We start from the raw sequence: 230,686 nt of genomic DNA on the forward strand, positions 1-230,686 counted from the left end.
CTGCAGTATCTGCTCGAACTGCAGCGCGACTGGGCGCGCGGCGAGACCTACAACGAAACCGTGGCCACCTCTATCGCGCACGGCGGCGGCTATGGCCTCGGCCTGATCTACGCCAAAACCATGTTCAACGCCGGCGAAGGCCACTAAGCAGATTCGGGCCGGGCATCAAGCCCGGCCCGCCGATTAATCGCCCACGCCTTCCACCATAGCCGGCCGGGTGATTTGCATAAGCCAGTTGAACACCACCTCCGCGCGCGGCGCGATGTGGCGCCGCTGCGGCACCATCAACGACACCTGCATCGGCGGCGCGCGAAATTCCGGCAACACTTCGACCAACTCGCCGCTGTCGATCAGGCGGCGGTTGGTCGGCAGCGCGACCTGCATGATCCCCAGTCCGTTCAGGCAGCCCGCCTGCATGAACGTCGAGCTGTTGACCGACAGCGCCGCGCGCATCGGCACCTCGCGCACCGCACCATCCGCCACGTAGCGAAAGGCCGCACCGTCGCTGCGCAGACTAGCGGAGTAATGGACGATGCGATGTCCCGCGAGGTCGGCCAGCGTGCGCGGCATGCCGTGCCGCCGCAGATACGCCGGACTGGCGACGTTACACATCGCCATCGCGCCCAAGGGCCGCGCCACCATATCGGAATCGGGCAGCGGCCCGATCCTGACCAGCGCGTCGAAGCCTTCGCGCACCATGTCGATGCGGCGGTCGTTGACGCTGATGCCCAGGTCGAGCAGCGGATGCTCGGCCAGCAGCGACTGCAGGTGCGGCATCACAAGCTCCTGCGCGAACATGCCGGGCATGTCGATGCGCACCTTGCCGCGCAGCGCGCCGGCGGCGGGCCGGAACATCCCCTGCAACTGGTCGGCCTCGGTCAGCAGCTCCCTGCAGCGGGCCAGGAAGGCCTCGCCGTCGGGCGTGAGCCGCACGCTGCGCGTGGTCCGCTGCAGCAGGCGTCCGCCCACCTCCGCCTCAAGCGCCTGCACCAAGGTCGAGACCCGGCCCTTGGCCAGGCCCAGCTCCTCGGCCGCCCGGGTGAAGCTGGCCAGTTCGGCGACGCGACAAAATACCCTCAACTCACTCAGATCCATGCGATTGTTCTTTTTGACGAAACAGTTCATTCATTTTATAACGATTTATCTTCGATAAACAGAACGGTAAAGTGGGGACCTCTTTCATCCATCCGGAGCATCCATGAACACGATCACCCAAGCAAACCGCATCGCCCTCGTCACCGGCGCCAGCCGCGGCATCGGCCGCAGCCACGCGCTGAAACTGGCCGCGCGCGGCGTCGATGTGATCATCACTTATCTGAACGGCGAAGAACAGGCCACCGCCGTGGTCAAGGAGGTCGAGGCGCTGGGCCGCCGCGCGGTCGCTTTGCGCCTCGACGTCGGCGCCGCCGGCACGTTCGCTGCTTTCGCCGACAGCGTGCGCGCGGCGCTGCAAACCACCTGGGGGCGCGAGCGCTTGGACTACCTGGTCAACAACGCCGGCGGCGGCATCCACGCCTCCCTGGCCGAGACCACGGAGGAACAATTCGACCTGATGATCAACACCCACCTGAAAGGCACCTTCTTCCTGACCCAGAAGCTGCTGCCGTTGATTGCGGACGGAGGCCGCATCATCAACACCTCGTCGGGGCTGGCCCGCTTCACCTTCGGCGGTTACGCCGCCTACGCGTCGGCCAAAGGCGGGATCGATGTGCTGACGCGCTACATGGCGCTGGAACTGGGCCCGCGCGGCATCAGCGTCAACGTCGTCGCCCCGGGGCCGACCACGACGGACTTCGGCGGGGGCCAGGTGCGCGACGATGCCGCCATGAATGCGCAGCTGGCCAGCATGACGGCGCTGGGCCGCAACGCGAGCGCCGACGACATCGCCGGCGTGGTCGCGACACTGCTGACGGGGGACGCCGGCTGGATCACCGGCCAGCGCATCGAAGCCTCGGGCGGCCTGCTGCTCTGATCTGTCCTATTTATTGTCCCTGTAATTGGCCGACCAGGTGACGGAATAGATTTTCCACAGCCCGTCGCGCTTGACCATCTGCCAGGCCTCGACGCCGTGGTTCTGCACCACGCCGTCGAACAGGAACTCGTAATCGAACATCACCCAGGCCAGATCGCCGTCCTGGGTGATCTTCAAGTCGTAAAACTTTTCTTCGACCTGCCGCTTCTCTGTTTTGACGAATTGGACAAAATCGTTGTAGCCGCCGGCGCGCACGCCGTCGAAGTTTGGATCGACCTCCTTGCGGATTCGGGACACTTGCTTGTCGGTCGCCGGCGACGCGAAAAGGATGTTCGAGTTAAGCATCAACGATGACAGCTTGCGCGCATCCTTCGCCTTGAGCGCCGCCTGGAAGTCGGCGGCCACCGCCGCGATGGCTGCTGCGTCCTCCGGCGTCGCCACCGGCTTGGGCGGCGCCGCCTGCGCGCTGCCCGCGCCAATCAACACCATCAACACTGCCGCGCGAACAAATCGATACATTGGGAATCCTTTAAAGATGAGACGTCGATAGTATGGGAATATGGCAAAAACATCAACATAGCCGCCCGACCTGAAACCAAGCCATCGTCTAGATTTAACGATGCTAAAATAGATGCGGCTCAACATCACGATTGATTCAGGAGCGCCATGAGAACCACTGTCACGATTGACGACGAGCTTTACAACCGGGCTCTGGAGGTCGCGGACCCAGCCATGGACAAGGCAGATCTGTTTCGCGAGGCCATAAAAACCTTTGTGCGGGTCCAAGCCGCCAAGCGATTGGCGGCTTTAGGCGGCGCCGCCCCAGACATGGCCGACGTGCCCCGCCGCCCAGCCGAGCCGACCTGATGAGCGCCGTGCTTGTCGATACTTCGGTATGGGTCGACCACTTCCGGCGACTTGGGGCTACTTCCGACGATCCAGCATGCCAGCTTGCGCGAGACGATGGCGTTCATTGAACGCGAAACGCTATACGGCTTAGGATGCGGGCTGGTTGACTTGGTTTTATTGGCATCCACCCTGCTCACCCCTGCCGCCAGGCTGTGGACACTCGACCAGCGACTTGGCAAACTAGCCGCGCGTTTTCATGTGGCGCATCAATTCCCTTGACAGCCATACAGCCGATCTCGTACATTAAGGCCTATGACTTCGCATCTGCACCTATCCGCTTTCCTGCTGCCGTCTGCTGGCCTATCGCTAGCAGCGCGCCTACTAGCACGCGCTTAATCCGCGTTCCAGCCGCGTTTTCAACGCACCCCGTGCCGGCCACAAGCCGCACCCGTCTTCAAAACCCAGGAAAGTCCGCACCGATGCTCACCACGGCCACCCATGCTCCATCCCGCACCGGCGATTCGATCGCGCCGCGGGCTGACGCGCGTGCGTTTGGCCCGGCACTGCTACTGCTAAAACTACCGATCGGTTGCCTGGCCTAGCGTTCCGTGGCCGCCCGGCAGCCTTTCGCCACACGCAGCGCCAGCACCCGCCGGCATCCCAGCACTTCCCAATTTAAAAGACCCAGGAGCACCCCATGATGTTGCAGAACCCAGCAGCGAAGTACCGCGCCTTCCCACCAGTTCAATTGTCCGATCGCCAGTGGCCCAACAACATCATCTCCAAGCCGCCGATCTGGATGAGCACCGATCTGCGCGACGGCAACCAGGCGCTGATCGAGCCGATGAGCCCCGAGAAAAAACTGCGCTTCTTCGAACTGCTGGTCAAGATCGGCCTCAAGGAAATCGAAGTGGGCTTCCCTTCGGCTTCGCAGACCGACTTCGACTTCGTGCGCAAGCTGGTCGAGGAAAACCGCATCCCCGACGACGTCACCATCATCGTGCTGACCCAGTCGCGCGATGAGCTGATCCGCCGCACGGTGGAAGCGGCGGCCGGCGCCAAGCGCGCCATCGTCCACCTGTATAACTCGGTCGCGCCGGTGTTCCGCAAGGTCGTCTTCGGCATGTCGCGCGAAGAGATCACCAACATCGCCACCACCGGCACCACACTGGTCAAAGAGCTGATCAAGCAGCACCCGCAAACCGACTGGGGCTTCGAGTACACGCCGGAGTCGTTCTCCACCACCGAACTCGATTTCTCCAAGCATATTTGCGACGCCGTCACCGCGATCTGGGAGCCGACGCCGAACAACAAGATGATCATCAACCTGCCGTCGACGGTCGAATGCAGCACGCCGAACGTCTACGCCGACCAGATCGAATGGATGTCGCGCAAGCTGGCGCGCCGCGATTCGCTGATCATCAGCGTCCACCCGCACAATGATCGCGGCACCGCCGTCGCCTCCGCCGAGATGGCCGTGATGGCCGGCGCCGACCGCGTCGAGGGCTGCCTGTTCGGCAATGGCGAACGCACCGGCAATGTCGACCTGGTCACCCTGGCCTTGAACCTCTACACCCAGGGCGTGCATCCTGGCCTGGATTTCTCCGACATCGACGAAGTGCGCAAGTGCGTCGAAGAGTGCAACCAGTTGCCGGTGCATCCGCGCCACCCGTACGTCGGCGACTTGGTGTTCACCGCCTTCTCCGGCTCGCACCAGGACGCGATCAAAAAGGGCTTCGCGCAGCAGAAGGAAGGCGCGATCTGGGAGATTCCGTACTTGCCTATCGATCCGGCCGACCTGGGTCGCAGCTACGACGCCGTCATCCGCGTCAACAGCCAGTCCGGCAAAGGCGGCATGGCCTACTTGCTGGAGCAGGACTACGGCTTGGTGCTGCCGCGCCGCCTGCAGATTGAGTTCAGCCGCGCGGTGCAGGCGGTGGCCGACGCCACCGGCCTGGAAATCACCGCCGATGGCATCTACGACATCTTCAACAAGGAGTACTTCGAGCAAAACTCGCCGTACGCCTACAACTCGCACAAGATGGTGGAAGACACCAGCAGCGACGAGCCGGTGCAGATCGACATCAACCTGACCCACCGCCAGGCGCCGATGGCGCTGCAAGGCGGCGGCAATGGCCCGATCGACGCCTTCGTCGACGCGCTCGGCCTGGACATCAAACTGATGGACTACCACGAGCACTCGATCGGCTCGGGCGCCAACGCCAAGGCGGCCTGCTATGTCGAACTGCGCCTGGCCAACGGCCCGACCCTGTTCGGCGCGGCCACCGACAGCAACATCCTGACCGCCTCGTTCAAGGCGGTGCTCAGCGCGGTCAACCGCCAGCTGAACACCATCGAAGCGGCGCAAGCCAAAGGCGCGGTAACGGCCTAAGCTTTTTTAATGTGGCGCCGGCGGGAACAACGCGTTTCCGCCGGCCGCCCACAGCATCACGCCCATCACCAGCGCTGCGCCCAGCAGCCATCCCCACACCCTGCCCGCGCGCACGGGTGAAAACGCGAACACGAACAAGCCCGCATGCACAACGAAGCCCAGCATGGTGCCGATCACCACGCCGTCGGCCAGGGTCAGGCCGGAAAGAATCGGCAGGCCGAACGCCGTCAGCGCGCCGAATAGCGACGCCACCACGTAGCCGCCGACGGTCGCCGCCAGCAAGCGCGATACCACCATCCAGCGATAGCGCGCGGTCACGGCGCCCTTGCGTTTTGCAGTCATGTTTTGCGTCCCTTGCGGTGGACCTTGAGCGCCGCCGTCGCCAGCAGCACGCCGAAACCGATGGCGGTCAGCTCGACGCCGGCGCTTTGCCAATCGGCTGCGGCGATATAGCTTCCAATATGGCGCCCGGTCGTCAGCGCGTTCAGCACAGGCAGGCCGGCGCACAGCAAGGCGCCCAGCGCCAGCTGCTCGATCCACGCCGACGCGCGCGGACGCACGGCCGCGTGCAGCAGCGTCGCCAGCCACACCATGAAGAAGGCGCCGATCTCCCAGCCGGGGCGCGCCGACAGATCCGCCGGCATCAGCCGGTTGGCATAAAAATAGCCGATGCAGGCCAGCACCGCGCCGCTGATTGAGGCGGTATTGATAGCGTCTATGCAGCGGTAGACGCCGGCCGTCGCGGAACCGAATTCGGCGCCGCTCTTCTGACGCCGCTTGATCAGATACAGGATGGTTCCCGTCGCCATCAGCGCCGTGCCGGCCAGACCGCTCATGAAATACAGCCAGCGCATGGTCCAGCCGCCGAAGCGGGCGTAATGCAGATGTTCCATCACGCGATGCGTGGCTTGTCCCACCGATTCCTCCACCGGGTCTGGTTTCTTCAGTTGCAGCACCGCGCCGCTGACGCCATCGAACAGCACGACGCCAGGCTGGTTCAGGATGCGGCCAGTATCGCCGTCGTCCATCGCGCGGCCGAACACCCTGACCGCCATGCTGGCGTCGCCGGGCCGTTCGATCACCAGCATGCGCACCTCTCCGCCCAGCAGCGCCCGTGCCTTTGCCAGCAAGGGCGCTATTTGCGGCAACGGCGCCGGCGTGCCCGTCATCTTGCGGCGCGGCGCCGGCGCTTCCGCCGCCAGATCGTGCTCCATCCGTTCGTACGCCTGCTCGTCGCTGCCGTAGGCCGCGCGCAGCGGCAGCGGGATAAAGCTCGAATAAAAAATCGCCAGCCCGGTGAGCGTGATCATGAACAGGAACGGCAAGGTCAATACGCCAAACAGATTGTGCGCGTCGAGCCAGGAGCGCTGCCCTTTGCCGGGACGAAAAGTGAAGAAGTCGCTGAAGATGCGCTTGTGGACGATCACGCCCGACACCAATGCCACCAGCATCCCCATCGACAGCACGCCGACGATCCAGAACCCGGTCAGGCCGGCCTGCAGCGAATAGTGAAAGGTCATGAAGAAACGGCCGCCCTGCGTCTCACGCCCCCACGGCGCGGGCAGCACGGCACCGCTGGCGGGGTCGATGGCCTGCTGCCGCTCGCCGCTTTTATCGCGCCAGAACAGCCGCAGCGCCTCGTCCGGACGCGCGGGCAGCTCGACGCGCCAGAAGCGGGCCTTGGGCGCCTGCGCCGCCAGATAGCCAAGCGCTTGTTGGACCGACGCCCCTGCCGAAATCGGCCGCGCCGGCGCGGCGACCTGCGGCGCGGCCTGCATCCAGCGCGTGATCGGTTCGCGGAACACGCTCAGCGTCCCGGTCAGGAAGATGGCGCACAGCAGCCAGCCCGTTATCAGGCCGCCCCACGTGTGCAGCCATCCCATCGAAAGACGCCAACTATCCCTCATACCGCCACCGCGCCGCGATTACAGGGAGCCGCGCAGCATCAGGCCGACGCTGCGCGGTTCGCCGTAGTAGTTACCGCGCGTCAGAGAGCCCAGCATCGAATAGTAGCGGCGGTCGAACAGGTTGTTGAGGTTCAGCTGCGCCGTCCATTTATCGTTGATGCGGTAGGCCGCGTTCATGTCCCAGACTGCGCGGCCGCCCTCGCCCATCGTCACGGCGGTATTGTCCGACGCCGGGAAAGCATAGCCGCTTTGCGCGGAGACCGCGCCGCCCACGGTCACCGCCTTGAACTGGCCCGGCAAGCGGTAGCTGGTGGACGCGCGCAGCAAATGGTGCGGGGTCTCGGAACTGATGCTGGCGCCTGCGTCATCGCGGCTGGTGACATAGGTGTAGCCGGCCGATACCTGCCAGCCCGGCGCCAGCTCGCCGCTCGCCTCCAGCTCCACGCCCTTGCTGCGCAGGGTGCTGCCGTTGCGATAGCAATCGCTGGTCGACAGCGAGCCGGGACACAGGCCCAGGTTGGCCTCGTCGAGCACCGCCAGATCGTCCTTGCGGATCTTGAACACCGCCAGCGACAGGTTCAAACGGCCGTCATACAGCTCGCCCTTGATCCCAGCCTCGTAGTTGGCGCCCACGGCGGGCTTCAACGGCGCGCCGTCCGCGCTCAGAAAGGTGCTCTGCACCTGGAAGGTGTCGGCATAGCTGGTGTACAGCGACCATTGCGCGTTCAAGTCGTACACCAGACCCGCGTATGGCGTGAACTCGTGGTCTTGCTGATAATCGGCCAGCTTGGCGCCGGTCAGGCGGTTAACCTGCAAATAATCCTGCCAGCTCACGCGCCCGCCCAGCAGCAGGTGCAGTGGTTCCGCCAGTTCAAGCCGCGCGCTGGCGTAGACGCCGTAGCGTTGGTCGCGCGTATCGGCATCTACCGTCCATGCCGGACGCGCCGGCTCGGCCACGGCCGCGTGGTTGACGTTGAAGATATTGACCGGAATGTTGGTCCGGATGTCGGCGGTCTTGTTGTTCTGCTCCTGCTTTGACCAGTTGGCGCCCACCGCCACCTGATGCCGGCCACCCAGCGCGCTAAAACTGCCGGTCACGCTGGCGTCCACGCCGTAGCTGGACACGTCGAGATTCTTGAAATACAGGTCGTACAGCGTGGCGCCTCGCAGGGTGACGCGGTTGACGGCGCCGCGCGTGATGCCGACCTTCTGCTCGAAACCGCCGTCGTTGTAGTTGGCGGCCAGGCGTGCCTTCCAGCCGGCCCCGAAGCGGTGTTCGACCTCCGCGAAGACGTCGTTGAAGGTGGCGTCGTGCTGGTTCCAGTCCTGCGCCATCGACGTCGACCGACGCACATCGAGCGCACCGCCGTCGCTGTAGCGCGATAGCCCGAAGACGGTGTACCCGTCGATGGTGTTTTCCTGCCGGCGCGCACCAACGGTCAAGGTGGTGTCGCGTCCCAGATCCGCCTCGATCACGCCATACAGCAAGGGCTCGCGCGACCGCGTCACATCCTGGAAGGTGTGCTTGTCCTGATACGCCACCACCACCCTGCCGCGCAAGGTGCCATCGGCGCTGAGAGGCGCGCCGGCATCGACTTCGGTGCGGTAGTTGTCCCACGAGCCGGCGCTCAGGTTGACGTCGACATGCGCCTCCTTGCGCGGACGCTTGCGCACCAGGTTCACGGCGCCGCTTGGATCGCCGGCACCGACAATCAGGCCGGCGGCGCCGCGCAGCACCTCCACGCGGTCGTAGATCGCCATATCGGTCGGCATCCACCCGGTGGGATCGAACACCGTGCCGGCCACGCCGTCGACCAGGTAGGTGTCCATCGCAAAGCCACGGATGGTGAAGGTGTGAGATCCGAAATTGCGTTGCGAGCGGGTGGCGCCGGTGGCCTGCGCCATCACCTCGTCCAGGGTCACCAGGTTTTTATCGTCCATGAATTGGCGCGTGATCACGCTGACCGATTGCGGCGTGTCGCGGATCGACTGCTCCATCTTGCCGATGGTGGTCGCGCGGCCCGTATAGGAGCCGGAATTTTCGGTGGTCGCGCCCTGCGTCTGCGCCACCACGTGCACCATCGGCAGCGCGGCGGCGTTGTCGACCTGCGCCGCCGAAGGTCCCGACACGGCGATCACGTAGCCGCCGGTGGACTGGCGCGTGGCGGCCAGTCCGGTCCCTTTCAACAGCGCCGCCAGCCCTGACGAAGGCGTATGGACGCCGCTCAGGCCCGGGCTTTGCATGTCCTGGGTGGCCTGGGTCGAGAACGACAGCATGATGCCGGCCTCGCGGCCGAAGCGGTTCAAGGTGCCGGCCAACGGGCCGGCCGGGATGGTGAAGTTGCGCAGGCTGTCGGCTTCCTGGGCCTGCGCTGCGGCGGCGATCATGGCCAACGGCGCGGCGGCGATCGCGCCGACCGGGAACGCATGCAGCGCGTGGCCGATGGCGCAAGCGATGGCGCGGCGCTTGGTTTTCTCAATTAAAGAGGGTGAATTCTGGTGCATATCTGGATTCCTGGGTGGCTAGGATAAAAAGGCTTCTTATCCCCATTGCCCCGCGAGAAACCAAAACAGCTCAACTAATGTGATTTATTTTTTGAGGCCGACCGTGACCCAGTAGCGGGTGTAGCGCTCAACCTTCACCGGCAGCGTGGTTTGCAGGATGTCGAGCACTTTGTCGCTGTCCGCCAGCGGGTAGGTTCCGCTGACCGACAGGTGCGCGGCAGATGGCGCGCAGCGCAGATTCCCGGGACGATAGCGGTTCAACGCGGCCAGAAATTCGGGCAGCGGCATGTCCTGCGCGACCAGCATGCCTTCGATCCAGGCCGTGACGGCATCGTCCACCGCCTGCACGGCGCCGACGGCGGAGCGCGTGAAGCCGGCCTGCCGGCCAGCGTCCAGCCTGACGGCGGTGACGGCGCCACCGGCCGCCGGGCGGATCTCCACGGCGCCGTCCAACACGGAAACCACGCTACGGCCGTCCAGCCGGCGCACCTGGAAGTGGGTTCCGAGCGCGAGCGCCGAGCCTTCTGCCGTGTCGACCGAAAAGGGACGCGCCGCAGCACCCTCGTACACGGGTTCGTGCGCGGTGGTGACCAGAATTTCCCCGCGCAGCAGCTGCAGCGTGCGCGCGCTGCCGGTGTAACGAATATTAAGGGCGGTATCGGCGTTCATGCGCACCCGCGTGCCGTCGTCGAGCATCAGCACCGAGCGCTCGCCGACACGGGTGCGATGGTCGGCCGACCATTCCCGCCATGGCGTCTGCTCCTCCGCCATCCAGGCGGCGGCGCCCACGCCCATCAGGAGCGCCAGCGTTTTGAGCGTTTTGCGCCGCTCCGAACGGGCGCCATTCAGGGTGGCGTGCGCGATGTCGGGATTCAGGCTTTGGAGCTTGTCGCCGAACGCCTCCACGCGCGCCCACGCCCGCGCGTGCGCGGGATCGGCGTCGTGCCACAGGCGCCAGCGCAGGCGCAGGTCATCGTCTGCCGGCTCCGATTGCAGCTCCACCAGCCAGTCCACGGCCTGAGCGCGCACTTCGGAGGAAATCGGGGGTGTCGTCATGTCAGTCGGCGAAACAGCAGTGCAGCATGGCCTTGGCGATGTGGCGCTTGACGGTGGCCAGCGAGATGCCCAGCCGTTCGGCGATATCGGCCTGCCCCATGCCATCGAGCTGCGACAGCAGAAACGCCTCGCGCACCAGCGGCGGCAGGCTGTCTAGCAAAGCATCTATTTCAACCAGGGTCTCGAGCATGATCGCGCGGGTCTCGGGCGACATCGCGTGCTGCTCAGGCCAGGCGGCCAGCGCCCGCTCGTACGCCAGCTCGATGTCCCGGCGCCGGTATAAATTGGCCACCATGCCCTGCGCGATCGTGGTGAGCATCGCGCGCGGCTCGCGGATCGCCATCTCCCTGGCCAACACCCGCACAAACGTATCCTGCGCGATATCCGCCGCATCCGAAGCATTGCCCAGCCTTTTGCGCAGCCAGCACTCAAGCCAGCCGTGGTGGGCGTCATAGATCGATTTGACCTGTTCGGAGTGGATGGATGCGGCCAACATTAGACATCATGAATGAGAATTATTCTCAATAATAGCCTAACTTTCATCCTGCACGCAAGAATACATCGCTGGCGTTGACGGTTTTATGTCGTAAGCTGCGCTTACAGCTGGATATCCATCAGTACATCGTCGTACGGCACGCCGTCGACGATCAGGGCGCAATGCTCGCGTCCATAGACCTTGAAGCCGATCGATTCGTACAACGTGATCGCCGCCGCGTTACCGACAGTGACGGCCAGGGTGACCTTGGTCACGCCCTCCAGCGTCGAGATGAACTCCATCGCGTGTTCCATCAGCTGGCGGCCCACGCCGGTGCCGCGATAGGCGACATCGACCTGCATGCCACGGATGTAGGCTTTGTGACGCAGCTTGATCTGCGATTCGCGGCCGACACCGACCATGCCGACCAGGCGGTCGCCGTCGAAGGCGCCGAAACGGTTGCGGCCAGCCTCGGATTCGAAGTAAGCCTCGGTCACGGGGATCGGCGTATTGCACTCCTCTTCGTAGCTGGAGGTAAAAGCGGTAGGGGTTTCACGAAGGCCGGAAAGGCGCAATGACTGGAAAGCTGCGGCGTCTGCGGGAGTTAATCGGCGTATGAGGATAGGCATAATAGAGAAAGATAAAAAAGTGGAATCGAACGATGCATAAATTATCATTTACCTCACTACCAATAGCAAGCGAATAGGGGCGCACGGATGAAACTTAACCCGCTTATGGTAATTAAGATCGTTCGTATGACATTTATGACAGGCTTTATCCCTCAGGCTTGCCGCGCCAGCCGGATGCCGGTGAACTGCCAGCGGGCGCCGGCCGGGAAAAAATTGCGGTAGCTGGCGCGCGCGTGCCCGGCTGGCGTGGCGCACGACGAACCGCGCAACACATACTGGTTCAGCATGAATTTGCCGTTGTATTCACCCAGCGCGCCGGGCGCGGTCTGGTAGCCCGGATACGGCGAGTAGCTGCTGCTGGTCCACTGCCAGCAATGTCCGAACATCTGCAGCAGTCCTTCATCGGAAACGGCAGCGGCGGCGGCGGCGGCCGGATGCAGTTCGCCGGTGTCGATCGCCCCCCGCGCTGCGGCGAGTTCCCACTCCGCCTCGGTGGGCAGGCGGGCCCCGGCCCAATGGGCGTAGGCGTCAGCCTCGAACAGCGAAAGATGCGTCACCGGCAGGTTCGGGTCCAGCGCATGGTCGCCGCGCAGCGTGAATTCCCGCCAGTTGCCGTTGTCGTCCTGCTGCCAGTAGATCGGGCACTTCAGATTCTGGCTGCGCACCCAATCCCAGCCCTCGGCCAGCCACAGCGCCGCGTTGAAGTAGCCGCCGGCGGCGATGAAAGCCAGGTACTCGCCATTGGTCACCAGGCGCGACGCGAGCTGGAATGGCGCCACATATTGCTTATGGCGGGGCTGCTCGTTATCAAAGCAAAAGCCCTCGCCGTCGTAGCCGATCTCGGTCAGGCCGCCGTCGAAGCCCACCCACGACAATTGCGGTGCCACCGGCGCCGCAGGCGCGGGCGCCTCCATATACGCGGGCAGCAAGGCGCTTTGGGCCAGCAGGTGCTTGACGTCGGTGAGCATCAGTTCCTGGTGCTGCTGCTCGTGCTCCAACCCCAGCGTGATCAGCATCTCGAGCTGACCCCGTTGCGATGCATCGAGTTCGGACGCCAACAACCGCGCCACGCGCGCGTCGACATCGGCCCGGTAGGCGCGCACCTGCGCCATGGCCGGCCGCGTCAACAGGCCGCGCTGGGCGCGCGGATGCTTTTCGCCGACGCCGTTGTAATAAGAGTTGAACAGCACCCGGAACGCCGGATGGAAAGGCTGGAAGCCGGCCTCCATGCGCTCGAGGATAAAAGTCTCGAAAAACCACGTGGTGTGCGCCAGATGCCACTTGATCGGGCTGGCGTCCGGCATCGATTGCGCGCCGCAATCCTCGTCGGTCAGTGGCTCGGCCAGCAGCAGCGAGCGCTGACGCACGGTGTCAAAGCGGGCGCCGAGTTGGGCGAACCGTGGCTGCTGCGGCAAACGCATGTCCATATCGTGTCTCTTCCTGTCAGTCGCGGATGACGCGGGCGTGGATGACGGCGAACCAGCCCGCCGGATCGGTCCAGACGCGGGTGGTGGCGAACCCGGACTGCTCGAGCAAGCCGACGAAGGACTGCCGCGTGTATTTATAACTGTCTTCGGTGTGTATGCGCTCGCCCTGGGCGAAGCGGCGCTCGCCACCGTGCCAATGCACCGTCAACGCGCTGCGCGCCTCCAGGTGCATCTCGATGCGGCTCTCCTCTGGATTGAAGAAAGCGAGGTGCCGCCACTGGCGCACGTCGAAATCGGCGCCGATCAAATGATTCACGTGCCGCAGCATGTTCAGGTTGAAGGCCGCCGTGACGCCGATCGCGTCATCGTAGGCCGCGTCCAGCACCGCGCTGTCCTTGATCAGGTCCACGCCGATCAGCAGGCCGCCGTCGTCGCCCGCGTTGGCGTGCAGCCCGCGCAGGAAAATCTTGGCCTGTTCCGGCGAAAAATTACCGATCGACGAGCCGGGATAGAAAAACAGGCGGCGCCGATGGCGCACGCTGTCCGGCAACGAGAAGCCGCTGGAAAAATCGAGTCCCAGCGGCGTCATGTCGATGTGCGGGAAGCGCTGTTGCAAGCGCGAGACCGCATCGAGCAGGAAATCGCGCGAGATATCGACCGGCACATACTGCGCCGGTTGCAGCAGCGGGAACAGGCCGGCCGCCTTGGCGCAGTTACCGGCGCCCAGATCGATGAGCGAGGTGCCGGTGCCGATATCGCGCGCCATGTCGGCGCCGTGCGCGGCGAAGATGCCGGCCTCGGTGCGCGTCGGGTAGTACTCCGGCAGCTCGCAAATCGCCTCGAACAGCTTGGAGCCCAGGCCGTCGTACAGGTATTTGGGCGAGGTATTCGCGTCGGGAGCCAGCAGACCGGCGCTGATTTCGGCGATGACCGCATCGCTGCCGTGAGGGCGGGACATTTGCATGGTGACTCTGCCTTTAACTGAAGGTGAGTGTCCCGCCAGTGGTCTCCCCTGCCGTAGACAAACTTTTTGTTATGATAGCTGAATATCCATTGTGAAGTGCCGCGCGGCCGATGACCGTGCGGCTTTTCACTTTCGGCCGAGTTAACAGCTCATTGAAGTAATAAATAGAAACATAAATTCTTTACATAGGGCACCGACAATGAAATTTTCCCCGATGAACACGCTCAAATCCCTGCTGGCCGCCGGCCTGCTGCTGGCCGCTGCACATTCCCAGGCGCAATCCGCCGACCGCGTGCTGCGCGTGTCCGCCATCCCCGACGAAGCGCCAACGGAGTTGCAGCGCAAGTTCAAGCCGCTGGGCGAGTACCTGGAGAAGAAGACCGGCATGAAGGTCGAATTCACTCCGGTCACCGATTACGCGGCGTCGGTCGAAGCGCTGATCAACAAAAAAGTGGACATGGTCTGGTTCGGCGGCTTCACCTTCGTGCAGGCCAAGGACCGCAGCAAGAACCAGGTCACGCCGCTGGTGCAGCGCGCGGAGGACGAGAAATTCCGCTCGGTGTTCATCACCACCAATAAGGACATCAACAAGCTGGAAGACCTGAAAGGCCGCACCCTGAGCTTCGGTTCCGAGTCGTCAACCTCCGGCCACCTGATGCCGCGCTCCTACCTGCTGGCCGCGAAAATCGATCCGGACAGCGATCTGAAACGCATCGCCTTCTCCGGCGCGCATGACGCCACCGTCGCCGCTGTCGCCGGCGGCAAGGTCGATGCCGGCGCGCTGAATATCTCGGTCTGGGAAAAACTGGTCGCCGAGAAGAAGGTCGATCCAGCCGTGGTGCGCGTGTTCTACACCACCCCCGGCTACTTCGACTACAACTGGAGCGTGCGCACCGACATGAGCGCGGACCTGAAGAAGAAGATCACCGACGCCTTCCTGGCCCTCGATCCGAAGAACCCGCAGGACAAGATCATCATGGATCTGCAGCGCGCGTCGAAGTTCATCCCGACCAAGGCCGAGAACTACACCGCGATCGAAGCCGCCGCCCAAAACGCCGGCCTGCTGAAGAAGTAAGGTTTAAAAGTATTCCATGCCGACTTACGAATTGCGGAACCTGACGGTGCGCCACCTCGGCGCATCGGCTTCCGCTGCGGCTCCGGCCCTGCAAGCGATCTCACTGACGGTACGACAGGGCGAGCAACTGGCGCTGATCGGCCCTTCGGGCGCCGGCAAGACCACGTTGCTGGCGACCCTGGCGTGCGCCCAGCGGCCGGCCGAAGGCGTATTCAAAGCCTTCGGCGCCGATCCGTGGGCGCTGGGCGAAGGCGCGCGACACCGCCTGCGCGCGCAGTTGTTCCTGGCGCCGCAAACGCCGCCGCTGCCGCCGCGTCAACGCGTGGTGACAGCGGTGCTGGCCGCGCGCCTGCCGCAATGGAGCGTGTGGCGCGCGCTCGCCTCACTCTTCAAGCCCGCCGACCCGCAAGCCGCGTGGCAGGCGCTGTCGCGCTTCAACCTGGGCGACAAACTGTATTCTCGCGTCGACCGGCTGTCCGGCGGCGAGCGCCAGCGCTGCGGCCTGGCGCGCCTGCTGCTGTCGCCGGCCAAGGCCCTGCTGGTGGACGAGCCATTGTCCGCGCTCGATCCGGCGCTGTCCGAACTGACCCTGGCCACCTTGCGCGAGGAAGCCGCCGCGCGCGACGCCACCCTGATTTGCAGCCTGCACCAGGTCGAGCTGGCGCTGCGCCACTTCCCGCGCATCGTCGCGCTGCGCAACGGCCGCATCGAATTCGACCTGCCGCGCGAGCAGGTCACGCAACAGATGATCGACGCGCTGTACCAGGGCGAGCAAACCGCCAGCGCCCCGCCGCCGGACCACGACGCGCTGGCCGTCAAACTGGGCATCGGCGCTTGTCTGTAATGGCTGTTTTTCCACACAATTTTCCACCCAATCTGCACGCCGATCCGGCGTGGCGCGGCCGGTTGATCGCCTGCGCGGCCGCCATCGTCGTCCTGTGGCCAATGCTGGTCGTCAGCGAATTCAAGCCGTGGATCCTGTGGGACTGGCAAAGCCTGTCGGCCACGGGGCGCTTCCTGGCGGACTTCCTGGTGCCCGCGCACGGCGCCGAATTCCTGCAAATGCTGCTGCGAGAAACCTGGCAGACCGTCGCCATCGCCACCGCCGGCTTGACCCTGGCGCTGCTGGGCGCCATCCCCGCCACCCTGATCATCAACGAAAAGCTGTCGGTTTCCGCGCTGGGCACCGGGCGCATGCGCCTTCCGGCAAGGCTGCTGCGCCAGGGCGTGCGCTGGCTGCTGGTGCTGTTGCGCAGCGTACCGGAACTGGTGTGGGCGCTGCTGTTCGTGCGCATCATCGGCCTCGGTCCGACCGCCGGCGTGCTGGCCATCGCCCTCACCTACTGCGGCATGCTGGGCAAGGTCTACGCCGAGATCCTGGAATCGTCCGACTCCCACGCCACCGATACCCTGATGGCCAACGGCAGCGGCAGACTGGGCGCGCTGTTGTACGGCGCGCTGCCGGAATCGGCGTCGGAACTGATGTCGTACACGGTCTACCGCTGGGAATGCGCGATACGCGGCTCGGTGGTGATGGGTTTTGTCGGCGCCGGCGGCCTCGGTCAGCGCATGGATGAGTCGATGAAAATGCTGGCCGGCGCCGAGGTCTCCTCGATGCTGCTGGTGTTCGTGGCGCTGGTGGCGCTGGCGGACCTGTTCTCCAAAATCCTGCGGAGGCGGCTCGGATGAACGACGTCAAACCGCATACCGGCATGCCCCAACCGCCGGCCCGCGACTGGACCGTGCTGGCGCTGATGGCGCTGGTATTGGTGCTGGTGGTGGCCAGCTTCGCCGCCCTGCCGCTGAAATGGCGCGAGTTCTTCACCGCCGACGCGGTCAACAGCGTGGTCGAACTGCTGGCAGGCTTCGCGCCGCCCAACCTGTCGGCGGGCTTCCTGACCAAGACCGCGTGGGCCACGATTGAAACCATGTCGATGTCGGCGCTGGGCACCTTGCTGGCGGTGGTCGCGGGGCTGGCGTTGTCGCTGCCGGCGTCGGGCCGCTTCGGCCGCGCCCCGCGCGCAACGGTGCGCGCCGCGCTCAACGTGCTGCGCTCGATCCCGGAACTGGTGTGGGCCTCGATCCTGCTGATCGCCGCCGGCCTGGGACCGTTCGCCGGCACGCTGGCGCTGGCCGCGCACACCGCCGGCGTGCTGGGACGCCTGTTCGCCGACTCGCTGGAAAACGCCGCCCCGCTGCCCGAGCAAAGCCTGCGCACCAACGGCGCCTCCGCCACCGGCGCCTTCCTTTACGCGACACTGCCGCAAACGCTGCCGCAAATGCTGTCCTATACCTTGTACCGCTGGGAGAACAATATCCGCGCCGCCGCCATCCTCGGCGTGGTGGGCGCCGGCGGTTTGGGGCAGATGCTCAAATATCACCTGTCGCTGTTCCAGATGCAGAAGGCCGCCACCGTCATCATCGCCATGCTGCTACTGGTCGCGCTGGTCGACGCCATCAGCTTCGCGATGCGCCGCGCGCTCACGCGCTAATCCGCCAATCCGCTTCTTACAGGAGCCCCGTCCCCATGCTCGAACTGCGCAACCTGTCCAAATCCTATGCCGGCGGCCGTCCGGTGCTGTCCAACCTCTCGTGGACCTTCAAGGCGGGCGAATTCGTCTCCATCATGGGCGACTCCGGCGTCGGCAAATCGACGCTGCTCAACCTGATCGCCGGCCTCGATACGCCGGATGTCGACCCGAACGCCGCGCCGGGCGACTCGCCCATCATCGTCGACGGCGTGCCGATGTCGGGGCTCGACGACGACGCCGCCACCAAATTGCGCCGCGCGCGCATGGGTTTCATCTTCCAGGCCTTCCACGTGCTGCCGCATCTGACCCTGCTGCAAAACGTCACGCTGCCGCTGCTGCTCAACGGCCTTCCGACCGCGCGCGCGGCGGAGATGCTCGACGCCGTCGGCCTGGGCGGGCGCGGCGACGATTTTCCGCACCAGCTCTCCGGCGGCGAAATGCAGCGGGTGGCGATCGCCCGCGCGCTGGTGCATCGTCCGGCCCTGGTGCTGGCCGACGAGCCGACCGGCAACCTCGATCCGGACACCGCCCACAGCATCCTCACCTTGTTACGGCGCGAAATCAAATCGACCGGCGCGTGCGCCATTATGGTGACCCATTCCCGAATTGCGGCCGAGATGACAGACAAAATCCTACAACTATCGAAAAGCTGCATACAAGAAACAACAAACGTCAACCCGTTTAAGCAATAAACAAGATAATTCATTTGTTAAAGCCAGCAATTTTCCCCGCAAAGTAGTATTATTTAAATTAACTTGCATGGTTATCAAGAATGTTGAGTCGCGCACCACATTCGAGTCAAGAATATGTGGGCGCTAGCCTTGCTGGGAAACGTCTTTTTTGACACGTTTGAGCAAAGGAGGAGCAAATCATGAACGTACGGCAAAAAAAGCTGGAACTGATCGAGGCCATGAATCGTGCTCGGGCACTGGAACCATCCAGCTTCGTCCCGAACAAGTTGCTTGATACCTTGATCGAAAAAATGAACTTAAAAAACGACGCGGAATTGTGCCGAGTTTTAGAAGTGCAACCTCCCATCATCAGCAAAATCCGACACCGCAAGTTGGCAGTTGGAGCCACGATTTTGCTGCGTATGCATGAAAAGTCAGAGATCAGCATACGGGAATTGAAAGATCTGTCGACCGCTTCAATGCACTGAGCAGCTCAGCTGATCTTGCCATGCCAGGCGCCGGTATGCGGTAACGGCGCCCCCTTAATGCACCAACGCGTCAGCCCAAACCCCGCTGAACGCAGCATTAAATCCCCCTCGGCTTCACCCTGCTCCATCCCCCACCAATCAATCAGAAAAATTCAGGATGCCGCTTGAGCAGCTGCGCCTCGAAGTCGTTGACGACCGTGAAATTCGGCACCTTTGGCGCGATGGCGCGGCCAATGTCCCAGCTGCGCCAGGCGCGCGGGCTATCGCCGGTCAACAGCAGCAAATCCCCCAGATCCTTGTACGCGCCACCCAGCACCGGGTTGGCCTCCAACACTTCGCCGAACAGCTCCAGGCTTTCCTTGCGCTGACCGAGCCGCAGGCGGTTGTTCGCCTCCAGCAGTTGGAGGACATAGGCTTTGCGCGGCGCCTGCTTGCGCAGCTCCGCCAGCGTCTTGACCGCGCCCTCGTATTCCTCCTTGCTTTTCGGGCTGACGGAAGCGAGCATCAGCCCCACCGCCGGGTCTTCGCGCATTTTTTCCAGCTGCGCCGGCGTGAACGGCAGCATCGGCTCGCCCGTGGCCAGCACGCACTCGGTGCGGCCCAGCATCGTGTCGAGCAGCTGGTCGTCGCGGTAGTCGGCAGCCGTGTCGCAGGGATGGGCCGCACGCAGGGCCGCCAGCCGCTCCGGCGTCAGCGCCGCCATCCGGTCGAGCATCCGATCCAGCTCACCCGCGAGTTCACCCGACTGCGCCGCGCGTGGCGCGTAGCCTTTCAAGTCGTAGGCCGGCGGCCGCGCGCCCTTCACTTCCGCGACGCTGATGCTGATGGTGCGCACGCCCACGCCGGTGTTGACGGTGAACGTCAACTGCCCTGGAATGACGCCATCCCTGGCCAGCCTGGCCAGCAGCTGCGGATGCCCCGCCTGCGTATAGCGCAGGAACTGCGCGAAGCGCGCCGCGTCCGAAGCGCTTACCTTGGCGCCGGCCTTGCTCCACGCGGCCAGCTTGCGGCCCTCGCTGGAAAACTCCAGCGTGCCGTCGCCGGCGCTTTCGTCGATCTTGACCGCCTCGCCGTCGGCCACCGACAGCTCCTGCTCGCGGTCCACCTGGCGGCTCAGAGGCGTATCGATCTTCGCCTTGGCCAGCATGGCGTTGATGTTCTCGCGGTTCTTCAGCTCCATCGTGCGGAAGCCGGCGATGCTGTAAAGTGAATAATCGACGTAGACCTTGTTGACGGTATCGAGCACGTAGTAGCGCCGAGTCTTGAAGTCGTAAATCAATTCGACCTTGGGCATCTTCACGGCGGTGTAGTCGTCGGACAGCGTCACGTCCATCACCTGGCGCGTATCGGCCGGCGGGTTGGTCACGCCTTTGACGGATTCGGTGTGCACCGAGGAGGTGACCTGCAGCGTGACGGCGGCGAAAGCGGAGTGGCTGGCCGCCAGCGCGGCGCAAAGTGACAGAAGGCGGAGCGGGTGTCGGGCCATGGGGTTCTCTATCGCCTTGTTCATTAATGATTGAGGAGGCGCCGCGCGCCACGGTAACATGTTGTAGCACACGATACATGGCAAATATAGCAGTTCGCCGGGATTGGCGTACTCTACAGCCTTATGACGCTCACCATGCCCACACCGTCCATGCGAATCAGATACCTGGCTGCCTGCGCCGCGCTCCTCATCCTCGGCGGCTGCGCAACGCCCCTCCAAGCCCCCGCCACCTCCGCGGTCAAGCCGGATCAACTGGCCGGCGCCTTGAACCGCGTGAGCTGGGGCGTCAACCAGAGCACCTGGCGGCAGGCCGAAAAACTCGGCTACGACACCTGGCTCGATCGGCAGCTGCATCCGTCGCCAGCCGCGCTGCCTCAGGCCGCGCAGGCCCAGATCGACGCCATGACGATCACTCAAAAGCCGCTGCCGCAGCTGATCCAGGAGCTGGACCAGCAACGCAAGGATATCGAAAAAATCACCGTCGACGACGACAAGAAGTCGGCCCAGCAGGCTTACCAGCAGGAGTTGAACCGCGTCGCCAAGGAAGCGGCGGCGCGCTCGCTGCTGCGCAACCTGTACTCGCCCAACCAGTTGCAGGAGCAGATGACGTGGTTCTGGATGAACCACTTCAGCGTCCACCAAGGGAAAAGCAACCTGCGCGTGCTGGTCGGCGACTACGAGGACAAGGCGGTGCGCCCGCACGCGCTGGGCAAGTTCCGCGACCTGCTGGCCGCCACCTTGCGCCATCCGGCCATGATCCGCTACCTGGACAACGAACAAAACGCCGCCAACCGCATCAACGAGAACTACGCGCGCGAGTTGATGGAGTTGCACACCCTGGGCGTGGACGGCGGCTACAGCCAGCGCGACGTGCAGGAACTGGCACGCATCCTCACCGGCGTCGGCGTCAACCTGGGCAGCGCCGAACCGAAAGTGAAGAAGGAGCTCCAGGCGCAATACGTGCGCCAAGGCCTGTTCGAATTCAATCCCAACCGCCACGATTACGGCGACAAGGAATTCCTGGGCCGGACCGTCAAGGGCCGCGGCCTGGCGGAGGTCGACGAGGCGATCGAGCGCCTGAGCCGCCACCCGGCCACGGCGCGCTTCATCAGCCGCAAGCTGGCGGTGTACTTCGTCGCCGACGAACCGTCGCCGGCGCTGGTCGAACGCATGGCCGCGACCTTCGCCTCCAGCGACGGCGACATCGCGGCGGTGCTGCGCACCATGTTCACTTCCGACGAATTCGCACAATCGCTGGGCCGCAAATTCAAGGACCCGGTGCACTACGTGGTCTCCGCCGTGCGCCTGACCTACGACGACAAGGTGATCCTCAACACCGGCCCGATGCTGTCGTGGCTCAACCGGATGGCCGAACCGCTGTACGGACGCCAGACGCCGGACGGCTATCCGCTCACCGAATCCGGCTGGGCCAGTCCGGGCCAGATGACGACCCGCTTCGAAATCGCCAAGGCCATCGGTTCCGGCAACGCGGGCCTGTTCAAGACCGACGGCCCGCAGCCGACCGAGCGCCCCGCCTTCCCGCAACTGGCCAACGCGCTGTACTACCAAACGCTGCAAAAAACGCTGGGCCAGCCCACGCGCCAGGTGCTGGAACAGGCCACGTCGCCGCAGGAATGGAACACCTTCCTGCTGTCGTCGCCGGAGTTGATGCACCGTTGATGTAGACGAGGAGACGCCCGATGAAACGCCGCACCCTGCTCCACTCCCTGGCCGCGCTGCCCATCGCCACGATGGCCGGCAAGCTGTGGGCCGCGCCGGCCAGCAAAACGCGGCTGCTGTTCGTGTTCATGCGCGGCGGCTACGACGCCACCAACCTGCTGGTGCCGATCTCCAGCCAGTTCTATTACAAGGCGCGGCCCAACATCGCGGTGCCGAAACCGGGCGACGACCCCAATGCGGCGCTGCCGATCAATGCCGACTGGGGCCTGCACCCGGCCCTGCGCGAGACCATCTACCCGTTGTTCACCATCGGCCAGGTGGCGTTCGTGCCGTTCGCCGGCACCGAGGATATCTCGCGCAGCCATTTCGAAACCCAGGACAGCATAGAACTGGGCCAGGCGCTGGACGGCACGCGCGACTACCGCTCCGGCTTCCTGAACCGGCTGGCGACGACCCTGAACACCGATCGTGCCAGTGCGATCTCCTTCACCGACCAGCTGCCGCTGATCATGCAGGGCGGCGCGCAATTGCCCAATATGGCGCTGCGCTCGATCGGCAAGCCGGGGGTCGACGCGCGCCAGGCGAAGCTGATCGCCTCGATGTACGGCGACACCGCGCTGGCGCGGCAGGTGCGCGACGGCTTCGTGGTGCGCGAGGATGTGATGAAGGAGATGATCGGCGAGATGGACGCTGCCAACCGCAACGCCATCACCGCCAAGGGTTTCGAGCTGGAGGCGCGCCGCATCGCCAAGTTGATGAAGGATAAATACAACATCGGCTTTGTCGATGTCGGCGGTTGGGATACCCACGTCGGCCAGGGCGGCGCCAGCGGCTACCTGGCCGGCCGCTTCGAGGAGCTGGGACGCGGCCTGGCCGCCTACGCGAAGGAAATGGGGCCGGACTGGAAGGACACGGTGGTGGTGGTGGTCAGCGAATTCGGCCGCACCTTCCGCGAGAACGGCAACCGTGGCACCGACCATGGACACGGCAGCGTCTACTGGGTGCTGGGTGGCGGCGTCGCCGGCGGCCGGGTGCGCGGCGAGCAGATACGGCTGGAGCAGAACACGCTGTTCCAGAACCGCGACTACCCGGTGCTCAACGAATACCGCGCCATGTTCGGCGGCCTGTTCGCGCGCATGTATGGCCTCGACGCGGGACAGGTGGAGCGCATTTTCGGCGCCAAGGGACAGGACCTAGGGTTGATCTGAAGCGTCGCCGGCTTGCGCGCGTAGCCACTCGGTGGCTTCGCCCGCCGACAGCGCCGGCGAATACAAATGCCCCTGGAACGCGCTGCAACCCAGCTGACAGAGAAACTCGGCCTGCTCCGTGCTCTCCACGCCTTCGGCGATCACCCGCAAACGCAGGTTCTGCGCCAACTGGATGACGGTGCTTGCCACCGCGTTGGCGTCGGCGTTTTCCGGCACGCCGTGTAAAAAGCTCTTATCGAGCTTGATGGTTGTCACCGGCAGGATGCGCAGATAACTCAGCGACGAATAACCGGTGCCGAAATCGTCGAGCGACAGCGGAAAGCCGCGCTCGCGCAAACGGAAAATAATATTGCTGCCGCTGCGTTCGAGTTCGATCGCATCGCGCTCGGTCAGTTCGATTTCGAGATCCTGCGGCGCCAGCGAGGATTCGGCCAGCACCACGTCCAGATGCTGTTGATAATCGGGGTCGCGCAGCTCCTCCGCGCAGGTGTTGACGCACACGCGCAACTGCGACAATCCCGCATCGCGCCATTGCCGCAGCTGGGCGCAGGCTTGGCGCAGCACCCACGCGCCCAGGTCCGGCAGCAGGCCGATCTCCTGCGCCAGCCCGATCACATAATCGACCGAGTGTTGCGACAACTGGCCCGGCAGGCGCAATAGCGCTTCCATCGCCACGGTGCGGCCGCTGACCGCATCGACGATGGGCTGGTAGGCTAGCCAGAACAGCTTGCCGCTGACGACGCGTTTGAGCTCGCTGTGATCGGCGTTTTTACGGTGCGCAATCTCGTCGAGCTCCTGCGTGTAGTAATGGTAGCAATTGCGTCCATCGTTCTTGGCGTGGTACATGGCCAGGTCGGCCTTCTTGAGCAGATGGTCCGGCGTGGTGGCGTCGAACGGACAGACCGCGATGCCGATGCTGGCACTGATGCGGATGTCGCGCTCGTCGATCAGGAACGGCTGCCGCAGCGACGCGAGCAGCTTCTCCGCCAAGGCGCCGCCGGCGGCCGGCGACGGCGCGTGCAGCTGCAGCATGGCAAACTCGTCGCCACCGATGCGCGCGATGAAATCGCTCTCGCGGCTGATGGCGCGGATGCGCTGCGCCACCTGTTGCAGCAGCTGGTCGCCGGCCTGGTGGCCCATCAGGTCGTTGACTTCCTTGAACTGGTCGAGATCGATCATCAGCAACAGCAGCAACTGGCCGGTGCGCCCGGCCAGCGCCACCATCTCGGCACGGTGGGCGTCGAAGGCGGCGCGGTTGGCCAGGCCGGTCAGCACGTCGATCGACGCCAGCCGGTGGATCTCGTCCTGCGCCAGCTTGCGGTCGGTCACGTCGCGCAGGATCTTGAGGAAGCCGATGGGCTGGCCGGGGTCCGCGGCGTTCGGGATCGGCGTCAGGATGCCATCGGCCCAGAACTGCGAGCGGTCCTTGCGCACATGCCAGCGGTAATCGGTGGCGCGGGCGCACTCGGCCGCCGTGCGCCGCTCGAACTGCGGCTGGCCGTGAGCGAGATCCTCGCTGGTATAGATGGCGTCGATGCTCTTGCCGATGATCTCCTCGGCGGTAAAGCCGAAGATCAGCTGGGCGCCGATATTCCAGCTGGTGACCAGCCCGCGCGGGTCGACCGTGAAAATCGCGAAGTCGCGCACGTTCAGATAAATCTGCCGCAGCAGAATATCGGGCGCAAGGTCGGGCGCCAGCACGGCGGTCAATGGAGGATTCATGGCGTGCACCCGTCAAAACAAGTTTGACAGGCTCCCGGCGATTCGGTTCGCCGTCGCCGCCATCACTATCCCAGCCGCACCCGCATCCGCTCCAGCGCACGCATGAACAACTCCGGCTCGTCGGCCGCGCGCGCCAGCACCAGCGCGCCCTGGATGCCGCCGACGGCGTCCTCGGCCAGCTCGCGCGCCAGCTTCGGCGTACGGCCGCCGCGCTCGAGCGCCGATGCCAGCGCATCTATCCATTCGGCAAAATACGCCTGCACCTTGACGGCGAAGCGGTCGCGTTCATGACCGAGCGCGAACACGCCCACCAGGCAAACCTTGCGGCCGGACAGGAAATAGCGGCCGACCGCCGTGAACATATCGGCCACGCCCTGCCCCGCGTCTCCGCGCTCGCGCAGCGGCTGGAACACCTGGTCGCGGAACCAGCCGTCGATGTTGGCCAGCACCGCCTCGGCCATTTCCTCTTTGCCGCCGGGGAAGAAGTTGTAGATGCTGCCCTTGCCCAGGCCGGTGCCCTCGCTGATGCGCGCCAGGCTGGCGCCCTCGTAGCCATAGGTGCGGAACACTTCGGCCAGCAGCGGCACCACATCGCCGCGCTCGCCCATCACCCTTGCCATGGCTAGAAACCCAGCTCGCTCAGGCTGGCATGGTCGGCCGGACGCGGGCCGCCGGCATCCCAATGGAATTTGCGGTCGGCCGCCGCGATCGGCGCCTCGTTGATGCTGGCCAGGCGCAATTGCATCAGGCCGTCGGGCGCGAATTCCCAGTTCTCGTTGCCATAGGCGCGGTACCACTGGCCGGAATCGTCGTGGTATTCGTAGGCGAAGCGGACGGCGATGCGGTTGCCTTCGAACGCCCACAACTCCTTGATCAGGCGGTAATCGAGCTCGCGGGTCCACTTGCGCGTCAGCAGGCCGACGATATCGGCGCGGCCGGTGACGAATTCGGCGCGGTTACGCCATCGACAATCTTCCGTATAGGCCAGCGAAACTTTTTCAGGGTTGCGGGTGTTCCAGCCGTCTTCGGCCATGCGGACTTTCTGGATCGCGGTGTCGCGGGTGAAGGGGGGCAGCGGCGGACGTGTCATGATGGGCTTTCGTGAGTTGTACCAATCGGTACAAACAGTCTACGGCCATGCGGATCGGGATGCAAGGGATATTTTCAGGTGAACAGTTCGTTCGACAGCTGCAGGCCGCTAGCGCACAAGCGCACGGTGCCGGTAACGCCGCCCTCGTCCAGCTGTAACTCGATCCAGCCCGCCTCCACCAGCATCAGCAGCTGGCGCCGCAGCACGCTCATTGGGCGCTGGGCCTGCTTGCTCAGCTTTGCCAGCGAGCAGGATTTGCCGGGCTGCTCCACCTCGATGCGCCATAACGCTTCGAGCACGCCGATCAGCGCCGCCATCACTTCATCATCCATTAACCGCCATCCTTATCTGTTTTCTGCCGTAAAAGTGATTCTGCACTATACTCTCGGAAATAAGCTATATTACCGGAAAGCAACATGCAAAAAGATAAACCCGAAGGCCACATCGAACCGTACCACCATGCCGCAGGCGGCTGGGGCGCGTTGAAACAGGTGGCGATCAACCTGGTGCGCGAGAAGGTCAGCGGCGGCAACTTCAGAACGCTGCTGAAGCAAAACCAGCCTGACGGCTTCGACTGCCCCGGCTGCGCCTGGCCTGACCGCGAAGACGCGTCGACCTTCGAGTTCTGCGAGAACGGCGTCAAGGCCGTCGCCGCCGAGGCGACCAGCAAGCGCGTAAAGCCGGCGTTTTTTGCCGCGCATACGGTCGCCGAGCTGCTGCGCCAGTCCGACTATGCGCTGGAACAGCATGGCCGCCTGACCGATCCGATGGTCTACGACCGCGCCAGCGACAAATACCTGCCGATCGCCTGGGACGACGCCTTCGCGCTGATCGCCCGCCACTTGAAGGCCCTGCCCGATCCGAACCAGGCCGCGTTCTACACGTCCGGCCGCACCGGCAACGAGGCCGCCTTCCTGTTCCAGCTGTTTGTGCGCATGTACGGCACCAACAACTTCCCGGACTGCTCCAATATGTGCCACGAGCCGACCAGCCGCGGCCTGCCTGGCACCGTCGGCATCGGCAAGGGCACGGTCACGCTGGAGGATTTCGAGCACGCCGACGTGCTGCTGATCTTCGGCCAGAATCCGGCCACCAACCACCCCCGCATGCTGGGTGAATTGCGCGACTGCGCCAAGCGCGGCGCGCGCATCGTCTCCATCAATCCGCTGCGCGAGCGCGGGCTGGAACGCTTCACCAGCCCGGCCCACGCGCTGGAGATGCTGACCAATTCGAGCACCACCATCAGCACCATGTTCGTCCAGCCGACGCTTGGCGGCGACTTCGCGCTGATCAAGGCGCTGGCCAAGCGCCTGGTCGAACGCGACGACGAGGCCATGGCCGCCGGCCAGGCAGGCCTGCTGGACCGCGCCTTCATCGCCGAACACACCAGCGGCTTCGAGGCGTTCGCGCAGGACCTGCGCGCCCAAAGCTGGGCCGAACTGGTGGCCGAATCGGGCGTGCCGCGCGCGCAGATCGAAGAACTGAGCGAGGTTTACATCAACGGCAAAAACGTCATCTGCACCTGGGGCATGGGGCTGACCCAGCACAAGGGCGCGGTGGCGACGATCCAGATGCTGTCCAATCTGATGATGATGCGCGGGAATATCGGCCGCAAGGGCGCGGGCCTGTGCCCGGTGCGCGGCCACTCCAACGTGCAAGGCGACCGCACCATGGGCATCGAGGAAAAGCCGACCAAGGCCTTCCTCGACCGCATGCAACAGGTCTTCGATTTCGAACCGCCGCGCGAGCATGGCTACGACGTGGTCGAAAGCATCCAGGCCATGTTGGACGGTAAAGTGAAGGTCTTCTTCGGCATGGGCGGCAATTTCGCCATGGCGACGCCGGACACGCCCCTCACCTTCGACGCGCTGCGCGCCTGCGACCTGACGGTGCACGTGGCCACCAAGCTGAATCGCAGCCATCTGGTCCTCGGCAAGGAAGCGCTGATCCTGCCGACGCTGGGCCGCACCGAGATCGACATGCAAAACGGCGTGCCGCAAGGCGTGACGGTGGAAGATTCGATGAGCATGGTCCATCTGTCATACGGCATGAACCAGCCGGCGTCTGACAACCTGCTGTCGGAGACGGCGATCGTCGCGCGCATGGCGCACGCCACCCTGGGCAGCGACAAGATCGACTGGAACGCCTATGGCAGCGACTACGCCAGCATCCGCGACGCCGTCGCCAAGGTGTTCGACGATTTTTACGACTTTAACGCGCGCGTGGCCAAGCCGGGCGGCTTCCATCTGAAGGTGGCCTCGCGCGAGCGCGAATGGCGCACCGCCAGCGGCAAGGCGCAGTTCGTGGTGCACGCGGTCGATACCGACACGCCGATCCACCGCGCCCGCGCCCTGCACGGCGAACGGTTGATGGTCTTGATGACAGCGCGCTCGCACGACCAGTACAACACGACGATCTATGGCATGGACGACCGTTATCGCGGCGTGTTCGGCTTGCGCCGCGTGGTGTTCATCAACAGGGAAGACCTGGCGATGCTGGGCATGAAGAACGGCCAGTATGTGGACATGGTCAGCGTGTGGGACGACGCCGTCGAACGCCGCGCCGATCGCTTCGCTCTGGTGGAATATGACATCCCGCGCGGCTGCCTGGGCGCCTACTTCCCGGAGACGAACGGTTTGATCCCGCTGCACAGCACCGCCGACGGCGCCGGCACGCCGACATCGAAATCGATACCGGTGTTGTTATCGCTGTCGGCGGACCAATCGGCTGCCGAGTAAGCGCGTCAGGTATATTCCACGCAGCCGTCCTGACGGCAAAAACTCACCAGCTTGACCCCGGCCTCGCTGGCGATATCGATCGCCAGCGTGCTCGGTGCCGAGATGGTCGCCAGCATCGGGATATTCATGCGCGCCGCCTTGCGCACCAGTTCATAGCTGGCGCGGCTCGACATGAAGACAAAACCTCCGCGCATATCGACGCCGTCCAGCGCCAGATGGCCGATCAATTTATCCAGCGCGTTGTGGCGTCCCACGTCCTCGCACACCTTCAGCACGGCGCCATCGGCGTCGCACCACGCGGCGGCATGCACGCCACCGGTCGCCTTCATCAACTGCTGGTGCGCCCCCAGCTCCGCCGCCGCGCGCGCGATCGCCGGCGGCAGCGAGCCGTCGTCATGCAGCGCCGGCGCCGTGATGCGGCCAGGCTTCAGATCGAGCAGCTCCAGGCTCTCGATGCCGCACACGCCGCAACCGCTGCGGCCCGCCATCGAGCGGCGCTGCTGCTTGAGCTGCACGAAGTCTTCCTGTGCGATGGTGATTTCCACCTCGAAGCTGCGGGCATGCTCGCGCAGTTCGATGTCGTAGACGTGGGAGGCCTGGGTCACCAGGCCCTCGGTGAGCGCGAAGCCCACGGCGAAAGACTGCAACTCGCGCGGCGTGACCATCATGACGGCATGCGATATGCCATTGATCACCAGCGCCACCGGCAGTTCTTCGGCGACGCGGTCGGTGGTGCTGGAGGTGTCCTGCGGGACGGTGCCGCGATGGCGCACCGCTGGGCGCAGCTGAAAGCCCGCCCGTTCTACTTCATCGTCCAATATCATCGCCGCCGCCCCGCAAATAGACCATTTTACACGGGGCGGGACGATGCCGCAGGCTGGCCGGCGTTATGCGTACGTTACGCCGCCAACGGCTCGTTGGCCATGCCGTAGTGGCGCGCATAGCGGCCATCCAGATTCGCCAGCGGCAGCAGCAGGAACAAATCGGCGCTTTCGAAATCAGGATCCCATGCCGGTTCGCCGCAAATCCATGCGCCCGAACGCAGGTAGCCCTTGAGCAGCGGCGGTATTTGCGGTTTTTGCGCCGCTTCCAGCTTCGAGAACGGGAACGGCAGATGCGGGGTGACGCGGTATTCGGAAGGCGCCATGTGCTGGCCGATCAGCGACTGGAACACGGCGACGGCATTGTGACCGCCATCGGCCAGGCTGATACTGGCGCAACCGGCCAGATAGTCGCAATTCTCGCGGCGCATATATTCGGCCAGGCCGGACCACAGCAGCATGATGACGCTGCCGCCACGATAGTCGGGATGGATACAGGCACGGCCCGCCTCGACCATGCGGTTGCGCAGGTTGTTCAGGCGGCCCAGATCGAACTCGCCTTCGGAATAGACACGGCCGATTTTGCGGGCGCGCGATGCGCTCAGCAGGCGGTAGGTGCCCACCACCTTGAGCGTGTTCGTGTCGCGCACGATCAGATGATCGCAATGCTCGTCGAATTCGTCGCTGTCGAGGCCATCCTCGCGCACCAGCGAACTCAGTCCCATCGTTTCGATAAAGACCTTGTAGCGCAGGCGCTGCACTTCACGCAGTTCTTCGGGCGTGCTTGCCATACTGAGCACCAGCTTGCCGGAAATCGCTCGGACGTCCGCTTGTATGATCGAGGTTTGCATGCTTCATCCTTTCTGTGGAAGACGAAGCAAGCGTACCGGTCGAATACTTCAGGGAAATGACAACTTAATGTCAGTTCCGTGACATGCACACAAGTGTTGTTTTTAAATCAGCCTTTTTTCGGGCGGCCGGTTTTGAGCGTCGGCAGGCTGCCCAGTACTTTTTGCAAGGTCGCCATGTCGATCTGGCTGATCAGTGCGACGCCGATGCGCAACAATTCGCTCTTTTTGATCTCGAAACCGGCTTTCAGGCAGGCTTTCTTGACCTGGCTTAGCACCGCGTATTCCTGTTCAGGCATCGTGAAGCTGTCGCGCACCAGCTTTTCCTTCGGCAGCTTTTGCTTGGCGGCGTCCGTCGCGGCCGGCTTTGCGGCTGCCGTTTTGGAAGTTTCCACAGGCGATTTTGCGGCGGCTTTCGGCGCAGCTTTTGGCGCAGCTTTTGGCGCGGCGGCCTTCGGGGCGGCGGTTTTCGGGGCTGGCCTGGCGACAGCTTTAGCGGCTGGTTTGACGGCTGCTGGCTTAGCGGCGGCCTTTGGTGCCGGCTTGGCGGCAGGCTTTGCGGCTGGTTTAGCGACTGGTTTAGCGGCGGCCTTGACTGCCGGTTTAGCGGCCGTTTTGACGGTTGGTTTCGCTGCTGCGGGTTTTGCGGCGGCCGGCTTGGCGGCTGGCTTCACAGCTGCGGGTTTGGCTGCCGGGGCGACGGCGATTTTCGCGGTGGCTGGCTTGGCGGCGGCTTTGGTCGTTGGCGCTTTTCCGTTGGCCAGACCATTAACAGGCTTGTTCATACTTACTCCAAATTAATCAACAATATAAACAATATATATCATTTACGTAAATTTTGCTTGCGTTATCGCAAATGTGCCGCGACCCGGGCGAACAGCAGCTGGGGGCTGACCGGCTTGCGCAGGAAATCCACGCCGCCCGCTTTGTGGCCCATCACCTCGTCCTCGGCCTGCCCTTTCGCGGTCAGGAACAGCACCGGAATGGCGCTGCTGGCGGGATCGGCCTTCAGGCGGCGGCACGTTTCGAAGCCGTCCATGTCGGGCATCATAATATCGAGCAGGATCAAATCCACCTTGGCCGAGGCGACGATCTGCAGCGCGGTCGCGCCGCTGGTCGCCACCTTGGTGTTGTAGCGGTCTTTTAACAAACCGGCAATCAAGGTCAGGTTGTCCGGCGTATCGTCAACGATCAACACCGTTGCGCGTTCATCGGCTTTCGTATTCATGGCACCTCCTCATTCGTCTTCATCCGCCACGGCGGCCAGCAACTTGCCCGCCGCTTCAAACTCATACTGCTCCATGTGATGCTTGAGGCGTCCCATGGTCTGCGGCGACAAGATCGTCGACAGGCTTGCGCGCACGCCCTCGAAATAGTCCAGGCTCTCGCCGCTGAATTCCGCCAGCAGCGCACGCAGTTCGGCGATCGCCCGGCGCGCATCCTCCTCGCTGGCGATTTGAACCTCGGCGCGCGGCGGCAGCGGCGGCACCACCTTCATCGACATGCCCAGCCAGCGCGAAAGCACGCGGTAAAGCCGCTGCGGATCGATAGGTTTGGTGACATAGTCCTGCATGCCATTGGCAAGGCAGCGCGCGCGCACGTCGGCCAGCGCGTGCGACGTCACGGCGATCACCGGCAACTCGTTGAAGCGGCCGTCCTTGCGCAGCAGTTGGGTGGCCTCGTAGCCGTCCAGCAGCGGCATGCCCAGGTCCATCAGCACCAGGTCGTAGGCGTGCGGCCCGGCGGCCAGCAACCGCTCCACCGCCAGTTGGCCGTTGCCGACGACTTCGACGTCCAGTCCCTGCAACGCCAGCAGCTCCCTGGTGACATCCTGGTTGTCGGCGCTGTCCTCGGCCAGCAGCACGCGCGCGGTGCGGCGCGGCGATGCGTCGAGCTTCAGCTCCGCCACCGGTCCTTCATAGACTGCGGCGCGAACCGCCAGCGCCGCCGCGTCGGACACCGCAAGTTCCACCTCGAAGCGGAAGGTGGAGCCGTGATCGACCTGGCTCTCGACGTCGATATTACCGCCCATCAGCCGCACCAGCTGCTGCGAAATCGACAATCCCAGGCCGGTGCCGCCATACTGGCGCGTGGTCGACCCGTCGGCCTGGATAAAGGCGCGGAACAGCTTCCCCCGCTGCTGCGGAGTCATGCCGATGCCGGTATCGCGCACCGAAAAACACAACCTGGCCTTGCCATCGGCTGATGCTGCGGCGGCGCCGCCGGCCAGCGCACAGCGCAGTTCCAGCGACCCGGCGGGCGTGAACTTGACCGCGTTGTTGGCCAGGTTGATCAGCACTTGACCAAGCCGCAGCGGGTCGCCCACCAGATAGCGCGGCACGTCCGGTGCGACATCGATCACGTAGTCCAGCTGCTTGTCGAGGGCGCGCTGCGCCGTCACGCTGGAGACGTGGGCCAGCACGTCGTCCAGCAAAAAGGGAATCGACTCCAGCTCCAGGCGCCCGGCCTCGATCTTGGAAAAATCGAGGATGTCGTTGATGATCCCCAGCAGCGACAGCGCCGCCCCATGAATTTTGCTAATGTAGTCGTGCTGCCTGGGCGTCATCTCGGTGCGCAGCGCCAGATAGGCCATCCCCAGCACGGCGCTCATCGGCGTACGGATCTCGTGGCTCATATTGGCCAGGAATTCGGACTTGGCGACGTTGGCCGCTTCCGCCATGACGTTGGCGGCGACGAGTTTTTGCTCGCGCGCGCGGCGTATGCTGATGTCGCGGATAAAGGCGCAAAACTCGTAGCCGCCCTGCGTGTCCGTGCTGACCTTGGTGATCGACAGCTCGATCGGGAACTCCTCGCCGTTGCGGCGCAGCGCGAACACCTCGATGCGGGTATCGAGCACGCCGCCACCGCCGCCCGACAAATGCCGCCGCATGCCGCGATGATGGTCGTAGCGGAAGCGCGGCGGAATGATGGTCTGGTCCAGTTCACGGCCCAGCGCCTGGTCGCGGCTCCAGCCGAAGATGCGTTCGGCCTGGGTGTTCCAGCCGACGATGTGGCCTTCGGGATTCATCCGCACCACCGCGTCGAGCGCCGTGTCGACGATGGTTTGCAGTTTCGCCTCGCTCTCTTCGGCGATCAACATCGACTCGGTCAGTTCGCGGGTACGATCGCTGATACGCATTTCCAGATCCGCGTTCAGGTCGCGCAGCTCGCGCTCGGCGTCGCGCAGGCGCGTGAGCGTGTCGCGGAAACGCAGCACCGCTTCGGACATGCGCCCCACCTGGTCCTCGCGGCCGATGCCGGACAACTTGATGTCGGTCTCGCCGTGGGTGAGCTTCTCCAGGCTGGCCTGGATGTCGGAGAACGGCCGCGCGGCGCGCCGCGCGACCAGGAAGATCGACAGCCCGATGCCCAGCGCCAGCAGCAGGTTGGCGGCCACCGTGTCGATAATGCGGCGCCGCAGGTCCTCGTCCATCTTCTGGCGCGAGAAGGCCAGCTCGATATGCCCCAGCGCATAGCTGCGGCGCGCATCGTTGAAGGTGATCTCGCGCCGCAGGTGGATTGCCGCCACCGGCTCGCGCAGCGGCGAGACATAGCTGGCGATCTCCGCGCCGTTGGGCGACAGCACCCGCAGCACCAGCACTTCCGGCGTGGCGCCGGAGGCATCGACGACACTGGAGACGGCCGCGCTGTTGATGTCGAACAGCGGCCGCGCCAGCGCCCGCGACAGCACCGCAGTCCAGCGCTCCGCCCTCTCGCGCAGGTTTTGCTCGGCCTCGGTGCGCAGCGTTTGCATCACATAGGTGGTGTAGATGGCGGTGGAGACGGTCAGCGCGAAGAAGATGCCGCACCCCAGCCGCAGGAAAATATTGCGGCGCCACGCGCCGCGCAGCCGCGCAAGCGGGCCGCGCCCGCGCATCAGCACCGCGTCGGTGGCGGCGTCGCTGGCGGCGGCGGGCCGCCCGGTGTCAATGACCGGCACTTTCGGCCCGTTCCAGCTTTTTGTAGGCCGCGCTGTTGCGCGCCTGTTCGACGGCGCGCCAGATCCGCTCGGCCAGCTCCGGCCGCGCAGCCACCATCGCGTGCGACAGGATCAGGAAATACGGTTTTTCGATAATCGGAATCGGCAACTGCTCCAGTTCCGGCGCCAGCGGGCCGCGCATCAGGCCACCGGCGTCGCTGCCGCCGACGGCCGCCGCCGCAACCCGGCCGGCGATCAGCTTGCGGGCCAGTTCGACGGCGCGCTGGCTGCCCTCGTCCACTTCCAGGTTCTGCGCGCGCAGCACGTCGCCGACCGAATACCCCAGCTGGAAGCCGACCGGCCCATCCAGGTTGCGGAAGCTCTTGCCGTCCCATTCGACCCTGCTGCCTTTTTTGCGCAGCACCACGTAGCGGTCCACGTGCATGCGCTTGCCGACGTCGATTTTCTCACCGCCCGGGTACTCCCCCAGCTCGCGACGGTCAGGCTTGTAGCTGACGGCGAAGGCGCCGTCGACGGCGTTGGCCTTCAATTGCGCCAGGCAGCGCTTCCACGGGATGCTCAGGTAATTGAACTGGATGTCGAGCCGCTGCTCGACCATCTTGAGCAGCTCGAAATTGAGGCCGCCGCCCTTCTCGGTACGCCAGGGCAGCACATCCTGCGCTTCGAAGCACAGGGAGACGACTTCCTTCGGCTTGTCGGCCGCGTGCGATGCCACCGGCAACGCCAGCACCAGCAAGGCGGCGCAGATGCGCCCAAAGCTTCCACAATGGCGTTGCCGGGTCATCGTCGTCTCCCTTCCTGGTCTTCTTCAGCCGCTGGTGCGAATGGTGAAATCCACGCCCATTTCGTCCCAGTTCTCCTGTTCCTTCTCCAGCCAGTACGACAGCGTGGGATGCTCGGCCACCCACTCGCGGCGGATCTCCAGCTCGATGCGGTTCTTCACGCGCAGCTTGAGCAGGCTGAAATCGATATCGATCCGCGAGTGCATGAACAGCACCGCCAGCCGCAGCGCCACCACCGCCTTGGCGAAGTCCGGCTCGGCCAGCACCTCGACCACCTTGCGCAGATTGCCCTTGTGGGCCAGGATCAGGCGGCTCATGACCTTTTGCTCACGGGTGGTAAAGCCCGGCAGGTCGGCATTTTCGATCATGTAGGCGGCGTGCTTGTGGTAGCCGGTCTGCGACACCACCAGGCCCACCTCGTGCAGCAGCGCGCTCCAGTACAGGTGGCGCGTGTATTCCTCGGTGGCCGGCTTGGTCTGCAGGTACAGCGCCAGCGCGTCGTCGGCCACGCGGTTGGCGCGGCGCTCGTCGACGTGGAACTTCTGCACGCAGGCCAGCACCGATTGCTCGCGGCGATCGCGCTTGGTCGAGCGCAGGTGCAAGTCCCACATCACGCCCATGCGCAGGCCGGCCTCGATCGGCTGCACCACGGGGATATCGAGTTCGCGCACCAAACCGATCAAAATCGCCAGGCCGCCGATGATGGTGCTGGCGCGGTCCGGACGCAGGCCGGCCATCTCGATCTTGCTGACATGGCCGAATTCGATGAAGCGCTGTTTCAGCGCGCCCAAGGTGGTGGCGTTGACTTCGCGCCCGATGCCGTTCTTGACGATGATGTCGGCGATGGTGCGCGCGGTGCCCGAGGAACCGTAGCACTGCTTCCAGAACTGCGGCCGGTAAGGCGGCGCGGCGTCCTCGAAATGGCTGCGCGCCGACAGGATGGCCGCCTCGAACGACGGCGCGTCGACCCGGCCGCCGACGAAGAACGACAGGCTTTGCTTGACCGTGCCGACGCTGAACGACTCGACCTTTTCGATCTCCTGGCCGCGCCCCAGTATCAACTCGGTCGAGCCGCCGCCGATATCGATCACCAGCCGCCGCTCGCCGGGGGTGGCCAGCGCGTTGGCCACCCCCATGTAGATCAGGCGCCCCTCCTCCTCGCCGGAGATGATCTCTATCGGATGGCCGATGGCCAGTTCGGCCTGCGGCAGGAAGGCGGCGGCGTTGCGCGCCACCCGCATCGCCGAGGTGGCGACCACGCGCACGCCGTCGAGCTTGTAGCCGTCCAGCACCGCGCGGAAATTCTTCAGGCAAGCGAGCGCGGTCTGCATCGCCGCCGGCGTCAGGTTGCCCTTGTCGTCCAGCCCCGCGGCCAGGCGTATCGGTTCGCGCACGCTTTTCAGCACGCGGATCGCATCCCCGTCGTGCTTGCCGACGTGGAGGCGGAAACTGTTGGAACCCAAATCTACTGCTGCGTACATAAATGAAAGCCTCTCTGTGCAAACGGCTACGAAGGCTTGCGTTGGTTCGGACAAAACCGGAATCAAACTAAACGATTTACACGGTTACGAAAATCATCACGATATGCGCCCATTATGACAGCGTGATGACGCCCGCGCCCGCCGCTTCGTCAAACCGGCCGTCAAACACGCTAAAGATGTCTCGCCAGGCCTACGCTTCGAGGGCGCTGGCGGGCGCCTGCGCCTCGGCCACCCGGTTGCGGCCGGACGCCTTGGCCTCGCGCAGCGCCTCGTCGGCGCGTTTGAACAGGCTCACGGCGCTGTCGTCGGCGCGGATGGTGGTCACGCCCAGGCTGGCCGTCATGTTGATGACGGCTTTTTCGGCCTTCACCGGCAGCAGCGCGATGGCGTTGCGGATACGCTCGGCCACCATCATGGCGTCGTCCTGGGTGGTGCGCGGCAGCTGGATGGCGAACTCGCCGCCGCCCAGGCGGCCCATCAAATCGCTGTCGCGCAGCTGTTTTTTGCACACGTCGACCATCGCCACCAGCACCATGTCGCCCACGGCGTGGCCGTAATCGTCGTTGATGCGCTTAAAATGATCCAGGTTGAGGATGATCAGCGCCGTCGGCAGGCCAGGACGGCGCGCCAGTGCCATCCACGGCGTCAGCGCCTGGTAGAAGCCGCGCCGATTCGGCACCTCGGTCAGCGCGTCGAGCACCTCGAGCCGCCCCAGTTCGCCGTCGAGCCGCTCGTGCCCCAGCAGCAGGTAACCGAAAGCGTTGCTCAGCATCATCAAATACAGGGCGGCGATGCCGACGCCCTGGATCAGCGCCGGGCTCACCCAGCTCCAGCCGTCGGGCAGCGCCAGCGACAGCAACCCGCGCGCCACCACTGCCAGCGCCAGCACCAGCATGACCACCACCAAATAGCGGCGCAGCATGGTGCCGGCCGACCAGCCGCGTCCCAGCGCGGCCGCGCCGGCGACGAAAAAGAAGCCCATCACGACCGAGGTGATGGCGATGCGCTCGGACGCCGGCTTGTCGAGCAGCCAGGCGCTGACGAAAATCGTGATCGCCGCCACCAGCACCGGCACCAGGTAGCGGCGCCAGACGCGCCGGCCGGCCTGCTCCCACAGGGCGGAGGCGTCCAGCGCGAAGCCGGTGAACAGCAAGGCGTTGGCGAAGGGGATCGTCAGGAAATCGGGCAAGGTGCCGCGCAGGTACAGCAGGGTCCAGGCCACGGCCTGGAACAGCTTGGCCCGGGACCAGGTGGCGGTGCGCACCTGACCTGCGGCGCCGGCGGCTGCGCCCTGCTGCTGCTCAAAAAAGAACAGCGCCGCGCACAGGCTCAGATTGCCCAGCGCCAGCGCCAGTACCAGTGTTTTTATATCCATGACCGGGGGCTGGTCAGACCTCGTGCTCGACGTTGGTGCTGCCGTCGCCCATTTTGCTGGCCCATGCCTGGGTGAAGTACACTTTCTCTTCCTCGGTCGGGGCGTCGTGCCAGAACACGATCAAGGTGCCCTTGTGGTCGTGCAGCTGGCTAACCTTCTCGATGAAAGTCAGCTTGCCGGCCACGTCGGCCAGGGCGGCGACGTAACCGTAAACCCGGCCCAGGCGCTCGATACGGTCCGGTTCGGTCAAGCTGTTGGTGGCGGTAAGCGTAGGGTGATCTAAAAACATCGTCTCTCTCCAAGATGGCAGCCAAGGGGCTGGCCGGTGCTAACGTCAATGTACCTATTATTTTTCCGTCTGTAAATGCAAGCATGGCGACCGCGGCCACCGGTGACACAATCGCCGCGCTTTCGGCCCATGTTGCCGGACCGGCATGCTACTATAAATCGCCCATATAAATCCACAAGACAACAAATCTTGACGCCGCCCACCCTTCGTCCCCTGGTCCACACGCGTGGCGACAAGCGCTCGCTTGAATTTGAGCCGGGCATGATCCAAAGCGAAATGCGGCTCTCGCGCCCGGACGAGCTGATCCTGAGCTACGCGCGGGCGATGATGTGTTTTGTGCTGTTTCATCCACGGCCCGAGCACATCGTCATGGTCGGGCTGGGCGGCGGCTCGCTGGCCAAGTTCTGCTACCGCTACCTGCCGCACAGCCGCATCACCGTGCTCGAGTTGCGTGCCGACGTCATCGCCCTGCGCGAGCAATTCGCCATCCCGCGCGACAATGCGCGTTTTCGCGTGGTCGAGACGGATGCCGCGTTGTATATGCGGCAGTTGCGCGGCGCCGTCGATGTGCTGCTGGTCGACGGCTTCGACGCCACCGGCCTGCCGCCCGAGCTCGGCACTGCGGCGTTTTACGCCGATTGCCGGCGCGCGCTGCGGCCCGGCGGCGTGATGGTGGCGAATATCTTCAGTTACGATCCGCAGTATGGCGCGATGTTGCGGCGGCTGCGGCATGCGTTCCAGGGGCGGATTTGCTGGTTTCGCGGCATTGCGGGGAATAACCGGATTTTATTCGCGGTCAAGGGCGGCGCGCCGTCGCCGGCGCTGGCGATGCAGCAAAAGGTGGCGCGCAGCCATGGGATGCCGTTGCCGGTGCTGAACCGGCTGCTGGCGCATTGGACGGTGCTTAAACTGAGGTGGGAGGCACGTAGGGTGGGTTAGGCGGGACGCCGTAATCCGCCATCGTTGGGCCGCCGACGGCGCATGCATGGCGGATTACGCTTCGCTAATCCGCCCTACGTGTCGCCAAGGTGTATTGAGGTCGGCATTCAGCGCGGGCAAATTTACGTGCTACCGCGCTGGATCAACTCAAACCCGGTATCGAACACGCGCGAAGCCGTGTCCTGATCCCCGGTGACGCCATCGATGCGGTCGAGGATCGCCTGCGCCGCCACCAGCCCGATATTGCGCCCGTCCACCCGCACCGTCGACAACGGCGGATGCGTATGCGCCGCAAAATTCAGATCGCCGAAACCGATCACTCCCAGCTGCTCCGGCACCTTCATACCACGGCTCATCGCCTCGATCATCAAGCCGTGCGCCAACGTATCCGAACTGCAGTAGACAGCGTCGATATCCGGCGCCAGCGCCAGCAGCCGCGTCAACCCTTCACGGCCGGCCTGCATCGTGGTCGGCGGCGGCATCGTCTGCACCGCCGCCACGGCGATGCCCATTCTGGCGAGCTCTGCCTGCAAACCCTGGTTGCGCCGCTCGGCGCGCGGATCGTCGGCCGACAACACGGCAATGCGCCGGTAGCCGCGCTCGACCAGATGCCGCGCCAGCGCGTGGCCGACACCCTCGTGCGAGAAACCAACCACCATGTCGATCGGCGACGGCGACATGTCCCACGCCTCCACCACCGGTATCCGCGCCAGTTGCAGGCGTCGGCGGGTGATATCGGTATGCAAGGTCCCGGTCAGCATGACGCCGTCCGGACGCCGGCTCAGAATGGTCTCGACCAGCACCTCTTCCCGCCAGGCCTCGTAACGCGACAAACCCAGCAGCACTTGATAGCCGGCCTGCGTCAGCCGGTCGCTGGCCGCCTCCACCATGTCGGCGAAGATCGGCGTGGCGATGGTCGGCAGCACCAGCGAAATGAGCTTGCTGCGGTTCGACGCCAGCGCGCCGGCCATCATGTTCTTGACATAACCGGTCTGCTGCACCGCTTCCTGTACCTTGGCGACCGTGTTCGGGCGCACCAGATGCGGCTGGTTCAGCGCGCGCGACACCGTGATCGGCGACACCCCGGCCACCTTGGCGACGTCGATTAAGGTCGCGCCGCTAACGCTCAGGTCGGCGGTGGACGTATGCAGCACCCGCAGATCGTTCTTGTCGGCGTTTTTGGCCGCAAGCTTGGCCGCAGCGCCTTTGGCGGCGTTTTTGCCGGCGGCCTTAGCGGCGCCTTTAGTGGCGGGCTTTGCCTTCTTCACAACAGGCTTGACGGTTTTTTTGTTATCCATAACAACGGATTATACAGTAGCGCATCATTTTCAATCATTACCACCAGCTTAAAAGTCAATCCGATGACCAAATTTGTGTTGAATTTTCCAGGGGCGGCCGGTATGATCGAATGATAGCGCAATCATTCGCGTGCACAGACCAGGAATCACAATGTCACAACAACCCACACCCTCCGTCCACGACACGCCGCGCGTGGTCGCCATGCGCGTCATCCCGGTCGCCGGCCGCGACAGCATGCTGCTCAACCTGAGCGGCGCGCACGGCCCCTACTTCACCCGCAACCTGGTGATTCTGACCGACAGCGCCGGCCGCACCGGCGTCGGCGAGGTGCCCGGCGGCGAGGCGATCCGCCAGACCCTGGAGGATGCGCGCGAGCTGGTCGTCGGCCGCGCGCTGGGCGATTACAACGCCGTGCTGAACCATGCGCGCCGGGCCTTCGCCGACCGCGACGCCGGCGGCCGCGGCTTGCAGACCTTCGATCTGCGCGTGGCGATCCACGCCATCACCGCGCTGGAGGCGGCGCTGCTCGACTTGCTGGGCCAGTTCCTCAACGTTCCGGTCGCCGCCCTGCTCGGCGACGGCCAGCAGCGCGACGCCGTCGAAATGCTGGGCTACCTGTTCTACATCGGCGACCGCAAGGCCACCGACCTGCCCTACGCCGGCACGCCGGCCGACGCCGCCGACGATTGGATGCGCCTGCGCAACGAAGCGGCGCTGACGCCGGAGGCCGTGGTCCGTCTGGCCGAGGCCGCGTACCAGCGCTACGGTTTCAACGACTTCAAATTAAAAGGCGGCGTGTTCCGGGGCGAAGAGGAAATCGAAGCGGTCACCGCATTGGCCGAACGCTTCCCGAACGCGCGCGTCACGCTCGACCCCAACGGCGGCTGGCTGCTCAAGGATGCAATCCGCCTGTGCCGCGACCAGCACGACGTGCTCGCCTACGCGGAAGATCCGTGCGGCGCCGAGAACGGCTACTCCGGCCGCGAAGTCATGGCCGAGTTCCGCCGCGCCACCGGCCTGCTGACCGCCACCAATATGATCGCCACCGACTGGCGCGAGCTGGGCCACGCGATCCAGTTGCAATCGGTCGACATCCCGCTGGCCGATCCGCATTTCTGGACCATGCAGGGGTCGGTGCGGGTGGCGCAGATGTGCCACGAATGGGGCCTGACGTGGGGTTCGCACTCGAACAACCACTTCGACGTCTCGCTGGCGATGTTCACCCACGTGGCGGCCGCCGCGCCCGGCAAGATCACCGCCATCGACACCCACTGGATCTGGCAGGACGGCCAGCACCTGACGCGCGAGCCGTTGAAGATCGAAGGCGGCATGGTCAAGGTGCCGGCCAAGCCGGGTCTCGGCGTCGAACTGGACATGGATGCCGTCGAGGCCGCCCACCGGCTCTACCTCGGCATGGGCCTGGGCGCGCGCGACGATGGCGTGGCGATGCAGTACCTGATTCCGGGCTGGAAGTTCGATAACAAGATGCCGTGCATGCTGCGGTGATGTCGGCCGCGGCCATGCGGCCAAGATGCGGTTTAATTGAAGATCAAGTTGACATATCGAGAAATCTAGATATACTGTGTTGTATGGACTTACTTGAAATATTCAAAGCACTCTCGAACCGCACCCGGCTTGAAATCCTGGAACGGCTGAAGGACCCTGAAAATAGCTTTCCTCCGCAGGACGAGGGGGATGTGCATACGGTCGGCGTCTGCGTCAGCAGTATCCAGGAGGGAGTTGGATTGTCGCAATCGACGGTGTCCAACTATCTGGCGACACTGCAGCGGGCAGGTTTGGTGGAGGTCCAGCGTGTAGGGCAATGGACGTACTATAAGCGCAACGAGGAAGCCATCCGTTCACTGGCGCAACAGATAGGCAAAGACCTGTAAATTTTTTTTGCAACAACATATCGATAATTTTCGATATCTCTTTTTAACGAAACGAGGAAAAAAAATGAAAGCAATGACACTCACCACTTTTGGCGGTACCGATGCATTCGAACTGGTCGACGTACCGAAGCCGGCACCCGGCGCCGGCCAGGTGCTCGTGCGCGTGCACGCTACTTCGATCAACCCACTGGACTACCAGGTCCGTCGCGGGGATTACAAGGACTATGTGCGCCTGCCCGCCATCACCGGCCACGATGTCTCCGGCGTGGTGGAAGAAGTCGGACCGGGCGTCACGTCCTTCGTTCCGGGTGACGAGGTGTGGTACACCCCGCAGATCTTCGATGGTCCGGGAAGCTATGCGGAGTACCACGTCGCCGCCGAAAACATCATCGGCAAGAAGCCTGCCTCGCTTAGCCATGTGGAAGCGGCCAGCCTGACCTTGGTTGGCGGAACCGCGTGGGAAGCGCTGGTCGGCCGCGCGCAACTTCGCGTCGGGGAAAGCGTTCTGGTGCACGGCGGCGCCGGCGGTGTGGGTCACGTGGCAATTCAAGTGGCGAAGGCGATCGGCGCGAAGGTGTACACGACTGCACGTGCGGATCAGTTTGAATTTGTCCGCAGCCTGGGCGCCGACGTCGTGATCGACTACGAAAAGGAAGACTACGTCGAAGTCATCATGCGCGAATCGACGGGCCAGGGCGTCAACGTCATCTTCGACACGATCGGCGGGGACACCCTCACCCGCTCGCCGGACGCGCTCGCCCAGCTCGGCCGGGTCGTCTCGATCGTCGATCTGGCCAAGCCGCAAAACCTGATCCAGGCCTGGGGCAAGAACGCGAGCTATCACTTCGTGTTCACGCGGCAGAACCGCGGCAAGCTCGATGAACTGAAGGCGTTGGTGGAACGCGGTCAATTGCGTCCGCATATAGGCGCGACGTACTCGCTGGCAGAGATTCCGCTTGCCCATGCGCGACTGGAAAGCCGTGATAACGGACTGCGCGGGAAAGTCGCCATCGCGGTCGTTCCGGAAGCGAATGCTGGCCAGGCAAAGTCCTAAACACTGTCAACGGAGGAAGTCATGATCTACGAAATTGCTTCGTTGCCGGTCAGAGGCGACGATATCGACGCCTTTACCAGCGCGTTTCGCGATGTAACCCATCTGCTGGCGCGCGCCAAGGGCTACCAAGGCCACGTGCTCACGCAAGGGGTCGAGGCGCGATCGCATTTCACGCTGATCGTGCGATGGCGGACCCTCGAGGACCATACGGAAGGGTTCGAACCAAGTGAAGACCACCAAGTCTTCATGGCGAGGCTGCAGGCGTATCTTGCGGCGGAACCGATCGTGTATCACGTGCACGCGGCTTTCCCAGGTGGACGGATGGACATTTCCGCCGGATAAGGCAATTGGCTGGGGCGCCCTCTGCGCCCCAGCCAATCCGTCACAGATTACACCGCGCTTTACAAAACCTAATTGCCTTAGGCATAATCCTAATATGATTAGGAGACAGATGAAATGCCTCGTATTGGCCTGACGCCGGAGCTGCTGACGAAAACCGCAGGGGAATTAGCGGATGAAATCGGCTTTTCGTCCATAACGCTCACCGAACTGGCACGTCGCTTCGACATGAAAGTGGCGAGCCTTTACTCGCACGTCAAAAATTCCGAGGATCTGAGAGCGCGTGTTGCGTTGCTGTCCCTGGGTAAACTTGCCAGTCGGGCTGAGCAAGCGGTCGCCGGCCGATCGGGCAAAGCTGCCCTGACCGCGATCGCCAACGTTCATCGCGCGTTCGCGCGGGAACATCCGGGCCTGTTCGAGGCAGCCCGCCACCGACTGCAGGGACCGTTAGCTGACGATAACGGCGGGCTCAGGATCTCCCGTCTCATGCGTGCTGTATTGCGCGGCTATGCCCTGGACGAGGTCGAGTGCACGCACGCCATTCGCCTGCTCGGTAGCGTTTTTCTCGGCTTTCCAATGCTGGAACTTGCCGGCAGTTTCGATCATAGCCAGCCAGCGATCGACACCTCGTGGGACCGAACCATCGAAGCCCTCGACGCCGTACTCAACGGTTGGAAACGCCATCCACTTGAAAGACATTCGTGATCCCAGCGCCCCTCACCTTTAACACGCCACTATCGCCGGAATTCATCCACGGCGCGGTCGAGATCGAACGTACCGAGTCAGGCCATCTGCCACATCGACTTCCTGCATGGGCACGCGCCCAGCATAGCGACGCGCAATTGACGATGGCCGAGTCGCAACCAGCGGGAGTTCGCCTGGCATTTCGGACCGCGTCCACAACGTTGGAATTGCTGACCCTGCCTACCAAGCGGGTGTACCGAAACATGCCACCGAGAAAAGACGGGGTGTACGACTTGTTTACCGACGGCCGATTGACACATCAACTAAGCGCCACGGGAGGAAACGCGCTGCACATCGACATGGCGGCCGGTTCGGTCGCCCTCACGCCGGGTACGGTCCAGACGTTAAGATTTGATGGTCTCGCCGATGGCCGGAAAACAATCGAGATATGGCTGCCGCACGATGAGAAGACCGAGCTGGTAGCCTTGCGCTCCGACGCCGATGTCACACCGGTCACCGCTCACGCCAGACGCCGGTGGGTTCACCACGGCAGTTCGATCAGCCAGGGTTCCAATGCGACGCATCCTTCGGGAACCTGGCCGGCAGTGGCCTCGACCAAGGCAGCGGTCGATCTGGTAAACCTCGGGTTCGGCGGAAACGGCCTGCTCGATCCTTTCACCGCCCGGACCATTCGCGATCTGCCGGCCGACCTCATAAGCATCAAGATCGGCATTAATCTGGTCAATACGGATATGATGCGTTTGCGCGCCTTTATTTCCTCTGTCCACGGATTTCTCGACACGGTGCGGGACGGCCACCCCAGCACACCCCTGGTTGTCGTGTCACCCACGTTCTGTCCCATACACGAGCATCGGCCGGGCCCCACCGTGTTCGACACGGCGGCTTTAGCCGAGGGACGAATGTTGTTCAGGGCCTCCGGTGCCGAAGGCGATATCGCCCAAGGCAAGTTGACCCTGGCCGTCATTCGCGAGCAGCTACAGGCGATCGTCCGGCAGCGGGCAAAAATGGACGTCAATATTCATTACTTGGACGGCACTCAGCTCTACGGTGAAATGGACAACCAGCAGCATCCGCTACCTGACGCACTGCACCCGGACACGCCCACGCACCGTCTGATAGGGGAACGCTTCGCCGACGCCGTCTTCGCACGGCAACCTTTGAGCGCGGTTTTAAGCGCCAGAGCGACGAGATAAAGACCGTGTCCGCGCCGGGAACAAACCGGCGGCGATTGAGCAAATCAGCCAGCGATCCGAAAATGCCCGCGGATGTCGCCATCCCAGGAATCAGCAGATCCCGGCACATGGCTGTCCAGCGGGCAGCCCCACAAGCGCGCGCTTTACGCGATCGCGCCCCCGTCCGCCGTCAAGGTGGCGCCGGTGACGATGCTTGCCGCGGAACTGGCGAGGAAGACCACCGTATTGGCGATTTCACGGGGTTCGGCGTACCGTCCCAGCGAGGTCAAGCTGCGCTGGAAGTCGGCCGCCTCGCCGTGCGCCGGATTCGACTCCGTATTCACGGACCCAGGCTGGACAAGATTCACGGTAATACCGCTTGGGCCCAGTTCGCGCGAGAGCCCCCGGGTGAAGGACGTCAGCGCGGCCTTGGACATGGCGTACGCCGTTATACCTGGAAACGGGACCCGCTCTCCAAGGCCCGAGCCGATGGTGATGATGCGCCCCCCCGCCTTCAAATGCGGAATAACCGCTTTTGCGAATAACAGGGGTGCACGGACATTGGTATCCATCATCGACTGATATTCGTCGACGTTAATATCGGCGACCGGTCCGTAGAGGCCTTTGCCAGAATTGTTGACCAAAATATCGAGCCCACCGAGCGCGGCGACGGCGTCGCTTACCGCTCGCGCAATAGCCTCGGGATCACCACTGTCAGCCTGAATCGCCACCGCCCGGCGCCCCGTACCCTGTATGGATTTGATCACCGCCTCCGCCCTGTCGGACGAAGACTGATAGGTGAACACCACATCAGCTCCATTTTCAGCCAACGCCAACGCAATCGCGGCGCCGATCCCACGCGAGCCGCCGGTCACCAACGCCCGCTTCCCATCCAAATTTATCATGACGTTTCCTTTGAAAATAAGATTACAAGGGCGCGTGTCCTACCATCGAGAGGTAGGACGCGCGGCAAAATCGTAACATTCGAATTAGCGTGCAGCTAGTGGCATCCGCAGCACAAGAGACACGCAGAATATGGAACACCGATACAGGGCGCGCCAAGGCCACACAGCGCTCCCGTCGCCAGACATAGCACGATCTGACTGTTAATCGCAGGAATAGACATTGATGACGTTTGACGAGATTGATATCGTCTCGTTTTTGGAAGCACGCACCGTGGCATGGAAGGTCAAGCCGCGCTTCGGTGCCATCAGGAGATCGTATGCAAAAAAATTCCCGGCATAGTGACGCGAAGCCGCTGCGCATCGGCTACTGCCTTTCCTTGACAGGCCCAATCGCAGGCAACAGCAGATCGGCGGCATTGGCGCACGACATTTGGCTGGAGGACATCAATCGACAAGGTGGCTTGCTGGGACGCCAGGTTGAGCTGATTTGCTACGATGATGAGGGGCAAGCGTCCAATGCGGCCGCGCTTTACGAACGGCTGATCGACTTGGACAAGGTGGATCTACTGATCGGCGGCTACGGCACCAACACCTTGCGTGCAGCGATGCCGCTCATTATCCAGAGACAGCGGTTCTTCATCGGTTTGATGGGCCTGGGCGCCAACGATGGCTTCGCGTATCCGAATTACTTCGCCATGGCCCCCACCGGCGAGGATCCCAACGCTGCGCTCACGGAAGGTTTCTTCGAACTGGCCACGCAACAGGCGCCGCGGCCTTTAACCGTGGCGATCGTTGCCGCAGATGCCGAATTCGCTCATCATCCGGTCTCCGGCGCCAAGGCGAATGCCGACAAGTACGGGCTTGAGATCGTTCACGAAGCCAGGTATGCATTGGACACCAAGGACTTCAAGCCCATCATCGATGCGGTAGCGTCAAGCGGATGCGACCTGCTGTTTCTCTGTTCCTATCTAAACGATTCCATTGAGCTGGTAAGTACGATCCATGCTCATGCTTTTCGTCCCAGCATGGTTGGCGGCGCGATGATCGGGCCGCAAAATACCGCTGTCAAAACCACGCTTGGACCGCTGCTCAATGGCTTCGTCAATTACGAGTATTGGCAACCGGTGCAAGCTTTAATGTTTCCGGGCGTGAGCGAGTTTTTGCAAACCTACCAGGCTCGGGCAGCGGTACAAGATGTCGATCTGCTCGGCCACTACATGGCCCCGCTTGCCTACGCGCAGATGCAAGTGCTGGCGCAGGCAATAAAAGCGACTGGCAGCGTCGAGGATGTCGCGCTGGCTGAGCATACCCGTAATGCGAACTTCGATACCGTGATGGGATCGATGCGTTTCGGCAGGAACGGTGAATGGGCACAACCGCGCGTACTGCAAGTGCAATTTCAAGGCATCGAAGGCAACGAAGTTGCGCAATTTCGTGACGGCCTGCGCCAGATCGTACTGTCCCCAAACGAGTACCGTTCAGGCGAGCTGATTTATCCGTACGACGACGCGCGACGATAAGCCATATCCGACGCCGCGGCACAACGCCCGGGCAAAATTAACAGAGCGCCTGTTTTCGCTGTCTGTTCCGCTATTGCGACCGTCTGTCGCACGCCGCAGGCAGGCAGCGAAAATTTATTTTACAGTAGCGCCTTCGACAAACCACTCATGGACAACATCATCAGAAACACTGCATTCCTTTATACGCGCTATTAAACACGTCTGCCGCCTCCAATACCGACGTACTTCGTTTGACGAAAATCTCACCGACGTCGAACCACACACTGTTTTTCTTATTTAGGAATCGAATGCCGCCCACCCCACCCTTCGCCAGAACCGCCATGCTCGGTCTGCTCACCGCAGTGCTGTCCTTGCCCGCCTTGGCCGCCGAGCCGGCATGGGTCACGAAAAGCAATACCAATTCCCAGGTCTTGCTGAACGTCCTCGCAAAATACTCGCCCGAGAGCGCCAGCAGTCTCGGCGTCGACGGTTACGACGAGCAGATCGTCGACCTTTCGCGCGACCAGTTCGACGCCTCGAACCGCGACCTGCGCGCAGCCATCACCGAGCTGCAACAACGCCTGGGCAGCGAGGGCGACAGCAGGGTCCGGCAAGACCTGCAGATCCTGATCGACAAGGCCCAGGACCAACTCAAGACGGATGCCCTGCAACGCAAGTATTTCATGCCCTACCAAGACCTGACCGGGATGGTCTTCGGCGTCGTGCGCGCGATGCTCGACCCGCGCGTTCCGCCAGCCCGCCAGCAGACGCTGCTGGCGCGCCTGGACAAGTACGCGGGCCTGGCCAAGGGCTACCGGCCGGTGACGGAACTGGCGCAGGAGCGCTTGCAGGAACGCCTGAAAGCGGACCCAAAACTGCTGGGCCCCTACAAGGGCGAGGTCGAACAGGCGATCAATGACGCCCCGACCCTGCTCAACGGCATGCGCGAGCTGCTGGCGAAAAGCGCCTTATCGGGCTGGGAACCGCGCTTCGATGCGCTGGAAAAACAGCTGACGGCCTACAACGCGCGGGTGCAAGCGGAGATCCTGCCGCGCGCCCGGGTTGACCATCGCCTGCCGCCGGAAGTCTATGCCGACAAGCTGAAGAATTACGGCGTCGACATCAGCCCGCAGGAACTGATCTCGAAGTCGCTCACCTCGTTCGCGGAAATCCGCAACCAGATGCAGATCACGGCCAACCTGCTGGCGAAAGAGCGTGGCTTCAAAAATGCCGACTACCGCGCCGTCATGCTCGAACTGAAAAAGCAGCAGATCCCGACCGAAAAGGTGATGCCGCTGTATGCCGAGCGCCTGGCCGCGCTGGAAAAGTCGGCACGTGAGCATGAGGTCGTCACCCTGCCAGAACGGCGCGCCGTGATCCGGCTAGCGACCATGGCCGAGAACGCGGCGCAGCCGGCGCCGCACATGAGCCCTCCCCGCCTGATTGGCAACACTGGCGAGTACGGCGAATTCGTGCTGACCACCGGCATGCCGCCCGACGCCACCGGCAAGCGACTCGTGTTCGACGACTTCACCCATCAAGCCGGAACCTGGTCGATTACGGCGCACGAAGCGCGTCCGGGACACGAGATGCAGTTCGCGAAGATGATGGAGAACGGGGTATCGACGGCGCGCGCGGTGTTTGCCTTCAACAGCGTCAACGTCGAAGGCTGGGCGCTGTACGCCGAGGCGGAGATGCAGCCCTACGAGCCGCTCGACGGCCAGTTGTTCGCGCTGCAGGCGCGGGGCATGCGAGCGGCTCGCGCCTTCCTCGACCCGATGGTCAACCTGGGGGAGATCACGCCCGATGGTGTCAAGAACTTCCTGATGCGGGAGGTCGGCCTGTCCGAGGGCATGGCGACCCAGGAGGTGCAACGGTACACGTTCCGCTTGCCGGGCCAGGCCACATCCTACTTCTACGGCTACCAGCGCCTGATGGAGACACGCCAGGCGACCGAAGTGGCGATGGGCGACCGTTTCAATCGTCAGAAGTTCAACGACTTCGTGCTTGCCCAAGGGCTGGTGCCCCCGGCCCTGTTGCGCAAGGCTGTGATGGAGGAATTTGTGCGGCCGGCACCGTAAAAATCAGCTGCTGTGCGGCGCGCGCGCTGCGCGCCGCCGAAGACGGTTCAGGCGAGGGATACACCGACGCCGTCTTCGCGCGGCAACAATTGGCAATCTGATCACTGTACCAGGCGTGCGATCAACTCAACGTGTTCAGGCCAATGCTGTTCAAGAAAACTTTTATCGGCAATCTCGAAATCCTGGAATTCAAAGCCCGGCGCCACCGTGCATCCCACCAGGCCAAAGCCTTCATGGTCCTCGCATTCAGCGGCAAACCACTGCCCCGCAGGCACCAGTGCCTGAAAACTTGCGCCGTCATGCCGCAGAGGATTCCCCAGCCTGAGAACCTTGAGACTTCCATCTGGTTCCAGAACATAGATCCGAATAGGCATACCCTCGTAAAAATGCCACATTTCGTCCGATGCGATGCGGTGCCAGGTTGACTTCTCCCTGCCTTGGAGCATGTAATAGATTGCGGTGGAGGCAGAATAGCTAGCGGAGTCCTTCCCGCTGGTCACGCGCGTTTGGCCGCGATAGGTCTCCTTGAAGTGGCCTCCTTCCGGATGGGGCTGGAGCGACAGCAGGGAGATCAAATCTTTTGTATTGTTCGCAGAAATCATGGATGCTCGATAGGTCGACACGTAATCGTTTGAGAAGAATAACACCCATCGCAAAACGCCACACGCGATCGCGCCCGGACCGGCCTATCGCTTGCGCTCGCGCCGCCAGACACCGGGGGTGATTCCAACGAGCTTACGGAATGTGCGCGCAAAATGCACGGTGTCCGAAAAACCAGTGGCGAGCGCCACTTCGCTGATGGACGCCTCGGAGTGCACCAGCGATATTTGCGCGCGTCGAATTCGAGCGTCAAGCTGCCATTGATACGGAGCCAATCCAGTCGACGCTTTAAACGCGCGGCTAAAATGCGCTTGAGATAAGTTAATCAAGCCGGCAAGAGTTGCCAACTCAACGCGCTGCGGGAGGTGGTTTTCCATGTAATCGACAACGCGCCGTAACTGCCATGGCGCCAGCATTCCCGTATAGGCTACAGGCGTGTTCTGCGTCACAAAAAGTTGCGAAGCTATGGCAACCGTGATCCCATCGCCGTACAGTTGCATGGAGGGGTCCGGATTTCCGATCGCTTGCGCCAGCAGTTCGACCAAGGCTGCAATGCGAGCATTAACGAACCGCAACTGCGGATTACCGCTCAGGCTGGGGTCGATCGGCATTGCCAAACGTTCGCTAAACATCGCGAAGTCGAAAGCCAGCGTTGCATCAACAATATGCCGCGCATCCTTGGTATAGCCCCAGACTTCCATACCGGCTGGCGCGTAGAGTATGTGTCGCGGCGCATGCGCGATCGGACATGGGCTATTGGCGTGGAGCCGAGGCTCGCAAGCGCCGCCAACTTCCTCCAAAACCACACTCAACCGCGCACGATCCTCTTGCGGGAGTTTGTGGAGCACTTCGCCGTTGCAAGAATAGGCGGCGACACTGAGGTGTACGCCGTTCCATGCCCGCTGCGACATGTTCAGGCTGAGCACATTTTCAGGTAACGGCGGCACTATGGAGGAATTACAAACACTGTTCATACATGACGTAATTAAGAGACTTCAGAGGATTCTACGCTGACTCAACAAGCTGCGCCGGCAGCTGCCCCTAACATAGCACGATCCGACTGTTAAGCGCAGGATTAGACATTGATGATATGTCCCGCGGTTGATATCGTCTCGCTCTTGCAAGCCGCACCGTAGTTACATGACGATCAAAAGGGGGCCGTCGAAGTGGATCTAGAAGAGTTGAAGACGTTCGTTGAAGTGGCCGATGCTGGAGGCATTTCGCCCGCCGCGCTTCGGCTCGGCGTTTCCAAGTCCATTGTCAGTCGTCGGCTCGGCCGCCTGGAAGCGGATCTCGGCGTCCAGCTGCTCTCGCGCACAACCCGCGGCGCGGCGCTCACGGAAGCCGGCACGACGTTTCGGGACTTCGCCGATAGAGCCTGTAGCGAGATCGATCTGGCGAAGGAGACAATTTCGCCCGCCGGCGACCTTCGGGGGCGCTTGCGCATCGCGGCGCCGCTATCTTTCGGACCCACCCATTTCGCGCCCATTCTGGCGGAAATGGCACGGCGATATCCGCGACTGCAAATTCACACTTGCTACAGCGATCATGTGATCGATCTTCTCGCGGACGGTTATGATTGTGCGATCCGGCTTGGCTTTCTTCAGGACTCCAACCTGGTGACACGGCGCATCGGACCGATATACGGAACGGTTGTAGCGAGTCCGGAATACATCGCAGCACACGGGGAACCGGAGAGTCCCGCCGAACTTCTCAATCATCAGGTCCTGATGCAAGGAACGGAAGCGTGGCACTTCCAGGATGGCAGGAACGTCATCGTTATTCGCCCACAAGGCCGTTTCAAGGCCGATAACGGCACGGCGCTCGTCGCGGCCGCCCTGGCGGGGCTAGGCATCGGCTATCTTCCCAGCGGCCTTGTCTACGAACATTTAAAGTCCGGCGCCCTGGTTCAGGTGATGCCCCGATATCCCATACCGCCGGCTGGCGCTTACGTGGTTCGGCCGCCAGGCCGGAACACGGCCAGGAAAATACAAGTGCTGACCGATCTGCTCATCGAGTATTTCGACAAGATTTCACCCAATGGCGGACCCTGACCGGCAATTTCAAGCCGTGTCGTGCAGCGATGAATATCCCTGCTCCGCAAAAAGTGTTCCACATGTCGCGACATAGATCGTCGGAAGCTACGGCTACCAGTGCCGACGCGACGATGCTATATTTTCCCCAATAAAAATCTTTAGGAAGCCTATTTTGGATCACGTCCTGGTCATAAACAGCAGCGCCTCTGGTAGCTCGTCGGTATCCCGGGATCTCGTGGACGAGGTCGTCCAACGCATCGCCGCAGCCAGGCCTGGCACGCAATTCACCCACCGGGATGTCGACCTGGACCTTGTTCCGCATCTCACCGCCACAACTGTCGCAGGCGTCAGAGCCGTTGCTGGCACGGAAGCAGAACGGGCAACGCAAACGTTGTCCGATACCTTGATTGCCGAGCTAGCAGCTGCGGATGCGATCGTCATCGGCGCGCCGATGTACAACTTTAGTATTCCATCATCGTTGCGTACCTGGTTCGATCACGTTCTGCGCCCGCGCGTCACATTTTCCTACGGCGCTGGCGGCCCAACGGGGCTGTTGATCAACAAGCGCGCAATTGTGGTTGAATCGCGCGGCGGGGTCTATTCGGAGGGACCATCGAAAAAGATTGACTTCCAGGAGCCCTACCTCAAACAACTTTTAGGTTTTATCGGCATTTCCGACGTCACGTTTATTCGTGCGGAGAAAATCGGCTTCGGTCCGGATTTTCGCGAACTGGCGCTGGCCGGAGCGAGGGTAGAGATTGCCGGTGTCGTTGACCGCATCGCACATGGATCGCGCCCTACCGACGAGGTGGAACCAATGTCGAACGACAGCCGGACCGATTACGATGCGATCATGCAGGCCAACCTGGCGAGCGTCTTCAATGAGCATGATCCCGCCCGCCGTATCGAGGCACTCGGGTCGCTTTACCATCCGGATGCGCAACTGTACGAGCGTGATCGATCGGTGCAAGGCCACGGGCCTATCTCGCAGGCGGTGACCGAACTGCTCGATCATTTGCCCGCGGGAGTGACATTCCGCGCCATCCGGCCAGCGGTCGGCCATCACGGGGCTGGACGATTGCAGTGGAGCGCGGTTGCCGCAACCGGTGCGGTACTGGTCACCGGTACTGACGTCGCCAGCATCCGGAACAACCTGATTCAGTCTCTCCATGTTTTCCTCGACCAAGGTGACGCCTGATCGGCGCAGCTTAATCCAGACGAAGGCAAACCGGAGCATTCAATGATTTTCGCTACATTCACCAAAAAGACTCTGGCGCTGGCCTTGCTGAGCATAGTCCCGGCGCTTGCGCACGCTGCACCGCAGTCCAATGCCTGGCAGATGATGACGCGGGCCGATGCCAATTTTGTCGGCGATTGGATGCTGCGCCAGTCGATTGGCGCCGTCTATCCCGACGCGGACGCCTACTCGGCGCGGCTCACGCAGGCGCGACGTATCCTGGAACAGGAGTTGCCACACGTGGACAACTACCAAGGTTATCGCCACGCATTGAATCATTTTGTCGGCAGTTTTCAGGATATGCACCTGTCGGTTGCATACGCCTTGTCGCCCAACGCCTACCAATGGCCGGGTTTCTCTGCTGTCTATCGCAACCTGCGTTATTACACCGCCGCGAGCAAGGGCGCTATCTCGGACGGTCAGGAGATCAGCGAATGCGATGGCCGGCCGATGGCGTCTTGGATCCGCGGCATAGCGACCTACGAACAAATGATTTTCGACCTCGAGTCGACCAGCGCCGAGGCGGCGCCGCTGATTTTCCGCGATGCCGGCAACCCCTTCTTGCCACGGCCGAAAAGCTGCACCATCGGCGGCAAGCAGATCGCGCTAGCGTGGGGTGCCATTCCGGCCAGCCAAATCAATGCTGCCGTGAACGCGCTTACGCCGCCACCCGATCGCCTTACCGCCATCAGCGCGTTCGGTGCCGACGGCGCCTGGGTACGGATGGGTATTTTCCTGCCCGGCACGCAGAACGAAGGCTTGGCGTTCAAACAATTATTCGCCGAAGCGCCTGGCCTGCGCAGCAAGTCCGTCATCGTGCTCGATGTGCGCGGCAATGGTGGCGGTCCATACGAATGGTTTATGGGCTTCCTGCGCGCATTGTATGGCGGGCAGTACACCGATTATTACGCTCGGGCGCGCCTGGGAATCTCCGCCGTCTTCCGCCTCACGCCGGAAATCCTGGCGTATTTCAACGAGGACGTCGCCGCTGAAACAGATGCGCTCGTTCCACCGCCGGATGGGGAGCGGTTCGATCCGCATAACACCGAGTTCGCAGCGGCACTGAAGGCAGGAAAACCGCTTCTGGTGGCGCCGAAAAAAGCCTCCCAGATACCTCAGCCTCGGCAGGCACCCGCCAATCCGGTCAAGGCGAAAGTGTATGTGTTGACCGACTACAGTTGCGCTAGCGCCTGTATCGCGTTTGTCGATGAACTCAAGCGTTTTCCAGGCGTCGAACAAATTGGCGTGGACACGTCGGTCGACTCCCGCACCGGAACGCCATTCGGCACACCGCTACCCAGCGGCAATGGGACTGTCTATGTGCCCGTCATGACGCGGGACGGTCGTGAGCGCGACGACAATGTGCCGCAAAAACCGACGCGCGTGTTTACTGGAAACATCAACGACACGGCAGCGGTGAAAGCCTGGCTACAGGCGGACGTTCTGCCGTCGCGTCCTTAGCTGCGGCGCGATCAAGGTCATAGACCGGGCGATGCGGGCGCGACCTCGGGCATCGTGCCAAAATACTCGACAAGTAACTCGGTCAGAATGCCGATCTTCTTCGAGGGATGCAGCCCGGGCGGCCGGACAACGTACGCTGCCGCCTGCGGTACCGGATAATCCGTCATTACCTGGACAAGTGCGCCGGAGCGCAAGTGTTCCTGAACCAGCATGGCGGGCAGATAGCCGATGCCAAGGCCGGCGACCGTCGCCGCCACAAGCGCAGCCCCGTTATCGGCCTTGAATCGGCCTAGCGGACGCACCGTGATGGTTTTGTCGCCATCCAGGAACGACCACGGTTCCGTGCCTTGCATCAGTGCCTCGTGGCCGAGCAGTTCTTCGGGTGTCGTTGGCGCCCCATGTGCCTTGATGTATTCCGGACTGGCCACGGTGACGCCATGAACAGGTCCAACGCATTTTGCTACCAGGTTCGAGTCCTGCAGCCAGCCCACCCGTATTGCGCAGTCAAAACCTTCTGCGATGAGATTGACCAGATGGTCGCTATAGCACGTGTGAATTTGCAGACGCGGATGGCGTCGCGCCATTTCCGCAAGCACCGGCGCGAAATGGGTCGGGCCGAACGTCAGTGGAGCGGCGATGCGCAGGCGGCCGCGCAGGTCGCCGGCGGGCGCGATCGTTTCCTTCGCCATATCGATCTCGGCGCAGATCTTGTCGGCCGACTGCCGGAACGCGGCGCCAGCTTCCGTCAACGCCGCGCCACGGGTGTTCCGGGACAGCAGCTGCACGCCCAATTCCTCCTCCAGCCGGTTGAGCCTGCGGCTGACGATCGACTTGGCCACGCCAAGCCGCAGCGCGGCAGCCGAGATGCCGCCGGCATCGGCCACTTCCACAAATGTGCGCAACTCTTCGATGTCCACTATAGCGTTCCTTTTATCTTGGTATGAATTTGAGCGTCGGCGACCTTCCCCGCGCAGGATCGGCACGGTCTCTCTTCGCTACACTTTACTCCTGGGGTCGTCAACGTCCGGAATAGTGCAGCGACGGTCGTGAAAACGCTAGTGCGGCATTGTATGTTTCTGTGTCGCCGATTGCGGAACGCCGGCTACCGTTCCTGCCAAAGCGACACAGTTTCCCGCCCTGGTCGGCTACCAGATTGCATGCCGGCGCGCTACGATGAGTTGCGAGAACGAGACGAAAGCGGCGCGCCACGACATGGCTTCGCAAGGTCCTTTTAAATAAATCGACATGGGGAATGGCAGTGAAATTAATATTAATGATCGGATTGATGACGGTGATCGGCTTCACCAATGCGCATGCGCAAACCGGGCAAGAGGCGTCCGGCGCGGACCTGATTGTGCACAATGCCAAGATCTTCACCGGGAACCGGGCGCAACCAGAGGCGTCGGCCCTGGCGGTCAGGAACGGCCGTATCTATTCCGTCGGCACCGACGCCGAGGTGCTGGGCTTGAAGAGCGCCAACACCCGGGTCATCGATTCCCACGGCCGGCGTCTTATTCCGGGTATCATCGACGCCCACACCCACGTGCTCAACGAGGGTGGCTACAACTACACGCTGCGCTGGGACGGCGTGCCGACGCTGCGCCGCGCCCTGGCCATGCTGGGTGAGCAAGCGAAACGCACACCGGAGGGCCAGTGGGTGAAGGTCGTGGGTGGCTGGTCGCCCTATCAATTCGCAGAAAAGCGCTTCCCCACCATCGACGAACTGCGCAAGGCCGTCCCCAACCGCCCGCTGCTGGTCCAGTACGCCTACAATCACGCCTACATGAATCAGCAGGCGATGGACGCCCTCGGAGTGGGCACCGACAAGTTTCCCAATGTGCCGGGGACGGTGCTGGAGAAGAATGCACAAGGCAAGTACACCGGCGTCGTCCACGGCAACACGTTCCTGTTCCTCTCTATCGAAGCCATGGTTCCCCAACTCTCGTTCGACGAGGGTGTCAGCTCGCTGGTCCAGACGGTCCATAGCCTGAACCGTTTCGGGATCACTTCGATCGTCGATGCTGGCACTGGCAGCCGCGGCTATCCAAAGGCGCTGCCTACCGTGAATGCGCTGGCGCGCGACAACCGGCTCAATATCCGCATGCCCTTCATCGATATTCAGTTCGGCGCCGGCGCCGATTTCAACATGGTCGATGCGCAGATCGCTGCAATCACCAAGACCGCGCCGATCAGCCCGGGGCAAAACCTGTATCCGCAGCTGGCGCACGGCCACGTCTACCAGGGCGCGGGCGAGTTGCTGTCCGCAGAGGTGCACGATCACGAGAATTTCGACCATCCGGCGGTGGTCATCGAACCGGCCAAAATGCGCGAACTGGTCGAACGCGACATCGCCAAGCTGGTCGAGCGGCGCATTCCGTTCCGCGAACACATCAGCTACGACGAGAACATCACGCCTTTCCTCGACGCGCTGGAAAAGCTGAACCAAAAGACGCCACTTGACGGTTTGCGCTGGAGCATCGAACACGCCGAGACCATCAGCTCGGCCAACATCGCCCGGGTAAAGGCGCTGGGCGGCGGCATCGCGCTGGACACCAAGATGGCGCTGCACGGCGAGGCCTTCATCAAGACCTACAGCCGCGACAAGGCATCGCTGACCCCGCGCCTGCGAGAACTGGTCGACAGCGGCATCCCCCTGGCCATGACGACCGACGCCTTCCGGGCGGCGTCGTTCAATCCGTGGGTCGGGATCAGCTGGATGGTATCGGGCAACTCCATCTCCGGCACGCCGCTGCTGGCAAAGAATAACCGCCTGTCGCGCATCGAAGCACTAGGACTGTTCACGCGCGGCGCCGCATGGTTCATGAATGCCGAATCCGAACTGGGCATGATCGCGCCCGGCCAGCTTGCCGACTTCGCCGTGCTCGACCGCGACTACTTTTCGGTGCCGGAGGACCAGATCAAATCCATCGCCTCGGTCCTGACCGTCATGGATGGCCGGGTGGTGTATGGCGCACAGGACTACCAGTCGCTGTCGCCGGTATTGCCGGAAATCCTGCCGGTGTGGTCGCCACTTAAACACTTTGGCGGCTATCCGCAATCGTGGTGATGTCGATTAACACCGGAAAAGCATGGCTCTGCCTGCCTTTGCTGCTGACGGCAACCGCCGCGCTGGCGCAGTTCCGTCCGTTGCGCTACGACGACGATTTCAGTGCGCAGCGCCAGGCATGCGCCGGAGATAACATCGCATGCTGGAAGGACAGGCCGATTGCAGAAGATGTGCGTCTAAGTGTTGGAGGCGATCTGCGCTGGCGATACGAGCATGCCGAAAATCCGCGTTACGGCGCCGATCGGCAGGACAAGTGGGGTGTGCTGATGCAGCGCGCTTCGGTTTTCGCCGACCTGCGATTGGGCGCGCACTGGCGCGGCTTCGCGCAGTTGGCCAGTTCCACTACCAACGGCCGCGCCGGCGGTCCAACGCCGGTGGATGAGGACCGGCTCGATCCGACCAACCTGTTCGTCGAATGGCGTTCGGCCGGTAGTGGAGGCGGCGTCGGCATGCGGGTCGGGGTTCAGGAGCTGCAGTTCGGCTCGGGCCGCGTCATCGACGCACGCGAAGGCCCGAACGTAAGGCGCAGCTTCGACGCGGTCCGCGCCTACGCGAGCGGCGAGCGCTGGCGTGTCGACGCCTTTGCCGGGGCGCCACGGCAGAACCGTCAGGGAAGCTTCGACGACGCCCGCTCCCAGAGCCAGGCATTGCGGGGCGTGTATGCCACCCGCATGGGCGGCGTCACGTCCTGGGACGTCTATCTGCTGCATTCCGAAGACACGGCCGCGCGCTACATTCAGGGCGTGGCGCACGAACGCCGCTGGTCGGCCGGCACCCGTGTCTTCGGCGCCCGCAAGGGATGGGACTGGAACGGCGAGTTTATCTTACAGGGGGGACGCTTCGGTAACGCCGGGATCCACGCCTGGTCGCTTGCCACCGATACCGGCTACACCTTCGACGACGTCGCAGGAAAGCCAAGGGCGGCCCTGTTGCTTGCCATCGCCAGCGGCGACAAGGACCCGCATGACAACCGCCTCGGCACGGCCAATCCCATCTACCCGCGCGGAAATTATTTCGGCGACGAGGCGACGCTCGGGCCGCGAAACTTTTCCAACATCCACCCGGCGCTGAGCATGCGGCCGGTGCCGCAGGTACAGTTGAACGCCAGCCTGGACTTCTTCTGGCGGCAGAGCACGCGCGACGGCGTGTATGCCCCGAACGGCATGTTGATCCGCGCCGCTGGCGAAAGCCGCGCCCGCTATGTGGCAACCATCGCATCGCTGGGCGCCACGTGGACGCTGGCCCCGGCTTGGTCGTCGACAGCGGTGGTTGCCTACGCCAAGCCGGGCGCGTTCCTGCGCGAGACGGGCGCCAGCGATCCGCTGAGCTTTGTCAGCCTCAGCGTGCAATACCGGTTTTAAAAGCGATGCACACCGGCGTCGACCGAACCTGCGCCGCGATGATGGGGCAAGAAAGCCAAACCCTCGACAACCGTAGTCGTACCCACTTTCAATGGAGAACAAAATGAACCCTGTCAGCGAACTTGCCCCGGCGTCGGACGGCCCTCGCCGCGTGACCTATCGCACCCGCGGCCATACGCACGGCCCCATCACCCGCTTGATGAGTCCCTCGGATTTTGGTCGCCAGCTCAAGCCCTTTGTGTTCCTGGATCTGTTCGACCTGGACCTCCACGATCCGCGCGGCGGGCTCACCGTTCATCCGCATACCGGGATCGCGACGATCACCGTGATCGTCGAAGGGAATTTGCGCTTCGACGATGCCATCGACGGCACCGGCCAGCTCGGATTGGGCGGATTTGAATGGATGCGCGCTGGTAACGGGGTGTGGCACGGCAAGGAACTCTCCGGCGGCACCTCGCCAACAGCGAAGGGCTTCCAGCTCTGGCTCGCACTACCATCCGAGCTGGAGCACTCGGACGTCGACAGCCAGTATGTGGAAGCCCAGCACGTTCCGACCGTTGGGCCGGCGCACGTCATCCTCGGCAGCTACGACGGCGCGCGCAGTCCGGCGCGTTCGCCCGATGGCATCACCTACCTGCTGCTGAAACTGTCGGCAGGGACGTCCTGGACATTCTCGCCGCCTGACGCGCAAACGGTCTCCTGGCTGGCGGTCGCCACCGGCGAGCTCGTCGGAGCCACGCCTGCCGACGCGGGAGAAATGCTCATCTTCCAACAATCGCAGCAGCCGATCACCTTAGAGGCGAGCCCGACCAGCGACACCATCTTCGTGATCGGCTCGGCCGCGCCGCACCCGCATTACCTCCACCTGGGCAACTATTCAGTTCATACATCTGCCGATTCCCTGGCCCGGGGCGAGGCAAACATCGAACGCCTGCGCGAACTTCTGGTCGAGGCTGGCGATCGTCGCAATCCAGACGGCAATATTCCGATTTTTCGCGGCTAGTGGGCGTATCCGCAGGCTATCCCACAGCATAGGAGCACACCATGAGCATTGTAAATTTTCCACCCCGCAATCCCTCGGCAGCGCTGGCCACCTTACGCGGAAATCATGTCGGCATGCGCGTCCCGGACTTCGATGCGAGCGTGACTTGGTTCATCGAAAAACTTGATTTCCGCGTGGTTCATATCTGGCCGCACGAGGATTTAAGACTCGCTTACATGGCGCCCGCCGACGACGAGTTCATGATTGAGATCATCGGCGACGGTACGCCGCAGCCAGTGCCGAAGCCGTCATGGAGCGATTTGGACGACAGCCTGCGGCTGGCCGGCTACCACCACACTTGTTTCAACGTAGCGAATGTCGAGGAGACCGCTGCCGAGCTGCGTCGTCGCGGCGTGCGGATTGTCGCCGAGCCGTTCTCGCTGCCGGTGGTCGGTCGCAAACTGGCGTTCTTCGCCGACCCGTTCGGTAACCTGTTCGAGTTGGCAGAAGTCACCGGCTGATTCCGGAGCAATTCAAGCCGGCGCTGTTCAATCAATGCGCAGGACAGCCTTGCCCTTGAACCGGCGCTTCATCAGCGCACGCGCTACCTCGTCAATGTCATGCCAGGATTGTGTTCGATCGATGATCGACGTCAGCAATCCCGTCCGCAGTAGCGAGAGGAGCTGGTCGAGGTGTGGACCAGCGCCGCCGCTCTCGTCGCGGGTAAGCTCTTCGATCAGGAAGAAGCCGTAAAGCGACGTTCCGCCGAAGGCGCCGCCAGAACCCAAACGGAACAACTTCGCATCGAACGTCGTCAGTTCCTCGCCGCCGGCGTCGCCGAACTGCACGCACACGCCGCGGGGGGCCAGGCATTGCAGCAGAGTCCCTAAGAATCGCCCCCCCACCCCATCGAGTATCAAATCGTATGGCCCCCGCCGCAACGCCTCGTCCTCGCCGATAGCGACGCAATCCGCACCCAGGCTGGACAACAACGACGCGTCGGCTTCCTTTCGAACGTAAGCTGTCACGTGGGCGCCGGCCACTGCCGCAAGCTGAATGGCGAACATCCCAACACCGCCAGTGGCCGCCGTCACCAGGACCTTTTGCGCGCGTCCCACGGATTTTTTCGATAAGGCGAGCAGCGCCGTCACGCCCGCGACGGGTAACGTTGCAGCGACTTCGAGGCTGACCTCGTCGGGAACCGCCGCCAGCAAGCGCGGCGCCACAACGACTCGTTCGGCCCAAGCTCCTTCAAATTTCAGGCCTGCCACGCGGTCTCCTTGTGTGAACGGCGATCCCGTCGGGGCGGACTCGACTATCCCGGCGAAGTCCCATCCTGGCCGATAGCCCGCAGGTGCTGCCAGCGCGCCGCGGATCTCGCCATTATTAAGTGAAAAGGCCTTAACGGCGACTGTCACCTCAGAAGACGTCGATTCCGGAGGGTCGCATTCGACAATCGATAGACGTTTCTCGCCGGCTTCCGCCGTTACAGTTACTGCTCGCATTTGCTTCTCCAATGTAAGTTGATAACGCGTAAATACGTCTTCGGGCTTACTCAACAGAATATCATCGCCCCTACGCCGCGGCAGTATCGGCACCCGAGATACTGCTTCGCTCAAAGTGGAACAGATAGTTAATACGGAGTGACATTCGCGTTCCTGATTTCGCCCCACAGCGTGTCTTGAAATGACACTACCGCATCCAGTGATAACTCAGCATAATCAGAATCGACACGATGCCCACCCCACAATTTTATGGAAAAAAACATGCAACCAACGTTAGAGAATTTCCCTGTCGGCATAGAGATCGACGTCACTTACCCAAGCTTTAAAGTCAACATCAAGCTCCTGTCGGTAACGCAACTGGAGTTCCAAATTAAGGAAGGACCGTTTGCCAGAACCGAGGTGGTCGATACACATGTCGTCCCCTTGGGCAACAGTCTTTTCGCGGTCAGCTGGCAAGAGCACGATGGCGCCACGGTGACGAACGTCCAGGACTATGATCGTGGCCTGATCCATTCACACGCGGCCCTGACCAACGGTCAGTTTATGCGGATGACGGGGACATTCGAGGTTATCCGCCCAGCCGATGTCGAGAATGATCATCGCCCCGAGCGCAACAAGGCGCTCGTGCTCGAGGCAATGCTCTCACTCTTCCAGCGACGTGATGCGTCGGCGGTGGATCGCTTCTACGCCCCCCATTACGTGCAGCACAACCCCAACATTGCGCAAGGGCGCGACGCGCTGCGGAAGTTGGTGTCCAATCTGTCGGAGGCGGTCTACTACGAACCCGGCCTCATCGTCGCCGAGGGGGACCTGGTTGCCCTGCACGGACGTATTCGCGGCTGGGCGGAGGAACCGCAAGTGGTGGTCGATTTGTTCCGGATCGAGAACGGAATGCTCGCCGAGCACTGGGACGTGCTGCAGGACGAAGTACCGCTATCGAAGGTCATGGGGGCTGTCTCCATGTTTGATCCAGCGGAAGGCGCGCGCCTCGCCTAATCTCCTGACAGCATGCGAAATACAAGAATTTTGGTGGTCAGCGACCGACCGGTGATGCGGCATGGCCTTGTGAGTATTATCTCCGCAGAACCGGCGATGCATCTCATCGGTGACATTGACAGCGAGAGCGCTTTGCTGGAATTTAACACCCGGTCGCAGCCCCATATCGTTATTATCGATGTCTGCAATCCGGAAACCTTTGCAACTGCGACCTTGAAAAAAATATGTTCGTCCGATACAGCGATGCGAATAATCATATTAACGTCCAGTCAGGATGGAACTTCTATCAAAAAATTCATCGAGGCGGGCGCCTATGCGGTTCTCCTGGTGAATATCTCGACTTCTGAGTTAATTGAAACAATTCGCGCCGTCTCTGCCGGCCAAAGGTGGATCGATCGCAGATTGGTGGAAAATCTGTGTTTTGATCTCGCACCGAAATTGAGCGGCCGGGAAGTCGAGGTGTTAGCGTGCGTGGCGCGGGGCCTTACGAATCAAACCATCGGTGAATTGCTGGGAATTGCAGTAAATACCGTGAAAGTCCATCTGAAAAATCTATTCTGCAAACTCGGTGCCAGCAATAGGACAGACGCCGTGATGATCGCCATCAAACGAGGCTTGCTTGAACTCTGAACCCACGGCCGGGCCTAACCAAAGATACCGTTCCGGACAATGAAGGACACCTCGTCGTGAAATGGGGCTACCGCGCGGTTATTCGCAACAGCATAATTCACTTCGCTAGTGGACATGTTTCAGCGCATGGAGCCTGGCGAAAACTTTCATTCACCCCAGCAGCTTAGGAAAAATAATGACTCTTCGTAACGGCCTTAACTCCCTCCTTCGTCCTGAAGATTCCATCCTCGTGCTGATCGACCACCAGCCATACCAGCTTGCGAACCTCAACAGCCACGAGCCGCAAATGGTAATTAACAATACCGTTGGTCTAGCCAAGGCTGCCAAAGCCTTTAATGTTCCCACCATTCTGACGACGGTGGTCGCAAGCCGGGGTGGACTGTTGTTTCCCCAGGTTACCGATGTCTTCCCGGGCCAGGAAATCATCGACCGTACCTTCATCAATACCTGGCAGGACCCCAACGTCGTGGACGTGGTCAAGGCCACGGGACGCAAACAATTGATCCTCGCTGGTCTGTGGACCGAAGTGTGTGTGGCGATGCCAGCGATCCAGGCCGTCGGCGAAGGCTGGGACGTTACCGTCATCACCGACGCATCCGGCGGCGTCTCTGTCGAGGCACATCAGATTGCCATTCAGCGCATGGTCGCCGCTGGCGTGAACGTGATGACATGGATGGCCCTGGCGGCGGAATGGCAACGCGATTGGGCCCGCGATTCAGCTGGCGCGATCACCGAAGTGCTCAAGCAGCATGGTGGTGGTAGTGGCATCGCCTACATCTGGGAACAGCAACTGCTCAACACGCCAGTTCCAGCCAACGCCGGTTAATTCGCGCAGAGCCGGGAAAAACGCCGGACGGCAGCTGTTCCCGGCTCACCCTGCGCTCGCGCCTGATTACAGCGTACAGCGACGATCAGGGTCGGGAGATTTGAGGTGGATGAGATAGTCGGCGACGATGCCGTCGACACAAGCGTTTCCGCCGATGAGGGCCACGCCATGCTGTTCACCTTCGACGGTGAGCAGACTGGCGCCAAGGGACCTGGCCAAACTGATACCGCCCTCGTGTGGCGTGGCCGGGTCGCGCGTCACCGACACGACCAGCGTTTTGGGCAGACCTTTGATAGCTTGGGCGTAAGGGTAGCCCAGCGTAGGTTTAACGGGCCAGTGTTCGCACAGATCGCGGGCCTGAACCGGCCGCCCGGTGGCCAGGAAAGGGGCGACGTCGAACACGGCGCGCTTGATCGCGCTCTCCTGCGCTGGAGTATGGCGCTCTTCGTCGAGACATTCGATCGCCAGCTGCGCTTCGGAACCATTGCCGTAGCTTCCGTCAGGACTGCGAAATTGGGCCAGGTCGCGCAGAACCATGAGAGTTTTACCGTTTCCGGCCTTTAGGTCGGCAATGCCCCGCACCACCGCCGGCCAGCCCTGCTCGCTATAAAGGGGGAGAACCAAACCGCTCAGCGCTGCGGTATAGGTGAGCTTACGGCCGTCCGCACCGGTGATCGGTTTGTCGATCAGCGGTTGCAGCAGTTGCTGAAAAGCGGCGGTAGCCTGCTTGGGATCGGCGCCAAGGGGACATCCGGGTGTCTTGGCACAGAAAGCGGCCATATTATCGAAACCGTGTTGAAAGCCCGCGAACTGCACAAGCCGGCGCGCGGCGGTGCCGGTGGTGGGGTCGACGGCGCCGTCAAGCACCATGGCCCTGACGTTCTGGGGGAACATTTCCGCGTACACGGCACCGAGCCGCGTACCGTAGCTGCTGCCCGCGAAGGTGAGCTTTTGATCGCCGAGCGCGGCGCGCAGAACGTCCATGTCGCGGACCACGTCACGTGTGCCGACGTGGGCCAGCACGTCCTCGCCGCCCGACCGTTGGGCACACTGCTTGTATAACTGGCGGGTTCCTTCCTCGGTATAGTCCTCGACCCCGGAGTTGAGCGTGGAGAGCGTCGCGCCGGCCTCGCGTTCGGCGTCCGTGAAACAATCCAGCGCCGGTGTCGATGCGCCTACTCCCCGCGGGTCGAACCCGATCAGATCAAACTGCACGGTAATCGGACTATCACCCGATGCGCGGGCCACGGTGGTCGCGTAGCTCATGCCGGAAAAGCCGGGGCCGCCGGGATTAAGCAACAGGGAGCCGAGCCGGATGCCCGGGCCGCCCTTCGCCGTCACCTTTAGCAGTGCGATCCGAGCGCTTCTTCCGCCCGGGTTAGCGTAGTCGAGCGGTACTTCGAGCCGCGCGCACTTGAACTCCTTGTTCGCGAAGGCGATGGCGTCCGCACTGGTGGTGGCGTAACCATCACAAGACCCGAAATCGAGCCGCTGACTGTAGAAGCGCGCCAGCCCTTCTGGAACAGTCCCGGGCTCCTGCGGGCGTTCGGTGTCGGGCGAACCGCCGCAAGCGCCGAGCACTAGCGCCATCGCCGATAGTGACGCCGCTCTGAGTATTTGCGGCTTCACGCGGTAGGTCCGACGGAGACTGAATTCCTTCATTTATATGTCCTTTTCATCCTGAAAATCCGGTACGCGACCTGGCGGTCGCTGGCGAGGGCCTCGCCACGGAACCCAGTAGAACAGTTCGGGATTGCGTCATCATGGCCTGTTCAACCGTGCAGGCCGGAACAACAACACAATATCGAATTGCAGCGGTTGGACGATCACGGGCCACCGCCTAGCGGGCCGACGGACGGCTACCGCCGCGCCTGCAAGAGGTAGCCGACACCCTTGATGGCATGGATCTCGATGTCCGCGCGCGCCGCCGCCAGCTTGCGGCGGAGGCGCGAGATGTGGGAATCGAGCGTATTCGACTTGATGGCATCATCGAATCCGTACACCCTTCGCTCAAGCGACTCGCGCAACACCGTGCGTCCGCGGCGCTCGATGAGCGTCGCCAAAACGCGGAGCTCCCGACGGGCAAGCGTGAGCCGGACGCCGGCGACGCTTGCCTCGTCGTTGGCGATATCGAAGGTGAGCGCGCCAACCTGGATTTCCACAACGCCAAGTTGCGCAGGACGGCGCCGAACCGCCCGGATGCGCGCGAACAGCTCTTCGAGCGCGAATGGCTTGACGAGGTAGTCGTCCGCGCCCTCGTCCAGGCCGATGACGCGATCGGCCACGTCGCCACAGGCGGTCAACACGATCACGGGGAGGCCCGGGATCGCGGCCCGCAAGACCGGCAACAACAACAGTCCGTCGCCATCCGGCAGGTTACGGTCCAGCAGGACCAGGTCATACGCATTCGCGCGGCATGCCTCACGGGCAAATGCCAGCCGGCCGACATGGTCGACAACATATTTTTCGCGCTCGAGCGCGCCGCGCAGCGTGTTGGCAAATACGGCCTCTTCTTCCACCAGCAGAATTCTCATTGGTTCCCGTGGACGTTAACTCTCAACGCGGTAGCAGCGAGGCCGCATGAACGAGGAATCGCGCCAGGTCGTGATATTCATAGCGCTGCGCCAGCGCCAGTGGCGTGAGACCGCTGTCCGACCTCAAATCAAGCGGCGCTCCAGCGTCCACCAGCACATGCGCGGCCTCCAGGTGGCCGTGCCATACCGCGTCGTGCAAAGGCGTGTAGCCGTTGTAGGGGCCCTGCGCATCGAGCTCGGCTTTTGTCGCGCCGCCCTGCGTCAGCACGCGCAACGCGTCGGCATGGCCGAAGTAGCTGGCCTCATGGACTGGCGTGCCGCGCATTGTCCCGGTCACCCGGCGTATGTCCGCGTTGGCATTCAGCAGTAGCCTGACGATTTCCGTCTGTCCTTCGCGCGCCGCCAGCCCCAACGGGGTATAGCCATCGTCCAGGCCGCCTACTGACGGCGCCCGCTCGTTAAGAGTCCTGCCCGCCGCGATTAAACGCATCACCTCGTCTATATTCCCTGTTTTGATCGCGGCGATCCAGGGAAAGGACTTCGTCCGCTCGCCATCCGCAGCGCTGCGAGCTTCGATCAGGTTTGCGATCGCGTCGAGGCCGTCCGATTTTGCCAGGTCCAGTGCCGTCTGCTGCGTATGGCTGCGAATTGCTGTCTTCGCGCCATGCTCCAGCAGCGCGCAAACCGCTTCCTCCTGCTTGTGCAACACCGAGTCCATCAAAGCGGTGTGCCCAAGTATCGGCGACTGTTGATCGATGAAGGCGCCATGCCGGAGCAATAGCGCGATGACATCGGCATTGCCCGATTGTGCCGCTTTATGCAGCGCTGTCGCCCCCATGCGCGGTTCCAGCGCCTGCGCTTCCGCGCCGGCGGTCAGCAATAGTTCCACCATCTGCGACTGGCCAAGCCCGGCGGCAATCATCAGCGGCGTGAGCTGCTGTGCATTGCGCCCGTTGGGATTGGCGCCGGTACGCAGCAGACCGGTTACCGTCGCCAAATTGCCCTCCCGAATTGCAGTTTCCAACATGTTCAAACCTCCGCTTTACTTGGATTCAATCGCTTTTAGGAACTTGATCAGTTCGGCATTGAGCCGATCTGCCGCCTCGTGCTGGATCCAGTGTCCTGCATTGTCCAGGCGGATGATGTCCATCAAGCCTGGCTGGACCTTTCTGGATTCTTCCAGCGTCGGGCCGTCGGGATGAAAGAATCTGCATAAGCCATCAGCTGCACCCCAGATATACAGCGAAGGCTGATGTATCAGCGCGTTCTTGAAAGTGGCGGTCAGGTCGAACGTCTTTTGCACGACACGGTAATAGTTCAGACCCGTGTCGAAACCGCTGTGTTCAAAGGCGCGTATCGTGCGCTGAAGGTAAGTCTGGTCGACCCAGTCCGGCACGGTGGCGGGAGCCGGCCGCAGCATGTGCAATTCAGGATTGACAGGATCCCACCGCTGGCCGGACGGTGGACTGGCGGAAAGCCAGTACAAAATGGCCGGAATCGAAGTCGCGGCGGGTTCGAAGCGTGCGCCCGCGTCCGGCTCGACCATACTTATGGAATAATAACGCCGCTCCAGACCCCGCTGGCGCAACTGGTCCCACAGACTGATCTCGCCGCGCGGCGCGAATGGAATGCTCAGGCTGACGATCGCCCGGAAGCGGTCGGGGCGCATCACGGCGGCACGCTGCGCATAATCCGCACCCCAGTCGTGCCCGACCAGCACGGCTGTTTCCATGCCCAGCGCATCCAGCACCGCGACGAAATCCCCCACCACGTGCAGCGAAGTATAGAGATCGATATCAGCGGGCGCGTAGCTTTTGCCGAAGCCGCGCAGGTCGAGCGCCACCGCGCAATAGCCGGCCGCCGCCACGGCCTGCATTTGACACCGCCAGGTCTCGGCAGTGTCGGGGAATCCGTGGCAAAACAGGACGGCCGGTCCGCGCCCCTGCGTGAGCACGTGGATGATATGGCCATTGGCCGCTATGTCCATGCCTTGCGCGGGAGCGGACGGATGGCTCGCTGAGTCAACCTTGACGATATCATTTTGCATCGTGACACCTGCGATTTATTTAGAATGGGATTTCGGCACCGATGGCTGGTGCAACGGCTCCGGAATGATGGGGAAATGCAGCCGGTCCAGACCCGACATCGGGGTGCCATGCACTTGCTCGGACAGTCGCCCGGCATCGCGTTGACGGATATCGTTAGCAGCCTCCTCCACGCCGGCCTGTGAGTAGCCCAGCGCGCGCAAGCCTTCCGCGCCCATCAGGTAGGCTGATTCGACCGTTTCCCGGATTTGATAATCCACTCCCGCGCGTATCAGTTCGATTGCATGGGCACGATCATAGCTACGCACCAGCAGTCTGGCCTGCGGGAATTCCCGTTGCGCCAGTTGCACGATCTGTAGCGCCGCCGTGGGATCGTCGACGCACACCATAATGGCATCGGCTTCGGCGGCACCGGAGTGCCGCAGCGACGCCAGCCTGGTACCTTCGCCGAAAAATACCTTGAAGCCATAGCGTTCCGCATCACGGATACGCTCGGGATCTTTATCGATGACGGAGAGCTTGACGCCACTGGACAATAAAATCTGGGAAGCGATCTGGCCGAACCTGCCAAAACCGATGACCAGCATCCGTCCGTTCAAATCCCTGGCGCTTTCCACCCCGTCCATCGAGACTTCCTGCCGCAACAAACGGTCTGCGGCGAGCATCAAAATCGGCGAGGCCGCCATCGACAGGATGACCACCGTGGCGAATAGCGCGTTGGTTCTGGCATCGAAAATGCCGGCCGACAGCGCCGCCGAATACAGCACGAAGGCGAATTCTCCGCCTTGCAGGAACATCGACGTGCGATGCAGGGACTGGTGCCGGCCTGCCCCGAACACGCGCGCTATCGCGTACACCCCAACCCCCTTGGCCAGCATGAACGCCAACAGCAGGGACAATAGCAAGGGCCATTCCGCCGCGACAATCGACAAGTCGAGCGACATGCCCACCGCGAGAAAGAACAGTCCCATCAGCAAGCCACGGAAAGGCTCGATATCGCTTTCGATCTGATGCCTGTAGCTGGAATTCGACAGCATGACGCCGGCCAGAAACGCCCCCATCGCCATCGATAAGCCGACCGACTCCATGAGTAGCGCCGCGCAAATCACGACCAGCAAGGCGCCCGCCGTCAACACCTCGCGCGTTCGCGCCTGAGCCAGCAAAGCGAAGAAGGCGTTAAGACCCCAGCGCGACAGCGCCAGCAGCGACAACAGGGCCGCAAGGGCGGCAAACATAGCGGGCCATCCCGCCCGCTCCTGCGCCAGTGGCGACAACAAGGCGACCATGGCCAGGAGCGGCACGATCATCAGATCCTCGAACAGAAGTATCGATACGGCCTTCTGCCCCTCCGTGCTGGAGAGCTCGCCGCGATCCTGTAGCAGCAACATGATGACGGCGGTCGACGACAGAACGAAGCCTGCGCCCGCCACGAAGGCGGCTGGCGCGGCGAAGCCAAAAATGGCATAGGCGGTCAGCGTCAACGTGCCGATGGCCGCAACGACTTGCGCAAGGCCAAGGCCGAAGATCTGGCTGCGCATCGCCCACAGCTTATGCGGACGCAGCTCCAGTCCGATGACGAAGAGAAACATCACCACGCCGAGCTCGGAGATGTGCATGATGGACTGCGCGTTCGCCACCCAACCGAGCGCCGATGGACCGATCAGCATGCCGGCGGCAAAATAGCCGAGTACCGATCCAAGGCCGAGCCGTCGGAATAAGGGCACTGCAATTACCGCCGCCCCCATCAGGACGACCACGGGTCCGAGCGTTTGCCCCAGGCTAGAATCGGCCATCAAGCTACCTTCCTCAATTTACGTACCAATACGTCGTCAGGATGCGCTCAGCGCGCGGTTGAGGTAATCCCAGACACCAGAGATGACCACCGAGCCTTCGCCGACGGACGCGGCGACGCGCTTGGCCGACCCGGCACGCACGTCGCCAACGGCGAACACGCCCGGGCAGGAGGCCGCGTACGGGGAAGCGGCCCGCACCGCCGCGCCGGTCAGCACGAAGCCCTTGTGGTCCAGCTGCACCAGATCGGCAAGCCATGCGGTATTCGGCATGGCGCCGACCATCACGAACATGGCGCAGGTGTCGACTGTCTCGTCGGTAGCGCCGCGACGGATGGTGACCGCTTCCATGCGCTCCTCGCCATGCACGGCCACGACCTGGGCGCCGTAGTCGATGGTGATGGCGGGATCGGCCTCAAGACGGCTGGAAAGGTAGCTGGACATCGAGGCGGCAAGCGAGTTTCCCCGCACCAGCAGCCGGACACGCGCGGCGACGCGGCTGAGGAACATCGCCGCCTGTCCGGCCGAGTTGCCGCCACCGAGGACAATCACCTCCGTGCTGCGGCAGTAGCGCGCCTCGTTCTCGGTGGCGGAATAGTAAATCCCCGCGCCTTCGAATTCGGCAAGGCGTTCGATCGGCAGCCGGCGATATTGCACGCCCGTGGCGATCACCACCGCATTGGACCGGATCCGTTTTCCGTTGTTGAACGTGGCGCAAAAACTGCCGTCTGGCAGTTTCTCCAATGCCTCGACGCGCAGCGGCATCGCGAAGCGCGAGCCGAACTTCATGGCCTGCACCTGGCCGCGCCAGACCAGGTCGGCGCCGGAAATGCCGGTCGGGAAACCCATGTAATTCTCGACCCGGCTGGACGTGCCGGCCTGACCGCCAATGGCGATGTCCTCGACCACCAGCGCGCTCAGTCCCTCCGCGCCGGCGTAGACGGCTGCCGAGACGCCCGCCGGGCCGCCGCCAACGATCAGCACATCGACGGCCTCGTCGTTGATGAGATCCTGATTCAGTCCGATCAACCGCGCAATCTTCTCCGGCGTCGGATCGGCGATGACCATGTCTTTGCCGAAGATCACAGCGGGCCGGGTTGGGTCGGCGCGGGCGCTCAGCGCCACTGCGTGCGCTTCGGCACTGCCCAGCGCGTGGGCAGCATACGGAACGCGATTGCGCGCCGCGAACTCGGCAATGCGTCGGATATCCCGGTGCGATTCCTCGCCGATCAGCACCAAGGAACTGAGTCCGGTCTCCAGCTGCTTGCGGCGCCGCGCGGCAAGCACGGTGATAATAATGTCCGACATCTCGGGCACATGCGCCATCAACGCCAGCATGGCGGCGCGGGGCACCTCGATTACCCTGGTATCGCTGGCAGCGCGAAACGCCATCGACCAGCTGCCGCCCGCGAGGAAGGCGATCTCCGCCATGAACTGCGCCGGTCCGAGGGTCGCGGGGATCAGCCGCTCTCCGGTGAAGGCGTCGACGATCTCGATCTCGCCTTCTTCGACGTAAACAAACGTCTCCACCGGGTCGCCGGGCCTGACCAGCACAGTGCCGGCGAGGTAAAGGACTTCGGTGCCCGCCTTGCGCATCGCGGCAATGTGGGATTCCGCCAACGGTGTCCGCTGCAACGCCAATAAATCCTGCCCAATCTTCTCCACGCTTTGCTCCCGGTCGATGTCGTCCCAACCCGAGAATATGACGCACCAGCTATGAAAGCGCTAGTGCCGCCGCCTGCGATGCTGAGTAACAGTTTGAGCAACGCATGACCTGATTTCTTCTTGGGCACGCCAGGACGAGGAGGAAATCGAGGTGGTCAGCGCAGCTTACTGCCGCTGCGCGGCCTTCTGACGCTCCGCATCTTCGCGCTCCATGCGCGCCCGCACGCCACCATCGACCCCGGTACCGCCTTGCATCGGCTCATACAGCGACCCGGTGGTTGGCGGCTGGGTCGGAGGCGCATGCTCCATCTGCGATGTGTGCGAGATGTTGGCCGACACATGCTCGGTCAGGTCCGGCGCGAGGTGGTGCGACCAAATCGCCGCGCGTGCCTTCCAGCCGGTCGGCACCTCCTCGCTCGGATGCAGGGAAGTGTAGACGATGTACTCGACCACCTTCTCCGGCGGATCCATGGCCGGCTCGCGCGCGGTGCGGCCGGTGTAATTGGCGGCATGCTCGAAGAACGGCGTGTCGGTCGCCCAGGGCATCACGGTCGCCACCTCGATCGGACCGCGCAGGCCGGCAAGGCGCAGTTCCTCGTTGAGGCCACGCCCCAGACTTAGCACCGCCGCCTTGGTCGCCGAATACGAGGCGTGATAGGCCAACGGGACTTCGCTCTCGACCGAGCCGATGTTAATCAGCACACCCGCGCGCTGCTTGCGGAACTGGCGCAGCGCCGCGTGGCTGCCGTAGATCACGCCCTTCAGGTTGACGTCGACCACGCGCGCATGGTCCTCGACGGGAACGGTATCGAAGGCCCCGATCGCGCCGACGGCCGCGTTGTTAATCCAGACGTCGATACGGCCAAAGCGCTGCACGGCGGCACCGGCGAGCCTGCGCACGTCGTCCGGTTTCGAGACGTCGGTGGTGACGACCAGCGCCGTGCCGCCGGCCGCCTGCGCTTGGTTAGCGACCTCGTTCAACACATCGGTGCGACGCGCGGCCAGCACCACATTGGCCTTCATGCCAGCCAACCTGAGCGCGACGCCACGTCCGAAGCCGCTGGATGCGCCCGTGATCACATAGGTTTTGCCGGCGATGTTCTGCTGGTCCGTGACGGACAGGCCGGCGCAGCCGCTCAAGGCGAGGAATGACGACAGTAAAAACAGGCGCAGCGCGGCCCGCTGCAGAGTCTCGTAGAAGGCCATCATTTGAACTCCGAAAAACGACAAACGATGTCGACAATGCTACCCAATACGCCGCAGGTGCTCGTGTTCGATACCTTGCGGAACAAGGCCGTCAAGCGCTCCGGAGTCGGCCGAAGCGCACATTGCATGCGCGATCGATTGCGAATTGGCATGCAGGCACGGCGGTGGGCGCCGCCCGATTCGCGCCCCAGCCACGCCTGGCATCAGGCCTCTGGCGTATCGAGCTTCGCCAGCGCCTGCTTGGCCATGTCGAATGCGGGATCGAGCGCCAGCGACTGCATATAGCTCGCGCGCGCCTTGGCCTTGTCGCCCAGCTGCTCGTATGCCATGCCTTTGCGCCACCAGGCACCAGCGGGAGGCGCCACCTGGACTGCGGCGTCGAAGCGCAGGTAGCGGTCCAGCAGTGCTATCGCCTCGGCGGCTTCATAGCCGCCGTCGATGCGGGTCCTTGCAGCTTGGTACACCGACGGTGCGTGGCTCGGATTGCGGTCATACAGCCTGGCAGCGCCACGCAGGTCGCCGCGCATCACCAGATCGAGCGCTAGCATCATGTCGGAATCGGCCTGCACGGCCAGTTGCACGGGTTTGCCGTACAGGCGTGCCTCGATCTTTTCGGCAACGCCGCTTGCTCCCATGCCCGTGTTGGAAAGGACGATGACCGTATAGCCGCTGCCCTGGTAGCGGCGGAACACCGCGTTGATGCCGGGCGCACCGCCATTATGGCCGATGACGGTGTCGCCGAAAGCGCTCTTGCGCTCCCAGCCGAAGGCATATTCCTTGTCCGGCCCCACAGGGGTCCACATGGCCGCCTTGCTCGCTTCCGACAACAACGCCGTTCCCTTGAGCGCCTGATCGTAGCGCAGCATATCGCGAGTGGTCGTGCGCATGCCGCCATCGGACGACGGCGGCGGTACTGAGTCCACGTTAGCGGTTATGCTGCCGTCGCCGTTGCGGGTATAGCCGATAGAGCGGTTAGGCAGTGGCTCGTCTTCGAGGGTAAGCGAACTGTCAGTCATGCGGGCAGGCTTGAAAATATGATCGCGCAAGTAGTCGCGGTAGGACTGCCCGCTGGCTTTTTCGACGACGGCGCCGAGCAGCACCATGCCCGAATTCGAATACTGAAAACGGCTGCCCGCCGCAAAGCTCGGCGGCTGGTCGTAAATCATAGGCAGGACGGCGTCAATTGTGCGCAGCTTGCCCCTGTTCGCGGCGAAGTCCTTGTGCGCCATGTAGTTGCCGGTGCCGGCGGAGTGGTTCAGCAAGTGAGCGATGGTGATCGTGTCCTTCTCCGCGTAAGGGATATCGGGTAGGAAGCGGGAGATCGGGTCGCTCAGTTTCAGCTTGCCCGCTTCGGCCAGCTGCAAGATGGCCACCGAGGTGAAGGTCTTGCCGATAGAGCCGATGTTAAAGCGCGTGTCGGCGCGGTTTGGCACGTTGGTCTCGCGATTGGCCAACCCCATGGCCGCTTCGTAGACGATTTTGCCGTCATGCGCCACCAGCACCGCGCCGGCGAATATGCCGACCTTACCGTAGCTTTGTACGATGGCATCGAGGTCGCGCTCGATATTGCCCGCCTTTGCAGCGGTACCGAACATCAAGAGACAGGCAAGCAAAACTCGAAACATGTTTTTCTCCGTTATTTAGCCCACCGGGCGTACGTGTAAAACCGATGCTTGGCAACAGGTCATATTCATCGTTCATATGGATGGCTCTGCTTAAGTCGGGCCAACAGACAAAAGATGCTCAGTAAGCGATGCATCGCGCGCTTCGGCTATCAGCCCTTGCGCGCGCCATCGTGCACCATCTGGCGCGACTGTTTGCGCAGCAGCGCCTGCTCCCAGCGCTGCTTCTGTTCTTCCGTCTCCGGCACCAGGGTAGGCACTTCGACCGGCTTGCGGCTGGCATCGACCGCCACCATCGTGAAGTAGCAGCTGTTGGCGTGGCGTACCAGGCGCTGCTGGATGTTTTCCGTCACCACGCGGATGCCGACTTCCATCGAGGTGCGGCCGGTGTAGTTTATCGAGGCCAGGAACGTCACCAGCTCGCCCACGTGGATCGGTTGCAGGAACATCACCTGGTCCACCGACAAGGTCACCACGTAGCTGCCGGAATAACGGCTGGCGCAGGCGTAGGCGACGCTGTCCAGATATTTGAGGATGGTGCCGCCGTGGACGTTGCCGGAGAAGTTGGCCATGTCGGGGGTCATCAGCACGGTCATGCTCAGTTCGTGGGCCGACCACGTCATTGGTTTTTCCATTGTTGCTCCCTGGTTTATTGATATAAAAATCGTTGTTTGAGTCGATGCTCAAGTGCGCGTTGTCGCCGGAGTCAGCTGGCGTACTACTTGTTCGATATCGCCGACCAAGCCTGGGACGCCGTCCAGCACCAGGCCGAGCTGATCCCAGGCGCGTGCGGAGGCGCCCTCCTTCAGGGCGGCTTCCGCCAGTTGCGCCAGCGCCGCCATGCGGTCCGCGCCCACCGTTCCGGACAGGCCCTTGATCGTGTGCAGCACCGGCAACGCGGCCTGCGCATTTCCGGCGGCGCGCGCCTCCTGCAACTGCGCTGCCAGCTTCTCCGATTCCCCCGCGAAGCTGCGCAGCGCCATCAGATAGACCGGCTGCAATCCGCCCATGCGCTTGAGCGCGGCGGTGCTGTTCAGACCGGCCTCGGGCAGCGGCATGGCCCCGCTGTCGGTGGAGACGACGCTGACCGCGGCAGCCGGCGCGCCCCCCCGCCCCACATGGTTGAGGATCACCTCGATCAGCTGGGCGAGGTCGAAGGGCTTGCCCACGTGGTCGACCATGCCCGCCGCCAGCGCGGCGACCCGGTCGGCGGCCATGGCGTTGGCGGTCATGGCGACGATCGGCGGCGCGCCCGCGCCCAGCAGCCGGCGGATTTCCCGCGTCGCCTCGTAGCCGTCCATCTCCGGCATTTGGATATCCATCAGGATCAGGTCCGGCATCGGCCCGCCGCGCGTGACCGCTTCGATCGCAAATGGGCCCGAACCGACCACCTCGACCCGCGCGCCATCGTTGCCGAGCAGCTCGCTGGCGACCTGCTGGTTGGCCGGATTGTCGTCCACCAGCAGCAGCCGCAAGCCGGCCAGCCGCTGCTTCGACGGCACCGACACCTGCGACAGCGGCGCGCGCCGCTCCATGCGGGCGTCGGCCACGGCGTCGAACAGCATCGAGGCGGTGACCGGCTTGACCACGAAACCGTCGAGCACCGGCGACAAATCCTCGTGCTGCTGCGCCAGCAGTTCGCGGTCGTGCGCGGTGACCATGACGATCAGCGGCATCTTGCCCGACGGCGCCAGCTTGCGGATCTGGCAGCTCGTTTCCCAGCCGTCCAGCGTCGGCATGCGCCAGTCGATGAATATCACATCGTAGGCGCGCTGCTGCGCCACCTGTTCCGACACGGCGGCCAGCGCCTCCTGGCCGCTGGCCGCCAGATCCACCTGCCAGCCGAACGAGCCGGCCATTTCGCTCAACACCACGCGCGCGACCGGGTTGTCATCGACCACCAGGCACTTGAGGTCGCGCATCAGCTCGTCGGACGGTTGCGCGCCCGGCTGCGCCTCGCGCGCCGGCTGCTGCTCCGCCGCCTCGCACTCGATGGTGAAATCGAACACGCTGCCCTTGCCCGGCGTGCTGTCGACGCCGAGCGTGCCGCCCATCAGCGCCACCAGCCGCTGGCTGATCGCCAGGCCCAGTCCGGTGCCGCCATAGCGCCGCGCGGTCGAGGCCTCGGCCTGCGAGAAGCCGTCGAAGATGTGCCGGCACTGTTCCTCGGAAATACCGATGCCGGTATCGCGGATCGCAAAGCCGATCGACAGGCGCTTGCCGTCGCGCGCGAGCAGCTTGGCCGACACCAGGACCTCGCCGTGCTCGGTGAATTTGATGGCGTTGCCGGCCAGGTTGAGCAGCACTTGCTGCAGCCGCAGGCCGTCGCCGACGACCAGATCGGGCAGCGCCGGATCGATGCGGAACAGCACCTCGATATTCTTGCTGCCGACGTTGGCCGACAGGATCACCGCCAGGTCGCGCCACAGTTTGTCGAGCCGGAACGGATGCGGGTCCAGCGCCAGCTTGCCCGCCTCCACCTTGGAAAAGTCGAGGATGTCGTTGAGCAGTCCCAGCAAGGCGCTGGCGGCCGAGTGGGCCTTGGACGTGTAGTCCTGCTGGCGCTCGCTCATTTCTGTCTGCTGCAGCAGTTGCAGCATGCCCAGCACGGCATTCATCGGCGAGCGGATCTCGTGGCTCATGTTGGCGACGAACTCCGATTTGGCGCGGCCGGCCTGCACCGCCTCCTCCTTGGCCTGCTGCAGCGCCAGGCGCGAGGCGCGCGACTCGGTGCGGTCGGTGCTGCTGCCGACCCAGCTGACGATGACGCCGTCGGCATTCCGCTGCGGCAGCGCGTGATTGTCGAACACGCGCCAGACGCCGTCGCGGCGGCGCATGCGGCAGTCGCAGCGGAACTCGGTGCCCTCGGTGCTGGCCTGGCGCCAGGCCGCCGCCATCGCGGCGATGTCGTCCGGGTGGATCACGCTGGCCCAGTTGTCGTCACCCAGCATCTGCTCGGGCGGAATGCCGCTGAACTCTTCCCAGTGGTGGCTGAGGAAATCGACGCGCAGGCTCGGCGTGGCGGTCCACACCATCTGCGGCAAGCCTTCGGTCAGCGAGCGCCAGCGCGACTCCGACGCCGTCAGCTGCGTCAACAATTCTTGCGAGGCCTGCTTGTTTTCAATTAACTGCTCAACCGACTGGAATTGCTTGCGCAAGCCGAAGCGCATGCTCATCAGCAAAGCCGCTGCCAGGATCAGCAGCAGCGAGGCGAAGATGGCGGCGTTGCGCACCTCCTTGCGCCACGGCGCCAGGAAATCGTCGCTGGCCAGCCCCACCACCACGTAGACCGGATAGGCGCCCACCCGCGAGACGCTCAAGGTGCGCTCGAGGTTGTCGCGCGGGCTGATGACCGTGTACGTGCCACGGTCCGCCTTGCCGTCCATGATGCGCTGGGTGATGGCGTTGACCTTGATGGTGCTGCCAAAGAGCATGTCCTCGGCTTCCGGATAGCGGTGCAGAACGCGCTTGCGGTTGTCCAGCAGCACAATGGCGCCGCGCTCGCCGATATTGAGCGCCGCGAAGGCCGCCGTCAGGCGCGCGCTGTTGATGAGCACATAGGCGGCGCCGCCGAAGCCGCCGTCCGGCATGGTGAGCGGAAACGCCAGCGGCAACACCCATTCGTCGCTGATGCGCGACCTGGCGGGCGTGCCGATGATGAGCTCCTGCTCGCTTTTGGCGCGCTGGAAGAATTCGCGGATGCTCAGGTCCTGCGGCTTGGCCGGATCGACCCGCTCGCCGTAGATGACGCGGCCGGCGGCGTCGGCGCCGCGCACGGCGTCGGCCTGCGGGATACGCTCCTTGAGCGAGCGCAGGTAGGCGCTGAACTTGTCGTTGTCGAAGCGCCCCGCCGCGTGCATGGCCTGGAACTCGACGCCGGCGCGGCGCATCGCCAGGTCCACCTCGAGGAAATGCGAGTTGAGGAATTTTTCCAGCGTGATGGCGAGGTTGCGCGAGGTCTCGTCGGCGGAGGCATAGTAGCGCAGGCGGCTCTGGTTGAGGACGTGCCCGATACCCAGCAAGACAATCAAAAAGGCGACGGCGACGGCGGCCACCAGTACGCCAAACAGCTTTCTGAATTTCCGAAGGGTCTCGACTCTCATCACGGGATGCGGGCTCTCATTTGCGCCAGTTGCTCATTTATTACTACAATACATCAAAAAAAACGCTCCAGCGGAGCGTTTTTTTGATCACAAGCCTTGATTGGCGATATCGGCCAGCGATTCGCGGCCTTTGTCACTGAGCTCGAAGCCGCCTTCGGCGCGGGGAACGATGTGGGATTTTTTGCCGAGGAACAGGGCCACGTCGGCGTCGAGCGGGCTGGCGGGATCGGCCTCGATGGCGCGCAAGCCCAGGATGCAACGGCGCAGGAACAACACTTCCTCACCCTTGTCGGTGAGCGAAATGCGGCCGTTCTTGGCGATGGTGAACAGTTTGATGCCGGCCAGGCGCTTGGTGTTGCGACCGACGCAAGCGCTGACGCGCTCGCCTTTGATGCCGCGTTTGACTTCGTCCAGCGCGTTGTATTCGTCCTGCGTTAATTTCTCGTTCTTCATTGCCATTTTTTCCATAAGAGACTGCTGCGGCCCTCATGGTACGCGCCCGGCGGGATGACGGCAAGAAAATGCGCCGCCAATGCGTTTCCGATGAAACGCTCCCCCACCCGAACAATGGCGGAATGGACTGCTTTACAGCGCCCGGATCGCTAGCCACACCAGGCCGATGCTGGCGAAGGCGGCGATGCAAATCAGGGCTTGGACACGCTTCGTGCTCAACACGACACTACGACGACGACCGAGGTAGATTTTGTTGTGTAAGGAATTGCCCATGATGCTCTCCGTGAACGAAAAACGATGACATGACTAAATTATAGGAACAGTTTCATGACGGCAGTGTGACGCTCAACACAAACATTTAAATTTGTATCTGTCGAGCAACGATCGCCACGCTTTCCGGCGCCGTCCACCGCGCGCCGGTCCCGGCGTCAAGCTGCTAGCATGGGTTTCAGTCAACCACGGAGTCCATGATGAATCAACCAACCAAACCACACGGCGACGACCATGCCGCAGAAGGCGGCCATATGCTTGACGAAGCCGACATCGGCAGCGGCGAACGCTCGCCGGGTCAGCGCGAGACCGACGAGGCCATCAAAAGCATTCCGCCGCTGCCGGACGACAGCGGGCACGGCAAGCCCAAGCAGCCGCCGCGCCCGTAATAACGCCGCCGGCTTACCGCTCAGACCTTCAGTGGGGGCGCCTTCGGCGTCGGTTCTTCGATCGGCGCCTGGTCCGGCACCGGCATATTGTCCGGTGGCGGATCTTTTTCCGGCTGCGGCGGCGGCACCTCGGGATCGGGTGTCGAATGGGCGCGCTGCGAGGCGGCGTATTGGTCGATGGCGGTCATGACTCGTTCCTCCTAAGTGGGTTCCAGATGCAGATCGGGCACATGTCGGGATTCACAAGCGCCGGATTACGCCGTTGCGTGCGGCAGCGAACGCAGCCCGTCGCAGGACCAAGCCGCCATCGGCCCATCATTTGATACGAAAGATCATGTCGACGTTCTGCGTCCAGCGCAGCACGGTGATCGACAGGAAATCCTTCTCGCTCGTCTTCGCTTGCGCGCGGCGCTCGGCGTTGTAGTAGTCGCTCGGCATCAGGCCGACGGCCTTGGTCAGGTTGCGCAGCGGGCTGGAGGAGATGGCGGTGACCGCCCCCACCTTCTTGCCGAAGCCGGCCGCCATGCCCTCGGCGCGGCGCAGCGCGTCCTTGATGGCGGCGGCGGTCAACTCCTGCTCGACCTTGAGGCGGTCGCTCTTGCCGAAGGTGGTCGACATGTGGTCGATGTTCTTCATCTCCAGCAGCGCCTGCATGATCGGGCGCCATTTGGTCAGGTCGCGCACCACGATGTGCACCGAGCTGCGGATATCGTATTCGGGTGTGGCGGCGGGGTCGGGATTGGCGGGGTTGCGCATTTCCTTGCGCATGTCCTGCACTTCGAGGACGGCCGCGCTGTCGCCTTCCGGCGGCCCCGATTGCTCGACCAGCAGCGCGCGGACTTCGTCCACGCGGGCCTGGATCACGCTCACGGCGGCCGCCGGATCGGCATCGAAGGCGCTGATATCGAAATCGATCTCGCCCATGTCCGGCGCCGCCATGACGAAGCCCTCGCCGCTGACGTGGATGAACGGGTAGGTCGGCAAATCGGCCGCCTGGACGGCCGATGGCGACAACGCAGGCAGCAACGCCATCACCAGGGCAAATTTCTTCAGCATCGGCACAGTCCTTAAAAGTTAAGGACTGAGTATGCTTTATTTTTTAATAATTTTCAATTTGCAACGAACTTATTTGGCTTTATTGATTTCGGTCAGCAGCACAAACACCTCATGGCGGATGGCCGGCTCGGCCGCCTTGAATTCCTTGTTGGCTTTCACGAAGGCCGGCTTTTTCTGTTCGGCCTTCTCGGCCGGCGTCGGCGTCGGGTCGGCCGCGTACATGCGCGGGCCGCCGTTGTAGGTTTCCTTGAGCAATCGCTGGCCATAGCTCGACTGATAGTAGCGGGTCATCTCGAGCGCCGTTTCGGTGCTCACCAAGCGCGCCACCGGCTGCGACAGGCGCGTGTAGACCATCTGCGGCGTCAGCTTTTCGACCTTGGCCATGGTCAGCTCGCGCTGGGCCGGGCTGGGGAATTTGCTCATGCCGGCGGTCATGCGCAGCAGCTTTTCCGCCTGCATCGACGCCAGCAGGTCGTGGGCGGCCTGCACCCGCGCCGCGTCGGGCGCGCCAGTGGGGGCCGGAGCGGGAGCGGCGGGGGCCGGAGCGGCGGCGTTGACCAGGCCGGCGATCGAGAGGGTGGCCGCAGCCAGGAAAATGCTTGGTTTCATGTCGACTCCTTGGATTTTAGAATGAATTAATGTTGGCACGCATCATATTGCGAATTCAATAAAATTGCTTGCCTGATTGAGATCGTCACTTGCAGGTAGAATGTCGACTCCCCCCAGACTACCGGCTCAGACCATGCTTAACACACCCCTCACGGACGAAGAATACGACCAGCTTGACGACATGTTGCGCGACATCGGCGAACAGGCGATGGACGTCTCGGCGCTGGAAGGCTTGCTGACCGCGCTGGTGGTCGGCCCGCGCCCGGTGCCGCAAGCGCTCTGGCTGGACAAGGTCTGGGGTGGCGTGCCGGCGGCCGGCACCGAGGACGCGACCGGCCTGGTGCTGCGCCATCTCGAATACATGCGCAAATGGATGACGCAGGACCCGGGCAGCTTCGAGCCCATCTACGAGTGCGGCGGCGCCTGGAGCGCGGAGGCGTGGACCGCCGGCTTCGAAGCCGGCATGGCGCTCGATGCGGAAGGCTGGGCGCCGTTGCGGACCGCGCATCCCGAGTGGTTCGCGCCGCTCCAGCGGGAAGGCGACAGCTGGGAACGCGCCGTCATCCAGTCGGTCATCCAGATCAACGCCCACTGGCATCCGGAGCCGGTCAAAACCGTCAAGGTCGGCCGCAACGATCCCTGCCCTTGCGGCAGCGGCAAGAAATACAAGAAGTGCTGCGGCGACGGTAAATAAGGCCTCTCATTAGTTCAAATCGGGGTAGCGCTCCAGCAAGGCGCTGGTGACGCCGTTGGTCCAGCCGAAGCCGTCCTGGGTGGGATATTCGCCACCGCCGCCGCTCTTGCGCTCCTCCACATCGTATTTTTCCAGCAGCTTGCCGGTCTCGCCCCAGGTCCGGGCGACCGTGCCGACCCAGCGGCGGGCGATCTCGTGCGCCAGCTCCTTGTGACCGTAGCGGGCCAGGCCGTCGACCGCGACCCATTGCAGCGGCGCCCAGCCGTTGGGCGAATCCCATTGCTGGCCGTTGCGAACCAAGGTCGTGCGCAACCCGCCTTCGGCCAGCAACTCCGCTTTGGTGGTGGCGGCGACCGCGTCGGCCTGCGCCTGCGTCGCCATCCCCACCCACAGCGGATAGAGCGTGGCGGCGCTGCGCACCGGCGTCGGCGCGTTCTTGACGATGTCGAAGTCGGCATAGCGCCGCTCGGCGGCGACCCATAGATGCTTCTGCACGGCCGTGGCCCGCACTTCCTTCGCGCGGCCGAACTGCGCCGTGCAGGCGTTGTCGCCGGCGGCTTTGCAGCGCCGCTCGATCTCCCATTCCAGCTGGTACATCAGGCTGTTGAGATCGACCGGCGCGATGGCGGTGGTGCGGATCGTGGTCAGCCGCGCGGGATCGTCCAGCCAGCGCGACGAGAAGTCCCAGCCGCTCTCGGCCGCCGCGCGCAGGTCGCGGTACACCTCGGGCGCGGGACGCTTGCCTTCGCGCGCGGTGGCGACGTCCTCGCCCAGCGCCTCGTCGCGCGGCGAGTCCTTGGCATCCCAGTAGCGATTCAGGAGCGTGCCGTCGGCCAGGCGCACCACGCGCTCGCAGGCGCCGGTGCCGGCCTTCGGCAAGCACCCTCTTCCGCGCATCCAGAACGCGTGTTCGGTCTTCAGCGCCGCCAGCACCCTGGCGTCGTCGGCGCGGTCGCCAAGCGGCTTGAGCTGCGTCATCGCGGCAAAGAACGGCGGCTGGGAGCGGCTCAGATAATAGCTGCGGGTGCCGTTCGGGATGAAGCCGTAGCGTTCGATCAGGCTTTTAAAATCGACGATCATCGAATCGACCAGGTCGCTGCGATGGTCGGCCTTCAGGCCCAGCATCGTGAAGTAGGAGTCCCAGTAATAGATTTCGCGGAAACGGCCGCCGGGAACGACGTAGTTCGCCGGCAGCGCGAGGGCCGACGACCACTTCGGCGGATCGAGCGGGGGACGGGTCAGCACCGGCCACAGCGAAGCGATATGCTGGCGCAGCGTGACCGTGGTCGGCGCCGGCAGCGAAAAATAACGCTCGACGAAGGCTTTCAGCGCGGCGGCGTCCTTCGGCTGCTCGCGCTGATACTGCGCGAGGATGGTTTGCGGATCTTCCTTGGGGACGGCGTCGGCGAAGGTTTTAGCGTCGGGATAAATGCGCGCCGCCTGCACCGCCTCGAACAAGGGGCCGAACAACTCGTGCGGCGTTGCTACGCCGACGTCCGGCTTGGTCGCTGGCGACGGTGCTTGCTCAGGCGCGCGCTGCGCCATGGCGGGCCAGGCGGCGCCGACCAGCAATGCGCAAGCAAGGATTCTTGAGTTTTCCAAAGTCCATGACTGGATGTTTGCACGTTCCATGTTTCCTCCATTTCTCCGCGCTCATGCTACGCGATCCTGGAAAAAACATGTTTTTTGCGCAAGCGAACCGTGCCGCATACACATGGGCGCGGAAATGAAAAAACCCGCCGAAGCGGGTTTTTAATATTACTGGCGGAGAGGGTGGGATTCGAACCCACGGTACGATTTAACGTACGCTTGATTTCGAGTCAAGTACATTCGACCACTCTGCCACCTCTCCTAATGGTCCTGCACCGCCTGTTCGGCGAAGGCAAGATTATAACAGGCGACAATAGAAGACGGAAGCCCCAAATACGTTTATGCACATAGCAATTTCGCGACGAAAAAAAATGATCGCTGAAAACAAAAAACCCGCCGAAGCGGGTTTTTCTCAATACTGGCGGAGAGGGTGGGATTCGAACCCACGGTACGATTTAACGTACGCTTGATTTCGAGTCAAGTACATTCGACCACTCTGCCACCTCTCCTTTTCCCGCGTCACTGCTGCGAGAAGGCAAGATTATAGCAGCCCGCAGCAAAAAGGGAAGGACTATTTTACGCCTTCAGATGCGTCACGCCGCCCATGTACGGACGCAGCACTTCAGGGATCTCGACGCTGCCGTCGGCCTGCTGGTAGTTCTCCAGCACGGCGACCAGGGTGCGCCCCACCGCCAGGCCCGAACCGTTGAGCGTGTGCAGCAGCTCCGGCTTGCCTTGGGCATTGCGGAACCGCGCCTGCATGCGGCGCGCCTGGAAGGCTTCGCAGTTCGACAGCGACGAAATTTCGCGATAGGTGTTCTGCGCCGGCAGCCAGACTTCCAGATCGAAGGTCTTGGTGGCGCCAAAGCCCATGTCGCCGGTGCACAGCGACATCACGCGGTACGGCAGGCCCAGGCGCTGCAGAATCGTTTCGGCATGGCCGACCATCTCGTCCAGCACCGCGTACGAGGTGTCCGGATGCACCACCTGCACCATTTCGACCTTGTCGAACTGGTGCTGGCGGATCATGCCGCGCGTGTCGCGGCCGTAGCTGCCCGCTTCCGAGCGGAAGCATGGCGTGTGCGCGGTCATCTTCAGCGGCAAGGTGTCGGCGGCAACGATCTCGTCGCGCACGATGTTGGTCAGCGATACTTCCGACGTCGGGATCAGGTAGAAGGTCTCGCCCTCGCCTTCGGCACCACCTTTTTTGACCGAGAACAGGTCGGCCTCGAACTTCGGCAGCTGGCCGGTGCCGCGCAGCGAGTCGGCGTTGACCATGTAGGGCGTGTAGCACTCCGTGTAGCCGTGCTCGTCGGTGTGGGTGTTCAGCATGAACTGCGCCAGCGCGCGGTGCAGACGGGCGATGCCGCCCTTCATGACCGAGAAGCGCGTGCCGGTCAATTTGGTCGCGACCTCGAAGTCCAGGCCCAGCGGCGCGCCGACATCGACGTGGTCTTTCACTTCGAAGTCGAAGCTGCGCGGCGTGCCGACCTTGCGCACTTCCACGTTGCCCGATTCATCCGTGCCTTGCGGGACCGATTCGTGCGGCAGGTTCGGGATCGCCTGCATGAAATCGGCCAGCTTGGCCTGCACCGCCGACAGCGCGGTTTCGTTGGCCTTGAGCTCGTCGCCCAGGCCGGCCACTTCGGCCATGATCGCCGTCGTGTCTTCGCCCTTGCCCTTCATCATGCCGATCAGCTTGGACTGCGAGTTACGCTTGCCCTGCAGCTCTTCGGTGCGCGTCTGGATCGCTTTCCGTTCAGCTTCGAGGGCGTTGAACGCATCCACATCGAGCTGGTACTTGCGGGTCGCCAGGCGCGCGGCGACGTTGGCTATATCTTTGCGGAGAAGTTGGATATCAATCATGGGGACAAATGCCGTTTGTATCGGAAACGTCAATTGTACCAAGAGGATGCCACTTCCTTGCGAGTTTTGAGCAGCCCGCCGGCTGGCACAACCGCCCGCCAGATTACAGGGCGGCCTTTTCGGCGGCGCTCAGACGCTTGGCGGTCACGGTGACGACCGGCATGTCGACGTTGACGGTGGCGACATGGGCCACGGCCCGGTCGGCGGCGACCATGATCGCCGGCGCGTCGGCGGCGGTGGCGAAGCTGGTGGCGCCGGCGATGACGGCGGCGGCGACGAAGATGATTTCCATGTTTTTAGCGATGTTCATGATAGCTCCCTGGGTGGTGGTTTCGACCGACTTATGTCTGCCGCTTTGGTATGGTTGTACTGTACCTAAAGGGCCTATGCAAAACCACCGGGATGCGACGAAGCGCCGGAAACGGCGGATGAAGTGCAAAATAACGGCAAGAACGGGAGTTGGGGCGACGTGCCGACGACACGTATCAGGCGGCGGTGCGCAGCGCTGGCGCCTCATCCGCTAGCCTGTGCACCAGCGCGCCGAGCTTGCCCACTGCGGCCTCCACCTGCGGACTCCAGGCGTTGCCGCAGTTGAGCCGGACAAAGTTGCCGTATTTACCAGAAGCGGAGAACAGCTGCCCCGGCATGCATGCCACACCCGCCTCATGCGCGCGCTGGTGCAGCAGCAGCGCGTCGACCTGCTCCGGCATGCCGACCCACACCACGAAGCCGCCCTGCGGCTCCGACACCGTGCACTGCTGCGGAAACGCCGCGCACACCGCGTCCGACATGCGGGCGATGCGCTGCGACAGCGCCCTGCGCATCTTGCGCAGCTGGTTCTCGTAAGCGCTGCCGGCCAGGAACTCGGCCAGCACCGCCTGGAAGAAGTGGCTGGTGGCGCCGCTCGACACCATCTTGAGCACCGCCACATCCTGCGCATAGCGCCCGGCAAGCACGTAGCCGACGCGCGCGCCGGGACTGACCGCCTTCGAAAACGACGAGCACAGCATGACATGGCCGCTGGTGTCGTACGCCTTGACCGGCCACGGCCGCTCGGGCGTGAAGCACAGCTCGCCGTAGACATCGTCCTCGATCAGCGGCACGTCGTGCCCCGACAGCAAACCGGCCAGCCGCTTCTTGTTCGCCTCCGGCATGATGCAGCCGAGCGGATTGTTAGCGTTCGGGACGAACAGCACGGCCTGCACCAGGCCGGCATTCATCGCCAGCTCGAGCGCGTCGATCGACGGCCCGGTCTTCGGATGGGTGGGAATCTCCAGAGCCTTCATGCCCAGCGATTCGATCAGCTGCAGCAGCACGAAATAGCTGGCCGATTCAATCGCGACGGTGTCGCCAGGCTTGGCGACGGCGCGCAGGCACAGGCTGATCGCTTCCGTGCACGAGGTGGTGACGACGATCTCGGCCGGGTCCAGGCGGCCCCAGTCGAGCGCGCGCCGCAGGATCTGGCGGGTGAATTCGGGATGGTTGGTCTCGTAGCAGCTGACAGAGCTCAGCAGCGCCGAATCGCGCCGCGCCATCGCCGCCACGATCTTTTGCATGCGCTTCATGGGCAGCAGCTCGTCGAGCGGCCAGGCCGAGCCCAGTTGCACGATGTCGGGCTCCTCGTTGGCCTTCAGCACCCGCATCAATAGATTATTGATGCCGACATAGGCGGCTCCTGCAGGTGCACGGCGTCGGTCATCACCGCCATCGTGCGGCTGCGGTGACGCACGTAGTAGCCCGCCTGCGGCCGGGATTCGATCAAGCCGCGATCCTCCATCAGCCGCAGCGCCTGCATGACGGTGCTGACCGACAGGCGCTTCTGCTGCGCCAGATGGCGGATCGACGGCAAGCGGTCGCCGGGCGCGAAAACGCGGCTGGCGATCAATCCGCCCAGTTCGTTGGCAAGCTGCTCGTACAAATTGATGTGCATGTCGATATTGTGGCCCAGCCCAGGCCTGCGCCGACAGGTACAGCGGGCAATCATTTTGACCATAACAGTTTAACGAAACCGCTTCTGTGATGGTAACAATTTCGATTCGCTGCATCTGTTATGGTCGGCCGCCGCTGCGTATTCTGCTTGCATAGTTCACCACGCAGGAGCCACCATGAAACCGCAACTGGTCACAGTCCAACAAGGCCTGGCAGAATACCGTTTGACCCAGGACCACCCGCTGCGCATCGCCAACGCGGCCGGCCAGCAGATCGAATGCCTGGACGGCACGGCCTGGATCACCGCCTATGGCGAGCACACCGATTTCATGCTGCGCCGGGGGCTGACGTTCGAAGTGCCGAACGACGGCCTGATACTGATCGAGGCGGCCGGCACGGGTGTGGTGCGCATCCGCCTGCCGGCGGAAACGGCGGCGCCGGTGGGCTGGCGGGGCTTGCAAAACAAATTTGCCACAGTCCTTTCCGGTCTGCATCTGTAGGATTTCACCTACGCAACTAATCGTGCGCCATGCACTCCTCGATAATATGTACAATGCGTCAACAATACAGCCCCGAGGAGAATAATTTGAAAAACCAATATCTGAAGATGGGCGCGATGAGCGCATTGATGGTTCTGGCCGCAGGTTGCTCGACGCTCGGTGGCGGTCCGCCAGCCGACGAAGCGCCGCCACCGGCCAACCCGAACTTCGCCGCCGAAATGGACAAGTTCAACAAGCAGTTCCCGAACGACAAGGCGACCAAGTACGAAGAGGTTTCGCTGAACTACAACAACGCGAAAAAGCTGGACGAGAAAGGCAATTGCCATGACCTGTCCAAGTATCCGGTTGTGATCGTGCTGACCCTGGATGCGTCCGGCAAAGTCACGAAGAGCACCACCGACGTCGAGAACCGCAAAGCGGCGTGCTTCCGCGACGCGTACGCCGGCGTGCAGCTGCCAGCGCCACCGTTCGCACCGTACTACAAGCCGATCAAACTGCGTTAATCTGATCGCAACTTAGCTCAAGCCGCCGCGTCTTCGCCGGCGGCTTCTTCTTTTGCGGCCGGCTTTTCCAGCCATTCCAGCACCACTTCGTTGAACCGTTCCGGGTCGCGCACCATCGGCCAGTGATCGGTGTTCATCGCCACCACCTTACATCCCTCTTTCGCCGCCAGCTTCTCGCACCACTGCCTCGAATGGAACATGAACGGCTTGCGCATGCCATAGATAAACAGCATCGGCACCTTGGGGAAGAACGGCACCAGCGACCGGTACGATCCCGCCGCGCCCGCCGTCAGGATGTAATATGGGAAATTCATCGCCGAGCTGATGTACTGTTTCGGCGCCGGCACCTTCATCGCGTTGACCATCCCGCGCGTGATCATGTTGCCGATCGGCCCGCCGACGGCCCATGCCAGCGACAGGATGTTCTGGTAGCCGCTGACCATCAGCTTCTGCCCGAAACTGCGCGAACGGTCGGTCGCGTCCGAATTGGCGTCGCCGATATCGACGCCGATGATGGCCGACACCAGCCCCTTGTTGCGCATATAAAACTCGTAGCCGAACACGCAGCCCCAGTCGTGCAGCATCAAGGTCACCTTTTGCTTCTGGTTGACGGCGGCGACGATGTGCAACAGGATGCGCATCGTCGCGTCGAGCGAATACGCGCGGCGCGGCTTGCCCAGATCGAAGCCGGGCAAGGTGAAGCGCACGCAGCGATAGCGACTCTTGAGCTCCTCGACCTGCGCGTCCCACAGCCGGTACGTGTCCGGCCAGCCGTGGATCATGACGATCGTCTCGGAACCCTCCACCCCGCCTTCGATGTACACGTCGATGTCGTCGACAACGATCACTTGCTGCATGCTGTTCCTTTAGTGTTTACCGGCGTCTTCATCGAGCTTGCGCAGGAAGGCCATCTTGTCTGCGATCTTGCTCTCCATGCCGCGCGGCACCGGCTGATACCAGCCCGGCTCGCGCATATCGTCCGGGAAGTAGGTTTCGCCGGCCGCGTAGGCGTGCGGTTCGTCATGGGCGTAGCGGTACTCGTGACCGTAGCCCAGTTCCTTCATCAGCTTGGTCGGCGCGTTGCGCAGGTGCACCGGCACTTCGCGCGACTTGTCCTTTTTCACGAACGCCATGGCCTGGTTGAAGGCGTTGTAGCCGGCGTTGCTCTTGGCGGCGATGGCCAGGTATATCACCGCCTGGCCCAGCGCTAGCTCCCCTTCCGGCGAACCGAGCCGCTCGAACGTGGCGGCGGCGTCGTTGGCCAGCTGCATGGCGCGCGGATCGGCCAGGCCGATGTCCTCCCACGCCATGCGCACGATGCGGCGCGACAGGTATTTGGCGTCGGCGCCGCCGTCGAGCATGCGGCACAGCCAGTACAGCGCCGCGTCCGGATTGGAGCCGCGCACCGACTTGTGCAGCGCCGAGATCTGGTCGTAGAAATTGTCGCCGCCCTTGTCGAAGCGGCGCGCGTTCAGGGTCAGCGCGTTCTGGATGAATTCGCTGGTGACCTTGTTGGTCTTGGCGGCGTTGGCCGCCGTGCTGGTCTGCTCGAGCAGGTTGAGCAGGCGGCGGCCGTCGCCATCGGCATAGCCGATCAAGGTATCGATCGCCGCGTCGTCGAACTCCAGATGCGCCAGCACCTTGGCGCGCGCCTTGGCCACCAGCTGCTTGAGCTCGTCCTCGTTGAACGATTGCAGCACGTACACCTGCGCCCGCGACAGCAGCGCCGAGTTGACCTCGAACGAGGGATTCTCGGTCGTCGCGCCGATCAACGTGACCAGGCCGGACTCCGCGTACGGCAACAGCGCGTCCTGCTGCGACTTGTTGAAACGGTGGATCTCGTCGACGAACAGGATGGTGTGCTTGCCCATCGTCAGATTCTGCTGCGCCTGCTCCATCGCGGCCCGGATGTCCTTCACGCCGGAGAACACGGCCGACAAGGCGATGAACTCGCACTCGAAGGCGTTGGCGGTCAACCGCGCCAGGGTGGTCTTGCCGACACCGGGCGGGCCCCACAGTATCATCGAATGCGGCTGGCCCGACTCGAACGCCAGGCGCAGCGGCTTGCCCGGCCCCAGCAGGTGGTGCTGGCCGATGACATCGTCGAGCGTCTTGGGCCGCAGGGCTTCGGCAAGCGGCTGGCGCGGTTCTGTTGCAAATAGGTCAGCCATAGTGTCTCAGAATGGAAAAACGCCGCAGCGTCGCAGCTGCGGCGTTATATCCGATACTTTAATCTTTAATTATTGAACACGTCCGCGCCCTTCGGCATGACGAATTTAAAACTCGTCGCAGTCAGCGCGGGATTTTTCTCGAATTTGCTGAACGTCAGCAGCGAGGTCTGACCGAACGAATCCTTCAGTTCCATCGCTTGCGGCAAGCCGTCGCGCAGGCCGATGGTGATTTGCTCGAAGCTGGTGTCCTTGGCTTTCGGCACGGCCTTGAGCCATTCCATGCCATCCTTCGTGCCCGCTTCCGACAAGGTGAAGTTCTTTTCCAGATCGTTGCTGCCGAACAGGATCGCGGCCGGCGACGAGCCCAGCGCGTTGCCCAGCTGTTTGACGGTGACCTGGTTCAAATCCTTGTCGAAGACGTACAGCTTTTCGCCGTCGGCCTGCAGCACCTGGTCGTAGGGTTTCACATACGTCCAGATGAACTTGCCAGGACGGGCGAACAGGAAGGTGCCGCTCGACGGCGGCGTCGGCTTGGCGGCCTCGCCGCTGGTGTTCTTGACCTGGCGCTGGGTGAACTCGCCCTTGGCCGCCTTGGTCGAACCGACAAAGGTCTTGAACTGGTCCAGCGCCGTGGCGCCGGCCGCGCCCGCCAACAGCAAACCCGCCGTCAGTACCGCTACGTTTTTCAAATACTTCATACGTTATCTATTCCTTGGTTATTCAGCACTGGCGGCGGGCGCCAGGATCTCGCGGTTGCCGTTCGACTGCATCGGCGACACGACGCCGCTATTTTCCATCTGTTCCAGCAAACGCGCCGCCCGGTTATAGCCGATGCGCAAATGGCGCTGCACCAGCGAAATCGAGGCGCGGCGGTTTTTCAGCACCACCTGCACGGCCTGGTCGTACATCGGATCGGCTTCGCCGCCGCCCTCGCCGGCTGCCGCGCCGTCCGCGCCGCCCTCGCCTTCCAGCGTGCCGCCTTCGAGGATGCCGTCGATATAGTTCGGCTCGCCCGTGGTCTTCAAGTGTTTGACCACGCGGTGCACCTCGTCATCGGACACAAACGCGCCGTGGACACGCACCGGCAATCCCGTCCCCGGGGGCATGTACAACATGTCGCCCATGCCCAGCAGCGCCTCCGCGCCCATCTGGTCCAGAATGGTGCGCGAGTCGATCTTCGACGACACCTGGAACGCGATACGGGTCGGGATGTTCGCCTTGATCAGGCCGGTAATCACATCCACAGATGGACGCTGCGTCGCCAGAATCAAGTGCAAACCGGCCGCACGGGCTTTTTGCGCGATACGGGCAATCAATTCCTCGACCTTTTTGCCGACGACCATCATCAGGTCGGCCAGCTCGTCGATGATGATGACGATGGTCGGCAGTTTTTCCAGCGGCTCGGGCGAGTCGGGCGTGATGCTGAACGGATTCGGGATCAGCTCCTCGCGCTTTTTGGCCTCGGCGATTTTGGCGTTGTAGCCGGCCAGGTTACGCACGCCCAGCTTGGACATCAGCTTGTAGCGCCGCTCCATCTCGTTCACCGCCCAGTTCAGCGCGTGGCCGGCCTGGCGCATGTCGGTCACGACCGGCGCCAGCAGGTGCGGAATGCCTTCGTAGACCGACATCTCCAGCATCTTCGGATCGATCAGGATCATACGCACGTCGGCCGGATCGGACTTGTACAGCAGCGACAGGATGGTGGCGTTGATACCCACCGATTTACCGGAACCGGTGGTACCGGCCACCAGCAAGTGCGGCATCTTGGCCAGGTCTGCCACCACCGGCTTGCCGGCGATGTCCTTGCCCAGCGCTACGGTCAGCGGCGACGGATTGTCGTTGTAGACCTTGGAACCGACGATCTCGCTCAGGCGCACGATCTGGCGCTTGGCGTTCGGCAACTCCAGCGCCATGTAATTCTTGCCGGGGATGGTTTCGACCACGCGAATCGACGTCAGCGACAGCGAACGCGCCAAATCGCGCGCCAGGCCGACGATCTGGCTGCCCTTGACGCCGGTGGCCGGCTCGATCTCGTACCGCGTGACCACCGGACCCGGATAGGCCGCCACGACCTTGGCTTCGACGCCGAAGTCCGACAGCTTTTTCTCGATCAGGCGGCTGGTGAATTCCAAGGTTTCGATGGGTACGGTTTCCAGCACCTCGGCGGCCTCGTCCAGCAGCGACAGGGCCGGCAGCTGGCTGTCGCCGCTCAAATCCTGGAACAGCACGGCCTGGCGTTCCTTCTCGACGCGCTCGGACTTGACCACCGCGACCACCTGCGGCTCGATCTTGACCGGCGCCGACACCACGTGCTTTTCCACATGCTTGGCGCGCTCGATGACGACCACTTCCTCGCGCTTGACGGCGGCCACTTCGCCCTGGCGGCGGTCTTCGCGGTACTGGTAGCGCTGGATGAACCATTCGATACCGGTCTCGATCGTGTAACCGATGCGCTCGGCCACGGCCAGCCACGATACATGGAAGAACAGGCTGAAACCCAGGCCGAACAGCAGCAGCAGCAGCAAGGTGGCGCCGGTGAAGCCGAACGCCACATGGGCGGAGTGCCCGATCAGCTCGCCCAGCACGCCGCCCGGCGCGCGCGGCAACTCCGCGTGCAGCGAGTACATGCGCAGATATTCGAGTCCGACGCTGCCGGCGAACAGGAGCAGGAAGCCGATGCCGCGTATCAGCCCCTCCTGCGCGTGCTCGGGGTCGGCTTCCTTGGACATCACGTATTTTTGGGTCAGCTGGCGGTAGCCGTTCCAGACCAGGCGCAGCAGGCAAAACGCCCACCACCAGGCGGAAATGCCGAAGATGTACAGCAACAGGTCGGACAGCCAGGCGCCGGCGCGGCCACCCAGGTTGGTCACTTTGGGAACCAGCGTTTCGTGCGACCAGCCCGGGTCCATTTTGTTGTAGCTGGCCAGTATCAGGACGAAATACAGGCCCAGCACCGCCAGCGCGAGCCAGCGCGCCTCCGACAGCAGCCGCACCAGCCGGTTCGGCAGCGGTTGGCGCATGGTCGGGGTGCGTGTATAGCCCGGCGAGGAGGAAGTTGCAGCTTTTGGCACTCGCTCCTGAACTTTTTTACTGCTCATAGGTATTAAGGTGTTGCAACGTTAGCGAGGGGGAAATATTCATATATGGGTATTTTACGGCAAAGCAGCATCAACCGGCCCGACGATTCATCCTCCGCGCCTGCTTGCACTATAATCTTGTATTGCCTGCGTGAATGCAACGGCTGCCGCCCTTGCCTCCACTCTAAACGCCCCCAAATTCGGATTAATCCAACATATTAAGAAGCCCTCCATGACCACTCCTAAACACGCCCGCGTACTGATCCTTGGCTCCGGCCCCGCCGGCTACAGTGCCGCCGTCTACGCCGCCCGCGCCAACCTGAACCCGATGCTGGTCACCGGCATGGAGCAAGGCGGCCAGCTGATGACCACCACGGACGTGGAAAACTGGCCAGGCGACCCGATGGGCGTGCAAGGTCCGGACCTTATGCAGCGCCTGCTGCAACACGCGGAAAAATTCAACACCGAGATCGTGTTCGACCACATCCACACCGTGGACCTGGCCGCGCGTCCGATCCGCCTCAAAGGCGACAGCAACGAATTCACCTGCGACACCCTGATCATCGCAACCGGCGCCTCGGCCCAATATCTGGGCCTGCCGTCGGAACAGGCTTTCATGGGTAAAGGCGTGTCGGCCTGCGCCACCTGCGACGGTTTCTTCTATCGCAACCAGGAAGTGGCCGTCATCGGCGGCGGCAACACCGCCGTCGAGGAAGCGCTGTACCTGTCGAACATCGCCACCAAGGTCACCCTGATCCATCGCCGCAACAAGTTCCGCGCCGAGCCGATCCTGATCGACCGCCTGAACGCCAAGGTCGCCGAAGGCAAGATCGAGATCAAGTACAACCACACCTTGCAGGAAGTGGTCGGCAACGACAGCGGCGTGACCGGCCTGAAGATCCAGTCGACCGACACCGGCGCCGTCACCGACATCAACGTGCACGGCCTGTTCGTGGCGATCGGCCACAAGCCGAACACCGGCATCTTCGAAGGCCAGCTGGACATGCACAACGGCTACATCAAGACCAAGGCCGGCCTTGAGGGCATGTTCACCGCCACCAGCGCGCCGGGCGTGTTCGCCGCCGGCGACGTGCAGGACCACATCTACCGCCAGGCGATCACCAGCGCCGGCACCGGTTGCATGGCGGCCCTGGACGCGCAGCGTTATCTGGAAGCGCAGGAGTAACTGTGGGACTGAAAGACTTCGCCGACCTGAAATCCCTGGCCAAACAGCTCAAGGAACAGGCGGAGACGCGCGCGGCCGCCGAGGCCGAGCGCGTCAAACGGGAAAAAGTACAAGCGGTGGAGGCGAATATCTTCCAATCCAGCGTGGGCGGCGTCAAGCGCATGCCCGTGTCGGACCGCTACGTGCCGGCGCTGCCGAAATCGGCCGGCACGGCCGCCGCGCCGGCGCGCAAGCTGACGCAGGCGGAGGACGACGCGGCCGTGCTGCGCGAGTCGCTGTCGGACCTGTTTGAAGTCGATCATTATCTGGAAGAAGACCCGGCGCTCAATTACGCGGCGCCGGGTGTCGGGCCGGACATCGTCAAAAAGATGCGCAAGGGCCACTGGCCGGTGCAGGACGAGTTGGACCTGCACGGCTTGCGCCGCGACGCCGCGCGCGACGCCATCGGCGATTTCCTGCGCAAGTCGGCGATGCGCAACCATCGCTGCGTGTGCGTGATCCATGGGCGCGGCTTCGGTTCGAAGAGCCAGGAGCCGGTGCTCAAGTCGATGGTGCATAGCTGGCTGGTGCAGAAGGAGGAAGTGGTCGCCTTCTGCCAGGCGCGTCCGTCCGAAGGCGGCGAAGGCGCGTTGATTGTGCTGCTGCGCGCTGCCTTGCGGCCTGAGCGTCTGTAAAGACCCGACCGGGCTCATCTCGCCCACACCAAATTGTTGCGGCATGTTAACCTACGGACATTCCCACTTTGTCCGCATGCCTACATGAAGCCCGTCCCCGTCCACGATTCCCTGATCATCATCATCGAAATCGTGGCGATCCTGGTCGGCGCCTTCTCCGGCTTCGTCGAAGCGCGCCGCAAGCGCATGGACCTGGTCGGCGTCTTCACCGTCGCCTTCATCACCGCCTTCGGCGGCGGCACCCTGCGCGACATCCTGCTCGACCGACGGCCGCTGTTCTGGGTCATGCACCAGGAATACGCCATCCTCATCTTCGTGCTGGCGCTGATCGCCGTGCCGCTGATGCGCACCCTGCGCCAGATTCTCTCCGAACGCCTGATCGTCATCGCCGATGCCATCGGCCTCGGCCTGTTTGCCGTGGCCGGCGTGTCGCAGGCGCAGGCCGCTGGCATGCCGCTCTTCATCGCCTCGATGATGGGCGTGATCACCGGCATCTTCGGCGGCGTGCTGCGCGACATCGTCTGCAACGAGGTGCCGATGGTGTTCCGCGACGGCAAACCCTATGCGATCTGCGCCTTCTTCGGCTGCTGGATGTATATCGGCCTGCAGTACACCGGCGTCAGCGACGACTACGCGCTGTGGGTCAGCGCCACCTTCATCACCACCTTGCGCCTGGTGACGTGGAAGTTCGACTTGCGCATCGGACGTCACTAACCTGCCGTCCGACAACCGACAGTCGCCTTGATTCCAACGCCGCAATAAAAAAAATCCCGCGCGGGACGGGCCCGGGCGGGATAAGGATCGCCGGCGTGGAGAACGTCCCCGCCGGCGGATCGAGGATACGAATCGATCAGAACGCGTACGTTGCCTGTACCGTGTAACGCGGGCCGCTCATGAAGACCTGGCGGGTGAAGTCGCCCGCGTGCTGCTCCATGATCTGGCGCGTGTACGTGTTCCCCAGGTTGGTCCCGAGGATGCCGACGCGGAACTTGTCCGTGAAGTCGTAGAAGATCGACGCGTCCACCTGGCCGTAGGCGGCCTGGTACAACGGCAGACCGAAGGCCTGATCGTTGTTGGTCGTCGGGATCAGGTATTTGTCCGCTGGGGCGGCCGGATTGGTGTTCAGGCCGTTGTTGCCGCGGCTGCCCCACTGGGTCACGCCCAGCAGGTAGCGCGAGCGCCAGTTGTAGGCCACGCGCATCGACAAGCCGTGCGCTTCGTACATGAGCGCCAGATTGATCGTATGACGCGACAAGCCCTGCAACGGGGTCTTGCCGAACGCGCGTCCATCGGTATCGCAGCCGTTGATGAACAGGTTGAAGTTGGTCGACGCGTCGTTGCCCTGGCACCATGCGTTAAACACCGGGTCTTTCAGCTTGCGCTCGCTCGACACATAAGTCCAGCTTGCCTGACTGCCGATGCCGCGCAGCCAGTCCGGCACGAAATCATAGTACTGCTGGTGTGCCAGCTCGAAACCGCGGGCAAAGCCGTTGGCGCCGTTGACCGGACCGGTGACCACGAAGGTGCGCGGCGTGCCGTTCACGTCGACCGCGTTGTAGCTGTAGTTCTTGGTGGTGATGATGTCCTTGAGGTCCTTGTTAAAGGCCGAGAAAGTCAACGAACCGGCCTTGGCGAAGTACCACTCGGCGGTCAGGTCGACGTTGGTCGACGTGGTCGGCTTAAGCAGCGGGTTGCCGTCGCTGGTGCCGCTCAGGCTGGTGCCGTCGAAGCGGATGGCGGTGGTGTTGCCCGCTGCGTCCCGGGTGACGGTCTGGCGGTGCTCGGCGTTGAGCGTCGTCTGCACCTGGAGCTGGTTGAAGTCCGGACGCGACAGCGACTTGGCCACGGCGAAGCGGAACTGCAGCTGGTCGCTGGCCTTCATGCGAAGATTCAGGCTTGGCAACCAGTTGTCATAGGAATTATTGACCGACTGCTGTTCCGCAAACGATGCGATGTCGATCAGATTGCCCTGGCCGGTCGGGACCACGCCGGTGCCGCCGGTCGGAAGGGACGGCCGCGTGAACGAGACATAACCGCTGCCGGCGCCCGTCGTCTTCACGTAACGAATGCCGACGTTGCCGTCGATCGGATACTTGAGGTTATCCCAGCCGAAGCGCAGCTGCGTGTAGGCGGCACGGGTCTTCTCGGTCTGCGTGTTGTTGGCGGCCGGGTCGTTGAAGCTCGCCGCCTTCCATGGATCGCAGGTCGAGCCTTTTTCGGCGCACAACACGTCGTGGTACGAGTGGATCTTGCTCCATTGGTCGGGGAAACCGCGCACGGTCGCCTCGTCGGCGAACAGCATCGCCGGCACGTTGTATTTGCCGCCGAAGAAGTTGTCCATCGTCTGCAGCGACGAGCCGCCGGCAAAGCGCGGATCGCTCAGGCGGGCGACGCCGTTGATCTGCCAGCCTTCCATCCACGGAAAGGTGATCGCCGACCAGTTGTAGAACTTCTGCGCCTTGTGGTTCTCGCCTTCGCGATTGGCCAGGCGCACGCCGAAGCGGACGTCGCGCAGCACCGGGTGGTCGAACGAATACTTGACGTCCGATTTCCATGCCTTCTGGTTGGCCGAGGCGCGGTCCAGCGCTTCCTGGGTATAGGCCCAGTAGTAGTTTTTCGGGTCGGCCATGTAGGCGGCCGAACCGAGGCCAAGCTGCGGCACCTTGCCGGTCATGTCCATGGTCTGGTCCGGCAGGATGAAGCCGGTCGACACGTCGGCGTCGAAGCCTTCGGTGGTCGAGTGCACGTGCTGGAAGTCGTTGGTCCAGGTCAGGTCCGGCGTTACGCGCCATTGGACGTTGAGCGAGGTGTCGGCCGTGTCGGACTCACGCGTATTGATACGCTGCGAGCTGTTGAACGGCGAACCTTTATACGTCGGGTTCGAGATCGTGCCGCTCTGGAAGGCGCCGTTTTTGTCGAACACCGCGTTACTGCTGGCGACCTGCTGGTACCACTTGTCCTCGGACGAGGCCACCACGTGCTCGTCCAGGTCTTCCTTATAGTGGGTCTTGAAGTAGGTCAGCCCGGCGGTCAAATCCTTGTTCGGCTTCCACTGCAGCGCCGCGTAGTCGCCGCGACGGGTACGGTCGAAGTCCTGCGAGCGGTAGCCCACGCCCATCGGTATCCACTGCGTCTTGGAGCGGTCGTACAGGGCCGGATCGGTGGAGTTCACGTGCGGGAAGTACGGATCGACACCCACGCCGTCCGAGCGGCTCGGGCTCTTTGCCTTGGCAAAATTGACCAGGGCGCCGACTTCGCCGAACGGCGTGTTCCAGCGGTTCGACAGCAGGATGGTGCTGGTCGGCGAGGGTTTGCCCTCGCGCAGCGTGGAATAGGACTCGGAGAAGCCCGCCGTGCCCTTGAAGCCCTTGTAGTCGAACGGCATCGCGGTGCGCAGATTGACCAGGCCGGCGATGGCGCCTTCGACCTGCTCGGCGGACGGATTCTTATAGACATCGACGCCGGCCATCAGTTCGGGCGACACGTCGGAGAAACCGAGCGAGCGGCCGCCACCGGCGGAGAACGCATCGCGGCCGTTAATTTCCGAACGCACGTAGGTCAGGCCGCGCACGGACACGCCGGAGCCCTCGACCGATTGGCGGTTAGGGTCGCCCGCCATGTTGCGGTCGATGGTGACGCCGGCGATACGCTGCAGCACCTCGGTGACCGAACGGTCAGGCAGCTTGCCGATGTCCTCGGCGACGATCGAATCGACGACCTCGTCGGCGTCCTGCTTGAGTTTTTGCGCCGATTGCAGGGCGGCGCGCTGGCCGCTCACAACGACGACGTTGGGATTCTTGGCAGGCTCGGCGCCGGTGCTGTCGGCCGTTTGCGCCCATGCCGCGCCAGTGTGCAGCAGGACAACCTGTGCGACCGCTGCGGCGATTGCCGTTTTCTGTAATTTACTCACTTCGTCTCCCCCGTGTAAAGGTGGTTTTTATAGTTACAAGCCATAACGCTCAGTGTTGTGTCTTGCTGATACCGGTCTCTTGATAATTACTCTTTGGAAAGTTACGCCTCCATAGGGTTCGTGATGGGATAAACATGTAATGCGCACATGTCATGCGGTCGCCTGATGCGCGGATGACCTTGCATTGTTGGGGTGTCGGTCAGAAGGGGATAACTATGACAACGTTTTCAAGTTTCGCAAAAGCAAGGGCGGCTTGTTCCGCTGCCTCGGCGAGCGGTTGCGCGGCCAGAGCGATGGCCACTGTCTTTCGGATTGTCATTCGATTGTCTCCCGTACTTTTTTTATGGATACCACAACTGCTGTTGTCCATTGCAAATTAACATTAATGCGACCAACGAACAAATAATTATTCAGGAACTGTCGCTGTTTAACCGCACAAGCTAAACATAAACAACAAAAGAAAATCCCCGCAGGAAGCGGGGATTTTTGAATTATAGTCGGCGAAACTAACTGAATATTAGTCACTAATTCGAGCTGCTGGCGCAACCCCATAGCGATCCGCTTGCACGTTTCCGCTGACGCCGTGGGTGCGCACATCGGTTGTAATCGGCAGCATTTCCTTGTCCCAAGTCTCCCACTGGGCCTTCAGTTGCGCGAACACCTCGGGGTGGCGCTTGGCCAGGTTGGCGCGCTCGCGCTGATCCTTGACGACGTCGAACAAGAACTCGTTGCCGCCGATTTTCAGATACTTCCAGTCGCCCGAGCGGATGGCGCGCTGGGCGTTGGCCTTGTAGCGCCACAGCACCGTACGCTCGCGCGGCTTGGCCTGGCCCAGCAAGGTCGGCAGCAGGTTCTGGCCGTCCGGTGGATAGGCCGGATCGGGCGCGCCGCCGGCCGCCGCCAGCAAGGTCGGCAGCCAGTCCATGCTGACGGCGACCTGGTCGGTCACCTGCCCCGCCGCGATCTTGCCGGGCCAGCGCACGATGGCCGGCACACGGATGCCGCCCTCCAGCAGCTCGGTCTTTTGCCCGGACAGCGGCCAGTTGTTGGAAAACCGTTCGCCGCCGTTGTCGCTGGTGAAGATGACGATGGTGTTCCCGGCCAGGCCCTTGTCCTCCAGCGCCTTGAGCACACGGCCGATCGACGCATCCAGCGACTCGACCATGCGACCATAAGTCGCAAGATCGCCGCCGTCGTAGTGGAAGATGTTGTCGATGTCGCGCGAGATCGCCTCGTCGCCCGGCCCCTCCCACGGCCAGTGCGGCGCAGTGTAATGCAGCGACAGCAGGAACGGCCTGCCCTCCTTCTGCCTGTTGACGAAGTCGACCGCGCGCGCGCCCAGCAGATCGGTGTAGTAGCCGATCTGCTGCACCGGCACCTCGTCCTCGTACAAATCCTCCTTGACGTTCGGGCCGACGCCGGGCTTGTGCGTGAAGTAATCGATGGCGCCTCCGTAGTTGCCGAAGAAGCTGTCGTAACCGCTTTTGATCGGACCGAAGTTCGGCAGCGAGCCAAGGTGCCACTTGCCGATCAACGCGGTCCCGTAGCCGTTTTTGCGCAGCAGCGACGGCAGGGTCGGATGCGTGCGCGGCAGGCCCAGCGTGTCGGAGGCGCCGGCGATCGGTTCCTCCAGGCCGCCGCGCAGGCGGTACTGGTAGCGGCCGGTGATCAGCGCGAAACGCGTCGCCGAGCACACCGCCGAATTGGCGTAGGCCTGGGTGAAACGCAGCCCCTGCGCGGCGAGACGGTCCAGGTGCGGCGTCTTGATGTCTTTCTGCCCGTAGGCGCCAAGGTCGGCGTGGCCGAGGTCGTCGGCAAGGATGAAGATGATGTTCGGCTGCTGTTTATTCGCGGCCAGGGCGCCCGGCACATAGCCCGCCAGCGCCAGCGCCGGCAGGGTTTTCAGGAGGCGGCGGCGGGCGCCGTTGGTCTGCACGGCGTTCTGATCGTTGGTGGTGTTGATTTCATCGGTCATTGCTGGTCTCCATTAAAAATCCGCGCGGGCGGTCAGGCCCACCTGGCGCGGCGTGCCGATCACGGTGTTGTAGGCGTTGGGACTGGTGTTCCACATGCTGGTGTAGTACTGCTTGTCGAACACGTTCTTGGCCCACACGGAGACATCCCAGCGGGTCGGGCCGTTCTTCCGTTTGATCCCCGCCGACAGGTTGGTCAGGCTGTAGGCCGGAATGCGCGAATACTCGGACGCGTCCAGCGTTCCGTAGGTGGCGGCGCGATAGGCGTAGTTGACGTTGCCGTAGGCTTCGATGTTGGCGGCCAGCGCGTGCGCGTACTGCGCGCTGAGATTGCCGATCCAGCGCGGCGCGTTGACCAGCGCCGCCCGGCCCGACAGGTCGCACGAGGGGCCGGGGCGCTCGGCCGGGCATGGCGCGTTCTTGTACTGGGTGTACTTGACGTCGTTGAACGAGCCGTTGGCGCCCAGCGTGAAGCCGCGCACCACCACCAGGCTGGTGTCGAGCTCGAGGCCACGGCTGCGCACGTCGCCGGCGTTGGTCAGGTAGGACGTGGCGCTGACGGGATCGTAGGCGTTGTTCTGGTAGCCGTGCACCTCGTTCCAGAACAGGCTGGCGTTGACCTGCGCGCGCCGTCCCAGCAGATTGCTCTTGATGCCCAGTTCCAGATTGTTGGCCTTCTCGTTGTCGACCTCGAGCGAGGACACGCCGGCCGCGCCAGGCACCGCCAGGTTGATGCCGCCGGATTTCTCGCCGTGCGAGACGCTGGCGAACGCCAGCACGTCGGTGTCGAGCTTGTACGCCAAGGTCAGCAGCGCGGACGGGCTCAAGTTGTTCAGGCGGACGTCGCCCGAGTTGTAGGCGCCGTAGCGGGCGTTGCGCGCGGCCAGCGCCGCGCCGGCGACCGGGGTGCCGACCGGAACCTCGCGCGTGACGCGGGCCAGCTTGTCCTCGTAGGTGGCGCGCAGGCCGGCGGTCAGGTCCCAGTCGGATCGATATGCCAGATCGACTGGCCGAACAGGGCGTAGCTGTTGACCCGCAGATGGCCGTCAGCGTAGCTGCTGACGTTGCTCCAGGCGCCGGCCGGCGTGGCGTTGAAACGGTCGGCCAGCGGTCCGTTGACGGTGAAGTTGGTGTTGTCCAGGTTCTGGTAATAGTAGTAGGCACCGAGCACCGATTCGACGTCGCGGCCCAGCGGCGTGGCCAGCCGGAACTCCTGCGTGAACTGGCGGTGGCGGGTGGAAGCGCCGACATTCAGCACCACCGGCACGTCGAGGCCGTCTTCATTGTGCGGCGTGAAGTTCCAGAAGCGGTAGGCGCTGATCGAGGTGAACTTGTAGCCGTCGTCGCGCTTCCAGTTGACCTCGCCCGAGACGCCGCCCTGGTGCACGTCCACGTGCGAACCGGCATCGAGGTTGACCTGGCGCCTTGTCGGATCGGTGACCGGATGGGCGCCGACGGCGGCGGCCTGCGTCAGGAACCTGCCGCTGGGGCCGGCGCTGTAGAAGATCAGGGTGCCGTTGTTGGAATCCTCGACGTTGTAATCGGCGATCAGGCGCGCGCTGAGCTCGTTGTTCGGTTCCAGCAGCAGTTGCGCCCGCACGCCCTGGCGGTCGCCGCCCTGCACCTTGTCGCCGTTGTGGATGTTGGTGATGTAGCCGTCCTCGTGCGTCTTGTACAGCGAGATGCGGCCGGCGGCCGTGTCCGAAAACGCGCCCGAGATCACCGCCTTGCCTTGCGCGTAGCCCTGCTCGCCGATGGACAACTGGGCGCTGTTTTCGGCGCGGAAGGTCGGCTGCTTGCTGGTGATGTTGAGCACGCCGGCGGTGGTGTTCTTGCCGAACAAGGTGCCTTGCGGACCGCGCAGCAGTTCGAGTTGCTGGATGTCCAGGGTATCGAAGGCGGCCATGCCGGGACGGGCCAGGTAGACGTTGTCGAGATAGACGCCGACGCTGCCTTCCAGGCCGTCGCTGGCGGGATTGTTACCCAGGCCGCGCACGGCAAAGCTCATCTGGCGCGCGTGGACATAGTTGACGGTGGTGCTCGGCAGCAGCTGCTGCAAATCCTGCACGCGGTAGACGCGGTTGTTTTCGAGGCTGTTCGCGTCCAGCACGCTCATGGTGGTGGGGACGCTCTGGGAGGTCTCGTTGCGGCGGCGGGTGGAGACGGTGACGCGTGCGACCACCTCCTGCGCGGCGTCCGGGGCGGCGGAGGTGGCGTTGAGCGTTGCATTGGCCTGTTCGGGATCGGCGTTCACATCGGACGCCCCGGCGGTCGCCGCCAGCAGCGACAACGCGAGTGCGAAAGGGATGTTCGTATTCATTGCTCGGTATCTTGATGAGTGGAAAGTTTAGCCATATTACTAATCCACCCAGAAAACCCGAACTAATATAACCAAACAACCATATGCGAAAAATATAAGGCGAAAAAAATGCCGGCTAGGCCGGCATTGGAATGTGTTGCGTGGAGAAGCTTACACTGCGTCCGCGCCGGTTTCGCCGGTACGGATACGAATCACCTGCTCGACGTTCTGCACGAAGATCTTGCCGTCGCCGATCTTGCCGGTGCGGGCGGCCTTGATGATGGCGTCGACCACTTGCTCGGCCACGCCGTCATCGACAACCACTTCCACTTTGACCTTCGGCAGGAAGTCGACGACGTATTCCGCGCCGCGATACAGTTCGGTATGGCCCTTCTGGCGGCCGAAACCTTTGACTTCGGTGACCGTCAGGCCGGTGACATTGACTTCAGCCAGTGCTTCGCGCACCTCGTCCAATTTGAACGGCTTAATCACAGCGGTAATCTGTTTCATGACTTCTCCTTATGGGCAATCTAAATTGAATCTGTAGCCGGCGATCCGCAAGCGATTGAGTATATTGTAATCGACAACTTGCTACTGTCCACTCCCGACTGAAAAAGCCGCCCAAAACCGGCCATTTACACGGTTTTTATCTGATTTTTATCTATTCTTGCACTGGAATGGAGCGTAATTCGTCCATCCACACCACGCTTTGCGCGTCGCTCGGCGCGCGCCAGTCGCCCCTTGGCGACAGCGATCCGCCGCTGCCGACCTTGGGCGCGTTCGGCACGCAGCTGCGCTTGAACTGGCTGGTGCGGAAGAAGCGGTCCAGGAAGATGCCCAGGTTTTTCTTGATCGCCGCCAGGTCGTACTGGTTGCGCGTGACATGGTCGCCATCCGGCCAGCGCCCCTGCTCCCTGTCCTTCCACGCGTTGAGCGACAGGAACGCCACCTTCGACGGCCGGAAGCCGAACCGCAGCACGTAGTACAGATTGAAATCCTGCAGCTCGTAAGGCCCGATCGTGCTTTCGGTACGCTGCTCGGGCTGGCCTTCCGCGGTGCCCGGCACCAGTTCCGGACTGATTTCAGTTGCCAGGATGTTGAGCAGCACTTGCGCGTCGTTGCGGCCGATCACGCCCGACTCGGCCACCCAGCGCACCAGGTGCGAGATCAGCGTCTTCGGCACGCTGGCGTTGACGTTGTAGTGCGACATGTGGTCGCCCACGCCGTACGTGCACCAGCCCAGCGCCAGCTCGCTCAGGTCGCCGGTGCCGACGACGATGGCGTTGTGGTGGTTCGCCAGGCGGAACAGGTGATTGGTGCGCTCGCCGGCCTGCACGTTCTCGAACGTGATGTCGTACTGCGCCTGCCCTTCCGAATACGGATGGTTCAAATCCTTGAGCATCTGGATGCAGCTTGGACGGATGTCGATTTCCTGCGCCGAGCAACCCACCAGCGTCATCAACTGGTGCGCCTGCGTCAACGTGCGTTCGCTGGTGGCGAAGCCGGGCATCGTGTACGCCAGGATGTTGGTGCGCGGCAGCTTGAGCTTGTCCATCACGCGCGCGCACACCAGCAGCGCGTGCGTCGAATCGAGGCCGCCGGAGACGCCGATCACCACTTTCTGGATGCCGCTCGACGTCAGGCGCTGCGCCAGCGCCTGCACCTGGATGTTGTAGACCTCGTTGCAGCGCTCGTCGCGGCGGCGGGCATCAGCCGGCACGTACGGGAAGCGCTCGACGCAGCGCTTGAGCGCCAGCGGCTCCTGACGATCGATCTCCAATTCGAAGAACACCGTGCGGAATTTGTTGACCTCGGCCGCGTGGCGCTGCACCGATTGCGCGAACGTGTTCATGCGCATGCGCTCGCGCGACAGGCGCTCCAGGTCGATGTCGGCGAAGGTCAAGGTCGGCTCGTCGACAAAGCGCTTCGGCTCGGCAAGCAAATCGCCGTTCTCGTAGATGACGCCCTGCCCGTCCCAGGCCAGGTCAGTGCTCGATTCGCCGCCGCCGGCCGACGTGTACAGATAGGCGGCGATGCAGCGCGCGGACTGCTGGCCGACCAGCAGGTTGCGGTAATTGGCCTTGCCGACCAGCGCATTCGAGGCCGACAGGTTGACCAGCACCGTGGCGCCGGCCAGCGCCGCGAACGACGATGGCGCCACCGGCACCCACAGGTCCTCGCAGATTTCGACATGGAATTTGAACAGCGGCATGTCGGCCACTTCGAACAGCAAGCCCGAGCCGAACTGCACGCGCTCGCCAAGCAGGTCGATCTCGGTGGCCACCGCATAGTCGGCACTGCTGAACTGGCGGGCCTCATAGAACTCGCCGTAGTTCGGCAAATAGGTCTTGGGCACCACGCCCTGGATCTGGCCGTTGGCGATGACCACCGCGCAGTTGTACAGCTGGTGCTCGACCCGCAGCGGCGCGCCGACCACCAGCGCCATCTTCCACTGCGCCGAGGCGGCGACGATAGTGTCGAGCGCGTCCAGACAGCCGTCGAGCAAAGCGCTTTGATGGAACAAATCGTCGCAGGTGTAGGCCGACAGGCCCAACTCGGGAAACGCCACCAGCGCCGCGCCCTGCGCCGCCGCCTGCCCGGCCAGCGCGATGGTCTGTTCGGCGTTATAGGCCGGATCGGCGATGCGGCACACCGGCGCCGCGATGGCGACCCGGGCGAAATCATGCGTGTACAAATTAAGGAAATTCGAGCTCATGTAAAGTCTTTCGCGTGCGCAACCAAACAAAAGCCAATTATCGCACGGCCACGGACGCGCCGCCGCCAACGGATCAGCGCCAGATAGGCTAGACTGGCGCCAACATCAGAGCTGGAGTAAAGCGTGTCAGAAGCAGAGTTTTCGATCATCGACTCGTTGGAAAACGTCGACCCGGCGCAGTGGCAAGCCATCGCCGGCGACAACCCGACCCTGGCCTACGCGTTTCTGCACGCGTTGCACGACACCCGCTGCGCCTCGGCCCAAACCGGCTGGACGCCGCGCTACCTGGTGATGCACCGCGACGGCGTGCTGGCGGCGGCCATGCCGCTGTATCTGAAGGATCACAGCCGTGGCGAGTACGTGTTCGACCACGCCTGGGCCGACGCCTTCCACCGCAACGGCATTCCCTACTATCCGAAGCTGCTGTCGGCGGTGCCGTTCACGCCGGTGACCGGCGGCCGTTTGCTGGCGCGCACCTCGGAAGACCGCGCCCTGCTGGCGCGCGCGGCCTTGCAGGTGGCGCGGCAGCTGGAGACGTCGTCGTTGCATATCCTGTTCCCCGACGAGCAGGACCGGCAAGCGCTGGAGGCTGCGGGTTTCATGTTGCGCGAAGGGGTGCAGTTCCATTGGGAGAATCCGGGTTATGCCGACTTCGACGCCTTCCTGGCCAGCTTCAAGATGGAAAAGCGCAAGAAGATCCGGCAGGACCGGCGCCGCGTGCTCGATGCGGGCATCACGTTCGAACATTTGGCCGGGCGCGACATCACGCCGGAGGTGCTGCGCTTCTTTTATAGCTGCTATGTCTCGACCTACCACGCGCACTTCTCCAAGCCCTACCTGACGTTGAAGTTTTTCGAGCGATTGTTGAATGAAGTGCCGGACAGTTTGATGATCGTGCTTGCCAAGCGCGGCGAGCAGCCTGTGGCGGTGGCGTTGAACCTGGTGGGCGGCAATATCATGTACGGCCGCTATTGGGGCACGCAGGAATTCGTCTCCGGGCTGCATTTCGAGACGTGTTACGTGCAATCGATTGAATATTGCATCAAACACGGCATCGCGCGCTTCGAGGGTGGCGCGCAGGGCGAGCATAAGATGTCGCGCGGACTGGTGCCGACGCCGACGTGGTCGGCGCATTGGATCGCCGACGAGCGCTTCGCCGATGCGATCGCGGATTTCCTCGCGCAGGAAACGGCGGCCATGAACAACTATATAGACGAGCTGGGCGAGCACGTACCCTTCAAACCGATCTAAAACACGTAGGGCGGATTCGGCGGAACGCCGTAATCCGCCATTCGACGAGCCGTCGAGACGCATGCATGGCGGATTACGCTTCGCTAATCCGCCCTACGTGGAACAGATGTCACGCAGGGTTTACCGTAAGCGTCTCTTACTCTTCCAGCAGGCTGCGCAGCATCCACGCGGTCTTTTCGTGCGTGTCCAGGCGCGTGGCCAGCAGGTCGGCGGTCGGCTGATCGTCGGCGCCTTCCACCAGCGGCAGCAGTCTGCGCGCGGTGCGGGCGGTCGCTTCCTGCGCCTTGACCAGATGCTGAACCATTTCCATCGCCTTCGGCACGCCTTCCACTTCCTTGATGGTCGCCAGCTTGACGAACTCGGTGTACGTGCCCGGTGCCGGATAGCCCAGCGCGCGGATACGTTCGGCGATCAGGTCCAGCGCGGTCCACTGCTCGGTGTACTGCGCCATGAACATCTGGTGCAGGCTGTTGAACATCGGACCTTTGACGTTCCAGTGGAAGTTATGGGTCATCAGGTACAGGGTGTAGCTGTCCGCCAGCAGGCCTGACAGGCCGGCGGCAATGTTCGCGCGACTTTCGTCGGAAAGGCCGATATCGATCTTGGAGGCTTTTGCGTCCATGGGTAACTCCTTCTAGTAGCTTGGACCTTTATTGTAATCGTATCCAGTCCTCCGCGTGGGAACGTACCGTTCGGCAAACCGGTTCAATGCTGACCCGCCGGCGTCATGCGCCGTCGCCGACGCGGCGATCGTTGGCGGCCTCTTTCCTGACGGCGCCGGCCCGCATCGGCGTCCCGGCCGCGCATGGCTGCGCAGGCGCACCGCGAGCACGATGTTGAGGATGCCGGTGATCAGCGCGTTCGATCATGAATCCTCCGATAGCAAAAAAACAGCCGGTACCGAGTCAGATTGGCGCACACGCAAACGGTTCCCGACGATACCTACATTTCATCCACGGGTTAAAATCGGGTTGATACAATTTTGTCCCGATAGATGAAACCAGTTTGCTTCACAGCATTTTCAATCGAGCCTATACTCTATGCCCCGTTGTATGGTTTTATGAGGAATGTGGCACACACAGCATGAATGCAGATTTTATAAAACAACGGAACCGCTTCAAGTCCGCCACGATGAAGCGTATCAATGTCAGTGAAGAGTCTTACACCAACGTGACGAACCTGCTGGCGACGATCGCCGAGCCGTTTCACGCGCGCAAAGGCGAGTTCCTGCAACATGCCGGCGTGCCGGCCACGCAGGTGCACTGGCTCGCCAGCGGCGTCGCGCGCAGCGGATTCTTCAATCGTGACGGTGTCGAGATGACCCTGCGGTTTTTCCGCGAGGGCGAGTCCGCCACCTCGCTGACCGATCTGATCACCGGCGAGACCGGCCAACCGGCCGTGCAATTCCTGGTGGCCGAGACGACCATCCACGGGTTCACCCTGGACTGGGCGCAGTCGTGCGCACTGCGCGCCCAGCATGAGGTGATGCAACACTATCATCTCCAGGCCGCGATGCATGGTTTGCAGAGTCTGGCACAACGCGCCTACAGCAGCGGCGAGACGTCGGCGCAAGAACGCCTGGCCGCGTTCCGCGAGGAATACCCGGGTCTGGAGGCGCGCATCTCGCAACGCGCGATCGCCTCCTACCTCGGCATCACGCCGCAATACATGTCGCGCCTGCGGCGCGAGGCCGAGGCCGAGGCCGCCGAAAGCGCCGCGCGCGAATAAGCACGCCCAGCCTGCCCGACAAATAAAAAAAGCCCCATGTGTGCTTGCCGGGACCAAGGTCCAGGCAAAGCCGCATGGGGCTTTTTTGTGCCGGCCGGATTGGGCCGGCAGGGTATCAGGAATTGCTTGCCGTTTCCTTGTTGTACGCAGCGACGCCGTTCAGGATTTCCTGTTTGGCATCTTCCGGACCGTACCAGCCGTCGATCTTGACCCATTTGCCTTTTTCCAGGTCTTTGTAATGCTCGAAGAAGTGCTGGATCTGGCGCAGGCGCAGTTCGTTCAGGTCTTCCGGCTTCTGCCAGTGGCTGTAGATCGACAGTACCTTGTCGACCGGCACGGCCAGCACTTTGGCGTCTTCACCGGATTCGTCGGTCATTTTGAGCACGCCGATCGGACGGCAGCGCACCACCACGCCCGGGATCAGCGGGAACGGGGTGATCACCAGCACGTCGACCGGATCGCCGTCGTCCGACAGGGTGTTCGGCACGTAGCCGTAGTTGCATGGGTAGTGCATCGCGGTGCCCATGAAGCGATCGACGAAGATCGCGCCCGATTCCTTGTCGACTTCGTACTTGATCGGATCGGCGTTCATCGGAATTTCGATGATCACATTGAAGTCGTTGGGCAAATCGCGGCCGGAAGGCACTTTATTCAAGCTCATGGGTTTCCTCGTTGTTGTGCTGACAAATGTTTACTGCGTAATTATAACGAAGTCCAGGACGCTTGTGCATTGCAGCACTACCGTGCGGAAATTTTAATGCATCAGATCGGACTTGACGAAATACTTGCGCGCATAGGTCGCACTTGCCTACAAGCTCGCCTGCGCCCCCGGCAAGGAGATTCTGATAGCGTGGATATTTACCGCAACCGTGGAGGGATCATGAATCACCAGATCGTACGCATGCTGCCCAGTTTTGAAGCCGCCGAAGCGGCCCGCAATGGCTTGCTTGCCGAAGGCTTTGAAGGCGACGGCATCCATGTCAACGTCACCACCGACGAGGCCGGTCCCGCCGAGAGCAATTTTTACGTGGGCGACTCCCCCGCCGTCAAAGGCGGCTCCGATTACCAGGACGTCTACAAGCCCGCCGCCCGGGGCGATTTGTGCATGATCACGGTGACCGCCGCCGACGCCGCCCAGCTCGAACGGGCGACGGCCATTTTGGAATCGAACGGCGGGATAGACGTCGACCCCGCCCACGGCGCGGCCAGAAGCAGCTTTTAATGCCTCACCCGGGGGTCAAGTCTGTCATTCGGACACGAGCTGGACCGTATAACGCTGCTACGGTCCAGCTCGTGTCTGAATGACAGACTTGACCCCGTAGTTTTTTAGAGGATGGTCGCCAGCGCGCACTGGCGGTAATGGTTGGCGGCCTCTTCGTGCTGCTGCAGCGCTTCGTGCATTTGCGCCAGCTTCAGGTGCGATTCGCGCACCATGCGCGGATCGGACGCGTCCGACAGCGCCTGCTCCAGATAGCGCTGCGCCTTGCCCCACAGCTTCTGCTTCAGGCACAGCGAACCGAGCGTGAGCGCCAGTTCGGCGTCCGTCGGCCGGGCGTGCAGCCATTTTTCGCACGCCTCGATCTGCGCCAGCAAGGCCGCCGAGCCGGCCGGCGCCGCCGCTTCGCGGTAGGCGCGGATCACACGGTCGTCCCAGTCGGCGGCCAGCGATTCCTCGGCCACCCTGCGCGCTTCGTCGTGCAGGCCGCGCGCGTTCAGCGCCGTCGCCGCCAGGCAGGCGACGTAAGGCTTGACGCGGTCGCTGTTCGGCACCGTCGACCAGACCCGCTGCAGCGACTCGGCGTCGTTGGTCTGGTCCGACAGCAGGTCGGCGTAGGCCAGTTCGCGCAAGCGCGCCGACAACGCCGGATGCAGCGCGCGGTGCTTGTCGAGCGAGCGCACCAGGCGCAGCACTTCGGGCCAGTTCTTGGCCTGCTGCTGGGCCTTCAACGACCATTGCAACGCGTGAATGTGACGGGTGCCGCTGGCGTTGAGCTCGCGCACGGCGTCGAGCGCCGCTTCCGGCTGATGGTCGTCGACCAGCAATTCGGTCATCGTCATCAGGCGCGCGGTTTTCATGACATTGTCGTCGTTGAGCCTGGCCAGCCACTGGTCGCGGCGGGCGCCCTGGCGCATGCGGTGTGCGGCGCGGGCGCCGATCAGCGCGGCGACGCCGGCGTTCTCGGGCAGTTCCGAGGCGCGAATGGCAGCCTTTTCGGCGTGGCCGAAGCGGCCTTCGAACAAGGCCTTGAGCGCCTCGCGCAAGCCCTTGTTGCCGTCGCGCTCGCGCTTTTGCTGGCGGTAGAGCGCCACCTTGGCCGGCATTTTAAGGGTGGCGCGCAAGGCGCGGATCACCGCGTAAAGGAACACGAACAGTGCCGCCGCGATCACGCAGAAGAAGTTGAGCGACATGTCGATCCGGTGCGGCGGGTAGAACAGCACCACGTTGCCAGGATTGAAACGCGCCGTCACGGCGATGCCGATGGCCGCGGCCATCAATGCGACCAACCAGAGGAATAATCGCATGGCTATTGCTTCGCTTTGTAGTTACGCACGGCGTTCAGGCTGTCCGACAGGGTCGGCATCTCGATCGCCAAATTGCTGGTCTGCACCTGGCGCAGCAGCGACTGCACCGTTTGAGTGTTTTTGGCGCGGGTGTCGAAGTACTTGACCAAGGCTTCCTGGGCGGCGATCAGGTCGGCGCGGAAGGCTGTTTCATTGCGCGACAGCAGCGCCATGCGGGCGTTCAATAGCCGCAACTTCAGGTTCTCGCGCAGGAAGTAGGCCTGAGTCGGCGACAGCATCAGCGCGTCCGGCGTTTCCACGCTACGCACGCGGATCAGCTGACGCACATCGGTCCACATTTCCGTGCTCCAGCCGGTCCAGGTGTTTTGCAGCGCCAGCAGCCATGGATTCGGCTCGCTCGGCTCGACCACCGCGACCGGCTTGCCGTTCTTGTCCAACACCGGCTTGACCCTGGCCTTGACCTTTTTCTCCGGCGCCGCCGGCAGGGTCGGTTGTTCGTCCGACAGCATCGGCAAGTTGTCGATCTGCGCGATGACGTTGTCCAGGCGCAGCGCCACGCCGACCGAATCGACGCTCGGCAACGCCTTGAGCTTCTCGGTGTCCTTGGCGATGGCGCGGCGGATGGTGATGAATTGCGGCTTGTCCGAGCGCGACAGGCTGCGGTCGGCGTTTTGCAGCGCGATCAGCGCGCCAGGCACGTTGCCGGCCAGTTGCAGCTGCTGGCTGGCGGTCGACAACACTTGTTCGATCTCGGTCAGCGCCCACTCGTCGCGGTTCTTCGACAGATCCTGGTACAGCTGCTCGAGCGCCAATTGCTGGCTCTGCGCTTCCAGTTGTTTGCTTTCCAACAAGCCAACCTTGATCTGCAACTCGCGGCTGGTTTCCTGCACGGTGCGCGCCAGGGTGCCCGTTTCGGCGTTGATGGAGTCGCCCTTTTGCAGGCGCAGCGCCATTTCCTGACGCAGCTTGCCCATCTTGTTATGGGTCGACCACGTCTGGGCGGCCAGCAACACGGCCAGCACCACCACCCCGCCCAGCAGGATGCGCGGCTGCTGCAGCGTATCGAGCAACCGGGGTTCGGGCGGCGATTTCAGCGGCGCGGACGGGGACTCGGCGGCGGAACCGTGCGAGACGACAGGGTCGGGTAATGTAGGCAAATCGTTCATAGGCGTGATTGTAACGCGGCCAGCAGGCGTTCGTCGCCTGATCCGGTGAGCGTCAGACGGGAAAAGCCCAAATTGCTTGCAGTTTCGGCAATTCGGGCGTGCGGTACGATCAAATGCTGTTGTTGCATCGATACAACACAGGACGGCTTGCCGCCGGGACTTTTTATATCGAGCTCGGCCAGTAGGCCGCACAGGCCGCGCAGGGCCTCGGAACTGGTGATGATCCAGTCGTTTTGTTGCGCCAGCAACCGGCGCAAGGTGCTTTCCAGCGCCGCCGTCAATTGCGGCACGGTACGACGGTAGGCCGCGACCACCTCGACCTGGGCGCCGGCCGCGCGCAAGCCGTCGGCCATCAGCTCGCGCCCGCTCTCGCCGCGCACGATCAGCACCGGCTGGTCCTTGAGCGCGGCCAGGTCCAGCGTTTGCAGCAAATGTTCGGAATCGCTGTGGCCGTTGTCGGCCGGGCTGACGATATTAAATTTGTCCGGTGTGACACCATGGGCGGCCAGCGCCAGCCGGCTGCCCTCGCCCACCACGGCCGCCGTCACGCCGGCCGGCCACTGTTGAATATGGGCGAAGGCGGCGTCGATGGCGTTGGGCGACACGAAAGCGACCATCGCGTACGCCGGCACGGGCGCGCACAGCCGCGCCAGCGCGGCGCGTAATGCCGATTGATCCGGCAGCGGCGCGATCTCCAGCAGCGGCAGCACTTCCACCTCGCGGCCCAGCGCGGCCACGCGGGCCGCCAGCGGCCGCGCTTGCGCCAGGGGACGGGTGATGACGACGATACCGGTCATCCCAGTGTCATCCGAGGATCATCAAACCGGCTGGGCGCCGGTCGAGCCGTCGGCGTTCAGCTCGCGCGAGCGCGCCTCCTCCTCGGCCTGTGCGGCGTCGCTCAGGCAGACGGCCAGGATGCCGACCGCGTCCTGCGCGCGCAGCAGCTCGGACACTTGCAGGCCCAGCGCCTCGGGATCGGCGGCCGGACCGTGCACTTCCGCGCTGGCCACCCGGCTGCCGTCCGGCGTGCCGACCATCGCGCGCAGATGCATCTGGCCGTCCTCGACGGTGGCGTAGGCCGCCAGCGGAATCTGGCAGCTGCCGCCGAACACCTTCGACACCTTGCGCTCGGCCGTGACGGCCTGCGCGGTGGCCAGGTCGTTGAGCGGCGCCAGCAAGGCTTTCAGGTCCAGGCCATCGTCGCGTTCGGCGATTTCGATCGCCATCGCGCCCTGCCCGGCCGCCGGCAGGCTGTCCTCCGGCGCCAGCACGGCGCGGATGCGCTGCGACAGGCCCAGGCGTTTGAGGCCGGCGGCGGCCAGGATGATGGCGCTGTAGTCGCCGCGATCGAGCTTGGCCAGGCGGGTGTCGAGGTTGCCGCGCAGCGGCTTGATCACCAGGTGCGGATAGCGCGCGGCGATCAGCGACTGGCGGCGGAGGCTGCTGGTGCCGACGATGGCGCCCGGCGGCAGCTCGGCCAGGGTGGCGTAGTCGTTGCAGACGAAGGCGTCGCGCGGGTCTTCGCGCAGCATCACGGCGGCCAGCGCGAAGCCCTCCGGCAGCTCCATCGGCACGTCCTTGAGCGAATGGACGGCCAAGTCGGCGCGGCCCTCGGCCATCGCTACTTCCAGTTCCTTGACGAACAGGCCCTTGCCGCCCACCTTCGACAGGGTGCGATCCAGAATTTGATCACCTCTTGTCGTCATTCCGACAATTTTGACATCGCACTGCGGATATAATAATGTCAAGCGTTCACGAACATGCTCCGCCTGCCACATGGCCAGGCGGCTCTCCCGCGACGCGATCACCAATCTGGACGGGGGAGTTTGGACCACTTCGGATGTTTTCAAAACCAGTTCTTTCGCTGTAGCTGACGCTCACCGGCGCTGGCCAGTAAATCGCGCATGTTTAAGATCACAAATTTTATCATGCTCACCTTCATGCAGAACCGGGCTACCAGCCTTTGCACCGACATTTCACATCTTTGCGGCTTATCACATGGCAAAACAATCTAGTGCAATCGACGACAACATCGCTGAACAACCCGGCGCGGCCACCGAAGTAGACAAGGACGCGCCCCTTAAAGAAGATATCCGCCTGCTCGGCCGCCTGCTCGGCGACGTGCTGCGCGACCAGGAAGGCGAGGAAGTGTTCGCCGTGGTCGAAACCATCCGTCAAACGGCCGTGCGCTTCCGCCGCGAGGCCGACGCCGGCGCCGCCAAGGAACTGGACGGCATGCTGAAGATCCTCACGCGCGAACAAACCATCTCGGTGGTACGGGCATTCTCGTACTTCTCGCACCTGGCCAACATCGCCGAGGACCAGCACCACATCCGCCGCCGCCGCGCCCACCTGCTGGCCGGCTCGAACGCCCAGAAAGGCAGCATCAACTTCGCGCTGTGCAAGCTCAAGGAAGCCGGCGTCAGCGAGCAAACCGTCGGCGAATTCTTCGACCAGGCCCTGATCGCCCCGGTGCTGACGGCCCACCCGACCGAAGTGCAGCGCAAATCCATCCTCGACGCCGAGCACGACATCGCCCGCCTGCTGGCCGAGCGCGACCTGCCGCTGACGCCGAAGGAAAAAGCCGCCAACATGCACCTCCTGCGCGCGCGCATCGCCACCTTGTGGCAGACCCGCATGCTGCGCTACACCAAGCTGACCGTGGCCGACGAGATCGAAAACGCGCTGTCGTACTACCGCACCACCTTCCTGCGCGAACTGCCGGGGTTGTACGACGACATCGAGAGCGACATCGCCCAACACTACGGTAGCGCGCCGGCCGACGACCAGGAACCGCAAGTCAAGCCGATCAACGCGCCGTACGTGCAGATGGGCAGCTGGATCGGCGGCGACCGCGACGGCAATCCCAACGTCAATGGCGGCACCATGCAGCACGCACTGGTGCGCCAGGCCACCACCATCCTCGACTTCTATCTGGAAGAGGCGCACACCCTGGGCGCGGAGCTGTCGATCTCCACCCTGATGATCGGCTGCACCCCCGCCCTGCAGGCGCTGGCCGACCAGTCGCCGGACACCTCCGACCACCGTGCCGACGAACCATACCGCCGTGCCCTGATCGGCATCTACGCCCGCCTGGCCAGCACCGCCCGCGCCCTGGGCGCGACCAATATCCTGCGCAAGGAAGTCGGCCACGCCGAGCCGTACGCCAGCGCCGCCGCGTTCTCGGCCGACCTGCAAACGCTGGTCGAGTCGCTCACCGCCAACCACGGCGAAGTGCTGGTGCGTCCGCGCCTGTCGACGTTGAAGCGCGCGGCCGACATCTTCGGCTTCCACCTGGCGTCGCTGGACATGCGCCAATCGTCCGACATCCACGAGCGCGTGCTGGCCGAGCTGTTCGCCAAGGCCGGCGGCGAGCCCGCCTACGCCTCGCTCGACGAGGACGCGAAGGTGGCGCTGCTGCTGAGCGAGCTGTCGCAACCGCGCCTGCTGTATTCGCCGTACATCGACTACTCCGACGAGACCGATTCGGAGCTGGGCGTGCTGCGCGCGGCGCGCCAGATCCGCGACCGCTACGGCGCGCGCGCGATCCGCAACTACATCATCTCGCACACGGAAACCGTGTCCGACCTGCTGGAAGTGATGCTGCTGCAAAAGGAAATGGGCTTGCTGCGCATCGCCGCGGGCGAGGCGGAAGCGGAACTCGACCTGATGGTCATCCCGCTGTTCGAAACCATCCCCGACCTGCAACGCGCCGCCGGCATCATGGAAGCGGTGATGGCGCTGCCGCTGGTCAAGGGCCTGATCGCCAAGCAGGGCCAGATCCAGGAAGTCATGCTCGGTTATTCGGACTCCAACAAGGACGGCGGTTTCCTGACCTCGACCTGGGAACTGTACAAGGCCGAAACCCACCTGGTGACGGTGTTCGAAAAAGCCGGCGTCAAGCTGCGCCTGTTCCACGGCCGGGGCGGCACGGTCGGCCGTGGCGGCGGTCCGAGCTACGAGGCCATCCTGGCGCAGCCGCACGGCACCGTCAACGGCCAGATCCGCCTGACCGAACAGGGCGAGATCATCGCCTCCAAGTTCTCCAACAAGGACATCGGCCGCCGCAACCTCGAGCTGCTGGTCGCCGCGACCCTGGAAGCGAGCCTGATGCCGCAGTCGGAAGACAGCGCCCACCTGGCCCAGCTGCGCGAGTTCGAAACGGTGATGGCGGAGATCTCCGACCGCGCCTACAAGGCCTACCGCAACCTGGTCTATGAAACCCCGGGTTTCACCGACTACTTCTTCAGCGCCACGCCGATCGCCGAGATCGCCGAACTGAACCTCGGTTCGCGCCCGGCCTCGCGCAAGTCGACCAAGCGCATCGAAGACCTGCGGGCGATCCCGTGGGGCTTCTCGTGGGGCCAGTGCCGCCTGCTGCTGCCGGGCTGGTACGGCTTCGGCAGCGCCATCGGCGCCTGGATCGCCGACGGCGACAAACCAGTGCGGCTGGCGCAGCTGCGCAATATGTCGCAGCAATGGCCGTTCTTCGCCACCTTGCTGTCGAACATGGACATGGTGCTGGCCAAGACCGACCTGGCGATCGCCTCGCGCTACGCCGAGCTGGTGGCGGACAAGGAACTGCGCGAGCGCATCTTCAAGCGCATCACCGAAGAGCACGCCAACACCTTGGCGATCCTGCAGGACATCACCGGCGCGTCCGAGCGCCTGACGGGCAACCCGCTGCTGGCGCGCTCGATCCAGAACCGCATCGCCTACCTCGATCCGCTGAACCACTTGCAGGTCGAGCTGATCAAGCGCCACCGCGCGCTGACGGTCGATCCGGCCAAGGCGACGGACGAGCGGGTCCACCGCGGCATCCACCTGTCGATCAACGGCGTCGCGGCCGGCTTGCGCAACACCGGCTAAGCGGCCGGACAAGCTATTGAAAGACCAGCGCCCCGACTGATCACCGGGGCGTTTTCTTGCCTTCTTCATTCTGATTTGCTTGAAATCCGTTATGCTTCTTGTCATGGACATCATCACAAGTTGGACATCCCTGCTCGCCCGCTTGCTGATGGTCGGCGCGCTATGCGCGCTGGTCCCCGCCGCGTGGGCCGCGCAGCATGCGCGCCTGCTGGGCGACTACGCGCACCGCGCCTGGACCGCCGCCCAAGGCGCGCCGGCGCAAATCCAGGCCATCACGCAAACCCCGGACGGCTGGTTGTGGCTGTCCACGCCCACCGGCTTGTACCGTTTCGACGGCGTCAATTTCGAGCGGCGCGACCAGGTCGGCGGCCATCCACTGCTGTCGACCATCGTGCTGCCGCTGCACACCGCGCCCGACGGCGGCCTGTGGGTCGGCTACCGCTTCGGCGGCGCCAGCGTGTTCAAGGACGGCAAGGCCGCGCACTACGGCGCCGACAACGGTTTTCCGCCGGGCGCCGCCCACAGCTTCACCACGGCGCCGAACGGCGTGCTCTGGGCCACCACCGCGCGCGGCCTGGCCTGGCTCGACCGCGCGCGCGACCGCTGGGTGCGGGTCGGCGCGGACGCCGGCTTCGATCCGTCCCAGGCCATCTGGCAGGTGCTGTTCGACCGCGCCGGCACGCAATGGGTCTCGACCTCGAACAGCGTTTACTACCGCCGCGCCGGCGAAACGCGCTACCGCGTCGCCAGTCCCGGCAACCTCGAGCTGGCGTCGCTGGCCGCCGCGCCCGACGGCACCGTATGGGTATCGGACGGCGGCGACGCCAACTACCGTTTGTCGCCAACGCCGCCGGTGGCCGGCGCCAGGCCGCCCAAGGCGGAACTGCCCGGCAGCGGCATGTGGTTCGACCGCGCCGGCACGATGTGGCTGGCGAGCGAAACGCATGTCGAACGGGTGCTGCCGGACGTGTTTCCCGATCCGCGCCAGCGCCTCACGCGCGACCAGGGCTTGAGCGGCCTGAGTCCGCAGACCTTTTTTGAAGACCGCGACGGCAATATCTGGTTCGGCACGGCGACCGGCCTGGACCGCTTCCGCCGCCACCGCGCCGTGCCGCTGCCGAGTAACCAGCCCATCGTCACGCCGGGCCTGGCGGCCGGCGCCGACGGCAAGGTCTGGCTCAGCAACTTCAGCACCAACGCCTGGCTGATGGACGCCGAAGGCCGCCAGCACGCCACCCTCGACAGCGGCTTCTGGAGCTCGGCGGCCAGCGCTGGCGCCCGCGCGCTCGGCAGTTACCAGGGCATCTGGCAGGCTGGCAAGCTGATTCCATCTCCGCCGGGACCGCTGCGCGACAGTTCCACCATCTACGCGCTGGCGCAAGGGCGCAACGGCGACTGGTGGGCCAGTTATCTGAATTACGACCTGTTCCGCTACCGCGACGGCAAGTGGGAGCAGCCCTATCCGGCGCTGCCGAAACTGCGCGTGATGTCGCTGCTGTCGGACAGCCGCGACCGGCTGTGGATAGGCTACCAGGGCAACCGCATGGCCGTCGTGGAAGACGGCAAGGCAAGCGTCATCGGCGCCGAGCACGGCCTGCGCATCGGCAACGTGCTGTGCATCTACGAGCGCGACGGCAACCTGTGGGTGGCCGGCGAATCGGGCGTGGCCCGCTACGACGGCCGGCGCTTCGTGCCGCTGCTGACGGCCGACGGCCACGAATTGCGCGGCATCAGCGGCATCGTCGCCACCGACGCCGGCGAACTCTGGCTGCATGGTAACGACGGCGCCTTCCGCATCCCCGCCGACCAGCTCCAGGCCTTCGTGCGCGACGGCGCCCGGGTGGCGTACGAACTGCTGGGCAGCGAAGAAGGCCTGACCGGCACCGTCCAGCCCAGCGGCCCGTTCCCGTCGATGGTGCAGGCCAGCGACGGCAAGCTGTGGCTGTCGACCACAAGCGGCGCGATGCTGATCACGCCCGGCGCCATCCGCCGCGACCCGTTGCCGCCGCCGGTCGAAATCGTCTCGGTCTCCAGCAACGGCAAGCGCTACGCCACGGCACAGCCGCTGCGCCTGCCGCAGGGGTCGAACAACCTGCACATCGCCTTCACCGCGCCGGGCCTGTCGGTGCCGGAGCGCGGCGCCTTCCGCTACCGGCTCGAGGGTGTCGACCAGGACTGGCAAACCGCCGAAGGCCGGCGCGAAGCGTTCTACACCAACCTGGCGCCGGGCGACTACCGTTTCCGGGTGATCGCCGCCAACCGCGACGGCGTATGGAACACCGAGGGCGCCGCGCTCGACATCGCACTGCCGCCGACGTTTATACAGAGCGGCTGGTTCAAGCTGCTGTGCGGGCTGCTGTTGATCGCGCTGGTGGCGCTGGCGTGGCGCTGGCGGCTGGCGCAGGTGGCAAGGCTGATCGAGGCGCGCCACCTGGAGCGCCTGAGCGAGCGCGAGCGCATCGCCCGCGCGCTGCACGACACCTTCCTGCAACAGGCGCAAGGCACGATCCTGATGATGCAGGCGGCGATGGAGCAGATACCGCCCGCCCTGCCCGCGCGCGCCGCGATGGAGCGCGGCATCGGCTATATCGAACGGGCGCTGGTCGAAGGCCGGGACGAAGTGATGGGCCTGCGCTCGGCGTCGAGCGGCGACGAGACGCTGGCCGAGGCGCTGGCATGTTTCGGCAACGGCCTGGCCGAGGTGCTGGCCGCGCGTTTCCGCCTGGCGGTGCGCGGCACGCCTTATCCACTGCCGGCGGCGCTGCGGGACGACCTGTTCGCCATCGGCCGCGAAGCGATCGGCAACGCCTTCCGCCACGCCGGCGCCGCGGAGATCCTGGTGGAACTGGATTTCGGCGCCGATGCGCTGACCTTGCAAGTGCGCGACGACGGCAAGGGCATCGCGGGCGACATCCTCGACGACGGCAAGCGGCGCGGCCATTACGGCCTGGTGGGCATGCGCGAACGCGCCGCGCGCCTGGGTGCTGAATTAAAAGTGGGCAACATCGAAACGGGCGGCGCCTTCGTCCGTGTCAGCGTGCGCTCGCCGCTGCGCGCCACGGCCGATTTTGATGCAATTTGATACATAGTCTTAACCTTCCCTTCAGCCAGGTCGTGCACTGTACGTTGGAGCATCGACATGCCCCGGCGCATGGCGTGTAATGTCAACACACCCAACCCAAGGAGCCAGCACATGAAACTGAAAGACAAAGTCTGCGTCGTCACCGGCGCCGCCAGTGGCATCGGCAAGGAAATCGCCCTGATCTACGCGCGCGAAGGCGGCAAGATCGTCATCGCCGACCTCAACCTGGAAGCGGCCCAGGCCACCGCCGACGAGCTCAAGGCCGCCGGCAGCGAGGCGATGGCGGTCGCCATGAACGTCACCGATGAAGCGCAAGTGAACGCCGGCATCGCCGCCGTGGTCGACGCCTGGGGCGGGATCGACGTGCTGGTGAGCAACGCCGGGATCCAGATCATCCACCCGGTCGAGGACTTCCCGTACGAGGACTGGAAAAAGCTGCTGTCGATCCACCTCGACGGCGCCTTCCTCACCACCAAGGCCTGCCTGCCGCACATGTACAAGGCCGGCAGCGGCAGCGTCATCTACATGGGTTCGGTGCACTCGAAGGAAGCCTCCAAGCTCAAGTCCGCCTACGTCACGGCCAAACACGGGCTGATCGGCCTGGCCAAGGCCGTCTCGAAGGAAGGCGCCGAGCACGGCGTACGCGCCAACGTCATCTGCCCCGGCTTCGTGCGCACGCCGCTGGTGGACAAGCAGATCCCCGAGCAAGCCAAGAGCCTGGGCATCTCCGAGGACGACGTCATCAAAAAGGTCATGCTGGCCGACACCGTCGACGGCAAGTTCACCACGGTGGAAGACGTCGCCGAAGTCGCGCTGCTGTTCGCCAGCTTCCCATCGAACGCGCTCACGGGCCAATCGCTGGTCGTCAGCCACGGCTGGTTCATGCAATAAACTCCGGGGTCAGGCCCGCCTGATAGAATCGCGCCCATCGTCATTCAACGGCCGACCCCTTGGAAAAAATAGCGAACTTAAACCTGCTGCGCTCGCTCGACGCGCTGCTGGAGACCCGCAACTTGACCCTGGCGGCGACCATGCTGGGGCTGACGCAGTCGGCGCTCAGCCGCCAGTTGGCGCAATTGCGCACCCAGTTCGACGATCCGCTGCTGATCCGCGAGGGCCAGCGCTTCTTGCTGACGCAGCGGGCGCAAGCCCTGCGCGGACCGCTCAAGGCCACCCTGCTCACGCTCGAATCGATGATGGACGGCCCGGCATTCGACGCCGCCACCTGCGCGCGCACGTTCTCGATCGCCGGTTCCGATTATCTGGCCGACCACATGCTGCCGCCGCTGGTGGAGGCCATTGCCGCGAACGCGCCGCGCGCCGGCGTGTCCTTCCATCTCTGGGAGGCCGGCTACTATCGCCTGCTCAGCGACGAAGGCGTCGACCTGGTGGCCACCATCGCCGATATCGTGCCGGACAACCTGCACGGCCGCGCCATGGGCGAGGACAGGCCGGTGTGCGCCATGCGCGTGACGCACCCGCTGGCGGGACAACCCTTGACATTGGCCGATTACACACGCTGGCCGCACGCCCGCATCACCGGCGGCAGCGACAAGGACGGCTTCGTCGACCAGGCGCTGGCCCGCCAGGGCCTGCGCCGCGACGTCCGGCTGGTCGTACCGTTTTTCTCGTCGGCGCTGCGCATCGTCCGCGACAACGACCTGCTGCTGACCATCCCCGAGCACATCGCCATCAAGCTGGCGGCGCAGGCGCCCATCGTTTGGCAGCCATTGCCGTTCGACGCGCCCGTTTACCGCTACTGGCTGTTATGGCACGCCCGCAATCACCAGGACCCGGCGCATCAATGGTTCCGGCATCAGGTGTTCGACGTAATGCACCGGTTCGACCACGGCATTACCCACTTCAATGCCGAGTAAACGGCGGCATGGCCGCCATGCCCAGCGCGCATACCCACTATGCGGCGCCAGGCGTTGATCGAATGGCATGACTTCCGTAGACTGAAGAGATTACATTTTTAACAGTCACGGATTCGATCAATGAAACCTGCACGTCCACGCGCCACCGCCGCACTGCTCACGCTGGCGCTCACCCTTGGCGGAGGCTGGGCGCCGGCCATGTCGGCGACGCCACCGAACTGGGTCGCGACCTGGACCGCCGCTCCCGACCGCACGGGGCCCGCGCTGCAGCCACAAACAATCCGCCAGGTCGTGCGCGCCAGCGTCGGCGGCGGCAGCGTACGCGTGCGCCGGTCCCACCTCCACGGGACCGGCGCCGTCAGCATCGGCGCCGCGCATGTGGCGCTGCGGGCGGCCGGCTCGGCGATCGACCCGGGCAGCGACCGCGTACTGACCTTCAATGGCAAGCCGGCGGTGACCATTGCCGGCGGCGCCAGCGTTCTGAGCGACGCCCTCGAGATGGACCTGGCGCCGTTGCGGGAACTGGCGGTCAGCCTGTACCTGCCCGCCGGCGCGGCCACCTCCACCATCCACGGCGCCGGCATGCAGACCGCGTACATCCTGCGCGGGACCGACGCGACGGCCGCGATCAGCTTCGCCGGCACGGAGACCGACGATAGCCGCTATTTCCTCACCGATGTAGAGGTGGCCTCCGGCCGCAAGGCGCACGCCATCGTGGTGCTGGGCGATTCGATCGCCGACGGCATCGGTTCGAAGGACGACGCCAACGCGCGCTGGCCGGACCTGCTGGCCGAACGCCTGGCGAAGTCGTCGACCGCCGTCGTCAACGCGGGCATCGCCGGCAACCGGCTGCTGAATGGTCCAAGCAAGCCGTTTGTCGGGCCAAGCGCGCTGGCGCGGTTTCAGCGCGATGCGCTCGATAAGCCGGGCGTGCGCTGGATCGTGCTGCACGAAGGAATCAACGACATCAGCGCCGGCGATATGCTGGCGTCGCCGGCCGAGCAGGTGTCGGCGCGGCAGATTATCGAGGGCATGCAGACCTTGATACGGCTGGCGCATGCGCAAGGGGTGAAGATGTGCGGCGGGACTTTGCTGCCGTATGGCGGCGTCGGCAAGCCGTTCGTGCATTCCGATGCGGCCGAGGCGAAGCGGCAGGCGGTCAATGCGTGGATACGCGGATCGGGCGAGTTTGACGCGGTGGTCGATTTCGACAAGGCGCTGCGCGATCCGGAGCGGCCGTCGCGGTTGCTGGCCGCCTTCGATAGCGGGGATCATCTGCACCCGAACGATCGCGGTTATCGGGCGATGGCGGAGGCGGCCGCGACCGCGTTAAATTTCGTGGAGACACGTAGGGCGGATTAGGCGACACGCCGTAATCGGCCATTTTCGAGCCGCCGACGACGCATGCATGGCCGATTACGCTTCGCTAATCCGCCCTACGTGTCTCCGGGGTGATACGCGTGCGGTGGCCATTTGCCGGACAAAAAAAGGGAGGCACATGGCCTCCCTTCTGTTTGGTTGTCCGACGCTTAGTTCTGCGTCAGGAAGGTCTTCAGCTTGTCCGAGCGCGACGGCTGGCGCAGCTTGCTCATGGCCTTCGCTTCGATCTGGCGAATCCGCTCGCGCGTCACGTCGAACTGCTTGCCCACTTCTTCCAGCGTGTGGTCGTTCGACATTTCCACGCCATAACGCATGCGCAGCACTTTCGCTTCGCGCGGGGTCAGCGAGTCCAGCACTTCCTTGATGACGTTGCGCATCGAGGCGTGCAGCGCGGCGTCCAGCGGGGCCAACGTGGTGTTGTCCTCGATGAAGTCGCCCAGCTGCGAATCGCCGTCCTCGCCCATCGGCGTTTCCATCGAGATCGGCTCTTTGGCGATCTTCATGATTTCGCGCACTTTGTTTTCCGGCATTTCCATCTTGACGGCCAACGTCGCCAGATCCGGCTCGCTGCCGGTTTCCTGCATGATCTGACGCGAGATGCGGTTCATCTTGTTGATCGTTTCGATCATGTGCACTGGCACGCGGATGGTGCGGGCCATGTCGGCGATCGAACGGGTGATGGCCTGGCGAATCCACCAGGTCGCATACGTCGAGAACTTGTAGCCGCGACGGTATTCGAACTTGTCGACCGCCTTCAACAGACCGATGTTGCCTTCCTGGATCAGATCGAGGAACTGCAGGCCGCGGTTGATGTACTTCTTGGCGATCGAAATCACCAGACGCAAGTTGGCGACCGTCATTTCACGCTTGGCCTGGCGCGCGCGTTTTTCACCGGCGGCCATCTGCTTGTTGATCTTGCGCAGGTCGGCCAATGGCAGCGCTACGCGGGCTTGCAGGTCGATCATTTTCTTTTGCAGCTCTTTCACGGCCGGCACGTTACGGCCCAGGATGGCGCTGTACGGATAAGCCGAATCGACTTCGCCGTCGACCCAGTCCAGGTCCGTCTCGTTGCCCGGGAACGCCTTGATGAAGTGGGCGCGCGGCATGCCGCATTTGTTCACGCACAGCTCCAGCACGGCGCGCTCGATGTGGCGCACTTCTTCCATCTGGCCGCGCAGGGTGTCGCACAGCTTTTCGACCACCTTGGCGGTGAAGCGGATGCCCAGCAGTTCGGCCGAGATGGCTTCCTGCGCGGCGACATAGGCCTTCGAGCCGTAACCGCCGGCGGCCTTGCGCATCTTGTCGTACTGGGTCGAGATGACGTCGAACTTTTCCAGCGCGGCTTTTTTCAGCTGCGCCAGTTGCTCGGTCGAGAAGCCGGCCGCGCCGCCATTGGCGTCGCCGTCTTCTTCCTCGACTTCTTCTTCCTCTTCCTCGTCATCCTCCGACGGCGCGGCAGGCGCGGCGGCCACGGCCGGCGCGTTGTTCGCTTCGTTCAGGTCGACGAAACCGTCCACCACTTCGTCCACCTTGAGCTCGTCCGCTTCGATCTTGCGGGCCAGCGCGACGATCTCGGCGATCGTGGTCGGGCAGGCGGAAATGGCCTGGATCATGTCCTTCAAGCCGCCTTCGATACGCTTGGCGATCTCGATCTCGCCTTCGCGCGTCAGCAGCGCCACGGCGCCCATCTCACGCATGTACATGCGGACCGGGTCGGTGGTGCGGCCGAAGTCGGAGTCGACCGTCGACAGCGCGGTCGCGGCGGCCGCTTCGACTTCGTCGTCGGAGGTGACGGTGGCCACGCTGTCGGTCAGCAGCAGCGATTCGGCGTCCGGGGCGCGCTCATAAATGGCGATGCCCATGTCGTTGAAGGTCGCGATGATGCCTTCGATCGCTTCCGGATCGACGATGTTTTCCGGCAACTGGTCGTTGATCTCGGCGTAGGTCAGGAAGCCGCGCTCCTTGCCCATGTTGATCAGGTTCTTGATCTGGTTGCGGCGGCGCTCCAGGTCCTCGGCCGAGCTTTTCGGATCCATGCCCAGCATGTCGGCGGCGCCGCCCTTGGCTTTGCGCTCGCGCGCTTTCGACACGGCCTTCAGTTCGGCGCGCTCGACGGCGTTCAACGCCGCGACTTCGTCGTTTTCCGGCGTGAATTCGGACGGCTTGCGGCCACGGCGGCCAGGCACCTTGACGCTCGGCAGCAGATAGCCGGAGGTGTCGATCGACGCCAAGGTGGCGGCATCGGTGACCTGGCTGACGGCCGGACCGGCGGTGACGATGGTCAGCGGCGCCGGATCGGCGGCCACCTTGACAGCCTTGACCAGTTTGGACTTCGGCGCGGCCTTGACCACCACCGTGTCGGCGACCGGCTCGTCGGCCGCGACGGCGCCGGCGAGCGCGCCCTTGCGCGCCACCTTGACGGTCTTGACCGGCGACTCGACGGCCACCTGCGCCTCGGCCTGGGCCGCTTCGGCGGCGGCGCTCAGACGCGTTTTCTTCTTGACTACCGTTACTTTGCTCGCTGCCTCTTGCGCATTATCGATCACATAGGATAGAGTCGTCTTTGGCACCACCAGCGGAGCGGAGCTGGTGCGGGCGGCCTTGACGGACAACGTTAAAGTTTTCGGCGTTTTTGTCATTAAAAGTCTCTCAATGCGTATTCGCCAGAAAATACAAAATGCCATAGCCCGCGCCGACCGTTACCAGTGCGCATGGATGGAAATGTTGTAATTTAGCTGACGATTATCTGCGGAATAAAAAAAGCCCGCTTCCAGCAACGGGCTTGTTTCTCTTTTCAGTGAAGAATGAGGAGAGGGCAAAGTATGCCGTATAGCGAGACATCAGGATAATGAATAAATCACATATCCGACATCCTAAAACCATATAACAAGGGCACATGCCCGTGTCAGACCGATCGCATCCTGTACCAAACTGAAACGCACCGCCCTGCAATTGGTGCGTCAAGCATTATACACGTTTTAGGCCGGCGCCGCACCTGCCGTCCATCTGCCGTTGGCCGGAGTGTGAGCAAACCGGCACGCTAGCCTAAAAGGCACTGCAATCCCGGAGGGCGCATGATATGCTGGCGCCTCTTGCTTAACCTACGAAGTCGATGAACACTAGCCTTACCCCTCAGCCTTTGGCGACCGAGCCAGCCGCATCCGCTCCGGCCACCGCGGCCCTGACCCCGCGCACCCTGTTGAAACAGCTGCAAACCCAATTCCCGGCATTCCGCGATTTTCTGCCGTTGTCGATCGGTATCGACAAGCAGATCCTGGCGATCATGCCCGAACTGGATCGCAAGACCATGCGCTCGGCGCTGGGCATCCACACCGGCTCGCTGCGTTACCTGAAAGTGATGGAAAAAGCCAAGGTGCGCCATGACCTCGACGGCACGCCCGGCGCCGAAGTCACCGACACGCACCGCGCCCACGCCACCCAGGTATTGCAGGAGCGCTTCAAGAAAGAAGCCGAACGCAAGAAGGCCGAACGCGACGCCGTGGCGGCCGAAGAAGCGGCCCGCGTGCGCACCGACAAACTGAACCAGCTGACCGCGAAATTCTCGCGCAAGGGTTAAGTTTGGCCGAGTTGCCCGCTCAGTCGCCTGGTCACCGGCATGCACCGGCGGCGGAGGCCGAGCTTCCGCCCTACGTCGGCCTGCGGATCGCCGATGTGCAACTGGTGACAACCCCGGAGCATGCGCTTGCCGCCCGCGCCGCCCTGCTGGCGGCCGACGCCATCGGCTTCGACACCGAATCGAAGCCGACGTTTGTCAAAGGCGAGACGTCCACCGGCCCCCACCTGATTCAATTTTCCACCGACGACAAAGCCTATCTGTTCCAGATCGGCGGCAGCACGCCGGCGCACACGCTCGAGCTGCTGCAAGCGATCCTCGAACAGCCGGCGCCGCTCAAGGTCGGCTTCGGCCTGTCCGACGACGTCAAGCGGCTGCACGCCAAGCTGGCGATCCGCGCCGCCGGCGTGGTGGACTTGTCGGTGGCGTTGCGCACGCCGGGCCAACGCAACGACCTCGGCGCCAAGACGGCGGTGGCCAAGTTCTTCGGACAGAAGCTGCAAAAATCCAAGAAGATTTCCACAACCAATTGGGCGCTGCCGCGCCTGAACGACAAGCAGATCCTGTACGCCGCCGACGACGCCCAGGTGGCGCTGCGCGTGTACCGGCACTGGATCGCCAACGGCGGCAAGCTGCCGCCGCTGCGGCCGGTCAAGCTGCCGCGCGCGCCCAAGCCGCCGCAACCTGACGCTTAGACGTTCTGTCCACTGTCGTTTCTGGCAACACCGGGGTATCCTGTCTGGAATAATCAGGGACCAGGAACGGTATGCTTACTTTTTCCATCATACGATTGGCCGCGCTGCTGGCGCTGAGCCTGCCTGTGGCCGCCGCCACGCCGCCGGACACCCTGGAGCAGCGCGTGGCCGCCTGCATCGCCTGCCATGCGGTCAAGGAGCGCAGCGACGCCTTTTTCCCGCGCATCTCCGGCAAGCCGGCCGGCTACCTGTATAACCAGCTGCTCAATTTCCGCGAGGGCCGCCGCAATTATCCGATGATGACCTACATGGTCGACCATCTGCCCGACGCCTACCTGCGCGAGATCGCCGACTACTTCGCCGCCCAGCATCCGCCCTACCCGCCCGCCCAGGCCGGCAGCGGCGACAACGCCGGCGCCGCCAGCCTGGCGCGCGGCGAAGCGCTGGTGCGGCACGGCGATCCGGCCAAAAAAATCCCCGCCTGCGTCGGCTGCCACGGCGCCGCGCTGTACGGCGTCGAACCGGCCATTCCGGGACTGATCGGCCTGCCCAGCGATTACATCAATGCCCAGTTCGGCGCGTGGAAGAGCCACGTGCGCCGCGCCGCCGCGCCCGACTGCATGGCCGACATCGCCGGCAAACTGAGCGTGGCCGACGTGGCCGCCGTCTCCGCCTGGCTCAGCAAGCAACCGCCCGACGCCGCCGCCCGCCCGGCCAGCGCCGCCAGTATCGCCATGCCGTTGCCCCAGCCATGCGGCAGCGTGCCGGGTGGCGCCAAATGAGCGCGGGGACGACGATGACGAAAAAAATCTTTTATACGCTGGCGGGACTGGTCGGGTTGGTCGTGGCCGGCGTGCTCTTCATGATGTTCCGTACCGGTGGCGACGATATCGGTCCGCCGCCGAGCGTGACCGCAAAATTGTCAGCCACCGAGAAAATCGCCCGTGGCGCTTATCTAGCGAAGGCCGGCGACTGCATGGCGTGCCACACCACGCGCGGCGGCCAGCAATACGCCGGTGGCCGCGCGCTCAAAACGCCGTTCGGCAGCGTGGTCTCGCCCAACATCACGTCGGACAAGGCCACCGGCATCGGCGGCTGGAGCGCCGACGACTTCTGGCTCGCGCTGCACAACGGCAAATCGAAAGACGGGCGGCTGTTGTACCCCGCCTTCCCGTACACCAATTACACCCGCATCACGCGCGACGACTCGGACGCGCTGTACGCGTACTTCCAGTCGGTGCCGGCCGTCAGCCAGGCCAACCAGCCGCATGAATTGCGTTTCCCGTACAACCAGCAGATCATGCTGGCGGCGTGGCGCGCGCTGTACTTCAAGCCGGCGGTGTTCCGTCCAGAGACCGGGCAGTCGGTGGACTGGAACCGGGGCGCCTACCTGGTGCAGGGCCTGGGACATTGCAGCGCCTGCCACAGTCCGCGCAACGCGCTGGGCGCGGTAAGCGGATCGAGCGGCGACAGCCTGTCGGGCGGATTGATACCGGTGCTGGGCTGGTACGCGCCGTCGCTGAACTCGGATGCCGAAGCGGGCCTGGGCGACTGGCAACAAGACCACCTCGCCGCGCTGCTGAAGACCGGCGTCTCGCCACGCGCCACTGTGTTCGGTCCGATGGCGGAGGTGGTCCGGGAAAGCCTGCAACATCTGAACGACAGCGACATCAACGCGATGGCGACGTATTTGCGCGCCTTGCCGGCGCAAGGCGTCAAGTCGGAGTTCGAGCGCGACAAGGGGCCGCAGGCGACGGCGTTCCTGACGGCGGGCGCCAAGCTGTACGCGCAGCACTGCGCCGAGTGCCATGGGGATGGCGGCGCCGGCATGCCGCCGGGCTATCCGCCGCTGGCGGGCAACCGCGCGCTGACGATGGAGCAGGCGGTCAATCCGATTCGCATCGTGCTCAACGGCGGCTTCGCGCCAGGCACGGCCGGCAATCCGCGTCCGTACAGCATGCCGCCGTTCGGCCACGTGCTCAACGACAACGAGGTGGCGCAAGTCGTATCCTACCTGCGCAGCGCCTGGGGCAACAATGCCCCGCCCGTCGATGGCAACGAGGTCAACCGATACCGGGCGATTCCGCTGGATTAATGGTGCTCGGCGAAGCCGATGCGGTCGGTGGTGGCGTTGCGGGCGTCGTCGATGCCGATCTTGCCTTCGGCCAGCAGCACGCGCAGCGACGCGTTCATCGTGTGGCAGCCTTCGCTGGTCTTGCCGGCCATCCACCCGCGCAGCGCCGACAGCTGCCCGCCGGCGATCATCTCGACCACCTCAGGGTTGGAGGTCAGGCATTCGGTGGCGAGGTAGTAGCGCTCCCCTTCCACCGACGGCAGCAACGCCTGGCACAGCACGCCGCGCAAAGCGTGCGCCAGCGCCTGCGACTGCGCCTCGGAGTTGCCCAGCAGCCGCACCATCTTCTGCAAGCCCAGCTCGGTCGAGCGCGCATGCAGCGAGGCCAGCACGAGCGGACCGGATTCGGCCAGCGCCAGCGCCTCCTGCGCCGTTTGGGCATCGCGGATCTCGCCGATGACGATGACGTCGGGGCGCTCGCGCAGCGCGTCCAGCGCGCCGAGATAGAAACTCTCGACGTCGCCGTCAAACCCCACCTCGCGCTGCGTGATGACGCACTGGCGCTGCGGGATCAGGGTTTCGACCGGGTCTTCGATGGTGATGATGTGGCCGGAACGGTGCTTGTTGATCTCGTCGAGCATCGAGGCGATGGTGGTCGACTTGCCCTGGCAGGTGTCGCCAATAATCAACACCAGACCGCTGGTCAGCTTGGCGAAGTTCTGCTCATGCCGGCGCAGGCCCAGTTCGTTGAGCGGCATCGGCTCCTTCGGGAAGCGGCGGATCACGCAGCCGAGCCGCTTCTTGCCCTGGAAAGTGAAACAGTTGGCGCGGATGCGCGCCGTGTGCAGGTCGACCGCGCGGTCGAAGGCGCGGTCCTGGATGCGCTCGGACCAGTTCGGTTCGACGACCTCGAAGAACTCTTCCAGCTCCTCGCGCGTGATCGGCGAATCGGTCACCGCCACCAGCCCCTTGGGCTGGCGCAGCAGGAGCGGACTGTTTTGATGGATCAGGATGTCGCTGAAAATGAGCTTGGAGTTCAGCAGGTGCAGAATCTGTTGTACCAGCGTGCCGAAAACCGGGTGGTCTTCGTTCTCGATATAGGTCAGCGTGCGTATTTGCGACGACAGGTAATTATCCATCTGATCAGTGCTCTCCGGGGCATGGGCATTAGCTCTTCAGCTTCGGATATTTGAAGCCGGTGCATAAGTCCATACTGTAACGCTGATTGCCTTCGAGCACCAGTACGTGTTCGGGCGGCTCCTCGCCTGCCAGCGCGCCGGAGAACAACGGCAGGCCCTCGCCCTTACGGATCAGGTCGTCACAACGCTCGTAGACGTTGGGGCAGCCGGTCTCCGCCAGCAGGGCCTGCACGATCGGCACTTTCCAGGCGTCGACGCCGCCGGACTGGAACTGGCAGATCAGATAACCGTCGACTCCGCCCCAGCCGTGCACCAGCAGGCCGGACAGGCCGTCGTCCTCGCCCAGGATCACCGGCACCAGCGCGTTGGGGCCGGCGGCGCGGATGGCGGCGGCGCGCTTGGCGACGGCGGCCTTGACGCGGCGCTTCATCATCGCGTGGTCGACCGGCTCGTCCTCCTTGTAGCTCCACATGCGGGCCCGGATCTGCGACTTGGAGTTATAGGCGGCGCGGCCGATGAACTGGCGCGCGGAGCTTTGCACGATCGCGGTCGAGCCCGGTTTCATTTTTTCCTGCGGTTTGCCGTCGACCTTGTCGATCGCGGTCGGGTAGATCCAGGGGTCGCCGGCCAGCAAGCTCTTTTCCTTGCCCTGTTTGATGGTGATGATAAGCATGTGATTCCAGATAGGTGTCGCGATGGTGATGCGAGGGTTTTGCGGGATAGGCCGAATGATACCTCATGCCGGTTCCGGGGCCGCCGTCGGCCGCCCCCGCACCTGGCCAATTCCCGGCGGAACGCATTCCAGCACGCCCAGAATGCATTCTGTCGCAGCCAGGTGTCGCCGGCGGCCCCGGTTGCGTAGTATCCAACCTCAAGATGACCAACCAGGAGAACAGCATGACCACCACCACCGTTCGCAGCACACTGCGCGTACTGATCCTCGCCACCGGCATGCTGGCGGTGGCCGCCCCGGCCAACCTGGTGCTGGCCGGCCCGTTGAGCTGGGTCGGCGGCGACCGCGTCCAGGGCAACGGCAAGATCGTCAAACAGAACCGGGAAGTCGGCCATTTCACTGCTTTTGCCACCAGCGTCAGCGGCAACGTCGAGATCCGGCAGGGAAACACCGAGGGTGTGATTGTGGAAACCGACGACAACCTGCAGGCGCTGGTCGAGACGGTGGTGGAAAACGGCACCTTGCGGATTCGTCCGGCAAAGAACAACATGTCGCTGGAAACGCGCAACATGAAGATCGTCGTTATGGCGCGCACGCTGGAGCGGGTCTCGGTGGCCGGCTCCGGCGCGGTGGCGGCGGACAAGCTGCACGTCGAGCGCATGCAGTTCGACATCGGCGGTTCCGGCGAACTCAATGTGGCCGATCTGCGCGCGGAGTCGCTCGCCGTGTCGCTGGGCGGCAGCGGCGACCTCAAGGTTGGCGGCGCCGTTGAGCGCCTGCAGATTTCGATCGGCGGCTCGGGCGAGGTGCAGGCGGCAAAGCTGGCGTCGCGCGACGCCGTGGTGAGCATCGGCGGCTCCGGCGAGGCGACGGTGTCGGCGAGCAAAACGCTGAACCTGAGCGTGGCCGGCTCGGGCGACATCGGCTACTACGGCGATCCCAAGGTGAGCCAGAACATCCGCGGCTCCGGCACGATCAAGCGCTTGGGCGCGGCGCCGCGGTAAGCGCGACATCAGGCGTCAAGGCCCGGCAAATAGTTGCCAGGCCTTGGCGCCGCAGGCCAGCGATTTAATCCAGCGCCTCAGTTCATCCTCATCGGCAGCGAGGATTCTCTCGCTGAGGTCGACGGAAAGCCTCCCCTGACTATCGCTGACCAAGCTCTGCACCACGCCTTGCAAAGCTAGCAGCGCGCCTTCCTGCCGTCCTTCCTGCCGTCCTTCCTCTTTTCCCCTGGCACGACCACGTTCGATCGCCTCATATTCCAGCAAGTCCTCGTACTTTTTGAATCGTTGGTCAAACAACATGATCGGCCCCTCCTCCATGCTGATCTCGGTCTCGCAAAATTCGTCCTGCAACACGGCCCTCACCCAGCGCATCAAACTATCGCGGGCACGCGACATATCCGGCGATTGCAGTCTTTGCGCAAAAACGCCCAACGCTTCGCGCATCTGCGCATCGGTGCGCGAACGCATCAACCGGAACAGAATCGCCAGCACGTTAGACCGGCCGTCCCCGCCAAGGTTCCTGTACAAATCCCGCCAGCAGATCCCGGACCACTTCGGGATGCCCGAATAACTGCTTATACAACATATCGCTGTGACTTTTCATCGACAAAGTGTAGCGTTTGACATCATTGACGAGTACGCTTGCTGGCGAGCCCACTTTGTCGCGCCTCAAAAAAACCGCAACCAAAGGGAGAAATACTTGAACGTCATCGCCTCATCCGTCCGCCTCGCGCTGTTGTCGCTGCCTGCCATCCTATTGAGCTCCGCCGCCGCAGCGGCCGACTCACCGGCCCCGCCTGACGCCGTTACCGCGATCAAGGCCGCGCACATGGTCGACGTGCGCAAGGGAACGCTGATCGACGATGCGGTCGTCCTCGTCAGCGGCGAGCGCATCACCGCCGCCGGCAGCAAGCTGGCGATCCCGGCCGGCGCCAAGGTCATCGATCTGGGCAACAAAACCCTGCTGCCCGGCCTGATCGACAGCCACACCCACCTGACCGGCGACCCGCAAGACGCCGGCTACGCCATCGTCGCCAAATCGATCCCGCGCTCGACCTTGACGGGCGCCAAGAACGCCCGCCTGACGCTCAACGCCGGCTTCACCGCCGTGCGCGACGTCGGCGCCGACGGCTACACCGACATCGGCCTGCGCGACGCCATCAACGACGGCGACGTGCCCGGCCCGCGCATCGCCGCCTCCGGGCCGGCCATGGGCATCACCGGCGGCCACTGCGACGACACCTTGCACGCGCCGCAATATGGGATCACCGGCCTGGGCGTGGCCGACGGCGTCGAAGAGGCGCTCAAGGTCACGCGCCGCAACATCAAATACGGCTCGGACGTCATCAAGATCTGCGCCACCGGCGGCGTGCTTTCGTTCGGCGACGATCCGCGCACCTCGCAATACACGCTGGAAGAGTTAAAGGCCATCATCGGCGACGCCCACCGCCTCGGACGCAAGGCGGCCGCCCACGCGCACGGCGGCGAAGGCATCCGGCTGGCGGTGCTGGCGGGGGTCGATTCGATCGAGCACGGCTCGTACATCGACGACGAAGGCATCAAACTGATGAAGGAGCACAAGACCTGGCTGGTGCCCACGCTCTACCTGGGCGACTGGCTGATCGAGAACGCCGAGGCGATCAAGCTGCCCAAGCCGCTGCTGGAAAAAGCCAAGGTGGTGTTGCCGCAGGCGCGCATCAATATCGGCCGCGCGATCAAGGCCGGCGTGCCGGTGGCGTTCGGGACCGACGCGGCGGTCTATCCGCACGGCTTGAACGCGCGCGAATTCGCGGTGCTCGTCAAGCTGGGGATGACGCCGGCGCAGGCGATCCGCACGGCCACCGTCAACGCCAGCGAATTGCTGGGCTGGAGCGACCGGATCGGAACGATCGAGGCGGGCAAGTTCGCCGACATGATTGCGGTCGACGGCGAACCGCTCAAGGATGTGACGGTGCTGGAGCGGGTCCAGTGGGTGATGAAGGGCGGCGCGGTGGTGCGCTAAGCCCGCGGTCAAACCCTAGCGCTCGGCCTTGAAGGCCTCGCGGCCGACTTCCACGGTGGTGGTGCCGTCGGTCAGCCAGATCTGGCCGTCCTGGATCGTGCATTGCAGCTGCATCGAACGCTGCGCCATGCGGGCCAGCTGCTCGGTGGCGTCGGCGTTCAGGTTGATCACGGTCAGGTTCTTGCAGCGCTCAACCTTGTTGGCCAGCGCTTTCCACCAAATATGGCTGGTGGCCGCGTAGCTGTACACATAGACGTGTTCCGAGCGGCCGCTGGCCTTCAGGATCACCTTCTCGTCGGGCTGGCCGACCTCGATCCACAGCTGGATCGCGCCGGTCAAATCCTTCTGCCAGATGTCCGGCTCTTCGACGTCGAACAAGCCCTTGGTGAAGGTCAGCGCCTCGTTGGCGTGGATCGCGAACGCCAGCAGCCGCACCATCATGCGCTCGTCGGTCTCGGACGGGTGGCGCGCCAGGGTCAGCGACTGGGTCTCGTAGAAATTGCGGTCCATGTCCGCGATCTGCAGGTCGGCTTTGTAAATTGTTGCTTTGAGGGCCATCGGTCAATCTCTTTATTTGAAGACGACAGTCTTGTCGCCGTTTTGCAAAATGCGGTGCTCGACAAACCACTTCACGGCGCGCGCCAGCACCACGCACTCGACGTCGCGGCCGATGGCCGACAAGGTCTCGGCGTCCATCGAATGGTCGACCCGCTCGACGTCCTGCTCGATGATCGGACCTTCGTCCAGATCGCCGGTGACGAAGTGGGCGGTCGCGCCGATCAGCTTGACGCCGCGGTGGTGCGCCTGCGCGTACGGCTTAGCGCCCTTGAAGCTGGGCAGGAAGGAATGGTGGATGTTGATCGCCTTGCCCTTCAACGCCGTGCACAGGCCCGGCGACAGGATCTGCATGTAGCGCGCCAGCACCACCAGGTCGATCTTGTGGGTGTCCATCAGCTCGATGACCTTGGCTTCCTGCGCCAGTTTGGCTTCCTGCGGCGCGCCGGTGGCCAGCGGCAGGTGGTGGAACGGAATATTGTAGCTGGCCGCCAGCTGGTAGAAATCCATGTGGTTCGACACGATCGCCGGAATCTCCACCGGCAGCAGCCCGCTCTTGTAGCGGAACAGCAAATCGTTGAGGCAATGGCCGATCTTTGACACCATCAGCATCACGCGCGGTTTGTAGTGCGCGTCGCGCATGTCGAAGGTCAGTTGCATCTCGGCCGCCAGCAGGCCGAAGTCGGCGCGCAGCAACTCGTCGTTGATGGCGCCGTCTTCCAGCGCGAAGTGCACCCGCATGAAAAACAGGCGCGACTCGCTGTCGCCGAACTGCGCCGAATCGATGATGTTGCAGCCGTGATCGGCCAGAAAACCCGAAACGCGATGCACGATGCCGCGCTGGTCGTGGCAGGAAAAACTCAGGATGTATTCGGGATTTGCGGGTTTAGTCATGGCCATCACGGTAGATTTCGATATCAACGGAACAATAACAAGGCCGGTATTGTCGCACGGCTAGGCTCATCCGGTAAAACTAGAACGATCGTGCATTTTTGGAACCTTCTCGCCTCACCGGCGTCTATCTCTGTGCCGAATAACCCGCCGGGCCGCGACCCCGGCGTTTTTTTAACCAAAGCACACGACGAGGTTCGCCATTGGCGTCCCTTCAGACCCGGTGGAACTTCCGTCAACCTTGCAACTCTAACCATGCAGAGCAGCGAAATGCGTCGCTGCTTATCAACCGACTACCCACCCGGCGGAACCACGACGACGGACCCACTACACTATCAGGAGGAAGTTATGGCAAGTAATAGTAATAACTCAGGAAACGACCAGCCGAAGCCGAAAGGCACCGCCAAGCGAGGTTTCGCGGCGATGGACGAAGCCACCCAGCGCGCCATTGCCAGCAAGGGCGGCCAGGCCGCCCACCAAAAAGGCACGGCACATGAATTCGACTCGGAGGAAGCCCGCCGCGCCGGCCAGAAAGGCGGCGAGGCGGTCAGCCGGGATCGCGAACATATGGCGCAGATCGGGCGCAAGGGCGGCGAAAGCCGTCAATCCGCCGCGCGCGCCAATGCTGAGAAAAACGCCGCAGCCGGGAACGCGCGCAGCAGCACCGGTTCGGAGCAATCGGCCAAGACCGGGAGCCGTCAGGGCGGCAAGGGCAATTCGTAACCGGACCACACGACTACGCGGGCGTGCCGACAATCACGCTCGATGCCTTGAACACGGCGCCGACTTGGCTACCGACTTGCAGCGCCAGCGCCTCTCCGCTCTCGCGCGTGACGATGGCGGCGATCACGCCGCCACCGCGCAGTTCGATGCTCACTTCCGTGTTGACGGCGCCGGCCTGCAAACGCGTGACTTTGCCGGCCAGCTGATTGCGGGCGGACAAGCGCGCCGTTCCCATCTCAGCCACCACGATCACCGACGACGCCTTGATCAACGCAAACGCGTCGGCGCCGATGGTCAAGCCCAAGCTGTCGCTGCTGTCACGCGTGATGGTGGCGACGATGTGCTGGCCACCGACGATCTCCAGCGTGATTTCGTCGTTGACCGCGCCCTCCTTCAGGCCGACCACCTTGCCGCTGAACTGGTTGCGCGCGCTGGTTTTCATCTTCATCCCTTGTAGCAGCAGGAAATCATCGGCCAGCGCATGCGACTGCCCGCTCAGATGCGCGACGAACTTACGGTGCTCCGCGTCGATCTTGCGGAAGTTCTCGACCAGCTGCGCGCCGCGCGGCGTCAACCGCGTGCCGCCTCCGCCCTTGCCGCCGGCGGCGCGCTCCAGCAGTGGCTCGCCGGCCAGGTTGTTCATCGCCTCGATCGCGTCCCACGCGCCCTTGTAGCTCATGCCCACCGCCTTGGCCGCGCCGGTGATCGAGCCGGTCGACGCTATCGCCGCCAGCAAGGCCACGCGTTCGTGTCCGCCCAGCTTCTGGCCGCCGATGGTCATCCAGACGTTGCCTTGCAATTCCATGGCCGGCTTCATGATGGTTGTTCCTCCGCATCGGCGATACGCCCTTGTTCCATGCGCAGCACGTGATCGCCGAAAGCCCGCGCGTCCTCGGGATCGTGGGTGATCAAAATCATCGGTATCGCCAGCTTGCGCTGCACGGTGTCGAGCTCGGCGCGCATGCGTTCGCGCAAGCCCGGATCGAGCGCGGCGAACGGTTCGTCCAGCAGCAGCGCGGTCGGCTGCGGCGCCAGCGCGCGCGCCAAGGCCACGCGCTGGCGCTGTCCGCCGGACAATTCGTGCGGCAACTGGTGGGCGACATGATCCAGTTCGAACGCCTGCAACCAATAGCGGATGGTCTCGCCATCCACACGCGACAAGGGATTGCGCCAGCCGCGCTGCAAACCGAAGCCGATATTCTGCCGCACATTCAGGTGCGGGAACAAGGCGTAATCCTGGAACAGGTACGCCACTTGTCGCCGCCGCGGCGCCAGGTCGATACCGGCGGCGCTGTCGAACAGGCGGCGGCCGGCCAGTTCGATATGGCCGCGATCCGGCGTCATCAGGCCGGCCAGCGCCTTCAGCAACTGGCTCTTGCCGGCGCCGGACGGACCGTAAATCACCACGCGCTGGCTGGCCGAATCGAAGCGCGCGTCCAGTTGGAAGGTGCGCGCGCCGGAACGCAGGGTCTTGGCGATGTCGACTTTGATTTGCATGGTCAGCCCTGGAGATTGCGGTTCGGCGTCAATTTATTGGCCGCGATCAGCACGGCGATGCACACCACCGACGTGATGATGACCAGCAAATTCGCGCTGTCGTCCTGCCCCGCCTGGACGGCTTCATAAACGGCGATCGACAAGGTCTGCGTCTTGCCGGGAATGCTACCGGCGACCATCAAGGTGGCGCCGAACTCGCCCATCGACCGGGCGAACGCCAGCAGCGTGCCGCCCAGCACGCCGCGCCACGCCAGCGGCAACGTCACCCGCAGAAACACCCCGAACGGCGGGATGCCCAGCACCTGCGCGGCCTGCTCCAGTTGGCCGTCGACCGACTCAAACGCCGCGCGCGCGCCCTTCAGCACAAGGGGAAACGCCACCACCGCCGCCGCGATCACCGCCGCCTGCCAGGTGAAGATCAGGTTGATGCCGAAGGTGTCCCGCAACCAGGAACCGAGCACGCCCTCGCGTCCGATCAGCACCAGCAGGTAATAGCCGAGCACCGTCGGCGGCATCACCATTGGCAAGGTCAGCAGCGCGTCCAGCAGCTCGCGGCCGGGAAAGCGCTTGCGCGCCAGCAGATAGCCGAGCGCAATGCCCAACACCAGATCGATCAGCGTGGCCCATAGCGCCACCTTCAGCGACAGGCGCAGCGCGATCCAGGCCGGTTCGGCAAAAAAACTGTCCAACCGCGCGCTCCGGTCCTATGGACGGCCGAAGCCGTGGCGGGCCAGGATCGCCTGCGCCACGGGGGTCAGCACGTAATCGACGAACTTGCGTCCGGCCGCGGGCTGCGGCCCGGCGGCGACAACGGCGATGGGATAGCTGACCGGAGTGGCGGTCGGCACGGTCGCGATCACGCGGACCTTGTCCTTTTGGACGATCGCGTCCGTGGCGTAGACGAACCCGGCATCGACTTCGCCACGGGCCACGTAGTCGAGGCTTTGCCGCACCGAGGTGCCGAAGATGGCTTTGGGCTCGACCGCTGCCCACAGCTTGGCCTGCTCCAAGGCCTGTTTGGCGTAGCGCCCGACCGGCACGCTGGCGGGGTTGCCCATCGTCACGCGGGTGACGGCGGCCTGCTGTAAATCGGCGATGCCTCTGAGCGCCAGCGTGCCATTGGCCGGCGCGATCAGCACCAGGCTGTTGCTGACGAAGTTGCGGCGGGTGCCGGGCGCCAGCAGTTTCAGCGATTCGGCCTTGTCCATCGCTTCCTGGTCGGCGGAGGCGAACACGTCGACGGGCGCGCCCTTGCCGATCTGCTGGACCAGCGGATCGGAAGCGGCGAAGTTGAAGTGCACCTTGTCGCCCGCGTGATCCTTCTCATAGGCGGCGCCGATGTCCTTGAAGGCGTTGGTCAGGCTGGCGGCGGCCGAGACCGTGATGTCGGTCGCCGACGCCGTCGCGAAGACGGCCATCAGGACCGTTGCCATCGTCATGTTCAAAGCCCGCATAGATTTCCTTGTCATTAAGTTCCCCGTCCACCGCAATATACTCGATTATATAACGAGGCCCGCATCGCCAGCTTCAAGGAAATATCCCGGCCGGCCAGTTTGCTGCGCCGGACAGGCGCCGCATGTCAATCGAACCGCATTACAAGTGCATTACCAAATCGTAATGCTTTCCTCGTTGGCATCCCTTTCAAACAACACTACTATGTATCCCGGGTTGCATTCAAAGCAACGGCGAACTTTTCGGGGGAACAGTCATGGCTCACACGACGCCGCACGATATCGAAGTCCTGCGTAACAAAATCAACGACCACGGCATCTTCCGAGTGCCGCCGAAATCGAAGGAGATGCCGTCGATGAACGGCACCGGCTTTTACACCTGGCAGTTCTACCTGCGCAGCGCCCTGCTCGACGCCCGCAGCCTGCAGACCATCAGCCATCACTTCTGGAGCCGCTTCGAGGAAACCTACCGCGCCCGTCCATTCCAGATCGCCGGCGTCGAATCGGCCGCCGTGCCCATCATCACGGCGCTGATCTGCTCGGCGGCGGAACGCGGCATCACGCTCAACGCCTTCACCATCCGCAAGGAGCGCAAGGCGTATGGCCGCCGCAACCTGATCGAGGGCGCGCCCAACGGGCTGCCGGTGCTGTTCGTCGACGATCTGACCTCGCCGCAGCACAACGCCTTCTGGCACGCGGTGCACGCCTTGTCGGTGCACGGCCTGCGGCTGGCGGAGGACGCCTACGTGCTGGTGCGCAAACAGGAGCGTGCGGTGTCGCCGTACATCGCCACCTCGATCGGCACGGTCATGGTGCAAAGCCTGTTCACGCTCGACGACTTCGCGCTGGAGCTGGCCGATTACCTCGACGAGCAACAAGCGGCGACCGCCGACCAGGCGCGGGCGGCCTGACATGGCCCCGCCCGACGTGGCGTTGACCGCTCACGCCCCCGCCTCGGTGCCGGCGGCCGTCGCGCCCGCGCCGGCGGCGCTGTTCCGGCCCGAGGCGCTCGACGAGGCGCGTTCGCGGATGGGCGCGCCGGTGCGGCTGCTGGGCGTCTCCGGCTGGGCGATGACGCTGTTTTTCGCCGCCCTGCTGGCGACGGCGGCGGGATTCGCCTGCACCACGCAATACGCGCACAAGGAAAACGTCTTCGGCCAGGTCACGCCGGTGGCCGGCAGCCTGCGCATCATCGCCGGTCGCGGCGGCATCGCCGAGCAGGTACTGGTGCGCGAGGGCCAAAGCGTGCGCGCCGGCCAGGAACTGATCGGCATCTCGTCGGCGCCACGGCTGCAGCTGGGCGGCTCGCTCAGCGACAGCCTGCGCCGCAGCCAGGACAGCCAGTTGCAGGCGCAACGGTTGCAGGCGCGGGCGCGGCTCGACCAGTTGCAGCGCCAGCTCGACGAGGTCACCGAGCGGCGCCGCAGCGTGGCCGACGACGTCGTCAGGCTGCAAGAGGCGTGGCGCCTGCAGCAGTCGCGCATCGACATCCAGCAGCAATCGGTGGCGGCGGCCCATACGCTGACCGACCAGGGCATGCTCTCGCCGATGGCCATGCGCAGCCGCGACGACGACCTGCTCGCCGCCAAACAAACCCTGGCCGGCCTGGAGCGGGAAAAGGCGCAGCAGCAAAGCCTGCTGGTGCAGCTGGCGGCGCAGGCCGCGCGCCTGGAGGCCGAGTCGCGCATGGCGCGCTCGGAAACCGACAACACCGAGGCGCAAACGGCCGAGCGGCAGATGATGTCGGAGGCGACCTACGCCGACCACCTGACCGCGCCGACCGACGGCATCGTCACCGCGCTGCAGGCCCATCCGGGCGCGCCGGTCACAGCCAACGAGACGCTGGCCATCATCATCCCCGAGGGCCACGACCCGCGCCAGCCGGCGCTGGAGGTCGAGCTGTGGGCGCCGTCGCGCGCGATCGGCATGCTGCGCCCCGGCGCGCGCGTGCACCTGATGTACGACGCCTTCCCGTACCAGACCTTCGGCATGTCGCGCGGCGTGGTGCGCGACATCGCCAGCGCGCCGGTCATGCCCAACGAACTGCCGGTGCCGATCGAGACCAAGGAGCAGTTGTTCCGCATCCGCGTCACGCTCGAGCGCGCCGCGCTGACGGCATACGGGCGCGACTGGCCGCTCACCCCCGGCATGCGCCTGAGCGCCGACTTGATCCTCGAGGAGCGCAGCCTGCTGCAATGGCTGCTCGATCCGCTGCGCGCGGCGAAACGACAGGGAGGCGGCGCATGATGGCCCGCGCCGGCGTCCGGCCGCCCCCGCTCCCGCCCGGCGATCCCTGACGCCACGCGGCGCCACCTTATCTAGTACCGGACGAGCCCACTCGCCCGCTGTTGGATCCTGTCCCTTGAGCGCTCATCGGACGGTCATATCACGTCTTTTAACCTACCACATGGAGTAATAATGCGAATTCTGAATGATGACGAAATGGATGCGGTCGCCGGCGGACAAGCGCACTCGGTCGCCGCCCGCGCGGAAGTGCCGAAGGTCAAAACCAAGAACAAGCCGATCGGCATGGTCCATACGCTGGAGGAGGAAGAACCGGTGGAACCGGGCGACGGCGGCGGTGGTGACGGCGGCGGTGGCGATGGCGGCGGCGGCGACGGTGGCGGTGGCGGCGACGGTGGTGGCGGCGACGGCGGCGGTGGCGACGGCGGCGGCGATCCCGGCGACACGGGCGACGGTTCGGGCGACGAAAACCACAGCGGCGACAACGGCGACGAGGGCGGCGACGACCCGACCGATCCGCACGCCACCGCCGACACCGATGGCGATGCCACCGACGGCAACACGGCCGCCGCCCATGCCGGCATCGACGTCAAACCCGGCGCCGACATCACCAATCTGAATTCCAAGATCACCGACGAATTCCCTGATATCAAACAGGTGTTTGCCGCCCACACCGACGTGCCGCCGGTGATCACCTCGGGCAACGATTCGACGCACATGGAAAATTCGCTGCACTACACCGACAACGCGATTGACATGCGCGCCAACAACATCTCGGCGGCCCAGGCCAACGCCATCGTCGCGGACCTGAAGACGACGCTGGGCGGCAGCTATTTCATCCAGTACGAAACCTTCTCCAACTCGGCCAACAACCATATCCACATCCAGTACAACGGCCACTAAACGGCGGCCGTCACATCTCATGGGGCACACAATGAACACTTCGACACTCACACTGAAACGGGCCTGGCTGGCGGCGGCGTGCCTGATCGCGCTCTCGGGCGCGGCCGCGGTCCAGGCCGCCGATTCCGCTCCCCGGCCGCTGCCGGCGGGCTGGCAACCGCTGGCGCTGCCTACGCTGTCGGGAAATTTCCGTAAGCAAGGCGACAAGGACACCGCCGTGCTGGTGCAAAACGGCCAGGACGGACCGTACGGCCTGGCGGTGGTGCCGGAGGCCGACGGCGGCCAGGCCAGCATCGTCAAGACCTTCCGCGACATCAAAGCCAATCCGCCGCAGCTGTCGCTGGTCAAGCCGGGCAGCTACAAACCGGTCTGCCACGATGGCGGCGACTGCGCCCCGCTCAGTATCGCCAACGAAGCGATCGGCCTGTGCTTCGGCGAAGCGAGCTGCCAGATCATCTACTTTAATGGCAGCGCGTTCCGCGAGATTTCCGTGACTGACTAGCAGCATCGCGGTGTGCCGGCCCGGGCCGGCACACCGCGCACCGATTCCCGGTCAGACAACCAAAGAGCCCATATGTACCAAGCCTTCCAATCCGAGGCGGCCGAATGCGGCCTGGCCTGCGTCGCGCTGGTGCTGGCGTCGCACGGCGCGCCGGTCGACATCGCCGAGCTGCGGCGCAAGCACCACGTGTCCTCGCGCGGGCTGACGTTGCGCGAGGTGGCCGACATCGCCGCCGCCAACGCCCTCGTCACGCGCGCCCTGCGCTGCGAACTGGACGAGCTGCGCCAGCTGCGCTGCCCGGCCATCCTGCACTGGGGCCTGCAACACTACGTGGTGCTCGAGCGGGTGCGCGGCACGAGCGTGCGCATCAGCGATCCGGCCAGCGGCCGCAGCGACCTGGGCCTCGACGAGGTCTCGCGCTTCTTCACCGGCGTCGCGCTGGAGCTGGCGCCGGCGCCCGAGTTCAAGCGCCGCAAGCAGCAAAGCCCGCTAAGCCTGTGGTCGTGGTTCCGCCTGGCGCCCGGCATGCGCGCCGCGCTGGGACAGATCCTGCTGCTGTCGCTGCTGCTGCAGGTGTACGTGGTGGCCAGCCCGTTCTACATGCAACTGGCGATCGACCAGGCCGCGCTCAAGGGCGACCACGGCCTGCTGATGTCGCTCGCGGTCGGCTTCGGCCTGTTCGCCCTGTTCAACGCCGGCGCCGAGGCGCTGCGCGGCGTCGTCACACTGCGCCTGTCGGCGCTGCTGAACTGGGACATGACCTTGCGCCTGTTCCGCCACATGGTGCGGCTGCCGCTGCCGTGGTTCCAGCGCCGCAAGCTGGCCGACGTGCTGTCGCGCTTCGACTCGATCGCGCCGGTGCGCGACCTGATCTCCGGCAGCCTGGTGACAACCGCCGTCGACGGCCTGCTGACCGTGGCCACTTTGGTCATGATGTTCATATTCGCCCCGCAGTTGGCGTGGGTAGTGCTGGCGTCGGTGCTGCTGTATCTGCTGGTGCGCCTGGCCGCGCTGCCGATCTCGATCCGCCTGGGCATGGAGGCGCTGGGCGCGCGCATCGCCGAAAACGGCAAGCGCATCGAAACGGTGCGCGCAATCCAGACCGTCAAGGTGATGGGCGCCGAGAACGCCCGCGAGAGCGACTGGGCCAACAAGTTCGCCGCCACCATCCGCCGCGAGCAGGCGCAAAACGTCGCCAACCTGTGCTTCGCCGGCATCCACGGCCTGCTGGAGAGCGGCGTGACGGTGATCCTGATCTACCTCGGCGCGCGCGCCGTGATGGACGGCGCCATGTCGATCGGCCTGCTGTACGCGTTCATGTCCTACCAAAACCAATTCTCCACCCGCGCCAGCGCGCTGTTCGACCAGATCATCCATTGGCGCCTGACCGATATGTATTCCTACCGCCTGGCCGACATCGTGCTCACGCCCAAGGAGCCGCGCATCGACGAGGCCAGCGTAGCGCAGCCGCACATCGAAGGCGCGCTGCAATTCATCGACCTCGGCTTCGCCTACGCGCCACAGGAGCCGCCCATCCTGCGCCAGGTCTCGTTCATGATCGAGCCGGGCGAATTCGTCGCCATCGTCGGCCCGTCCGGCGCCGGCAAGTCGACCCTGCTCAAGGTGTTGTGCGGCCTGTATCCGGCCAGCGTCGGCCAGGTACTGCTCGACGGCCGCTCGCTCGAATCGTGGGGGCCGAAGGCGACCCGCCGCGCGCTCGGCGTGGTGATGCAGGACGACGAACTGCTGGCCGGCACCATCGCCGAGAATGTCGCCTTCTTCGACGAGCAGATCGACGTCCAGCGCGTCTGGACCTGCCTGGAGCAGGCGGCCATCGCCCAGGACATCCTGAAGATGCCGATGCGGATCGAAACCTTCATCGGCGAGATGGGGAGCAACCTTTCGGGCGGGCAGAAACAGCGCCTGCTGCTGGCGCGCGCGCTGTACCGGCAGCCGCGCATCCTGGTGCTCGACGAGGCCACCTCGCACCTGGACATGCGGCGCGAATCGGAAATCAACGCCGCCCTCAAGGCCCTGACGATCACGCGGGTGATTGTCGCGCACCGCCACGAGACCATCGCCGCCGCCGACCGCGTCATCACGATCGACAACGGCACGGTGGTGTCCGACCACCGCAATGCGCCGTCGCCGATGGCGGCCATGGACGACGGCGCCGCGCACCGCCACATCATTACCAAATTGTAATGATTTCCCCATTGGCACGCGTATCAAAAAAACCTACCATGACCCTCAGCTTGCGCTCGACGCAATCACCTCTGGAGGAAGTAGCGATGTCTCAACCACTGCGCGGACGTGCCGCCGCACGCCGGCTGCCGGGCGGCTTGCTGGCGTGTCTGCTGGTCATGGCTACACTGGCGGACGCTGCCGCAGCGGGCGCGACCGATATACCGGCGATGGCGCCGCCCGTGCTGGGCAGCTTCCGGCAACCGGACCAACGCGACCTCGCTGTACTCAGGCATAACGGCAAAAAAAACCGGGGCGAGCAATATGACGTGGTGGTGTTCCCCGAAGCCGGCAGCGGCCAGCCGGCCAAGGTCGTCAAGACCTTCATCGATGCCGGCCCCAACCCGCCACGCCTGTCGCTGGCCAAGCCTGGCAGCTACAAACCGGCCTGCCACGCCGGGGGCCAGTGCGCGCCGGTAAAAATCAGCAACGAGGCGATCAGCCTGTGCTTCGGCGAAGCCAGTTGCGAGATCATCTATTTCAACCGCGGCGCGTTCCGCGAACTTGTCGTGACCGACTAGCGGCTGCCGTGCGGATTGATGCGGAACGACAGCTGCACGCGCCGGGTCGACATGCGCTTGTAGTTGCGCACGACGTTTTTGAGCAGGTCGCATTGGAGATGACGATCTGCTCGCCGCTGTCGGCGCGGATGCGCGTGGTCTTCAACCCAACATGCTCGACCGCGCCGGGCTAGCGCAACCGTCGCAGCCGCTCCGGGCACGCACTTTTCCCCATAGCACTAGTCGTCTTTACAAACGGTCTACGTAGAAGCACTTACTTCACAGATAAATAGTTTGACTGTGTATTACTTTCCAACTAAGCTAGTCATCGTACAAGATAGAATTTCTTTCGGTTACCTACTATTTCTATAAGCCACCTATGTCCACAGAAAAAGTTAATCTTTCCCGCAGAACGATACTGATGGCGACTGCGGCAGCCATTCCCCTCGTCTCGCTGTCGCCGCAGCGCGCGCGCGCCGACGGCCTGGAAGGCGTCGAGCTGCACCGGTATCAGCCGGTGTTCTTTTCCGCCGCCGAATGGCAGTTCGTCCTGGCCGCCTGCGACCGCCTGATCCCGGCCGAGGGCAAAGGCCCTGGCGCGCTGGAAACCAACGTCCCCGTGTTCATCGACCAGCAACTGCACGCCGGCCTCGGCGACGACGTGTATATGCAAGGGCCGCACAAGGCCGACGCCGCGCCGACCCTGGGCTTCCAGCACGACCACACGCCGCAGCAGATGTACCGGCTCGGCATCAAGCTCACCCAGCAGCATAGCCAGCAGGCGCACGGCAAGCCGTTCGAGCAGCTGGCGCCGGCCGACAAGGACGCGCTGCTGACGGCGCTGCAAAAGAACACGATCAGCTTCGCCGACCTGGGCGAGCCGACCTTGAAGGCGTCGCAGTTCTTCGGCCAGTTCCTCGGCGACGCCAAGAACGGCTACCTGGCCGACCCTATGTACGGCGGCAACAAAGACATGAAAGCCTGGGTCGCCATCGGCTTCCCCGGCGCCCGCGCCGCCTACACCGAATGGGTCGACGCGCACGACGTCAAATATCCGCTGGGCCCTGTAAGCCTGAGCGGCAAGCGCGCCTGATCCCTCCCACACAAAGACCACTATGCAAACCATCACTAACGACGACGTCGACGTCGTCATCGTCGGACTCGGCTGGGCCGGCTCCATCATGGCCATCGAACTGGCCAGGGAGGGCCTGAAGGTGCGCGCGCTAGAACGCGGCCCGGACCGTCCGCCGGAGGACTTCGCCTATCCAAAGCCGGCCGACCAGTACGCCTACGCGATCAAGAACAAGGTGTTCGCCACGCCGCGCGACGCCGCCCTCACGGTGCGCTACAACACCGGCGAGACGGCGCTGCCGACGCGCAAATGGGGCGCCTTCGCGCCCGGCACCGGCGTCGGCGGCTCCGGCTTGCACTGGACCGGCGTGCTGATCCGCCCGACCACCACCGACATCAAGCTCAAGACCTACGCCGACCAGGCCTACAAGCGCGGCACGCTCGACCCCGACATGCGCATCAAGGACTTCCCGTTCACGTGGGAAGAAATCGAACCGCACTTCGACAAGTTCGACAAGATCTGCGGGCTGTCCGGCAACACCGGCAACCTCAACGGCACGTTGCAGCCGGGCGGCGACCCGTTCGAGGGGCCGCGCTCGAGCCCCTACCCGCTGCCGGCGCTGCACGACACGCTCAACAGCTCGCTGTTCGCGGCCACCGCCAAAAAGATGGGCTACCACCCGTTCCCCAATCCGTCGGCCAACGTCTCGCAGGCCTGGACCAATCCGTACGGCGCCCAGCTGGCGCCGTGCAACTACTGCGGCTACTGCAGCAAGTATCCGTGCCTGAACTACTCCAAGGCCTCGCCGCAGACGGCGATCCTGGACGTGGTCAAGCGCATGCCCAATTTCGACTACAAGGTCAACGCCAACGTCATCCGCGTCGACCTGCACGCCGACAAAAAGACCGCCAAGGGCGTCACCTACATCGACGAGCAGCAGCGCGAGGTGTTCCAGCCGGCCCGTATCGTCATCCTCAGCAGCTTCCAGTTCGCCAACGTGCGCCTGATGCTGTTGTCGGGCATCGGCCAGCCGTACAACCCGCTCACCGAGCAGGGCACCATCGGCCGCAACTACGCCTTCCTGAGCAACGGCGACGCCACCCTGTTCTTCAAGGACAAGCACTTCAACCCGTTCGCCACCGCCGGCGCCACCGGTGAAATGTTTAACGACATCTCGCCGGGCAACTTCGACGGGCCGTCGCTCGGCTTCATCGGCGGCGCCAAGATCCACAGCTCCCAGGCCACCGGCGCGCCGATCGGCACCGCGCTGCCGCCGGGCACGCCGGGCTGGGGCAAGGGCTGGAAGGAAGGCATGGTCGACTGGTACGGCCGTTCGATGAAGATCGGCATCACCACCACCTGCATGTCCTATCGCGGCCATTACCTGGACCTCGACCCGAACTACAAGGACCCGTGGGGCCAGCCGCTGCTGCGCATGACGTTCGACTGGCGCCAGAACGAACTGAAGCTGCAACGCCACCTGCGCGACATCGTGCTCGGCATCGCCAAGGAACTCAAGCCGGACGCCATGTCGGAGAACTTCCTCGGCCTCGATTCGCACTGGGACATCACCAAGTACGTCTCGACCCACAACGTCGGCGGCGCCATCATGGGCACCTCGCCGCGCGATTCGGCGCTCAACCGCTACCTGCAATCGTGGGACGTGCACAACGTCTTCGTCCCGGGCGGCAACGCCTTCCCGCAGAACTTCCAGGCCAACCCGACCGCCACCATCGGCGCCATCACGCTGTTCGCGGCCGAGGCGATCAAAAACCAATATCTGAAAAATCCGGGACCGCTGGTCCGGGTATGAGCGACGTTATGAAAACTCTCAAGTACTTCCTGGGCGCTGCCGCCATCGCGCTGGCGGCGGGCCAGGCCCTGGCCGCCGGCGCGGCGGCCACGACGGCGCCGGCCGAGACGCTGGCCCAGCGCGGCGCCTATCTGGCGCGCGCCGGCGACTGCATCGCCTGCCACAGCGCGCCGGGCAAGCCGGCTTTCGCCGGCGGCCTGGCCATCGACAGTGGCCACGGCATCATCTACTCGACCAACATCACGCCCGACAAGCAGCACGGCATCGGCAAATACACCGAACAGCAGTTCGCCGACGCCGTACGCAAGGGCGTACGCGCCGACGGCACCCACCTGTATCCGGCCATGCCGTACACCAGCTACGCCAAGGTCAGCGACCAGGACATCAAGGCGCTGTACGCCTACTTCCAGAGCGACGTCAAGCCGGCCGCCTACGCGCCGCCGGCCTCGCAAATGAGCTTCCCGTTCAACCTGCGCTGGGGCATGGCGTTCTGGAACTACTTCTTCGCGGACGACAAGCCGTTCAAGGCGCAGCCGGGCTGGAGCGCGCAAGTGCGCAACGGCGCCTATCTGGTCGAAGGACTGGGTCACTGCAGCAGCTGCCACACGCCACGCGGCTACGCCATGAACGAAAAGGCCGGCGACAGCTCGTCGCCCAAGTTCCTTGCCGGCGGCGAGCTGAACGACTGGCCGGTGCCGTCGCTGCGCGGCATGCCGCACTGGAGCCAAGCGGCCATCGTCGACTACCTGCAAACGGGGCGCAACAAGAACTCGGCGGTGGCCGGCGAGATGAGCGCCGTCGTCGAGCACAGCACCTCGCACTTGAGCGAGGGCGATTTGAACGACATCGCCGCCTACCTCAAGGCCCTGCCGCCGGCGCCGGCGCGCGGCGCCGCCGTCAAGGCGCAGGGACATGACGCCACGGTCAAGAAATTGTCCGCCGCCGTCGGACTGACCTTGGGCGAGCGGCTGTACCTTGACAACTGCGCCGCATGCCACTTCGTCACCGGCAAGGGCGCGACGCGGGTGTTCCCCGAGCTGGACGGCGCCACCGTGATCAACGCGGAGAATCCGACCGCGTTGCTGCATGTGATGCTGGCCGGCGCGCGCACGCCCTCGACGGACAAGGCGCCGTCGGTGCTGGTGATGCCCGGCTTCGGCAAGCGGCTCAGCGACAGCGAGGCGGCCGCGCTGGCGACCTTCGTGCGCCAGGGTTGGGGCAATACGGCGGCTGCGGTGTCGGAAAAGGATGTCGCGAAAGTGCGCGCCAAGTTAGAGGCGAAATAACAGCAGCGCGTTTGTCGCGCCGTGGTTGGTGTTTTTTACCGCACCAACCACATCCACGCGCTTAATGTAAAGAACGACGTCACCATGCAAATCAACAAGGTCGTCGCGCTACGGTCGGCCTCGCCGTAGGCCTGCGCCAGGATCGGGTAGATGCTCAACATCGGCATCGCCGCCATCAACAGCGCCGCCGCGCGCAGCGACGGCTCCATCGGCGCGATGCCCGCCAGCGGCAGCAGCGAAATAATCAGCAGCACCGCCAACGGATGCCCCACCAGCTTGCCCACGACGATGGGCAGCACGCGCTGCCAGCCGGTGGTCAACGGCAAACCCACCAGGGTGCCGCCGATGGCGAACAGCGACACGCCGCCGCTGGCCTGCGAGAACAAGGTCACGCTGCGCAGCACCGGCTGCGGCAGCGACACTTCCGCCAAGCTGACGACAAGGCCGGCCGTCACCGCCAGCACCAGCGGGTTGCGCGCCAGGCGCTTGAGCGACTGCCCCAGCACCTGGCGCCACGAGCCGCCGCCGCCCCGGGCGCTCTCCGCCATCGCCAGCAGCAGCGGCAGCATCACCAGGTTCTCCACCATCACGTTCAGCGCCAGCGCCACGCCGGCCACCGGCGCCACCATCAGCAACAGGATCGGAAAACCCATGAAGCTGCTGTTGGAGCACGAGACGCCCATCGCCAGGAACGTGCTGCGCATGCGGTTCAACCCGGCTGAACGGCCGCCCACATAGGCGATGGTCATGATCAGCAGGGAGCCGCCCAGGTAGGCCAGCAGATAGGCCGGATGCAGCACCTCCCGGATGTGCCGGGTCGCCAGCGCGTTGAAGATCAGCGCCGGCAGCGCGAAGTTCAGCACGAACTTGCCGAACACCCGCATATCGGCCCGCTCGAACACGCCGAAGCGGGTGGCAAGGTAGCCGGCGAGGACGATAATGTAGATCGGACTGGTGATGGCGAGGATATCGAGCATGGATGGGCGCTGGGAAGTTTGCGCCATCGTACTCGACGCCAGGCCCTTTGTCATGGTTGTGGTACATTCACGCCTCGAAGCTTTTCAGCCGCCACGCCATGTCCTCCCTGAAGTACCTCAGCGCCTATTCCGAGCAAACGCAGCAGCAAGTGACCCAATTGCTGGCCAAAAACCAGTTGGGCGAGGTGCTCCTCAAGCGCTACAAGAAACCGCACGAGCTGCGCACCGACAAGGCGCTGTACCACTACGTGCAGGAATTAAAAGATGAACATCTGCGCAACGCCGAGCCGATCAACAAGGTCGAGTACGACAGCAAGATCCACGTGATCAACCACGCGCTGGGCTTGCACACGTCGATCTCGCGCGTCCAGGGCGGCAAGCTCAAGGCCAAGCACGAGATTCGCGTCGCCACCATGTTCAAGGAAGTGCCGCTGGAATTCCTGCGCATGATCGCCGTGCACGAACTGGCGCACGTCAAGGAAAAGCAGCACGACAAGGCCTTCTACAAGCTGTGCACGTACATGGAGCCGAACTACCACCAGTACGAGTTCGATCTGCGCCTGTACCTGACCCATCTCGATACCGGCGCCGGCCGGCTGTGGGCTTAGTCCACTGGCATAACGACCAAACACTCTCCCGTTTGGCGAAGGTCAACAGCGATCGGTCTCCCTGTACGATGATTGGTCTTCGCGTGCCACGGCGCGCAGTAGGGGGACGACGACTTGGCGCAAACTGTTGAAGAAGTCCGTCGATACGGGACAACTGTTTTGGACGGCGATCTCCATGGTGGCGGCAATCGCCTATGATGCCATTGGCGCCTGGGACAAACACCCAGAGCAGCGCTCCGCAGTCGGCGGAACGATTATGCTCTGTATCCTGATAGGTTTTATTTGTACGGTGCTGGTCGGATTTAGTACACTAAGATCAGCGAAGGACGGCACGACAAACTGGTACGTCATCGGCATCTCCATTGGACTGACCACCAGCCTGTGCATCTTCTACCCAATCATTCACTTTAAATTTTCTTAGTGTTGTTAGACAACCAGAATCAATCTTATGGTGAAGAAAAATGCTGAAATTCATGGAATCCATCGTGGCGGATGACGCGAAGTTCGCGAAGACGATGTTAGGCTTGGGTGCGGTCGCCTTTTTAGCTATTGTTGCTGGCATCGCTATCGTCCTCAGCATGTAATTTTTTGGCAAGCCGCCCAGCGCGACGCAACGCCGCGCCAAGTCCGCGCCCGCCAGCGTGCCGAGGCCGCCGATAATGCCGATGCATGTTTGCGTGGAAGTCATGCGTCCAAGATATCCGCAACACGACATCCGGTTATGCAATTTGGAACTATGCGGCGGCCGCATAGGGCGGAACGCTAGCGGACGGTCTGGCCGGTCTGGAAGCGGAGCGTCGTCGGCGCCAGGCCAGGCGCCTTGGCCGTCAAGCCAGCCTCCCCGGCCTGACCGGTCGATTGCACGATCACCTGCGCCCAGCCGTTGAACACGCGCCGCTGCCACGGCGCCGCCGGGGCGGTCACACGCAGCACGCCCCATTTGCTGGTGCCCACGGAGCGGTCGAACATACCCTGCACGCCGTCCTTCGGCGTCGCCACGACATAGGCCAGGCTGTTGGTATCGTTCAGCTGCGCGCCGTCCAGCGCGACCATCAGGCCGCCATCGACCGGCGCCGCCTCGACCGGGCGGCCGTTCACATACACCGCCTGGCCGGCGTCCAGCCGGTCGATGAACAAGGCGGCGCGGCCATCCGCCGCCATGACCGGCCGGGGGAACTTGCCGCGCAGAACCAGATACGGCGTCAGCGGCGGTTGCGCCGTGGGCGGCAACCACGCGGCCGGGTCGCGCCACGACGACGTATCGACGGTAGGGGCCCGCGCGGACGGATGCTCGGCGCTGTCGACGGCAAGCGTGCGCCAGCCCGAGAGCGGCACGAAGGTGTGGCGGTCGGCCGGACGGTCAGGCTCGTGCGAACCCGGATCGCCGTTGCCGACGCCGATGATGCGGATCGGACCCGATACGTCGAAACCCACCAGGTCGGCGGCGGTCGGTACGATCTTGCCGGCGGCGTCGGCCACGTTCACCCACACCACGGCGATATCGGTGCCGTCGGGCTTGAGGACGGTCTTGTCGGCGCTCAGCGCGACGCCCGCGCCGGCGCCGGTGGTCGCCACCTCGACCGTGGCAACCGGCTGGCCTTTGCGGTAGGCGGTCGCGGTCAATTTGCCGGCCTGGTAAGGCACCATCCACTCCAGCTGCCCGTCCCTGGCCATCGTCTTGCGGCCCAGCGGGCGGCCGTCCTGGAACAGTTCTACCGCGTCGCCGTTGCTGTACACATGCACCTTGATCGGCTGCCCCTCCCTGCCCGCCCAATTCCAGTGCGGCAGGATGTGCACCATCGGTTCGCGCGTCCACACCGACTTGAGGTAGTAGGCCGTGTCCTTCAACACGCCGGTGGTGTCCAGCATGCCGAACTGCGAGCCGACCGCCGGCCAGCCGAACGGCGTGGTCTCGCCCCGATAGTCGAAGCCGGTCCAGACGAACATGCCACTCATCCAGTCGCGCTCCTGCACGCGGCGCCAGCCCTCTTCGATGCTGAGGCTGCTGCCCGGCCGCGCCTGGCGGTCGTAGGCGTTCAGATGGGAGCGCGCGGGCTCGTCGAAGTAGACGCCGCGCGTGGTGAAGGTCGAGCCCTCCTCCGACATCATCGCCGGCTTGGCGGGATGGTCGCGATGGAAACGGTCGACATCATGCTGGGCGCCGTAGTTAAAGCCGATCACGTCCGCCTCCAGCGACACGCCCTGGCCCGATCCGCTGGTGGCCACCATGGTGCGCCGCGTCGGGTCCATGCGTTTCACATGCTCGTCCATCTCGCGCGCCAGATGCGGGCCAGGGGCCTTCCACTCCAGCGCCCATTCCTCGTTGCCCACCGACCAGATGATGACGCTCGGGTGGTTGCGGTCGCGCCGTATCATGCGCTCGAGTTGCCCGCGCACCTCGGGCGTGGTGCCCATCATGCGGTGCTCGTCGATGACGAGCATGCCCAGCCTATCCGCCTCGTCGAGCAATTCCGGCGTCGGCGGATGGTGCGAGGCGCGGTAGGCGTTCACGCCGAACGACTTGAGCTGTTTCAGGCGCCAGGTCTGCAGGCCGTCCGGCAGCGCCACGCCGACGCCGGCGTGGTCCTGGTGGTTGTTGGTGCCCTGCAGCTTGAGCGGCTTGCCGTTCAGCGAGAAGCCCTTGTCCGGATCGAACACCACCGTGCGGATGCCGAAGCGGGTGTCGTAGCTGTCGACCACCCGGGCGCCTTGCAGCAGCGTGGTTTTCAAGGTGTACAGGTTGGGCTCTTCGAGCGACCACAGGCGCGGACGCGGCACCGTCAGCGCGGCGCTGAACTCGCCGTCACGCACGGCGCGCACGCTGCGGCCGGACTGCTCCGCCTGCGCCACCAGCTTGCCGTCGGGCGCGTACACCTGCTGGCGCAGCGCGAACGATTGCGCGCTCTTGCCGTCGTTGGCCACGGTGACGTCGACGTCGATGCGCGCATTGCCGCCTTCCACCTTGGTCTTGACGAAGGTTCCCCACTGCGCCACGTGCAGCGCTGCGGTCTTGGTCAGCCAGACGTGGCGATAGATGCCGGCGCCCTCGTAGAACCAGCCCTCTTCCACCGTGGCGTCGGCGCGCACGGCAATGACGTTGTCGCCGCCGACGTTCAGATAATCGGTGATGTCGTAGCGGAAGCCCGAGTAGCCGCTCGGCTCGGTGCCGATGTAGTGGCCGTTCACCCAGACCGTGCTGTTACGGTAGACGCCGTCGAACTCCAGCGAGATGCGGCGGCCCTTGTCGCTGGCCGGGATATGGATCACCTTGCGATACCAGCCGACGCTGTTTTCCGGGAAGTTGCGGCCGATGGCCAGCGAGCCGTGGTTGGTATTGCCGCGCGCATCGAACGGCAACTCGACCGCCCAGTCGTGCGGCAGGTCCAGCTTGCGCCAGGCGGCGTCGCTGAAGTCGACGGCGGCCGGGCCGTCGCCGTAGCCGGCCTTGGCGAAGAAAAAGGGACGCAGGCCGTGCCGGAAATCTTTCTGCGCATCGTAGGCGTGGCCGTGGGCGAAGCGCCAGTCCTTGTCGATGTTGATGCGTTCGCGGCCTTCAGCGGCGCGCGCGGCGGCCGGGGTGGCCGGCTCGGCGGCAGTTGCGGCGGTTGCGGCAATCCAGGCACCGCCTGCGAGCATGATTGCGATGAGTACTTTGCCAAGTCGATTCGTCACTTCGTCTCCTTGTTGTTCGATTGATGTCGGGCTAACCGTGCGCTGCCGCCAACCCGCACTGCGGCCACATGGGGTCGGACCCCGAGGGGTCCGACCCCGGCGTCCGGGGTGCGGGCTAACGCTTCATTTATTCCGCCGCCAGCGCCTCGACGAGGTCGGCAATCTGCTCGGCGGGCGCGCGCTCGGCCGCCAGCTTCGCGGCCAGCGCCGCGCAGGCGACAGCCACCTCCGGCCGGTTCAGCAGCCCGGACAACGCAGCGGTCCAGGCGCCGAGCGGCGCGTCCGGCTTGACCATCGCGCCGACGCCAAGTCGCGCCAGGCGCATGCCGTTGTCCGGCTGGTCGTACGAAAACGGCACCACCAGTTGCGGCCTGCCCGCCGCCATCACCGTGGCGCTGGTGCCGATGCCGCCGTGGTGGACGAACACCGCCACGCGCGGCGCCAGCGCGTCGAACGGCGCATACGGCACGTGGTGCACGAACGCCGGCAACACGGCCGGCAACTGGTCGCGGAACGGCGTGATCACCACCACCCGCTGTTGCAAGGCGCCGGCCGCCGCGATCGCGCGTCCGATGAATTCGCGGCCGTGCGCCATCGCTGAACCCGGCGTGACGGCGATCGGCGCGGGACCGGCGTCGAGGAAGCGCCGCAGCTCCTCGTCGAAGGCCTCGTCGGGCGCGGCCGGCATGCGCGGGAACCCCGTGCACACGGTGTTGGGCGGCCAGTCAGGCTGCGGCGCGGCGAACCAGTCGGGAAAGGCGCAGATGACGCGCTGCGGCGAATGCAGCCAATGGCTCATCACGCGCCGCACCGGCGCCAGGCCCAGCGAGGCGCGCAAACGGTTGATTTCGGGACGCACGGCGGGATCGAGCACCAAGCGTTCGATCAGGCCCAGCGCGCCGCGTACGACCCACGGCGGCATCTTCGCCAGCCACTCAAGACCGGCGCGCGCGGCGGGATCTTCGGCGGAAAAAAAGCATGACGGCGCCAGATGGACGGTGGCCAGCGGCACGCCGCGCGTTTCCTGCAGAATCCGGCCAGTCATCGCCAGGGTGCTGGCGATGACCACCGTCGGCCGCTGTTCGACCAGCGCCAGCTGCCGCGAATACGACGGCGCGAAATGCCTGGCCATTTTCTTCCAGATCGTGAAAAACCCCTTCTGGGGATGCCACAGGTCGGGATCGTGCACCAACTCGTCGAGCTCGGCCTGACTCAGGCCGGAGGCGAAGGCCATGCCGGCGCGCTCGACCCGTTCCTTGAAATTGTCGGAAGCAACCAAGGTCACGTCGTAGCCGCGCCGCAACAGGGCCTGGCCGACGACAATGAAGGGATAGACGTCGCCGGCGCTGCCGGCGGCAAGGATGAGGATGTGGCGCGCGCCGGCCATACGGTGAAGGCCTAGGCCTTCAGCAGTTTCAGCAGCGCCTGCGGATCGCTCTCGGACATCATCAGCGCCGCGTGCTGCGGGCGGATGAAGCCCTGCTCCCTGGCATGGGCGATGAAGTCGATCAAGCCGTCGTAAAAACCGCCGACATTGAGCAGGCCGATCGGCTTGGCGTGGATGCCCAGCTGCGACCAGGTCAGCATCTCGAACAATTCCTCGAGGGTGCCCATGCCGCCGGGCATGGCGATGAAGCCGTCCGACAGGCTGGCCATCATCGCCTTGCGCTCGTGCATGTCCTTGACGATGAACTGGCGCGTCAGGCCGGTGTGGCCCACTTCGCGCTCGACCAGCGCGGTCGGGATCACGCCGGTGGCCTCGCCGCCGAGCCGCAGCACCTCGTCCGCGATGATGCCCATCAGTCCGACATTGCCGCCGCCGTAGACCAGCGCCAGGTTTTGATCGACCATCGCCGCCGCCAGCGCGCGCGCCGCCTCGGCGTAGACGGGGCTGACACCAGCGTTGGCGCCGCAATATACACAAATCGTCTTCGTCACTGCTGCTTTTCCTCCATGAGTTCCTGTCGTGCGGCCTCGACATCGAGCCGCTCCATCGCGTCGCGCGGGGCAAGGCGCGCGGCCTGCTCCAGCAGGGCCGTGGCATCGGCCATTTTCTTTTTACCGTCGAGCATCGCCAGCGCGTGGCCGTACTGGATGCGCGCGATCGCCGAATCGGGATCGAGCCGCAGCGCGGTCTCGAAATGGCGGTAGCCCTCCTCCTTCTTGACGCCGTAGGTCAGGCCGCCGATCATGCCGCCGACCTTGTCGACGATCTCGGTGTGGTACACGCCCAGGCCGACATGGGCATCGGCGCGCGCCGGCGCCAGCTGCACGGTTTTTTCCAGGCTGGCGCGCACGCGCGGACCGAGCCCCTGCGCCAGCGCCTTGACCACCGAAATGCCCTCGGCGTAATAGCCCAGCGCGTAGGCGTGCCAATAATAGCCGGCCGGGTTGCCGGGCTGCTCGCGCTGCTGGCGCTCGCAGCGCTCGGCCACGCATTCGAAGGTGGCGATGCGCTTCTTGACGCTGGTTTCGAGGTACTGGGCGTAGATGCAGATCGCCTTGTGCGCGACCGAGTAGCCGTTCACGCCGACATCCAGGCCCAGGCGCGCGGCGCGCTCGAACTCGCCGGCATGGAAGGCGATCCAGGCCTGCAGCAGCGCCGGATTGGCCGGGAACGGCTCCAGGTCGCCGCTATGCAGCGCCGGCCAGGCGGCCTGCAGGCCCTCCGGCGTGTAGCGGTAGGCGGGATCGGGATAAGGGAAAGGGGTCCAGGCCATGGTGTCTCCGGCTCACTTGAGCTTCTTCAGGTATTCTTCGGACAGTTTCTGGAACAGCAAACTGGTCTCATTGCGCAGATACGGCCCGATCTGCGACAGCACCTGGTAACAGCCGCGCGCCAGCGCGTCGGCCATCGATTGCTGCTCGCTGTACTTGCGCGGGTTGCGCACGTACTCATACGACAGCCAGTACGTCGCCACCACTACCATGTTGGTGGCCATGGCGTCGATGGCGGCGTCGGACGCCTCCAGCGATTTCTCGCTGCGCAAGTCCTCGCACAGCTGCTTGGCGACCTTGATCTTGTGGGCCAGGATCTGCTTGAAGTGCAGCTCGAGCTTGCGGTTACGCGACAGCAAATCGTTGAGGTCGCGGTAGAAGAAGCGGTAGCGCCAGATCAGCTCGAACATCAGGTGCAGGTACATCCAGACGTCGTCGATGTTCGAGCGGCGCCCGTTCGGCACCGTAAGGATGCGTTCGATCTCGGCCTCGAACTGGACGAAGATCGAGTTGACGATGTCGTCCTTGTTGCGGAAGTGGTAATACAGGTTCCCCGGAGAGATATTCATCTCCTCGGCGATCACCGTGGTGGTGATGTTGGGTTCGCCGAACTCGTTAAACAAGCGCAGGGACAGTTCCAGTATGCGTTCACGGGTGCGGCGGGGTGCTTTTTGTTGCATAACGAGGATCTCTGTTTATTCTCGTGCAAGCATAACACCTCTGCACCCCAAGTGAGAACACCGGCGAGCTTTTCAGCGTCAATGGCGGCCAATTGGCGCAAGATAGGCCGATCTTCGCCGAAACCGCAGCTCGCCGCGCTAGGGCCGCGCCGCCGCAGGCGCCCCGATGTATTTATCCAGGAAGGCCAGCAACTTTTCGTAGTAGGCCTTTTCGTTGCGGATGAAACGCAAGCCGTGCCCCTCCTCCTCAAAGGCCAGCCACTCGACCTTTTTGCCGTGCAGCTCCAGCGCCTTCCGCATTTTTTTGCTGTGCGCAATCGGAACCCGCTCATCGTCCTCTCCATGCATCAGCAATACCGGCGCGACGATGCGGTCGGCGTGCTTCAGTGGCGAGACCTGGTCGAACTGCTCCTTGTTCGACCGGACATCGCCAATGCGAGCCAGCATGTGCTGCCGCGTGACCTTGTTGCCCACCCTGTCGGAACTGTCGTTGAACATGAACCCGATATCGGCGACGCCGGCGAAGCTGACCCCGCACCGATACAGCTCCGGCGTTTTAACCAGCCCCCACAACGCCGCGTAGCCGCCATAGCTGGCGCCGACGATGCAGATGCGCTTGGGATCGGCGATCTTCTGGTCGACCAGGTAGCGCACGCCGGCGGTGATGTCGTCCTGCATCGCCAATCCCCACTGGCCAAACCCGGCCTGTTCGAAGCGCCGGCCAAAGCCGCTCGAGCCGCGAAACTGCGGCTGGAACACGGCGTAGCCGCGCGCCGCCAGCAACTGCACCTCGGCGTTCCAGCCCCAATAGTCGCGCGCCGTGGGACCGCCGTGTATCAGAACCACCAGCGGGCCCGCCCCCGCCGCAGCATCTGGCTTGGCAGCCGGACGGGTCAGGAACGCTGGGACTTGAGTGCCGTCGCCGGCCGCGTAAGCGATGATTTCCATGGGGCGCAGGTCGGCGTCGGCGGAGGCCGGCTGCCTGCGCGCCACCAGTCGTAGCGCCTTGCTTTGCATGTCGAGCAGATACCAGCTACCGGCATCCTGATCGCTGGAGGAAGAGACCAGCACCTTCCCCTTGGGATCGCCGCTAAGGCGGTTGCCCCGGTTCGGCAAGGCGACATCGACCGCGCGTTGCACGCCGCTCCATCCGGGGTCGAACCAGATGTCCTGCGGCCGCATGCCACGCGTGGTGACCCGCTCGAACGCGCCCTGATCGATGCCGCCGACGGACAGGATATCCTGGGTCGGATGGCCGGCCAGCATGTCGCCGAAGGCCAGCCGCCTGGTGTTGAAATTGAAGAGCGCGTAAGTATCGCGGCCGAGACGGCTCGATACGACGATGGTGTCAGGTTCATCGGGCACGTACACGGGCAACCAGTACTCGTCCGTGACTTTGAAGTCGGCCAGCTTTTGCCATGCCGTGCCGGCCGACGGCTTGTACCAATTGGTCACGGTCGACGCGTCGCGCCAGAATTCCGAATTGACGACCGTCACCGCGCGCAGCTCGCCCTTGGGGTCGAACGCCGCTTGAATCAGCTTGCCTTTCGGGTACTTGAATTGCCTGCTTTCGCCGCTGCGCCCGTCGGTTAGCGCCATGTCGCCGTCATCCACGTCCGTGTAGACCAACAGCTTGGTGGACGAAAGGTTGCCGCCCTCGGCCGGGCCGATCACCGACTGCCCCACTTCCGCGACCTTTTTACCGTGCAGATTAATGGTTTCCGCCTCGACGCCGTAGTCCACCGCCAGCAAATCGTTGCCGACCCAAGTGACATTTCGCGGCGCCTTGTGAAAATTCCAGAACCCTTCCTGCACACGCCTCCCGAACGACAATAGCTTCGCAGACATATCAGCCGTGTCGTGCAGCAGCAGTCCATGGTTGGTGCCGTTGTAAATGATGCTGGCGAGATGTTTTCCGTCGGGAGAGAGGCTGACGGCAAGCGTGCCCGTCGGGTCGACGGCTTGTTCGATCGTTAGCGGTTCAGCTTGCGCAGCGCGGCCGGCAATGCTACAGGCGGCAAGCGCCATGAGTAAAGTGATACGCACAATTTTTCAGCGACAACAGTTAATGATTTGGCATTGTCGCAGAAAAAGGCGGGAAAATTAAACTTTTTCCAACGCCTCATTTCCTGGCCAGCCGGGCGCCGCCCCGACCTCAGGCCTTGACCGCCTCGGCGATGCGCAGCGGGCCGTGCGCGCGGGCGTGCAGGCGGAAGCCTTCGCGGATGTTCTCGCGCAGCACGGCGCCCTTCCACGGCTTGGTGTAGAAGCGGTCGATGGCGCCGTGGTTGATGGCCGCCATGATCGGCGTCAGGTCGGCGTAGGCCGACAGCATGATGCGGAAGGTGTCAGGACACAGGTTCTTGACCCGCTCCATGAACTCGGTGCCGCTCATCAAGGGCATGCACTGGTCGCACAGGATCACCTGCACCCGGTGCTTGGCCAGGATGTCGAAGCCCTCGGCCGCCGTCTGCGCCGTCAGGATGCGGTAGCCGTCCTGCGACAGGAAGTCGGTCAGCACGTCGAGCATGAAGGCGTCGTCGTCGACGATGAGCAGGGTTTGCTGGTCGAGCACCGTCTCGTCGACCGGCGTCTGCAGCTGGCGCCCTTCGCGCATCATGGCCTCGAAATCCTCCTCCGGCAGCGGACGGCTGAAGAAGTAGCCCTGCATCTCGTCGCAGCCGTGGCGGCGCAGGTAGGACAGTTGGGCGTCCTTCTCCACCCCCTCGGCGATGACCTCGAGCTTGAGGCTGTGCGCCATGTTGATGATGGCCAGCACGATGGCGGCGTCGTCCGGGTTGCTGGTAACCTCGCGCACGAAGGCGATGTCGATCTTCAGTTTGTCGATCGGGAAGCGCTTCAGGTACGCCAGCGACGAGTAGCCGGTGCCGAAGTCGTCGATCGAGATCTGGATGCCCAGCGCCTTGAGGTTCTGCAGCACGGTGATGGTCTCTTCGGCGTTCGACATCAGCGAGCTTTCGGTCAGCTCCAGCTCCAGCAGTTCGGGGGCGATGTCGTGCTCCTTGATGGCCTTGAGCACCTCCTCCTCGAGCCCGCCGACGAAGAACTGGATGCCGGAGACGTTGACCGACAGGTGCACCGCCCAGCCGTGGGTGCGGCGCCATTCGGCGATCTTGCGGCAGGCCTCGTGGATCACCCACGAGCCGACCCGCACGATCAGGCCGGTCTCTTCGAGGATCGGGATGAACAGCGCCGGCGACACCATGCCGTGGCCGGGCCGCTTCCAGCGGATCAGCACCTCGGCGCCGCTGATGCGGCCGTTGCCGATATGGACCTTGGGCTGGAAGTGCAGCACGAACTCCTCGTTGTCGATGGCGCGCCGCAGTGCGTTCTCCAGGTCCAGGCGCGCCAAGGATTGCGCGTTCATCTCGGCGGTGAAGAAGCGGAAGGCGTCACGCCCGGCTTCCTTGGCGCGGTACATGGCGGTGTCGGCGTACTGGATCAGCACGTCCGGATCGGTGCCGTCGTCGGGGAACACGGCGATGCCGATGCTGGCCGTGACGGTGACTTCGTGGCCCTTGAGGTCGAACGGCCGGCGCATCGAGTCGCGGATCTTGTCGACCACGGCGATGGCGTTTTGCGCACCCTCCGGCAGCATCAGGATGGCGGCGAACTCGTCGCCGCCGAAGCGGCCGATGGTGTCGCGCACGCGCAGGCAGTCGACCAGCCGGCTGGAGAACTGGCGCAGCAGCTCGTCGCCGATGGTGTGGCCCAGGGTGTCGTTGACGTTTTTAAAGCGGTCGACGTCGAGGAACAGCACCGCCAGCGACCATTTGTGGTCGGTCGCCTGGCGCAGCGAGTGCGTCAGCGAGTCGTAGAACTGGCTGCGGTTGGGCAGGCCGGTCAGGGTGTCGAAGTGGGCCAGCTTGAGCAGGCGCTGCTCGGCCTCCTTGCGCTCGGTGATGTCGCGGGCCACCGCCACCAGGATCCAGCTCGGGCCGGAACGCAGGGTGCGCCGCTGCACCTCGACCGCCAGCGGCTTGCCGTCGCGGCATTGCAGCAGCAGCTCGGTCATGGCGCCGCTCTGGTCGCCCGACAGCAGTTTTTCGTACAGCTCCTCGAGCTTGCGCATGTCGCCCTCGGCGGCCATGCCCGGGCCGATCTTGAGGAAGTCCTCGCGCTCGTAGCCGAGCATGCGGCAGGCGGTGGCGTTGACGTCGACGAAGCACATGCCGGCGCGGTCGACCAGGAAGATGGCGTCGGCGGTGGCGTCCATGGCCAGCCGGAAGCGGCGCAGGTCCTCGTCGAGGCGGATGCGGGCGTTCATGTCCAGGGTCAGTTGCGCGTGGTGGCGCTTGATCTCGTCGTACAGCAGCAGGTTTTCGTAGGCCACCGAGATCTGCGCGGCCACCGTGGCGGCGACGCGCTCGTCGACCTCGGAGAAGCCGTCGGCGCCGAGCTTGTCGACCAGGTAGAGCCAGCCGTGGGTGCGGTCGCGCGAGGCGATCGGCACGCCCAGGAAGGAGTGCACCGGCGGATGGCCGGCCGGCAAGCCGATGTTGGCCGGGTCGCCGTCGAGGTCGTTGATGCGGCACGGCAGGCGCTGGTCGAGCAGCCCGCGCAGCACGCCGGCGCGCGGCGATTGCGCGATCTGGCGGATCGGCACGCCGGCGCCGCAGCTGGCGTAGTAACTGAGCTCGCTCGCGCCGGCCTCCAGCACGCCGATGCAGGCGTATTTGGAGACGCAAATGTTCTGCGCCACGCGGCAGCCGATTTCGACCAGCGCGCGCGGATCGCGCTCGGTGCCCAGCTCGATGCCCAGCTCGATGAGCGCGGTCAGCCGCAGGCTCACCGCCTGCAGGCTGGAGAGCGAACTCGACAGCCGCTGCGTCATCAGCGACAGGTGCTCGGGCGCGCCGTCGGCCGCCTCGTTCGAGCCGTGGGCGAACTGCGTGATCAGTTGGCTGCTCGATTCGAGCTCGCCCAGGTATTCGGCCACCTTGTCGTCGATGTTGTGGAAGCGCCCCTCCTGCGGCGGCTCGGGCGCGAAGGCCGGCAGGTCGCCGATGCCATCGTCGTCGCCGTCGCCGACCATGGCCAGCCCCAGCGCCTCGTGCACGGTGCGCAGGATCACGTCCGGATCGGACGGCTTGGGCAGCACCCAGCGCACGCCGCACGACTGCGCCACGGCCATCGCCTCGCGCTCGCGGTAGGTGGCGGTGTAGAAGATCACCGGCACGTCGGCCGTCTCCGGATTGCCGTGCATGCGGGTGACGAACTCGTAGCCGTCCATATTAGGCATGAGGATGTCGGAGATGACCAGGTCGGGCCGCTCGGCCAGCACCATTTTCAGGCCCTCGGCGCCGTTGGAGGCCTCCAGCAGGCGGTGGCCGCCGTAGCCCAGCAAGGTCATCAGGAACTCGCGGTTGAGCACGTGGTCGTCCACGATCAGGATCGTGGCGATGTCGTTTTTAGACGGGGTCGACATCTCCCCGTCCAAAAAAGACTCGATTTGCGTGACAAACGTGTCCGGTTCGATCGGCTTGCCGATGTAGCCGTCGAAGCCGGCCTCGAGCAGGCGTTCGCGGTCGCCGACCATCGCCAGGGCCGTCACGGCCAGGGTCGGGATGTGGCGCACCGTCGCGTCGCCCTTGAGCGCGGCAACCACGCCGTAGCCGTCGAGCTTGGGCAGATGGACGTCGCAGATGATCAGGTCCGGCAGCTCGCGCAGCGCGGCCGCCACGCCCGCCTCGCCATCGACCGCCGACAGCGGCGTGTAGCCGAACGCCCGCAACAGGTAAACCATCAACTCCATGTTGGTGGCATTGTCTTCAATAATCAGTATACGTGCCGACACCTTGTGACTCCCCCTGTGATGACTGCAGCGGCAGCGTCAGTGTAAAAATACTGCCGACGCCATACTCGCTGTCAAACAAAATTTCCCCATGCAACAGGGTCGCCAACTTCTGGCTCAAATGCAGCCCCAGCCCCGTGCCCTCGAACTGGCGCATCGAACTGGCTTGCAACTGCGATAGCGCCTGGCGCCGCCCGCCCTGACCGGCGTCGGCACCGCAATCGCTATCGCTGATACTGATGGTGGCGCGGGCCCGCCCGTCCACCTCCGCCGTCCCCAACCGCACCCGCACGGTGCCGCTGTCGGTGAACTTGATCGCGTTGTCGACCAGGTTCATCAAAATCTGCTGCAGGGCGCGGCGGTCCGTCTCGACCGTCACTTCCCGTTCGGAATCCACCAGCGCCAGCGCCAAGCCCTTGGTGCGCGCCTGCGGCTGCAGCAGCGCCAGCACCTCGTCGATCACCGGCCGGCACGGCAGCGGCACCAGATCGAGCGCCACCTTGCCGGACTCGATCCTGGTCAAATCGAGCAGGTCGTTGATCAACGACAGCAGGTGGCGCGCACTGCTTTGCACCATGCGCAATTGCTTGGTCTGTTCCGAATTAATCGGCCCAGGCAACTTCATCAACATAGTACCGGTAAAGCCGATAATCGCGTTCAACGGCGTGCGCAGCTCGTGCGACATGCCGCCAAGGAAGCGGTCCTTGGCCGCGACCGCCTTTGCCAGTTCGACATTCTTCTCCTGCAGCGCCAGCTCGATCCGCTTGCGCTCGCCGACGTCGCGGATCGCGCTCATGATCAAGGTGCCCTCCTCCGTCTCGATCGGGCTCAGGCTGATCTCGACGGGGAACTCGACGCCGTCGCTGCGCAAGCCGTACAGATCGCGCCCGCTGCCCATCGGCCGCAGCGCCGGCCGCGCGCCGTAGTCGTGGCGGTGCGCGATGTGCGCGTGGCGCAAGCGCGCCGGCATCAGCATCTCGAGCACCACGCCGCGCAAGGCGCCGTGCTGGTACTTGAACATCGCCTCGGCCTGGCGCGTGGCCAGCACGATGCGCCCGCTGGCGTTGGCGACGATGATCGCGTCCGGCATCGATTCCAGGATGCCATGAAAGCGCGCCTCGACCAGCTTGGCGTCGCGCAGCACTTTGAGCGTGGTGACGTCCTTCTTGCTCCACAAAATATATTCCGGCGCACCGGCGGCGTCGCGCAGCAGCTTGCTGGTGCTGTCGATGTACACCAGCGTGCCGTCCTTGGCGCGGCGCACCGACTCGTAGCTGGCCGCGCCGGCGCCCAGCGTTTGCCGCACCACCGCGCCGCCATCGTCCAATCCGGGCACCTCGATCAGCTCGGCCAGCTTGCGGCCCGTCGCCTCGTCACTGCTGTAACCGAACACCATGCGCGCGCCGTTGGTCCAGTACACCACCTCGCCATCGAGCCGCGTGATGATCACCGCGTCGGGTGTTTCGTCGAGGATAAGGGTGCCGAAGTCTATCGCCATCGTTCCACCTGTCGTTCCACCTGTTTACTGTACTTCATACGAGTAACCATACAGCAACAAATCACGCAAAACATCACACAAAATCACACAGGTGTTGCGGTTTTGATTTCCGCCAACGCGCAACGCATGATTTCCGGATGCCGGCCCAGCGCAACATGGCCAATTGCACCAAACACGAGGTTGCGCGCCCCGGGCAAATCGCTGGAATCCTGTGGCGCGACGATGTTGTCGTGGACCGAGTAGATGGATGAAAATAATTTGCGTTGCAAATCCGCCTCAGTGGCCGCCAGCGACGCCAGCCAGGTGCTGTTTCGCCGCATCTGCATGGCGTTACTACCAGGACCGAAGCCGGCCAGCGCGGTACCGTGGTGCGGCGTCCCGAGCGTGATCACGCGGGCGATATGTTCGTGGCCATGGCGGCGCAGGTACGCGCGCGCCACCAGCCCGCCCATGCTGTGCGCGAGCACGATGACTTGCTCGCTGCCAGTCTCCGCGCACAGGCGCTCGACGGCCGCGCGCACCTGCGGCACGAAGTCGTCGATCGACGCGCCGGGCGGCTCCAGGTCGATGCCGTAATGGCTGATGCGTGCTTGCGTCAGCAGCTTGCTCATCGGAAGCCAATAGCCGCTGTTGCCGGCGTAGCCGTGGATCAGCAGCACCGGCAAGCCGCGCGCGTTCGGCTGCAGGCGCAGGCCGACGGGCCGCAGCATGTAGTAAGACGATGTCAACATCGATGATAAAAATTCATGCGCGAGCAGATTAATCGCGGTGTGGGGATTGAGCGCGTGGCCGGCCGGCGTGGCGCTGCGCGCGCGCCGGCTCATGCGGAAGTTGTTGGCGTTGATGAGCAGGCGCACCAGCAGCACGATGGCCGCCGCGACGGTCACGCAAACGAGCGCCGCGACGGGTGCGGCGACCGCCGCGCGCCACGCCGGATGCCACCAGCGATGCAGCGACAAGGACAGCGCCAGCATCGCGCCGATCTGGACCGCCAAGAGAACGATGAGGAAACGTTTAATCATGGACTCATCATACTCTTGCGATACGAACGGAGATAGCGTCTCAAGCGAACTGAACGATATCTAAAACCTGTCGGCACAACAACCGATTTCGTAGGGGGGATTAGCGCGCAGCGCGTAATCCACCATGAGCCGCCGACGGAGCCTGGCGGATTACGCTGCGCTAATCCGCCCTACGTATTTCCGCGTCATTTCCCCGTCATTTCCGCCTCATTTCCGCGTCATTTCCAACGCGAGCGTAGTGGCCAGCCTGGCCGTCACGCCATACACCGACAGCTGCGGATTGGCGCCGATCGAGGTCGGGAACAGCGAGCCGTCGTGCACCGACACATTGCGCAGCCCGCGATAGCGGCCGCCGGCATCGGTCACGCCCAGCCGCTCGTCGGTCGACATCGCGCAGCCGCCCATCACATGCGCCGACACCACGCGCGTGGCCAGCAGCTTGAAAGGCAGTGCAGCGATCGCAGCCTTCGCTTGCCGCCAACTGGTGTACTCGCCGGCCGCCTCGTGCACCGGCATCACCGTCCTGGCGCCGGCCGCGAACTGGATCTCCGCCATGCTCAGCAAGGCGCGCCGGGCGCCGTCCCACAAGTAGTCGCCGATCGGATAATCGAGCACCGGCGCGCCATCATTGGACACGGCCACGCTGCCGCCCGGCGCGTCCGCGTGGAAGCCGTCGCGCAGCAGCGCCAGCAGCGCCTGCGCATGCGGAAACTGCGCCATCAGGCGCGCGTGCTGCGCGCCAAAACCGGCCATCGTGGTCGACATCAGCACCGGATGCAGCGGCGGCGCCTCGAGCTTGTAGCCGACCGGGCCGTCGATGGCTTGCGTGTGCAGGAAGTGGTCGGAATACACCGACTGCGGCGCGCCCGCATACGCGTCCACGCGCTGCGCGAAGACGGCGGCCGAGACCAGCGTCGGATGCAGGAAGGTGCGCTTGCCCAGCAAGCCGTGCGGATCGGGCGCGACGGAACGCAGCAGCAGCGCCGGCGTGTTGATGGCGCCGCCGGACAGCACGAAGTGCCTGGCGCGCAAGGTGATGCGGCGACCCGTCGGCGCCAGGCCGGCGGCGTCCAGCGCGACGCAATCGAGCTGCGCCACCTGGTCGCCTTTGATCAGCAAGCGCTCGGCGCGGGCGCGCGTGAGCAGGGTGGCGCCCAGTTCCAGCGCCGCCGGAATCGTCGTGACCAGCATCGACTGCTTGGCGTTGGTCGGACAGCCCATGCCGCAATAGCCGAGGTTCCAGCAGCCGTTGACATTGCGGTGGATGATGCCGGTTGCTATCCCCAGCTTGCCGGCGCCGCGCCGCAGCACATCGTTGTTTTCGTTCGGCGGCGGCGCCCATTCGGCGATGTTGAGGCGGCGCTCCATCATCGCGAACCACGGCGCCATCGAATTGGGCGTGTAGTCGGCAAGGCCGTAGTGTTTGTTCCAGTACGCCAGCGTGCCGGCCGGCGTGCGGAAGTTGCTGGTCCAGTTGACCGTGGTGCTGCCGCCGACGGTGCGGCCCTGCAGAATGTTGATGCCCTTGTCGCGCGTCTTGCGCGCCGCCGATTCCTGGTACAGCGCCGGATAGGCGTCGGTCTCGCGCATTTTGAAGTCGGTCGACGACTTCAGCGCGCCCTCCTCGACGATCAGCACGCGCAGGCCGGCGCGCGCCAGGATCTCGGCCGTGACGCCGCCGCCGGCGCCGCTGCCGACGATCACCACGTCCACCTCCATGACCAGGTCTTCGTTGAGCCGCGCGCAGTCGGTCACGCGCCAGCCGGCGGCCAGGCCGGCGTGGATCGGATCGGGGATCGGGCCGTTCTGCGCGGCGATCGGGATGTTGGTATTGTTCTTATCACTCATGCCAGTTCCTTGATCGGGCCGGGATAGCCGATCGCGGACCAGTTGGCCGGCTGCGCGTACCAGGCGCCGATGATCAGGTCGTGCAGCGCGAGGTAGGCGGTTTGCAGGGTTTGCAGGCGGTGGTGCCGCCAGCTTTGCAGGAAAGCGTCCACCGCGTCCGGCGAGGCGTGCTCCCAGCCGCCGGAGACGCCGGCCAGCATGCGCCGCACCGGCGCCAGCGACAGCAGGCCGAACAGGTCTTGCAGTTGTTTTTGCGAGGCCGGTGCGAGCCCGGCGATGGCGGTGCCGACGTGGTCGACGGTTTGGTGGATGACGGCGGTGCGGGCTGCCGGTTCGGTCGGCAGCACGGGGCCGAGCATGGAGGGGATCACGGCAGTGAGCAGTATCGTCGCGGGGCCGTCGAGCGCGAAGCGATGGCCCCGCGTCGGCGCGTAGGCCAGGCGGTAGACGGCGCCGCCGGCGGCGAGTGCGACCGCCCCGGCCACGCCGACCTTGAGAAAAGATCTGCGGTTCGAATCCATGGTCCCCACCCGTTCATATTATTGTCGTTCTAGCCGCCCTTGCCCGCCTTCTGCTTGCCGGTCATGTGGCGGGCGATGCCGCGCAAAATATTCACTTCTTCCTTCTCCAGTTGCGCGCGCGAGAACAAGCGCTTGAGCCTGGGCATCAGCTTGCGCGGGTTGTCCGCGTCCAGAAACCCGATCCCCACCAGCGCCTGCTCCAGATGCTGGTACATGCCCTCGATCTGCGCCAGGCTGGCCGCCTCGCCGTGGAAGCCCACATCGCCGACGTCGCCGGCGTCGCCGGCCGGCTGGCGCGGCGTGTGCGTCACGCCCGCGCCGTCGAGCACCGCCATCCGGCATTCGTAGGCCAGCACCTGGGCCGCCTGCGACAAGTTCAGCGACGAATATTCCGGATTGGCCGGGATGTTGATCAGCACATTGCATTTTTCAACCAGCTCGTTCGGCAGGCCGAAACGCTCGTTGCCGAAGATGAGCGCCGCGTGCAGCTCCGGCTGCGCCACCAGTTGCGTGGAGAGCTGGCGCGGCGTCAGCACCGGCGGCGAAAATTCGCGCAGCCGCGCCGAGACGGCGGCGGCGAAGTTGATGCCGTCGAGCGCCTCGGCCATGCTGCCGACAGTCCGCGCGTTGGCCAGGATGTCCTGCGCGCCGCTGGCGAAGGCGACCGCCTCCGGGTCCTGCGCCGCGTTCTCGAACCGGGGCGTGACCAGCACCAAATCGTTGTAGCCCATGGTTTTCATGGCCCGCGCGACGGCCCCGATATTGCCGGCCCGGCTGGTTTCGACCAGAATAAATCGCAGTCGCGTGAAAAGATTCGTGTTGATTTCGGGCAGGTTCATTTAAAATAGCGCTATTGCGCGGTATCGATACAATAACTTCAACCTTGCGGCCCGGCCAACTGCCAGCCCGCAAACCCGGATTTTACCCTGTCGGCGCCGCTCCGCTCTTTAATTCACTCTTGTTCTCTAGCGCGCCGCCGCGGCCCCTGTCCGCCGGTGGGCGTTAGCGTTCTTTTAACGGAAAAGCTTAACATGCACCCAATGCTCAACACGGCGATCAAAGCCGCCCGCCGCGCCGCCGCCGTCATCAACCGCGCCTCGTTCGACCTCGACCGCGTCATCGTGACCGAGAAAAACCACAAGGATTTCGTCACCGACGTCGACCAGGCCGCCGAACAGGCGATCATCGAGGTGCTGTCCAAAGCCTATCCCGACCACGCCTTCCTGGCCGAGGAATCGGGTCCATCGAAGAACGCCAACGACGAGACTGAATACACCTGGATCATCGACCCGCTCGATGGCACCACCAACTTCATGCACGGCTTCCCGCAGTACTGCATCTCGATCGCGCTGTCGCAGCGCGGCGTGATCACCCAGGGCGTCATCTACGACCCGGTGCGCAACGACCTGTTCACCGCCACCAAGGGCGCCGGCGCCTACCTGAACGACAAGCGCATCCGCGTCACCAAGCTCGACCGCATTGCCAACGCCCTGCTCTCGACCGGCTACCAGGCCGGCAACGCCAAGGCGCTCGACGAATACCTGAAAATGTACGGCATCATGGCCGAACGCTCGCACGGCGTGCGCCGTCCGGGCAGCGCCGCGCTGGACCTGGCCTACGTGGCCGCCGGCCGCCTCGACGGTTTCTATGAAAAAGGCCTGAAGCCTTGGGACATCGCCGCCGGTTCGCTGATGGTGACCGAGTCGGGCGGCATCGTCGGCGAATTCAACGGCGAGTCGGACTACCTGTACAAGGGCGACATCATCGCCGCCAGCCCGAAAATCTTCGGCCAGATGGTCGGCCTGCTGACGCCGTTCGCTTAATCGACCGCGCTGCGCCCCATAACGGCGCGTCAATAGACAATCTGTTACAAAAAAGGGAGCGTATGCTCCCTTTTTCATTTCCCAATTGAAACATCAAGCGAACTTAGCTGTTATACTAATAGCTGCGGCATCTGACCAGTCCTTTGCGCCGCAATCCAAAAATCCGATTGCCTGCGACTGGCGCCCTCCGCGGCGACAGGCCGATCTTCATATAAAGTTACCATGTCATTCTCTTCCCTCGGTTTGTCCGACGCTATTGTCCGTGCTGTCACCGAAACCGGTTACACCACGCCGACCCCGATCCAACTGCAGGCGATCCCCGCAGTCCTGAACGGCGGCGATTTGCTGGCGGGCGCGCAAACCGGCACCGGTAAGACCGCCGGTTTCACCTTGCCGCTGCTGCAACGCCTGTCGACCGACGCCGCCGGCGCGGCGCAGACGAGCAACACCACCACGCGTCCGATCCGCGCGCTGATCCTGACCCCGACCCGCGAACTAGCGGCCCAGGTCGAGGAAAGCGTGCGCACCTACGGCAAGTACACCAAGCTGAACTCGACCGTGATCTTCGGCGGCGTCGGCATCAATCCGCAGATCAAGCAGCTCAAGCATGGCGTCGACATCCTGGTCGCCACGCCGGGCCGCCTGCTCGACCACATGGAACAGCGCACCGTCAATCTGTCGAAGGTCGAGATCCTGATCCTGGACGAAGCCGACCGCATGCTCGACATGGGCTTCATCCGCGACATCAAGAAAGTGCTGGCCGCGTTGCCGGCCAAGCGCCAGAACCTGCTGTTCTCGGCCACCTTCTCGGACGAGATCAAGGCGCTGGCCGACGGCCTGCTGAACAAGCCGGCGACGATCGAAGTGGCGCGCCGCAACTCGACGGTGGAAGTGATCGCGCAAAAGATCCACCCGGTCGACCGCGACAAGAAGCACCCGATGCTGGCGCACCTGATCAAGGCTAACGACTGGTCGCAGGTGCTGGTGTTCACCCGCACCAAGCACGGCGCCAACAAGCTGGTCGAACAGCTGGGCGCGGACGGCATCGGCGCGATGGCGATCCACGGCAACAAGAGCCAGTCGGCGCGCACCAAGGCGCTGTCCGAGTTCAAGGACAACAAGCTGCAAGTGCTGGTCGCCACCGACATCGCCGCGCGCGGCATCGACATCGACCAGCTGCCGCACGTGGTCAACTACGACCTGCCGAACATTCCGGAAGACTATGTGCACCGTATCGGCCGCACCGGCCGCGCGGGCGCCACCGGCGAAGCGGTATCGCTGGTCTGCGTGGACGAGCACGACATGTTGAAGGACATCGAAAAGCTCATTAAGCAAACGCTGCCGCGCGAAGTAATCCCGGGCTTCGAGCCGGACCTGAACGCGCGCGCCCAACCTGTGCAGCTGCGCAGCGCCGGCCATCGTCCGGGCGGCGGCCGTAGCGGTGGTGGCGGCGGCCAGGGCCGTGGCAAGCCAGGCGGCGGCGGTGGCGCCAAGACCGGCGGTGGCGGTGGCGGTGGCGGCAGCAAGCCGCGCGCGCCTGGCGCTTCGGCCGGCGGCAACGGCGGCGGCCCGCGCACGGGCACCAGCGCCCCGCGTCCGGCGTCCCCGCACCGCTCGGGCGGTCGCGGCCGCTAAGCCGACCCAGCTCTGATGAAATGCCGTTCAATGCAAGCTGAACGGCATTTTTTTCGCCCGGACCGAGGGTCGCCAATCCTGGGCAGGCCAATCCAGGGTCAGGTCCACCATTTCTACACGGCCTCGTGAGTGGGAGGCTTCAACAGCGGAGCTCGTGTAGAAATGGTGGACCTGACCCCGGAGTGAAAGCTTTTTTATGTGGTCGGGCAAATATCGTTTACGATATCGGATTGCTAACGATTATCGGAACGTTGATGCCCCGCTTCGCCGCCAACCTGTCGATGCTTTTTACCGAAGTGCCATTCCTCGACCGCTTTGCCTTGGCGCGCGAGGCCGGCTTCGATGGCGTCGAATTTCTCTTTCCATATGCCTATGATGCCGGGCAGATCGCCGAGCGCTTGCGCCGCCATGACTTACAGCTGGTGCTGTTCAACCTGCCCTGCGGCGACTGGGACGCGGGCGACCGCGGCATGGCCTGCAATCCGCTGCGCGTGGAGGAGTTCCGCGCCGGCGTGCGGCCGGCGCTGGACTACGCGCTGGCGCTGGGCGTGACCCGGCTGCACTGCATGGCGGGCAAGGTGCCGGCCGGCCTGGCGCCGGAGGCGGCGCGCGCCGCCTATGTCGACAACCTGCGCCACGCCGCCGACTTGGCGCTGCCGCACGGCATCGACCTGCTGATCGAGCCGATCAACCACTTCGACATGCCCGGCTATTTCCTCAACCGCAGCGCGCAGGCGCTCGACATCATCGCCGAGGCGGACCGCCCCAACCTGTTCCTGCAGTACGACATTTATCACATGCAACGCATGGAGGGCGAGTTGAGCAACACCATCCGCGCCAACCTGCCGATGATCAAGCACATGCAGATCGCCGACACCCCGGGCCGCCACGAGCCGGGCACCGGCGAGATCAACTACCGCCACCTGTTCGCCCTGATCGACGAGCTCGGCTACACGGGCTGGCTCGGCTGCGAATACCTTCCCGCCGGCGACACCATCGCGGGCCTGGACTGGCGCCGCAGCCTGACGTCGTAAGCTGCGCATTCGCAAAGCAACCGTAAACACCCAGCGCAACAATAGTCCCAACCCCAAAGGAGCACCCATGAAACTGCCGCGTCTTTTCCTGCTACTCGGATTGCTGGCCCTGCTCGGCGGTTGCGCCAGCAGCACGCCGCGCATGGCCGAGGTGCGCGCCTTCGCCGCCCAGGCGCCCAAGCTCAACGCCTATCACGAACTAACCGAGCGCTACCGCACGACCTACCAGCGCGAGCAGCCCTTCCTGACGGCGGCAGCCGACGCCCGCGAGGCCGAGCTCGACGCGAAGCGCCGGCAGGCGTGCGACGATTTCGTCAAGCTGCAATACGGCGTGCAGGCGTACATGCAGACGCTCGGCGTGCTGGCCGGCGACGAGCAGTACGAGCTGCGCGACCAGATCAAGACGATTAGCGGCGGCATCAACGCCTGGCCCGACTCCGGCATCGAGGAGAAACACGTCAACGCCTTCGCCCGGCTGACGACGCTGATCGCGCGCGCCATCACGGCGCCGGCGCAGGAGCGCGCCGTCAACCAGGTCATGCGCGACGCCGCGCAGCCGGTAAAGGATCTGCTCGAGGCCATGACCACGCTGCTGAGGCTGTACGACAAGTCCAGCGAGAACGAGGAGCGCATCGTCATCGGCATGCTGGAGTCGGAGATTCCCTTCCTCGACCCGGCCCGCGACCGCTTGCTGACGGCGCTGGCCAAAAGCGCGCAGCAGAGCAAACAAGCCGAGTACCGCCTGATCGGCCAGCGCCAGACCCTGGCGCAGAAAAACCTGGCGGCGATCGAACAGAGCCACCGCGCGCTGCTCGACCAGATCCCGTCCAACTAAGCCAATATCAGCCAATACAGGAGCAGCGATGACTACCAATCCCATCCAACTGGAGATCGAAGCGCTGGCCGACGGCCTGTCCGCCAGCGCCGACGCCCTGCACACGCGCCTGATGCGCGAACTCCGCCAGAAACCGCCTGGCATCGCGCAGGCCACCGCGCAGGCACTGTTCGACAACGAAGTGGCGCTGCGCCAGCACGCCAACAGCCTGTACCTGGAGGCGGCGGTGCTGGCCGCCAGCGGATTGGCCGGCGCCCAGCAGCAGTTGCTCGACGTGACCGCCCGCGCGCAGGAGAAAATCCGCAAAATCCAGCACACCAAGGATTTGATCGCGCTGACCGGCGAGCTGCTGTCGCTGGCGGCGGCCATCGCCACCGGCAAGCCGGACAAACTGGCCAAGCCGTTCGAGACCATCAAGCACCATCTGGAGGCGATGGACAAGCCTGCGGGTTGACGCCAGTTGGGCCGAACAAACCGCGCCATCTCCGGTCAAACGACGTAAGGAGCGCGCGGGATGAACGGACTGGAAGAACACCAATGGCAGATCTTGCAGGCGCGGCTGGAGAGCGCGCGCAAGGCGCTGCTCAGCCAACTCGCGGACGATCTGGACCGCACCACCGACGTGCGCCTGCCGCTGCCGCACGAGGCCGAAGCTTCGCCGGCCGACAACGCCAGCCAGCGCACGCTCAACGCCCTGGTCCACGAGACGGCGGCGCACACCACCAAACAGTTGTCCACGGTCAGGCAGGCGCTGGCCAAGTTTGACGACCAAAGCTATGGGCTATGCGAGAACTGTGGCGAGGAAATCGGCTTCTCGCGGCTCGACGCGCGGCCGGAGGCGCGCCTGTGCATCGGTTGCCAGACGCGCACGGAACAGCGCCGGCGTTGACGCCGCCGGGCGCTTGATTGGAGCAACGACTCCGGCGGAAATCACGGTTGCGCGGACACAGTCTCGCATTCGCAACAATGAAGATTTACGCTGGCACCGGCCTTGAGGTGGGGTCGAAGTCGCGCCAATCGCCGGCGCTGATGGTGCCTTCGGCGCGTTCAACATCCTCCGCGCCCAGACCTCGCAATACGTCGAGCGCCTTCTGCTCCTGGCCGCTGTCGACCACCTCGACGGCGATCATCATGCCCGACTTGCGCGGCGCAACCTGGTTCTCGGAACTGCCCTCCTCCGCTTCGCCGGCGTCCTTCATCTTCGAAAAACTGAACAGCGAACCGACGTGGGCGCCGACCAGCGCGCCGACCACCGGACCCAATGGGCCGGCCACCGGAATCGCGGCGGACCCGGCCACGGCACCGGCGACCGCGCCGGTGGCGCCGCCCTGCAACACGCCGTCGTCGGTCTCCTTGGCGCCGGGCGACTTGTCGTGGTCACCGCCGAGCTCGTACGTATCGTGCTGCCCCTGCGGATTAACGTAGAACGCGCTGATGCGCTCGGCTGCGAAGCCTGCGCGCAGCAAGGCGATACGCGCATCCGCGATTTCATCCTGTAACTGGAAATGCCCCGCAATAATGTTGCTCATGCTGTTCTCCCTGGTTTCGGCCGTAGCCCGATCTGCGCAATATGCGCCCGTCAGGGCCGCATTTCCGTGCGCTCACGCACTGTCGCCGTGTGTTATCGCAGTCAATGCGACCAGGTGGGCGTCCAGCCGTAGGACGGTTCGGCCGGCGGTTCGGGCGGTGGCGGTGGCGGCAGCCACTCGCGCGGATCGACGCGGTAGTACTTGAGGAACTCGGCGAACAGCTCGCCGTGGTGCTCGGCCATCTGGTACGGCTTTTCAAAGAAGGTTTCGGTGGCCACGGCGAAGAATTCCGCCGGATTGGTGGCGCCGTAGTGGTCCATCACGCTGTGCTGGCGGTACATCGCGCTGTGCCGCAGGTTCTGGAAGTTGCGCGACAAGACCTCGGCCCACTCGTTGTAGCTGTCCGGGCTGCCCAGATACGGGGCGCCGTTGGCGCGGCCGGACTCGCTGTCGAGCTGGTGCGCGAACTCGTGCAGCACGATGTTGTGGCCGTCGGTCCAGTCGTCGGCGCCGCGCCGCACGTTGTCCCACGACAGGACGACGCGGCCGTCGTCCCACGATTCTCCGAGCATGCTCTGGTGGCCCGGCGTGACGACGCCGCCCGGGCCGACGTCGGCGCGGCGCGCCACGAACTCGCTCGGATACACCAGGATGGTGTGCAGCGCCGGATACACCTTGGTCGGACGGTTGAGCAGCAACAGGCACGCCTGGCCGGCAATGATGACGGCCATCTCGTCGGTCACTTCCACGCCTTCGCAGCCGATGAATTTTTTCTGATGTAAAAACTGCACGACCAGCCGTTGCAGCTGTTGCTGCAATTCCGGGGTCATACGGCGGTAGACGGGGATGTTGCGGTGTAAAACGGTTTGCGCCTCGGCCGGCAACGGCCTGGCCAGCACCCGTTGCAGGCGCCAGCGGGGCACATAAAAAGGCAGCGCTATCGCCAGCGCCGTCAGGCCGATCCAGATCAAAGCTTCCATGTGCCGCGCGTCCGTGTGATGTCCATTGCTGGCTAAGTGGGGCGGCTTGTCTGCTTTTCAATATGCAAACAGCCGGGCATGCCCGGCTGTCGATGATACTCTTGTGCGCTGGCGCAGCGCGGCCGGCGGCTTAGTCGGCGGCTTTTTGCTCCGAAGGCGCCGAACCGAACAGCGCGGCAACCAGTGGATCGCGCATCACCGGACCACGGTTGACGCGGATCGCGTAGTGGGTGTCGTCGGCCAGGATGTGGAAGTGGCGGCCGCTGCCGGCCATGGCTTGCTCACGGATGCCCGGGCGTTCCTTGCGTGGCGGCGCGCCTTCGCGCTTCGGCTGGACGATCGCGGCCAGGAAGGCGGCGACGCGCTCCGGGTCGGGAGTCAGCTGGTAGACGGCCTTGCCCAGATAGGTGGCGGTGCCTTCGACATAGCGCGCCAGCTCGATGACGCCGGCTTCGCGCAGGTCGCGGATGTATTTGCGGGCGCCGGACGGCGAGAACTTGAGGAACCAGGCGATTTCGTCGGCCAGCATCTCGTGCATGGACAGCTCGCCGATCAGTTTTTGCATATTTTCAATGCGACGCAAGGTCGCAGAGGTCGAACGCACACGCTCGATCGACGCCATCGACAGCGCCGGTTTGCGGTCCAGAGGAGCCGGGGCCGGACGCTCCACCAGCATCAGCTTGGTGGTCGCCTGCATTTCCGGCGAAGCTTTCATCTCGTTCTGAACCAGATGTTGAGGTTGTCTAACTGCATGCATTTGAACACTCCTTATAACAATTTGCCGAGATTAGTGGCAGCGAGAGGGGGTGGCCTACGGTGTGAAACGCCACAGTCTCTGCATCTGACTCAAGAATGCCTTGTCGTGGCGCACCAGTCTGTGCGGCAACGAACATTAGTGACAGAACCGCAGACTTATTGATCTGTGAACCCTGTTCAAGGGCGTGTGTGGCGTATTTACCAACCTGAATTCCGTCCCATTAGTCTTCGGACCCGCCTAATCAAGCAAAAGTTTCAACTTTTGTGTACGATTTGATACAGCACAAGCTTTTGTGCGGTAGCGAACCGACCACATCATGAAAGTTACCTATTCTTCGGTCCAACAGCGGTAAAACACTGCACTGCTGCTGATGAAGCAACAAATGACCATATTTATCAATCGGGAGCATACTTTGAATAAAACTAAGAAAATCGTCCTCGCCGTCGCAGCCCTCTGCGCGTCGTTCTCCGCTGTCGCTCAAGACGCGGTCATCAACCCATCGTGGTACATCCAGCCGAGCATCAACGGCATGAAGCCAGACAACGACGCCTTCGGCGTTGACAAAAAGGGTTACGGTGGCGGCCTGAAGTTCGGTAAAGCCCTGAACCAGAACTGGGATGTGCAGCTGGGCGGCACCTACGCCCGCTCGAAGGAAAACGGCGAGCGCTATCAGCAGCAGAGCCTGGGCGCGGACGCCCTGTATATGTTCTCCCGTAAATCGTTCCGTCCATTCATCCTGGTCGGCGCCGGCGTCGAGCGCGACAAGTCGAACCTGAACACCTTCGGCGAAATCGCCAAGAACTCGCCGTACGTCAGCGCCGGTCTGGGTTTCCAGGCCGACCTGAACGAGCGCACCAGCTTCCAGGCGGACATCCGCAACCAGCACGGCTTCCTGCGCGGCGATGCCTTCCCGCCTAGCAAAGCGGACAACGTCTACGTGACCGTCGGCCTGAACTTCGCCTTCGCCGCGCCACCGCGCCCTGCCCCACCGGCACCGCCGCCTGCGCCGGAAGCCGTGCAGCCGCCACCGCCGCCAGCACCGGTCGCGCCACCGCCACCACCGCCAGCGCGCTTTGAAAAAGTGACGATGTCGTCGACCGAGCTGTTCAGCTTCGACAGCGCCAAGCTGAACCCGAACCAGCCTAAGCTGGACGAGATCGCCACCGTGCTGAACGCCAACCCGACCGTCGACAACGTCGTCATCACCGGCTACGCCGACCGTCTGGGCAGCGACAAGTACAACCAGAAGCTGTCCGAGCAGCGCGCCAACACCGTCAAGGGCTACCTGGTCGGTAAAGGCGTCGCCGCCAACCGCCTGGTCGCCGAAGGCAAGGGCGAAGCCAATCCTGTTGTCACCTGCGACAACAAGAAGCGTGCTGACCTGATCAAGTGCCTGGAACCTAACCGTCGCGTCGAGGTCGAACAGATCACGATCGAACGCCGCGTCAATTAATTAATTAATTGGGGAGCCCCGCGACGAAAGTTGCGGGGCTTTTTTTTTATATGAACAAAAATATAGTCTCGGTGCTGAAATGCACCGTCTACGAATGGCTCGACCACCGCGGCGGCAGCATGGGCGCGGCGTTGGCCTTCTACACGCTGTTTTCACTGGCGCCCATCCTGGTGCTGGTGCTGGCGATCGCCGGCTGGTTCTACGGTCCGCAGGCGGCCCAGGGCGAGCTGTTCGCGCAATTGCGCGGCCTGGTCGGCAACCAGGGCGCCGAGGCGATCCAGCTGGTGCTGGCCGGCGCGCGCAGCAAGGAGGAAGGCCGTTTGGCCACCTTGATCGCCGGCGCCCTGCTGCTGTTCGGCGCCACCACCGTGTTCGCCGAACTCAAGGCGAGCCTGGACGCGATCTGGCAGGTGCCGCCGCTGAAGACGGGCACGGTGTGGGACGTCGTCCGCACCCGGCTGCTGTCGTTCGGCATGGTGCTGGTGCTGGCGTTCCTGTTGATGGTGTCGCTGGTGGTGAGCGCGGTGTTGACGGTGCTGGAAAAATACGTGCACAGCGTCTGGATCGACGCCGGCGACCTGCTGACCGGCATCAACTACGCGATCAGCTTTGCCGTGATTGCCGCGCTGTTCGGCGTGATCTTCAAGATGCTGCCGAGGGTGAAGCTGTCGTGGCACGACGTCACCATCGGCGCGCTGGGCACGGCGGCCTTGTTCTCGTTGGGGAAGTATGCGATCGGCGCCTACATCGGCAACAGCGGCGTGGCCAGCAGCTATGGCGCCGCCGGCTCGGTGATCGCGCTGCTGCTGTGGGTGTATTACTCCGCGCAGATCTTCTTCCTGGGCGCCGAGTTCGCGCGTCAATATGCGTTGCAGCTGGGTAGTTTGCGCCACCGGCCACCGCCCCAAACCACCACCGTCACCAAGCAGAACCCCTGAACACCGACGACTCATCATTCCCGTGACAAAAAAAGGCCGGCGCATCGCCGGCCTTTCGCCATGGTCACTGCCCGGCTACTCGCCCAGCAACTCAGCAACCACTTCCATCCCCTCGACCCGCTCGGCGACGACCTTGACGATCACGATCACCGGCACGCCCAGCAGCAAGCCCCAGACGCCCCACAGCCAGCCCCAGAACAACAGGCTGACAAACACGGCCGCCGCGTTCATGCGCGCGAAACGCCCGGTCATCCAGGTCGTGATCACCGTGCCCACCAGCGTGGCGATGGCCAGCGAACTACCCATCACCAGCAAGCTCATTTGCAGCGATTCGAATTGCAGGAAGGCGACGATGCCGGTGGCCAGCATGATCAGCAAGGGGCCGAAATACGGCATCAAGTGCAGCAAGCCGGCGACGATGGCCCAGGCGCCGGCGTTCTCCAGCCCGATCCAGCGCAACGCCACCCACATCAGCAGCGCCAGCATGCCGTTCGTCACCAGCAGCATCAGCATGTATTTCTGGATCGAGGTGTTGATGTCCTCGAGAATATGCACGGTGATTTTTTTCTTCGACAGCGACGGCCCGGTCAGCTTGACCAGCTTGCGCTTGAACGTGTCCCCGGATAGCAGCAGGAAAAACACCAGGAAGATCACCATCGTGGCCTGGCTCAGGAAACCCATCAGCCCCATCGATCCGGCCCACACCCAATCCATCAACGGAAAATCGGAGGCCGGGGCCGGCGCGGCGCGGCGCGCGGCGCGCCGTTCCTGGGCGCCGGCCGTGGCCTGCTGTAATTCGGTGGCGACCGCCTGGATGCGCTGCAACGTGCTGGAGCCGCCGTGCAAGCGCTCCGAGACCAGGCGCGACAATTTATGCCCGGCGCTGGGCAGCTCTTCAACGATGGATTCGAACTGGCCGTGCAGCTTGTCGACCACCATCGCCGAGCCGCCGACCATGGCGACAGTGATCAAGGTGGCGCCGACGATGCGCGGAATGCGGCGGCGTTCCAGCCAGCCCATCAATGGACTGAGCGTGTAACTGATCAGAATGCCGAGCAGAAGGGGAACCAGGAAGCCGCGCGACCATTGCAGCGCATAGATAAAGGCGACCGTGGCGATGATGCCGAGCGCGAGGCCTCGGGCGTTCACATGTAGGGGGATACGGGGGAGATGACTGGGATCGGGTTCGGCGACGGAGGCCGCACCGGTGGCCACATTGCTGGCCGGAGTTGGAGGAAGGGAAATCTCTACAGGCGGCTGGCTCATGATGACTCACAAAAAAATCCCGGCGCGGCATGCTCGAAAGGACGAGCACGGCGCGCCGGCAGATAATGCTTATTTGACGCGGATGTCGTTCTTGACCGAGGTCACGCCTTTGACGCCGCGGGCGACTTCGCCTGCTTTGGCGATGTCAGCTGGCTGGGCAACGAAGCCGCTCAGCTGCACGGTGCCTTTGAAGGTCTCGACATTGATTTCGGTCGACTTCAGGGTCGGCTCGTTAAAGATGCTGGCTTTCACTTTGGTGGTGATGACCGAATCGTCAACAAACTCGCCGGTGCCTTCTTTGGTGGACGTCGAAGCGCAGCCAGCGGTGGCCAGCAGCGAAACGGTGAACAGGGCGGTGGCGATTTTATGTGCGATTTTCATGGCGGTTCTCCTTGGAGTTATTAACTAATGAGTTTGTCAGCGAGCGGGACGTTTAGACATCTCTGCTACCGATGTAGACGTTTTACGTGGTTTCCAAATGGACATCTGTACGGTACCGTACACAGATAAAAATTTGACCCGGGACATGCGATTCCCCCTCCCCGCCGACTTGGCAACCTTCGTGCGAAACCGCACAGACCCACTTTTGCCGTGTGACTATTCTGGAATCACATTTTCAGGAGAACAACATGAACCACACAAAAACCCTGGCAGCATTGATGATCGCCGGCACCGCCGTTTTAAGCGGTTGCGCCAGCACCAACAACGCGCCGCAACAAGTGTCGTACCAAAATCAGAATGAATCGGCCAGCTACGGCACGATCGAATCGATCCAGATGAAGCAAGCCAAGGAAGGCACCAGCGGCGCTGGCGCCGTCGCCGGCGGCCTGGTTGGCGCACTGCTGGGTAACCAAGTCGGTTCCGGCAGCGGCCGCGCGGCAGCCACCGTGGCCGGCGCGGTCGGTGGCGCCGTGGTCGGCAACACCGTCGAGGGCAACCGCAACGAAGCGAAACAGGAATATCAGATCAGCGTTCGCATGGACAACGGCGATTACCGCATGGTGAACCAGGACAGCGTGTACGACCTGCGCGTCGGCAACCGCGTGCGCCTGGTCGACGGCCGCGTGTACCGCTACTAATCCGATTAAACCGCCGTTAAACCGCATTCAAAAACAACTACCAAATTAAGGGGAACACCATGGGCACCATCATTCTGATTATTCTGGTCCTGGCACTGATCGGCGCGCTGCCGACCTGGCCGCACAGCCGCAACTGGGGCTACGCTCCGAGCGGTATCACCGGCTTGATCGTGCTGATCCTGCTGATCATGCTGCTGACGGGCCGCTTGTAAGCACAAGGAGGACATCATGACGCGTTTCCATCACATTGCATGCGGCCTGGCGCTGGCTTGCGCGGCGCTGACTGCGCAAGCGCAGGACAACACGCCGCCGCAGAACGTCCAGCTGCAACAGCAGGAAATCGCCAAGGGCGATCCGGCAAGATGGTACAAGGAAGACGCCACCAGCGCCGAGCAGACCCGCACCTTGCGCAAGGAAATCGGCGCCGCGCTGGCCGAATCCACCAACGCCTGCAAGAAAGGCCCGGCCGGCGAACGCGATGCCTGCATCCGCGAAGCGCGCGAAACCTACAAGCGCGACATGCGGAAGGTGCCGCAGGTTCTCGCAGAGAACAAACGGCAGTAACCGTCGGGATGAAGTCGGTACAGAAAGCCGCCTGAGCGATCAGGCGGCTTTTTCACGTGCGCCGGCCGGCTTGGCGGCGGGCAGCGGCGGCAGTTCGTGCACGACCAGCGGCGTGTCTTCGGACACAAAGGTCAGCCACCCTGCGGCCTCGACGGCACGCAGGCCGTCCTGGTAGCCCTGGTCCCAGCGCCACTCGGTCGAGCCCTTGGAAAAATTGATGTCCTTGGCCGCCATATTCCAGTCCCGGCCCGCGTATTCGAGGCGCACCACGTGCAGGGTGGTGCCGCAGCCGAGCTCGGCCAGATCCTGCTCGCCCTGCTCCGTCTGCGCATGCTCCGGCAACGCGGCGTACAGGCCGCGCAGCTTTTGCTGCAGCTTGTGGCGGGCGACATAATCGTCCAGATGGCGCTTGGAACGCGAAGCGAAGGTGACATCCTTCTGCCGCGTCTGCACCTCGTCCAGGGTGGTGGGTTCGCGGCCGTCGGCGCTCCACAGGTCGACCATGAAGCACAGGGTATCGACCGGCTGGGCGTCGTCCAGCACGGTCTCGAGCGGGGTGTTGGAGTACAGGCCGCCATCCCAATACAGCTCGCCATCGATGCGCACCGCCGGAAAGCCGGGCGGCAAGGCGCCGCTGGCGCGGATGTGGTCGGCGTTGATGTCGAGGTCGCGGTTGTCGAAGCTGCGCAGCGTGCCGCAGGTGACCTTGAGCGCGTTGACGGTCAGGCGCATGCCTTCGGGACCGTTGAGGTAATCGAAATCGATGAGGGAATTCAGTGTCTCGCCCAACTCGGCGGTATCGTAGAAGCTGGCTTCCTCGGGCGCGACGGCCATGCCGGCGGCAAACGGGCTGAACAGTCGCGGCTTGAAAAAGCCCGGCACGCCGCGCAGCAAGGTATCCCAGGTTTGCAGAAAAATATTGGAGCGCCGCTGGGCATCGGCCACGCGGCGCATGTCGAAGGAGTCGCGGTGGGAAATGCCTTCCCAAAACTGGCGCAAGCGCGCCAGCCGGGTTTCGTGCGGGTTGCCGGCCAAAATGGCGGCGTTGATGGCACCGATCGAGGTGCCGACGATCCAGTCGGGCGCCAGGCCATGCTCGTGCAGTGCCTGGAACACGCCGGCCTGGTAGGCGCCCAACGCCCCGCCCCCTTGCAGCACCAGCACAATGCGCATGCCCGCAGGGTTGAGTTTGTTGGACGACGAACTCAAGACACTAGTCCGTGATGCGCTTGCGGCGCATCAGCCAGGCGGCGCCCAGCCCCAGCACCGCTACCACGCCAAGCGCCGGTTTGACCAGCTTCTTGCGGGCGATGAAGGACCCCACCGTCAGCGCGTACGGCATCAGCGCCTTGTAGTTAAAGCCGCTCATGCCACCCGGCTGCAGCAGGCCGCCGAGACGGGCTTGCGCCAGTCCGACGGCGTGGTCGACCGCGCCATGAAACAGCGCATCCGGATGCAACGCGTTGGCCACCAGCGCCTTCGAGTGCACAACCTTGATGCGATACAACTCGCCTTCACGGATCAAACGCTGTTTGTCAGCGTCGAATAACTTGCTTTCCGCGTCTTTTGTCATATGCGCTCCTCTTACAACAGCATGTCGCGGTCGGATTTCAGTTCAGCCATGGTTGCGGGCATGCCCAGCTTGCCGCTGCGGATCAAACCGCGCGCGTACACCATGAGGCCGATAGCGAGCAGCAGGAAGACGCCGGTCATAATGGGCAGGATCGTCCAGCCCAGCGCATCCCACGCCAGATAAGCAATCGTGACAGTGGCGTAGGCGAGTGCGAAGCAACCCGCCACCACCGCCAGCGCGAAAGCCAGCACCAGATGCATCAGGTGATTGCGCACCTGAGACAGTTCCAGCGCGGCCAGCTCCAGCCGCGTCAGCAGCAGGCCGATGCTGTTGCGGGCGATATTGCCCAGCGACGCGATCAGGCCTGGCGGACGTGTCAACTCGTCAGCTTGCGCCATGGATTACTTGCGGCCGATGATGACACCGATCAGCAGGCCCACGGCTGCCGCGCCGGCGATCGAACGCCATGGGTTTTCCTTGACGTAGACGTCGGCTTGCTTGGCAGCTTCCTTGCTGGCTGCCAGGGCGCTGATTTGCGCGTCGTGGGCTTTGGCCAGGGCGGTGTCCAGCGCGCGCATGCCGCGGCCGCGCAGTTCTTCAGCCTTCTCACCGGTCAGGGCGGTGGCGGCGGTAAACAATGCTTGCGCATCTTTGACCAGAGTTTTCACGTCGTTATTCACGGTAGAGATATTTTGTTCCAGCATGATGGAGCTCCTATTATGGTTGTGAGGTGTGAAAACTTTACAGCAAAATCAAAATGTTAGTCGTTATTCAAGCAAATCGCGCATATCATCGGCGTGTTCTTCTTCCACGGCCATGATGCTGATCAAAAGATGACGCGTTGTCGGATCGGTATCGCCGATCTGTTCGATCATCTGGCGGTACGATTCGATGGCCACGCGCTCGGCGATCAGGTTCGAGCGGATCATCGCTTGCACGTCTTCCGAAGCATCATACTCGGCATGGCTACGGTCGAGCAATGTTGCCGGATTGAAATCAGGTTGGCCGTTCAGCTGAACGATACGCTCGGCCAGCGAGTCGGCATGCTCCTGCTCTTGCTGGGCGTGCTCGAGGAACTCGGCCTTGATCGGACCGTTCTGCAAACCGCTGACCGTGTAGTAGTGACGCTTGTAACGCAGCACGCAGACCAGTTCGGTCGCCAGCGCCTCGTTGAGCATCTTGATGACGGCGGTGCGGTCACCCTTGTAGCCGGCGGTTACCGGGCCGTCCTCGAGATTGCGGGCGGCGGCGCGGATGGCTTCTCTATCGATGCCTGCCGGTTGGGTGGGGTTTGATTCAGCCATGATATTTTCCTTAAAATAAAGTACAGAAAGTCTTGCTAGCGGAGCCCTTCAGGCGTCACGCCAGAAATGTCCGGCGTGACGCCCGAGGCTCCGGTTCCGCCATTAACGGCGGTTGGCGATCGGCGCGCCGTTTTGCGACAGCACGATTTCAACGCGACGGTTCAGCTGGCGGCTGCCGGCATCGGAGTTGCTGGCGACCGGGAACGCTTCGCCGTAGCCACGGGTGGACACCTTGTCGGCTTTCACGCCCAGGCCGATCAGCGCGTTACGCACCGATTCGGCACGGCGCTGCGACAGTTGCATGTTGTGCGCCGACGAACCGGTGGAGTCGGTAAACCCTTCGATCAAAACGGCGCTCTGTGGTTCCTGCAACAGCACATCGGCCATCTTTTGCGCGGTGCGCATGCCTTCGGCGCTGAGCTCGGCCTTGTCGACGTTGAACAGCACATCGCTCAGGGTGATCACCAGGCCGCGGTCGGTTTGCTTGGCTTGCAGGTCGGCCAGCTGCTGTTGCAGCGCGGCGCTCTTCGATTGCTCTTCGCGGGCGCTGGCGGTGGCCGCCTCGGCCTGGCGGCGGGCGGCGTCGGCGTCGGCCTTGGCTTGCTCGGCGCTCATCTTGGCCTTGTCGGCTTCCTGGGTGCGCTGCTGCAGGCGGATCTCGTCGCGCTGGCGGCCGGCGTTGGCAACATCGGACTCGGCTTGCTTGGATTTCGCCACTTCCTGGGCGACGGCAATCTTCTGCTTGGCCAGATAAGCCAGCTTGTCGATCGCTTCGACGCTTTCCTTCTTGTCGGCGGCGGCGTTGGCGCGGTCCAGCGCGTCGGCGGCGGCCTTGAACTCGACCGGGGCGTTGGCCGCGACCGACGGATTGCTTTGCGCGGCCGAGAAATCGCCACGGGTCTGGTCGAGCAGGCTGGTGGTGGTCGGCGCGGAGCTGCAAGCTGCCAGCATGATCGACATCGCCAGCACGGTAGGCATGACGCCCAGTTTTTTCAGGTTCAGTTGTTTCATGATGATTCCCTCGTCTCTATTATTGGGTGGTGGTGCTATTGCGGTTCAACTCTTCACGCAGCACGCGTATGCTTTGTTGCAGCTCGTCGGCAGCGGCGGTGGCCTTGGTCGAGTTAGCCTTGCTCTGCGCCAGCTGGGCGTCGGCCTGGGCCTGCGCCGCCAGATCCTGGGCGGCCTTGTAATCCTTGTTGGCCAGCGCCTGGTTGGCGCGCGCCATCTTTTCGCGTGCCGATTGCATTTCGGCCGGCGCCAGCTCGGCGGCGCCGGCGGAGGTGGCGTTGGCCACGGCGGCGCGCGAGACGGCGACGTCGGCGGTGGCCGGAGTTTTGTTGCTAGCGCAAGCGGTCAGGCCGAGCAGCACTGCGGCGCCGCAAATCATGGTCAATCTTTGGTGTAAGGTCGTCGTCATTATTGTTCTCCTTGAAAGTTTGTGTGGACAGGTAACGTTATAGGCTGTTGCCTGCGGTGCTTCAGTACGCTGCCGCACATTGAACAAGGGGAGCCGCCCGGGCCGCCACACAGGGTGCGCCAGCGCACAACCGGGCCGGCCTGCGTTGCTCAGGGTGTGTAAAATGCCATTACCAATAAGAAAGGCCAACCGATGACCCCGCAGGACCAGAACCGCAGCGCCCCCGCCCCCGCCCCGGCCACTTCCGGCCCCCGCCGCCTCCCGAGCCGAACCCGGATTGCCATTGCCGTCGCCGGCGTGGTGGTGGCCGTTCCCGTGATCGCGGCCATCGTGCTGGCGACCTACGACTGGAACAAGGCGCGGCCCTGGCTCAACGACAAGATCAGCGAATCGATCGACCGCCCGTTCGAGATTCGCGGCGACCTGTCGCTGACCTGGCAACAGCAGGGACTGTCGGGCGCGGACCGCACCTGGCGCGACTACCTGCCACTGCCGCACCTGGTCGCGAAGGACGTCCACGTCGGCAATCCGGCCGGCATGCGGGCGCCGGCCGAAATGGCCAGCGTCGGCCAGTTCGCCTTCGGCGTCGAGCTGCTGCCGCTGCTGCAACACAAGATCGCCATTCCGGTGCTGCGCTTCGACAATCCCAGCGTGCTGCTGCAGCGCGACGCCGACGGCAAGAACAACTGGACCTTCAAGCAGGCCGACAAGCCGTCGCCGTGGAAGCTCGACCTGCAGCGCGTGGTCTTCTCCAAAGGCGCGGTGCACTATATCGACGCCATGACGCATGTGGACGCCACCGCAGCGGTCGACACCATCAACGCCGATCGGACCTACGGCGTGTCGTGGAAGCTGAGCGGCAAGTGGAATAATCAAACCATCACCGGCAGCGGCAAGTCGGGCGCGGTGCTGTCGTTGCAGCAGCAGACGATACCCTTCCCGCTGGCCGCCAGCCTGGACGTGGGCGGCACCCGCATCGCCGTCGAGGGCACCCTGACCAAGCCGACCGCGCTGACCGCGCTGGACATGCGCCTGAAGATTTCCGGCCCCAGCATGGCGCGCCTGTACGGCATCACCGGCGTGCTGCTGCCGGAGACGCCCGCTTTCGCCACCGAAGGGCATCTGACCGGCAACATCGGTGCCAACGCCAGCCACTGGATTTACGACAAATTTACCGGCCGTGTCGGCAACAGCGATATCCACGGCAAGCTCGACTACCGGTCCGGCCAGCCACGTCCGGTGTTGACGGGGGCCGTGGAATCGACGCTGCTGCAATTCTCCGACCTCGGGCCGCTGGTCGGCGCCGACTCCAACGCCAGCAAGCAGGCGCGCGGCGTCGAGGCCGTCCAGCCGGGCAACCGGGTGCTGCCGGTCGAGACCTTCAAGACCGAACGCTGGACCGCGCTCGACGCCGACGTCAGCTTCAAGGCCCAGCGCATCACGCGCGACGGCGGCCTGCCGATCCACAACCTCGACACCCTGATCCACATGAAGGATGGCGTGCTGTCGCTGACGCCGATGAACTTCGACATCGCCGGCGGCCGCTTCACCTCCAACATCATGCTCGACGGCAGCGGCAAGATCAATCCGAACGCCATCCGCGCCGAGCTCAAGGCCGGCGCGCGCAAGCTGCAGCTCAAGCAGCTGTTCCCCACCATCGACGGCATGCAGGCCACCGTCGGCCAGGTCAATGCGGACATATCGCTGTCGGCCACGGGCAACTCGGTGGCGGGCCTGCTGGGCTCGTCGAACGGCGAACTCAAAGGCGTAATCAACGAGGGCAGTGTCAGCAAGCTGCTGCTGGAGGAAATGGGACTCAACCTCGGCAACGTCGTGCTGACCAAGCTGATCGGCGACAAGCAGGTCAAGCTCAACTGCATGGTGACCGACTTCAGCGTCACCAACGGCTTGATGCGCTCGCGCCTGTTCGTGGTCGACACGTCCGACGCCAAAATCGACGTCGCCGGCACCGTCAATCTCGAAAACGAAAAGCTGGACCTGACCTTGCGGCCGGACGCCAAGGGCGTGCGCGTGATTTCGCTGCGGGCGCCGATTTATGTGCGCGGCACCTTCAAGGACCCGGACGTCAGCATCGACAAGGGCGTGCTGGCGATGCGGGCCGGCGGTGCGCTGGCGCTGGCGGTGGTGGCGCCGATCGCGGCGATCCTGCCGCTGGTCAACGCCGGGCCGGGCGAGACGACCGGCTGCGAAGCCTTGCTGGCCCAGGGCGGCGGCAAGCCGGTGGCCCCGCCGCCGGGCCAGACCTTGCGGGAAAAGCCGGGCAAGAACGCGCAAAACGTCAAGCCGCAACCTAAAAGGTAACAAGGTGTTTCAATGTGCGCTGTCGTACGGAAATTGGTGACGCGGAGACGTACTCTGTAGTCATTGGAGCGGGCCAGACGCCGCGCCTTAACAGCGTAAGGAGAAAATTATGAACATCAAACGTATCGCATCGACTGCGGCAATTCTGGCCGCCACCCTGGGCCTGAGCGCTTGCGCCGGCATGTCTTCGCAAGATAAAAGCACGGCAGTGGGCGCCGGCGTCGGCGCGGTTGCCGGCTCGGTGCTGACCGGCGGCAGCGCGGTGGGCACGGTCGGCGGCGCGGCTGTCGGCGGCGTGATCGGTAACCAGGTCAACAAGCCACCGCGTTAATCGCCGACGTTTATACGCCGCAAATAAACCGCCCCGTTCAAGCCGAAGCCCGGCTTGAACGGGGCGGTTTTGCATTCGCGCCGGCTTAATCCAATGAAGCAAAGGTTCTTACTAGATAGCTTTACAAGATGCCATAAGGAAATTATGTTAAGATAGTTGTTTTCTTTTAATTAAATTTTCAACAATGCGCCTGAACTCATCTTTATTTTTGCTTTGCTTTTCAGCTTTAACGGCGTGCGGCGGCGGCGGCGGCGGCGGTAGCAACACCGCCGCATCGACGCCTCAACCACCTGCCCCAACCGTACAATCCGGTAACATGATCTTCATCGGAGACAGGGGCAACCAGAAAATGGCTGCCATCGATACGCTGACGCCTGCGCCTGGCGCCTTGGCGGCGAAGGTATTTTCCACCAACGAAGCGTCCTGGTTCGATGCTGCGTTCGATAGCACTCGCAATGAACTTTATGTTGCTGCGTTCGACTACATCACCGTGTACGCCAATGCGAGCAAACTGGACGGGAATATTACCGCCTCCCGCACCATCACCCCGGCAATCAGTGGCTACAATAGTCTCAAGCGCGTGTTCCTTGACAAAGCCAATGACCGCCTCTACATCGGCTTCAAAGCACCGTTCAGTGGCGGCTTGGCCGTGTTTGAGCAGGCCAGCAAGCTCAACGGAACGGTGGCCCCTTCACGCATTATTTCGGGCAACATATCCATAGACAGTTGGACGCTGGACCTGAAGCGCAACCTGCTGTACACCAGCGCGACCGACACCGCCGTGGCGGACGTGTATGTTTACGAGCACATCGACACCTTTAAGGGCGAGGCAACTTTCGCTCGCCGCATCAGCATGCCGAAGGTCGTAGAAAGGCTGTCCATCGACAGTAGCCGTGATCGGCTTTATATGGTCGCGGGCACGGGCGGCGCCATGATACTCGACGGTGCAAGCAAGGCGACCGGGACCTCTGCTGTCACCACGCTCTCGCTACCGACCTCAAGCTACGCCAGCGCGGTGACAATCGATGCCGCAAATGACCGTTTTTACCTGGGCTTCAGCGCACAAGCCTTTGTCATCAATGACGCAAGCAAACTGACCAACAGCAGCGGCGCGGCACAAGCGGTTGCCATCATGGGTCCGCCCAACACCACCATCTCCTATTTCGCCGTGGGCCAATAGACGGCGTCGGCGCGGATGCCGGTCCGGTGCTGGCGCCGGATTAGTATCCGACGGTGCTGGTGTAGGCGAACAGACTGGTGCCGTAGCTGCCGCCCCACTCGTAACCGTAGCGGCGCTCGGCCTCGACATTCATGATGTCGTATTGCTTGCCGGTGCCGGGAGGGTTATCGGTCGGCAAGCGGCCGCTAAAGAAACCGGTGTCGGCGTTCAGATCGTAAAAGCGGTACCACGTGGTCGATCCCGCTTTGGCGATGAACGGCGAGGTGTTGGTCGCTTTGGAATTGGTCTTCTCATACGCCGTGTTCACCAGCTTGACCTGGCTGCTGTTGTACCAGGCGATCGCCGCTTTGGCCGACGCCGCAACGGCTGCCGATTGCGGGCGTGTCATCAGGAACGCCACGATCTGCGCGGACTCCTTGCCGCTCTTCGACGGCAACTCGTACGAACGGGCGCCGCGCGGCGCGAAGTTGACGGGATCGTGCTGCGCGCACCAGACCGTCTTGACGCCGTTCTGCACGATCTGCGCGTTGAGGATGTAACCCACCGCCAGGTTGAGCGCGTTCGTCATGCGGGTGCGCTGCGCCGAGGTGAAGAAGTCACCGGTGAACGGTGCTTTTTGCTTCACCGCGTGGTCCAGCAACACCAGCGCGCGCACCATGGCATTGTCGTTGAAGGTGACGTAGTTGGAATACGAAGTGCCGGTGCGCGCCGGATAGACCTGCGGCAGCCCGCCGGACGAATACTGCATGTTCAAGATGAAGTCCATCGCCTTGCGGGCGCTGTCGCGGTACGCGACTGTGCCGCTGCGCGCGTACACATCGCCCAGGAACATGATTTCCGTGACGGTGCCGTCATTGTCGATGGTGCCCAGTTCGACTCCATTGGCGCCGAACCATTCGGAGCGCGAAGCGGAGCCGTTCCACGGGGCGTTGTACCAGGCCGGCAACTTGTAGAAGCCGCCATGCGGCATCTGCCATGACACGATGTTGGTGGCCTTGGTCTTGTCGGCCGCCAGCGCGGCGTCACTGTTGCTGTTGGTGCTCAGCCAGCTTTTATAGCGCTCGATCTCTTTGTAGGCCGGGTTGCCGGTCTGGTTCAATATGGGGTCGGCGGCTGCGGCTGCCGCGCTGATACTCACCTCCGCTGCGGTGCTGATGGAGCTGGCGCCGGCGGACGCCGTGTCGGCGGAACCGCCGCCGCCGCAACCGGCGAGCGCAGCGCCGGCGACCAGAAGTGCTGCGAAATGTTTGTGAATAGCCATGTGTGTCATCTCCCTTAGAGTTATTGTCAAAGACTTGGTACTGCGAGTCGATGCTAACTGTAATGAATCTCATTTACATGACCAAATACATACACTTGAGGAATAGTCAACATGTTGACTAATTGCAACCCGGAAAGAAGACTGCACAGAGCAATACGCTGGGCGCTACAGTTTTAATCTGTCCAATCACGTAGTATTTGGACCAAATCTTGTTTTGTGGCGCGCTTGGCCTTCAACATATTTGTAAGCTCCTCTTTGCTGACGGGGTATTCCGCCAGCAGCTTGGGTAATTCATCGCTGTCTATTGTGCGCAGCCAAATAGGATCAATGCCGCTCCCATCGGTAGGTACCGACTTGAACTCACCTTTAAAATGGAAATAGACGTGGTAGGTGCTATGCCCCTCAGCCCAGCTCTTATCGTAGTAAAGTACCGTTCCTGTCGGCAGAAGCGAGTAGCTGTTTTGTTTTTCACCCTCAATGAGAAGCGGCTCCTCCAGGCGAAATGCTTTTTTATCACTCGTATGAATAACTCCTTTTTCTGAAAGAAAAAATCCGAAAACTGCGGCAACGATTGCAACAAAAAAAAACTGAATCGGAGACGGAATTTTCATTGCAGGCCTTTGCCATAGATTGCCATTCTCTTGCCTTGGTCGCGCGGCCAGACGCGTTCTCACCAGCCCAGGAGGTGATCGTGTCGCGCTGCTCGGTGCCGGCGTCGCGGTGGTAGCGGATGGTGCCGGCGACGTTCTGGCGCAGGCTGTCGGCGCTATTGAAAAGCACCAGCGTGTGCGTCGGCACCTGGCCATTGGCCTCGGCCCGCACGTACCAGCCGATGCCGCTGCGCTTGAGCAGGCGCCGGATGAACGCGGCGTCCGATTCGTTGTGCTGCATGGTGAATTCGCGCTTGGGGTATTGCTGCAGATGGAAGGCCTCGTCCACTTCGTCCATGAAGCAGACACCGAGCGTGGAGCTTTTTTGCCGCCATTCCTGGAGAATCTGCCGCACGATCTCCACTTCATCCATCTGGCGGAACACGCGCGTGTTGATGCGCTTTTCCAGGATCGCCAGGGCGTCCCGCAGCACAAGCTGGTAGCTGGCCGAGCCGCCGTCGCTGTCGCCGGAGCTGGCTTCGGTGACGATGCCGCAGACGCTGCGCAAATCTCCCTGGTCGGTGACGAATTGGAGTGCGGCCGGCACCGCGATCAGCTGCTTCAATGGCAGCGTGGCGTTGGACGAGACGCACAGCACCCGGTAGTCGATGCCGCCGCACGACGTCTCGGTGCCGAACACGCGCTGCGGCAGTAGCATGTCGTCGTTGACGCCACCCGGCAGATCGAGCTTGAGCCGGATCGGCCTGTTGAAGGTGACCAGCTCCTTGGGCATGCTCATGAAGCTGAAAAAATCTTTATCGCGTTCCACGGTTGCTCCTCAACATCCATCGCAGACCGCGCGGCACCGATGCCTCTTAGGAACGGTGGGGCCGCGCGGCATATCGATCATGGCATGCCGTGGAGATAATATTTTGAGCTATAGTAAGGTCAACATAACTTGCTAGATGGAGTACTTGAGGAAATCGCTTTACCGAATGCCTTGTCCCGTATCGCTACAAGAAAACGTTGCCCATGCCGATGGCGCCGTCGTCCTTGACCAGCTCGTAGCAGCGGCACGATACCGCTTCCAGCCCGGCCGAATCGAGGATCTCGATATTGCCCCGGCTGTAGGAAATCAGTTTCTGGTTTTGCAGCGCACTGGCGGCCTTGGTCACGCCGACGCGGCGCACGCCCAGCGCATGCGCCAGGAACTCGTGCGTGAGATGGAATTTTTCCGATTGCAACCGGTCGCGTGTGATCAGCAGCGACCGCGCCAGACGCGCCTCCAGCACATGGAAGCGGCTGCACACGGCGATCTGGATCGCCTGCGCCAGCAAGGTGTCCGTGTAGCGGTACAGCAACCGCTGCAGCGCCTCCATGCGCGTGAACTCGGCGGCGAACTCGGCCGCATCGATGCGGGTGGCGCGGCCGGCGCGCTGCACCACCGCGCGCACCTGCGCCATTTCGTGACCAAGCACCACCGAGGCACCAATCATGCCTTCGCGGCCGACGGCGCCCACTTCAAGCGTCATGCGGCCCTCGGCCACGGCAAGCAGCGAGATCAGACTGTCGATGGGAAAATAGATATAACGGATGCTCTGGCCGGGTTCGTATAACACGTCGCCGACTTCGACTCTGACGGGTTCGCTGAGCCTGGCGAGCTGGCCTTGTTCTTCCTCTGGCAAGCTCGACAGTAAGCGATTGACCGCCGGTCGTGGCTGGCTCCTGTCTTCTTCGGATAGGTGTGAGAGATGGGTATGCATGAATTGAGCGTAAGGGTAATCATTTACCATGTATGTACGCTGACGCACGGAAGCTAAACATGTCCTATAGGAAAATTCCGCGCGTACGATCACTGCATGCGAACACGCGTACCAACACGAAAAAAGGACACAATCATGACTACTCCGAACACCCCGACCAAACAGACTTTGCACCCGCTGATGATCATCGCCGCCGTCGCGGTGGTGCTGTTCTGCGGTGTCGGCACCGCCGCCATCATGGGCTGGCTGCCGACCTCCAACGCCAATGGCAGCGTGCCCGGCGCGGCGCCGATGCCGGGCCAGTTGGCATCGGTGCCGCCGGCGGAGCAGCAGCCCGCCCCGGCCTATAACAACGGCGCTAACAACGGCAACAGTCTCGCGGCCAACAACAATGCCGGGCGCAATGCCGACAACAACGCCTCGGGCCGCGACCAGGACCGCGCGCCGGAACCGGAAGTCAAACAAGCGGCAGTGTGCAAGAGCTGCGGCGTGGTCGAGTCGGTACGCTCGATCGAACACCGCCCGCAAGGTAGCGGCGTCGGCGCGGCGGGCGGCGCCATCCTTGGCGGCCTGCTGGGCAACCAGGTCGGCGGCGGCCATGGCCGCCAACTGGCGACGGTCGCGGGTGCCGTGGGCGGCGCGGTGGCCGGCAACCAGGTCGAAACCCATATGAAGACCACGCGCACCTGGCGCATCGTGGTTCGCATGGACAACGGCACCACCCGCACGTTCAACCAGTCGGCGCAGCCGGCCTGGGGCTCGGGCGACGCCGTGCGTGTGGTGAACGGACAGTTACGCTCGGCCAATTGATACCGACAGTAAAATTATTGGGCGGAAATCGCTGTTACGTACGGCACCGTACAGAAGCTTAAGCTGGTTTTAAAGATAATAGATTCCAAGATACGAACAAACAGTTCGACATCGCATTCGATGCCCACAGTGGACGTCGCAATAACAACCTTAGGAGAGAATCATGCTCTATACCATCGCTGTAGTTCTGCTTATCCTGTGGCTGCTGGGCCTGGTCACTTCGTACACCATTGGCGGCTTCATCCACGTACTGCTGGTCGTTGCGATCATCATGGTGCTGCTGCGCCTGATTAGTGGACGCGGCGTGTAGCACACCGCGACCTGATCGAAGCGGCGCCCCACCCTCGCGGTGGTGCGCCGTTTTTTCGTTTATGCTGTGCGCTGCCTTTTCCATGGAGTGACTATGAAACGTTTTTTGATCGCGCTGGCCATGCTGCACATGGCTGCGGCGCAGGCGCAAACCATCAAGCCAGGCTTGTGGGAACTGAATAACACGGTCAAGACCGGCGATATACAAACCGACGCCGCCATCCAGATGGCGATGCAACAGTTGGCCAACATGCCGCCGGCGCAACGCGCGCAGATGGAAGCGATGCTGGCGCAGAACGGCGTGTCGGTGCCCAAGGTGGGCGGCGACGGCAGCATGACGGTGACCGCGTGCGTGACGCCGGAGATGGCGGCCAAGAAAGAACTGCCGCTGAACCAGAAGGGGAATTGCACCTCGAAGACGGTGCCGGCGGCGGGCGGGCTGGACGTGTCGTTCAGCTGCACCAATCCGACCTCCAGCGGCCAGGGCCAGATCCGCTTCAGCGACGACAGCCATTACACGATGATTATGGATGTCAACACCGAGGCGACCGGCGCGCCGCAGAAGGTCAAGGTCAATTCGACCGGACGCTGGGTGGGCGCCAGCTGCCCGGCCAAGCCGAAGGGCTAAAAGCGCTTAGTGACTGTCCGAGAACGCCATGTAGCGCTCGCGCGCCAGGGTGGCGATCGGACCAACCGCCAGATCGCGTGTTTCATAGCGGATGCACGGCATGACCTTGCCGTAGTTGCCGGTGTTGAAGATCTCGACCGCGCTTTCCAATTCCTCCGGCGCCACCGCCCGCTGCTCGACCATGATGCCCTCCTCCGCCAGCAGCGCGATCACGCGCGCACGGGTGATGCCGGACAAGAAAGTGCCGTTGGCGGCCGGCGTCACCACCTTGGCGTCCGGCGTAACGAAGAACAGGTTGGCCGACGCGAACTCGGCCACTTTGCCGGTGCTGTCGCAGACGACGGCGTTGTCGAAGCCGCGCTTTTGCGCTTCGCGGATGGCCTTGGCGGTATTGACGTATAGCGAAGACGCCTTGGCGTCGGTCGGCGCCATCAAGGCGTCCGGACGCAGCTGCGCCGACAGGCAGGCGGAAAAACCGGTAAAGGCCGGCATCGGCGCGTCAAACAGGGTCAGCGCGAACGCGCTCTTCTCGGGAATGGGCACCAGGAAACCGTCGGTGCCGAACACCAGCGGGCGGACGTAAAGCTCGGCGTCGGCCGGGAACTTCGCCACGCCTTCGCGCACCAATTTTTCCATTTCATCGACGCTCAACGGACAAGCCAGCCCCACGCGCTCGGCCGAGGTGATGACGCGCTGCAAGTGCAGCCGCAAGTCCGGCAGATGGCCGCGTATGGCGCGCGCGCCATCGAATACGGACGAGCCAAGCCATACGCTGTGGTCCATCGCGCCAAACAGTGGAGTGTTGCCCTCGGCCCATTCGCCGTTGAAGTAAGTCAGATGCATGCTTGTTCCGAATTCAGAAAAACAAGCAATTTATCACGTTTGGGCAGGCAACCTTAAATGCAGCATGGAACGGGCCGCTCAGAACGCATGGCGCATGCCGACGTTGAAGGCCTTGTCGCCGCGCCCCTGGCTGGTGGCGTTGCCGACGGTATAGGCGCCGCCGTTGCGGTTCTTGATGCGGGCCAGCGAGGCGTAGAAATCGGTGCGCTTGGACAGCGCGTAGCTGGCGCCGATGGCGATCTGGTCGGCGTCGCGGTCGAGCATGGTGCGGTCGTCCTTGCGGATGAACGAGGCCAGCAGAGTGGTCGCGCCCATCGGCACGGCAACGCCGAACAGCGCGTCGCGGCTCTTGTCGGTAGGCAAGGTCTGGGCGACCGCGCCGTAAGGATTGGACATGTCCCAGTGCGAACTGCCCTCGCCACGGCTCTGGCCGTATGCGGCGTAGCCGACGAAGCGGCCGAAGTCGATGTTGGCGGCCACCAGGGTGTTGCGCGCCGACTGGTCGACCGCCGGCGTGGTGCCGGTGGCGTCGAGCAGGTTGTCCTTGCGCTGGTGCGTGATGCCGATCTTGATCGGTCCCTTGTCGTAGCCCAGGCTGCCGCCGTATGCGCGGTTGACCTTGCTGTTGAACGGCGATTCGCCAAAGCTGTACTGGACTGCGCCGATCAGGCCGCTGCGGGCGCGTTTGGTCTTGTACTTGACGGTGTTGTCATAGCGTTTGGTGGTGTAGCCCACCAGGTTGGACGCCGCACCCGCCATGCCGCCATGGAAGGGATCGGCCACATTGGTCAAGGTTTCGTAGACCAGGTTGTATTGACGGCCCATGGTCACCAGTCCCATCGGCCCGTCGATGCCGACATAGGCCTGGCGGTTGAACAGCTTGCCGTTTTGTTCCAACGCGCCGGTGTCGTTCAGCACGCCGGCTTCGAGCGTGTACACGGCCGAGGTGCCGCCGCCAAGCTGCTCGCGGCCACGTACGCCGAGCCGGGAGCCGGAAGCGATGCCGCTGTCGACCTTGGTACGGGCGCAATCGGTCTTGCAACCCTGTTCCACGACAACACCAGCGTCCAGCAACCCGTAGACCTCGGCGGAGGACGACTCTTGCGCTCCCGCGGCCAGCGGCGCGATCAGGGACAGCGCGGTAACGAGAAGGTTCGGTTTCATGATGAGCAGGGAACTTGAGTGAATTGTTAAGTTCATCATAGGTCGCCCTTCGCCACCGCTCTGTGCGGCTTAACACGTTTACGTCAAATTCTTCGTGACTTGGTTTATAGTGGGATTTCATTATGTGAAAGGCAGACGCCATGCATGTTGAATACGCCAGCAAACGTTGCTCCCCCGATCAGGCCCTGGAACTGCTGAGGAATGGCGACACCGTCATCGTGCCGACCGGCGCCGGCGAGCCTCCCTCGCTGCTGCACGCGCTGTCGGCCAGGCGCACCAGCTTCCAGGACATCAGGGTGGCGCAGATCCTAGCCATGCGTAAATATGCCTATTTCGACTGCGACACGGTCAACCATGTGCGCCACGTCGCGCTGTTCTTCGGCGGCGCCTCGCGCTCGGCGGGACAAGCCGGCTGGGCCGATTTCATCCCCGCCTACTTTTCCGAGCTCCCCGGCCTGATCCAGCGCGACCTGATCCCGGCCGACGTGGTGTTTTCGATGGCCTCGCCGATGGACGAGCATGGCAACTTCGCGCTCAGCCTGGCGGCCGACTACACGATGGCGGCGGTCCGCAAGGCCCGCGTGGTGGTGCTGGAGGTCAATCCGAACGTGCCGGTGGCAAATGGCGAATGCATCGTGCACCTGTCGCAAGTCACGGCCATCGTCGAAAGCGACGAGCCGGTGATCGAGGTCGGGCTGCCGGCCATCGGCGCCGTGCAGGAGGCCATCGGCAGGCACGTGGCCGCCATGATCGAGGACGGCTCGACCTTGCAGATCGGCTATGGCGGCATTCCGGACGCGGTGGTCCAGCAGCTGACCTCCAAGCGCGACCTCGGCGTGCACACCGAGATGATCGGCGACGGCATCCTCAAGCTGGTCGAATGCGGCGCGGTCAACAACAGCCGCAAGACCTTCATGCCGGGCAAGATGGTGGCGACTTTCGCGCTGGGCTCGCGCAAGCTGTACGACTTCATGCACCAGAACCCGATGCTGGAGATGCATCCGGTCAGCTTCACCAACGATCCCTACCTGGCCGGTCAGAACGACAAACTGGTGGCCATCAACGCCAGCCTGCAGGTCGATTTGCTGGGGCAATGCGGTTCGGAGAGCCTGGCCCACCTGCCCTATTCCGGCACTGGCGGCCAGGTCGACTTCGTGCGCGCGGCCAACCGCTCGAACGGCGGCAAGGCCTTCATCGTGCTGCCGTCGACCGCCAGGGAAGGCGCGATCTCGCGCATCGTGCCGACGCTCACGCCCGGCACCCATGTCACCACGGGCAAGAACGACGTCAACTACGTGGTCACCGAATACGGCGTGGCCCAGTTGCGCGGCAAATCGGCGCACCAGCGGGCCGAGGCGCTGATCGCCATCGCCCATCCGGACTTCCGCGCCGAGCTGCGCGACGCGGCCAAACGAATCTTGCTATGCTGAGCAGGGGAATTTCCTGACAGATAGAAATATGTACGGCAGCGTACATACTGGGTAATGCTGACTGCATATACTGCGTTTTTTAGTCAAAACTGCGGTCATTCCGCCCTGTGCATGCTCGAAATATTACAACGTATAGACGCGGAAAGCACGGACATCGGCCTCATGGTCGAGCTGTTCGATACACTGCGTCCCCAGCGCCCCGGCGATGGCGTCCGCGCCACCGCCAACGTGCGCACGCTCGCCCAATTGTTGAAAGGCAGTCCCGCGCATGCGCTCGCGTTGCGCGGCTACGCATGCAGTCTGCTGTCCAGCCGTCGCCACTCCAGCCTGTACACCGAGATCGGCGTACTGTCGAACGATGGCTTTTTCACCGAACTCAAACGCCGCATCGCCTTTCGCATCCTGCCGCCGGCGCTGGGCAACGAGTACCTGAGCGAAGCGCTCGACCAGGTGATCTACAAGCGCACCGACCGCCTCTGGATCAGCGCCGTGCCGGCCGCCGACTGGCTGGCGTTGGTCGACGTGGTCTGCAATCCGCCCGACCGGCGCGAAGCCAGCCGTGGCGACGCCACTACCCGCTGCACCCCCAACCTGATGCTGCCGGGCTTGCTCGAAGCGATACGCACGCTGTCCTACCGCATCTGCGCGATCGGCCTGGAACCGAAGCTGACCAATTTCCACACCGAGATGGAGACCTACGAATCGCCCTTCATGGGCCAGAATTTCGAGGTCAACGCCTATCTGGACAACTACCAGCGCAACCTGGCCGGCGAGGACGTCGAGGTCGAGGACGCCCGCCACCTGCTGGTGATGCTGGACCAGTGCGACGTGGTGGTCGGCAAGATCCGCAAGAAAGCGCTACACCAGGGCACCAGCATCGCGCTGACCTACCTGTTGGTGGCGCTCACGCAAAGCATCGCCCGGCTGCGCAAGCTGCTGTTCCTGGTTGACGTCAGCGGCGAACTGAAGGCCGAAGCCATCGCGCCGGCCGCGCTGCTGATCGCACCGGCCGAGCTGCAAGCGCAACATCCGCAACCGGTCGGGCAGCAAGGTCCGCCGAGTCCGCGCCGCGCGGCCGCCGTCGGCCTGGCGCTGGAACTGGTCGATGCCCACAACAACAAATACGCCGTCAGCGATCTGCTGCGCGACAATATCGACCTGTTGGCGCGCAACGTCACCGAGAACGCCAGCCACACCGGCGAGCACTATGTGGCCGACCACCGCAAGGAACTCGGCGGCATGTTCCTGTCGTCGGCCGGCGCCGGCGTCGTCATCGGCTTCATGGCGCTGTTCAAGATCCTGATGTCCTACCTGCGCGCCGCGCCGCTGGTCGAGACGTTCTTGTTCAGCATGAACTATTCGCTCGGCTTCATGTTCATCCACGTGCTGCATTTCACGGTCGCCACCAAGCAGCCGGCGATGACGGCCTCGCGCATTGCCGCCGGCCTGCACAGCCGGGACGGCCGCAACATCGATATCGAAAGCATGGCCGAGCTATGCAACAAGGTCATCCGCACGCAGAACATGGCGGTGCTGGGCAACCTCGCCACCGCGATCCCGACCGCGTGGCTGATCGCCATGGCCTGGCCCTACCTGACCGGCCACCATCTGGTCACGCCCGGAAAAGCCATGCACCTGCTGGCCGACATCGATCCCTTCGGCGGTCCGGCGCTGGTGTATGCCGCCATCGCCGGCGTCTGCCTGTTCGTGGCCGGCCTGATCTCGGGCTACTACGACAACAAGGCGCTCTACACGCGCTGGGCGCAGCGCATCGCGCAATTGCGCGGCCTGCGCTGGCTGCTGGGCCGGGAACGCCTGGACCGCTTCGGCGTCTACATGGAAAACAACCTCGGCGGCCTGATGGGGAATTTTTTCTTCGGCATCCTGCTCGGCGTCATGCCGCTGCTGGGCTTCCTGCTCGGCATGCCGCTCGACATCCGCCACGTGACGTTCTCGTCGGCCAACTTCGCCACCGCCATGGTCGGGCTCGACTATAACGTCAGCTGGCAGCTTGTGGTCACCTCGGTGGCCGGTTTCGTGCTGATCGGCACGGTGAATCTGCTGGTCAGCTTTGGACTGGCGTTGTGGGTGGCGCTGCGCTCGCGCCAGGTACGTTTCAAGCACGGCTGGCAGCTGATGAAGGTGCTGGGCCGCAGGTTTATACAAGGGCCGATCGCGTTCTTTTTCGGCTCGTCAGCAGAAGAGGCGGCGCCGCTGGCGTTGTCCGATGAATCGAAATCACCCCTAAAGGCAAACCGATGAAATCCTCAAGCATGCGTATCTGGCTTCCCATGTTCCTGATGTGCTGGGGCTTGCTGGGCGCATGCGCCTCGCTGCCCGATGTTGCCGCCATGGGCGACAAGCTCGAACCGGCGGCGGCCACGCCCACCGTCAAGGGCAAGAACGGCGACCTCGGCACGGCGCGCACCAAGGCGCTGCTGGCCAAGCGCTGGCCCAAGGGCTCGCTCGACCTGAAGCAGCAGGCGGTGCTCGAGGAAGCGGCCACCGGCGTGCCGCTGATCGACGGCAACAAGGTCACCCTGCTGTTCGACGGTCCGCAAACGATGGGCGAAATGCTCAAGGCCATCAACGGCGCGAAGAACAACATCAACCTGGAAACCTACATCTTCGACCAGGACGAACTCGGCATGCAGTTCGCCGACGCGCTGATCGCCAAGCGCCAATCGGGCGTGGTGGTCAACATCCTGTACGACAGCGTCGGCACCATCGGCGTGCCGGCCGAGTTCTTCGACCGCATGCGCAAGGCCGGCGTCAACCTGCTCGAATACAACCCCGTCAATCCGGCCAAGGTCAAGGGCGACGACTGGAAAGTAAACAACCGCGACCACCGCAAGGTCTTGATCGTCGACGGCAAGACCGCCTTCACCGGCGGCATCAACATCAGCGCCGACTACTCCAAGGGCTCGCTGTTCCGCTCCAGCGCCAAGCAGACCAAGCAGAAGGAAGACGTCGGCTGGCGCGACACCCACATCAAGCTCGAAGGGCCGGCGGTGCACGCATTCCAGTGGTTGTTCGTGCGCCAGTGGGCCACGCAGGACCGCACCGACCTGCCCGAGGCGGAGTACTTCCCGCAACAGGTGATCGCCGGCGACAAGGTGGTGCGCGTGCTCGCGAGCGATCCGGGCGGACAGTTTGAAATCTTCAAGGCTTACAGCCTGGCGATCCAGGAAGCGAAGAAGAGCATCCACCTGACGTCGGCATATTTCGTACCGGACCGCCAGACGATCGACGCGCTGATCGCCGCCGCCAAGCGCGGCGTGGACGTCAAGATCGTGTTGCCGGGGGTATCGGACAGCGGACTGGTATTCCACGCTAGCCACGCGCTGTATGACGAGTTGCTATCGAACGGCATCAAGATCTACCACCTCAAGCTGGCCGTACTGCACGCCAAGACCGCCGTCATCGACGGCACCTGGTCGACGGTGGGCTCGACCAACATCGACACGCGCAGCTTCCTGCACAACAGCGAGCTCAATGTGGTGGTGCTGGGCGCTGCGTTCGGCAACGAAATGGAAAAGGCGTTCCAGGAAGACATGCGCGACTCGAAGCAGATCACGCTGGCGGACTGGCGCAACCGGCCGCTGACGGACCGCATGAAGGAATGGGCCGCGCGGATGATGAACTACTGGCTGTAAACTCCGGGGTCAGGTCCACCAATTCTACACGGGCTCATCTATCATCGGATGGGCTCGTGTAGAAATGGTGGACCTGACCCCGGATTGGTATCATGACCCCGGATTGGTATCAAGCCTTTGCGGCCAGGTGCCACGCTTCACCGATGCGCTGGAAGCACTCGGTCATCACGCGCTCGAAACTGCCGGTGCCGTCGACCCAACTATAGCGGTCCACCTCGATCCGCTCCGCATCCACACGGATCACATTGAATGAATTCGATTCCCCGCGGCCGCGCGTGGACGTGGCCGTGCCGGCCTGCACCACCAGCGCGGCGTATCCGCTGAGCTTGTAGCGCTTTTCGCTGTTGCCCGCGTGGCTCGCATGCAAATGCCCCGCCAGCAGCAGATCCACACCGCATTCGGAAAACGCCCGCATCGCCATCGGTGCGCGGTCGACCAGGTCGTCCTTGTCGAACGTCTCGGGCAAATCGAACGGATGGTGCGTGACGATGATGCGCGTAAGGTTGGGATTGACCGCACTCATGCGCTGGCGCATCTGCGCCACCTGCTCATCGTTGATACGCCCGTCCTTGAACGTCAACGAACGCGCGGTATTGATGCCGAGGATGGCGATCTCGTCGTCGATATACTCCGGCGCCAGATCCAGGGTCACGTAGCGCGTGTACTTGCGCAGCGGCGTGAGGAACCGCGTGGCGACGTTGTACAAGGGGATGTCGTGATTGCCCGGCACCACGATCTGCGGCCCCGGCAAGGTGTCGAGGAAGGCGCGCGCGGCCTTGAACTCCTCGGTCTTGGCGCGCTGCGTCAGGTCGCCGGAGACGACCACCACATCGGGCGCCAGCCTGGCGGTCAGTTCCTGCAGCGGCGCCAGCAAGGCGTGGTCGACCCTGCCAAAATGCAGGTCCGACAAATGGACGATAGTTCGCATGCTTCCCCTCCTACGTGGCCGGCACGACAGGGACGATCACGTTCAGTGCCTTGGCCCTGGAACGATAGCATAATGGCGGAGTCATCACGGTCACTTCACCGTCCGTGGCGACGCGTATTTGGCGGTGGCGCGTTTCGATCACCAGATCGCTGGACGAAAGCACGTCGAAATCCTTGGCCTCCGACAGCCGCCCGAACAAGGCGTGGATGGCGTAGCGAAGCAGGCCCAGCCTTGTGGGCTTTTGCGCGACGTACAAATACATCTTGCCGCTATCGAGCCGTTCGCGTTCGCCCATGGTCAGGCCTTGCATGTATTCGTTGTTGCCGATGAAGACGAACGGCGTGCGGCGCAAGTGCTCGCTGCCGTTGATCTTGAGCCGCACACTCATGAACGGAAAACGCCGCGCCGAGACGAACACGGCGCGCGCGAACGCGTGCCACTTGCTGCGCCCCAGATGCTTTTGCTGCTTTTCACGGTCGCGCACGATGTCGGGGTAGATGCCGAGGCTGGAGTTGTTGAGGAAGATGCGGCCGTTGACCTCGCCAACGTCGACCTGCGCCAGCACGCCATGCACCGCATTGGCGACCGCCTCGTCGAGGTCCAGCGGGATGTTCAAATCCTTGGCGAAGTGATTCAAGGTGCCGAGCGGCAGCACTCCCAGGCGGGTCTGGCTGCCCACCAGCGCGGACGCGACCGCGTTGATGGTGCCGTCGCCGCCACCGGCCACGACGACCGGGGCGCCGTCGGACACGGCGCGCCTCGCGCGGGCGATCATTTCCTCGCCGCTTTTGGCCAATGTGATATCCGCCTCGGCGCCCTGCGCGCGGAATTTTTCCGCCAGCGCGGCGGACCAGCCGCCGCAGTAGCCTTGTCCGGCGCTGGCGTTGACGATGACTACAATACTGTTCAGAGCATTCCCCCGGAATTGTTCGATAAGCTTTTCGCCTCGCGCCGGCGGCGCAGCGTGGAGATCCCCGTAATGCAAATCGTCAGCCACGCCGCGCTGCCCGCCATGCCGGCAAGCACGTCGCTCAGATAGTGTGCGCCGAGATAGACGCGACTGAAGGCCACCAACAGTATCATCACTGTACAGGCCGCGGCTGTGCCTAAACGCACACTCCAGCCCTTGCGGGCGATCATCACATAGCACGCAACCAAGCCGTAGAACAGGGTCGCGGCCGACGCGTGCCCGCTGGGGAAGCTGTACGTCGCCAATGTGACCAGGGGTTCCTCGAACACGGGACGGCTGCGCTGGAAGGTGACCTTGAGCAGCACGTTCAGCAGCATGCCGCAGGGTACGCTGAGCACCAGCGCCCAGATCCAATAAATCTGGCCCCGCTTCCACAAAAAGTAGCCGAACGCGGACGCCATCAGGATCACGCCCGGCATCGTGTGGACAGTCGTTATCGCCATCATGATGCTGGTCATCGGCTCGAAATGGTTGGCGTTGAACCAGTTGGCGATGTGCAGGTCGAGGACGGTGATCTCTTCCTGCCCCATGACCTCGGACGCCAGGTGGCCGAAAATGGAGACGGCGAACACCATCAAAAGAACGCCAACGGTCAGGTGCAGGCCGAACTCGCCCTCTGGCGACAGTCTTGCCTCGATGAAACGCTTGGATTTGCTGAAAATTTGGTGCTCCCGGATAGGTGGCCGTTGAAGTTGGCGGAAAAACTACGAAACAACGAATTTACTGTTTATTTACACAGTACCTGTTTATTCATACAGTACTTATGCTATTCTGAACTCCTCGTTAAACGCTTCTCCCAAAAGGAAAATGTCATGACAACAGTTAATAACAGCTTCAGCTCCCGCTTCGGCCTGGAATATATGCCTACTTCCTTCCTGGTCCGCATGGGCAAACGCGAATTGCTGGTTTGCCGTGATTTCCGTAAGCGCTACTACGCGGTCAATCCTGTCATCGAATGCGACACCGGCGTGCAAGCCGGTCACCTTGAGGTTCTGCTGTGCCGCCGCTGGCTGTTGATCCTGTCGAAGGCGCACTAATGGTTGCCGGTGCCAGCTGCCCTATCCAGTCGCAAGACAGGCCGGCCGATGCCGCGACCTCGCTCGCGCTCCTCACCTGGATCTGGCAGCTGGCGAGCCGTCATCAGACAGATGCATCTTGCCGCAGCCCCGCCGTCGAACGCGCCCAACCAGCTGTTGAGGCGCAGTTCAATGACAAGCAACATTGCACGCCATGAAGCTATGTTAAGGGGTTTTGCTATCACTGCAAGTGTGCGCGCTGTTGCTTTAATGACTTTTTAAGCGAATTTTTAAGTCCTGCCACGCCTGCGGAGATACACGGCATTACGCTTATCACGCTTTTTCACACTGGGCGCGCAGAAAATCCCGCAGTTGCAGCACCGTCGGCGTGATCTGCGAGCGGTGCATGCACAGCATATTCAAAGGCGTCGGCTCCCCCAGCACGTCCGGCATCAGGATGTGCAGGCGCCCGCTACGGATGTCGTCGCGCAGATCGAGCCGCGATTTGTAGGCCACGCCAAGTCCCGCCACCGCCCAGCGCCGCACCAAGTCGGCGTCGTCGGCGCTGCGGTTGCCGTTGACGTGGATAGCCATCGCTTCGCTGTCGGCATGCGCGTAAAAACTCCAGCGGTCATGGATCACATCCTCCAGCATGAAGCGCAGGCAGTTGTGCCGCGCCAGATCCTTTAGCTCGGTCAGCCTGCCATGCTGCTTGATGTAGTCGGGCGAGGCCACCAGCACGCGACGGTTGTCCGGCGCCAGCGGCAGCGCGATCAGACTGGAATCCTCCTGCCGGCCGTATCGGATGGCGATGTCGACCGGCTGCCGGTACATGTCCGAGACCCTGTCGCTGATGCTGAGCTGAAAGCTCACTTTGGGATACTGCGCCTGGAACTGGTCCAGCCAGCCGACCAGCATATTGCGCCCCAGATCCGACGGCATCGAAATCTTCAGCGTCCCGCCCAGGCTCTCCTGCCCCTGGATCAGTGCGTCGTGGCCATCCTTCAACAACCGCAGCGCTTCGCGCGCGTGCCGCAGATAGTGCTCGCCCTCCTCCGTCAGCCGCAGCGAGCGCGTGGTGCGGGCGAACAGACGCAGGCCGAGCTCCCGCTCAAGTCGCTTTACCCCCGCGCTGGCCAGCGCCGGAGAAATCTCCAGTTCGCGCGCCGCCGCCGACAAGCTGCCACGGTCGGCGGTGCGGACAAAAACAGTCAAATCATCAAGTCGCAGCATTTTCCTCGTTTTTTTGAAAGTGTTTCGCTGAGGCGCCCCTTTTTCCGTGCCACGAAATAAATGATGATACTCCCATACCATTTATAGGAGAAGTTCATGAAAGCCGTTGCCTACCGCAAGCCCCTCCCCATCGACGATGCCGATGCGCTGATCGACATCGAGCTGCCAACGCCGCTAGCCCAGGGCCGCGACCTGCTGGTCGAAGTCAAAGCAATTTCGGTCAATCCGGTCGACGTCAAGATTCGCGCCAACGTGGCGCCGGCAGAAGGCGAGGACAAGGTCATCGGCTGGGACGCGGCCGGCGTGGTCAAGGCGGTCGGTCCGGACGTCACATTGTTCAAGCCGGGCGACGAAGTTTGGTACGCCGGCGACCTGACCCGTGCGGGCACCAACAGCGAACTGCATCTGGTGGACGAGCGCATCGTCGGCCACAAGCCGAAGAATATCGATTTCGCCCAGGCTGCCGCGCTGCCGCTGACCGCGATCACCGCGTGGGAGTTGCTGTTCGACCGTCTGGAAGTGAGCCGGGACAAAGGCGTGCAAGGACAATCGCTGCTGGTGACCGGCGCGGCGGGCGGCGTCGGTTCGATCCTGGTGCAGCTGGCGCGCCAGTTGACGGGCCTGACGATCATCGGCACCGCCTCGCGTCCGGACACGGCTGCCTGGGTAAAGGAGTTGGGCGCCCACCATGTGATCGACCACAGCAAGCCGTTGAACGAAGAAATCGCCCGTCTTGGCCTGCCACCGGTGACCTATGTCGCCAGCCTGACCCACACCGACGACCATTGGGCCGCGATCGTCGAAGTTCTGGCGCCGCAAGGCAAGGTCGCGGTGATCGACGACCCGGCCGCGATCGACGTGCGCCTGCTCAAGCGCAAGAGCGCCTCGTTGCATTGGGAGTTCATGTTCGCTCGCTCGATGTTCAACACGGCCGACATCCAGAAGCAGCATGAACTGCTGAACGATGTGTCCAAGCTGGTCGACACCGGCGTCCTCAAAACGACCTTGGCGGAACGTTTCGGCACGATCAATGCCGCCAACCTGAAGCGGGCGCACGCCCTGCTCGCGAGCAATCGCGCCAAGGGCAAGATCGTGCTGGAAGGGTTTTAAAGGGCTTTCACACTCAAGACACGTACCCGGCCGCCGCACGCTCCCGCTCGTGCGTCTGCTGGGCCCGCAAAACGGCTAGCACCGCGGTGTCATGCGCCACCAGCGCTTCCTGCATGGTGCTGGCCGATACGCAAGACGTCTCCAGCACTTGCAGGAAAATGGCCTGGCGGCGTTTCAGTCCCTGCGACTGGTAGCCGAGCTGCTCGAACATGCGGCCGACGTCGATGCAATAGCCGCGCAGTTCCCACATCGTCTTCTTGGTCACTTCTATATCGTCGCGCATGCTGTGATCGACATCGATCAATTCCAGCTGCGCCGGCCCTTCCTTGCCGAAGTCGCGTATCGTCGGCAGCCACTGCTCGAACTTGCCGGCGATGCGGCGGATGCGGACGATTTTCTGGTCCAGCGTGCGGCAGTAGTGCCAGCACAGCCAGCATACGGGCAAGCGCGCCACGAAACGGGGCAGGCCGACCGTGTTCAAGGTGTTCTCGAGTTTTTTAACGGCGGCGATCAAGCGCCGCGTGCTGTCACCGATAGGCAGTGGGGGCATAATGGAGCTCCTGTGTTGGTTCAGGAGCTACATTAGCTGCCGCATCGGACCACGCATTTGATGCGGCTTAAAGAGCGCGCAGATTTATTCCATCATTTTGCGCAACATGGCTTTGATGCCACGCAATCCTTGGCGTATGCGCGCCTCGTTTTCAATCAAGGCGAAGCGAACATATTCATCGCCGTAGTCGCCGAAGCCGATGCCCGGCGACACGCACACCTTGGCCTCGGCCAGCAGCAACTTGGAGAACTCCAGCGAACCGAGGTGGCGGTAGGCTTCCGGTATGCGCGCCCAGATATACATCGACGCCTTCGGCTTGTCGACCGGCCAGCCCGCTTCGCACAGTCCTTTGTGCAGGACATCGCGGCGGCTCTGGTACATCGCGCAGATCTCGCTGACGCTGCTCTGGTCGCCTTCGAGCGCGGCGATCGCGGCCACCTGCACCGGCGTGAAGCTGCCGTAGTCGTGGTAGCTCTTGATGCGCGCCAGCGCCGCCACCAGTTCCTTGTTACCGACCATGAAGCCGATGCGCCAGCCGGCCATGTTGTAGCTCTTCGACATGGTGAAAAACTCCACCGCCACGTCGCGCGCGCCCGGCACTTGCATGATCGACGGCGCTTTCCAGCCGTCGAAGGTGATGTCGGCGTAGGCCAGGTCGTGCACCACCAGGATGTCGTGCTGCTTGGCCAGCGCCACCACCCGTTCGAAAAACTCCAGCTCCACGCACTGCGCGGTCGGGTTCGACGGGAAGCCGAGAATCATCATCTTCGGCTTCGGGTAGCTTTCGCGCACCGCGCGTTCCAGTTCGTCAAAGAAGTCGACGCCGGGCGTCATGCGCACCGAGCGGATGTTGGCGCCGGCGATGACCGCGCCCCAGATGTGGATCGGATAGCTCGGGTTCGGCACAAGCACGGTGTCGCCGGCGTCCAGGGTGGCCAGCATCAGGTGCGCAAGGCCCTCCTTGGAACCGATCGTGACGATCGCTTCCGAGTCCGGATCGAAGTCGACCTCGTAGCGGGTCTTGTACCACTTGGTGATCGCGCGCCGCAGCCTCGGGATGCCTTTGGAGGCGGAGTAGCCGTGCGTGTCGGGACGGCGGACGGTGTCGACCAGCTTGTCGACGATGTGCGACGGCGTGGCGCCGTCGGGATTGCCCATCGACATATCGATGATGTCTTCGCCGCGACGGCGCGCCGCCAGCTTGAGCTCGGCGGTGACATTGAAAACGTAGGGAGGCAGGCGATCGATGCGCGAAAATCTGCGCGGAGTTTGGGTGTCAGTCATGGAGATCTCACGTAAGCGCCCGGAACCGTCCGAGCGACGTCGATGCAATGTTGCATCGGGATCCATACTAGCCCATCAGTTCAGATGTTGGCAAGCGCCTTGGCAAGCACGCTGGCAACGACTCATGCGGGCGACTGGTTTTTCTCGTCGCTGAACCATTCGAACAGGATCAGGCCGATGATCGACGCGATCGGAAAGCCGCACAGCGCGATCACCACCCACAAGGCGGGCGAGCGGCCCAGGCGTTTGGCGGCGACGCCGACAAAAATCAGGTGCAGGATGGCGCTGACCGCGATGCCGAGTCCAGCCAGGATCATCAGGGGAACCGAGCTCGTCGTGTACTTGCTGAGCGGCGGCAAAAACGACGCGATGCAGCCGATCCAGACGACCAGCGTGACGGCGGCGGCGGCGATGGGTTGTTGGGCGCGGGCGACTTGCATGGCTCCTCCTGGATGAAGCGACCATGCTGCCACGATCTAGCATGAAAAGCAACGCTATCGGTAAGGTGGCATCTGGATGATGATTGGCGCCGGCGTCTGCGGAGGTGTTGGCGGTACTTTAGGCACCGCGTTGTTCATCACAAACGTCATGACCGTGACAGCCGCAACACTCATGCCAACCGCCATGCCGACGATCCATTTGACCAGCGTAGCGCTAAGCTCGGCAAGATCAGCTTTAGTCGCCATTTGCTCCAAACGTGCCTCAATTTTTGCAAGCCGTTCGCGCGTCTCGATGGCAAACTCTTCAAGCTTGTCGAGTCTGCTTTCTATCTTTGCCAGTCTGAGGTCGAGGTCCATACGACCATGGTAGGCTTACGCTGCGGCCTCTGGCAAGCTGAGCCAATTTGAGTTATCTCAACGTGGTCAACGCCGACGCCATCACGATGGCGGCGATCGCCAGCCACTGCGTCACCGTCAGATGTTCGCCGAGCAGCAGCATGCCCGCCAAGGCGCTGAGCGCCGGCGCCGCGCTGCTGAACATGCTGAACGTGCGCGACGACAGATTGCGCATCGACAGCATCTCCAAGGTGTACGGCAACGCGCTGGACATCACGGCGATCGCCAGGCCGATCGCCATGTACGACGGCGTCAACAACACGGAACCCGAGTACCACGCGCCGACCGGCAAGATGAACAGCGACGCGGCCGTCATGCCCCACGCCACCGACTGTCCGCCATGCATGACCGAGACGCGCTTGCCGAACACGATGTACAGCGCCCAGCACACCGCGGCACCAGCCGCGTAGGCGACGCCGACCGGATTGAGTTGATCGACATGGCCGTGGATCGGCAGCAGAAAGTACAAGCCGGCCACCGCCAGCGCGATCGCTACCACATCGCGCGGCCGGCGCGACGACAGCACCGCCACCGTCAAGGGACCCGCCACCTCGATCGCCACCGCAATCCCCAGCGGTATCAGATTGAACGAACGGTAAATCATCAGGTTCATCAACCCGATCACGCTGCCGTAGACGGCGACATTGCAGGCCTGCGGCCACGTCAACGGCGTGCGCCACGGCCGGAACACGGCCATCATCAGCAACGCGGCGAAGCCCACGCGGTAAGCCGTCACACCCTCGACACCGATCAGCGGAAACAAATGCTTGGCGACGGCCGCGCCAACATTGAGCGACAGCTGGCTGCACAGCAGCGCGAAGCCGGCCAGCAGCGCGCCGCCGCCAACGTGGGATTTGTCAGCGGTCATCTATTTCGCGGCCAATCCCAGCTTGAGCGCGACCGGCTTGCCGATGGCGGCATCGGTCTTCTCCGGCGCGCCCGCCTGTATTGCGGCGGTGTTGACGCCCGCCTCTTTCAGCGCCGCCACGATTGCGGCGGCGCGCTTGGCCCCCAGCTCCAGCAGGGCGCCGTCCGGCAACGGCTGGCTTTGCTCCAGGCGTTCCTGTAATTTACCGTAGAAGGCGCTGGCGTCGGCCACCTGCGGTTCGCCCTGCACGATCTTGCCCAGCCGCTGCAATACCGGCAGCTTCTTCTGCGCCACAGCATCGGCACCCTTGGCCTCGTCGTCTACGGCAGCAGCCGCCGGCTTGGCGGCGGCTGCGCCCTCGGCCGCCTTTTTCTGCTTATCCAGCTCGGCAGCCCCGAAGCGTTCGGCATACAGGTCGCGCAAGGCGCCGCGCACTTTGCGCTGGCCGATATCGAGCGGCCCTGGCTGTTCGTCCGGCGCCAGTTTGATTTCCGCCCGCGTCACCACCAGGCGGCGCACCGCCTGCATGCGCAGCGCGGCGCCATCGGCCGTCTCGTTGTATTGTCCCGGCACCGACAGCTTCAACTGCGGTTTGCTCGCCAAAATCTTTGCCACCTGGCGCAGCTTCTCGCGCTCGGGCGGCAACACGGTGTCGCTGCCGGCATCGAAGTCGACAGCGTCCAGCTTGTCGCCGCTGACGCCGAACAGATTGCCCAACGCGCGGAACGGCGACAGCGCGACCTTGCTCAATACGTTGCCGATGGCTTTCCATACCAACGCGCCGTAGCTGAATTGCGGATCGTTCATATTGCCCGACACGGGCACGCCCAGGTCGATGCGGCCGTTGCTGTCCTTGAGGATGGCCAGTGCCAGCTCCAGCGGCAGCTTGATCGCGTCCGGACTGTCGATGCGTTCGCCCAAGGTCAGGTTGTCGAGCACGATCTGATTGTTGCCTTCCAGCTGGCTGTTGCGCACCTTGTACTGCAGGTCGAGCGAGATTTTCCCCTGCGCGATCTTGTAGCCGGCAAACTTCATCGAGTACGGCGACGCCGACACCATGTCGACGTTCTTGAACACGACATTGACGTCGGTGTTGTCCGCCGGGACGAACGGATTCAACTGCCCGCGGATGCGCGCCAAGCCGAAATCGTCGACGCGGCCGTCGAGCTCGATCTGACTGCGCGCGTCGGCCTTCGACGACAGGCCGGTGATCAGACCGCTGAGCTCATAAATCTTGGCGCCGAACTGCGGACGCAGGCTCAAATCGGTGAAGTCCAGCTTGGCGTTCTGGAAGCGCACACGGCGGATGCGCATCGGGAACGGCTCGCTGACGGCGGGCGCGGACGACGCGGACGACGGCGTCGCCGCGACCGGTGCCGGTTCGGACTTTTTCACCAGCAGCCGCTGCGCATTCAAGCTGCGATCGTCCTCGATGATCAGGATCGCGTTCGGCTCGATTACGCGCAACTCGGCGACATCCAGCAGATTCGGCGACACGCTCAGCGCCAGCTTGTCGGCGCGCACCGACTTCCAGCGCGCGAAGTGGTCGTTGTCTTCTTCGTCAAGCACCAGCTGGGCGACCTCAAACGAACCATCGTAGCGCACGGCGGGATTGGCCCTGCTGCCACCGGCGCCGGTACGCAGGCGGCCCTCCCCGGAAACGCTGCCGTCGGCCAGCTTGAGCTTGACGTACTTGCTCAGCAACGGCTGCACCGGCGCCAGCGCCAGCCTGGTCAGCTTCAGCTCGGCATCGACGGCGCCGGTGGCCGGGACCACCCTGCCCTTCGCCGTCAGTTGTCCGCCTTCCCGCAAGCCTACGCCGCCTTCAAACGCCAGCGGTTTTTTCAGGTCGCTGCCGACGTCGGCGAGCTTCAGATTGAAGTCCTGAAGATTGGCTTTGATGCCGGTGCTCGCGTCGGCATAGACCGCGCCGAATTTGCTCAGCTCGACAGTCTTGACGGAGGCAGTCCAGGCGCCCTCACCTGATTTGACAGCCGCCGATGACGCGGCCGGGGTTGCGCCCGAGCCTGCGCCCGGCAAACGGTCGAGGAACAGGAACCGGCCGGCGCTGTCGCGCGACAGGTCCAGCACGCCGCCGTCGGCGTAAAGGCGTCCCAGGCTGAGACGGCGCGCGGCCAGATCGAGCGCGCCGTCCTCGAAGCCCAGCCGAGCCAGCTTCAACGGCGTCATCGCACCGCCGACCAGCGCCAGATTGTCCATCGAGAACGCGGCATCGTCGATGGTCAGTTTGAGACCCTGCGCGGCGGTTTCCAGCTGCAATTGCAACTTCAGCTTCAGTTTGTCGGTGCTGATCTTGAGCGCGGGGCTGGCGGTTTCGTCGAGCGCGCTGACGGCGATGTCGTCCAGGCCGATCTGCTTGAAGCGCACCTTCCAGCCGCTCTCTTCCTTCGGCGCCGGCTTTTCAGGCGCAGGGGCCGTCGTCCCAGCGGAAGCGGACGCCGGCACCATCAAATTCGCCAGGTCGATCCGGCCTTGCGCATCGCGCCGCAGCGCCAATGCGCCGCCCTTCAAATCCAGCCCGCCGACCTCCACCGAACGTTTATTCAGATCGACACCGACGCCGCTGACCGCCAGCGACTTCAGCTTGACGAACGGGGCAGCCCCGCCGGCATGCTGGATCGCCAGATCGTTCAACGCCAGGCTGGCGCCGATCAGACTAGCGTCCAGCTTGCCGTCCTTGTAGGCGAATTGATAGGGCAACTTGGCCGACAGCCGGCCGTCGCCGACGACCACCCGCATGAACGACTTCAGATACGTCGACATGCCCGGCAACGCGACATTCTCCAGCGACAGCACGCCGCTGCCGCCGATTGGATTGAGCGCGGCCGCGCCCTTCCAGCGCAGCTTGCCGCCCAGGCCGGCGTCGGCGCTCAAGGTGTAGTTGCCGTTCTCATCCGGCAGCGTGCTCAGATGGTTCAGCTCGAAAGCGATGGGGGTGAACGTGTCGTTGTAGCCGGCATGGCGGTCGTGCATCTCCACCTTGCCTTGCTCGAGCGCGAAATGTTCGACGATCAGGCGCGGCATGCCGCTGTCGCTGTCGTCCTTCTTGCGCTTGTCCAGCGTCTCCATCAATTGCGCGATGTTGAACTTGCCGTCGGGCGAAATGGCCAGCTGCAGCGACGGCGCGGTGACGCGGATCTCGGCCAGACTCCACGCACGGCGCACGAGAGAACGCCACTGCATCTCCACCGCCAGCGCGCCGACGCCGAACAGCGGCGCGCCGTTGGCCTCGGTCAGGCGCACATCCTTCGCTTCCAGGCGCAAGGTGAATGGATTGAAACTGACGTCGCCGATGCTGGCTTTACGCTCCAACTCGGCTTCGACAAATTGTGGAATCTGACGCTTGATTAACCACGGCAACGCCCAGCCGCCCGCCAACGCATACACCCCCACCGCGCCGGCCACGCCCAAGCCCCACCGTCTCCATCGTATCGTCATCGCCCGCAAAACTGGTTCCCATAATCTGTGTTCAGCAGGTAACAGTATAGCAAGTGCACAGCTTACTTACTACCAGCCCAGCCCGACGCCGATGGGGTGCGTTTTGCCTTACACTATTGGACTTTCCCGACCATCGGACATCCATGCAAGCGCAACTCGACCCGTTTCACGCCGTCGGCATCAGCCGCCTCGCCCACGCCTTGAAGGCGCAGGGGCGCTCGATCATCCACATGGAATTCGGCCAGCCGTCGACCGGCGCGCCGAAGGCGGCCATCGCAAAGGCCCATCAGGTGCTCGACGCCGACAACATGGGCTATTGGGAAAGCACTCCGCTGAAGGAGCGCCTGGCGCGCTTCTATGAAGAGCGCTACGGCATCAAAGTCGATGCCAGCCGCTTCGTCATGACGTGCGGCGCCTCGCCGGCGCTGGTGCTGGCGTTGAACTCGCTGTTCTCGCCGGGCGACCGCATCGCGCTGGCGCGGCCCGGCTACGTCGCCTACCGCAACACGCTCAAGGCGCTGCACATGGAGCCGGTGGAAATCGCCTGCGGCGCCGAGGTCCGCTTCCAGCTCACCGCCGCCGCGCTGGAGGCGATCGAACCGGCCCCGGCCGGCGTGATCATCGCCAGCCCGGCCAATCCGACCGGCACCATCATCGCCGCCGACGAGCTGGAGGCCATCGCCAGGGTGTGCCAGGCGCGCGGCATCCGCATCATCTCGGACGAGATCTATCACGGCCTGAGCTACGTGGAACCGGCGCAAACCATCCTGGCCTACGCGCCGGACGCGCTGGTCGTCAGCAGCTTCTCCAAATACTTCAGCATGGCCGGCTGGCGCCTGGGCTGGCTGCTGGTGCCGGCCGAACACATCGACCGCACCTGGACCTACTGCGGCAATATGTTCCTGACGGCGCCGTCGCTGAGCCAGCACGCGGCGCTAGCCGCCTTCGACGCGCTCGACGAGCTCGAAGGCCACTTGACGGTGTACAAGGAGAACCGCCGCCTGCTGCTGGACGCGTTGCCGGGACTGGGCCTGAACGCCATCGCGCCGCCGGACGGCGCGTTCTACATCTACGCCAGCATCGCGCACTTGACCGACGACAGCCTGGACTTTTGCAAGCGTTTGCTCAACGACACGGGCGTGGCGACAGCGCCGGGGATCGATTTCGATCCGGTCGAAGGCAAGCGTTTCATCCGCTTCAGCTTTGCGGTATCGACGCAGGAAATCGCCGAGGCCATCCGCCGCATGCAGCCATGGTTCGCCGCCCAGGCCGGTGCGATGGTGGCCGGCCAGTGATTCAGTAGCTGCGGCCTTAGCGGCTAGTGTTCAGGCATTCCGCGCAGGAATTCGATATCGGACACGGCACGCGACCATGCCGCGTCCGGATCGAGCGCGGGGGTGTTGTGGATATCGAGTTGAATGTCTTTCAGCACTCAGCCGTCCAGGGAAATCCGGTAGCGCAGCGCCGTGTATTCGACGTCATAGGTGTTTTTCAACCCTTGCTGACGGGTGTAGGTGTCGTGGGAAGCGGGCATGATGTCCTCCTTACGAAAGTGAGGAAAAGGATAGCACGAAGCGATTCAGCGTGTACTTGCCGCATGACAAGCGCAGCGGGCTGCTTGGTCGATGTGCGCGGCGGTAAGGTGTCGTGGCGACTTGCGCATTTCCGGTATCGTAAGGCTTACCACTGAAGACAATCAGGAGACCCTATGCTGACCGGACAATGTTTTTGCGGCGCCGTCCGCTACGAAACCGCCGAGCGCATCCGCAACCAGGCGCTATGCCATTGCACCATCTGCCGCCGCACCACCGGCGCGCCGGCGGTGGCGTGGTTCACGGTGGCGACAGATGACTTCCGCATCACCGCCGGCCAGGCCTCCAGCTTCCGCTCGTCGTCGCACGCCACGCGAACATTCTGCCCGCATTGCGGCACCCAGCTCACGTTTGCCGACGACGACAGTCCCGACGAGATCGACATCACCACAAGCAGCTTGCATACGCCCGAAAAAGCGCTGCCACAGAGTGAGATTTTCGTCGCCGATGCGCTGCACTGGCCCGATGATTTGCCGCGCTATCAGCAAAGCAGGACAACGCCCGCCCCTGGAGTAAGCTAGAACTCTTTGCCAGGCAGTACTTCAAAGGCCAGCAGCTGCGTCACCTCGTCGGCGCTAAAGTTATCGTCTGAGATCAGCACCAGACTGCGGTGGCCGTTGGCCAGCATTGGCCCCCAGCTCATACCCTCCAGGTTGTCGACCTTGTCCAACCCTGCGCGATTAAAATCCATCAACAGGTGTTTCTTAAGTGGCGCGTACGCGGCGCCGTCCAGCGTTGGATAAGCTGCGATATCCGTGGCGCCATGCAAGTCAACCAGATACAGACGGATGAAAAACGCGAAGCGCCCCGCCGCGTCCTGCACGCCCGAGCGCTCCAACGCCAGCAGATAGCGGCTATCGGCCACCAGCATCTCGGACACGCCGTTGTCACCAAAGCGCCCCGGCGCCGGACGCCCTTGCACGCGATCGACCGGATAGGCGTATTGCGCCAACACCTTGCCGTAGCGGTCGAACCGGGTGAAACGGCTCACCGCGCCGCGCTCCGGGCTGGCCAGCGCGCCGTCCTGATACAGCGGCGCCTCCATGCCCACCCACAGCGACTGGCCATCCGGCGCGAACGCCAGCGCCTCGATACTCAGATTGCCACGTGGCCCGGCCGTTTTGTCACGCGCGGCCTTGAACATGTCCGGCAACGGCAGCGACGAGCGGTAGCCGCCCTCTCCGCCGGACTGCTTGACGAACGGCCCCGCCGCCAAAGCGTCGCTGCCTTCGCTGGCATACCAGATGCTGTCGCCCTGTGGATCGAAGCGGATCGCCTCGATATCCGCCACCTCGCCGCCACGCGACCCAGCGTCCTTCAACGCCGGATAAACACTGCCGTCGATTTGCTGGAACGTGTGCACGGACTCCAGCTTGATCGCTCTGAACCCGCGTGCATCGTAATCAAGCCGCGCGGTGTAGAACCGCGCTGGCCCCAGCTCGGAGCGGTCGTCGCTGGCTGCGATCCAGGTGCCGCTACGGGAGTCATAGTCGATGCTCGACAGACCGCCCACCAGCGTACCCTGGAACACCAGCCGGTGCGGAATACGCTGCTCGCCGATGAAACGCAGCCCCGCGACCGGCTGCGCGTCCCTCAACTGCAGCGCCGCGCACCCGCCAAGCAAAGCGCCCGCGCATACCACCGCGATGACAGCGCGCGTCAACACGGCCGTTCCGCCCATCAGAAGCGCACCCGCATCGAAGCGTACAAGGTGCGCGGGCTGCCGAGGAAATAGCGCCCCGTGGTGAGCGGATTGGAACTCGACAGCTCGGCGCCGACGCCGCCCAGATAGTGGCGATCGAACAGGTTGTCGATGTTGAGCGCGAACTCGGTGCGGCTGCCATAGCCAAACAGGCTGCCGCGCGGCTTGTAGGTGAAGTTGAGGCCAACCAGCGTGTAGGCCGGCATGTACTGGCGTTGATACACCGCAGGTCCGCCGGCGATGACGGTGTTGGTCACCGTGCCGTAGGTGCCGGCCGCCTCGCCCACATAGTGCGCGTTGGCCGTCAGGCGCCATTCCGGCGTGGGCTTCCAGGTCGCTTCGGCGAAGGCGCTGCGACGCGGTGCGCCCAGCACGGGATCACCCGACTTGATGCCTTCGGCCGGCGTGTCGCTCGAATAGTGGGCGTCGTTGTACGAGGCGTTGGCGTACAACTCGTAGGCCGTCCCAATGGCCCGCAATGTCAGCTCCACGCCCTCCGAACTTATGCCGCCCTGGTTGGCGAACGTGGTGGTGGCGTCGCGCGAGAAGATGTCGCCATTCGGATTGCCGTTTTGGATCGAGATGCGGTCGCGGTAGGCGATCTTGTACGCGCTCAGCGCGGCGCCGTAGCCGTTGTCGCTGGTCCAGCGCACGCCGACATCCTTGTTGACCGAGGTTTCCGGCTTGATGCCGTTCTTGGAATCGACCGCCGCCGTCCCCTCGAACACGCTGTCGGGTATCGCGCTGAAGTTTTTGGAGCCGCTGGCGAAGACTTCCCAGTCGTCGTTCACGCGATACAACGCCGCCAGTTTCGGCAGCAGTTTCGAACTAACCTTCAGCGACCGCGTGCCACTGAATTCGACCGGCGACGAGTAATCCTCCTTGAAGCGCTGATAGGTCGCGCCAAGGTCCAGCAGCAGCCGGTCGTCCATCAGGCTGACCTTGTCCTGCGCATAAACCATCGCGGTGTCGGACGAATAGTGGCGGTCCTGGGTGATCGAATAGAGCGCGCTTTCCTCGAAGGCGCCGCTGACTTTCGGATCGGTGACAGCGAACCAGTTGCGGTCCTTGTCACGCTTGGTGCGCTCGATCCATCCGCCGATACGAATGCGCTGGTGCTCGCCCAGGGTATCTGCGATCTCCGCCAAGGCTCCCTTGCGGTCGATGGCGTTGTCGCTGCGGCGCGTGCTGGCTTCGCGCGCGCCCCATTGGCTGACCGGATTCATCGCATACCTGGCTGCCGCCGGGCACCCGGCAGACGACAGCGCCGCGCTGCTGGAGCCGGCGGGTATCGTCACGGCACCGACCGGGATCAAGGCGCCGTTGGCGTCGCGCCGGTATTGGTTCTGATAGCACTCCTGGACCGTGGCTGTCGGCCTGGCGCCCGCTGCGACTGCGCTGTACACCTGGCCGTTGGCCGGCAACTGCACGTAGGGCACATAGAACCAGCCGTTGCCCTCCTGCTTGTGCCAGTAGGGCTTAACGGTGAGTTTTCCGCTCTGGCCGAAACGCTGGGTCCAGTCGACATGTGCCAGGATATCCTCGCTGTTGATGCCGCGCGTGCCGCGATAATTCTGGTCGATGGCGGGATTGCCGGTCCAGTGGTCGGTCAGGCCGTCGGTGGTCGGATTGCCATAGAAGGTGGCCTTGTACAACTTGGACGATTCGGCCAGCAGCGCCACCGCGTCGTAGTCGTTGTCGCTGAATTTATTGTAGCTGACGGTCCCGCGCAGGCTCGAGCCGCCGCCCAGGTCCTGCAGCACGCGCAGGTCGGCGTGACGGCGGCTGTTGCGGCCCGACTCGTCGCCCGGCCAGGTGCGCACATATTCATGCGAGTAGTCCAGGTAGGCGCTGGTGCCGGCCGCTGATTTGCCGGTGTCGACGCGCACGAAACCGCGACGGTAGCCGAAGCTGCCGGTCGCCAGTTCGATCTCCCCGCCGCGCTCCTTGGACGGATCGCGCGTTTTGAAGTCGATGTAGCCGCCCAGCGCCTGGTTCGAGGGCGTGCCAAGGTCGCCGGCCGTTTGCGAGGCGTCGACGCGTATCAGGTTGGCCGGGTCCAGCAAACGGTTCGGCATCGTGCCGCCGTTCGACAACGTCGAGCCATTGGGAATACCGTCGATCGAGATGCCGATCTGCTCCTTGTTAAAGCCGCGCATCGACAAACGCATCGAGAAGCTGCCCGTCAGCGCGTCGCTGGAGCTCACCTGCATGCCCGGCACCCTCGCCAGCAGTTTCAGCGGATCGAGACCGGCCGGCTGCTCGGCGATCACCGCCAGATCGATCACGCTGTTGGCGCGCGCCTCGCCCTTGCCCAGGGCCTGGCCGGTGACCTGCACCACCGCCGGCGCCACCTCCCCGGCCGCTTCCGTGGCCGGCTGCTGCGCCTGCGCCACCCCCAACTGCATCACCGCCGCAGATCCGGCAGCGAACATCCCTAGTCGTGCATACATCGAATTCCCCTATTTGTGGTTTGAGCGCCATGCGACAACGGCGAATTGTTGTGTCGGACCGCCTGTCTCCGGCCGTCTCGTTCAATTTAAGAGGATGTTATAGTGGTTCGTACCACTTTGCAATATAAATAAAAGCCTAAGTTGCATGAATCCTTTATAAATAAGCTCCAACGATCGTAGTTAGGATACAGGTTCGTACCACTGTCACAAAATTGTCATAATCCAGGCGATTCTTTACATGCTTTCACCGGGCCGCAAACCATTTGGTTACAATACGCTTCCATCCATCATTCACTCCACAGCAGGTACATTGAATGCGATCACGAACCACCGACACTTCCGCCACTGCCACCACCAAGGCCGCGCCGCTATACCAGCAGTTGGCGGAAACCTTGAAGCAGCTGATGGCGTCGGGGAAAATCGGTGCCCGCGAGCCGATGCCTGCCGAGCGTGACCTCGCGATCACTTATCAGGTCAGCCGCGACACTGTGCGCAAGGCGATTCGCCTGCTCGAGGAACAGGGCCTGCTTTATAGCGATCATGGACGCGGCACCTTCGCCGCGCCCGAGTCGGTGCGCCAGATGTCGCGCTTCCTGGACAGCTTCACCGACGACACCATCAAACGCGGCGGCGTGCCGGGTCAGACCATCCTGGCGATGGAAACGGTGGCGGCCAATATGGCGGTGGCCAGCCTGCTGCACATGCAGCCGGACGAGCCACTGCTGCGCATCAAACGCGTGCGTCTGATGGACGGCAAACCGATCGGGCTGCAGGAATCGTTTTTACGATTACCGGCCGGTGCAAGGCTGGAGCAAAAGGAGTTGGAACAAGTCGGCTCGCTGTACCGCATCCTGATCGACAAGTTTGGCATCAAGCCGTCCGAGAGCCTGGAGAGCGTGGGGGCGGTGGCCGCCCACGCCGACGACGCGGCGCTGCTCGGCGTGCAGGCCGGCACCCCGCTGCTGCTGTGCGAGCGCGTGATGCTGTCCGACCGGCGCGAACCGGTCGAATACTGCGAGATGAAGTACGTACCGCCCTACCGCTACAAGACTCGCATCAGCAAGGGTAGCGCCTCCTGACGTTCAGGCGATGGCGCCGCGCAGCATCAGGTACAGCACGAACACCGCATCCAGCCCAAGCACCATGGCGCCGGGCCAACGACGCTGCGCGACCAGCATCAACGTGTAGACGAAGCAGCCCAGCGCCAGCGCCACCATCAAGTCGGCGCAGCAGGCGGTGACCAGCAACATCAGCAACGGCGGCAGATAGTTCTCCGGCGTGCTCGTATCGAGGTCGCGCAGGCCGTCGAGCATGCACAGTCCCACCATCACCAGCACCGGCGCGGTGGCGCAGGCCGGAATCGCCGTCAGCAGCGGACCGAAAAACAGCGCCAGCCCGAATAACGCGGCCACCACCACGCCACTCAAACCCGTGCGCGCACCTGCCTCCACCCCCGCCACCGACTCGACGAAAGCGGTGACGGTGGAGGTGCCGGCGGCCGCGCCGATCACGCTGCCCAGGGCGTCGGAGGCGAAGGCCGCCCGCGCGCTCGGCAAGTCGCCGTTGGGCTTTAACAGCCCGGCGCTGCGGATCACGCCGAACATGGTGGCGGTGCCGGAGAAAAATTCGATCAGCAGGAAATACAACGTCACTGGCAGCAGCAACATGAAGTGCGAGAAAAATCCACGGAAGTCGAGCGCGAACAGCAGCTCGCCGGTGAAGACCGGCACGCCGAACCAGTGCTCCGGCAACCGGGTCAACGGGCGCCCTTCCGCGTCGGCGACAAACAGGCCCACAGCGCTCACCACCAGCATCGTCATCAGGAAAGCGCCCGGCACGCGCCGCACCAGCAGCATGGCCGTGAACAGGATGCCGCCCAGCGTGAGCCACGCGGCGCCGTTGTGCAGCCGCGAGAACGCCACCAGGGAGCCGGCGTCGCTCACCAGCAGGTCGCCGCTGCGCAACCCGAGCCAGGCGATGAACACGCCGATCGAGCACTGCATGCCGAGTTTGACGGGCTCCGGAAAGGCCGCCACGATGCGCGCCCGCCATTTGGTCAGCGACAGCAGCAAAAACACCAGCGCGTTGAGCAGCACCATCGCCAGGCCGGTCTGCCACGGCACGCCCATTTGCCCGACCACCACTTGGGCGAACACGATATTGGTGCCCATGCCCGGCGCCAGCGCGATCGGCAGGTTGGCCCACAAGGCCATCACCAGCGTGGCCGCCATGGCCGACACGATGGTTGCCAAAAACAGGCCGTTGCGGTCCATGCCGGCGGCGGCCAATATCAACGGGTTGACGACCACGATGTAACTCATGGCGGCAAAAGTGGTGCAGCCGGCGATGGCCTCGCGCGCCGGTGTGGTGCCGCGCGCGCTGAGCTGGAAGAAGCGGTCGGCCCATGCGGCGGCGATGTGCATACGGCTTCCTTGGGTGGTTGCCGGGTTATGCATGATCGAGCAGTGCCTGGATTTGTGCGTGCGTCGGCAGCGCGGAGCGGGCGCCGGTGGCGGTGACGGCGATGCTGCCGGCGGCGCATGCATAGCGCAGCGCTTTCGCCGGCGCCTGCCCTTCAAGCAGCGCAGCCAGAAAGGCGCCGTTGAAGCTGTCCCCGGCGCCGGTGGCGTCAACCACACGGGCCGGGAAAGCCTGCTGCGCGATGGCCAGTTCCGGATCGCGCGCCGACAGCATGGCGCCACGCGTGCCGCACGTCACCACCAGCATGCGGGGTCCGTGCGACAGCAGGCCGGCCATGCCGGCGGCATCCGGCTCGGCGCCGATGACGGTGCGGTAGGTGCTGTCGTTCATGAACACGAGATCGGCCATGGACAGCAAACGATGCAGTTCATTGAGGCAGGCCACCATCGCCGCCTCAATGTCGATCGCCAGCGGCACACCCGCCGCGCGCGCCAGGTGGTGCAACCGCTCGAACTCCGGCAGGTTGTAGGGCATCGCATACAGCAGACGGCATTGCGCCAGCGCCGCCGCGCAGGTCTCCTCGTGCAAGGTCGGTCCCGGCATCGGCGAGTACACCAGCGCCTTCTCGCCGCTCGCCTCGATGAGGATCAAAGCCGTCGGCGAGGTCACCCCGGGCACCACCCGCACATGGTCGAGCGCGACGCCGAAGCGTTCGAACTCGCGGCCCAGGAACGCGCCCTCCGCATCGCCGGCGATACGGCCATAGGCCATTGTCGGCCGTCCCAGCAGGCTGGCCGCGCAGGCCACATTGGCGACCGTGCCACCGGCGAAAGGCGGCAGCCGCCGGCCAAGCACCTTCTGGTCTGCCGTCGGCGCCCGTTCGACCGTGAAGGCCAAATCGATATTGGGATCGCCGAAGGCCAGCAGGTCGAAGCGGCGGCCGTCTGGAAAACTGAATAGATCACGCATGCACATATCCCTGAAAGACCGTTCCGTTCAAAAGCGCCGGCTAAATTGCGCACCGAAGATACGCGGGTTGGAATCGTTGACAAAGCCGGTCAGATTATTGAAGTCGATACCCCCCACCAGTTGCACGCGGTTGGTGATATTGCGGCCGAACAGCGCCACCTCGTTGCGGTCATTGTCCCATTTGTACCCGAGCCGCAATCCCCCTGTCAACAAGGGCTTGCCGGTGAATTCGGCCGAACGGTACAAGGTGAAGTTGACGGCGCTGCGATACACCCAGTCCGTGTAGACGTAGAACTCGCCGTTGGCGACCGGATAGGTGTACTTCAGCGAGGTGTTCGCGCTCCAGCGCGGAGCCTGCGGCAGCGGATTGCCGTCGATCAGAACCAGGGTCGAACCGCCTTTGACAATAGTGGGATTGAGCACCGTACAGGCGGCGCACGCGCCCACCGTCAAGCCGGCGTCCTTGATCCTGGTGTGGTTGTAGCTGCCGCCGAAACTCCACAACAGGTTTTCGCCGAGATAGGCGTCGAGGTCCAGCTCCGCGCCACGGCCGGCGCTGCGCTCGGCGTTCAGCAGAATCGCGGAGTTGGACGTACCGCCGACGGCCGTCAGTTGCAGGTCCTTGACAGTGTAGCTGTAAATGTCGAAGCTCAGACGCGCGCGCCGCTGCAACAAGTCCGTCTTAAAGCCCACCTCATAGGAGGTGATGGTTTCCGGCCCCGCCACCGACATCGGATTGAACGTGGCCGCCGGCTGAATGGTGGCACCCCGGAAGCCGGTGGCGACGCGGGCGTACAGGTTGGCCGCCTCGGTGAGCTTGTACACGCCACTCATATCCCAGTTGACCTTGGAAACGCCTGTGCTGGTGGCCAGGCCGGCCGACGCGTCGATGTCGGAGCCGCCACCGGGCTTGTTGTTCGGCTCCGTGGCCAGATCCTTGTTGTCGCGCGTATAGCGCACGCCCGCGCGCAAGTTGACGCGCGGCGCGACGTCGTAGTTGGCCGATCCGAATACGGCGTAAGCATCGTTTTTTTGGTGCGAACGGATGTCCGATGTGAGCACGCCGCCGCCCAGGGTGTCGTAGCTGTAGCTGTCGATCTGGTAGCGCTCATCGAAGTAGAACAAGCCGGCCTGCCATTTGAGCGCCTGCCCCGCATCGGACTCCAGCCGCAACTCCTGGGTGAACTGATGATGGCCCTTGGTGCCGTCGGCGGATTCCACAACGAACGGAATGAAGCCTGGACCCGACGGCGGCGCATAGACCGCGCCGTAACCGCCATCGACATCGCCGCGACTGAACACGCGCACGGTTTCGTAGCCGGTTACCGAATGCAGGGTGACGCCGTCCAGGCGCCACTTCAGGCGCAGGTTGCCGCCATAGTTTTTGAGGTACTGGCCGTTCTGTCCATCGGTGGCGACGCTACCGACGTCGAAGCCCGGCACCAGCGCGTCGCTGCCCTTATGGATGATATTGGCGCGGAACAGCGAAGCGCTGCCGTTCATCGTGCGTTGGTGCACATTGGCCAGCGCCTCGAAGCCGCCGCTCGGCTTGTACAGCAACTGGGCGCGCACGGCGGTGTCGTTGTAGCCGCCATACTGGTCCGACGTGTCCTGGCGCGAATTGCCGATCCAGTCGTCGCGGTGCTGGCCGAGCAGCGACACCCGCGCCGCCCAGTCACCGCCCAACGGCAGATTCAGTGCGCCTTCAATGCTGGAGGTGTTGTGGCTGGCGCCGGACAAGGTGAGATAGCCACCCGGCGATTGCGACGGCCGCACCGAATCGAATTTAACCACGCCAGCCGGCGTATTGCGGCCGAACAGGGAACCCTGCGGCCCGCGCAGCACCTCGATGCGCTCAAGGTCGAACGCCGGAAAGCCCTTCAGCACGGCGCTCTCCTGCACCACGTCGTCGTAGATCAACGAAACAGGCTGCGACGCGTTTTGGTGAAAATCGACGTTGCCATAGCCGCGCAGATAAAAGCGCGGGAACCCACGGCCGAACGAGGATTCCACTTGCAGGCTGGGCGCGCGGCCCGCCAGCATCTGCATATCCTGCCCGCCAGAGTTGAGCGCGTTCAGCGTCTCCTCGCCGATGATGGTCGCCGAGACGGGGACATTGCGCACATTCTCCGCGCGCCGCTCGGCGCTTACTGTCACGGTCTGCAACTGGCCGGCGCTTGCCGCCGCCTCTTGCGCCCGCGCAGCGGCCGGCAACGCCGCCACCACGAAGGCCACACCGACCATGGCCGCCCCTTCAATTTTCAGCATCCGCATACACGTTCCTCCCGCTTTGATTTGATTAGCTTTTATGTCCGTCGTAAATTTTATAGTGGTACGGACCTCATTTTGATTTATTTTTTTATTTGTCGTATTTTTTGCGTTTACGGCGCATTAAGGTTGAATTTTCCCCACATCGATGAAATAATGGTACGTACCACTAAATACCTGGACCAACATGACAACCGCTTACACGCCACCTGCCTACATCACCTTCACCGGCATCGACCGCGCCGATCTTCTGCCGGGCATGCTCGCGCTCTCGGCGCGCTACCCGATCGAATGGGGTGTGCTGCTCGACGTCGCGCAGGAGGGATCGCCACTGTTCCCCTACGCCGGCGTGCGCCGCGTTCTGCAAAGCGCGCCGCTGCGCCTGTCCGCACACGTCTGCGGCGCCGCCGCGCGCAGCATCGTCGAAACCGGCGAGGCCGCGATCGAGCTGGCCGGTTTTTCGCGGGTTCAGATCAACCATGGGCGCGCGGGCAGCAGTGACGTCGAAATCCGTAACAGCGCCATCTTCGGCGCCCGGCAAGGCGTGCGGGCCGCGTTGCAATGCCAGGGCGACTTCCCGTCCGACATGCGGGTTGATTGGCTGTATGACGTCTCGTTCGGGACCGGCGTGCGGCCAACCACCTGGCCGGCGGCAA

Annotated in this window: 213 protein-coding genes, 2 tRNA genes and 1 pseudogene (2 of these 216 running past the window's edge); 91 read left to right on the forward strand and 125 right to left on the reverse strand. The window is 63.7% G+C overall.

The window, feature by feature from the left end:
- Positions 1–147, forward strand: partial view of a hydrolase gene (locus tag NHH73_20865; protein USX25044.1) — the 3' portion only. It extends 507 nt beyond the left edge of the window; only the last 147 of its 654 coding nucleotides appear in the window; its start codon lies off the left edge, out of view; its stop codon occupies positions 145–147.
- A gap of 36 nt (positions 148–183) precedes the next feature.
- Here NHH73_20865 and NHH73_20870 read toward each other — a convergent pair whose 3' ends face one another.
- Positions 184–1,095, reverse strand: coding sequence for a LysR family transcriptional regulator (locus tag NHH73_20870; protein ID USX25045.1), 912 nt, complete (start codon positions 1,093–1,095; stop codon positions 184–186).
- 103 nt (positions 1,096–1,198) lie between these two features.
- Between NHH73_20870 and NHH73_20875 the strand changes: the two genes are divergently transcribed.
- Positions 1,199–1,972, forward strand: coding sequence for an SDR family oxidoreductase (locus NHH73_20875; protein ID USX25046.1), 774 nt, complete (start codon positions 1,199–1,201; stop codon positions 1,970–1,972).
- A 6-nt stretch (positions 1,973–1,978) separates the two neighbouring features.
- On the opposite strand, the gene NHH73_20880 is transcribed toward NHH73_20875, so the two are convergent.
- Entirely contained in the window at positions 1,979–2,491 is a 513-nt protein-coding gene (locus tag NHH73_20880; protein ID USX25047.1) for a nuclear transport factor 2 family protein, read from the reverse strand.
- 147 nt (positions 2,492–2,638) lie between these two features.
- Here NHH73_20880 and NHH73_20885 point away from each other — a divergent pair, with 147 nt between their 5' ends.
- A complete protein-coding gene (locus NHH73_20885; protein USX25048.1) occupies positions 2,639–2,839 on the forward strand; it encodes a type II toxin-antitoxin system VapB family antitoxin in 201 nt (66 codons plus the stop codon).
- Between the two features lie 679 nt (positions 2,840–3,518).
- Positions 3,519–5,213: a 2-isopropylmalate synthase gene (gene leuA, locus NHH73_20890; protein USX25049.1), complete on the forward strand. Its 1,695-nt coding sequence runs from the start codon at positions 3,519–3,521 to the stop codon at positions 5,211–5,213.
- Between the two features lie 6 nt (positions 5,214–5,219).
- On the opposite strand, the gene NHH73_20895 is transcribed toward leuA, so the two are convergent.
- From NHH73_20895 to egtD, 8 genes are all read right to left on the reverse strand, one after another.
- A complete protein-coding gene (locus tag NHH73_20895; protein ID USX25050.1) occupies positions 5,220–5,555 on the reverse strand; it encodes an iron transporter in 336 nt (111 codons plus the stop codon).
- Complete coding sequence (locus NHH73_20900) at positions 5,552–7,096, reverse strand: PepSY domain-containing protein (protein USX25051.1); 1,545 nt, start codon at positions 7,094–7,096, stop codon at positions 5,552–5,554. Before NHH73_20900 ends, NHH73_20895 begins: the two co-directional genes overlap by 4 nt.
- A 42-nt stretch (positions 7,097–7,138) precedes the next feature.
- Positions 7,139–9,625: a TonB-dependent receptor gene (locus NHH73_20905; protein USX25052.1), complete on the reverse strand. Its 2,487-nt coding sequence runs from the start codon at positions 9,623–9,625 to the stop codon at positions 7,139–7,141.
- 84 nt (positions 9,626–9,709) lie between these two features.
- Positions 9,710–10,681, reverse strand: coding sequence for a FecR domain-containing protein (locus NHH73_20910; protein USX25053.1), 972 nt, complete (start codon positions 10,679–10,681; stop codon positions 9,710–9,712).
- 1 nt (position 10,682) lies between these two features.
- Positions 10,683–11,177: a sigma-70 family RNA polymerase sigma factor gene (locus tag NHH73_20915; protein USX25054.1), complete on the reverse strand. Its 495-nt coding sequence runs from the start codon at positions 11,175–11,177 to the stop codon at positions 10,683–10,685.
- Between the two features lie 101 nt (positions 11,178–11,278).
- A complete protein-coding gene (locus NHH73_20920) occupies positions 11,279–11,785 on the reverse strand; it encodes a GNAT family N-acetyltransferase (GenBank protein USX25055.1) in 507 nt (168 codons plus the stop codon).
- Between the two features lie 152 nt (positions 11,786–11,937).
- Positions 11,938–13,212, reverse strand: a complete 1,275-nt coding sequence (gene egtB, locus NHH73_20925) for an ergothioneine biosynthesis protein EgtB (protein ID USX25056.1) — start codon at positions 13,210–13,212, stop codon at positions 11,938–11,940.
- Between the two features lie 16 nt (positions 13,213–13,228).
- Positions 13,229–14,176, reverse strand: coding sequence for an L-histidine N(alpha)-methyltransferase (gene egtD, locus NHH73_20930; protein ID USX25057.1), 948 nt, complete (start codon positions 14,174–14,176; stop codon positions 13,229–13,231).
- 199 nt (positions 14,177–14,375) lie between these two features.
- On the opposite strand from egtD, the gene NHH73_20935 reads away from it, so the two are divergent.
- The 6 genes from NHH73_20935 to NHH73_20960 all read left to right on the forward strand — a co-directional run bounded on the left by NHH73_20935 (position 14,376) and on the right by NHH73_20960 (position 18,941).
- The gene (locus NHH73_20935) at positions 14,376–15,251 is read left to right on the forward strand and encodes a putative selenate ABC transporter substrate-binding protein (protein USX25058.1); all 876 of its coding nucleotides are present in this window, start codon (positions 14,376–14,378) and stop codon (positions 15,249–15,251) included.
- 16 nt (positions 15,252–15,267) lie between these two features.
- Positions 15,268–16,095 carry an ATP-binding cassette domain-containing protein gene (locus NHH73_20940; protein ID USX25059.1) on the forward strand — a complete coding sequence of 276 codons (828 nt, stop codon included), beginning with the start codon at positions 15,268–15,270 and terminating at the stop codon, positions 16,093–16,095.
- Complete coding sequence (locus NHH73_20945; protein USX25060.1) at positions 16,095–16,940, forward strand: ABC transporter permease; 846 nt, start codon at positions 16,095–16,097, stop codon at positions 16,938–16,940. Before NHH73_20940 ends, NHH73_20945 begins: the two co-directional genes overlap by 1 nt.
- A complete protein-coding gene (phnE, locus tag NHH73_20950) occupies positions 16,937–17,743 on the forward strand; it encodes a phosphonate ABC transporter, permease protein PhnE (protein USX25061.1) in 807 nt (268 codons plus the stop codon). The genes NHH73_20945 and phnE overlap by 4 nt, the downstream gene beginning before the upstream one ends.
- Positions 17,744–17,778: 35 nt before the next feature.
- Positions 17,779–18,474 carry an ABC transporter ATP-binding protein gene (locus NHH73_20955; protein ID USX25062.1) on the forward strand — a complete coding sequence of 232 codons (696 nt, stop codon included), beginning with the start codon at positions 17,779–17,781 and terminating at the stop codon, positions 18,472–18,474.
- A gap of 179 nt (positions 18,475–18,653) precedes the next feature.
- Positions 18,654–18,941 carry a hypothetical protein gene (locus tag NHH73_20960; protein ID USX25063.1) on the forward strand — a complete coding sequence of 96 codons (288 nt, stop codon included), beginning with the start codon at positions 18,654–18,656 and terminating at the stop codon, positions 18,939–18,941.
- 142 nt (positions 18,942–19,083) lie between these two features.
- Here NHH73_20960 and NHH73_20965 read toward each other — a convergent pair whose 3' ends face one another.
- Positions 19,084–20,427, reverse strand: a complete 1,344-nt coding sequence (locus NHH73_20965) for a hypothetical protein (GenBank protein ID USX25064.1) — start codon at positions 20,425–20,427, stop codon at positions 19,084–19,086.
- 150 nt (positions 20,428–20,577) lie between these two features.
- Between NHH73_20965 and NHH73_20970 the strand changes: the two genes are divergently transcribed.
- Both NHH73_20970 and NHH73_20975 read left to right on the forward strand, forming a co-directional pair.
- Positions 20,578–22,107: a DUF1800 domain-containing protein gene (locus NHH73_20970; protein ID USX25065.1), complete on the forward strand. Its 1,530-nt coding sequence runs from the start codon at positions 20,578–20,580 to the stop codon at positions 22,105–22,107.
- A gap of 20 nt (positions 22,108–22,127) precedes the next feature.
- Positions 22,128–23,315 (forward strand): DUF1501 domain-containing protein, encoded by a 1,188-nt coding sequence (locus NHH73_20975; protein ID USX25066.1) that lies wholly within the window; start codon positions 22,128–22,130, stop codon positions 23,313–23,315.
- Here NHH73_20975 and NHH73_20980 read toward each other — a convergent pair.
- The 4 genes from NHH73_20980 to NHH73_20995 all read right to left on the reverse strand — a co-directional run bounded on the left by NHH73_20980 (position 23,301) and on the right by NHH73_20995 (position 26,459).
- The gene (locus tag NHH73_20980) at positions 23,301–25,037 is read right to left on the reverse strand and encodes an EAL domain-containing protein (protein USX25067.1); all 1,737 of its coding nucleotides are present in this window, start codon (positions 25,035–25,037) and stop codon (positions 23,301–23,303) included. The two genes, NHH73_20975 and NHH73_20980, sit on opposite strands and share 15 nt — an antisense overlap.
- A 65-nt stretch (positions 25,038–25,102) precedes the next feature.
- Entirely contained in the window at positions 25,103–25,657 is a 555-nt protein-coding gene (locus tag NHH73_20985; GenBank protein ID USX25068.1) for a TetR/AcrR family transcriptional regulator, read from the reverse strand.
- Positions 25,658–25,659: 2 nt separating this feature from the next.
- A complete protein-coding gene (locus NHH73_20990) occupies positions 25,660–26,127 on the reverse strand; it encodes a nuclear transport factor 2 family protein (protein USX25069.1) in 468 nt (155 codons plus the stop codon).
- 74 nt (positions 26,128–26,201) lie between these two features.
- Positions 26,202–26,459: an ArsR family transcriptional regulator gene (locus tag NHH73_20995; GenBank protein USX25070.1), complete on the reverse strand. Its 258-nt coding sequence runs from the start codon at positions 26,457–26,459 to the stop codon at positions 26,202–26,204.
- 84 nt (positions 26,460–26,543) lie between these two features.
- On the opposite strand from NHH73_20995, the gene NHH73_21000 reads away from it, so the two are divergent.
- Positions 26,544–28,865: an FdhF/YdeP family oxidoreductase gene (locus tag NHH73_21000; protein ID USX25071.1), complete on the forward strand. Its 2,322-nt coding sequence runs from the start codon at positions 26,544–26,546 to the stop codon at positions 28,863–28,865.
- A 5-nt stretch (positions 28,866–28,870) separates the two neighbouring features.
- Here the strand turns inward: NHH73_21000 and fdhD are convergent, their stop codons facing one another.
- From fdhD to NHH73_21045, 9 genes are all read right to left on the reverse strand, one after another.
- A complete protein-coding gene (gene fdhD, locus NHH73_21005) occupies positions 28,871–29,689 on the reverse strand; it encodes a formate dehydrogenase accessory sulfurtransferase FdhD (GenBank protein ID USX25072.1) in 819 nt (272 codons plus the stop codon).
- 74 nt (positions 29,690–29,763) lie between these two features.
- On the reverse strand, positions 29,764–30,537 hold the full coding sequence (locus NHH73_21010) for a GNAT family N-acetyltransferase (protein ID USX25073.1): 774 nt from the start codon (positions 30,535–30,537) through the stop codon (positions 29,764–29,766).
- Between the two features lie 107 nt (positions 30,538–30,644).
- The gene (locus NHH73_21015; GenBank protein USX25074.1) at positions 30,645–31,319 is read right to left on the reverse strand and encodes a hypothetical protein; all 675 of its coding nucleotides are present in this window, start codon (positions 31,317–31,319) and stop codon (positions 30,645–30,647) included.
- Between the two features lie 62 nt (positions 31,320–31,381).
- Positions 31,382–31,762, reverse strand: a complete 381-nt coding sequence (locus NHH73_21020; protein ID USX25075.1) for a response regulator — start codon at positions 31,760–31,762, stop codon at positions 31,382–31,384.
- A 9-nt stretch (positions 31,763–31,771) separates the two neighbouring features.
- Entirely contained in the window at positions 31,772–34,474 is a 2,703-nt protein-coding gene (locus tag NHH73_21025; GenBank protein USX25076.1) for an ATP-binding protein, read from the reverse strand.
- Positions 34,461–35,258: a transporter substrate-binding domain-containing protein gene (locus NHH73_21030; GenBank protein ID USX25077.1), complete on the reverse strand. Its 798-nt coding sequence runs from the start codon at positions 35,256–35,258 to the stop codon at positions 34,461–34,463. Before NHH73_21030 ends, NHH73_21025 begins: the two co-directional genes overlap by 14 nt.
- 24 nt (positions 35,259–35,282) lie before the next feature.
- On the reverse strand, positions 35,283–36,737 hold the full coding sequence (locus tag NHH73_21035; GenBank protein USX25078.1) for a Ppx/GppA family phosphatase: 1,455 nt from the start codon (positions 36,735–36,737) through the stop codon (positions 35,283–35,285).
- Between the two features lie 190 nt (positions 36,738–36,927).
- Positions 36,928–38,112: a GGDEF domain-containing protein gene (locus tag NHH73_21040; protein ID USX25079.1), complete on the reverse strand. Its 1,185-nt coding sequence runs from the start codon at positions 38,110–38,112 to the stop codon at positions 36,928–36,930.
- A 13-nt stretch (positions 38,113–38,125) separates the two neighbouring features.
- Positions 38,126–38,401: a hypothetical protein gene (locus tag NHH73_21045; protein USX25080.1), complete on the reverse strand. Its 276-nt coding sequence runs from the start codon at positions 38,399–38,401 to the stop codon at positions 38,126–38,128.
- A 261-nt stretch (positions 38,402–38,662) separates the two neighbouring features.
- Between NHH73_21045 and NHH73_21050 the strand changes: the two genes are divergently transcribed.
- Positions 38,663–39,340, forward strand: coding sequence for a fused MFS/spermidine synthase (locus tag NHH73_21050; protein USX25081.1), 678 nt, complete (start codon positions 38,663–38,665; stop codon positions 39,338–39,340).
- Positions 39,341–39,462: 122 nt separating this feature from the next.
- Here NHH73_21050 and NHH73_21055 read toward each other — a convergent pair whose 3' ends face one another.
- Positions 39,463–40,638, reverse strand: a complete 1,176-nt coding sequence (locus tag NHH73_21055; protein ID USX25082.1) for a LacI family DNA-binding transcriptional regulator — start codon at positions 40,636–40,638, stop codon at positions 39,463–39,465.
- Between the two features lie 151 nt (positions 40,639–40,789).
- Between NHH73_21055 and gudD the strand changes: the two genes are divergently transcribed.
- The 6 genes from gudD to NHH73_21085 all read left to right on the forward strand — a co-directional run bounded on the left by gudD (position 40,790) and on the right by NHH73_21085 (position 45,822).
- Positions 40,790–42,145, forward strand: coding sequence for a glucarate dehydratase (gene gudD, locus NHH73_21060; GenBank protein USX25083.1), 1,356 nt, complete (start codon positions 40,790–40,792; stop codon positions 42,143–42,145).
- Positions 42,146–42,228: 83 nt separating this feature from the next.
- Positions 42,229–42,531 carry a helix-turn-helix domain-containing protein gene (locus NHH73_21065; GenBank protein ID USX25084.1) on the forward strand — a complete coding sequence of 101 codons (303 nt, stop codon included), beginning with the start codon at positions 42,229–42,231 and terminating at the stop codon, positions 42,529–42,531.
- Between the two features lie 64 nt (positions 42,532–42,595).
- Positions 42,596–43,585, forward strand: a complete 990-nt coding sequence (locus NHH73_21070; GenBank protein ID USX25085.1) for a zinc-dependent alcohol dehydrogenase family protein — start codon at positions 42,596–42,598, stop codon at positions 43,583–43,585.
- 21 nt (positions 43,586–43,606) lie between these two features.
- Positions 43,607–43,927: an antibiotic biosynthesis monooxygenase gene (locus tag NHH73_21075; protein ID USX25086.1), complete on the forward strand. Its 321-nt coding sequence runs from the start codon at positions 43,607–43,609 to the stop codon at positions 43,925–43,927.
- A gap of 114 nt (positions 43,928–44,041) precedes the next feature.
- Entirely contained in the window at positions 44,042–44,629 is a 588-nt protein-coding gene (locus tag NHH73_21080; GenBank protein USX25087.1) for a WHG domain-containing protein, read from the forward strand.
- A complete protein-coding gene (locus NHH73_21085; GenBank protein ID USX25088.1) occupies positions 44,626–45,822 on the forward strand; it encodes a GDSL-type esterase/lipase family protein in 1,197 nt (398 codons plus the stop codon). Before NHH73_21080 ends, NHH73_21085 begins: the two co-directional genes overlap by 4 nt.
- 143 nt (positions 45,823–45,965) lie before the next feature.
- On the opposite strand, the gene NHH73_21090 is transcribed toward NHH73_21085, so the two are convergent.
- Positions 45,966–46,706, reverse strand: coding sequence for an SDR family oxidoreductase (locus NHH73_21090; protein USX25089.1), 741 nt, complete (start codon positions 46,704–46,706; stop codon positions 45,966–45,968).
- Between the two features lie 317 nt (positions 46,707–47,023).
- On the opposite strand from NHH73_21090, the gene NHH73_21095 reads away from it, so the two are divergent.
- Together NHH73_21095 and NHH73_21100 are read left to right on the forward strand one after the other, a co-directional pair.
- Positions 47,024–48,226: an amino acid ABC transporter substrate-binding protein gene (locus tag NHH73_21095; protein USX25090.1), complete on the forward strand. Its 1,203-nt coding sequence runs from the start codon at positions 47,024–47,026 to the stop codon at positions 48,224–48,226.
- A gap of 287 nt (positions 48,227–48,513) precedes the next feature.
- Positions 48,514–50,286, forward strand: coding sequence for a DUF885 domain-containing protein (locus NHH73_21100; protein ID USX25091.1), 1,773 nt, complete (start codon positions 48,514–48,516; stop codon positions 50,284–50,286).
- A gap of 101 nt (positions 50,287–50,387) precedes the next feature.
- Here the strand turns inward: NHH73_21100 and NHH73_21105 are convergent, their stop codons facing one another.
- Both NHH73_21105 and NHH73_21110 read right to left on the reverse strand, forming a co-directional pair.
- A complete protein-coding gene (locus NHH73_21105; protein ID USX25092.1) occupies positions 50,388–50,888 on the reverse strand; it encodes a cupin domain-containing protein in 501 nt (166 codons plus the stop codon).
- A gap of 84 nt (positions 50,889–50,972) precedes the next feature.
- Positions 50,973–51,860 (reverse strand): AraC family transcriptional regulator, encoded by an 888-nt coding sequence (locus NHH73_21110; protein USX25093.1) that lies wholly within the window; start codon positions 51,858–51,860, stop codon positions 50,973–50,975.
- 192 nt (positions 51,861–52,052) lie between these two features.
- Between NHH73_21110 and NHH73_21115 the strand changes: the two genes are divergently transcribed.
- The 3 genes from NHH73_21115 (at position 52,053) to NHH73_21125 (ending at position 55,620) form a co-directional block, all read left to right on the forward strand.
- Positions 52,053–52,940, forward strand: a complete 888-nt coding sequence (locus NHH73_21115) for a LysR family transcriptional regulator (GenBank protein USX25094.1) — start codon at positions 52,053–52,055, stop codon at positions 52,938–52,940.
- Between the two features lie 154 nt (positions 52,941–53,094).
- A complete protein-coding gene (locus tag NHH73_21120; GenBank protein USX25095.1) occupies positions 53,095–54,120 on the forward strand; it encodes an NAD(P)H-dependent oxidoreductase in 1,026 nt (341 codons plus the stop codon).
- Between the two features lie 42 nt (positions 54,121–54,162).
- On the forward strand, positions 54,163–55,620 hold the full coding sequence (locus NHH73_21125) for a S41 family peptidase (GenBank protein USX25096.1): 1,458 nt from the start codon (positions 54,163–54,165) through the stop codon (positions 55,618–55,620).
- 17 nt (positions 55,621–55,637) lie between these two features.
- On the opposite strand, the gene NHH73_21130 is transcribed toward NHH73_21125, so the two are convergent.
- A complete protein-coding gene (locus NHH73_21130) occupies positions 55,638–56,537 on the reverse strand; it encodes a LysR family transcriptional regulator (GenBank protein USX25097.1) in 900 nt (299 codons plus the stop codon).
- A 341-nt stretch (positions 56,538–56,878) separates the two neighbouring features.
- Here NHH73_21130 and NHH73_21135 point away from each other — a divergent pair, with 341 nt between their 5' ends.
- The 4 genes from NHH73_21135 to NHH73_21150 all read left to right on the forward strand — a co-directional run bounded on the left by NHH73_21135 (position 56,879) and on the right by NHH73_21150 (position 61,551).
- On the forward strand, positions 56,879–58,687 hold the full coding sequence (locus NHH73_21135) for an amidohydrolase (GenBank protein ID USX25098.1): 1,809 nt from the start codon (positions 56,879–56,881) through the stop codon (positions 58,685–58,687).
- A complete protein-coding gene (locus NHH73_21140) occupies positions 58,687–60,048 on the forward strand; it encodes an alginate export family protein (GenBank protein ID USX25099.1) in 1,362 nt (453 codons plus the stop codon). The genes NHH73_21135 and NHH73_21140 overlap by 1 nt, the downstream gene beginning before the upstream one ends.
- A gap of 103 nt (positions 60,049–60,151) precedes the next feature.
- Complete coding sequence (locus NHH73_21145) at positions 60,152–61,051, forward strand: pirin family protein (protein ID USX25100.1); 900 nt, start codon at positions 60,152–60,154, stop codon at positions 61,049–61,051.
- Positions 61,052–61,092: 41 nt separating this feature from the next.
- Positions 61,093–61,551: a VOC family protein gene (locus NHH73_21150; GenBank protein USX25101.1), complete on the forward strand. Its 459-nt coding sequence runs from the start codon at positions 61,093–61,095 to the stop codon at positions 61,549–61,551.
- Positions 61,552–61,578: 27 nt separating this feature from the next.
- On the opposite strand, the gene NHH73_21155 is transcribed toward NHH73_21150, so the two are convergent.
- Complete coding sequence (locus tag NHH73_21155; GenBank protein USX25102.1) at positions 61,579–62,589, reverse strand: zinc-binding dehydrogenase; 1,011 nt, start codon at positions 62,587–62,589, stop codon at positions 61,579–61,581.
- A gap of 207 nt (positions 62,590–62,796) precedes the next feature.
- Between NHH73_21155 and NHH73_21160 the strand changes: the two genes are divergently transcribed.
- The 3 genes from NHH73_21160 to NHH73_21170 all read left to right on the forward strand — a co-directional run bounded on the left by NHH73_21160 (position 62,797) and on the right by NHH73_21170 (position 64,987).
- Positions 62,797–63,531 (forward strand): nuclear transport factor 2 family protein, encoded by a 735-nt coding sequence (locus NHH73_21160; GenBank protein ID USX25103.1) that lies wholly within the window; start codon positions 62,797–62,799, stop codon positions 63,529–63,531.
- A 69-nt stretch (positions 63,532–63,600) separates the two neighbouring features.
- Positions 63,601–64,161 (forward strand): response regulator transcription factor, encoded by a 561-nt coding sequence (locus tag NHH73_21165; GenBank protein USX25104.1) that lies wholly within the window; start codon positions 63,601–63,603, stop codon positions 64,159–64,161.
- Positions 64,162–64,336: 175 nt separating this feature from the next.
- Positions 64,337–64,987: a hydrolase gene (locus tag NHH73_21170; protein USX25105.1), complete on the forward strand. Its 651-nt coding sequence runs from the start codon at positions 64,337–64,339 to the stop codon at positions 64,985–64,987.
- A gap of 66 nt (positions 64,988–65,053) precedes the next feature.
- Here the strand turns inward: NHH73_21170 and NHH73_21175 are convergent, their stop codons facing one another.
- The 12 genes from NHH73_21175 to NHH73_21230 all read right to left on the reverse strand — a co-directional run bounded on the left by NHH73_21175 (position 65,054) and on the right by NHH73_21230 (position 80,678).
- Positions 65,054–66,649: an alpha/beta hydrolase gene (locus tag NHH73_21175; protein ID USX25106.1), complete on the reverse strand. Its 1,596-nt coding sequence runs from the start codon at positions 66,647–66,649 to the stop codon at positions 65,054–65,056.
- Positions 66,650–66,846: 197 nt separating this feature from the next.
- A complete protein-coding gene (locus NHH73_21180; GenBank protein USX25107.1) occupies positions 66,847–67,521 on the reverse strand; it encodes a response regulator transcription factor in 675 nt (224 codons plus the stop codon).
- Between the two features lie 22 nt (positions 67,522–67,543).
- Entirely contained in the window at positions 67,544–68,548 is a 1,005-nt protein-coding gene (locus NHH73_21185) for an ankyrin repeat domain-containing protein (protein ID USX25108.1), read from the reverse strand.
- Between the two features lie 15 nt (positions 68,549–68,563).
- The gene (locus tag NHH73_21190; GenBank protein ID USX25109.1) at positions 68,564–69,568 is read right to left on the reverse strand and encodes an alpha/beta hydrolase; all 1,005 of its coding nucleotides are present in this window, start codon (positions 69,566–69,568) and stop codon (positions 68,564–68,566) included.
- A gap of 15 nt (positions 69,569–69,583) precedes the next feature.
- Entirely contained in the window at positions 69,584–71,359 is a 1,776-nt protein-coding gene (locus NHH73_21195; GenBank protein ID USX29667.1) for a monovalent cation:proton antiporter-2 (CPA2) family protein, read from the reverse strand.
- Between the two features lie 36 nt (positions 71,360–71,395).
- Positions 71,396–73,021 carry an FAD-dependent oxidoreductase gene (locus tag NHH73_21200; GenBank protein USX25110.1) on the reverse strand — a complete coding sequence of 542 codons (1,626 nt, stop codon included), beginning with the start codon at positions 73,019–73,021 and terminating at the stop codon, positions 71,396–71,398.
- 165 nt (positions 73,022–73,186) lie between these two features.
- Positions 73,187–74,230 carry an SDR family NAD(P)-dependent oxidoreductase gene (locus tag NHH73_21205; GenBank protein ID USX25111.1) on the reverse strand — a complete coding sequence of 348 codons (1,044 nt, stop codon included), beginning with the start codon at positions 74,228–74,230 and terminating at the stop codon, positions 73,187–73,189.
- Positions 74,231–74,430: 200 nt separating this feature from the next.
- A complete protein-coding gene (locus tag NHH73_21210; protein ID USX25112.1) occupies positions 74,431–75,852 on the reverse strand; it encodes a serine hydrolase in 1,422 nt (473 codons plus the stop codon).
- 149 nt (positions 75,853–76,001) lie between these two features.
- Entirely contained in the window at positions 76,002–76,484 is a 483-nt protein-coding gene (locus tag NHH73_21215; protein ID USX25113.1) for an acyl-CoA thioesterase, read from the reverse strand.
- A gap of 48 nt (positions 76,485–76,532) precedes the next feature.
- A complete protein-coding gene (locus tag NHH73_21220; protein USX25114.1) occupies positions 76,533–79,952 on the reverse strand; it encodes a response regulator in 3,420 nt (1,139 codons plus the stop codon).
- A gap of 87 nt (positions 79,953–80,039) precedes the next feature.
- The gene (locus NHH73_21225; protein USX29668.1) at positions 80,040–80,405 is read right to left on the reverse strand and encodes a hypothetical protein; all 366 of its coding nucleotides are present in this window, start codon (positions 80,403–80,405) and stop codon (positions 80,040–80,042) included.
- A 132-nt stretch (positions 80,406–80,537) separates the two neighbouring features.
- Entirely contained in the window at positions 80,538–80,678 is a 141-nt protein-coding gene (locus NHH73_21230) for a hypothetical protein (GenBank protein USX25115.1), read from the reverse strand.
- A gap of 197 nt (positions 80,679–80,875) precedes the next feature.
- Between NHH73_21230 and NHH73_21235 the strand changes: the two genes are divergently transcribed.
- On the forward strand, positions 80,876–81,064 hold the full coding sequence (locus tag NHH73_21235; protein USX25116.1) for a hypothetical protein: 189 nt from the start codon (positions 80,876–80,878) through the stop codon (positions 81,062–81,064).
- A gap of 20 nt (positions 81,065–81,084) precedes the next feature.
- Here NHH73_21235 and NHH73_21240 read toward each other — a convergent pair whose 3' ends face one another.
- From NHH73_21240 to NHH73_21250, 3 genes are all read right to left on the reverse strand, one after another.
- The gene (locus NHH73_21240) at positions 81,085–81,252 is read right to left on the reverse strand and encodes a hypothetical protein (protein ID USX25117.1); all 168 of its coding nucleotides are present in this window, start codon (positions 81,250–81,252) and stop codon (positions 81,085–81,087) included.
- A gap of 127 nt (positions 81,253–81,379) precedes the next feature.
- Positions 81,380–82,120, reverse strand: a complete 741-nt coding sequence (locus NHH73_21245; protein USX25118.1) for an SIMPL domain-containing protein — start codon at positions 82,118–82,120, stop codon at positions 81,380–81,382.
- 69 nt (positions 82,121–82,189) lie between these two features.
- Positions 82,190–82,729: a hypothetical protein gene (locus tag NHH73_21250; GenBank protein USX25119.1), complete on the reverse strand. Its 540-nt coding sequence runs from the start codon at positions 82,727–82,729 to the stop codon at positions 82,190–82,192.
- A 133-nt stretch (positions 82,730–82,862) separates the two neighbouring features.
- Here NHH73_21250 and NHH73_21255 point away from each other — a divergent pair, with 133 nt between their 5' ends.
- Complete coding sequence (locus NHH73_21255) at positions 82,863–83,423, forward strand: UPF0149 family protein (GenBank protein ID USX25120.1); 561 nt, start codon at positions 82,863–82,865, stop codon at positions 83,421–83,423.
- Between the two features lie 9 nt (positions 83,424–83,432).
- Here the strand turns inward: NHH73_21255 and treA are convergent, their stop codons facing one another.
- The 7 genes from treA to NHH73_21290 all read right to left on the reverse strand — a co-directional run bounded on the left by treA (position 83,433) and on the right by NHH73_21290 (position 88,809).
- On the reverse strand, positions 83,433–85,055 hold the full coding sequence (gene treA / locus NHH73_21260; GenBank protein ID USX25121.1) for an alpha,alpha-trehalase TreA: 1,623 nt from the start codon (positions 85,053–85,055) through the stop codon (positions 83,433–83,435).
- Between the two features lie 130 nt (positions 85,056–85,185).
- A tRNA-Ser gene (locus tag NHH73_21265) sits at positions 85,186–85,275 on the reverse strand.
- 157 nt (positions 85,276–85,432) lie between these two features.
- A tRNA-Ser gene (locus tag NHH73_21270) sits at positions 85,433–85,522 on the reverse strand.
- A gap of 67 nt (positions 85,523–85,589) precedes the next feature.
- Positions 85,590–86,879 carry a serine--tRNA ligase gene (serS, locus tag NHH73_21275; GenBank protein ID USX25122.1) on the reverse strand — a complete coding sequence of 430 codons (1,290 nt, stop codon included), beginning with the start codon at positions 86,877–86,879 and terminating at the stop codon, positions 85,590–85,592.
- A gap of 103 nt (positions 86,880–86,982) precedes the next feature.
- Positions 86,983–87,189: a hypothetical protein gene (locus NHH73_21280; protein ID USX25123.1), complete on the reverse strand. Its 207-nt coding sequence runs from the start codon at positions 87,187–87,189 to the stop codon at positions 86,983–86,985.
- A 175-nt stretch (positions 87,190–87,364) separates the two neighbouring features.
- Positions 87,365–88,522 carry a PLP-dependent aminotransferase family protein gene (locus NHH73_21285; GenBank protein USX25124.1) on the reverse strand — a complete coding sequence of 386 codons (1,158 nt, stop codon included), beginning with the start codon at positions 88,520–88,522 and terminating at the stop codon, positions 87,365–87,367.
- Positions 88,522–88,809, reverse strand: a complete 288-nt coding sequence (locus tag NHH73_21290) for a winged helix-turn-helix domain-containing protein (protein ID USX25125.1) — start codon at positions 88,807–88,809, stop codon at positions 88,522–88,524. The genes NHH73_21285 and NHH73_21290 overlap by 1 nt, the downstream gene beginning before the upstream one ends.
- A 175-nt stretch (positions 88,810–88,984) precedes the next feature.
- Here NHH73_21290 and NHH73_21295 point away from each other — a divergent pair, with 175 nt between their 5' ends.
- Together NHH73_21295 and NHH73_21300 are read left to right on the forward strand one after the other, a co-directional pair.
- Positions 88,985–89,308: a DUF2917 domain-containing protein gene (locus NHH73_21295; GenBank protein USX25126.1), complete on the forward strand. Its 324-nt coding sequence runs from the start codon at positions 88,985–88,987 to the stop codon at positions 89,306–89,308.
- Between the two features lie 86 nt (positions 89,309–89,394).
- A complete protein-coding gene (locus tag NHH73_21300) occupies positions 89,395–89,811 on the forward strand; it encodes a hypothetical protein (protein USX25127.1) in 417 nt (138 codons plus the stop codon).
- A 17-nt stretch (positions 89,812–89,828) separates the two neighbouring features.
- Here NHH73_21300 and NHH73_21305 read toward each other — a convergent pair whose 3' ends face one another.
- The 4 genes from NHH73_21305 to NHH73_21320 form a co-directional block, all read right to left on the reverse strand.
- Positions 89,829–90,668 carry an alpha/beta hydrolase gene (locus NHH73_21305; GenBank protein USX25128.1) on the reverse strand — a complete coding sequence of 280 codons (840 nt, stop codon included), beginning with the start codon at positions 90,666–90,668 and terminating at the stop codon, positions 89,829–89,831.
- Between the two features lie 9 nt (positions 90,669–90,677).
- Positions 90,678–91,982: a replication-associated recombination protein A gene (locus tag NHH73_21310; GenBank protein USX25129.1), complete on the reverse strand. Its 1,305-nt coding sequence runs from the start codon at positions 91,980–91,982 to the stop codon at positions 90,678–90,680.
- Positions 91,983–92,047: 65 nt separating this feature from the next.
- Positions 92,048–92,680, reverse strand: a complete 633-nt coding sequence (gene lolA / locus NHH73_21315; GenBank protein ID USX25130.1) for an outer membrane lipoprotein chaperone LolA — start codon at positions 92,678–92,680, stop codon at positions 92,048–92,050.
- Positions 92,681–92,698: 18 nt separating this feature from the next.
- Positions 92,699–95,002: a DNA translocase FtsK 4TM domain-containing protein gene (locus NHH73_21320; protein ID USX25131.1), complete on the reverse strand. Its 2,304-nt coding sequence runs from the start codon at positions 95,000–95,002 to the stop codon at positions 92,699–92,701.
- Positions 95,003–95,291: 289 nt separating this feature from the next.
- On the opposite strand from NHH73_21320, the gene trxB reads away from it, so the two are divergent.
- From trxB to NHH73_21335, 3 genes are all read left to right on the forward strand, one after another.
- The gene (gene trxB, locus NHH73_21325) at positions 95,292–96,245 is read left to right on the forward strand and encodes a thioredoxin-disulfide reductase (GenBank protein ID USX25132.1); all 954 of its coding nucleotides are present in this window, start codon (positions 95,292–95,294) and stop codon (positions 96,243–96,245) included.
- Positions 96,246–96,247: 2 nt separating this feature from the next.
- Positions 96,248–96,919 (forward strand): Smr/MutS family protein, encoded by a 672-nt coding sequence (locus tag NHH73_21330; GenBank protein ID USX25133.1) that lies wholly within the window; start codon positions 96,248–96,250, stop codon positions 96,917–96,919.
- A gap of 84 nt (positions 96,920–97,003) precedes the next feature.
- Positions 97,004–97,633: a trimeric intracellular cation channel family protein gene (locus NHH73_21335; GenBank protein USX25134.1), complete on the forward strand. Its 630-nt coding sequence runs from the start codon at positions 97,004–97,006 to the stop codon at positions 97,631–97,633.
- Positions 97,634–97,769: 136 nt separating this feature from the next.
- On the opposite strand, the gene NHH73_21340 is transcribed toward NHH73_21335, so the two are convergent.
- From NHH73_21340 to NHH73_21365, 6 genes are all read right to left on the reverse strand, one after another.
- Positions 97,770–100,829, reverse strand: a complete 3,060-nt coding sequence (locus NHH73_21340; protein ID USX25135.1) for a TonB-dependent receptor — start codon at positions 100,827–100,829, stop codon at positions 97,770–97,772.
- A 517-nt stretch (positions 100,830–101,346) separates the two neighbouring features.
- A complete protein-coding gene (locus tag NHH73_21345; GenBank protein USX25136.1) occupies positions 101,347–102,804 on the reverse strand; it encodes a sulfatase-like hydrolase/transferase in 1,458 nt (485 codons plus the stop codon).
- Between the two features lie 12 nt (positions 102,805–102,816).
- Entirely contained in the window at positions 102,817–103,743 is a 927-nt protein-coding gene (locus NHH73_21350) for a TonB-dependent receptor (GenBank protein ID USX29669.1), read from the reverse strand.
- 32 nt (positions 103,744–103,775) lie between these two features.
- The gene (locus NHH73_21355) at positions 103,776–105,122 is read right to left on the reverse strand and encodes a TonB-dependent receptor plug domain-containing protein (GenBank protein USX25137.1); all 1,347 of its coding nucleotides are present in this window, start codon (positions 105,120–105,122) and stop codon (positions 103,776–103,778) included.
- Positions 105,123–105,272: 150 nt separating this feature from the next.
- Complete coding sequence (locus NHH73_21360; protein USX25138.1) at positions 105,273–105,611, reverse strand: P-II family nitrogen regulator; 339 nt, start codon at positions 105,609–105,611, stop codon at positions 105,273–105,275.
- 151 nt (positions 105,612–105,762) lie between these two features.
- Positions 105,763–107,817 (reverse strand): NAD(+) synthase, encoded by a 2,055-nt coding sequence (locus NHH73_21365; protein USX25139.1) that lies wholly within the window; start codon positions 107,815–107,817, stop codon positions 105,763–105,765.
- Positions 107,818–107,940: 123 nt separating this feature from the next.
- Here NHH73_21365 and NHH73_21370 point away from each other — a divergent pair, with 123 nt between their 5' ends.
- Complete coding sequence (locus NHH73_21370; protein ID USX25140.1) at positions 107,941–109,068, forward strand: GNAT family N-acetyltransferase; 1,128 nt, start codon at positions 107,941–107,943, stop codon at positions 109,066–109,068.
- Between the two features lie 136 nt (positions 109,069–109,204).
- Here the strand turns inward: NHH73_21370 and NHH73_21375 are convergent, their stop codons facing one another.
- Positions 109,205–109,690, reverse strand: a complete 486-nt coding sequence (locus NHH73_21375; protein ID USX25141.1) for a DNA starvation/stationary phase protection protein — start codon at positions 109,688–109,690, stop codon at positions 109,205–109,207.
- A 509-nt stretch (positions 109,691–110,199) separates the two neighbouring features.
- Here NHH73_21375 and NHH73_21380 point away from each other — a divergent pair.
- Positions 110,200–110,796, forward strand: coding sequence for a Crp/Fnr family transcriptional regulator (locus NHH73_21380; protein ID USX25142.1), 597 nt, complete (start codon positions 110,200–110,202; stop codon positions 110,794–110,796).
- 115 nt (positions 110,797–110,911) lie between these two features.
- Here NHH73_21380 and ppa read toward each other — a convergent pair whose 3' ends face one another.
- On the reverse strand, positions 110,912–111,457 hold the full coding sequence (ppa, locus tag NHH73_21385; protein ID USX25143.1) for an inorganic diphosphatase: 546 nt from the start codon (positions 111,455–111,457) through the stop codon (positions 110,912–110,914).
- 219 nt (positions 111,458–111,676) lie between these two features.
- Between ppa and NHH73_21390 the strand changes: the two genes are divergently transcribed.
- Positions 111,677–112,018, forward strand: coding sequence for a hypothetical protein (locus NHH73_21390; GenBank protein ID USX25144.1), 342 nt, complete (start codon positions 111,677–111,679; stop codon positions 112,016–112,018).
- Positions 112,019–112,122: 104 nt separating this feature from the next.
- Here NHH73_21390 and NHH73_21395 read toward each other — a convergent pair whose 3' ends face one another.
- The 4 genes from NHH73_21395 to hemC are packed head-to-tail and all read right to left on the reverse strand — an operon-like array spanning position 112,123 to position 116,320.
- Positions 112,123–113,289 (reverse strand): heme biosynthesis protein HemY, encoded by a 1,167-nt coding sequence (locus tag NHH73_21395; GenBank protein ID USX29670.1) that lies wholly within the window; start codon positions 113,287–113,289, stop codon positions 112,123–112,125.
- 32 nt (positions 113,290–113,321) lie between these two features.
- Entirely contained in the window at positions 113,322–114,485 is a 1,164-nt protein-coding gene (locus NHH73_21400; GenBank protein ID USX25145.1) for a uroporphyrinogen-III C-methyltransferase, read from the reverse strand.
- A complete protein-coding gene (locus NHH73_21405; GenBank protein ID USX25146.1) occupies positions 114,482–115,282 on the reverse strand; it encodes a uroporphyrinogen-III synthase in 801 nt (266 codons plus the stop codon). Before NHH73_21405 ends, NHH73_21400 begins: the two co-directional genes overlap by 4 nt.
- A 21-nt stretch (positions 115,283–115,303) precedes the next feature.
- The gene (gene hemC / locus NHH73_21410; GenBank protein USX29671.1) at positions 115,304–116,320 is read right to left on the reverse strand and encodes a hydroxymethylbilane synthase; all 1,017 of its coding nucleotides are present in this window, start codon (positions 116,318–116,320) and stop codon (positions 115,304–115,306) included.
- A 163-nt stretch (positions 116,321–116,483) separates the two neighbouring features.
- Between hemC and ppc the strand changes: the two genes are divergently transcribed.
- From ppc to NHH73_21435, 5 genes are all read left to right on the forward strand, one after another.
- Positions 116,484–119,354: a phosphoenolpyruvate carboxylase gene (gene ppc, locus NHH73_21415; GenBank protein USX25147.1), complete on the forward strand. Its 2,871-nt coding sequence runs from the start codon at positions 116,484–116,486 to the stop codon at positions 119,352–119,354.
- A gap of 103 nt (positions 119,355–119,457) precedes the next feature.
- Positions 119,458–122,436 (forward strand): histidine kinase, encoded by a 2,979-nt coding sequence (locus NHH73_21420; protein USX25148.1) that lies wholly within the window; start codon positions 119,458–119,460, stop codon positions 122,434–122,436.
- 111 nt (positions 122,437–122,547) lie between these two features.
- Complete coding sequence (locus NHH73_21425) at positions 122,548–123,327, forward strand: 3-hydroxybutyrate dehydrogenase (protein USX25149.1); 780 nt, start codon at positions 122,548–122,550, stop codon at positions 123,325–123,327.
- 59 nt (positions 123,328–123,386) lie between these two features.
- Positions 123,387–124,313, forward strand: a complete 927-nt coding sequence (locus NHH73_21430) for a LysR family transcriptional regulator (protein USX25150.1) — start codon at positions 123,387–123,389, stop codon at positions 124,311–124,313.
- A gap of 120 nt (positions 124,314–124,433) precedes the next feature.
- Positions 124,434–125,675 carry an SGNH/GDSL hydrolase family protein gene (locus tag NHH73_21435; GenBank protein ID USX25151.1) on the forward strand — a complete coding sequence of 414 codons (1,242 nt, stop codon included), beginning with the start codon at positions 124,434–124,436 and terminating at the stop codon, positions 125,673–125,675.
- Positions 125,676–125,842: 167 nt separating this feature from the next.
- Here the strand turns inward: NHH73_21435 and rpoD are convergent, their stop codons facing one another.
- Positions 125,843–128,332 carry an RNA polymerase sigma factor RpoD gene (gene rpoD, locus NHH73_21440; GenBank protein USX25152.1) on the reverse strand — a complete coding sequence of 830 codons (2,490 nt, stop codon included), beginning with the start codon at positions 128,330–128,332 and terminating at the stop codon, positions 125,843–125,845.
- A 473-nt stretch (positions 128,333–128,805) separates the two neighbouring features.
- Between rpoD and NHH73_21445 the strand changes: the two genes are divergently transcribed.
- The 4 genes from NHH73_21445 to NHH73_21460 all read left to right on the forward strand — a co-directional run bounded on the left by NHH73_21445 (position 128,806) and on the right by NHH73_21460 (position 132,057).
- Complete coding sequence (locus tag NHH73_21445; GenBank protein USX25153.1) at positions 128,806–129,270, forward strand: ProQ/FINO family protein; 465 nt, start codon at positions 128,806–128,808, stop codon at positions 129,268–129,270.
- Between the two features lie 80 nt (positions 129,271–129,350).
- Positions 129,351–129,962: a 3'-5' exonuclease domain-containing protein 2 gene (locus NHH73_21450; GenBank protein ID USX29672.1), complete on the forward strand. Its 612-nt coding sequence runs from the start codon at positions 129,351–129,353 to the stop codon at positions 129,960–129,962.
- Positions 129,963–130,033: 71 nt separating this feature from the next.
- Entirely contained in the window at positions 130,034–130,744 is a 711-nt protein-coding gene (locus NHH73_21455) for a cytochrome c4 (GenBank protein USX25154.1), read from the forward strand.
- Positions 130,745–130,758: 14 nt separating this feature from the next.
- Complete coding sequence (locus NHH73_21460; GenBank protein ID USX25155.1) at positions 130,759–132,057, forward strand: cytochrome c; 1,299 nt, start codon at positions 130,759–130,761, stop codon at positions 132,055–132,057.
- Here NHH73_21460 and tadA read toward each other — a convergent pair.
- Positions 132,054–133,175: a Flp pilus assembly complex ATPase component TadA gene (gene tadA / locus NHH73_21465; GenBank protein USX25156.1), complete on the reverse strand. Its 1,122-nt coding sequence runs from the start codon at positions 133,173–133,175 to the stop codon at positions 132,054–132,056. The two genes, NHH73_21460 and tadA, sit on opposite strands and share 4 nt — an antisense overlap.
- 28 nt (positions 133,176–133,203) lie before the next feature.
- Positions 133,204–133,848, reverse strand: a complete 645-nt coding sequence (locus NHH73_21470; GenBank protein USX25157.1) for an SAM-dependent methyltransferase — start codon at positions 133,846–133,848, stop codon at positions 133,204–133,206.
- 224 nt (positions 133,849–134,072) lie between these two features.
- On the opposite strand from NHH73_21470, the gene NHH73_21475 reads away from it, so the two are divergent.
- Positions 134,073–134,852, forward strand: a complete 780-nt coding sequence (locus tag NHH73_21475) for a DUF2807 domain-containing protein (protein ID USX25158.1) — start codon at positions 134,073–134,075, stop codon at positions 134,850–134,852.
- A gap of 15 nt (positions 134,853–134,867) precedes the next feature.
- On the opposite strand, the gene NHH73_21480 is transcribed toward NHH73_21475, so the two are convergent.
- Positions 134,868–135,344: a hypothetical protein gene (locus NHH73_21480; GenBank protein ID USX25159.1), complete on the reverse strand. Its 477-nt coding sequence runs from the start codon at positions 135,342–135,344 to the stop codon at positions 134,868–134,870.
- A gap of 208 nt (positions 135,345–135,552) precedes the next feature.
- On the opposite strand from NHH73_21480, the gene NHH73_21485 reads away from it, so the two are divergent.
- Positions 135,553–136,854: an amidohydrolase family protein gene (locus NHH73_21485; protein ID USX25160.1), complete on the forward strand. Its 1,302-nt coding sequence runs from the start codon at positions 135,553–135,555 to the stop codon at positions 136,852–136,854.
- 15 nt (positions 136,855–136,869) lie between these two features.
- Here the strand turns inward: NHH73_21485 and NHH73_21490 are convergent, their stop codons facing one another.
- Together NHH73_21490 and purU are read right to left on the reverse strand one after the other, a co-directional pair.
- Positions 136,870–137,412: a YaeQ family protein gene (locus tag NHH73_21490; protein ID USX25161.1), complete on the reverse strand. Its 543-nt coding sequence runs from the start codon at positions 137,410–137,412 to the stop codon at positions 136,870–136,872.
- Between the two features lie 12 nt (positions 137,413–137,424).
- Positions 137,425–138,303 carry a formyltetrahydrofolate deformylase gene (gene purU, locus NHH73_21495; protein ID USX25162.1) on the reverse strand — a complete coding sequence of 293 codons (879 nt, stop codon included), beginning with the start codon at positions 138,301–138,303 and terminating at the stop codon, positions 137,425–137,427.
- A gap of 345 nt (positions 138,304–138,648) precedes the next feature.
- Here purU and NHH73_21500 point away from each other — a divergent pair, with 345 nt between their 5' ends.
- Positions 138,649–139,023, forward strand: coding sequence for a hypothetical protein (locus NHH73_21500; GenBank protein ID USX25163.1), 375 nt, complete (start codon positions 138,649–138,651; stop codon positions 139,021–139,023).
- A gap of 13 nt (positions 139,024–139,036) precedes the next feature.
- Here the strand turns inward: NHH73_21500 and NHH73_21505 are convergent, their stop codons facing one another.
- Genes NHH73_21505 through modA form a run of 4 tightly spaced genes read right to left on the reverse strand, consistent with a single transcriptional unit; the run spans position 139,037 to position 141,974 of the window.
- Complete coding sequence (locus tag NHH73_21505; protein ID USX25164.1) at positions 139,037–139,840, reverse strand: TOBE domain-containing protein; 804 nt, start codon at positions 139,838–139,840, stop codon at positions 139,037–139,039.
- Positions 139,837–140,520: an ATP-binding cassette domain-containing protein gene (locus tag NHH73_21510; GenBank protein ID USX25165.1), complete on the reverse strand. Its 684-nt coding sequence runs from the start codon at positions 140,518–140,520 to the stop codon at positions 139,837–139,839. The genes NHH73_21505 and NHH73_21510 overlap by 4 nt, the downstream gene beginning before the upstream one ends.
- A 2-nt stretch (positions 140,521–140,522) precedes the next feature.
- Positions 140,523–141,209: a molybdate ABC transporter permease subunit gene (gene modB / locus NHH73_21515; protein USX25166.1), complete on the reverse strand. Its 687-nt coding sequence runs from the start codon at positions 141,207–141,209 to the stop codon at positions 140,523–140,525.
- A gap of 15 nt (positions 141,210–141,224) precedes the next feature.
- Positions 141,225–141,974 carry a molybdate ABC transporter substrate-binding protein gene (modA, locus tag NHH73_21520; protein ID USX25167.1) on the reverse strand — a complete coding sequence of 250 codons (750 nt, stop codon included), beginning with the start codon at positions 141,972–141,974 and terminating at the stop codon, positions 141,225–141,227.
- Positions 141,975–142,228: 254 nt separating this feature from the next.
- Here modA and NHH73_21525 point away from each other — a divergent pair, with 254 nt between their 5' ends.
- The 6 genes from NHH73_21525 (at position 142,229) to NHH73_21550 (ending at position 148,385) form a co-directional block, all read left to right on the forward strand.
- The gene (locus NHH73_21525; GenBank protein ID USX25168.1) at positions 142,229–142,882 is read left to right on the forward strand and encodes a hypothetical protein; all 654 of its coding nucleotides are present in this window, start codon (positions 142,229–142,231) and stop codon (positions 142,880–142,882) included.
- A 1-nt stretch (position 142,883) separates the two neighbouring features.
- Positions 142,884–144,218, forward strand: coding sequence for an HlyD family efflux transporter periplasmic adaptor subunit (locus tag NHH73_21530; GenBank protein USX25169.1), 1,335 nt, complete (start codon positions 142,884–142,886; stop codon positions 144,216–144,218).
- A gap of 171 nt (positions 144,219–144,389) precedes the next feature.
- Positions 144,390–145,118, forward strand: coding sequence for a hypothetical protein (locus NHH73_21535; GenBank protein ID USX25170.1), 729 nt, complete (start codon positions 144,390–144,392; stop codon positions 145,116–145,118).
- A gap of 31 nt (positions 145,119–145,149) precedes the next feature.
- Entirely contained in the window at positions 145,150–145,620 is a 471-nt protein-coding gene (locus NHH73_21540; protein USX25171.1) for a hypothetical protein, read from the forward strand.
- Positions 145,621–145,692: 72 nt separating this feature from the next.
- Positions 145,693–147,825 carry a peptidase domain-containing ABC transporter gene (locus NHH73_21545; GenBank protein USX25172.1) on the forward strand — a complete coding sequence of 711 codons (2,133 nt, stop codon included), beginning with the start codon at positions 145,693–145,695 and terminating at the stop codon, positions 147,823–147,825.
- 86 nt (positions 147,826–147,911) lie between these two features.
- Positions 147,912–148,385 carry a hypothetical protein gene (locus tag NHH73_21550; GenBank protein ID USX25173.1) on the forward strand — a complete coding sequence of 158 codons (474 nt, stop codon included), beginning with the start codon at positions 147,912–147,914 and terminating at the stop codon, positions 148,383–148,385.
- 17 nt (positions 148,386–148,402) lie between these two features.
- Here NHH73_21550 and NHH73_21555 read toward each other — a convergent pair.
- Positions 148,403–148,551 (reverse strand): annotated as a pseudogene (locus NHH73_21555) (mechanosensitive ion channel family protein).
- Positions 148,552–148,785: 234 nt separating this feature from the next.
- Between NHH73_21555 and NHH73_21560 the strand changes: the two are divergent.
- The 3 genes from NHH73_21560 to NHH73_21570 are packed head-to-tail and all read left to right on the forward strand — an operon-like array spanning position 148,786 to position 152,535.
- Positions 148,786–149,457: a gluconate 2-dehydrogenase subunit 3 family protein gene (locus NHH73_21560; protein ID USX25174.1), complete on the forward strand. Its 672-nt coding sequence runs from the start codon at positions 148,786–148,788 to the stop codon at positions 149,455–149,457.
- 22 nt (positions 149,458–149,479) lie between these two features.
- On the forward strand, positions 149,480–151,249 hold the full coding sequence (locus tag NHH73_21565) for a GMC family oxidoreductase (protein ID USX25175.1): 1,770 nt from the start codon (positions 149,480–149,482) through the stop codon (positions 151,247–151,249).
- Between the two features lie 8 nt (positions 151,250–151,257).
- Positions 151,258–152,535 carry a cytochrome c gene (locus NHH73_21570; protein USX25176.1) on the forward strand — a complete coding sequence of 426 codons (1,278 nt, stop codon included), beginning with the start codon at positions 151,258–151,260 and terminating at the stop codon, positions 152,533–152,535.
- Positions 152,536–152,570: 35 nt separating this feature from the next.
- Here NHH73_21570 and NHH73_21575 read toward each other — a convergent pair whose 3' ends face one another.
- Positions 152,571–153,539 carry an AEC family transporter gene (locus NHH73_21575; GenBank protein USX25177.1) on the reverse strand — a complete coding sequence of 323 codons (969 nt, stop codon included), beginning with the start codon at positions 153,537–153,539 and terminating at the stop codon, positions 152,571–152,573.
- Positions 153,540–153,610: 71 nt separating this feature from the next.
- Here NHH73_21575 and NHH73_21580 point away from each other — a divergent pair, with 71 nt between their 5' ends.
- Both NHH73_21580 and NHH73_21585 read left to right on the forward strand, forming a co-directional pair.
- Entirely contained in the window at positions 153,611–154,120 is a 510-nt protein-coding gene (locus tag NHH73_21580; protein ID USX25178.1) for a DUF45 domain-containing protein, read from the forward strand.
- Between the two features lie 127 nt (positions 154,121–154,247).
- Positions 154,248–154,541, forward strand: a complete 294-nt coding sequence (locus tag NHH73_21585; protein USX25179.1) for a hypothetical protein — start codon at positions 154,248–154,250, stop codon at positions 154,539–154,541.
- 341 nt (positions 154,542–154,882) lie between these two features.
- On the opposite strand, the gene NHH73_21590 is transcribed toward NHH73_21585, so the two are convergent.
- From NHH73_21590 to NHH73_21645, 12 genes are all read right to left on the reverse strand, one after another.
- Entirely contained in the window at positions 154,883–157,792 is a 2,910-nt protein-coding gene (locus NHH73_21590) for a DUF4982 domain-containing protein (GenBank protein ID USX25180.1), read from the reverse strand.
- Positions 157,793–157,919: 127 nt separating this feature from the next.
- Entirely contained in the window at positions 157,920–159,179 is a 1,260-nt protein-coding gene (locus NHH73_21595) for a glycosyltransferase (GenBank protein ID USX25181.1), read from the reverse strand.
- A gap of 11 nt (positions 159,180–159,190) precedes the next feature.
- Complete coding sequence (locus NHH73_21600) at positions 159,191–159,730, reverse strand: TIGR00730 family Rossman fold protein (protein USX25182.1); 540 nt, start codon at positions 159,728–159,730, stop codon at positions 159,191–159,193.
- The gene (locus tag NHH73_21605) at positions 159,727–160,512 is read right to left on the reverse strand and encodes a hypothetical protein (protein ID USX25183.1); all 786 of its coding nucleotides are present in this window, start codon (positions 160,510–160,512) and stop codon (positions 159,727–159,729) included. The genes NHH73_21600 and NHH73_21605 overlap by 4 nt, the downstream gene beginning before the upstream one ends.
- A gap of 12 nt (positions 160,513–160,524) precedes the next feature.
- Positions 160,525–161,190: a TetR/AcrR family transcriptional regulator gene (locus NHH73_21610; GenBank protein ID USX25184.1), complete on the reverse strand. Its 666-nt coding sequence runs from the start codon at positions 161,188–161,190 to the stop codon at positions 160,525–160,527.
- Between the two features lie 138 nt (positions 161,191–161,328).
- On the reverse strand, positions 161,329–163,236 hold the full coding sequence (locus NHH73_21615; protein USX25185.1) for a S9 family peptidase: 1,908 nt from the start codon (positions 163,234–163,236) through the stop codon (positions 161,329–161,331).
- 109 nt (positions 163,237–163,345) lie between these two features.
- A complete protein-coding gene (locus NHH73_21620; protein ID USX25186.1) occupies positions 163,346–167,008 on the reverse strand; it encodes an EAL domain-containing protein in 3,663 nt (1,220 codons plus the stop codon).
- Positions 166,983–168,503, reverse strand: coding sequence for a PAS domain S-box protein (locus NHH73_21625; GenBank protein USX25187.1), 1,521 nt, complete (start codon positions 168,501–168,503; stop codon positions 166,983–166,985). Before NHH73_21625 ends, NHH73_21620 begins: the two co-directional genes overlap by 26 nt.
- Before the next feature lie 83 nt (positions 168,504–168,586).
- Positions 168,587–169,525 carry an alpha/beta fold hydrolase gene (locus NHH73_21630; GenBank protein USX25188.1) on the reverse strand — a complete coding sequence of 313 codons (939 nt, stop codon included), beginning with the start codon at positions 169,523–169,525 and terminating at the stop codon, positions 168,587–168,589.
- A gap of 207 nt (positions 169,526–169,732) precedes the next feature.
- Positions 169,733–171,373, reverse strand: coding sequence for a GMC family oxidoreductase (locus tag NHH73_21635; protein ID USX25189.1), 1,641 nt, complete (start codon positions 171,371–171,373; stop codon positions 169,733–169,735).
- Positions 171,370–171,894: a hypothetical protein gene (locus NHH73_21640; protein ID USX25190.1), complete on the reverse strand. Its 525-nt coding sequence runs from the start codon at positions 171,892–171,894 to the stop codon at positions 171,370–171,372. Before NHH73_21640 ends, NHH73_21635 begins: the two co-directional genes overlap by 4 nt.
- A 29-nt stretch (positions 171,895–171,923) precedes the next feature.
- Complete coding sequence (locus tag NHH73_21645; protein USX25191.1) at positions 171,924–172,733, reverse strand: RNA methyltransferase; 810 nt, start codon at positions 172,731–172,733, stop codon at positions 171,924–171,926.
- Between the two features lie 201 nt (positions 172,734–172,934).
- Here NHH73_21645 and NHH73_21650 point away from each other — a divergent pair, with 201 nt between their 5' ends.
- The 6 genes from NHH73_21650 (at position 172,935) to NHH73_21675 (ending at position 178,110) form a co-directional block, all read left to right on the forward strand.
- Positions 172,935–173,717, forward strand: coding sequence for an inositol monophosphatase (locus NHH73_21650; protein USX29673.1), 783 nt, complete (start codon positions 172,935–172,937; stop codon positions 173,715–173,717).
- Between the two features lie 222 nt (positions 173,718–173,939).
- Entirely contained in the window at positions 173,940–175,352 is a 1,413-nt protein-coding gene (locus tag NHH73_21655) for a DEAD/DEAH box helicase (protein ID USX25192.1), read from the forward strand.
- Between the two features lie 254 nt (positions 175,353–175,606).
- The gene (gene hyi, locus NHH73_21660; GenBank protein USX25193.1) at positions 175,607–176,386 is read left to right on the forward strand and encodes a hydroxypyruvate isomerase; all 780 of its coding nucleotides are present in this window, start codon (positions 175,607–175,609) and stop codon (positions 176,384–176,386) included.
- Positions 176,387–176,453: 67 nt separating this feature from the next.
- Positions 176,454–177,221 (forward strand): hypothetical protein, encoded by a 768-nt coding sequence (locus tag NHH73_21665; protein ID USX25194.1) that lies wholly within the window; start codon positions 176,454–176,456, stop codon positions 177,219–177,221.
- 28 nt (positions 177,222–177,249) lie between these two features.
- Positions 177,250–177,675 (forward strand): hypothetical protein, encoded by a 426-nt coding sequence (locus NHH73_21670; protein USX25195.1) that lies wholly within the window; start codon positions 177,250–177,252, stop codon positions 177,673–177,675.
- A gap of 60 nt (positions 177,676–177,735) precedes the next feature.
- Complete coding sequence (locus tag NHH73_21675; GenBank protein ID USX25196.1) at positions 177,736–178,110, forward strand: TraR/DksA family transcriptional regulator; 375 nt, start codon at positions 177,736–177,738, stop codon at positions 178,108–178,110.
- Positions 178,111–178,195: 85 nt separating this feature from the next.
- Here NHH73_21675 and NHH73_21680 read toward each other — a convergent pair whose 3' ends face one another.
- From NHH73_21680 to NHH73_21690, 3 genes are all read right to left on the reverse strand, one after another.
- Positions 178,196–178,750, reverse strand: coding sequence for a hypothetical protein (locus NHH73_21680; GenBank protein USX25197.1), 555 nt, complete (start codon positions 178,748–178,750; stop codon positions 178,196–178,198).
- A gap of 101 nt (positions 178,751–178,851) precedes the next feature.
- Positions 178,852–179,730: a zinc-dependent peptidase gene (locus NHH73_21685; GenBank protein USX25198.1), complete on the reverse strand. Its 879-nt coding sequence runs from the start codon at positions 179,728–179,730 to the stop codon at positions 178,852–178,854.
- Positions 179,731–179,860: 130 nt separating this feature from the next.
- A complete protein-coding gene (locus tag NHH73_21690) occupies positions 179,861–180,445 on the reverse strand; it encodes a winged helix-turn-helix domain-containing protein (GenBank protein USX25199.1) in 585 nt (194 codons plus the stop codon).
- A gap of 454 nt (positions 180,446–180,899) precedes the next feature.
- Here NHH73_21690 and NHH73_21695 point away from each other — a divergent pair, with 454 nt between their 5' ends.
- Together NHH73_21695 and NHH73_21700 are read left to right on the forward strand one after the other, a co-directional pair.
- Positions 180,900–181,940: an OmpA family protein gene (locus NHH73_21695; GenBank protein ID USX25200.1), complete on the forward strand. Its 1,041-nt coding sequence runs from the start codon at positions 180,900–180,902 to the stop codon at positions 181,938–181,940.
- A gap of 50 nt (positions 181,941–181,990) precedes the next feature.
- Positions 181,991–182,878, forward strand: a complete 888-nt coding sequence (locus NHH73_21700; protein ID USX25201.1) for a YihY/virulence factor BrkB family protein — start codon at positions 181,991–181,993, stop codon at positions 182,876–182,878.
- 75 nt (positions 182,879–182,953) lie between these two features.
- Here the strand turns inward: NHH73_21700 and NHH73_21705 are convergent, their stop codons facing one another.
- Entirely contained in the window at positions 182,954–184,093 is a 1,140-nt protein-coding gene (locus NHH73_21705) for an AI-2E family transporter (GenBank protein ID USX29674.1), read from the reverse strand.
- Between the two features lie 120 nt (positions 184,094–184,213).
- A complete protein-coding gene (locus NHH73_21710; protein ID USX25202.1) occupies positions 184,214–184,525 on the reverse strand; it encodes a BON domain-containing protein in 312 nt (103 codons plus the stop codon).
- A 248-nt stretch (positions 184,526–184,773) separates the two neighbouring features.
- Between NHH73_21710 and NHH73_21715 the strand changes: the two genes are divergently transcribed.
- From NHH73_21715 to NHH73_21725, 3 genes are read left to right on the forward strand one after another with little or no spacing between them, the layout of a single operon-like run.
- Positions 184,774–185,223: a glycine zipper 2TM domain-containing protein gene (locus tag NHH73_21715; GenBank protein USX25203.1), complete on the forward strand. Its 450-nt coding sequence runs from the start codon at positions 184,774–184,776 to the stop codon at positions 185,221–185,223.
- 59 nt (positions 185,224–185,282) lie between these two features.
- Complete coding sequence (locus NHH73_21720; protein USX25204.1) at positions 185,283–185,435, forward strand: DUF3309 domain-containing protein; 153 nt, start codon at positions 185,283–185,285, stop codon at positions 185,433–185,435.
- A 16-nt stretch (positions 185,436–185,451) separates the two neighbouring features.
- Entirely contained in the window at positions 185,452–185,787 is a 336-nt protein-coding gene (locus NHH73_21725) for a hypothetical protein (GenBank protein USX25205.1), read from the forward strand.
- 39 nt (positions 185,788–185,826) lie between these two features.
- Here the strand turns inward: NHH73_21725 and NHH73_21730 are convergent, their stop codons facing one another.
- From NHH73_21730 to NHH73_21760, 7 genes are all read right to left on the reverse strand, one after another.
- Entirely contained in the window at positions 185,827–186,960 is a 1,134-nt protein-coding gene (locus tag NHH73_21730; protein USX29675.1) for a patatin-like phospholipase family protein, read from the reverse strand.
- A 40-nt stretch (positions 186,961–187,000) separates the two neighbouring features.
- Positions 187,001–187,360: a hypothetical protein gene (locus tag NHH73_21735; GenBank protein ID USX25206.1), complete on the reverse strand. Its 360-nt coding sequence runs from the start codon at positions 187,358–187,360 to the stop codon at positions 187,001–187,003.
- Between the two features lie 11 nt (positions 187,361–187,371).
- Positions 187,372–187,758, reverse strand: coding sequence for a phage holin family protein (locus tag NHH73_21740; protein USX25207.1), 387 nt, complete (start codon positions 187,756–187,758; stop codon positions 187,372–187,374).
- A 3-nt stretch (positions 187,759–187,761) separates the two neighbouring features.
- The gene (locus tag NHH73_21745; GenBank protein ID USX25208.1) at positions 187,762–188,064 is read right to left on the reverse strand and encodes a DUF883 family protein; all 303 of its coding nucleotides are present in this window, start codon (positions 188,062–188,064) and stop codon (positions 187,762–187,764) included.
- 63 nt (positions 188,065–188,127) lie between these two features.
- The gene (locus tag NHH73_21750; GenBank protein ID USX25209.1) at positions 188,128–188,664 is read right to left on the reverse strand and encodes a ferritin-like domain-containing protein; all 537 of its coding nucleotides are present in this window, start codon (positions 188,662–188,664) and stop codon (positions 188,128–188,130) included.
- Between the two features lie 102 nt (positions 188,665–188,766).
- The gene (locus tag NHH73_21755; protein ID USX25210.1) at positions 188,767–189,675 is read right to left on the reverse strand and encodes an OmpA family protein; all 909 of its coding nucleotides are present in this window, start codon (positions 189,673–189,675) and stop codon (positions 188,767–188,769) included.
- A gap of 19 nt (positions 189,676–189,694) precedes the next feature.
- Positions 189,695–190,084, reverse strand: a complete 390-nt coding sequence (locus NHH73_21760; GenBank protein USX25211.1) for a DUF4398 domain-containing protein — start codon at positions 190,082–190,084, stop codon at positions 189,695–189,697.
- Positions 190,085–190,276: 192 nt separating this feature from the next.
- Between NHH73_21760 and NHH73_21765 the strand changes: the two genes are divergently transcribed.
- The 3 genes from NHH73_21765 to NHH73_21775 all read left to right on the forward strand — a co-directional run bounded on the left by NHH73_21765 (position 190,277) and on the right by NHH73_21775 (position 193,917).
- Positions 190,277–192,406: an AsmA family protein gene (locus tag NHH73_21765; protein ID USX25212.1), complete on the forward strand. Its 2,130-nt coding sequence runs from the start codon at positions 190,277–190,279 to the stop codon at positions 192,404–192,406.
- 109 nt (positions 192,407–192,515) lie between these two features.
- Complete coding sequence (locus tag NHH73_21770; GenBank protein ID USX25213.1) at positions 192,516–192,737, forward strand: glycine zipper 2TM domain-containing protein; 222 nt, start codon at positions 192,516–192,518, stop codon at positions 192,735–192,737.
- Positions 192,738–192,921: 184 nt separating this feature from the next.
- Complete coding sequence (locus tag NHH73_21775) at positions 192,922–193,917, forward strand: hypothetical protein (GenBank protein USX25214.1); 996 nt, start codon at positions 192,922–192,924, stop codon at positions 193,915–193,917.
- Positions 193,918–193,957: 40 nt separating this feature from the next.
- Here the strand turns inward: NHH73_21775 and pelA are convergent, their stop codons facing one another.
- The 4 genes from pelA to NHH73_21795 form a co-directional block, all read right to left on the reverse strand.
- Complete coding sequence (pelA, locus tag NHH73_21780; protein USX25215.1) at positions 193,958–195,178, reverse strand: pectate lyase; 1,221 nt, start codon at positions 195,176–195,178, stop codon at positions 193,958–193,960.
- 173 nt (positions 195,179–195,351) lie between these two features.
- On the reverse strand, positions 195,352–195,789 hold the full coding sequence (locus NHH73_21785) for a hypothetical protein (GenBank protein USX25216.1): 438 nt from the start codon (positions 195,787–195,789) through the stop codon (positions 195,352–195,354).
- Positions 195,692–196,597: a type VI secretion system Vgr family protein gene (locus NHH73_21790; protein ID USX25217.1), complete on the reverse strand. Its 906-nt coding sequence runs from the start codon at positions 196,595–196,597 to the stop codon at positions 195,692–195,694. The genes NHH73_21785 and NHH73_21790 overlap by 98 nt, the downstream gene beginning before the upstream one ends.
- 184 nt (positions 196,598–196,781) lie before the next feature.
- Positions 196,782–197,531 carry a Crp/Fnr family transcriptional regulator gene (locus tag NHH73_21795; GenBank protein USX25218.1) on the reverse strand — a complete coding sequence of 250 codons (750 nt, stop codon included), beginning with the start codon at positions 197,529–197,531 and terminating at the stop codon, positions 196,782–196,784.
- A 135-nt stretch (positions 197,532–197,666) separates the two neighbouring features.
- On the opposite strand from NHH73_21795, the gene NHH73_21800 reads away from it, so the two are divergent.
- From NHH73_21800 to NHH73_21810, 3 genes are all read left to right on the forward strand, one after another.
- Positions 197,667–198,341, forward strand: a complete 675-nt coding sequence (locus NHH73_21800) for a glycine zipper 2TM domain-containing protein (protein ID USX25219.1) — start codon at positions 197,667–197,669, stop codon at positions 198,339–198,341.
- 163 nt (positions 198,342–198,504) lie between these two features.
- Positions 198,505–198,651 (forward strand): lmo0937 family membrane protein, encoded by a 147-nt coding sequence (locus tag NHH73_21805; GenBank protein ID USX25220.1) that lies wholly within the window; start codon positions 198,505–198,507, stop codon positions 198,649–198,651.
- A 93-nt stretch (positions 198,652–198,744) separates the two neighbouring features.
- Positions 198,745–199,278: a DUF3617 domain-containing protein gene (locus tag NHH73_21810; GenBank protein USX25221.1), complete on the forward strand. Its 534-nt coding sequence runs from the start codon at positions 198,745–198,747 to the stop codon at positions 199,276–199,278.
- A 6-nt stretch (positions 199,279–199,284) separates the two neighbouring features.
- Here the strand turns inward: NHH73_21810 and NHH73_21815 are convergent, their stop codons facing one another.
- Both NHH73_21815 and NHH73_21820 read right to left on the reverse strand, forming a co-directional pair.
- Positions 199,285–200,121, reverse strand: a complete 837-nt coding sequence (locus NHH73_21815) for a branched-chain amino acid aminotransferase (protein ID USX25222.1) — start codon at positions 200,119–200,121, stop codon at positions 199,285–199,287.
- 78 nt (positions 200,122–200,199) lie between these two features.
- Complete coding sequence (locus tag NHH73_21820; protein ID USX25223.1) at positions 200,200–201,285, reverse strand: porin; 1,086 nt, start codon at positions 201,283–201,285, stop codon at positions 200,200–200,202.
- A gap of 140 nt (positions 201,286–201,425) precedes the next feature.
- Between NHH73_21820 and NHH73_21825 the strand changes: the two genes are divergently transcribed.
- From NHH73_21825 to cls, 3 genes are all read left to right on the forward strand, one after another.
- Positions 201,426–202,715, forward strand: coding sequence for a 4-hydroxybutyrate CoA-transferase (locus NHH73_21825; GenBank protein USX25224.1), 1,290 nt, complete (start codon positions 201,426–201,428; stop codon positions 202,713–202,715).
- A 111-nt stretch (positions 202,716–202,826) separates the two neighbouring features.
- Positions 202,827–204,977, forward strand: a complete 2,151-nt coding sequence (locus tag NHH73_21830) for a site-specific recombinase (GenBank protein ID USX25225.1) — start codon at positions 202,827–202,829, stop codon at positions 204,975–204,977.
- On the forward strand, positions 204,974–206,371 hold the full coding sequence (cls, locus tag NHH73_21835; GenBank protein ID USX25226.1) for a cardiolipin synthase: 1,398 nt from the start codon (positions 204,974–204,976) through the stop codon (positions 206,369–206,371). Before NHH73_21830 ends, cls begins: the two co-directional genes overlap by 4 nt.
- 109 nt (positions 206,372–206,480) lie before the next feature.
- Here the strand turns inward: cls and NHH73_21840 are convergent, their stop codons facing one another.
- From NHH73_21840 to NHH73_21850, 3 genes are read right to left on the reverse strand one after another with little or no spacing between them, the layout of a single operon-like run.
- Complete coding sequence (locus NHH73_21840; protein ID USX25227.1) at positions 206,481–207,299, reverse strand: metallophosphoesterase; 819 nt, start codon at positions 207,297–207,299, stop codon at positions 206,481–206,483.
- A 10-nt stretch (positions 207,300–207,309) separates the two neighbouring features.
- Complete coding sequence (locus NHH73_21845) at positions 207,310–208,296, reverse strand: sphingosine kinase (protein USX25228.1); 987 nt, start codon at positions 208,294–208,296, stop codon at positions 207,310–207,312.
- Positions 208,206–208,844: a phosphatase PAP2 family protein gene (locus NHH73_21850; protein USX25229.1), complete on the reverse strand. Its 639-nt coding sequence runs from the start codon at positions 208,842–208,844 to the stop codon at positions 208,206–208,208. The genes NHH73_21845 and NHH73_21850 overlap by 91 nt, the downstream gene beginning before the upstream one ends.
- A 237-nt stretch (positions 208,845–209,081) precedes the next feature.
- Between NHH73_21850 and NHH73_21855 the strand changes: the two genes are divergently transcribed.
- Complete coding sequence (locus NHH73_21855; protein ID USX25230.1) at positions 209,082–209,306, forward strand: hypothetical protein; 225 nt, start codon at positions 209,082–209,084, stop codon at positions 209,304–209,306.
- Between the two features lie 312 nt (positions 209,307–209,618).
- Here NHH73_21855 and NHH73_21860 read toward each other — a convergent pair whose 3' ends face one another.
- Entirely contained in the window at positions 209,619–210,518 is a 900-nt protein-coding gene (locus NHH73_21860) for a LysR family transcriptional regulator (protein ID USX25231.1), read from the reverse strand.
- Positions 210,519–210,614: 96 nt separating this feature from the next.
- On the opposite strand from NHH73_21860, the gene NHH73_21865 reads away from it, so the two are divergent.
- Entirely contained in the window at positions 210,615–211,628 is a 1,014-nt protein-coding gene (locus NHH73_21865) for a zinc-binding alcohol dehydrogenase family protein (protein ID USX25232.1), read from the forward strand.
- A gap of 13 nt (positions 211,629–211,641) precedes the next feature.
- On the opposite strand, the gene NHH73_21870 is transcribed toward NHH73_21865, so the two are convergent.
- The 6 genes from NHH73_21870 to NHH73_21895 form a co-directional block, all read right to left on the reverse strand.
- Entirely contained in the window at positions 211,642–212,178 is a 537-nt protein-coding gene (locus tag NHH73_21870; protein USX25233.1) for a hypothetical protein, read from the reverse strand.
- 84 nt (positions 212,179–212,262) lie between these two features.
- Positions 212,263–213,462 (reverse strand): alanine transaminase, encoded by a 1,200-nt coding sequence (gene alaC, locus NHH73_21875; GenBank protein ID USX25234.1) that lies wholly within the window; start codon positions 213,460–213,462, stop codon positions 212,263–212,265.
- A 122-nt stretch (positions 213,463–213,584) separates the two neighbouring features.
- Positions 213,585–213,902 carry a hypothetical protein gene (locus tag NHH73_21880; protein ID USX25235.1) on the reverse strand — a complete coding sequence of 106 codons (318 nt, stop codon included), beginning with the start codon at positions 213,900–213,902 and terminating at the stop codon, positions 213,585–213,587.
- 54 nt (positions 213,903–213,956) lie between these two features.
- Positions 213,957–214,259 carry a hemolysin XhlA family protein gene (locus NHH73_21885; protein USX25236.1) on the reverse strand — a complete coding sequence of 101 codons (303 nt, stop codon included), beginning with the start codon at positions 214,257–214,259 and terminating at the stop codon, positions 213,957–213,959.
- A 52-nt stretch (positions 214,260–214,311) separates the two neighbouring features.
- Positions 214,312–215,166: an EamA family transporter gene (locus tag NHH73_21890; GenBank protein ID USX25237.1), complete on the reverse strand. Its 855-nt coding sequence runs from the start codon at positions 215,164–215,166 to the stop codon at positions 214,312–214,314.
- A complete protein-coding gene (locus NHH73_21895; protein ID USX25238.1) occupies positions 215,167–218,625 on the reverse strand; it encodes a DUF748 domain-containing protein in 3,459 nt (1,152 codons plus the stop codon). It lies immediately after the preceding gene.
- A gap of 143 nt (positions 218,626–218,768) precedes the next feature.
- On the opposite strand from NHH73_21895, the gene NHH73_21900 reads away from it, so the two are divergent.
- Positions 218,769–219,920, forward strand: a complete 1,152-nt coding sequence (locus tag NHH73_21900) for an aminotransferase class I/II-fold pyridoxal phosphate-dependent enzyme (GenBank protein ID USX25239.1) — start codon at positions 218,769–218,771, stop codon at positions 219,918–219,920.
- A gap of 413 nt (positions 219,921–220,333) precedes the next feature.
- A complete protein-coding gene (locus NHH73_21905) occupies positions 220,334–220,738 on the forward strand; it encodes a GFA family protein (protein ID USX25240.1) in 405 nt (134 codons plus the stop codon).
- Here NHH73_21905 and NHH73_21910 read toward each other — a convergent pair.
- Both NHH73_21910 and NHH73_21915 read right to left on the reverse strand, forming a co-directional pair.
- Positions 220,735–221,883, reverse strand: a complete 1,149-nt coding sequence (locus tag NHH73_21910; GenBank protein ID USX25241.1) for an esterase-like activity of phytase family protein — start codon at positions 221,881–221,883, stop codon at positions 220,735–220,737. The genes NHH73_21905 and NHH73_21910 overlap by 4 nt on opposite strands.
- Positions 221,884–221,897: 14 nt before the next feature.
- Positions 221,898–224,372, reverse strand: a complete 2,475-nt coding sequence (locus tag NHH73_21915; GenBank protein ID USX25242.1) for a TonB-dependent receptor — start codon at positions 224,370–224,372, stop codon at positions 221,898–221,900.
- A 314-nt stretch (positions 224,373–224,686) separates the two neighbouring features.
- Here NHH73_21915 and NHH73_21920 point away from each other — a divergent pair, with 314 nt between their 5' ends.
- Entirely contained in the window at positions 224,687–225,451 is a 765-nt protein-coding gene (locus NHH73_21920; GenBank protein ID USX25243.1) for a GntR family transcriptional regulator, read from the forward strand.
- Positions 225,452–225,454: 3 nt separating this feature from the next.
- Here NHH73_21920 and NHH73_21925 read toward each other — a convergent pair whose 3' ends face one another.
- The 3 genes from NHH73_21925 to NHH73_21935 are packed head-to-tail and all read right to left on the reverse strand — an operon-like array spanning position 225,455 to position 230,036.
- Positions 225,455–226,795 carry an NCS2 family permease gene (locus NHH73_21925; GenBank protein USX25244.1) on the reverse strand — a complete coding sequence of 447 codons (1,341 nt, stop codon included), beginning with the start codon at positions 226,793–226,795 and terminating at the stop codon, positions 225,455–225,457.
- A gap of 25 nt (positions 226,796–226,820) precedes the next feature.
- Entirely contained in the window at positions 226,821–227,762 is a 942-nt protein-coding gene (locus NHH73_21930) for a carbohydrate kinase family protein (protein ID USX25245.1), read from the reverse strand.
- A gap of 27 nt (positions 227,763–227,789) precedes the next feature.
- Positions 227,790–230,036 carry a TonB-dependent receptor gene (locus tag NHH73_21935; GenBank protein ID USX25246.1) on the reverse strand — a complete coding sequence of 749 codons (2,247 nt, stop codon included), beginning with the start codon at positions 230,034–230,036 and terminating at the stop codon, positions 227,790–227,792.
- Between the two features lie 181 nt (positions 230,037–230,217).
- On the opposite strand from NHH73_21935, the gene NHH73_21940 reads away from it, so the two are divergent.
- On the forward strand, positions 230,218–230,686 hold the 5' portion of the coding sequence (locus tag NHH73_21940) for a hypothetical protein (GenBank protein ID USX25247.1). 197 nt of this gene lie beyond the right edge of the window; 469 of the gene's 666 nt are visible here — the first part of the coding sequence; the start codon lies at positions 230,218–230,220; the stop codon falls past the right edge of the window.

It is taken from the genome of Oxalobacteraceae bacterium OTU3CINTB1 (assembly GCA_024123955.1).
Taxonomy (GTDB): domain Bacteria; phylum Pseudomonadota; class Gammaproteobacteria; order Burkholderiales; family Burkholderiaceae_D; genus Rugamonas.

What these genes read in the sequence shown, in the direction of transcription:
- NHH73_20870 (USX25045.1), bottom strand. Translation starts at nt 1,095, where the DNA reads ATGGATCTGAGTGAGTTGAGGGTATTTTGTCGCGTCGCCGAACTGGCC.
- NHH73_20875 (USX25046.1), top strand. Translation starts at nt 1,199, where the DNA reads ATGAACACGATCACCCAAGCAAACCGCATCGCCCTCGTCACCGGCGCC.
- NHH73_20880 (USX25047.1), bottom strand. Translation starts at nt 2,491, where the DNA reads ATGTATCGATTTGTTCGCGCGGCAGTGTTGATGGTGTTGATTGGCGCG.
- NHH73_20885 (USX25048.1), top strand. Translation starts at nt 2,639, where the DNA reads ATGAGAACCACTGTCACGATTGACGACGAGCTTTACAACCGGGCTCTG.
- leuA (USX25049.1), top strand. Translation starts at nt 3,519, where the DNA reads ATGATGTTGCAGAACCCAGCAGCGAAGTACCGCGCCTTCCCACCAGTT.
- NHH73_20895 (USX25050.1), bottom strand. Translation starts at nt 5,555, where the DNA reads ATGACTGCAAAACGCAAGGGCGCCGTGACCGCGCGCTATCGCTGGATG.
- NHH73_20900 (USX25051.1), bottom strand. Translation starts at nt 7,096, where the DNA reads ATGGGATGGCTGCACACGTGGGGCGGCCTGATAACGGGCTGGCTGCTG.
- NHH73_20905 (USX25052.1), bottom strand. Translation starts at nt 9,625, where the DNA reads ATGCACCAGAATTCACCCTCTTTAATTGAGAAAACCAAGCGCCGCGCC.
- NHH73_20910 (USX25053.1), bottom strand. Translation starts at nt 10,681, where the DNA reads ATGACGACACCCCCGATTTCCTCCGAAGTGCGCGCTCAGGCCGTGGAC.
- NHH73_20915 (USX25054.1), bottom strand. Translation starts at nt 11,177, where the DNA reads ATGTTGGCCGCATCCATCCACTCCGAACAGGTCAAATCGATCTATGAC.
- NHH73_20920 (USX25055.1), bottom strand. Translation starts at nt 11,785, where the DNA reads ATGCCTATCCTCATACGCCGATTAACTCCCGCAGACGCCGCAGCTTTC.
- egtB (USX25056.1), bottom strand. Translation starts at nt 13,212, where the DNA reads ATGGACATGCGTTTGCCGCAGCAGCCACGGTTCGCCCAACTCGGCGCC.
- egtD (USX25057.1), bottom strand. Translation starts at nt 14,176, where the DNA reads ATGCAAATGTCCCGCCCTCACGGCAGCGATGCGGTCATCGCCGAAATC.
- NHH73_20935 (USX25058.1), top strand. Translation starts at nt 14,376, where the DNA reads ATGAAATTTTCCCCGATGAACACGCTCAAATCCCTGCTGGCCGCCGGC.
- NHH73_20940 (USX25059.1), top strand. Translation starts at nt 15,268, where the DNA reads ATGCCGACTTACGAATTGCGGAACCTGACGGTGCGCCACCTCGGCGCA.
- NHH73_20945 (USX25060.1), top strand. Translation starts at nt 16,095, where the DNA reads ATGGCTGTTTTTCCACACAATTTTCCACCCAATCTGCACGCCGATCCG.
- phnE (USX25061.1), top strand. Translation starts at nt 16,937, where the DNA reads ATGAACGACGTCAAACCGCATACCGGCATGCCCCAACCGCCGGCCCGC.
- NHH73_20955 (USX25062.1), top strand. Translation starts at nt 17,779, where the DNA reads ATGCTCGAACTGCGCAACCTGTCCAAATCCTATGCCGGCGGCCGTCCG.
- NHH73_20960 (USX25063.1), top strand. Translation starts at nt 18,654, where the DNA reads ATGAACGTACGGCAAAAAAAGCTGGAACTGATCGAGGCCATGAATCGT.
- NHH73_20965 (USX25064.1), bottom strand. Translation starts at nt 20,427, where the DNA reads ATGGCCCGACACCCGCTCCGCCTTCTGTCACTTTGCGCCGCGCTGGCG.
- NHH73_20970 (USX25065.1), top strand. Translation starts at nt 20,578, where the DNA reads ATGCGAATCAGATACCTGGCTGCCTGCGCCGCGCTCCTCATCCTCGGC.
- NHH73_20975 (USX25066.1), top strand. Translation starts at nt 22,128, where the DNA reads ATGAAACGCCGCACCCTGCTCCACTCCCTGGCCGCGCTGCCCATCGCC.
- NHH73_20980 (USX25067.1), bottom strand. Translation starts at nt 25,037, where the DNA reads ATGAATCCTCCATTGACCGCCGTGCTGGCGCCCGACCTTGCGCCCGAT.
- NHH73_20985 (USX25068.1), bottom strand. Translation starts at nt 25,657, where the DNA reads ATGGCAAGGGTGATGGGCGAGCGCGGCGATGTGGTGCCGCTGCTGGCC.
- NHH73_20990 (USX25069.1), bottom strand. Translation starts at nt 26,127, where the DNA reads ATGACACGTCCGCCGCTGCCCCCCTTCACCCGCGACACCGCGATCCAG.
- NHH73_20995 (USX25070.1), bottom strand. Translation starts at nt 26,459, where the DNA reads ATGGATGATGAAGTGATGGCGGCGCTGATCGGCGTGCTCGAAGCGTTA.
- NHH73_21000 (USX25071.1), top strand. Translation starts at nt 26,544, where the DNA reads ATGCAAAAAGATAAACCCGAAGGCCACATCGAACCGTACCACCATGCC.
- fdhD (USX25072.1), bottom strand. Translation starts at nt 29,689, where the DNA reads ATGATATTGGACGATGAAGTAGAACGGGCGGGCTTTCAGCTGCGCCCA.
- NHH73_21010 (USX25073.1), bottom strand. Translation starts at nt 30,537, where the DNA reads ATGCAAACCTCGATCATACAAGCGGACGTCCGAGCGATTTCCGGCAAG.
- NHH73_21015 (USX25074.1), bottom strand. Translation starts at nt 31,319, where the DNA reads ATGAACAAGCCTGTTAATGGTCTGGCCAACGGAAAAGCGCCAACGACC.
- NHH73_21020 (USX25075.1), bottom strand. Translation starts at nt 31,762, where the DNA reads ATGAATACGAAAGCCGATGAACGCGCAACGGTGTTGATCGTTGACGAT.
- NHH73_21030 (USX25077.1), bottom strand. Translation starts at nt 35,258, where the DNA reads ATGACCCGGCAACGCCATTGTGGAAGCTTTGGGCGCATCTGCGCCGCC.
- NHH73_21035 (USX25078.1), bottom strand. Translation starts at nt 36,737, where the DNA reads ATGTACGCAGCAGTAGATTTGGGTTCCAACAGTTTCCGCCTCCACGTC.
- NHH73_21040 (USX25079.1), bottom strand. Translation starts at nt 38,112, where the DNA reads ATGGATATAAAAACACTGGTACTGGCGCTGGCGCTGGGCAATCTGAGC.
- NHH73_21045 (USX25080.1), bottom strand. Translation starts at nt 38,401, where the DNA reads ATGTTTTTAGATCACCCTACGCTTACCGCCACCAACAGCTTGACCGAA.
- NHH73_21050 (USX25081.1), top strand. Translation starts at nt 38,663, where the DNA reads ATGATCCAAAGCGAAATGCGGCTCTCGCGCCCGGACGAGCTGATCCTG.
- NHH73_21055 (USX25082.1), bottom strand. Translation starts at nt 40,638, where the DNA reads ATGGATAACAAAAAAACCGTCAAGCCTGTTGTGAAGAAGGCAAAGCCC.
- gudD (USX25083.1), top strand. Translation starts at nt 40,790, where the DNA reads ATGTCACAACAACCCACACCCTCCGTCCACGACACGCCGCGCGTGGTC.
- NHH73_21065 (USX25084.1), top strand. Translation starts at nt 42,229, where the DNA reads ATGGACTTACTTGAAATATTCAAAGCACTCTCGAACCGCACCCGGCTT.
- NHH73_21070 (USX25085.1), top strand. Translation starts at nt 42,596, where the DNA reads ATGAAAGCAATGACACTCACCACTTTTGGCGGTACCGATGCATTCGAA.
- NHH73_21075 (USX25086.1), top strand. Translation starts at nt 43,607, where the DNA reads ATGATCTACGAAATTGCTTCGTTGCCGGTCAGAGGCGACGATATCGAC.
- NHH73_21080 (USX25087.1), top strand. Translation starts at nt 44,042, where the DNA reads ATGCCTCGTATTGGCCTGACGCCGGAGCTGCTGACGAAAACCGCAGGG.
- NHH73_21090 (USX25089.1), bottom strand. Translation starts at nt 46,706, where the DNA reads ATGATAAATTTGGATGGGAAGCGGGCGTTGGTGACCGGCGGCTCGCGT.
- NHH73_21095 (USX25090.1), top strand. Translation starts at nt 47,024, where the DNA reads ATGCAAAAAAATTCCCGGCATAGTGACGCGAAGCCGCTGCGCATCGGC.
- NHH73_21100 (USX25091.1), top strand. Translation starts at nt 48,514, where the DNA reads ATGCCGCCCACCCCACCCTTCGCCAGAACCGCCATGCTCGGTCTGCTC.
- NHH73_21105 (USX25092.1), bottom strand. Translation starts at nt 50,888, where the DNA reads ATGATTTCTGCGAACAATACAAAAGATTTGATCTCCCTGCTGTCGCTC.
- NHH73_21110 (USX25093.1), bottom strand. Translation starts at nt 51,860, where the DNA reads ATGAACAGTGTTTGTAATTCCTCCATAGTGCCGCCGTTACCTGAAAAT.
- NHH73_21125 (USX25096.1), top strand. Translation starts at nt 54,163, where the DNA reads ATGATTTTCGCTACATTCACCAAAAAGACTCTGGCGCTGGCCTTGCTG.
- NHH73_21140 (USX25099.1), top strand. Translation starts at nt 58,687, where the DNA reads ATGTCGATTAACACCGGAAAAGCATGGCTCTGCCTGCCTTTGCTGCTG.
- NHH73_21145 (USX25100.1), top strand. Translation starts at nt 60,152, where the DNA reads ATGAACCCTGTCAGCGAACTTGCCCCGGCGTCGGACGGCCCTCGCCGC.
- NHH73_21150 (USX25101.1), top strand. Translation starts at nt 61,093, where the DNA reads ATGAGCATTGTAAATTTTCCACCCCGCAATCCCTCGGCAGCGCTGGCC.
- NHH73_21160 (USX25103.1), top strand. Translation starts at nt 62,797, where the DNA reads ATGCAACCAACGTTAGAGAATTTCCCTGTCGGCATAGAGATCGACGTC.
- NHH73_21170 (USX25105.1), top strand. Translation starts at nt 64,337, where the DNA reads ATGACTCTTCGTAACGGCCTTAACTCCCTCCTTCGTCCTGAAGATTCC.
- NHH73_21175 (USX25106.1), bottom strand. Translation starts at nt 66,649, where the DNA reads ATGAAGGAATTCAGTCTCCGTCGGACCTACCGCGTGAAGCCGCAAATA.
- NHH73_21180 (USX25107.1), bottom strand. Translation starts at nt 67,521, where the DNA reads ATGAGAATTCTGCTGGTGGAAGAAGAGGCCGTATTTGCCAACACGCTG.
- NHH73_21185 (USX25108.1), bottom strand. Translation starts at nt 68,548, where the DNA reads ATGTTGGAAACTGCAATTCGGGAGGGCAATTTGGCGACGGTAACCGGT.
- NHH73_21190 (USX25109.1), bottom strand. Translation starts at nt 69,568, where the DNA reads ATGCAAAATGATATCGTCAAGGTTGACTCAGCGAGCCATCCGTCCGCT.
- NHH73_21195 (USX29667.1), bottom strand. Translation starts at nt 71,359, where the DNA reads ATGGCCGATTCTAGCCTGGGGCAAACGCTCGGACCCGTGGTCGTCCTG.
- NHH73_21205 (USX25111.1), bottom strand. Translation starts at nt 74,230, where the DNA reads ATGATGGCCTTCTACGAGACTCTGCAGCGGGCCGCGCTGCGCCTGTTT.
- NHH73_21210 (USX25112.1), bottom strand. Translation starts at nt 75,852, where the DNA reads ATGTTTCGAGTTTTGCTTGCCTGTCTCTTGATGTTCGGTACCGCTGCA.
- NHH73_21215 (USX25113.1), bottom strand. Translation starts at nt 76,484, where the DNA reads ATGGAAAAACCAATGACGTGGTCGGCCCACGAACTGAGCATGACCGTG.
- NHH73_21220 (USX25114.1), bottom strand. Translation starts at nt 79,952, where the DNA reads ATGAGAGTCGAGACCCTTCGGAAATTCAGAAAGCTGTTTGGCGTACTG.
- NHH73_21225 (USX29668.1), bottom strand. Translation starts at nt 80,405, where the DNA reads ATGAAGAACGAGAAATTAACGCAGGACGAATACAACGCGCTGGACGAA.
- NHH73_21230 (USX25115.1), bottom strand. Translation starts at nt 80,678, where the DNA reads ATGGGCAATTCCTTACACAACAAAATCTACCTCGGTCGTCGTCGTAGT.
- NHH73_21235 (USX25116.1), top strand. Translation starts at nt 80,876, where the DNA reads ATGAATCAACCAACCAAACCACACGGCGACGACCATGCCGCAGAAGGC.
- NHH73_21240 (USX25117.1), bottom strand. Translation starts at nt 81,252, where the DNA reads ATGACCGCCATCGACCAATACGCCGCCTCGCAGCGCGCCCATTCGACA.
- NHH73_21245 (USX25118.1), bottom strand. Translation starts at nt 82,120, where the DNA reads ATGCTGAAGAAATTTGCCCTGGTGATGGCGTTGCTGCCTGCGTTGTCG.
- NHH73_21250 (USX25119.1), bottom strand. Translation starts at nt 82,729, where the DNA reads ATGAAACCAAGCATTTTCCTGGCTGCGGCCACCCTCTCGATCGCCGGC.
- NHH73_21255 (USX25120.1), top strand. Translation starts at nt 82,863, where the DNA reads ATGCTTAACACACCCCTCACGGACGAAGAATACGACCAGCTTGACGAC.
- treA (USX25121.1), bottom strand. Translation starts at nt 85,055, where the DNA reads ATGGAACGTGCAAACATCCAGTCATGGACTTTGGAAAACTCAAGAATC.
- serS (USX25122.1), bottom strand. Translation starts at nt 86,879, where the DNA reads ATGATTGATATCCAACTTCTCCGCAAAGATATAGCCAACGTCGCCGCG.
- NHH73_21280 (USX25123.1), bottom strand. Translation starts at nt 87,189, where the DNA reads ATGAACATCGCTAAAAACATGGAAATCATCTTCGTCGCCGCCGCCGTC.
- NHH73_21285 (USX25124.1), bottom strand. Translation starts at nt 88,522, where the DNA reads ATGCGGGTGCTGAAGGCCAACGAGGAGCCCGACATCGTGCAACTGGGC.
- NHH73_21290 (USX25125.1), bottom strand. Translation starts at nt 88,809, where the DNA reads ATGCACATCAATTTGTACGAGCAGCTTGCCAACGAACTGGGCGGATTG.
- NHH73_21295 (USX25126.1), top strand. Translation starts at nt 88,985, where the DNA reads ATGAAACCGCAACTGGTCACAGTCCAACAAGGCCTGGCAGAATACCGT.
- NHH73_21305 (USX25128.1), bottom strand. Translation starts at nt 90,668, where the DNA reads ATGCAGCAAGTGATCGTTGTCGACGACATCGACGTGTACATCGAAGGC.
- NHH73_21310 (USX25129.1), bottom strand. Translation starts at nt 91,982, where the DNA reads ATGGCTGACCTATTTGCAACAGAACCGCGCCAGCCGCTTGCCGAAGCC.
- lolA (USX25130.1), bottom strand. Translation starts at nt 92,680, where the DNA reads ATGAAGTATTTGAAAAACGTAGCGGTACTGACGGCGGGTTTGCTGTTG.
- NHH73_21320 (USX25131.1), bottom strand. Translation starts at nt 95,002, where the DNA reads ATGCGCCAACCGCTGCCGAACCGGCTGGTGCGGCTGCTGTCGGAGGCG.
- trxB (USX25132.1), top strand. Translation starts at nt 95,292, where the DNA reads ATGACCACTCCTAAACACGCCCGCGTACTGATCCTTGGCTCCGGCCCC.
- NHH73_21335 (USX25134.1), top strand. Translation starts at nt 97,004, where the DNA reads ATGAAGCCCGTCCCCGTCCACGATTCCCTGATCATCATCATCGAAATC.
- NHH73_21345 (USX25136.1), bottom strand. Translation starts at nt 102,804, where the DNA reads ATGACCGATGAAATCAACACCACCAACGATCAGAACGCCGTGCAGACC.
- NHH73_21355 (USX25137.1), bottom strand. Translation starts at nt 105,122, where the DNA reads ATGAATACGAACATCCCTTTCGCACTCGCGTTGTCGCTGCTGGCGGCG.
- NHH73_21360 (USX25138.1), bottom strand. Translation starts at nt 105,611, where the DNA reads ATGAAACAGATTACCGCTGTGATTAAGCCGTTCAAATTGGACGAGGTG.
- NHH73_21365 (USX25139.1), bottom strand. Translation starts at nt 107,817, where the DNA reads ATGAGCTCGAATTTCCTTAATTTGTACACGCATGATTTCGCCCGGGTC.
- NHH73_21375 (USX25141.1), bottom strand. Translation starts at nt 109,690, where the DNA reads ATGGACGCAAAAGCCTCCAAGATCGATATCGGCCTTTCCGACGAAAGT.
- NHH73_21380 (USX25142.1), top strand. Translation starts at nt 110,200, where the DNA reads ATGAAGCGTATCAATGTCAGTGAAGAGTCTTACACCAACGTGACGAAC.
- ppa (USX25143.1), bottom strand. Translation starts at nt 111,457, where the DNA reads ATGAGCTTGAATAAAGTGCCTTCCGGCCGCGATTTGCCCAACGACTTC.
- NHH73_21390 (USX25144.1), top strand. Translation starts at nt 111,677, where the DNA reads ATGAATCACCAGATCGTACGCATGCTGCCCAGTTTTGAAGCCGCCGAA.
- NHH73_21395 (USX29670.1), bottom strand. Translation starts at nt 113,289, where the DNA reads ATGGCCGCGGCCATCGGCATCGCCGTGACGGCGCGTTTCAATCCTGGC.
- NHH73_21400 (USX25145.1), bottom strand. Translation starts at nt 114,485, where the DNA reads ATGAACGATTTGCCTACATTACCCGACCCTGTCGTCTCGCACGGTTCC.
- NHH73_21405 (USX25146.1), bottom strand. Translation starts at nt 115,282, where the DNA reads ATGACCGGTATCGTCGTCATCACCCGTCCCCTGGCGCAAGCGCGGCCG.
- ppc (USX25147.1), top strand. Translation starts at nt 116,484, where the DNA reads ATGGCAAAACAATCTAGTGCAATCGACGACAACATCGCTGAACAACCC.
- NHH73_21420 (USX25148.1), top strand. Translation starts at nt 119,458, where the DNA reads ATGGACATCATCACAAGTTGGACATCCCTGCTCGCCCGCTTGCTGATG.
- NHH73_21425 (USX25149.1), top strand. Translation starts at nt 122,548, where the DNA reads ATGAAACTGAAAGACAAAGTCTGCGTCGTCACCGGCGCCGCCAGTGGC.
- NHH73_21435 (USX25151.1), top strand. Translation starts at nt 124,434, where the DNA reads ATGAAACCTGCACGTCCACGCGCCACCGCCGCACTGCTCACGCTGGCG.
- rpoD (USX25152.1), bottom strand. Translation starts at nt 128,332, where the DNA reads ATGACAAAAACGCCGAAAACTTTAACGTTGTCCGTCAAGGCCGCCCGC.
- NHH73_21445 (USX25153.1), top strand. Translation starts at nt 128,806, where the DNA reads ATGAACACTAGCCTTACCCCTCAGCCTTTGGCGACCGAGCCAGCCGCA.
- NHH73_21455 (USX25154.1), top strand. Translation starts at nt 130,034, where the DNA reads ATGCTTACTTTTTCCATCATACGATTGGCCGCGCTGCTGGCGCTGAGC.
- NHH73_21460 (USX25155.1), top strand. Translation starts at nt 130,759, where the DNA reads ATGACGAAAAAAATCTTTTATACGCTGGCGGGACTGGTCGGGTTGGTC.
- tadA (USX25156.1), bottom strand. Translation starts at nt 133,175, where the DNA reads ATGGATAATTACCTGTCGTCGCAAATACGCACGCTGACCTATATCGAG.
- NHH73_21470 (USX25157.1), bottom strand. Translation starts at nt 133,848, where the DNA reads ATGCTTATCATCACCATCAAACAGGGCAAGGAAAAGAGCTTGCTGGCC.
- NHH73_21475 (USX25158.1), top strand. Translation starts at nt 134,073, where the DNA reads ATGACCACCACCACCGTTCGCAGCACACTGCGCGTACTGATCCTCGCC.
- NHH73_21490 (USX25161.1), bottom strand. Translation starts at nt 137,412, where the DNA reads ATGGCCCTCAAAGCAACAATTTACAAAGCCGACCTGCAGATCGCGGAC.
- purU (USX25162.1), bottom strand. Translation starts at nt 138,303, where the DNA reads ATGACTAAACCCGCAAATCCCGAATACATCCTGAGTTTTTCCTGCCAC.
- NHH73_21500 (USX25163.1), top strand. Translation starts at nt 138,649, where the DNA reads ATGGCAAGTAATAGTAATAACTCAGGAAACGACCAGCCGAAGCCGAAA.
- NHH73_21505 (USX25164.1), bottom strand. Translation starts at nt 139,840, where the DNA reads ATGAAGCCGGCCATGGAATTGCAAGGCAACGTCTGGATGACCATCGGC.
- NHH73_21510 (USX25165.1), bottom strand. Translation starts at nt 140,520, where the DNA reads ATGCAAATCAAAGTCGACATCGCCAAGACCCTGCGTTCCGGCGCGCGC.
- modA (USX25167.1), bottom strand. Translation starts at nt 141,974, where the DNA reads ATGCGGGCTTTGAACATGACGATGGCAACGGTCCTGATGGCCGTCTTC.
- NHH73_21525 (USX25168.1), top strand. Translation starts at nt 142,229, where the DNA reads ATGGCTCACACGACGCCGCACGATATCGAAGTCCTGCGTAACAAAATC.
- NHH73_21530 (USX25169.1), top strand. Translation starts at nt 142,884, where the DNA reads ATGGCCCCGCCCGACGTGGCGTTGACCGCTCACGCCCCCGCCTCGGTG.
- NHH73_21535 (USX25170.1), top strand. Translation starts at nt 144,390, where the DNA reads ATGCGAATTCTGAATGATGACGAAATGGATGCGGTCGCCGGCGGACAA.
- NHH73_21540 (USX25171.1), top strand. Translation starts at nt 145,150, where the DNA reads ATGAACACTTCGACACTCACACTGAAACGGGCCTGGCTGGCGGCGGCG.
- NHH73_21545 (USX25172.1), top strand. Translation starts at nt 145,693, where the DNA reads ATGTACCAAGCCTTCCAATCCGAGGCGGCCGAATGCGGCCTGGCCTGC.
- NHH73_21550 (USX25173.1), top strand. Translation starts at nt 147,912, where the DNA reads ATGTCTCAACCACTGCGCGGACGTGCCGCCGCACGCCGGCTGCCGGGC.
- NHH73_21560 (USX25174.1), top strand. Translation starts at nt 148,786, where the DNA reads ATGGCGACTGCGGCAGCCATTCCCCTCGTCTCGCTGTCGCCGCAGCGC.
- NHH73_21565 (USX25175.1), top strand. Translation starts at nt 149,480, where the DNA reads ATGCAAACCATCACTAACGACGACGTCGACGTCGTCATCGTCGGACTC.
- NHH73_21570 (USX25176.1), top strand. Translation starts at nt 151,258, where the DNA reads ATGAAAACTCTCAAGTACTTCCTGGGCGCTGCCGCCATCGCGCTGGCG.
- NHH73_21575 (USX25177.1), bottom strand. Translation starts at nt 153,539, where the DNA reads ATGGCGCAAACTTCCCAGCGCCCATCCATGCTCGATATCCTCGCCATC.
- NHH73_21580 (USX25178.1), top strand. Translation starts at nt 153,611, where the DNA reads ATGTCCTCCCTGAAGTACCTCAGCGCCTATTCCGAGCAAACGCAGCAG.
- NHH73_21595 (USX25181.1), bottom strand. Translation starts at nt 159,179, where the DNA reads ATGGCCGGCGCGCGCCACATCCTCATCCTTGCCGCCGGCAGCGCCGGC.
- NHH73_21605 (USX25183.1), bottom strand. Translation starts at nt 160,512, where the DNA reads ATGGCCTGGACCCCTTTCCCTTATCCCGATCCCGCCTACCGCTACACG.
- NHH73_21610 (USX25184.1), bottom strand. Translation starts at nt 161,190, where the DNA reads ATGCAACAAAAAGCACCCCGCCGCACCCGTGAACGCATACTGGAACTG.
- NHH73_21625 (USX25187.1), bottom strand. Translation starts at nt 168,503, where the DNA reads ATGGCGATAGACTTCGGCACCCTTATCCTCGACGAAACACCCGACGCG.
- NHH73_21630 (USX25188.1), bottom strand. Translation starts at nt 169,525, where the DNA reads ATGATTAAACGTTTCCTCATCGTTCTCTTGGCGGTCCAGATCGGCGCG.
- NHH73_21635 (USX25189.1), bottom strand. Translation starts at nt 171,373, where the DNA reads ATGAGTGATAAGAACAATACCAACATCCCGATCGCCGCGCAGAACGGC.
- NHH73_21640 (USX25190.1), bottom strand. Translation starts at nt 171,894, where the DNA reads ATGGATTCGAACCGCAGATCTTTTCTCAAGGTCGGCGTGGCCGGGGCG.
- NHH73_21645 (USX25191.1), bottom strand. Translation starts at nt 172,733, where the DNA reads ATGAACCTGCCCGAAATCAACACGAATCTTTTCACGCGACTGCGATTT.
- NHH73_21650 (USX29673.1), top strand. Translation starts at nt 172,935, where the DNA reads ATGCTCAACACGGCGATCAAAGCCGCCCGCCGCGCCGCCGCCGTCATC.
- NHH73_21655 (USX25192.1), top strand. Translation starts at nt 173,940, where the DNA reads ATGTCATTCTCTTCCCTCGGTTTGTCCGACGCTATTGTCCGTGCTGTC.
- hyi (USX25193.1), top strand. Translation starts at nt 175,607, where the DNA reads ATGCCCCGCTTCGCCGCCAACCTGTCGATGCTTTTTACCGAAGTGCCA.
- NHH73_21665 (USX25194.1), top strand. Translation starts at nt 176,454, where the DNA reads ATGAAACTGCCGCGTCTTTTCCTGCTACTCGGATTGCTGGCCCTGCTC.
- NHH73_21670 (USX25195.1), top strand. Translation starts at nt 177,250, where the DNA reads ATGACTACCAATCCCATCCAACTGGAGATCGAAGCGCTGGCCGACGGC.
- NHH73_21675 (USX25196.1), top strand. Translation starts at nt 177,736, where the DNA reads ATGAACGGACTGGAAGAACACCAATGGCAGATCTTGCAGGCGCGGCTG.
- NHH73_21680 (USX25197.1), bottom strand. Translation starts at nt 178,750, where the DNA reads ATGAGCAACATTATTGCGGGGCATTTCCAGTTACAGGATGAAATCGCG.
- NHH73_21685 (USX25198.1), bottom strand. Translation starts at nt 179,730, where the DNA reads ATGGAAGCTTTGATCTGGATCGGCCTGACGGCGCTGGCGATAGCGCTG.
- NHH73_21690 (USX25199.1), bottom strand. Translation starts at nt 180,445, where the DNA reads ATGAAAGCTTCGCCGGAAATGCAGGCGACCACCAAGCTGATGCTGGTG.
- NHH73_21700 (USX25201.1), top strand. Translation starts at nt 181,991, where the DNA reads ATGAACAAAAATATAGTCTCGGTGCTGAAATGCACCGTCTACGAATGG.
- NHH73_21710 (USX25202.1), bottom strand. Translation starts at nt 184,525, where the DNA reads ATGAAAATCGCACATAAAATCGCCACCGCCCTGTTCACCGTTTCGCTG.
- NHH73_21715 (USX25203.1), top strand. Translation starts at nt 184,774, where the DNA reads ATGAACCACACAAAAACCCTGGCAGCATTGATGATCGCCGGCACCGCC.
- NHH73_21720 (USX25204.1), top strand. Translation starts at nt 185,283, where the DNA reads ATGGGCACCATCATTCTGATTATTCTGGTCCTGGCACTGATCGGCGCG.
- NHH73_21725 (USX25205.1), top strand. Translation starts at nt 185,452, where the DNA reads ATGACGCGTTTCCATCACATTGCATGCGGCCTGGCGCTGGCTTGCGCG.
- NHH73_21730 (USX29675.1), bottom strand. Translation starts at nt 186,960, where the DNA reads ATGCGCATTGTGCTGGTGCTGCAAGGGGGCGGGGCGTTGGGCGCCTAC.
- NHH73_21735 (USX25206.1), bottom strand. Translation starts at nt 187,360, where the DNA reads ATGACAAAAGACGCGGAAAGCAAGTTATTCGACGCTGACAAACAGCGT.
- NHH73_21740 (USX25207.1), bottom strand. Translation starts at nt 187,758, where the DNA reads ATGGCGCAAGCTGACGAGTTGACACGTCCGCCAGGCCTGATCGCGTCG.
- NHH73_21745 (USX25208.1), bottom strand. Translation starts at nt 188,064, where the DNA reads ATGCTGGAACAAAATATCTCTACCGTGAATAACGACGTGAAAACTCTG.
- NHH73_21750 (USX25209.1), bottom strand. Translation starts at nt 188,664, where the DNA reads ATGGCTGAATCAAACCCCACCCAACCGGCAGGCATCGATAGAGAAGCC.
- NHH73_21755 (USX25210.1), bottom strand. Translation starts at nt 189,675, where the DNA reads ATGAAACAACTGAACCTGAAAAAACTGGGCGTCATGCCTACCGTGCTG.
- NHH73_21760 (USX25211.1), bottom strand. Translation starts at nt 190,084, where the DNA reads ATGACGACGACCTTACACCAAAGATTGACCATGATTTGCGGCGCCGCA.
- NHH73_21765 (USX25212.1), top strand. Translation starts at nt 190,277, where the DNA reads ATGACCCCGCAGGACCAGAACCGCAGCGCCCCCGCCCCCGCCCCGGCC.
- NHH73_21770 (USX25213.1), top strand. Translation starts at nt 192,516, where the DNA reads ATGAACATCAAACGTATCGCATCGACTGCGGCAATTCTGGCCGCCACC.
- NHH73_21775 (USX25214.1), top strand. Translation starts at nt 192,922, where the DNA reads ATGCGCCTGAACTCATCTTTATTTTTGCTTTGCTTTTCAGCTTTAACG.
- pelA (USX25215.1), bottom strand. Translation starts at nt 195,178, where the DNA reads ATGGCTATTCACAAACATTTCGCAGCACTTCTGGTCGCCGGCGCTGCG.
- NHH73_21785 (USX25216.1), bottom strand. Translation starts at nt 195,789, where the DNA reads ATGAAAATTCCGTCTCCGATTCAGTTTTTTTTTGTTGCAATCGTTGCC.
- NHH73_21795 (USX25218.1), bottom strand. Translation starts at nt 197,531, where the DNA reads ATGCATACCCATCTCTCACACCTATCCGAAGAAGACAGGAGCCAGCCA.
- NHH73_21800 (USX25219.1), top strand. Translation starts at nt 197,667, where the DNA reads ATGACTACTCCGAACACCCCGACCAAACAGACTTTGCACCCGCTGATG.
- NHH73_21805 (USX25220.1), top strand. Translation starts at nt 198,505, where the DNA reads ATGCTCTATACCATCGCTGTAGTTCTGCTTATCCTGTGGCTGCTGGGC.
- NHH73_21810 (USX25221.1), top strand. Translation starts at nt 198,745, where the DNA reads ATGAAACGTTTTTTGATCGCGCTGGCCATGCTGCACATGGCTGCGGCG.
- NHH73_21815 (USX25222.1), bottom strand. Translation starts at nt 200,121, where the DNA reads ATGCATCTGACTTACTTCAACGGCGAATGGGCCGAGGGCAACACTCCA.
- NHH73_21820 (USX25223.1), bottom strand. Translation starts at nt 201,285, where the DNA reads ATGAAACCGAACCTTCTCGTTACCGCGCTGTCCCTGATCGCGCCGCTG.
- NHH73_21825 (USX25224.1), top strand. Translation starts at nt 201,426, where the DNA reads ATGCATGTTGAATACGCCAGCAAACGTTGCTCCCCCGATCAGGCCCTG.
- NHH73_21830 (USX25225.1), top strand. Translation starts at nt 202,827, where the DNA reads ATGCTCGAAATATTACAACGTATAGACGCGGAAAGCACGGACATCGGC.
- cls (USX25226.1), top strand. Translation starts at nt 204,974, where the DNA reads ATGAAATCCTCAAGCATGCGTATCTGGCTTCCCATGTTCCTGATGTGC.
- NHH73_21840 (USX25227.1), bottom strand. Translation starts at nt 207,299, where the DNA reads ATGCGAACTATCGTCCATTTGTCGGACCTGCATTTTGGCAGGGTCGAC.
- NHH73_21850 (USX25229.1), bottom strand. Translation starts at nt 208,844, where the DNA reads ATGGTGTTCGCCGTCTCCATTTTCGGCCACCTGGCGTCCGAGGTCATG.
- NHH73_21855 (USX25230.1), top strand. Translation starts at nt 209,082, where the DNA reads ATGACAACAGTTAATAACAGCTTCAGCTCCCGCTTCGGCCTGGAATAT.
- NHH73_21860 (USX25231.1), bottom strand. Translation starts at nt 210,518, where the DNA reads ATGCTGCGACTTGATGATTTGACTGTTTTTGTCCGCACCGCCGACCGT.
- NHH73_21865 (USX25232.1), top strand. Translation starts at nt 210,615, where the DNA reads ATGAAAGCCGTTGCCTACCGCAAGCCCCTCCCCATCGACGATGCCGAT.
- NHH73_21870 (USX25233.1), bottom strand. Translation starts at nt 212,178, where the DNA reads ATGCCCCCACTGCCTATCGGTGACAGCACGCGGCGCTTGATCGCCGCC.
- alaC (USX25234.1), bottom strand. Translation starts at nt 213,462, where the DNA reads ATGACTGACACCCAAACTCCGCGCAGATTTTCGCGCATCGATCGCCTG.
- NHH73_21880 (USX25235.1), bottom strand. Translation starts at nt 213,902, where the DNA reads ATGCAAGTCGCCCGCGCCCAACAACCCATCGCCGCCGCCGCCGTCACG.
- NHH73_21885 (USX25236.1), bottom strand. Translation starts at nt 214,259, where the DNA reads ATGGACCTCGACCTCAGACTGGCAAAGATAGAAAGCAGACTCGACAAG.
- NHH73_21890 (USX25237.1), bottom strand. Translation starts at nt 215,166, where the DNA reads ATGACCGCTGACAAATCCCACGTTGGCGGCGGCGCGCTGCTGGCCGGC.
- NHH73_21895 (USX25238.1), bottom strand. Translation starts at nt 218,625, where the DNA reads ATGACGATACGATGGAGACGGTGGGGCTTGGGCGTGGCCGGCGCGGTG.
- NHH73_21900 (USX25239.1), top strand. Translation starts at nt 218,769, where the DNA reads ATGCAAGCGCAACTCGACCCGTTTCACGCCGTCGGCATCAGCCGCCTC.
- NHH73_21905 (USX25240.1), top strand. Translation starts at nt 220,334, where the DNA reads ATGCTGACCGGACAATGTTTTTGCGGCGCCGTCCGCTACGAAACCGCC.
- NHH73_21915 (USX25242.1), bottom strand. Translation starts at nt 224,372, where the DNA reads ATGTATGCACGACTAGGGATGTTCGCTGCCGGATCTGCGGCGGTGATG.
- NHH73_21920 (USX25243.1), top strand. Translation starts at nt 224,687, where the DNA reads ATGCGATCACGAACCACCGACACTTCCGCCACTGCCACCACCAAGGCC.
- NHH73_21925 (USX25244.1), bottom strand. Translation starts at nt 226,795, where the DNA reads ATGCACATCGCCGCCGCATGGGCCGACCGCTTCTTCCAGCTCAGCGCG.
- NHH73_21930 (USX25245.1), bottom strand. Translation starts at nt 227,762, where the DNA reads ATGCGTGATCTATTCAGTTTTCCAGACGGCCGCCGCTTCGACCTGCTG.
- NHH73_21935 (USX25246.1), bottom strand. Translation starts at nt 230,036, where the DNA reads ATGCGGATGCTGAAAATTGAAGGGGCGGCCATGGTCGGTGTGGCCTTC.